The sequence below is a fragment of the Mycolicibacterium chlorophenolicum genome (assembly GCF_001044235.1).
Lineage (GTDB): Bacteria > Actinomycetota > Actinomycetes > Mycobacteriales > Mycobacteriaceae > Mycobacterium > Mycobacterium chlorophenolicum.
Window position 1 is genome coordinate 1 of the sequence record NZ_JYNL01000008.1, and the last position, 197,620, is coordinate 197,620.

Annotated in this window: 182 protein-coding genes, 1 tRNA gene and 6 pseudogenes; 100 read left to right on the forward strand and 89 right to left on the reverse strand. The window is 68.2% G+C overall.

Annotated elements, in window-relative coordinates; all coding sequences use genetic code 11:
* From MCHLDSM_RS03135 to MCHLDSM_RS36955, 3 genes and pseudogenes are all read left to right on the forward strand, one after another.
* A pseudogene (locus MCHLDSM_RS03135) lies at positions 1–303 on the forward strand (4-hydroxy-2-oxovalerate aldolase); the annotation flags it as partial.
* A gap of 1 nt (position 304) precedes the next feature.
* Positions 305–635: pseudogene (locus MCHLDSM_RS03140) on the forward strand (4-hydroxy-2-oxovalerate aldolase); the annotation flags it as partial.
* Positions 636–666: 31 nt separating this feature from the next.
* Complete coding sequence (locus MCHLDSM_RS36955) at positions 667–789, forward strand: 4-hydroxy-2-oxovalerate aldolase family protein (RefSeq protein WP_412178248.1); 123 nt, start codon at positions 667–669, stop codon at positions 787–789.
* Between the two features lie 84 nt (positions 790–873).
* Here the strand turns inward: MCHLDSM_RS36955 and MCHLDSM_RS03145 are convergent, their stop codons facing one another.
* Entirely contained in the window at positions 874–1,743 is an 870-nt protein-coding gene (locus MCHLDSM_RS03145) for an SDR family oxidoreductase (protein ID WP_048468836.1), read from the reverse strand.
* A gap of 37 nt (positions 1,744–1,780) precedes the next feature.
* Entirely contained in the window at positions 1,781–3,409 is a 1,629-nt protein-coding gene (locus MCHLDSM_RS03150) for a flavin-containing monooxygenase (RefSeq protein WP_234713838.1), read from the reverse strand.
* A gap of 132 nt (positions 3,410–3,541) precedes the next feature.
* On the opposite strand from MCHLDSM_RS03150, the gene MCHLDSM_RS03155 reads away from it, so the two are divergent.
* The 6 genes from MCHLDSM_RS03155 to MCHLDSM_RS03180 all read left to right on the forward strand — a co-directional run bounded on the left by MCHLDSM_RS03155 (position 3,542) and on the right by MCHLDSM_RS03180 (position 10,281).
* Complete coding sequence (locus MCHLDSM_RS03155) at positions 3,542–4,621, forward strand: ferredoxin--NADP reductase (protein ID WP_048468838.1); 1,080 nt, start codon at positions 3,542–3,544, stop codon at positions 4,619–4,621.
* 99 nt (positions 4,622–4,720) lie between these two features.
* The gene (locus tag MCHLDSM_RS03160) at positions 4,721–5,902 is read left to right on the forward strand and encodes an acyl-CoA dehydrogenase family protein (protein WP_048468839.1); all 1,182 of its coding nucleotides are present in this window, start codon (positions 4,721–4,723) and stop codon (positions 5,900–5,902) included.
* Positions 5,903–5,915: 13 nt separating this feature from the next.
* Complete coding sequence (bphC, locus tag MCHLDSM_RS03165; RefSeq protein ID WP_048468840.1) at positions 5,916–6,824, forward strand: biphenyl-2,3-diol 1,2-dioxygenase; 909 nt, start codon at positions 5,916–5,918, stop codon at positions 6,822–6,824.
* Complete coding sequence (locus MCHLDSM_RS03170) at positions 6,821–8,299, forward strand: FAD-dependent oxidoreductase (protein ID WP_048468979.1); 1,479 nt, start codon at positions 6,821–6,823, stop codon at positions 8,297–8,299. Before bphC ends, MCHLDSM_RS03170 begins: the two co-directional genes overlap by 4 nt.
* A 237-nt stretch (positions 8,300–8,536) precedes the next feature.
* Complete coding sequence (locus MCHLDSM_RS03175) at positions 8,537–9,361, forward strand: IclR family transcriptional regulator (protein WP_048468980.1); 825 nt, start codon at positions 8,537–8,539, stop codon at positions 9,359–9,361.
* Positions 9,358–10,281, forward strand: a complete 924-nt coding sequence (locus MCHLDSM_RS03180; protein ID WP_048468841.1) for a LipP1 family hormone-sensitive lipase — start codon at positions 9,358–9,360, stop codon at positions 10,279–10,281. The genes MCHLDSM_RS03175 and MCHLDSM_RS03180 overlap by 4 nt, the downstream gene beginning before the upstream one ends.
* Here MCHLDSM_RS03180 and MCHLDSM_RS03185 read toward each other — a convergent pair.
* Positions 10,258–11,496, reverse strand: coding sequence for an NADH:flavin oxidoreductase (locus MCHLDSM_RS03185; protein WP_048468842.1), 1,239 nt, complete (start codon positions 11,494–11,496; stop codon positions 10,258–10,260). The two genes, MCHLDSM_RS03180 and MCHLDSM_RS03185, sit on opposite strands and share 24 nt — an antisense overlap.
* A 480-nt stretch (positions 11,497–11,976) precedes the next feature.
* On the opposite strand from MCHLDSM_RS03185, the gene MCHLDSM_RS40180 reads away from it, so the two are divergent.
* Positions 11,977–12,579, forward strand: a complete 603-nt coding sequence (locus tag MCHLDSM_RS40180) for a Dabb family protein (RefSeq protein WP_048468981.1) — start codon at positions 11,977–11,979, stop codon at positions 12,577–12,579.
* Positions 12,580–12,587: 8 nt separating this feature from the next.
* Here the strand turns inward: MCHLDSM_RS40180 and MCHLDSM_RS03195 are convergent, their stop codons facing one another.
* Together MCHLDSM_RS03195 and MCHLDSM_RS03200 are read right to left on the reverse strand one after the other, a co-directional pair.
* Positions 12,588–13,475 (reverse strand): SDR family NAD(P)-dependent oxidoreductase, encoded by an 888-nt coding sequence (locus MCHLDSM_RS03195; RefSeq protein ID WP_048468843.1) that lies wholly within the window; start codon positions 13,473–13,475, stop codon positions 12,588–12,590.
* On the reverse strand, positions 13,472–15,397 hold the full coding sequence (locus MCHLDSM_RS03200; RefSeq protein ID WP_048468844.1) for a flavin-containing monooxygenase: 1,926 nt from the start codon (positions 15,395–15,397) through the stop codon (positions 13,472–13,474). The genes MCHLDSM_RS03195 and MCHLDSM_RS03200 overlap by 4 nt, the downstream gene beginning before the upstream one ends.
* 102 nt (positions 15,398–15,499) lie before the next feature.
* Here MCHLDSM_RS03200 and MCHLDSM_RS03205 point away from each other — a divergent pair, with 102 nt between their 5' ends.
* The 6 genes and pseudogenes from MCHLDSM_RS03205 (at position 15,500) to MCHLDSM_RS03235 (ending at position 22,579) form a co-directional block, all read left to right on the forward strand.
* Positions 15,500–17,086 (forward strand): acyl-CoA synthetase, encoded by a 1,587-nt coding sequence (locus tag MCHLDSM_RS03205; RefSeq protein ID WP_048468845.1) that lies wholly within the window; start codon positions 15,500–15,502, stop codon positions 17,084–17,086.
* Positions 17,087–17,100: 14 nt separating this feature from the next.
* Positions 17,101–18,204, forward strand: a pseudogene (locus MCHLDSM_RS35595) (zinc-binding dehydrogenase); the annotation flags it as partial.
* Between the two features lie 19 nt (positions 18,205–18,223).
* Positions 18,224–19,648 carry an aldehyde dehydrogenase family protein gene (locus MCHLDSM_RS03220; RefSeq protein WP_407661892.1) on the forward strand — a complete coding sequence of 475 codons (1,425 nt, stop codon included), beginning with the start codon at positions 18,224–18,226 and terminating at the stop codon, positions 19,646–19,648.
* Positions 19,645–20,421 carry a crotonase/enoyl-CoA hydratase family protein gene (locus MCHLDSM_RS03225; protein ID WP_048468849.1) on the forward strand — a complete coding sequence of 259 codons (777 nt, stop codon included), beginning with the start codon at positions 19,645–19,647 and terminating at the stop codon, positions 20,419–20,421. The genes MCHLDSM_RS03220 and MCHLDSM_RS03225 overlap by 4 nt, the downstream gene beginning before the upstream one ends.
* Positions 20,418–21,524: an acyl-CoA dehydrogenase family protein gene (locus tag MCHLDSM_RS03230; RefSeq protein WP_048468982.1), complete on the forward strand. Its 1,107-nt coding sequence runs from the start codon at positions 20,418–20,420 to the stop codon at positions 21,522–21,524. Before MCHLDSM_RS03225 ends, MCHLDSM_RS03230 begins: the two co-directional genes overlap by 4 nt.
* A 53-nt stretch (positions 21,525–21,577) precedes the next feature.
* Positions 21,578–22,579, forward strand: coding sequence for an acyl-CoA dehydrogenase family protein (locus tag MCHLDSM_RS03235; protein WP_048468850.1), 1,002 nt, complete (start codon positions 21,578–21,580; stop codon positions 22,577–22,579).
* A 59-nt stretch (positions 22,580–22,638) separates the two neighbouring features.
* Here MCHLDSM_RS03235 and MCHLDSM_RS38335 read toward each other — a convergent pair whose 3' ends face one another.
* Positions 22,639–23,472: a hypothetical protein gene (locus MCHLDSM_RS38335; protein ID WP_156455020.1), complete on the reverse strand. Its 834-nt coding sequence runs from the start codon at positions 23,470–23,472 to the stop codon at positions 22,639–22,641.
* A gap of 687 nt (positions 23,473–24,159) precedes the next feature.
* Between MCHLDSM_RS38335 and MCHLDSM_RS03245 the strand changes: the two genes are divergently transcribed.
* Genes MCHLDSM_RS03245 through MCHLDSM_RS03270 form a run of 6 tightly spaced genes read left to right on the forward strand, consistent with a single transcriptional unit; the run spans position 24,160 to position 28,849 of the window.
* Positions 24,160–24,651, forward strand: a complete 492-nt coding sequence (locus tag MCHLDSM_RS03245; RefSeq protein ID WP_048468852.1) for a nuclear transport factor 2 family protein — start codon at positions 24,160–24,162, stop codon at positions 24,649–24,651.
* Positions 24,648–25,511 (forward strand): SDR family NAD(P)-dependent oxidoreductase, encoded by an 864-nt coding sequence (locus MCHLDSM_RS03250; protein WP_048468853.1) that lies wholly within the window; start codon positions 24,648–24,650, stop codon positions 25,509–25,511. The genes MCHLDSM_RS03245 and MCHLDSM_RS03250 overlap by 4 nt, the downstream gene beginning before the upstream one ends.
* Before the next feature lies 1 nt (position 25,512).
* On the forward strand, positions 25,513–26,550 hold the full coding sequence (locus MCHLDSM_RS03255) for an alpha/beta hydrolase (RefSeq protein ID WP_048468854.1): 1,038 nt from the start codon (positions 25,513–25,515) through the stop codon (positions 26,548–26,550).
* Positions 26,540–27,616, forward strand: coding sequence for a hypothetical protein (locus tag MCHLDSM_RS03260; RefSeq protein ID WP_048468855.1), 1,077 nt, complete (start codon positions 26,540–26,542; stop codon positions 27,614–27,616). Before MCHLDSM_RS03255 ends, MCHLDSM_RS03260 begins: the two co-directional genes overlap by 11 nt.
* 17 nt (positions 27,617–27,633) lie before the next feature.
* Positions 27,634–28,416, forward strand: a complete 783-nt coding sequence (locus tag MCHLDSM_RS03265; protein WP_048468856.1) for an SDR family NAD(P)-dependent oxidoreductase — start codon at positions 27,634–27,636, stop codon at positions 28,414–28,416.
* Entirely contained in the window at positions 28,409–28,849 is a 441-nt protein-coding gene (locus MCHLDSM_RS03270) for a nuclear transport factor 2 family protein (RefSeq protein WP_048468857.1), read from the forward strand. Before MCHLDSM_RS03265 ends, MCHLDSM_RS03270 begins: the two co-directional genes overlap by 8 nt.
* Positions 28,850–28,862: 13 nt before the next feature.
* Here the strand turns inward: MCHLDSM_RS03270 and MCHLDSM_RS03275 are convergent, their stop codons facing one another.
* Together MCHLDSM_RS03275 and MCHLDSM_RS03280 are read right to left on the reverse strand one after the other, a co-directional pair.
* Entirely contained in the window at positions 28,863–29,156 is a 294-nt protein-coding gene (locus MCHLDSM_RS03275) for a hypothetical protein (RefSeq protein ID WP_048468858.1), read from the reverse strand.
* Complete coding sequence (locus tag MCHLDSM_RS03280; protein WP_048468859.1) at positions 29,153–30,301, reverse strand: 3-ketosteroid-9-alpha-monooxygenase, oxygenase component; 1,149 nt, start codon at positions 30,299–30,301, stop codon at positions 29,153–29,155. Before MCHLDSM_RS03280 ends, MCHLDSM_RS03275 begins: the two co-directional genes overlap by 4 nt.
* A gap of 136 nt (positions 30,302–30,437) precedes the next feature.
* Between MCHLDSM_RS03280 and MCHLDSM_RS03285 the strand changes: the two genes are divergently transcribed.
* A complete protein-coding gene (locus tag MCHLDSM_RS03285; protein WP_048468860.1) occupies positions 30,438–32,162 on the forward strand; it encodes a 3-ketosteroid-delta-1-dehydrogenase in 1,725 nt (574 codons plus the stop codon).
* On the opposite strand, the gene MCHLDSM_RS03290 is transcribed toward MCHLDSM_RS03285, so the two are convergent.
* Positions 32,159–32,824: a helix-turn-helix transcriptional regulator gene (locus MCHLDSM_RS03290; RefSeq protein WP_048468983.1), complete on the reverse strand. Its 666-nt coding sequence runs from the start codon at positions 32,822–32,824 to the stop codon at positions 32,159–32,161. The two genes, MCHLDSM_RS03285 and MCHLDSM_RS03290, sit on opposite strands and share 4 nt — an antisense overlap.
* Before the next feature lie 129 nt (positions 32,825–32,953).
* On the opposite strand from MCHLDSM_RS03290, the gene MCHLDSM_RS03295 reads away from it, so the two are divergent.
* The 3 genes from MCHLDSM_RS03295 to MCHLDSM_RS03305 are packed head-to-tail and all read left to right on the forward strand — an operon-like array spanning position 32,954 to position 34,905.
* Positions 32,954–33,499, forward strand: a complete 546-nt coding sequence (locus MCHLDSM_RS03295) for a flavin reductase family protein (RefSeq protein ID WP_048468861.1) — start codon at positions 32,954–32,956, stop codon at positions 33,497–33,499.
* Complete coding sequence (locus MCHLDSM_RS03300; RefSeq protein WP_048468862.1) at positions 33,496–34,083, forward strand: PaaI family thioesterase; 588 nt, start codon at positions 33,496–33,498, stop codon at positions 34,081–34,083. Before MCHLDSM_RS03295 ends, MCHLDSM_RS03300 begins: the two co-directional genes overlap by 4 nt.
* A 57-nt stretch (positions 34,084–34,140) precedes the next feature.
* A complete protein-coding gene (locus tag MCHLDSM_RS03305; protein WP_048468863.1) occupies positions 34,141–34,905 on the forward strand; it encodes a TspO-related membrane protein in 765 nt (254 codons plus the stop codon).
* On the opposite strand, the gene MCHLDSM_RS03310 is transcribed toward MCHLDSM_RS03305, so the two are convergent.
* Together MCHLDSM_RS03310 and MCHLDSM_RS03315 are read right to left on the reverse strand one after the other, a co-directional pair.
* A complete protein-coding gene (locus tag MCHLDSM_RS03310; RefSeq protein WP_082168675.1) occupies positions 34,902–35,783 on the reverse strand; it encodes an endonuclease/exonuclease/phosphatase family protein in 882 nt (293 codons plus the stop codon). The genes MCHLDSM_RS03305 and MCHLDSM_RS03310 overlap by 4 nt on opposite strands.
* Positions 35,780–36,235, reverse strand: a complete 456-nt coding sequence (locus MCHLDSM_RS03315) for a MarR family winged helix-turn-helix transcriptional regulator (protein WP_082168676.1) — start codon at positions 36,233–36,235, stop codon at positions 35,780–35,782. Before MCHLDSM_RS03315 ends, MCHLDSM_RS03310 begins: the two co-directional genes overlap by 4 nt.
* A 65-nt stretch (positions 36,236–36,300) precedes the next feature.
* Between MCHLDSM_RS03315 and MCHLDSM_RS03320 the strand changes: the two genes are divergently transcribed.
* The 3 genes from MCHLDSM_RS03320 (at position 36,301) to MCHLDSM_RS03330 (ending at position 39,425) form a co-directional block, all read left to right on the forward strand.
* Positions 36,301–37,512 carry a multidrug effflux MFS transporter gene (locus MCHLDSM_RS03320; RefSeq protein ID WP_048468865.1) on the forward strand — a complete coding sequence of 404 codons (1,212 nt, stop codon included), beginning with the start codon at positions 36,301–36,303 and terminating at the stop codon, positions 37,510–37,512.
* Between the two features lie 108 nt (positions 37,513–37,620).
* Positions 37,621–38,301 carry a phytanoyl-CoA dioxygenase family protein gene (locus MCHLDSM_RS03325; RefSeq protein ID WP_048468866.1) on the forward strand — a complete coding sequence of 227 codons (681 nt, stop codon included), beginning with the start codon at positions 37,621–37,623 and terminating at the stop codon, positions 38,299–38,301.
* Between the two features lie 77 nt (positions 38,302–38,378).
* On the forward strand, positions 38,379–39,425 hold the full coding sequence (locus tag MCHLDSM_RS03330) for an esterase family protein (protein ID WP_407661890.1): 1,047 nt from the start codon (positions 38,379–38,381) through the stop codon (positions 39,423–39,425).
* Here MCHLDSM_RS03330 and MCHLDSM_RS03335 read toward each other — a convergent pair.
* From MCHLDSM_RS03335 to MCHLDSM_RS03345, 3 genes are read right to left on the reverse strand one after another with little or no spacing between them, the layout of a single operon-like run.
* Positions 39,422–40,270 carry a DUF4344 domain-containing metallopeptidase gene (locus MCHLDSM_RS03335; RefSeq protein WP_048468986.1) on the reverse strand — a complete coding sequence of 283 codons (849 nt, stop codon included), beginning with the start codon at positions 40,268–40,270 and terminating at the stop codon, positions 39,422–39,424. The genes MCHLDSM_RS03330 and MCHLDSM_RS03335 overlap by 4 nt on opposite strands.
* Before the next feature lie 36 nt (positions 40,271–40,306).
* A complete protein-coding gene (locus MCHLDSM_RS03340) occupies positions 40,307–40,723 on the reverse strand; it encodes a pyridoxamine 5'-phosphate oxidase family protein (RefSeq protein WP_174545769.1) in 417 nt (138 codons plus the stop codon).
* 37 nt (positions 40,724–40,760) lie between these two features.
* Positions 40,761–41,180 carry a nitroreductase family deazaflavin-dependent oxidoreductase gene (locus MCHLDSM_RS03345; protein WP_109788738.1) on the reverse strand — a complete coding sequence of 140 codons (420 nt, stop codon included), beginning with the start codon at positions 41,178–41,180 and terminating at the stop codon, positions 40,761–40,763.
* Positions 41,181–41,240: 60 nt separating this feature from the next.
* Here MCHLDSM_RS03345 and MCHLDSM_RS03350 point away from each other — a divergent pair, with 60 nt between their 5' ends.
* Both MCHLDSM_RS03350 and MCHLDSM_RS03355 read left to right on the forward strand, forming a co-directional pair.
* Positions 41,241–42,254: an acetamidase/formamidase family protein gene (locus tag MCHLDSM_RS03350; protein ID WP_048468869.1), complete on the forward strand. Its 1,014-nt coding sequence runs from the start codon at positions 41,241–41,243 to the stop codon at positions 42,252–42,254.
* Between the two features lie 13 nt (positions 42,255–42,267).
* Positions 42,268–43,029 (forward strand): SDR family NAD(P)-dependent oxidoreductase, encoded by a 762-nt coding sequence (locus MCHLDSM_RS03355; RefSeq protein WP_048468870.1) that lies wholly within the window; start codon positions 42,268–42,270, stop codon positions 43,027–43,029.
* Between the two features lie 45 nt (positions 43,030–43,074).
* Here MCHLDSM_RS03355 and MCHLDSM_RS03360 read toward each other — a convergent pair whose 3' ends face one another.
* Positions 43,075–43,671 carry a TetR/AcrR family transcriptional regulator C-terminal domain-containing protein gene (locus MCHLDSM_RS03360; RefSeq protein WP_048468871.1) on the reverse strand — a complete coding sequence of 199 codons (597 nt, stop codon included), beginning with the start codon at positions 43,669–43,671 and terminating at the stop codon, positions 43,075–43,077.
* A gap of 72 nt (positions 43,672–43,743) precedes the next feature.
* On the opposite strand from MCHLDSM_RS03360, the gene MCHLDSM_RS03365 reads away from it, so the two are divergent.
* Genes MCHLDSM_RS03365 through MCHLDSM_RS03375 form a run of 3 tightly spaced genes read left to right on the forward strand, consistent with a single transcriptional unit; the run spans position 43,744 to position 47,725 of the window.
* Positions 43,744–44,730: a nitrilase-related carbon-nitrogen hydrolase gene (locus tag MCHLDSM_RS03365; RefSeq protein ID WP_048468872.1), complete on the forward strand. Its 987-nt coding sequence runs from the start codon at positions 43,744–43,746 to the stop codon at positions 44,728–44,730.
* Entirely contained in the window at positions 44,727–46,355 is a 1,629-nt protein-coding gene (locus MCHLDSM_RS03370; protein ID WP_048468873.1) for an amidohydrolase, read from the forward strand. Before MCHLDSM_RS03365 ends, MCHLDSM_RS03370 begins: the two co-directional genes overlap by 4 nt.
* Complete coding sequence (locus MCHLDSM_RS03375) at positions 46,352–47,725, forward strand: APC family permease (RefSeq protein ID WP_048468874.1); 1,374 nt, start codon at positions 46,352–46,354, stop codon at positions 47,723–47,725. Before MCHLDSM_RS03370 ends, MCHLDSM_RS03375 begins: the two co-directional genes overlap by 4 nt.
* Here MCHLDSM_RS03375 and MCHLDSM_RS03380 read toward each other — a convergent pair.
* The 4 genes and pseudogenes from MCHLDSM_RS03380 to MCHLDSM_RS03390 form a co-directional block, all read right to left on the reverse strand.
* A complete protein-coding gene (locus MCHLDSM_RS03380) occupies positions 47,696–48,520 on the reverse strand; it encodes a sulfurtransferase (RefSeq protein WP_082168677.1) in 825 nt (274 codons plus the stop codon). The two genes, MCHLDSM_RS03375 and MCHLDSM_RS03380, sit on opposite strands and share 30 nt — an antisense overlap.
* Positions 48,517–50,182, reverse strand: a 1,666-nt coding sequence (locus MCHLDSM_RS38960) for an ATP-binding protein (RefSeq protein WP_234713839.1), incomplete at its 5' end; no start/stop codon positions are given. The genes MCHLDSM_RS03380 and MCHLDSM_RS38960, both read right to left, overlap by 4 nt.
* 1 nt (position 50,183) lies before the next feature.
* A pseudogene (locus MCHLDSM_RS38965) lies at positions 50,184–51,725 on the reverse strand (ATP-binding protein); the annotation flags it as partial.
* Complete coding sequence (locus MCHLDSM_RS03390; protein ID WP_048468875.1) at positions 51,725–52,339, reverse strand: hypothetical protein; 615 nt, start codon at positions 52,337–52,339, stop codon at positions 51,725–51,727. The gene MCHLDSM_RS03390 and the pseudogene MCHLDSM_RS38965, both read right to left, overlap by 1 nt.
* Positions 52,340–52,378: 39 nt before the next feature.
* Between MCHLDSM_RS03390 and MCHLDSM_RS03395 the strand changes: the two genes are divergently transcribed.
* The 3 genes from MCHLDSM_RS03395 (at position 52,379) to MCHLDSM_RS03405 (ending at position 56,594) form a co-directional block, all read left to right on the forward strand.
* The gene (locus MCHLDSM_RS03395) at positions 52,379–53,080 is read left to right on the forward strand and encodes a TVP38/TMEM64 family protein (protein WP_048468988.1); all 702 of its coding nucleotides are present in this window, start codon (positions 52,379–52,381) and stop codon (positions 53,078–53,080) included.
* Between the two features lie 78 nt (positions 53,081–53,158).
* Positions 53,159–55,504, forward strand: a complete 2,346-nt coding sequence (locus MCHLDSM_RS03400) for an AAA family ATPase (RefSeq protein ID WP_048468876.1) — start codon at positions 53,159–53,161, stop codon at positions 55,502–55,504.
* Positions 55,505–55,571: 67 nt separating this feature from the next.
* Entirely contained in the window at positions 55,572–56,594 is a 1,023-nt protein-coding gene (locus tag MCHLDSM_RS03405; protein ID WP_109788731.1) for a threonine aldolase family protein, read from the forward strand.
* Between the two features lies 1 nt (position 56,595).
* Here the strand turns inward: MCHLDSM_RS03405 and MCHLDSM_RS03410 are convergent, their stop codons facing one another.
* Positions 56,596–57,483 carry an Lrp/AsnC family transcriptional regulator gene (locus tag MCHLDSM_RS03410; protein ID WP_048468877.1) on the reverse strand — a complete coding sequence of 296 codons (888 nt, stop codon included), beginning with the start codon at positions 57,481–57,483 and terminating at the stop codon, positions 56,596–56,598.
* Positions 57,484–57,675: 192 nt separating this feature from the next.
* Between MCHLDSM_RS03410 and MCHLDSM_RS03415 the strand changes: the two genes are divergently transcribed.
* Positions 57,676–59,223 (forward strand): purine-cytosine permease family protein, encoded by a 1,548-nt coding sequence (locus MCHLDSM_RS03415; protein ID WP_048468878.1) that lies wholly within the window; start codon positions 57,676–57,678, stop codon positions 59,221–59,223.
* Positions 59,213–60,163, forward strand: coding sequence for an agmatinase (gene speB / locus MCHLDSM_RS03420; protein WP_048468879.1), 951 nt, complete (start codon positions 59,213–59,215; stop codon positions 60,161–60,163). The genes MCHLDSM_RS03415 and speB overlap by 11 nt, the downstream gene beginning before the upstream one ends.
* Here speB and MCHLDSM_RS03425 read toward each other — a convergent pair.
* A complete protein-coding gene (locus MCHLDSM_RS03425) occupies positions 60,134–60,787 on the reverse strand; it encodes a GGDEF domain-containing protein (protein ID WP_131722582.1) in 654 nt (217 codons plus the stop codon). The two genes, speB and MCHLDSM_RS03425, sit on opposite strands and share 30 nt — an antisense overlap.
* 491 nt (positions 60,788–61,278) lie before the next feature.
* On the opposite strand from MCHLDSM_RS03425, the gene MCHLDSM_RS03430 reads away from it, so the two are divergent.
* Both MCHLDSM_RS03430 and MCHLDSM_RS03435 read left to right on the forward strand, forming a co-directional pair.
* Entirely contained in the window at positions 61,279–62,403 is a 1,125-nt protein-coding gene (locus tag MCHLDSM_RS03430; RefSeq protein ID WP_048468880.1) for a baeRF11 domain-containing protein, read from the forward strand.
* Between the two features lie 244 nt (positions 62,404–62,647).
* Positions 62,648–63,955: a DEAD/DEAH box helicase gene (locus MCHLDSM_RS03435; protein WP_048468881.1), complete on the forward strand. Its 1,308-nt coding sequence runs from the start codon at positions 62,648–62,650 to the stop codon at positions 63,953–63,955.
* Here the strand turns inward: MCHLDSM_RS03435 and MCHLDSM_RS03440 are convergent.
* The gene (locus MCHLDSM_RS03440; protein ID WP_048468882.1) at positions 63,952–64,629 is read right to left on the reverse strand and encodes a DUF6766 family protein; all 678 of its coding nucleotides are present in this window, start codon (positions 64,627–64,629) and stop codon (positions 63,952–63,954) included. The genes MCHLDSM_RS03435 and MCHLDSM_RS03440 overlap by 4 nt on opposite strands.
* Positions 64,630–64,693: 64 nt before the next feature.
* On the opposite strand from MCHLDSM_RS03440, the gene MCHLDSM_RS03445 reads away from it, so the two are divergent.
* Positions 64,694–65,854: an NAD(P)/FAD-dependent oxidoreductase gene (locus tag MCHLDSM_RS03445; protein WP_048468883.1), complete on the forward strand. Its 1,161-nt coding sequence runs from the start codon at positions 64,694–64,696 to the stop codon at positions 65,852–65,854.
* Positions 65,855–65,863: 9 nt separating this feature from the next.
* On the opposite strand, the gene MCHLDSM_RS03450 is transcribed toward MCHLDSM_RS03445, so the two are convergent.
* The 7 genes from MCHLDSM_RS03450 to fdh all read right to left on the reverse strand — a co-directional run bounded on the left by MCHLDSM_RS03450 (position 65,864) and on the right by fdh (position 74,634).
* Positions 65,864–66,253: a MerR family transcriptional regulator gene (locus MCHLDSM_RS03450; protein WP_048468884.1), complete on the reverse strand. Its 390-nt coding sequence runs from the start codon at positions 66,251–66,253 to the stop codon at positions 65,864–65,866.
* A 10-nt stretch (positions 66,254–66,263) separates the two neighbouring features.
* Entirely contained in the window at positions 66,264–67,766 is a 1,503-nt protein-coding gene (locus MCHLDSM_RS03455) for a SulP family inorganic anion transporter (RefSeq protein WP_048468885.1), read from the reverse strand.
* Between the two features lie 201 nt (positions 67,767–67,967).
* Positions 67,968–68,516: a YceI family protein gene (locus MCHLDSM_RS03460; RefSeq protein ID WP_048468886.1), complete on the reverse strand. Its 549-nt coding sequence runs from the start codon at positions 68,514–68,516 to the stop codon at positions 67,968–67,970.
* 37 nt (positions 68,517–68,553) lie between these two features.
* The gene (locus MCHLDSM_RS03465; RefSeq protein ID WP_234713840.1) at positions 68,554–69,522 is read right to left on the reverse strand and encodes a DUF3533 domain-containing protein; all 969 of its coding nucleotides are present in this window, start codon (positions 69,520–69,522) and stop codon (positions 68,554–68,556) included.
* Positions 69,519–70,475, reverse strand: coding sequence for an NrfD/PsrC family molybdoenzyme membrane anchor subunit (gene nrfD / locus MCHLDSM_RS03470; protein ID WP_048468887.1), 957 nt, complete (start codon positions 70,473–70,475; stop codon positions 69,519–69,521). Before nrfD ends, MCHLDSM_RS03465 begins: the two co-directional genes overlap by 4 nt.
* Positions 70,475–71,374, reverse strand: coding sequence for a 4Fe-4S dicluster domain-containing protein (locus MCHLDSM_RS03475; protein WP_048468888.1), 900 nt, complete (start codon positions 71,372–71,374; stop codon positions 70,475–70,477). The genes nrfD and MCHLDSM_RS03475 overlap by 1 nt, the downstream gene beginning before the upstream one ends.
* Positions 71,371–74,634 (reverse strand): formate dehydrogenase, encoded by a 3,264-nt coding sequence (fdh, locus tag MCHLDSM_RS03480; RefSeq protein WP_109788732.1) that lies wholly within the window; start codon positions 74,632–74,634, stop codon positions 71,371–71,373. Before fdh ends, MCHLDSM_RS03475 begins: the two co-directional genes overlap by 4 nt.
* Before the next feature lie 106 nt (positions 74,635–74,740).
* On the opposite strand from fdh, the gene MCHLDSM_RS03490 reads away from it, so the two are divergent.
* On the forward strand, positions 74,741–75,778 hold the full coding sequence (locus MCHLDSM_RS03490) for a TerC family protein (protein WP_048468890.1): 1,038 nt from the start codon (positions 74,741–74,743) through the stop codon (positions 75,776–75,778).
* On the opposite strand, the gene MCHLDSM_RS03495 is transcribed toward MCHLDSM_RS03490, so the two are convergent.
* The 3 genes from MCHLDSM_RS03495 to MCHLDSM_RS03505 all read right to left on the reverse strand — a co-directional run bounded on the left by MCHLDSM_RS03495 (position 75,735) and on the right by MCHLDSM_RS03505 (position 78,848).
* Positions 75,735–77,417, reverse strand: coding sequence for a selenocysteine-specific translation elongation factor (locus tag MCHLDSM_RS03495; RefSeq protein ID WP_048468891.1), 1,683 nt, complete (start codon positions 77,415–77,417; stop codon positions 75,735–75,737). The two genes, MCHLDSM_RS03490 and MCHLDSM_RS03495, sit on opposite strands and share 44 nt — an antisense overlap.
* Positions 77,405–78,688 carry an L-seryl-tRNA(Sec) selenium transferase gene (gene selA, locus MCHLDSM_RS03500; RefSeq protein ID WP_048468892.1) on the reverse strand — a complete coding sequence of 428 codons (1,284 nt, stop codon included), beginning with the start codon at positions 78,686–78,688 and terminating at the stop codon, positions 77,405–77,407. Before selA ends, MCHLDSM_RS03495 begins: the two co-directional genes overlap by 13 nt.
* 65 nt (positions 78,689–78,753) lie before the next feature.
* Positions 78,754–78,848: transfer RNA gene (locus MCHLDSM_RS03505), tRNA-Sec, on the reverse strand.
* 40 nt (positions 78,849–78,888) lie between these two features.
* Between MCHLDSM_RS03505 and selD the strand changes: the two genes are divergently transcribed.
* Positions 78,889–79,878: a selenide, water dikinase SelD gene (gene selD / locus MCHLDSM_RS03510; protein WP_048468992.1), complete on the forward strand. Its 990-nt coding sequence runs from the start codon at positions 78,889–78,891 to the stop codon at positions 79,876–79,878.
* On the opposite strand, the gene MCHLDSM_RS03515 is transcribed toward selD, so the two are convergent.
* Positions 79,865–80,446: a TetR-like C-terminal domain-containing protein gene (locus tag MCHLDSM_RS03515; protein ID WP_231508159.1), complete on the reverse strand. Its 582-nt coding sequence runs from the start codon at positions 80,444–80,446 to the stop codon at positions 79,865–79,867. The genes selD and MCHLDSM_RS03515 overlap by 14 nt on opposite strands.
* A gap of 60 nt (positions 80,447–80,506) precedes the next feature.
* On the opposite strand from MCHLDSM_RS03515, the gene MCHLDSM_RS03520 reads away from it, so the two are divergent.
* Genes MCHLDSM_RS03520 through MCHLDSM_RS03530 form a run of 3 tightly spaced genes read left to right on the forward strand, consistent with a single transcriptional unit; the run spans position 80,507 to position 82,831 of the window.
* Positions 80,507–80,962: a nuclear transport factor 2 family protein gene (locus tag MCHLDSM_RS03520; RefSeq protein ID WP_048468893.1), complete on the forward strand. Its 456-nt coding sequence runs from the start codon at positions 80,507–80,509 to the stop codon at positions 80,960–80,962.
* Positions 80,955–81,806, forward strand: coding sequence for an NAD(P)H-binding protein (locus MCHLDSM_RS03525; protein ID WP_048468894.1), 852 nt, complete (start codon positions 80,955–80,957; stop codon positions 81,804–81,806). Before MCHLDSM_RS03520 ends, MCHLDSM_RS03525 begins: the two co-directional genes overlap by 8 nt.
* Entirely contained in the window at positions 81,803–82,831 is a 1,029-nt protein-coding gene (locus MCHLDSM_RS03530) for a cupin domain-containing protein (protein WP_048468895.1), read from the forward strand. Before MCHLDSM_RS03525 ends, MCHLDSM_RS03530 begins: the two co-directional genes overlap by 4 nt.
* Here the strand turns inward: MCHLDSM_RS03530 and MCHLDSM_RS03535 are convergent.
* Positions 82,828–83,583 carry an NADPH-dependent F420 reductase gene (locus MCHLDSM_RS03535; RefSeq protein ID WP_412178250.1) on the reverse strand — a complete coding sequence of 252 codons (756 nt, stop codon included), beginning with the start codon at positions 83,581–83,583 and terminating at the stop codon, positions 82,828–82,830. The two genes, MCHLDSM_RS03530 and MCHLDSM_RS03535, sit on opposite strands and share 4 nt — an antisense overlap.
* On the opposite strand from MCHLDSM_RS03535, the gene MCHLDSM_RS03540 reads away from it, so the two are divergent.
* Positions 83,553–84,110 carry a TetR/AcrR family transcriptional regulator gene (locus tag MCHLDSM_RS03540; RefSeq protein WP_048468897.1) on the forward strand — a complete coding sequence of 186 codons (558 nt, stop codon included), beginning with the start codon at positions 83,553–83,555 and terminating at the stop codon, positions 84,108–84,110. The two genes, MCHLDSM_RS03535 and MCHLDSM_RS03540, sit on opposite strands and share 31 nt — an antisense overlap.
* Here MCHLDSM_RS03540 and MCHLDSM_RS03545 read toward each other — a convergent pair.
* A complete protein-coding gene (locus tag MCHLDSM_RS03545; protein WP_082168680.1) occupies positions 84,073–84,453 on the reverse strand; it encodes a nuclear transport factor 2 family protein in 381 nt (126 codons plus the stop codon). The two genes, MCHLDSM_RS03540 and MCHLDSM_RS03545, sit on opposite strands and share 38 nt — an antisense overlap.
* A gap of 125 nt (positions 84,454–84,578) precedes the next feature.
* Here MCHLDSM_RS03545 and MCHLDSM_RS03550 point away from each other — a divergent pair, with 125 nt between their 5' ends.
* On the forward strand, positions 84,579–85,493 hold the full coding sequence (locus MCHLDSM_RS03550; protein ID WP_048468899.1) for a quinone oxidoreductase family protein: 915 nt from the start codon (positions 84,579–84,581) through the stop codon (positions 85,491–85,493).
* A gap of 36 nt (positions 85,494–85,529) precedes the next feature.
* On the forward strand, positions 85,530–86,471 hold the full coding sequence (locus MCHLDSM_RS03555; protein ID WP_048468900.1) for an NAD(P)H-dependent flavin oxidoreductase: 942 nt from the start codon (positions 85,530–85,532) through the stop codon (positions 86,469–86,471).
* 66 nt (positions 86,472–86,537) lie between these two features.
* On the opposite strand, the gene MCHLDSM_RS03560 is transcribed toward MCHLDSM_RS03555, so the two are convergent.
* Positions 86,538–87,479 (reverse strand): manganese catalase family protein, encoded by a 942-nt coding sequence (locus MCHLDSM_RS03560; RefSeq protein ID WP_048468901.1) that lies wholly within the window; start codon positions 87,477–87,479, stop codon positions 86,538–86,540.
* A gap of 426 nt (positions 87,480–87,905) precedes the next feature.
* Here MCHLDSM_RS03560 and MCHLDSM_RS03565 point away from each other — a divergent pair, with 426 nt between their 5' ends.
* The 3 genes from MCHLDSM_RS03565 to MCHLDSM_RS03575 all read left to right on the forward strand — a co-directional run bounded on the left by MCHLDSM_RS03565 (position 87,906) and on the right by MCHLDSM_RS03575 (position 89,831).
* A complete protein-coding gene (locus MCHLDSM_RS03565; RefSeq protein WP_048468902.1) occupies positions 87,906–88,469 on the forward strand; it encodes a hypothetical protein in 564 nt (187 codons plus the stop codon).
* A 100-nt stretch (positions 88,470–88,569) separates the two neighbouring features.
* Positions 88,570–89,127, forward strand: a complete 558-nt coding sequence (locus tag MCHLDSM_RS03570) for a CsbD family protein (protein ID WP_048468903.1) — start codon at positions 88,570–88,572, stop codon at positions 89,125–89,127.
* A 26-nt stretch (positions 89,128–89,153) separates the two neighbouring features.
* Positions 89,154–89,831, forward strand: coding sequence for a hypothetical protein (locus MCHLDSM_RS03575; protein WP_048468994.1), 678 nt, complete (start codon positions 89,154–89,156; stop codon positions 89,829–89,831).
* Positions 89,832–89,927: 96 nt separating this feature from the next.
* Here MCHLDSM_RS03575 and MCHLDSM_RS03580 read toward each other — a convergent pair whose 3' ends face one another.
* The 3 genes from MCHLDSM_RS03580 to MCHLDSM_RS03590 all read right to left on the reverse strand — a co-directional run bounded on the left by MCHLDSM_RS03580 (position 89,928) and on the right by MCHLDSM_RS03590 (position 92,045).
* Positions 89,928–90,494: a hemerythrin domain-containing protein gene (locus MCHLDSM_RS03580; RefSeq protein WP_048468904.1), complete on the reverse strand. Its 567-nt coding sequence runs from the start codon at positions 90,492–90,494 to the stop codon at positions 89,928–89,930.
* A gap of 214 nt (positions 90,495–90,708) precedes the next feature.
* A complete protein-coding gene (locus tag MCHLDSM_RS03585; protein WP_048468905.1) occupies positions 90,709–91,017 on the reverse strand; it encodes a hypothetical protein in 309 nt (102 codons plus the stop codon).
* A gap of 281 nt (positions 91,018–91,298) precedes the next feature.
* On the reverse strand, positions 91,299–92,045 hold the full coding sequence (locus MCHLDSM_RS03590; RefSeq protein ID WP_048468906.1) for an alpha/beta fold hydrolase: 747 nt from the start codon (positions 92,043–92,045) through the stop codon (positions 91,299–91,301).
* A gap of 62 nt (positions 92,046–92,107) precedes the next feature.
* On the opposite strand from MCHLDSM_RS03590, the gene MCHLDSM_RS03595 reads away from it, so the two are divergent.
* Together MCHLDSM_RS03595 and MCHLDSM_RS03600 are read left to right on the forward strand one after the other, a co-directional pair.
* Positions 92,108–92,851, forward strand: a complete 744-nt coding sequence (locus MCHLDSM_RS03595; protein ID WP_048468907.1) for an SDR family oxidoreductase — start codon at positions 92,108–92,110, stop codon at positions 92,849–92,851.
* Positions 92,848–93,786 (forward strand): NAD-dependent epimerase/dehydratase family protein, encoded by a 939-nt coding sequence (locus tag MCHLDSM_RS03600; RefSeq protein WP_048468908.1) that lies wholly within the window; start codon positions 92,848–92,850, stop codon positions 93,784–93,786. Before MCHLDSM_RS03595 ends, MCHLDSM_RS03600 begins: the two co-directional genes overlap by 4 nt.
* On the opposite strand, the gene MCHLDSM_RS03605 is transcribed toward MCHLDSM_RS03600, so the two are convergent.
* Positions 93,787–94,464 carry a DUF1345 domain-containing protein gene (locus MCHLDSM_RS03605; protein WP_234713841.1) on the reverse strand — a complete coding sequence of 226 codons (678 nt, stop codon included), beginning with the start codon at positions 94,462–94,464 and terminating at the stop codon, positions 93,787–93,789. It lies immediately after the preceding gene.
* 153 nt (positions 94,465–94,617) lie between these two features.
* Here MCHLDSM_RS03605 and MCHLDSM_RS03615 point away from each other — a divergent pair, with 153 nt between their 5' ends.
* The 3 genes from MCHLDSM_RS03615 to MCHLDSM_RS03625 are packed head-to-tail and all read left to right on the forward strand — an operon-like array spanning position 94,618 to position 100,090.
* Positions 94,618–96,054, forward strand: coding sequence for a DUF3375 domain-containing protein (locus MCHLDSM_RS03615; RefSeq protein WP_048468911.1), 1,437 nt, complete (start codon positions 94,618–94,620; stop codon positions 96,052–96,054).
* Complete coding sequence (locus tag MCHLDSM_RS03620) at positions 96,051–96,737, forward strand: DUF4194 domain-containing protein (protein WP_048468912.1); 687 nt, start codon at positions 96,051–96,053, stop codon at positions 96,735–96,737. Before MCHLDSM_RS03615 ends, MCHLDSM_RS03620 begins: the two co-directional genes overlap by 4 nt.
* Positions 96,734–100,090 (forward strand): ATP-binding protein, encoded by a 3,357-nt coding sequence (locus MCHLDSM_RS03625; protein WP_048468913.1) that lies wholly within the window; start codon positions 96,734–96,736, stop codon positions 100,088–100,090. Before MCHLDSM_RS03620 ends, MCHLDSM_RS03625 begins: the two co-directional genes overlap by 4 nt.
* Before the next feature lie 10 nt (positions 100,091–100,100).
* Here MCHLDSM_RS03625 and MCHLDSM_RS03630 read toward each other — a convergent pair whose 3' ends face one another.
* Complete coding sequence (locus MCHLDSM_RS03630) at positions 100,101–100,835, reverse strand: ribonuclease T2 family protein (RefSeq protein WP_234713842.1); 735 nt, start codon at positions 100,833–100,835, stop codon at positions 100,101–100,103.
* Positions 100,836–100,962: 127 nt separating this feature from the next.
* On the opposite strand from MCHLDSM_RS03630, the gene MCHLDSM_RS03635 reads away from it, so the two are divergent.
* The 7 genes and pseudogenes from MCHLDSM_RS03635 to MCHLDSM_RS34860 all read left to right on the forward strand — a co-directional run bounded on the left by MCHLDSM_RS03635 (position 100,963) and on the right by MCHLDSM_RS34860 (position 109,604).
* Positions 100,963–103,065: a hypothetical protein gene (locus MCHLDSM_RS03635; RefSeq protein ID WP_234713843.1), complete on the forward strand. Its 2,103-nt coding sequence runs from the start codon at positions 100,963–100,965 to the stop codon at positions 103,063–103,065.
* Entirely contained in the window at positions 103,055–104,383 is a 1,329-nt protein-coding gene (locus MCHLDSM_RS03640; protein ID WP_048468915.1) for an RNA-dependent RNA polymerase family protein, read from the forward strand. The genes MCHLDSM_RS03635 and MCHLDSM_RS03640 overlap by 11 nt, the downstream gene beginning before the upstream one ends.
* 300 nt (positions 104,384–104,683) lie before the next feature.
* The gene (locus MCHLDSM_RS34855) at positions 104,684–105,580 is read left to right on the forward strand and encodes an ABC transporter substrate-binding protein (RefSeq protein WP_053082841.1); all 897 of its coding nucleotides are present in this window, start codon (positions 104,684–104,686) and stop codon (positions 105,578–105,580) included.
* A 13-nt stretch (positions 105,581–105,593) separates the two neighbouring features.
* Positions 105,594–106,217: pseudogene (locus tag MCHLDSM_RS38970) on the forward strand (amino acid ABC transporter permease); the annotation flags it as partial.
* A 189-nt stretch (positions 106,218–106,406) separates the two neighbouring features.
* A complete protein-coding gene (locus MCHLDSM_RS38975; RefSeq protein WP_407661897.1) occupies positions 106,407–107,225 on the forward strand; it encodes an amino acid ABC transporter ATP-binding protein in 819 nt (272 codons plus the stop codon).
* Between the two features lie 40 nt (positions 107,226–107,265).
* The gene (locus tag MCHLDSM_RS03655; RefSeq protein WP_053082843.1) at positions 107,266–108,720 is read left to right on the forward strand and encodes a flavin-containing monooxygenase; all 1,455 of its coding nucleotides are present in this window, start codon (positions 107,266–107,268) and stop codon (positions 108,718–108,720) included.
* Between the two features lie 20 nt (positions 108,721–108,740).
* A complete protein-coding gene (locus MCHLDSM_RS34860) occupies positions 108,741–109,604 on the forward strand; it encodes an N-acyl homoserine lactonase family protein (protein ID WP_131722584.1) in 864 nt (287 codons plus the stop codon).
* Between the two features lie 8 nt (positions 109,605–109,612).
* Here MCHLDSM_RS34860 and MCHLDSM_RS03665 read toward each other — a convergent pair whose 3' ends face one another.
* The 3 genes from MCHLDSM_RS03665 to MCHLDSM_RS03675 all read right to left on the reverse strand — a co-directional run bounded on the left by MCHLDSM_RS03665 (position 109,613) and on the right by MCHLDSM_RS03675 (position 113,050).
* Entirely contained in the window at positions 109,613–110,266 is a 654-nt protein-coding gene (locus MCHLDSM_RS03665; protein WP_048468917.1) for a GntR family transcriptional regulator, read from the reverse strand.
* Between the two features lie 97 nt (positions 110,267–110,363).
* Complete coding sequence (locus tag MCHLDSM_RS03670; protein ID WP_048468918.1) at positions 110,364–111,587, reverse strand: M20 family metallopeptidase; 1,224 nt, start codon at positions 111,585–111,587, stop codon at positions 110,364–110,366.
* The gene (locus MCHLDSM_RS03675; protein ID WP_048468919.1) at positions 111,584–113,050 is read right to left on the reverse strand and encodes a gamma-glutamyltransferase; all 1,467 of its coding nucleotides are present in this window, start codon (positions 113,048–113,050) and stop codon (positions 111,584–111,586) included. The genes MCHLDSM_RS03670 and MCHLDSM_RS03675 overlap by 4 nt, the downstream gene beginning before the upstream one ends.
* Before the next feature lie 93 nt (positions 113,051–113,143).
* Here MCHLDSM_RS03675 and MCHLDSM_RS03680 point away from each other — a divergent pair, with 93 nt between their 5' ends.
* The 8 genes from MCHLDSM_RS03680 to MCHLDSM_RS34865 all read left to right on the forward strand — a co-directional run bounded on the left by MCHLDSM_RS03680 (position 113,144) and on the right by MCHLDSM_RS34865 (position 122,788).
* Positions 113,144–113,629 (forward strand): GlcG/HbpS family heme-binding protein, encoded by a 486-nt coding sequence (locus tag MCHLDSM_RS03680; RefSeq protein ID WP_082168684.1) that lies wholly within the window; start codon positions 113,144–113,146, stop codon positions 113,627–113,629.
* Entirely contained in the window at positions 113,626–114,372 is a 747-nt protein-coding gene (locus MCHLDSM_RS03685; protein WP_048468921.1) for an SDR family NAD(P)-dependent oxidoreductase, read from the forward strand. Before MCHLDSM_RS03680 ends, MCHLDSM_RS03685 begins: the two co-directional genes overlap by 4 nt.
* 12 nt (positions 114,373–114,384) lie before the next feature.
* Positions 114,385–115,605: a diaminopropionate ammonia-lyase gene (locus tag MCHLDSM_RS03690; RefSeq protein ID WP_063840600.1), complete on the forward strand. Its 1,221-nt coding sequence runs from the start codon at positions 114,385–114,387 to the stop codon at positions 115,603–115,605.
* An 11-nt stretch (positions 115,606–115,616) separates the two neighbouring features.
* The gene (locus MCHLDSM_RS03695) at positions 115,617–117,068 is read left to right on the forward strand and encodes a purine-cytosine permease family protein (protein ID WP_048468922.1); all 1,452 of its coding nucleotides are present in this window, start codon (positions 115,617–115,619) and stop codon (positions 117,066–117,068) included.
* Positions 117,065–117,859, forward strand: a complete 795-nt coding sequence (locus tag MCHLDSM_RS03700; RefSeq protein ID WP_048468923.1) for an SDR family NAD(P)-dependent oxidoreductase — start codon at positions 117,065–117,067, stop codon at positions 117,857–117,859. Before MCHLDSM_RS03695 ends, MCHLDSM_RS03700 begins: the two co-directional genes overlap by 4 nt.
* 7 nt (positions 117,860–117,866) lie before the next feature.
* Positions 117,867–118,580, forward strand: a complete 714-nt coding sequence (locus MCHLDSM_RS03705) for a YoaK family protein (protein ID WP_048468924.1) — start codon at positions 117,867–117,869, stop codon at positions 118,578–118,580.
* 554 nt (positions 118,581–119,134) lie between these two features.
* On the forward strand, positions 119,135–120,739 hold the full coding sequence (locus MCHLDSM_RS03710; RefSeq protein WP_158023717.1) for a PE-PPE domain-containing protein: 1,605 nt from the start codon (positions 119,135–119,137) through the stop codon (positions 120,737–120,739).
* 495 nt (positions 120,740–121,234) lie between these two features.
* Positions 121,235–122,788 carry a PE-PPE domain-containing protein gene (locus MCHLDSM_RS34865; RefSeq protein ID WP_082168686.1) on the forward strand — a complete coding sequence of 518 codons (1,554 nt, stop codon included), beginning with the start codon at positions 121,235–121,237 and terminating at the stop codon, positions 122,786–122,788.
* Between the two features lie 10 nt (positions 122,789–122,798).
* Here the strand turns inward: MCHLDSM_RS34865 and MCHLDSM_RS03720 are convergent, their stop codons facing one another.
* Positions 122,799–123,482 carry an aspartate/glutamate racemase family protein gene (locus MCHLDSM_RS03720; protein WP_048469001.1) on the reverse strand — a complete coding sequence of 228 codons (684 nt, stop codon included), beginning with the start codon at positions 123,480–123,482 and terminating at the stop codon, positions 122,799–122,801.
* A 311-nt stretch (positions 123,483–123,793) separates the two neighbouring features.
* Between MCHLDSM_RS03720 and MCHLDSM_RS03725 the strand changes: the two genes are divergently transcribed.
* The 3 genes from MCHLDSM_RS03725 to MCHLDSM_RS03735 are packed head-to-tail and all read left to right on the forward strand — an operon-like array spanning position 123,794 to position 126,580.
* The gene (locus MCHLDSM_RS03725) at positions 123,794–124,408 is read left to right on the forward strand and encodes a TetR/AcrR family transcriptional regulator (RefSeq protein WP_048468926.1); all 615 of its coding nucleotides are present in this window, start codon (positions 123,794–123,796) and stop codon (positions 124,406–124,408) included.
* Between the two features lie 10 nt (positions 124,409–124,418).
* A complete protein-coding gene (locus MCHLDSM_RS03730) occupies positions 124,419–124,994 on the forward strand; it encodes a TetR/AcrR family transcriptional regulator (protein ID WP_048468927.1) in 576 nt (191 codons plus the stop codon).
* Complete coding sequence (locus MCHLDSM_RS03735) at positions 124,991–126,580, forward strand: MFS transporter (protein ID WP_109788739.1); 1,590 nt, start codon at positions 124,991–124,993, stop codon at positions 126,578–126,580. Before MCHLDSM_RS03730 ends, MCHLDSM_RS03735 begins: the two co-directional genes overlap by 4 nt.
* Here MCHLDSM_RS03735 and MCHLDSM_RS03740 read toward each other — a convergent pair.
* Positions 126,572–127,102: a TetR/AcrR family transcriptional regulator gene (locus tag MCHLDSM_RS03740; protein ID WP_048468929.1), complete on the reverse strand. Its 531-nt coding sequence runs from the start codon at positions 127,100–127,102 to the stop codon at positions 126,572–126,574. The genes MCHLDSM_RS03735 and MCHLDSM_RS03740 overlap by 9 nt on opposite strands.
* Positions 127,103–127,196: 94 nt before the next feature.
* Between MCHLDSM_RS03740 and MCHLDSM_RS03745 the strand changes: the two genes are divergently transcribed.
* Together MCHLDSM_RS03745 and MCHLDSM_RS03750 are read left to right on the forward strand one after the other, a co-directional pair.
* Entirely contained in the window at positions 127,197–127,475 is a 279-nt protein-coding gene (locus tag MCHLDSM_RS03745) for a hypothetical protein (protein ID WP_048468930.1), read from the forward strand.
* A 9-nt stretch (positions 127,476–127,484) separates the two neighbouring features.
* Positions 127,485–128,495 carry a TIGR03617 family F420-dependent LLM class oxidoreductase gene (locus MCHLDSM_RS03750; protein WP_048468931.1) on the forward strand — a complete coding sequence of 337 codons (1,011 nt, stop codon included), beginning with the start codon at positions 127,485–127,487 and terminating at the stop codon, positions 128,493–128,495.
* A gap of 3 nt (positions 128,496–128,498) precedes the next feature.
* Here the strand turns inward: MCHLDSM_RS03750 and MCHLDSM_RS03755 are convergent, their stop codons facing one another.
* The gene (locus MCHLDSM_RS03755; protein WP_048468932.1) at positions 128,499–129,458 is read right to left on the reverse strand and encodes a mechanosensitive ion channel family protein; all 960 of its coding nucleotides are present in this window, start codon (positions 129,456–129,458) and stop codon (positions 128,499–128,501) included.
* 208 nt (positions 129,459–129,666) lie between these two features.
* Between MCHLDSM_RS03755 and MCHLDSM_RS03760 the strand changes: the two genes are divergently transcribed.
* Together MCHLDSM_RS03760 and MCHLDSM_RS03765 are read left to right on the forward strand one after the other, a co-directional pair.
* On the forward strand, positions 129,667–130,632 hold the full coding sequence (locus tag MCHLDSM_RS03760) for a hypothetical protein (protein WP_048468933.1): 966 nt from the start codon (positions 129,667–129,669) through the stop codon (positions 130,630–130,632).
* A 196-nt stretch (positions 130,633–130,828) separates the two neighbouring features.
* Positions 130,829–132,031 carry a PE-PPE domain-containing protein gene (locus MCHLDSM_RS03765; RefSeq protein ID WP_053082856.1) on the forward strand — a complete coding sequence of 401 codons (1,203 nt, stop codon included), beginning with the start codon at positions 130,829–130,831 and terminating at the stop codon, positions 132,029–132,031.
* A gap of 3 nt (positions 132,032–132,034) precedes the next feature.
* On the opposite strand, the gene MCHLDSM_RS03770 is transcribed toward MCHLDSM_RS03765, so the two are convergent.
* A complete protein-coding gene (locus MCHLDSM_RS03770; protein ID WP_168439979.1) occupies positions 132,035–133,204 on the reverse strand; it encodes a PE-PPE domain-containing protein in 1,170 nt (389 codons plus the stop codon).
* Between the two features lie 720 nt (positions 133,205–133,924).
* Between MCHLDSM_RS03770 and MCHLDSM_RS37645 the strand changes: the two genes are divergently transcribed.
* Both MCHLDSM_RS37645 and MCHLDSM_RS03775 read left to right on the forward strand, forming a co-directional pair.
* On the forward strand, positions 133,925–134,983 hold the full coding sequence (locus tag MCHLDSM_RS37645; protein ID WP_131722586.1) for a hypothetical protein: 1,059 nt from the start codon (positions 133,925–133,927) through the stop codon (positions 134,981–134,983).
* Positions 134,984–135,663: 680 nt separating this feature from the next.
* Positions 135,664–136,026: a hypothetical protein gene (locus MCHLDSM_RS03775; protein ID WP_053082858.1), complete on the forward strand. Its 363-nt coding sequence runs from the start codon at positions 135,664–135,666 to the stop codon at positions 136,024–136,026.
* A 104-nt stretch (positions 136,027–136,130) separates the two neighbouring features.
* Here the strand turns inward: MCHLDSM_RS03775 and MCHLDSM_RS03780 are convergent, their stop codons facing one another.
* Complete coding sequence (locus tag MCHLDSM_RS03780) at positions 136,131–137,786, reverse strand: NERD domain-containing protein (protein WP_048468935.1); 1,656 nt, start codon at positions 137,784–137,786, stop codon at positions 136,131–136,133.
* A 96-nt stretch (positions 137,787–137,882) separates the two neighbouring features.
* Positions 137,883–138,698, reverse strand: a complete 816-nt coding sequence (gene otsB, locus MCHLDSM_RS03785; protein WP_048468936.1) for a trehalose-phosphatase — start codon at positions 138,696–138,698, stop codon at positions 137,883–137,885.
* Between the two features lie 170 nt (positions 138,699–138,868).
* Between otsB and MCHLDSM_RS03790 the strand changes: the two genes are divergently transcribed.
* The gene (locus MCHLDSM_RS03790; RefSeq protein ID WP_048468937.1) at positions 138,869–139,795 is read left to right on the forward strand and encodes a ribonuclease HI; all 927 of its coding nucleotides are present in this window, start codon (positions 138,869–138,871) and stop codon (positions 139,793–139,795) included.
* A gap of 111 nt (positions 139,796–139,906) precedes the next feature.
* On the opposite strand, the gene MCHLDSM_RS03795 is transcribed toward MCHLDSM_RS03790, so the two are convergent.
* From MCHLDSM_RS03795 to MCHLDSM_RS40295, 3 genes are all read right to left on the reverse strand, one after another.
* Complete coding sequence (locus tag MCHLDSM_RS03795; protein ID WP_048468938.1) at positions 139,907–140,959, reverse strand: zinc-dependent alcohol dehydrogenase family protein; 1,053 nt, start codon at positions 140,957–140,959, stop codon at positions 139,907–139,909.
* Positions 140,960–141,020: 61 nt separating this feature from the next.
* Entirely contained in the window at positions 141,021–141,890 is an 870-nt protein-coding gene (locus MCHLDSM_RS03800; protein ID WP_048468939.1) for a slipin family protein, read from the reverse strand.
* 362 nt (positions 141,891–142,252) lie between these two features.
* Positions 142,253–142,693 carry an STAS domain-containing protein gene (locus tag MCHLDSM_RS40295; RefSeq protein ID WP_131722587.1) on the reverse strand — a complete coding sequence of 147 codons (441 nt, stop codon included), beginning with the start codon at positions 142,691–142,693 and terminating at the stop codon, positions 142,253–142,255.
* Positions 142,694–143,022: 329 nt separating this feature from the next.
* Between MCHLDSM_RS40295 and MCHLDSM_RS03810 the strand changes: the two genes are divergently transcribed.
* A complete protein-coding gene (locus MCHLDSM_RS03810) occupies positions 143,023–143,826 on the forward strand; it encodes a GAF and ANTAR domain-containing protein (RefSeq protein WP_048468940.1) in 804 nt (267 codons plus the stop codon).
* A gap of 198 nt (positions 143,827–144,024) precedes the next feature.
* On the opposite strand, the gene MCHLDSM_RS03815 is transcribed toward MCHLDSM_RS03810, so the two are convergent.
* A complete protein-coding gene (locus MCHLDSM_RS03815) occupies positions 144,025–144,705 on the reverse strand; it encodes an SIMPL domain-containing protein (RefSeq protein ID WP_048468941.1) in 681 nt (226 codons plus the stop codon).
* Positions 144,706–144,895: 190 nt separating this feature from the next.
* A complete protein-coding gene (locus MCHLDSM_RS03820) occupies positions 144,896–145,504 on the reverse strand; it encodes a DJ-1/PfpI family protein (protein WP_234713844.1) in 609 nt (202 codons plus the stop codon).
* Between the two features lie 62 nt (positions 145,505–145,566).
* Here MCHLDSM_RS03820 and MCHLDSM_RS03825 point away from each other — a divergent pair, with 62 nt between their 5' ends.
* The 6 genes from MCHLDSM_RS03825 (at position 145,567) to hxsC (ending at position 152,318) form a co-directional block, all read left to right on the forward strand.
* Entirely contained in the window at positions 145,567–146,940 is a 1,374-nt protein-coding gene (locus MCHLDSM_RS03825) for an aminotransferase-like domain-containing protein (protein ID WP_201780357.1), read from the forward strand.
* Positions 146,941–147,134: 194 nt separating this feature from the next.
* Complete coding sequence (locus MCHLDSM_RS03830; RefSeq protein WP_048468944.1) at positions 147,135–148,214, forward strand: DUF8808 domain-containing protein; 1,080 nt, start codon at positions 147,135–147,137, stop codon at positions 148,212–148,214.
* A 515-nt stretch (positions 148,215–148,729) separates the two neighbouring features.
* Entirely contained in the window at positions 148,730–149,323 is a 594-nt protein-coding gene (hxsA2, locus tag MCHLDSM_RS37650) for a His-Xaa-Ser repeat protein HxsA2 (protein ID WP_234713849.1), read from the forward strand.
* Positions 149,324–149,396: 73 nt separating this feature from the next.
* The gene (locus tag MCHLDSM_RS03835) at positions 149,397–149,702 is read left to right on the forward strand and encodes an HxsD-related protein (RefSeq protein WP_048468945.1); all 306 of its coding nucleotides are present in this window, start codon (positions 149,397–149,399) and stop codon (positions 149,700–149,702) included.
* Positions 149,703–149,706: 4 nt separating this feature from the next.
* Positions 149,707–151,161, forward strand: coding sequence for a His-Xaa-Ser system radical SAM maturase HxsB (gene hxsB, locus MCHLDSM_RS03840; RefSeq protein ID WP_048468946.1), 1,455 nt, complete (start codon positions 149,707–149,709; stop codon positions 151,159–151,161).
* Positions 151,149–152,318, forward strand: coding sequence for a His-Xaa-Ser system radical SAM maturase HxsC (gene hxsC, locus MCHLDSM_RS35600; RefSeq protein WP_082168687.1), 1,170 nt, complete (start codon positions 151,149–151,151; stop codon positions 152,316–152,318). Before hxsB ends, hxsC begins: the two co-directional genes overlap by 13 nt.
* 133 nt (positions 152,319–152,451) lie before the next feature.
* Here the strand turns inward: hxsC and MCHLDSM_RS03845 are convergent, their stop codons facing one another.
* From MCHLDSM_RS03845 to MCHLDSM_RS03870, 7 genes are all read right to left on the reverse strand, one after another.
* Positions 152,452–154,728, reverse strand: coding sequence for a DUF2357 domain-containing protein (locus MCHLDSM_RS03845; protein ID WP_048468947.1), 2,277 nt, complete (start codon positions 154,726–154,728; stop codon positions 152,452–152,454).
* A gap of 2 nt (positions 154,729–154,730) precedes the next feature.
* Positions 154,731–156,884, reverse strand: coding sequence for an McrB family protein (locus MCHLDSM_RS34870; protein WP_053082859.1), 2,154 nt, complete (start codon positions 156,882–156,884; stop codon positions 154,731–154,733).
* Positions 156,885–157,163: 279 nt separating this feature from the next.
* Positions 157,164–158,570, reverse strand: coding sequence for a 9-bladed beta-propeller domain-containing protein (locus MCHLDSM_RS03855; protein ID WP_053082861.1), 1,407 nt, complete (start codon positions 158,568–158,570; stop codon positions 157,164–157,166).
* Positions 158,560–159,015 (reverse strand): hypothetical protein, encoded by a 456-nt coding sequence (locus tag MCHLDSM_RS37655; protein WP_131722589.1) that lies wholly within the window; start codon positions 159,013–159,015, stop codon positions 158,560–158,562. Before MCHLDSM_RS37655 ends, MCHLDSM_RS03855 begins: the two co-directional genes overlap by 11 nt.
* A 30-nt stretch (positions 159,016–159,045) precedes the next feature.
* Positions 159,046–159,366: an ESX-1 secretion-associated protein gene (locus tag MCHLDSM_RS03860; RefSeq protein WP_048468948.1), complete on the reverse strand. Its 321-nt coding sequence runs from the start codon at positions 159,364–159,366 to the stop codon at positions 159,046–159,048.
* 18 nt (positions 159,367–159,384) lie between these two features.
* The gene (locus tag MCHLDSM_RS03865; RefSeq protein WP_048468949.1) at positions 159,385–160,215 is read right to left on the reverse strand and encodes an EspA/EspE family type VII secretion system effector; all 831 of its coding nucleotides are present in this window, start codon (positions 160,213–160,215) and stop codon (positions 159,385–159,387) included.
* A 166-nt stretch (positions 160,216–160,381) separates the two neighbouring features.
* Positions 160,382–160,564: a hypothetical protein gene (locus MCHLDSM_RS03870; RefSeq protein WP_131722590.1), complete on the reverse strand. Its 183-nt coding sequence runs from the start codon at positions 160,562–160,564 to the stop codon at positions 160,382–160,384.
* A gap of 175 nt (positions 160,565–160,739) precedes the next feature.
* Here MCHLDSM_RS03870 and MCHLDSM_RS03875 point away from each other — a divergent pair, with 175 nt between their 5' ends.
* Positions 160,740–161,738 (forward strand): alpha/beta fold hydrolase, encoded by a 999-nt coding sequence (locus MCHLDSM_RS03875; RefSeq protein WP_048468951.1) that lies wholly within the window; start codon positions 160,740–160,742, stop codon positions 161,736–161,738.
* Positions 161,739–161,828: 90 nt separating this feature from the next.
* Positions 161,829–164,759 carry a Kelch repeat-containing protein gene (locus MCHLDSM_RS03880; protein WP_048468952.1) on the forward strand — a complete coding sequence of 977 codons (2,931 nt, stop codon included), beginning with the start codon at positions 161,829–161,831 and terminating at the stop codon, positions 164,757–164,759.
* Here the strand turns inward: MCHLDSM_RS03880 and MCHLDSM_RS03885 are convergent.
* From MCHLDSM_RS03885 to MCHLDSM_RS03905, 5 genes are all read right to left on the reverse strand, one after another.
* Positions 164,752–165,369 (reverse strand): FHA domain-containing protein, encoded by a 618-nt coding sequence (locus MCHLDSM_RS03885; protein ID WP_048468953.1) that lies wholly within the window; start codon positions 165,367–165,369, stop codon positions 164,752–164,754. The genes MCHLDSM_RS03880 and MCHLDSM_RS03885 overlap by 8 nt on opposite strands.
* A 91-nt stretch (positions 165,370–165,460) precedes the next feature.
* Positions 165,461–165,835 carry a hypothetical protein gene (locus MCHLDSM_RS03890; RefSeq protein WP_048468954.1) on the reverse strand — a complete coding sequence of 125 codons (375 nt, stop codon included), beginning with the start codon at positions 165,833–165,835 and terminating at the stop codon, positions 165,461–165,463.
* Positions 165,836–165,983: 148 nt separating this feature from the next.
* The gene (locus MCHLDSM_RS03895; RefSeq protein ID WP_048468955.1) at positions 165,984–167,135 is read right to left on the reverse strand and encodes a serine hydrolase domain-containing protein; all 1,152 of its coding nucleotides are present in this window, start codon (positions 167,133–167,135) and stop codon (positions 165,984–165,986) included.
* Between the two features lie 36 nt (positions 167,136–167,171).
* Positions 167,172–168,026 carry an SPFH domain-containing protein gene (locus MCHLDSM_RS03900; protein ID WP_048469006.1) on the reverse strand — a complete coding sequence of 285 codons (855 nt, stop codon included), beginning with the start codon at positions 168,024–168,026 and terminating at the stop codon, positions 167,172–167,174.
* Positions 168,027–168,037: 11 nt separating this feature from the next.
* On the reverse strand, positions 168,038–168,505 hold the full coding sequence (locus tag MCHLDSM_RS03905) for a hypothetical protein (RefSeq protein WP_048468956.1): 468 nt from the start codon (positions 168,503–168,505) through the stop codon (positions 168,038–168,040).
* Between the two features lie 291 nt (positions 168,506–168,796).
* Between MCHLDSM_RS03905 and MCHLDSM_RS03910 the strand changes: the two genes are divergently transcribed.
* From MCHLDSM_RS03910 to MCHLDSM_RS03920, 3 genes are all read left to right on the forward strand, one after another.
* The gene (locus MCHLDSM_RS03910; protein ID WP_048468957.1) at positions 168,797–169,270 is read left to right on the forward strand and encodes a DUF4262 domain-containing protein; all 474 of its coding nucleotides are present in this window, start codon (positions 168,797–168,799) and stop codon (positions 169,268–169,270) included.
* Positions 169,271–169,327: 57 nt separating this feature from the next.
* Positions 169,328–170,350, forward strand: coding sequence for a zinc-dependent alcohol dehydrogenase (locus MCHLDSM_RS03915; RefSeq protein WP_048468958.1), 1,023 nt, complete (start codon positions 169,328–169,330; stop codon positions 170,348–170,350).
* Between the two features lie 339 nt (positions 170,351–170,689).
* Positions 170,690–171,727 carry a Gfo/Idh/MocA family protein gene (locus MCHLDSM_RS03920; RefSeq protein ID WP_048468959.1) on the forward strand — a complete coding sequence of 346 codons (1,038 nt, stop codon included), beginning with the start codon at positions 170,690–170,692 and terminating at the stop codon, positions 171,725–171,727.
* Position 171,728: 1 nt separating this feature from the next.
* Here MCHLDSM_RS03920 and MCHLDSM_RS03925 read toward each other — a convergent pair whose 3' ends face one another.
* From MCHLDSM_RS03925 to MCHLDSM_RS03935, 3 genes are all read right to left on the reverse strand, one after another.
* Positions 171,729–172,589 carry an oxygenase MpaB family protein gene (locus tag MCHLDSM_RS03925; protein WP_048468960.1) on the reverse strand — a complete coding sequence of 287 codons (861 nt, stop codon included), beginning with the start codon at positions 172,587–172,589 and terminating at the stop codon, positions 171,729–171,731.
* A gap of 51 nt (positions 172,590–172,640) precedes the next feature.
* Positions 172,641–173,681: a glycosyltransferase gene (locus MCHLDSM_RS03930; RefSeq protein WP_234713845.1), complete on the reverse strand. Its 1,041-nt coding sequence runs from the start codon at positions 173,679–173,681 to the stop codon at positions 172,641–172,643.
* A gap of 165 nt (positions 173,682–173,846) precedes the next feature.
* A complete protein-coding gene (locus tag MCHLDSM_RS03935) occupies positions 173,847–174,503 on the reverse strand; it encodes a LuxR C-terminal-related transcriptional regulator (protein WP_130376664.1) in 657 nt (218 codons plus the stop codon).
* Positions 174,504–174,604: 101 nt separating this feature from the next.
* Here MCHLDSM_RS03935 and MCHLDSM_RS38345 point away from each other — a divergent pair, with 101 nt between their 5' ends.
* The 3 genes from MCHLDSM_RS38345 to MCHLDSM_RS03945 all read left to right on the forward strand — a co-directional run bounded on the left by MCHLDSM_RS38345 (position 174,605) and on the right by MCHLDSM_RS03945 (position 175,976).
* Complete coding sequence (locus MCHLDSM_RS38345) at positions 174,605–174,760, forward strand: DUF6131 family protein (RefSeq protein ID WP_168439977.1); 156 nt, start codon at positions 174,605–174,607, stop codon at positions 174,758–174,760.
* A 90-nt stretch (positions 174,761–174,850) separates the two neighbouring features.
* On the forward strand, positions 174,851–175,432 hold the full coding sequence (locus tag MCHLDSM_RS03940) for a hypothetical protein (protein ID WP_048468962.1): 582 nt from the start codon (positions 174,851–174,853) through the stop codon (positions 175,430–175,432).
* Positions 175,419–175,976: a hypothetical protein gene (locus MCHLDSM_RS03945; RefSeq protein ID WP_048468963.1), complete on the forward strand. Its 558-nt coding sequence runs from the start codon at positions 175,419–175,421 to the stop codon at positions 175,974–175,976. The genes MCHLDSM_RS03940 and MCHLDSM_RS03945 overlap by 14 nt, the downstream gene beginning before the upstream one ends.
* Positions 175,977–176,053: 77 nt before the next feature.
* On the opposite strand, the gene MCHLDSM_RS38020 is transcribed toward MCHLDSM_RS03945, so the two are convergent.
* The 8 genes from MCHLDSM_RS38020 to MCHLDSM_RS03985 all read right to left on the reverse strand — a co-directional run bounded on the left by MCHLDSM_RS38020 (position 176,054) and on the right by MCHLDSM_RS03985 (position 186,033).
* On the reverse strand, positions 176,054–176,761 hold the full coding sequence (locus tag MCHLDSM_RS38020) for a hypothetical protein (RefSeq protein WP_109788734.1): 708 nt from the start codon (positions 176,759–176,761) through the stop codon (positions 176,054–176,056).
* A 33-nt stretch (positions 176,762–176,794) separates the two neighbouring features.
* A complete protein-coding gene (locus MCHLDSM_RS03955) occupies positions 176,795–177,601 on the reverse strand; it encodes a hypothetical protein (protein ID WP_048468964.1) in 807 nt (268 codons plus the stop codon).
* A gap of 93 nt (positions 177,602–177,694) precedes the next feature.
* Positions 177,695–179,032, reverse strand: a complete 1,338-nt coding sequence (locus MCHLDSM_RS03960) for an MFS transporter (RefSeq protein ID WP_048468965.1) — start codon at positions 179,030–179,032, stop codon at positions 177,695–177,697.
* Positions 179,033–179,050: 18 nt separating this feature from the next.
* The gene (locus MCHLDSM_RS03965; protein WP_048468966.1) at positions 179,051–180,553 is read right to left on the reverse strand and encodes a serine/threonine-protein kinase; all 1,503 of its coding nucleotides are present in this window, start codon (positions 180,551–180,553) and stop codon (positions 179,051–179,053) included.
* A gap of 71 nt (positions 180,554–180,624) precedes the next feature.
* A complete protein-coding gene (locus MCHLDSM_RS03970) occupies positions 180,625–182,010 on the reverse strand; it encodes a WS/DGAT/MGAT family O-acyltransferase (protein ID WP_048468967.1) in 1,386 nt (461 codons plus the stop codon).
* Between the two features lie 30 nt (positions 182,011–182,040).
* On the reverse strand, positions 182,041–182,742 hold the full coding sequence (locus MCHLDSM_RS03975) for a mycothiol-dependent nitroreductase Rv2466c family protein (RefSeq protein ID WP_048468968.1): 702 nt from the start codon (positions 182,740–182,742) through the stop codon (positions 182,041–182,043).
* Positions 182,739–183,518: a maleylpyruvate isomerase family mycothiol-dependent enzyme gene (locus tag MCHLDSM_RS03980; RefSeq protein ID WP_048468969.1), complete on the reverse strand. Its 780-nt coding sequence runs from the start codon at positions 183,516–183,518 to the stop codon at positions 182,739–182,741. The genes MCHLDSM_RS03975 and MCHLDSM_RS03980 overlap by 4 nt, the downstream gene beginning before the upstream one ends.
* Positions 183,519–183,672: 154 nt before the next feature.
* A complete protein-coding gene (locus MCHLDSM_RS03985; RefSeq protein ID WP_048469009.1) occupies positions 183,673–186,033 on the reverse strand; it encodes a S15 peptidase family protein in 2,361 nt (786 codons plus the stop codon).
* A gap of 562 nt (positions 186,034–186,595) precedes the next feature.
* Here MCHLDSM_RS03985 and MCHLDSM_RS03990 point away from each other — a divergent pair.
* Together MCHLDSM_RS03990 and MCHLDSM_RS03995 are read left to right on the forward strand one after the other, a co-directional pair.
* The gene (locus MCHLDSM_RS03990; protein WP_048468970.1) at positions 186,596–188,230 is read left to right on the forward strand and encodes a fatty acyl-AMP ligase; all 1,635 of its coding nucleotides are present in this window, start codon (positions 186,596–186,598) and stop codon (positions 188,228–188,230) included.
* Positions 188,231–188,283: 53 nt separating this feature from the next.
* Positions 188,284–189,075 (forward strand): GAF and ANTAR domain-containing protein, encoded by a 792-nt coding sequence (locus tag MCHLDSM_RS03995; protein ID WP_048468971.1) that lies wholly within the window; start codon positions 188,284–188,286, stop codon positions 189,073–189,075.
* Here the strand turns inward: MCHLDSM_RS03995 and MCHLDSM_RS04000 are convergent.
* The 11 genes and pseudogenes from MCHLDSM_RS04000 to MCHLDSM_RS04050 all read right to left on the reverse strand — a co-directional run.
* On the reverse strand, positions 189,072–189,833 hold the full coding sequence (locus tag MCHLDSM_RS04000) for a GAF and ANTAR domain-containing protein (protein ID WP_048469010.1): 762 nt from the start codon (positions 189,831–189,833) through the stop codon (positions 189,072–189,074). The two genes, MCHLDSM_RS03995 and MCHLDSM_RS04000, sit on opposite strands and share 4 nt — an antisense overlap.
* Before the next feature lie 34 nt (positions 189,834–189,867).
* On the reverse strand, positions 189,868–190,566 hold the full coding sequence (locus MCHLDSM_RS04005) for a GAF and ANTAR domain-containing protein (protein WP_048468972.1): 699 nt from the start codon (positions 190,564–190,566) through the stop codon (positions 189,868–189,870).
* 100 nt (positions 190,567–190,666) lie between these two features.
* A complete protein-coding gene (locus MCHLDSM_RS04010) occupies positions 190,667–191,893 on the reverse strand; it encodes a fatty acid desaturase family protein (protein ID WP_048468973.1) in 1,227 nt (408 codons plus the stop codon).
* A complete protein-coding gene (locus MCHLDSM_RS04015) occupies positions 191,884–192,990 on the reverse strand; it encodes a glycosyltransferase (RefSeq protein ID WP_322788654.1) in 1,107 nt (368 codons plus the stop codon). Before MCHLDSM_RS04015 ends, MCHLDSM_RS04010 begins: the two co-directional genes overlap by 10 nt.
* A gap of 170 nt (positions 192,991–193,160) precedes the next feature.
* Positions 193,161–193,616 (reverse strand): DUF5994 family protein, encoded by a 456-nt coding sequence (locus tag MCHLDSM_RS04020; RefSeq protein ID WP_048468975.1) that lies wholly within the window; start codon positions 193,614–193,616, stop codon positions 193,161–193,163.
* Positions 193,617–193,832: 216 nt separating this feature from the next.
* Positions 193,833–194,036, reverse strand: coding sequence for a cold-shock protein (locus tag MCHLDSM_RS04025; RefSeq protein ID WP_048417088.1), 204 nt, complete (start codon positions 194,034–194,036; stop codon positions 193,833–193,835).
* 83 nt (positions 194,037–194,119) lie between these two features.
* A complete protein-coding gene (locus tag MCHLDSM_RS04030) occupies positions 194,120–194,605 on the reverse strand; it encodes a DUF5994 family protein (RefSeq protein ID WP_048468976.1) in 486 nt (161 codons plus the stop codon).
* A gap of 197 nt (positions 194,606–194,802) precedes the next feature.
* Positions 194,803–196,170, reverse strand: a pseudogene (locus MCHLDSM_RS04035) (cytochrome P450); the annotation flags it as partial.
* On the reverse strand, positions 196,167–196,406 hold the full coding sequence (locus MCHLDSM_RS04040) for a DUF6480 family protein (RefSeq protein ID WP_048468977.1): 240 nt from the start codon (positions 196,404–196,406) through the stop codon (positions 196,167–196,169). The gene MCHLDSM_RS04040 and the pseudogene MCHLDSM_RS04035, both read right to left, overlap by 4 nt.
* A complete protein-coding gene (locus MCHLDSM_RS04045) occupies positions 196,403–197,071 on the reverse strand; it encodes a hypothetical protein (RefSeq protein WP_048468978.1) in 669 nt (222 codons plus the stop codon). Before MCHLDSM_RS04045 ends, MCHLDSM_RS04040 begins: the two co-directional genes overlap by 4 nt.
* Before the next feature lie 20 nt (positions 197,072–197,091).
* The coding region (locus MCHLDSM_RS04050) for a CsbD family protein (protein WP_048469012.1) at positions 197,092–197,620 on the reverse strand (529 nt) is incomplete at its 5' end.

Genomic DNA, 197,620 nt, shown 5'->3' on the forward strand with positions numbered 1-197,620 from the left:
TCATGGCCGATGCGGGCTGTCAGTGCGTGTACGTGGTGGATTCGGCGGGTGCGCTGGTGCTCGAAGGGGTGGCCGACCGAGTCAGCGCGCTGGTGGCCGAACTCGGCGACGACGCCCAAGTGGGTTTCCACGGCCACGAGAACCTCGGTCTGGGGGTGGCCAACTCGATCGAGGCCGTCCGGGCGGGCGCCAAGCAGATCGACGGGTCGTGTCGCCGGTTCGGCGCCGGAGCGGGGAACGCGCCGGTCGAGGCGCTGATCGGGGTGTTCGACAAGATCGGGGTCAAGACCGGGATCGATTTCTNGCCAAGCAGATCGACGGGTCGTGTCGCCGGTTCGGCGCCGGAGCGGGGAACGCGCCGGTCGAGGCGCTGATCGGGGTGTTCGACAAGATCGGGGTCAAGACCGGTATCGATTTCTTCGACATCGCCGACGCCGCCGAAGAGGTCGTCGCGCCCGCGATGCCAGCCGAATGCCTGCTGGACCGCAACGCGCTGATCATGGGCTACTCGGGCGTCTACTCCAGCTTCCTCAAACACGCCATCCGCCAGTCCGAGCGCTACGGCGTGCCCGCGCACAAACTGCTGCACCGCGCCGGCCAACGCAAGCTCATCGGCGGCCAGGAAGACCAACTCANCACGCCATCCGCCAGTCCGAGCGCTACGGCGTGCCCGCGCACAAACTGCTGCACCGCGCCGGCCAACGCAAGCTCATCGGCGGCCAGGAAGACCAACTCATCGACATCGCACTGGAGATCAAACGCGAAATGGACGCCGCCACAACCTCCTGACCCACCGACCGCACGGTTTCTGACGCAGAACGCGCGACGTGGTGTCAGAAACCGTGCACTCGCAGCGTCGCGGTGGTGACGTTCTCAGCGGTCTTGGTGACGCGTTGCCGTCGAGAATGCTGCCATCCGATACAGGTACCGCGGGATCGCCCTGATGGGAACACGGCGGGGCCAGTGGTCGGCGCGGAAGTACGCATCAGATCCGCCGTCGACGAAGATGACACTGCCACAGAGGAAGTCGGCCGCGTCGGAGAGCATGAAGTGTATCCAGGCCGCGATGTGGTCGGGATCTCCGAAGCCGCCGACGGGCACCGGAAAGTTCTTGACGGCTTTGGCCTGCCGCGGTGAGGAGAGCTGTTCACCCAGCAACGGAGTGTTGATGGCCCCGGGCGCGATCGCGTTGAGCCGGATCCCGGCACCCGCCCACATCGGCTGCACCGCCGTCCGGCGGACCCAGCGTGCCACGGCGATCTTCGAAGCGCCATATGCCATCGCCGGCGCGGCCGAGCCGAACATCCGGACAACCCGCAGGGCGCCGGGAAGGTCGCCGCGCAGGAGGGCGCGCACGGCGCGACCGGGCACCATCGGCATCGTCGTCGCCGAATTGCTGCCCACGACAACGACCTTGGCTGATCCCGCAGAAGCTAAAGCTGGTCGCCAGGCCTGTGCGAGTTCGACGACACCGAAGTAGTTGACCGACAGGATGTTTTCCGCACTCCCCCGCCCGGGGCGTGGCCCGACCCCGGCGGCCATCACCGCGCCATCGAGGTGTCCGTCAGAGGCGGCCAACACCGCCTCCGTGGCGTGTGCGCGCCCGTGGGAGGTGGACAGGTCGGCGGTGATGTCGGCTTCGTGGCGATCGACGGTGATCACCCGGTGCCCATCGTTCCGCAGTCGTTGCGCGGCCGCGTATCCCATCCCTGACGCTGCACCGGTGACTACATGGACTCCCAATGCGGAACCTCCGTCCCGTTATGCCGACGGCCACAGATCACGGCACCTTGAGGAGTTCGAATCCCTTGTATCCCGCCGCAGCCACCTCGTTGCAGATGTCGAGATAGGTGCCGAACCCGCCGATGAAGAGCATGAACTGCCGGGGTTTACCCGGCACGTTGGCGCCCATGTACCAGGAATTGGCCTGGGTGAACAGCGTCGCCTCGGCGCGCTGCGCGCATTCGGCGATCCAGTTCTCGACGGCTTCGGCGGTCGGTTCGATGGCGGCGTACCCCCGGTCGTCGAGGTAGGCGATGGCCTCGGCGATCCAGTTCACGTGTGCTTCCGCGTGCAGCACCATGTTGGCCAGCACGGCGGGCGCCCCCGGTCCGGACACCAGGAACAGGTTGGGGAACCCGTCGGTGCCCAAGCCCAGATAGGTCCGCGGCCCGGCAGACCAGTCGTCGACCAACTTCTGTCCTTCGCGGCCGGTGATGTCGACCTTCGCCAGCGTGCCGGTCAGCGCGTCGAAACCGGTTGCCAGCACCAGCGCGTCGATGTAGTAGTGCTTCTCCGAGGTGCTGATGCCGGTCCGGTCGATCGACTGGATCGGCGTCTCACGGACGCTCACCAGAGTGACGTCGGCACGGTTGAAGGTCTGGAAGTAGTTGGTGTCGGTGCAGATCCGCTTCGTTCCGATCGGATGGTCGGTGGGGATGAGCAGTTCGGCGACGTCGGGGTCGTCGATGACGGCGCGAATCTTCTCCTCGTAGAACTTTCGGGCTTCTTCGTTGGCCTCCAACGAGATCATCTGGTCGCTGAAGGTCTTGGAGAACAGCACGCCGCCGAGTTCCCAACGCTTTTCGAAGGCGGCGCGGCGCTCCTCGGGGGTGGCCTCCATGGTCAGCTTCGGATGAGCGACATGCGGTGAGCCGCCGCCGCTGCGCCAGGACATGTGTCGGCGCTCCGCGTAGTTCGCTTTGATGTCGGCGACCTCGTCGCTACTGAGTGGTCGATTGCCGGCCGGCACACTGTAGTTGGGGGTGCGCTGGAACACGTAGAGGTGCTCGGCCTGCTCGGCGATGATGGGGATCGACTGGATACCCGAGGATCCGGTACCGATGACCGCGACGCGCTTACCTGTGAAGTCGACGTCGTCGTGCGGCCAGTGGGCGGTATGGTAGATCTGGCCGCCGAAGGTGTCCAGCCCGGGGAAGTCCGGCGTCATCGCGGCCGACAGCGGTCCGGTGGCCATCACGACGAACCGGGCATCGATCACTTCACCGGTGTCGGTGCGCACCGTCCACCTCAGTGTGGATTCGTCGAGTGCCGCACCCGTGACACGGGTGTCGAAAGTGATGTCGCGCCGCAGGTCGAGTTCGTCGGCCACCCAGTTGATGTAGGCGAGGATCTCGCGTTGGGTGGCGTACTTCTCCGACCACGTCCAGCGCTGTTGCAGGTCATCGGAGAACGAGTAGCAGTAGTCGACGCTTTCGACGTCGCAGCGCGCGCCGGGGTAGCGGTTGTAGTACCAGGTGCCGCCGACGTCGGGGGCGGCTTCGAAGACCCGCACCGACAGGCCCTGCTCGCGAAACTTGTGCAAGGCGTACAGGCCGCCGAATCCGGCGCCGACCACAACCGCGTCCACCACCGCGGCGGCCTCGCGTGCGTTCGATCCACTGCTCACGCGCCGAACGGTAGGCCCTCTTCGATGCGCTGCCCGTTGGATCTCCCGGTCACCGGACGCCATGACCCGATCTCCCGGCCATCGGACCGAACGGGTTGGCGAGGGCCGCGACGACCGCCAGGATCAGCGCCCATGACCGACCTCGAAACCGACACCGAGATCGTCGGCGCGGGCCCTGGGGTGGTGGTCCGGGTGGCCGAGGTCATCGACGAGAGCGCCGACGCCCGATCGCTGGTGTTCGACATCCCCGACGGCGAACGCGACGTGTTCGCCTACCGGCCCGGACAATTCCTGACGGTCCGGGTGCCCAGCGATAAGACCGGATCGGTGGCCCGCTGCTACTCGTTGGCCAGTTCCCCGCACACCGATGCGGCCCCGAAGCTGACCGTGAAACGCACCGTCGACGGATACGCCTCGAACTGGTTGTGCGACAACGTCTCCGCTGGAGACCACCTCGAGGTGCTCCCCCCGGCGGGGGTGTTCACCCCGGCAGACCTCGACGCAGATTTCCTGCTGTGGGCCGCAGGCAGCGGCATCACCCCGGTGATGTCCATCCTCAAGTCGGTGCTGTTCGCCGGCAGCGGACGGGTGGTGCTGTGCTATTCCAACCGCGACGACGCCTCGGTGATCTTCGCCGCGGAGTTGCGTGACCTGGCCGCCCGCTATGCCGGCCGCTTGACCGTGCTGCACTGGCTGGAGTCGCTACAGGGACTTCCCACCTGCGCACAGATGAGTGGTTTCGTCCGCACCGTGTTCGGCGGATCGACCGCCGTCGAATCGTTCATCTGCGGTCCGGCCCCGTTCATGGCCGTGGTCAAGGAATCCTTGAGTGAGGCCGGGGTACCGCGCGAGCGGATCCACCTCGAGGTCTTCCAGTCGCTCTCCGGTGACCCGTTCACCGACGATGCCGGCACCGCGGCGGCGCTCGCCGACGATGCCGACGCCGCCACCGTGCGCGTCGACCTCGATGGTCAGGCCCATCAGTTGCGATGGCCGCGGCGCGCCACGCTCGTCGAGACCATGCTGGCCGCCGGCCTGGAGGTGCCCTTCTCGTGCCGGGAGGGCCAGTGCGGGTCGTGCGCGGCGACGTTGGTGCGCGGTGAGGTCGACATGGCCACCAGCGACATCCTCGAACCTGACGACATCGCCGAGGGACTGATCCTCGGCTGCCAAGCCCGGCCAATCACCGACGACCTTCACGTCGAATTCTGAATTCGCTCTGCGGGGCTTCCGCTGACCGGGAAAACCAACCACCGCGTCTGACGCGGAGGTACACCATTACTGACAGCCAGCGACGAAGAGGACCACGACATGACTGAGCGGGTAATCGACCGGTTGAGCGAATACGCCGAGCAGATGCGCACCCAGGGCGCAGAAGCCGAGAAGATCGGCAAGCTCACCGACGAGACGGTCAAGATGATGAAGTCGGCGGGCAACATCCGCCTGCTGCAGCCCACCGAACACGGCGGCCTGCAGGTGCATCCACGCGAGTTCGCGGAGACCGTCATGGCCACGGCGGCATTGGACCCGTCGGCCGGCTGGATCAACGGTGTGGTGGGCGTGCACCCTTACCAGTTGGCCTATGCCGATCCGCGGGTGGCTGCCGAGATCTGGGCAGACGACGTCGACACGTGGGTCGCCTCACCGTACGCTCCGCAAGGCGTCGCCACGCCGGTCGAGGGCGGCTACATCTTCAACGGTCGTTGGCAGTTCAGTTCCGGCACCGACCACTGCGACTGGATCTTTTTGGGCGCCATGCTCGGTGACGCCGAGGGCAAGCCGCTGATGCCCCCGCAGATGCTGCACATGATCCTGCCGCGCGCGGACTACGAGATCGTCGACGACTCGTGGAATGTGGTCGGACTGCGCGGCACCGGCTCCAAGGACGTCATCGTCAAAGACGCTTTCGTGCCGGCGTATCGAACGATGGACGCGATGAAGGTGATGGACGGCACGGCCCAACGCGAAGCCGGGATGACCGAGACGCTCTACCTCATGCCGTGGTCGACGATGTTCCCCCTGGGCATCAGCGCGGCGACCATCGGCATCGCAGAGGGCGCGCTGGCCGCCGCACTCGACTATCAACGTCAGCGCGTCAACTCCAGCGGCGTGGCGATCAAGGACGATCCCTACGTCATGTACGCCATCGGCGAGGCTGCCGCCGACATCAACGCCGCCCGCCAGGAACTGTTGGCCAACGCCGACCGCATCTACGACATGGTCGACTCCGGTCGTGAGGTGTCCTTCGAGGAGCGTGCCGCAGGGCGGCGCACCCAGGTTCGCGCGGTGTGGCGCGCCGTGTCAGCAGTCGACGAGATCTTCGCGCGCTGCGGCGGTAACGCCGCCCGCATGGACAAGCCGCTGCAACGGTATTGGCGTGACGTACACGTCGGACAGGCACACGCCATTCATGTCCCCGGCACCGTCTATCACGCGTCGGCACTGAGTTCCCTCGGCGTCGACCCGCAGGGTCCGCTGCGGGCCATGATCTAGGGAGGACCCAACCGTGGGACTAATCAAGAGCCTCGGCTACGTCACCGTGGCGGCTACCGATATCGACCGGTGGCGCCACTTCGCCTACGACGTCCTCGGTTTCGCCCGCGGACACGGTCCGGACTCCTCCGCCCTGTACCTAAGGATGGACGAACGCGCGGCGCGCATCATCGTCATCCCCGGTGACGTCGACAAGATCGTCACCGTCGGATGGGAGGTCCGCGACCACGCCGATCTCGAACAGGTCAAAGCGACCCTCGACGGCGCAGGCGTGCCCTACAAGCAGCTCTCGTTGGAGGAAGCCGACGCGCGACGCGTCGAGGAGGTCATCGCGTTCGAGGACCCGGCGGGCACCTCGCTCGAGGTGTTCCACGGCGCGGTACTCGACCACTCCCCCGTCGTCACTCCCCACGGAGCCCGCTTCGTCACCGGCGGGCAGGGGCTGGGCCACGTCGTCCTGCCTGCCCTCGACGTCAACGGACTGTTCGAGTTCTACACCGAGGTGCTCGACTTCAAATCCCGCGGCGCCTTCCGCGTCCCGGTACCTCCGGAGTTCGGACCCGTGCGCGTGCGGTTCATGGGAGTGAATCAGCGCCACCACAGCCTGGCGATCTGCCCCGCACAAACGCTGCGCGACCCTGGCCTGATCCACCTGATGGTCGAGGTCGACACCCTCGACGCCGTCGGTCAAGCACTCGACCGGGTCAACGCCGAAGGATTCCAGCTGTCGTCGACGCTGGGACGGCACACCAACGACAAGATGGTGTCGTTCTACGTGCGCGCCCCCGGCGACTGGGACATCGAGTTCGGCACCGAGGGCATGCTCGTCGACGAGGAGCACTACACCGCCGAAGAGATCACCGCCGACAGCTACTGGGGTCACCAGTGGGTGTCCGACCTGCCCGCGGCCATGCGCCCGTGACACTCGGCGGCGTCGGCGATCGATTCGTCGTTCCGATCCCCGCTGCGGCCGTCACCTCGTGGCACCACCAGGCCGACGTCGTGATCGCCGGATACGGCGTCGCGGGCGCGGCAGCCGCTGTGGAGGCCGCCCGCGCGGGCGCCGAGGTCCTGGTGCTCGAGCGCAGTGGATCCTGGGGTGGGGCGGCGGCGATGGCCGGTGGATTTATCTACCTCGGTGGCGGGACCCCGATCCAAAACGCCTGCGGCTTCTCTGATTCCGCGGACAACATGGCCGCGTACCTCAATGCCGCCATGGGCCCGGGCGCCGACGAGCACCGGATCGCCGACTATTGCGAAGGCAGTGTCGCCCACTTCGAATGGCTGACCGGCTGCGGCGTGCCTTTCAAGGCCGAGTTCTTCGATCAGCCCGGCTGGGAGCCCCTGGGCGATGAAGGGCTGATGTACAGCGGCGGAGAGAATTCCCACCCCTTCAACACGATCGCCGACCCCGCGCCGCGCGGCCACGTGCCGCAGATGCAGAACAAGAAGCAAGGGGAATCCAGCGCCGGCTTCATGCTGATGAAGGGCCTCGTCGAGACAGCCACCGCCGCAGGGGCCCGGGCGTTGTACGACGTGCGCGTGCAGGCGCTGATCGTCGAATCCGACGGCCGCGTGGTCGGTGTTCGGGCCCGCCGCTACGGCACGACGATCGACATCCGCGCCCGGCGCGGCGTGGTGCTGGCGACTGGGAGCTTCGCCTACAACGACGACATGGTGGCACGGTATGCGCCACGCATCGCAGGCAGGCCGGCCGCCCCGATCGAACAACACGACGGACGCGCGATCAGGATGGCCCAGGCGCTCGGCGCAGACCTCGCGCACATGGACGCCACGGAGGTGGCGCTGTTCGTCGATCCGCAGCAACTGGTACGCGGCGTCCTGGTCAACGAACGAGGCCAGCGCTTCGTCGCCGAAGACACCTACCCCGGCCGGGTCGGCCAGCTCACCCTGTACCACCAGAACAACACCGCCTACCTGATCCTCGATGAGACCGCGCAGGCCGACGCGATGGCGTCCCCCTCGCCGCAGCTGATGATGCGCCCACCGACCTGGGTGTGCGAAACGGTCGCCGAGCTCGAGGCCGAGATCGATTTGCCGACTGACTCACTGCAATCCACCATCACCGCCTACAACGACGGCGCGGCCGAGGGCCTCGATCCGCTGCTTCACAAGAAGCCGCGGTGGCTCCGGCCGCTCGGATCGCCCATTGCCGCGATCGACCTGCGCGAGTCCACGGGCGGGTTCACCCTCGGTGGACTACACACCACACTCGATGCCGAAGTCCTGCACGTCAGCGGAGATCCGATCCCCGGACTCTTCGCCGCCGGTCGCTGCAGCGCCGGACTGGCGGCCTGGGGCTATGCCAGCGGCGTCTCGCTGGGCGACGGCAGCTTCTACGGACGCCGCGCCGGACGCGCCGCCGCGCGCGTCTGACCTCCGGCACTCGCCGTTCGACGACGCATCGGCGTCACACGTGGGGCCACCTCCCCCGGTCAGCAGCTGTCCGCGTGCACTCCGCGATCGACACGCGGCGTCACCTGTTTTGTGTGACAGCGCCCACACCAGTGTGCTACAAAGAGGCATATGACTAATAGGCATATGCCTCTACGGCATGCGCCTCGGACGGAGGAGGACATCGTGACGGTTGCGGTCGAGAAGGCTGTCGACAAGATGACGGAAACCCCCAGCGCGGTCATCGACCGCATCTCGCTGGTTCTCGACGCCTTCGACGGACCCGGGCGCCTCACCCTGGCGCAGATCGTGCGCCGCACCGGGCTTCCCCGCTCCTCCGCCCACCGCATGCTCGAGCGCCTGGTTGCACTGCGCTGGCTGCGTCGCGACGGCCGTGACTACGAACTGGGCATGCGACTGGTCGAATTGGGCTCGCTGGCGCTGCATCAGGACCGCATCCACCGTGCCGCGATCCCACTGTTGCGCGACCTGCATCGGGCCACCGGACTGGTGGTGCACCTCGCCGTGCTCGACGGCTCGGACGTGGTGTACCTGGAGAAGATCGGCGACCAGATGGCTGCCGCCATCCCGACGCGCGTCGGGGGACGTCAACCGGCGCACTGTACGGCCGTCGGAAAGGCGATCCTCGCCGACAACGAGAATGCCCTCGTCGATCTGTCGACCCGCAAGACCCGCTACTCCATCGCCAACGCCGCCCAGTGGAATGCCGAACTGGCCCGTGTGCGTGCCCATGGGATCGCTGTGGAGCGCGAGGAATCCCTGCCCGGCTTCGGATGCGTGGCCGCGCCGATCGGCCCTGCCGGTCAGGCGGTGGCCGCGGTGTCGGTGTGTGGTCCGATCTCGCGGATGACCTTCGACCATCGCATGGCGGCGCCGGTGCGCATGACCGCGATGGGCATCTGGCGCAACGCCGAAGACGGGCCCGACCGCGTCGCACCCACGCTGCAGCCGCTTCGCCCGTTGCGGGGCGGGCCCGCGCCCCGGCCCATGAAGGCGCGTCACGCGACCCTACTGCCGGCGTGACGCTCGACCCGCAGGTCGCTTCCATCATCGAGGCACTCGATTCAGGGTTCCCACCCGTGCACGAGATGACCGGCGCCCAGGCGCGCGCCACCATCAGTGCCCGGTTCGTCGCCAACCCGGCACCCGAGCCGGTTGCCGTGGTGGAGAACCATGACATCGCCGTCGACGGGGGCACTGTCGCTGTCCGGGTCTACCGCCCCGACGCTCCGCAACCGTTACCGCTTCTGGTCTACGCCCACGGCGGCGGGTTCGTGTTCTGCGATCTCGAGAGTCACGACGGGCTCTGCCGCAACGTGGCCAACCTTGTTGACGCGGTGGTGATTTCGGTCGACTACCGGCTGGCACCCGAGCACCGTTGGCCGACGGCCGCCGAAGATCTGTACACCGCTGTCGAGTGGGCGGTCGACCACGCCGCCGACTTCGGCGCCGACCCCGCCCGCGTGGCCGTCGGCGGTGACAGCGCCGGAGGCAACCTCGCCGCGGTGACCGCGCTGATGGCCCGTGACCGCCGGGGCCCGGACCTGGCGGCCCAGCTGCTGCTCTATCCAGTGATCGCGGCCGACTTCGACACGCCCTCCTACCGGGCGTTCGGAACCGGGTACTACAACCCTCGCCCCGCCCTGCAGTGGTACTGGGATCAATACGTGCCAACCGTCGACGATCGCTCCCACCCTTATGCGAGTCCCCTGGGTGCCGACCTCGTAGACCTTCCGCCGGCGGTGGTGGTGCTCGCCGGGCACGACCCGCTGCGCGACGAGGGCGTCGCCTACGCCGACGCGTTGTCGGCGGCGGGCGTGCCAGTGACCCGTTGCCTGTACGAGGGTGGCATCCACGGTTTCATGACGATGCCGATGCTCGACATCGCCCACGAGGCCCGCCGCGAGGCCAGCCAGGCCTTAAGACAGGTGCTCGACCGGTAGCGACGCCGTCTCCGGCGCGCCCTCCCCCGACGCCACCGGTCCGTAACGCTGGTCCGGGTCGAGCACGCAGTGCGTCCGCTCGAACACGGTGACCATGCACTTGTTGTTGTGGTTGCAGCGGCTGCGTGACGCCGGCTCGGCCATCATCGTCTTCACGCGGTCGGGTTCGCGCAGCAGCGCCCGCCCGATGGCGAAGAAGTCGAATCCCTCCGCCATGCCGGTCTGCAGGTGGGCGCGTTCGGTGATCCCGCCCAGCAGGATCAGCTTCGTGTTGTTCATCAGCGGCACGAATTGGCGTGCCGCATCGAGCATGTAGAGATCGTGGTAGGGATAGTCGCCCATCGCCCGCTTGCCCACCAGCCGTATCGCCGGACGCAGCAGTGGCGGCATCACCCTCGCGAACTCCTTCACCGGCGCATCCCCCCGGAAGAGGTACATCGGCTTGTAGACCGACGATCCCTGCGTCAACTCCAGCGCATCGAGGATGGCGTCGGTGTCGAGCAGTTGCGCGGTACGCAGCGCCTCGTCGATCCAGATACTGCCGGGCACTCCGTCATCCATGTCGAGCTTGGCGATCACAGCGATCTGATCCCCCACGACCGTACGAACGTGCGCGGCGATCTCGCGCACCAACCGTGAGCGATTGTCGATCGATCCGCCGTAGCCGTCTTTTCGCCGGTTGATCAACGGACTGAGAAAGGAGCTGGGCAGATACAGATGCCCGAAGTGCAACTCCACCGCATCGAAGCCCGCATCCACGGCTACCTGGGCGGCCGTGCCGAATTGCGCGATGACGGTGCGGATCTCCTCGACGGTGATGGCACGGCAATACGCCATCGACGTCGGGTTGACGTATCTGCTGGGCGCCACGGCAGTCACTCCGGTGAGCTTGCGGGGCGCCACCACTCCGGCGTGGCCGAGTTGCGCCGAGATCGCCGCGCCGGCGTCGTGCACCGCGGCGGTGAGCCTCCGCAGGCCCGGCAACGCGGCCGCGCTCATCACGATCTGCCCTGGCGCGCTCGCCGCCTGGGGTGACACACAGCAGTACGCCACGGTCGTCATGCCGACACCGCCCTCGGCGAAGCTGCGATGAAAGGCTATGAGGTCGTCGGTCACCTGACCGTCGGGTGACCGGCCCTCCGAGGTAGCAGCTTTGATGACCCGGTTACGTAGCGTCACCGGTCCCAGCTGGGCAGGACTGAACGGATCACTCATCGAACCACCATCGCCCCGGCTGCATTGACGGTCAACGGGAGCTCCCGGCAGCCGGGAACGCCGCCGCGGCAACGCCCGGGACCGCCGTAACCTCGCGCCATGAGTGAGGTCTTCGTCGTCGACCGGGTGACCACTGCTGCAGGCTGCGCCCGCGACTTCATCGACGCCTACCTCACCGGTTACGCCCCCGGCGCGCGCGAGCGCGGAATGACCCTGCGTGACGTGCTCGTGAGCCCGCCCATCTGGTTTCCCGACCGCACCAACGTCGTCACCATCACGTGGGTCCTACCCAGCCCGCTGGCGTGGTGGCAGATGACCTGGCAGGGCCGGCCGGATCCGACAATCGCTCAATGGTGGGACGGCGTGGGCGATCTCATCGTCGACCGCACCCGCAGCGTCGCGGGCGCCGTCGAGGCTGTCGAGGGCTCGCCCACCGCCGGCAGCGCGCCGTCCGATGCGCCCGCCACCTCCACGGTCGGAGTGACGCGGCTGATCGACGTGGCGGAATCCGACCGCGACCGGATCCTGACCGAGCTGCAGGCCGCTGCGGCGCGTAGCGGAGCCACCCGAAGCGTGGTCGCCCCAACCCTGCCGGGGTCACGTAACGGTGGAGACATCCTGGTCCACCTCCGATTCGACGACCCACAGGCAGCGGCCGGAACTGATTTCGACGCCGCGCTGTCCGACCCTGCCATCTCCCGTGTCAACGGCGCCACATACCGCGGCAGCGCGGTGCGTAGCTCAGTCGGTACCGTGTACCGGGCTCTGCTGCTGCGCGTTTCACCCGAGGCCGACGCTGCGACAGTCGCCGAGTTCGAACGCGAGTTGGCGATGATGCCGCTCTACGTCCCGACGATCGCGGCATGGCAACTCAGTCGGGTGGACGACGCGGTCGGCACCACCGGGTGGACCCATGTGTTCGAACAGGAATTCACCGACGTCGACGGACTGATGGGCCCCTATCTGATGCACCCCGTGCACTGGGCTGTCGTCGACCGGTGGTTCGATCCCGAGACCACCGATGTGATCGTCCGCGATCGGGTGTGCCACAGCTTCTGCGACCTGGACGCCCCGTTGCTCTAGCGAGTTTCTCAGACGCCGGCGGGCAGGATGTTCGGATTCGCCGCCGCCGGAGGCTCCAAGGGCTCCAGCACCGTGCGTCCGTCCAGGGAGTGCACCTTCAGGTTCTGTGACCACGGGTAGTGCAGACTGAAGGCCACCAACCCCGTCCGTGCTTCGGCGGGGAGGTGACACATGGCCAGCACGGTCTCGGCGAGGTACTCCACGGGTTCGGTGGGGAAGCTGTTCGGTATCAACGGCGCCGCGCCGGGGGTGCGCACCGCCGTGGAGGGACCAACGCAGTTGACCGCGATGTTGGCGTCAAGCAACTCGGCAGCGACGCCCTGGGTGAAGCGATGCAACGCCGCTTTGCACGACGCGTAGATCACGTCGCCCGCCGTTTTGTTGTAGTCCCGGTAGGGACGGACGGGCGCAACGCCGGTCACCGAACCGATGTTGACGATCCATCCGCCACCCCGACGGCGCATGTGCGGTATGGCCGCCTGGGTCAACGCGAACGGTGTCGTCAGGTAGTGGGCCACGGTGCGGTCGAAGGTGGCACGCGGCATGTGTTCGACCACCGAGTAGTCAGCGAAGCCCGCGTTGTTGACCAGGATGTCGATGCCGCCCGCGCGGTCCACCACCGTCTGCACCAACCCGTCCCGGGCCGCGTCGTCCTCGAGGTCAGCAGCCACCCCGAACGCCGATCCACCCGCTGCCTCGATGAGTGCGATGGTCTCGTCGATGGTGCCGGGGATCGCTTCACTCGTGCCGGCCCGCAGCGACGGTGAGGGCTGGTGGGAGCGGGCCGTGACCGCGACGGTGGCACCTTCGGCAGCCAGCCGCTGCGCGATGGCCCGCCCAATGCCACGGCTGCTTCCGGTCACCAAAGCTGTCTTGCCCGAGAGTAATCCGCTCATCGCAGCACGAAATCCGATTCGACGGGTGCGCGGTGTTCCTGCCAGAGGTCGACCAGCCGGAAAGGGGTGGCGACGACGACTCGGCCCGACTCCGACCGATAGTAGGTGTGGGCATTGGGCGTGTGACACCACACGGTGTTCTGCATCGCTGCGTCGACAGCGGCCACGTAATCGGAGAACGCACGCTCGGTGACCTCGATCGTGGCCGCTCCGCGCAGGGCCATCAACTGCAGACATTCGATGATGTAATGCGCCAGCACCTCCATCGAGAAGTTGGCGCCGGCACCGTGCCCGGGACTGTAGTTGGGCGCCGAAGTGATGAACAGATTCGGGAACCCCGGCACGGTCCCGCCGCGGTATGCGCGCGGACTGTCGCCCCACTCCCCGGCCAGGGTCTTGCCGTCGCGACCCCGGATGTCCACCGTGGACAGGAAGTCCAGGTGATAGCCGGTCGCGTAGATGATCACGTCGAGGTCGATCTGGCGGCCGTCGGCGGTGACGATGCCCGCGGCGTTGACCTGAGCCGGCTCGCTGGCTTCGACGTCGACGTGGTCGCGGTTCAACGCAGCGTAGTAGCCACCCGGGTCGCGGATGATGCGCTTGCCGTAGGGCGCGAAATCCGGGGTCACCTTGCGGGCCAACTCCGTTCCCGCGCCGAAAGTCTGGTCGATGTAGTCCAGACAGATCTTCAGCAGGACATCGTTGGTCGGGTTGATGGAGAGGTGAGTCTTGGACCACTCCGGGTCCTGCAGGATGATCGGGTAATTGTTGTCAGCGGTGCCCCAATAGGACTTCACGCGGTGCCACATGGCGTAGTACGGCAGCACCCGGCCGAGGTGGCGGCGATGTTCGGGGACTTCGTCCGAGAGCCGTTTGCGCGGTGCCACCCAGTGCGGTTGGCGCTGGAACACTGTCAGATGTTCGACCTCGTCGACGCACGCATCCACGATCTGCACCGCCGTGCAACCCGCGCCGATGACCGCCACCTTCTTACCGGTCAGATCCAGATCGGGATCCCACCGGGCCGAGTGGATGCTGACACCACCGAACGTGTCTCGGCCCTTGAGGTCCGGGAACCGGGGGCGGTTCAGGTAGCCCGCTGCGGTGACCACCACCCGTGCGTGGTCCACCGATTCCGTGCCATCGGTGCGGCGGGTGTGAATCTCCCAATGATGTTGCTGCTCATCCCAATGCAGTGCTTCCACCTCGGTGCCGAACCGGATCTGGTCGCGCAGGCCGTGCTTGTCGGCCAGCGCCACCAGATACTTCTGGTATTCCCCGCCCTGCGGGTAATAGTTCGACCACTCGGGGTTGACCTCCCGCGAGAGCGAGTAGTAGGCCGATGGGGTGTCCACACCGATACCGGGGTAGGTGGTGGTCAGCCAGGTGCCACCCACTTCCTCGTTGCGGTCGTAGACGGTGAAGTTCACCCCTTCCTCGGCGGCAGCCAGGGCGACCGCGATACCGGCCAACCCGGCGCCGACGATCGCGACGCTGGTGGTCGTCGGAATCGGAACGCTGCGCGGCAGCGTCGGTGTCGAGGGCCGGAAACCACCTTGCTCGAGCAGCAGGTCGACCTGCTCGTCGTCGACCTCGCCGCCCAGTGCCACCGGCAACAGCCTGGCGAAGAACTCACGGTCGTCGGGGGCCGGGGCGTCGGCCGGCCGCTCGGCATTCACGGCAGCGATGATCTCCTCGGCCAGTGCCTGCGCGGTCTGCGGATCGGTCCGCCCCGCCCGCTCGGGCGGATCGGGGACGTAGGAGATCCTGTCGGCGTACCGGTCGATCACCGTCGCGTCCCCGGTCATCTGCGCCAGCACCGCCACGAGCACACCGGGATCAGCCTGCAACAGATGGGCACGCAGAACGTCTGGCTCTGTCCCGCTGGCAGCCGGTGACGATGATTCCGTGGTGGCGGTCATGGTTGCGAGTATCGAAGCAGCGGCGCGTCGATGGTGCAGGCCTGTCTACTGAGCGGGAGACGAACCACCGCGACGCGCAGACTCATGCCTACGCTGCGGCTCATGCATCACGACGACCTTGCAGGCGTCATCGCCAGGGCCCGCGGCCACAGCCTCGCCGACATCCCCCGTCGCTCGGCGCGCAGACAGCCCGACAAGACCGCGATCATCGATGGCGAGGTCGTGCTGTCCTTCGCCGAGTTCGATCACTACGTCGACCGAGCCGCAGCAGCCCTGCGCGACAACGGACTCGGCCCCGGTGATCGGTTGGCGCTGCTGTCGCGCAACTGCTGGCAGTACGCGGCACTGACGTTCGCCACGGCCCGCGCCGGTGTCGTGCTGGTACCGATCAACTTCATGCTCACCGCCGAGGAGATCAGCTACATCCTGGGGCACAGCAAGGCGCGAGGATTCATCGTGGAGGCCGATCTCGTACCGGCCGCCGAGCAGGCCATGAAGCTGGGCACTGTGGTGACCACCCACGCTGCGCTCGTCCCGCCGGGTCACACGCCGCCTGCGGGTTGGCCCGATCTCTCTGCGTGGCTGACGACCACCAGCCCTGCACCGGACTGCCGACTCGACGACGACCAGTTGGTGCGGATCATGTACACCAGCGGCACCGAATCCCGCCCCAAGGGCGTGATGCACAGCAGCCGCAGCCTGATGTGGCAGTACATCAGCACCATCGTGGCGGGATCGATGTCCGGCGACGACGTCGAAGTGCACTCGCTGCCGCTCTATCACTGTGCCCAGCTGGACAACTTCCTGGCCACCGACCTCTACCTGGGGGCGACGAGCATCATCCTTCCCCGCCCCGATCCCGAGCTGGTCTTGCGCACCATCGAAAGATACGACGTCACCAACTATTTCGCACCGCCCACCGTGTGGATCAGCTTGTTGCGCAGCCCGATCTTCGACGAGGTGGATCTCTCCAGCCTGCGCAAGGGCTACTACGGCGCATCGCCGATGCCCACCGAGATCCTTCACGAGATGCGCCAGCGACTGCCGCAACTGCGGTTGTGGAACTTCTACGGTCAGACCGAGATGGCGCCGTTGGCCTCTGCGCTGGGTCCTGACGAGCAGGACGCCCACGCCGGGGCGGCGGGGCGCCCGGTGGTCAACGTCGAAACCGTGATCCTGGACGAGACCGACGCTGCGGTGGCGGCCGGCGTCGTCGGCGAGATCGCCCACCGCAGTCCGCATCTGATGCTCGGCTACCTCGACGACGTGGACAAGACGGCGCAAGCGTTCTCCGGGGGCTGGTTCCATTCCGGGGATCTGGGCTTCTACGACGAACACGGGCTGCTGCACGTGGTGGACCGCAAGAAGGACATGATCAAGACCGGCGGGGAGAACGTCGCCAGCCGCGAAGTCGAGGAAGTGCTCTACCGCCACAGTGGTGTTCAAGAGGCAGCCGTGTTCGCGCTGCCGCATCCGCTGTGGGTGGAGGCGGTCGTCGCGGCGGTCGTCCCGCGCGCGGACAGTGAGCTGACCGAGGACGACGTGGTGGCACACTGCCGCGAGCACCTCGCCGGCTTCAAGACGCCCAAACAGGTGTTCTTCGTCGACGCCCTGCCGAAGAACCCCAGCGGGAAACTGCTCAAACGTGACCTGCGGCAGCGGTTCACCCTTCACCCCGTCCACCATTGAGAGGCCCCACCACCGTGTACACCGGCCGCATCGCCCGTTTCGACGAACCCGGCTCACCCTTCACCCTCCAGACTGTCACCCTGCCCGAGGTCGGTCCAGGACAGGTCCTGATCCGGGTGTTGCGCGCCAACATATGTGGGTCCGACGTGCACGCCTGGCACGGCACGTTCGCCACGCGTGGGCTGGGAGGCCAACTGCCCACCGTCCTGGGTCACGAGATGGTCGGAGCGGTCGAAGCTCTCGGCGACGGCGTGCACTCGGATTCCAACGGCGCGCCCCTGACCGCCGGCACGCGGGTGGTGTTCCCCTACTTCTACAGCTGCCACACCTGCCGCAATTGCCTGGCCGGCCGGCGCAACGGTTGCCTGAACCTCACGATGGCGATGCTCGGCCGCGCCGACGAACCGCCCTACTTCGTGGGCGGCTATGGCGACTACTACCTGCTGCCCGCGGGCGCCGTGATCTACACCGTGCCGGACAGCGTCAGCGACGAGATCGCCGCCGGCGCCAACTGTGCTCTGTCACAGGTCATGTACGGGCTCGAGCGCGTCGACATGGCGCACGGGGAGCATGTCGTGGTCCAGGGGGCGGGGGCACTCGGGCTCTACGCCATCGCCGTGGCCAAGGCGCGCGGTGCCGCGCAGGTCATCGCCATCGACGCCGTGCCCGAACGACTGGAATTGGCCGCCGAGTTCGGCGCGGACACGGTGATAGACCTCAACGAGGTCGCTGCGCCTCGGGAGCGCGCCAAGGCGGTCCGCAAGCTCACCGGCGGTCACGGCGCCGACGTGGTCGTCGAGGTCGTCGGACACCCGGCTGCCATCGACGAAGGTCTGCAGATGCTCGGCCAGTTCGGCCGCTACGTCGAGATCGGCAACATCAACGTCGGACAGACCTTCGCCTTCGATCCGTCCCGGTTCGTCTTCTCGAACAAGACCATGGTCGGGGTGTCGCTCTACGACCCGGCGGTCCTGTCGCGGGCCCTGACATTCCTCGAACGCCATCAGCATCAGCTGCCGCTGCATCGACTCGCCGCGGCGTGCTACTCGCTCGCCGACATCAACGACGCGTTTTCCGCCGCGGACGGGAAGCGCGACGTTCGCGCCAGCATCGTCCCCCACCCACAGAAGGATGACCATGCCCACCTACGAGCGCCCCTTGCTCTTCATCGACGACCAGTGGGTACCACCGGCCGACAACGGCCTCATCGACGTCGTCGATCCGGCCACCGAGACGGTGATCGGGCACGTGCCGGCCGGCGGCGCCGCCGATGTGGACGCCGCGGTCGCGGCGGCCCGGCGGGCCTTCGACCCCACCATCGGTGTCGCCGAACGCCGCGAGCGCCTGCACCGGGTGATCGACGCCCTCGAGAAGCGTCTGCCCGACATCGCCGAGTTGATCACCGCCGAGATGGGTGCTCCAGTCCGGATCGCGCAGACCGTACAGACGCAGGTCCCGCTGGCGGTGGCCAAGGGCATCGCCGAGGTCGTCGACACCTTCGACTTCGAAGAGCGCATCGGCAACTCGCTGGTGCTGCGCGAACCCTACGGTGTCGTCGCGGCCATCACGCCGTGGAACTATCCGCTGTATCAGGTTGTGGCCAAGGTGGTTCCGGCGATCGCCGCCGGCTGCACCGTGGTGCTCAAGCCCAGTAACGACGCTCCGTTGTCCGTGTTCGAGTTCGTCGAGGCCTGCCAGGACGCGGGGTTGCCGCCGGGGGTGCTCAACGTCGTCTCCGGCCCCGGCCGGGTGATCGGTGAGCGCCTGGCCACTCACCCCGACGTCGACTTCGTCTCGTTCACCGGCAGCACCGAAGTGGGAGCCCGCGTCGGCGAGCTGGCGGGCCGATCGGTCACCAAGGTCGCGTTGGAACTGGGCGGCAAGTCGGCCAACGTCATCCTCGACGGGGCCGACCTGGCGACTGCGGTCAAGGTGGGCGTCGGGAATGCGTTCCTCAACGGCGGACAGACCTGCATGGCCTGGACGCGGATGGTGGTCCCGCAGTCCCGCTACAGCGAGGCGCTGGACCTCGTGGAGAGCGCCGTCGGCCGCTACACCGTGGGCGACCCGTGGGACCCGGCGACGCGCATCGGGCCGTCGGCGTCACGGTCGCAGTTCGACACGGTCCGCGGATACATCGAGCGGGCGCAACGCGACGGTGCACGCCTGCTCGTCGGGGGCGCCGAACCGGTGCGTGACGTCGGGTTCTTCCTCGCTCCCACCGTGTTCGCCGACGTCGATCCCGCGTCAGAACTCGGCCAGGAAGAGGTGTTCGGCCCCGTGCTGGCGGTCATCCCCTACACCGACCACGACGACGCCCTGCGCATCGCCAATGCAACCCCCTACGGGTTGTCGGGGGCGGTCTGGGCCGCTGACGACGACACCGCGATCGCTTTCGCTCGAGGTGTACAGACCGGGCAGCTCGACATCAACGGCGGCGCCTACAACCCGCTCGCCCCGTTCGGCGGATACAAGAAGTCCGGCATCGGCCGCGAACTCGGTCGATTCGGCTTCGAAGAGTACCTGCAGACCAAATCCCTTCAGCTGAAAGAGCGCCGATGAGCACCCCGTTGCGTGTCGAGACCGACGGTCCGGTGCAGGTGTGGACCATCAATGTTCCGGAGGTCGGCAACGCCATCACCGGGCCCGAGGTCATCGCCGGGTTCGAGACGCTCGTCGATGCGGTCAACCAGGACAACGCCATTCGTGCGGTCATTCTCACCGGCGCCGGCAAGATCTTCTCCGCCGGCGGCAACGTCAAGGAGATGGCCGACCGGCAGGGCATGTTCGGCCTCGCCCCCATCGATCAGCGCCGCGCGTACGTGGACGGCATCCAACGCATCCCCCGCGCGCTCGGTCGACTCGAGGTGCCGTTGATCGCCGCGGTCAATGGGGCGGCCATCGGCGCGGGCTGCGATCTGGCGATGATGTGCGATATTCGCATCGCCTCGCAGCGCGCGTCGTTCGCCGAGAGCTTCGTCACGCTCGGCCTGATCCCCGGCGACGGCGGCACCTGGTTTCTGCCCCGCGCCATCGGGTACGCCCGCGCCGCGGAACTGACCTTCACCGGCGAACGCATCGACGCCGACACCGCCCTGGAGTGGGGCTTGGTCAGCCGCGTCGCCGCGCACGACGAACTGCTCTCGGAAGCAAGGGCATTGGCCGATCGGATCGCCGTCAACCCGCCACACGCCCTGCGAATGGCCAAACGGCTGCTGCAGGAATCGGTGAGCGGTTCGCTGGAATCCACCCTGGCCATGGCCGCGGCGATGCAGCCGTTGGCCCACCACGACACCGAGCACGAACAGCGCATCGCTCGGTGGAGGACCTCATGACCGAGGGGTTGCGCGCCGAGGTCCGCGCCTTCCTGGCCGAGCAGCTCGCCGCCGGTGCGTTCACGCCGTCGGTGGACTCGTGGCTGTGTGGTTGGGATGAAGCGTTCACCACGGCTCTGGCGCGCCGTGGCTGGCTGGGGATGACGGTGCCCCAGCGCTACGGTGGGCACGGCCGGACCTTCGGTGAGCGCTTCGTCGTCACCGAGGAGCTGCTGGCCGCCGGTGCACCGGTGGCCGCGCACTGGATCGCCGATCGTCAGATCGTGCCGTCTCTGCTCAAATACGGTACCGAGGAACAGAAGTCCCACTTCCTGCCGCGGATCGTGGCGGGCGAGTGTTTCTTCGCCATCGGGATGAGCGAGCCGGACTCGGGATCGGATCTGGCCAGCGTCCGCACCCGTGCCGTGCCGGCTGACAATGGCTGGTCGCTCACCGGTACCAAGGTATGGACCTCCGGAGCGCACCACGCCCATGCCTTCATCGTGCTGGCACGCACGGCGCCGGTGGACCCGGCGCATCGCCACGCCGGCCTCAGCCAGTTCATCGTCGACCTCCGCAGTCCCGGAGTCGAGGTCCGTCCGATCGTGTCGATGAACGGCAATCACCACTTCAACGAGGTCATCCTCGATGGGGTCTTCGTCCCCGAATCCCGGGTGTTCGGCCGGATCGGCGGCGGTTGGGAACAGGTCACCTCGGAGCTCAGCTTCGAGCGCAGCGGGCCGGAACGGTTTCTCTCCACGTTCCCCCTTCTCGCCGCGGCCATCGACTCCCCCGTCGGAGCGCCGGTAGCTACCGACGCCGCGTGGGGGCAGCTCGTGGCACGCATCAGCGCGCTGCACCACATGTCCACCGCCGTCGGCGACGCGTTGCAGCGGGGCGAGAACGCCGACGTCCCGGCGGCGGTGGTCAAGGTCCTCGGCACCACCACCGAGGGTGATATCGCCGACTTCGCCGCATACGCCTACGGAGACGACGCGCCACCCGACCGGCCGTGGGAAGAGTTGGTGGTCGACGCCGTCGACCAACGCCCCGGCTTCACCTTGCGCGGCGGGACCAATGAAGTGATGCGCGGCGTGATCGCGCGCGGATTGGGGTTGCGATGAACAGCACTGCGGTAGAACAGATTTCGTCTGCAGTCGATCCCGAACTCGCTACCATGATCGACGGCGTCCTCGCCGAGTACCGCAACTCCGCTGCGACCGTCGCCGCCGGTCAACGCAGACGCTGCGACCGCGACCTCTGGCAGCGGCTCGACTCACTGGGACTGGTACGCCTGACCGGCGCCGAATGCGACGGCGGGAGTGGCGCAGGCTGGGCCGAGGCCGCGGAGCTGATAGCCGCGACCGTCCGCCACGGCGTTCATCTTCCTTGGGCTGAGCACGATCTCCTGGCCTGCTGGCTGATCGACCAGGTGTCCGGGCCGGCCGAGCACATGCTGCACACTCTGTGTCAGCTGGCGCCGGGTGAGTCCACGGGCCCCACGCCGTGGGCTGGTGAGGTGGACCGTCTGGCCGTGCTGTGGCACGGAGACGACGGGCATCGGCTGGCCCAGGTCGACACCGCCGATGTACAGATCACGCACGGCACCAACATGATCGGGGAGCCGCGCGATCACGTGACCGTGGATGTGTCGACGCTGGGCGGGGTCCGGGTGCCTCCGGAACTGGTCACCATCGTGGGCCGTAAATCGGCGATGGTACGAGCCCTGCAGGTGTGCGCAGCGCTCGATCAAGCAGTGGCTCTGTCCATCGAGCACGCGGCATCGCGGGTTCAGTTCGGCCGGCCGCTCGCGAAGTTCCAGGCCATCCAGAATCTCATCGCCGACGCCGCCGCCGAGGCTGCACTGGCTCGCATCGCCACCGAGGCGGCGGTGAACACGGCGATCGACAGCGATTGGCGCGCAGCGTGCCTCGATTTCCAGATCGCTGTTGCGCGCTCATGCGGGGGACAAGCATCGCTGGTGGTGACGCGCAACGCCCATCAGGTGCACGGTGCGATGGGAACCACGATCGAGCACCGCCTGCACGAGTACACGCGTGGCGCGCTGGCGTGGCGATCCGACTTCGGCTCCGCGCGCTTCTGGGACATGCAGGTTGCGGCTCAGGCCAGCGCGGGCGGACGTTCAGGACTGTGGGAGATGATCACCGGCCGAATGTGATTCACCGGCGAGGGGGCGCTCGGTCGCGATGACCCAGCGCCCCCCGATCGGCAAGAACCTCAGACTACGGTGAGCATGACGGTCTGTACGGGGTCCCCGTTGTAACGCTTGAACAGGTTGGCGAGACTGAACCGGTTGTCGGTGACGAGCACCGTGAATGTGTCGGCTCCGCCACCCGCGGCCAGGAACGCCGGATCGGCCCGATAGGAGAAGGTGCCCGTGATCTCGTCGATGGTGACGGTGCCGTTGCGCGGCTTGCGCACCACGATGTAGCGGACCTCCGGACGCACGACCTCGCCGGTGAGTACCCCGAGTGCCGTGCCGTCTGCGTTGAGCGCGCTCTCGCTGATCACCGTCCCCTCGACACCCTTCAGATCGCCCGTCCCGAGGTCGGAATTCAGTGTCGCAACGGACTTCTCGCTCGCTCCGTCAGCAGACAGGTTGCCGACGAAGTCGAGCACGACGTCGCCGGCGCCGAGGCCGTCGATGGTGACCGTTCCGGTTTCCTTACCTGCGTAATACGCCAGCGAGTAGTCAGGATTCAGGTAGACGGTTGTGCTGTCGACGGCGGCGGGAGCGTTCCAGTTGTCTCCTACTCCACCTCCGATGACAGCCGGGTTGGTGTATCCGAAGCCGATGAGGCCCGGGACCTCCTCACATCCGCACGGGGCGGGCGTCGGCGCGCCCGCCCGAACTGTCGACCGGATCTGTACCCGCTGTCCGAGCTCGTCGGGATCGCGGGCGTCGATGTCACCGGTGATGGTCCCGTTGACGCCCTGACGGTTGATCTGCACGTCGGTGACGACCGGTGCCGCATTGAAGACGTTGCGCTGCAGGAAGGTCACCACACCGGCCAGAGGCTTGGGATGTTGGCCAACCGGCGGAGTTTCCACCGTCTTGCTCTCGCGCTTCGGCGCGAGAGCAAGGCTCCGCCGCACCGTAGTGGCGCGAGACGTAGTGGCGTCGTTCTTCACCCCGGACACCGCCTCGGAAGCCGCTGAGTCCTTGGCGGATCGCAGCGCTTGCCGGTCCTCGCGCGATCCGCGTGGGCGGACGGCTTCACTCGTGCTCTGCTGACGGGCTTCCCTCGCTTTCGCCACGCGGGACGGGCCCTTCGTGTCATCAGCCGATCGCGCTGTAGCACCGGAGACACTCTGTGAGGTCGTCGATCGGCTCGCCGAAGAAGAGGACTCACCATCGTCGGCGGACGCCACTCCGGTGGCCAGCGACGTCATCATCCACGTCGATGCGGCGAATCCGGCTGCGACACCGACTCCCTTGGCCACTGTGCGCGCCTGGGTGCGGTGCACCGGCTGATAGCCGACGGTCGGTGGTCGCGCGGAGTACCGCGTGTGTGACGGCGCTGCCTTCATGAGGATGACCTTCCTGGGAGTGAGTTGTGAGACAGCCAGAGCGTGCCGACCGGGTGTGGCCTACGCCACACCTCGTCCCGATCACCGGACACACTCGCCTGCTGTCATCGATGACTTCTCCGGTACGACTGCTGTGCTCGCATCAACGTCCCGCTCACCGGTCAGGTCAGCTCGGCGTTGCTTCAGGGTCGGTTTGACTGACCTGTCATGAGCACCGAGATCACGCTGCCTGAGGTCCAGGAATTCATCGCCGGCTTCTGGTACCACTACGACGAAGGACACTTCGACGAGCTGCGTTCCCGAATCGGCGAGGACATGCAGTACCTGAGCCGGTCGCTGTCCGGGAACTGTCCGTTCGAGCACCTGCTGGCCGCCGAACTACACGGCGGCGCAGAAACCCTCGCCTGGCTCATCGAACACCGCAACGAGAATCCCTACCCGTGTCGGCACCACGCCACCAACATCTTTCGTACCGCCACCGACGGTGACACCACCCGTGTCCGCTTCAACATGTTCGTCAACCAGATCACCAACAACGTTCCCTTCGCCGTCTCCAGCGGCGTCGCAGATGTCGGCATCCGCCGGACGGGAGACGGTCTGGTGTTCACCTCGATGACCGTGATGCTCGACGCCGACGACTCGATCCCCTTCGCCGAACACGCCGCCAAGGCGACGTCGGCGAGCACGCAGCCCGCGTGAACGCCCGCCAAGTGTTCGGCGGCGGCGTCGCCGTCATCACCGGCGCCGGTGCAGGGATCGGCGCGGGCCTGGCCCGCCATGCCAGCCGGCTCGGTATGACTGTTGTCCTCGTCGACATCGACGCCAACGCCGTCGCGGCGCTGCGCGACGAACTGCGGTCCGCCGGAGGCTCGGCGATCGACAAGGTCTGCGACGTCCGCGACGCCGAAGCAGTGCAGGCGCTCGCCGACGAGGTACACGGCGATCTGGGGCCGGTGCGCCTGCTGGTCAACAACGCCGGCGTCGAGCAGTTCGGTTACCTGTGGGACACCCCCGTCGACAATTGGCGACGCGTCGTCGAGGTGAACATCAACGGCGTCTTCCACGGCATCCGGGCGTTCCTTCCGCACATGATGGCCGCCGACACGCCGGCGTGGGTGTGGAACCTGTCCTCGATCGGCGGGGTCGCTGTCGTGCCACTGCAGGCGCCCTACATCATGAGCAAACATGCGGTCCTCGCGCTCACCGAGTGCTTGCACCTCGAGGTCCAGGCCGCGGGGCACGCCGACCGAATTCACGTGCAGGCGGTGTTACCCGGCGCAGTGGTGTCGAACATCTTCGAGTCCGCAGGCGGTGTCGACGTCGGCGACACCGGCGCCGCCGAATCGCAACGCGCCGCCATGCTCGACATCAAGGCCGCCGCCATGGACCCCCTGGCCGCCGCCGAAGTGGTGTTCGACCAGGCCGCTCAGGAGCGGTTCTATCTCCTCACCCAACCCGACTACGTCGGCTCGGCGATGACCGAACGCGCCCGTGTCCTGACCAACCAGGAAGCTCCCCGGCTGCGAACCGCACGTCGCTTCGACCCCGCGCAGAACTGAGATGCGCTCCCCACGACTGGATCCCGATGCCGCCGCGCGGGTCGCCTCCTTCGGCGCGCCGACGCCGATGCGCGCCCGTGGGCTCAGTGCCGTACGGTCGGACGTCGAATCCGCGCCCCATCCGCCCATGCCGACCATGGCGCGCATCGAGGACCTCATCGCACCCGGCCCGGCAGGGCGTCCCATACCGGTGCGGTTGTACCGACCCACCACCGCGGCGCAGTCCCCGGCACTCGTGTACTTCCACGGCGGTGGGCTGGTGATGGGATCGAATCACTCGTTCGAGCCTCTCGCACGGGAGTTGGCTCAGGCCAGTGGCGCGGCAGTCGCCGCCGTGGACTACCGATTGGCTCCTGAATCCCCGCCACCGGCGCAGTTCGATGACGCCTGGGCGGCCACCGAATGGGTTGCTGCCCATGCCGACCAGCTGGACCTCGACGCCGAGCGGCTCGCGGTCGTCGGCGACAGTGCGGGCGGATCCCTGGCCGCTGCGGTGGCCCTGGCCGCGCGCGACCACAGCGGACCCGCCATCGCGGTGCAGGTCCTGCTCTATCCCGGCCTGGACCGCGACATGGGCGCCCGGTCGATCACCGCCATGCCCGATGCGCCGATGCTGGCCCACGACGACATCGTGTTCATGCACGAGACCGTCGACCGCGGCGCCACCCCGCACTCCCCCTACCAGGTTCCGGCTCACGCCACCGATGTGAGCGGCCTGCCGCCGGCGATCATCGTCACCGCCGAGTGCGACCCCATCCGCGATTGGGGAGAACGGTACGCCGGCCGCCTGCGCGATGCCGGGGTGCAGACCACCCTGACCCGCTACCCCGGCATGTATCACGGTTTCCTGATGCGCTCGGACGCCACCGCCCGCGGGCGGTTGGCCATGGCCGAGATCGGTGCGCTCCTGCGCGCAAAGTTCACTCACGCTGTCGATTTCGCGGCATGTCCCGATCACCGGACGTCCACCACATCGCCGGCCGTGGCGCCGCCCACAATCGATGAGCACATCACCCAAGGAGAACACCATGCTGACTGACGAGCGACGCCTCGAACTGTCCAATGTGCTTCGGCCGGTCGCGCCGCCGCGCGAGGTCACCGACGTCTACACCGCCGACCAACGCGAACGCCTCTTCGACGTCGTGCGGACCCAGGGGCCGTGGAAGCTCATCATCGCCCAGCACTTCGCGTCGGCAGACGAACTGATGGCCACCATGAGTGGCGCTTTCCCCGAAGGCTTCGAGCCGTCGCTGGATCTGTTCCTCACCCCCACCTTCCGCGGCTATCTCGCCAACTACGGTGCCGTGCTCTATCCCGAACTGCACGACTGCTTCTACAACACTGAGTTCCTCGAGCACGCCAAGCGGTACTGGAGTGCCGAGTACGCCAAGCCGGAACTGATGTTGTTCAACATCAACGGCCCCTGCGCCAACCGCGATCCGGGGCACCTGGACTCGCCGAGCTTTCGCGGCGTCCGCCATGAGAACGCCCCCACGTGGCTCTGCAGCGTGATGGGCAAGTCGGGCCTCTTCACCGACTACCTGATCAAGATGGCGCAGGTCATCACCTGGTTCTCCCTCGATGAGGGGTCCGGGTTCACCTATTGGCCCGACGGTCCGCTGAAGCCGCCCGCACGCGTGCTTCCGCCGATCAACAACCGCGGCGTGGTGGTGCAGAACGAGATGATGGTGCACCGTGGCGAGGCCAACGGCCCACTGGAGCAACAAGTTCCGGCCGGACTCGCGTTCGACACCGTGTTCACCGGAGATCCCACCGACCGCGATTCATGGCTGCTCAAGAACGGCGATGACGTGATCGCACGCCACCGCACCGACGAGCTGAGGTTCTTGGTGCACTGGTCGGCCGAGGTGTTCTCCGACTACGACGAACTCAAGAAGAACATGGACGGCTCCGACGACCTGACCATCGACAAGGCGATCGACATGCTGGTGGACAACCTGGCCGAGCAGGGTGTCGCATTGGACATTCCCAGTAACCCGCTGCACGACCCCGCGTTCATCGGTGCGCTCAACGCCGCCTACGACCTGGGCGGACCCACCTCCTATCCCGAAGCGGCCCCGCTGAGCGCGTTCCAGCCGGCCTGAGCGAAAGGCGCACTGTCATGGATCGTTTCACCGATCGGCGCGTCATCGTCACCGGTGCCGGCTCGGGCATCGGGGCGGCCACCACGGCACGGCTGCTCGACGAGGGCGCCACAGTCGTGGCGTTCGACATCTCGGCCGACGGCTTGGCCGCCACGGCGGCCGCCGCCGCCCAGGCCGGCACGGACAAGCAGTTGACCACCGGGGTGCTCGACATCGCCGTCGAAGACGACGTCATCGCCGCCGTCGACACCGCGGTGGCCGACCTGGGCGGGCTCGACGTCCTCGTGAACGTCGCGGCGATGCAGACGTGCTCGCACACCCACGAGACAACCCTGGCCGACTGGAACCGCACGCTGGCGGTCAATCTGACCGGCACCTTCCTGATGACCCGCCAGGCGTTGCCGGCACTGCTGGCCTCCGGCCGTGGCGTGGTGGTGAACTTCACCTCCACCGCAGCCACGTTCGCTCATCCGTACATGGCGGCCTACGCGGCGAGCAAGGGTGGCATTCTCAGCTTCACGCACTCGCTGGCACTGGAGTACTCCAAGCAGGGACTGCGCGCGGTCAACATTCAGCCCGGCGGGGTCTCGACGGCGTTGGCCAACAGCACCCTGGACAAGATGCCCGACGGCTACGACATCGGTCTGTGGGCCAAGCAAACCCCGCTGCTACACGGCACCGACAACGCCATCCTGGGCGACGCCAGCGCCGTCGCCTCGGTCATCGCCATGGTGGCTTCGGACGACGGGGCCTTCGTCACCGGAACCGAGATCCGCGTCGACGGCGGCGCGCATGCCTGACGAGCTGCAGGTGTTGCTCGACGAGCGCGCGGTCGAACGCGCACTCATCGTCTTCGCCCGGGCGATGGACGACCGTGATTGGGCCGCAATGGCGGATGTCCTCGACGACCAGGCTCAGGGAGATTTCGGTACGGGGCTGGTGACCGGCTCTGCCGCGATCGTGGATCTGATCCGTCGATTCCTCCATGCCTGCGGCCCGACTCAACATCTCCTGGGCAACGTCGTCATCGACGTGACCGGAGACCTCGCGGTCAGTCGCGCCTATATCCGAGACGTTCATCTGAATGCGATCGCCGACCCGTCGACGCGCTTCTACACACTCGGTGACTATCGCGACAGGTGGCGTCGCGGCTCAGCCGGACAATGGTGCCTCACGGAGCGGATCAAGATGAACCGGGCTCATGTCGGACCGCTCGAGATCTTCGACGGCTGAGCGCTTCCCGGCATCAGACGCCGTTGACGTGCACGCAGTCATCGACGATCGCGAGCGTTCCGCTCACGGCATCCCGCCGAATCGCCTCGGCCAGGGCCGAGCACGCCAAGAACACGGGGGTTCCGTGGGGATTGTCCACCTGTGCCGCCGTACGACGTTCCACGCAGCGGCTCATCGCGGCGCTGGTCCACTGGACACTGGTCTGATTCCAACTGCTCTTGCGGGCCTCCACGCACGCACCGCACTGCTGACACACCACCGGTGTCATCGGAGCGTCGGCCAGCCGGACGTCGGGGCGGACGGTCATCCGGCTGTCGCGGACGTCGCGGCCGCACGGGCGGCAATGTTGGCCTCGACCTCTCTCATCCACGCTTCGTTGGGTCGGGTGGTGTCGAGTTCGAATTCGAAGCGGTCCACCATGTCCGGTGTCACCTCGGCGACGTCGACGTAGAACTGCTCGTACCAACGACGCAGCTGATAGACCGGACCGTCCTCCTCGACCAGCAGCGGATTGTCGATCCGGGTCTTGTTGCGCCAGATCTCCACATCCTGCTCGAAACCCATCTTCACGAAATCACCGAGCGCGATCGCCGTCTGCAACGCGAGGTCGTCGGGCATGAATGCGTTCTTCTCGACCATGATCCCGTACTGCAGCACAAAGGAATTCGCGTCAATCGGGTAGTGGCAGTTGATCAGGACGGTGCGCTGATCGAACTCGGGATAATGGTAGGTCAGGTCATCGATCATGAAGGACGGTCCGTGGTAGGACGCCAACGACGTGGTCCCCAAGATCCTGGAGCCCTCGGGATCACCGAGGTCGGGGCGGCCACCGCTCTTCATGTACTGGGTGGCGACATGGCCTTCGAAGATGTTCTTGAAGTGAGTGGGCAGCGAACCGTGAATGTAGAAGAAGTGCGCCATGTCGACGACGTTGTCGATGACTTCGCGGCAGTTGGTGTGCACGACCGTGCTGTACCAGTGCCAGTCGGTCCAGGACTCGCTGGTGGCGCCCTCGATGCGGGGAATGGTGACGTCCTCGGGTGGCGCCTTGCGCTCGGGATCGTTCCACACGAACAGCATTCCGTCTTGCTGCAGCGTGGGCCAGGACGCCGTGCGGGCCAATCGCGGAGTGCGCTTGCTGTAGGGCACCGACTTGCAGCGGCCGTCCCCTCCCCAGCGCCAGTCGTGGAAGGGGCAGGCGATCTCGTTGCCCTTGATCGTTCCCTGGGAAAGGTCGCCGCCCATGTGCCGGCAGTAGCCGTCGAGAACGTTGACGGAGCCGTCTTCGCCGGCGAAGACCACCAGCTTCTGCCCGAAGGCGTTGATCTGGTGCGGTGTGCCGTCGACGAAGTCCCGGATCAGACCCAGGCAATGCCATCCCCGTGCGAATCTCGTCGGAGCCGATCCGGTCTCGATCAACCGGATGTCGTCGGCGTCAGCGTGAGTGGTCATCGTGAGGTCCGTCCTTCGATCCGTGCGGGGTGAGGCTGTGTCCATCCAATCGCGCGACGGGTCGGATGGCAGGTGGGCGTTCCGCTCACCAGGACACCGGAATCCGCGCCGGCCCTACTGCGCTTATCGTCGCCCCGTGACCGCCTCCAGCCACCAGACGATCCCCGCCGGATTGACCGTCTCCGACACCGAGGTCGACCTGTTGGTCGTCGGATCGGGCACGGGCCTGGCAGCCGCGCTGGCGGCGTGCGAACAGGGACTTTCGACACTCGTCATCGAGAAGTCAGCGGTCGTCGGCGGCTCTACCGCTCGCTCCGGTGGAGCGTTGTGGTTGCCGGCCAGTCCTGTCATCGCCGAAGGGGGCGGCAATGATCCCTCTGCTCGCGCTGATACCTATCTGCGTGCGGTGGTGGGCGATTCCGCCCCGGAGTCGCGGTCGGCGGCATATCTGGAGCAGCTCCCTGCCACGATCGACATGTTGCGGCGCACGACCCCGATGAAGCTGTTCTGGGCCAAGGAGTACTCCGACTACCACCCCGAGGCTCCCGGTGGATCAGCGGCCGGGCGCACGTGCGAGTGCCGCCCCTTGGACACCACGATGCTGGGGCAGTACCGATCGGCGCTGCGCCCCGGGATCATGGAGGTGAGCATCCCCATGCCGACGACCGGCGCGGACTACCGGTGGCTGAACCTGGTGAGCCGCGTGCCTCGCAAAGGCATTCCCACGATCGCCAAGCGTCTGGCTCAGGGTATCGGCGGACTCCTGCTTGGTCGGCGGTACGCCGCGGGGGGGCAGGCTCTGGCCGCGGGACTGTTCGCCGGCGCCATCAGCGCCGGGATTCCGATCTGGCTCCACACCTCGCTGACGTCGCTCACCACAGACGGCGATCGCATCACCGGCGCAGTCATCGAGCACCAGGGCAACACCTACACCGTGGCGGCACGGCGCGGTGTGGTGCTTGCCGCCGGCGGGTTCGACCACGACATGGACATGCGGCACAAGTTCCAGTCGGAAAGCCTTGGCGCCCATTTCAGTCTGGGTGCGGACACCAACACCGGGGACGCCATCCGTATCGGCCAGGAGGCCGGCGCGGACATCGCCCTGATGGACCAGTCGTGGTGGTTCCCTGCGGTCGCGCCGCTGCCGGGAGCCGCGCCGGCGGTCCTGCTGGCGGAGCGCTCTCTGCCGGGATCGTTCATCGTCGACCAGCACGGGCAGCGGTTCGCCAACGAATCATCGGACTACATGAGCTTCGGGCAGCGTGTCCTTGCCTTGGAGAGCGCCGGCACCCCCGTGGAATCGATGTGGTTGGTCTTCGATCAGCAGTACCGCAACAGCTACGTCTTTGCCGCCGAACTGTTCCCGCGCATGCCCCTCCCGCAGCGCTGGTATGACGCCGGTATCGCCGTGCGCTCCGACGACTTCGGCGAACTGGCCGCGAAAATGGGCGTTCCCGTGGACGATCTGTGCGCCACCGCGACCCGGTTCAACGAAAACGCCTCAGCAGGGCAGGATCCCGACTTCGAACGGGGTCGCAGCGCCTACGATCGGTACTACGGCGACCCCACCGTCACGCCCAACCCAAATCTGCGTCCGCTCGTCAAGGGCCCGTTCTACGCGGTCAAGATGGTGCTCAGCGACCTCGGGACATGCGGTGGCCTGCGCGCCGATGACCACGCGCGAGTACTGCGCGAGGACGGCACCGTCATCGACGGGCTGTACGCCATCGGCAACACCGCGGCCAACGCCTTCGGCGACACGTATCCGGGCGCTGGCGCGACCATTGCTCAGGGGCTGGTGTACGGCTACATCGCCGCACTCGACGCGTCGCGACGACCGCCCGCCCCGACCTCGCGCTAGTCGGCGTCCTCGGCTTCGACCTGCTTTTCGATCTCATACCAATACGTCGGGTCCGGCCACGGGATCTTGGCGTCCTCACCGACTTTGGGGAATTTCGCTTCTGCCTCGTCGAGGTCCTTGATGAGCTTCAGCGTCAGTTCCCGCTCGGAGGTGTAGTAGCGGTCCGCCCAGTCGAGTGCGATCTTGGCGTATGCCCACGAGGGGTCGGCGCCGGCCCACCGCGCCTCCGTGGCGGCGTCGCGTTGCATCTGGTCGACGTAAGCGATGTGCTCTTGGAGCATGTCCTTGAGCGCGGCGGGGTCGCTGAGGTGCCCCAGCGCGATCCGCAGGACTGCGGGGTGCTTCAACGACGGAGGCTCCAGGGGTGCCTCGCGGGCCCACCGGGTGACCGCGTCCAATCCGCTCTGCGTGATCTTGTAGAGCCGGCGCGAGCGGGTGCCGTTGTTCTCCACCCGCGAGGTCAACAAACCGAGTTTCTCGAGCTTCTTCAACTCCGAGTAGATCTGGCTGTAGGCCGGGCTGCCGTAGAAGAACCGCATGCTCCAGTCGATCCACTTACGAATGTCGTAGCCGGACAGTTCCTGCTCGTAGGACAGCAACCCCAGCAGCGCCCAACTGGTCGCTGACAGCTGGGGCTTGCCGGCCGATGCGGGTTCTGTCACGCGGCTAAGCGTAACAACCCAGGTCACCGCCTTGCGCACGATGAACCGCTGGATGGGACGGGCCATTGCGCACCGTCGCAGTACCCGACGATCGTGGGACGGGCCACCACCCGAAGGGACGGATTATCGATGGGATCCGACGAGCCCGGGGCCGCGGCGGCCATCCGCCCGGCACCGCAGGACATGCGCGCCGTCCTCGGTCATTTCTGCACCGGCATCGCCGTCATCACCGGCCACGACGGCCGCAAGCCGCTGGGTTTCACGTGCCAGTCGGTGACCTCGGTGTCCCTCGACCCGCCCTATGTGTCGTTCTGTCCTGCGGTGTCATCGACGAGCTGGCCGATGATCCGCTCCACGGGCCGGATGTGCATCAACGTCCTCGCCGCAGGCCAGGAAGCGGTCTGCGCGCAGTTTGCCCGGCGGTCCGACGACAAGTTCGCCGGCGTCGACTGGAGTCCCGCGGGTAACGGAGCACCCCGTATCCACGGGGCCCTGGCCAGCATCGAGGCCGACCTGGAGTTCGAGCACGGCGCCGGTGATCACACGATCGTCGTCGCGCATGTCACGGCGTTGAAGGCGCACTCTGGGCGACCGCTGTTGTTCTACCGAGGGGGCTACGGCGGCTTCGCCGACCGGCCGGTCGAGCCGGTGAACGATGCCGCGGCGGCTACGTGACCGCTTCCGACGCATCCGTTCCGGATGAGCTTTACGCCGAATTGACCGATTCGGTGCGGCGGCTGGTCGATGTGGCGATCCGCAGTCAGGCCGGCCCCACTGCCTTCCTCGCGGCGAAGACGAAGATCGACGACGCCGTCGCCGAGCTGAGCCGAGCGCCGCTTGCCGACTCCTTCGGTATTCGGCCAGCGCCCGATGGAACCTCCCGCGCCTGGGGCAACGTCGCCATGGGCCTGCGCAACCCCTTCGCCCCGCCGCTGGTCGTCCATCACGATGCTGACGGCGGCGTCTGGGCCGATGTGGTTCTCGGCGCGGCCTACGAGGGGCCGCCTGGGCACGTGCACGGAGGCATCTGCGCCCTGCTGCTCGACCACATGTTGGGCGCTACCGCCCACAAGCCAGGCCGGCCTGCCGTCACCGGGACTCTCACCGTCCGCTACGAGATGGGCACCCCGCTCGGGCCGTTGCGTGCCGAGGCTTGTGTCGACCGTATTGAGGGCGACAAGACCTTTGCCTCCGGACATCTTGCGACCGCCGAAGGTGTCACTGTTCGCGCGCACGGTGTGTTCTTCCATCCCGCGTGAGTCGCCTGACCGTCGACCTCGCGCCCATCCGGGCGGCCGCGGGCACCGAATCCCTCGGTGACCACAGCTCCCCCTACGAACTCCCCGTCGGTGCGGCCGTGGCGCCGCGTGCTCGTCGTGCTGGCCGTGAGCCAGTTGATCGCGCCGCTGGTGGTCAGTGCGCTGGCCGGCGACTTCCTGCGCTCGGGCGCCACCAACGAGGCGTTGATCACGCCGGCCGGGTACGCGTTCGCGCTGTGGAGCGTGATCACGCTGCTGTGCGCGGCGACGGCGCTGGCCGTGTGGCGGTTCGGGTTGGGGTCGTCGTGGGAGACGAGCCTGCTGATCGACGCCTCGGTGGTGTTCGTCGGGTTCAGCGTCTGGCTCGCGGTGGCCGCGCAGAACTGGCTGTGGGTCACCGTGGCGGTGTTCGCCGTGATGGTCGGTGCGCTTGCCCACATCATGCTGCTGCTGGTGCGCCGCCGCGGCGATCTGTCTTGCCCGCCGTGGCTGACCACGCTCGCGACCGTCACGTTCGGCCTCTATCTCGGGTGGTCGTCGATCGCGGTGTTCGCCAATATCGCTGCCGCACTGATTGATTCCGGCGTGTCACCGGACGCCGCGCTGTGGCAGGGGGTGGTGCTGGTCGCGGCGGCGGCCTTCGCGGTGCTGCTGACGGTGACGCTGCGCGGGACGGTGGGGTATGCGGCCGGGGTGCTGTGGGCGCTGGTGGCGATCACGGTCGGCGCGGCCGGGCGTGACAGCGTGGCGCTCGCGGTGACGGCGGCAGTGGCCGCGCTGGTGGTCGTCGCGGCGACCGCGTGGACCCGGCGCGTGTCCTAACGCGCGAACCATTGCCGACGGCCAGGACGGTCGTCGGCGGTAACCGGTTGAGCCTCGAGTCGGCACAGCACCCCGAAGTGGTCCGACGGGAAGATCCTCGGCAGCGACGGTGCGATCGGCGCGCGGCCGAGCAGGCCGATGTCCACGGCGTTCCATGCCGGCCCCGTGAGCAGCACCCGATCGAATCTGACCTGGCGGTGTTTGTTCTTCATGTCGTAGCGCATGTGGTTGATCGAGGTGTCTTCGGTGAATCCCGATTCGTCCGGCCGCAATTGCGGCCACACGTCCTGATACCGCGGGTCCAGGACGTGGCTCTCGTCGTCGCGCATGTTGAAGTCGCCCAGTATCACGACATCGCCGTCGTCGCCGAATGCGCGCCACAGACTCGACATCTGGCGGGCTCGCAGCTGTCGCGCCGTCTTTCCGCTCTCGAGGTGAACGGACACGATCTTGAGATCGCGTCCGTTCACGGTGAACTCACCCGTCAGGTACCCGCGCGACAGGCGGCTGGGCAACCGTGTGTAGGTGCAGCGTCGCACGGGGAGCCGGGACAACATGAGCATGCCGTAGTTGTGGTCGCCGATCACCGCGGCGCGACGATAGCCCTCCCGTATCCACGGTTGCGCCAGGAACACCTCGAGCGCCGGGCGGGTCACCTCCTGGAAGACCATGACGTCCGGGTCTTCCCGGGAGAGCAGCTCGCCGATCGCGCGATGGCGCCGCTCGCGGTGGAGCTCGTTGAACCAGATGTTGAACGTCGCCACCGTCAGCTGGTGGCATGCGGCCGATCCGTGGTCGGCCAGATCGCGCCACCGATCGGCGTCCGCGTCGTAGCGCCCGACCGGGACGGTGATGCGCCTGCGGCGGAACAGGTTCATCGCGCGCCCGCGTCGAGTCCGCTTTCCAGCGCACGCAACAGCGACAGCGCCGCGGCGATGTCGTACTCCTGCCCCGACGCATCGAGTGCATCACCGACCAGCCGCGCCCAGATGGCGCGCAGCCGCGCCAGGTTCTCCTCGGCGAGCCGGGTCGAACGCAACACGACCTGTCGGCTGTCGCCGGGGTCGGCCGACCGGCGCACCAGTCCTTTGGCCTCGAGGTCGCGCAGTGCGCGGCTGAGGTTGCTGCGTTGGAGCCCCGTTCCGTCAGCGACGGTGCCCGCGCTGACGTCGGGGTGATGGTCGATGAAGCGCAGCACCGTCACCTCGGTGGCCGACAGTTCGACGACGTCCGGATCGGCGGCGGCCTGCGACCTGACCGCGCGCGCCACGGCCATCACGACGTCGGCGAGGTCCGCGAGTTGCTCGGCGCGGGACGGGCGGGCTTGCACGATCCCACCCTACCTGATAGTTATGTAGTGATAACTATTTGTTGATAACCATCTTGGGAGATTCCATGACCGCCACCGTCGACACGACGGCGCGCCGGGACTCGGCGCCGCAGATCACCCTGGGGCTGCTCGTCACACTGGCGCTGCTGTCGGCCGTCGCGCCGTTCGCCACCGACCTCTATCTGCCCGCGTTTCCGCAGATGGTCGACGATCTGCACACCTCTGCGACCAGCGTGCAGCTGACGCTGACCGCGTTCCTGCTCGGCCTCGCGGCCGGCCAGCTGGTGTTCGGTCCGCTCTCGGATCGCTACGGGCGGGTCAGGCCGCTGGTCATCGGTGCCGTGGTGTGCGTGCTCGCCAGCGTGGTCGCCGTCCTCGCCCCCACCATCGAGGTGCTGGTCGCCGCGCGGCTCGCGCAGGGCCTCACCGGTGCGGCGGGCATGGTGATCGGTCGCGCCATCATCTCCGACCTCGCGACCGGCCGCGCCGCGGCGCGCGCGTTCAGCCTGATGATGATCGTCGGCGGTATCGCGCCGATCGCGGCGCCGCTGGCGGGTGGCTTCCTGGTGCAGCCGCTCGGGTGGCGTGGTGCGCTCGCGGTGATCCTGGCGCTCGTCGTCGCCATGCTCGTCGCCGCGCTCGTGGTGATCCGCGAGACCCACACCGAGGAACGTCGCGCCGCGCTGCGCGCCGACAAGGCCACCAAGGGCTCACCGCTGAAGGACCTGACCCGGCGCGCCTACCTCGGCCATCTGGTGGCGTTCGGGTTCGCGTTCGCGGTGATGATGGCCTACATCTCGGCGTCGCCGTTCGTCTACCAGACCATGATGGGCCTCAGCTCCGCGCAGTACGGAGCGATGTTCGGCGTCAACGCTTTCGGGCTGCTGTTGATGAGCGCGACGAGCGCTCGGCTCACAGCGCGTGTCGAGCCGCGCCGGCTGGCCGGCGCCGGCCTGCTGCTCATCCTTCTGGCCAGCATCGCGGTGCTGACGATCGCGGTCGCGGGCGTTCCTGCGGGCTGGCTCGCGCTGCCGCTGTTCTTCGCGGTCGCGGGCATGGGCCTGATCTTCGGCAACACCACCGCGCTGGCGCTCTCGGCCGCGCCCCGGGCCGCGGGCACCGCGTCGGCTCTGCTCGGTGCCACGCAGTTCGGGCTCGCGGCCGTGGTGTCGCCGCTGGTCGGTCTCGCTGGAGAGCACACCGCGACACCGCTGGGCATCGTGATGGTGTGCGCGGCGGCGATGGCCGGCCTCGGCTTCCTCACCGCCCGCCCCTGACCGCGAAACTGTATTCCACGCGCCGAAATCCGCGAAAACGCCGCGTGGAATACAGTTTCGGCGGAAAAGCGTTGGCATCACACGGCACCGCTGTGCCACGCTCGCGGCGTGGTCGACCTCGAAGCCTTCGACACCCACGGCTACCTCACGCTCGAGCAGGCCGCGCCGCGCGCCGTCGCCGACGAGGCCCGTGAGCTGCTCTGGCGACAGCTCGGCGTCTCGCCGGACCCGGCGACCTGGACCCAACCGGTGATGTGGACCGCCGACCTGACCGGTGAGGGCCCGTTCGGCGAACTCGCCCGCAGCCCGGTACTGGCCGACGCACTCGACGCGATCTGCGGCGAGGGCGGCTGGCTGCCCCGCGGCGCGCTCGGCAACATCCCGGTCCGCTTTCCGGTGCAGCCGCCCGCCGACGACCGCGGCTGGCACATCGACCTCAACACCCCCGGCGAGGACGGCGCCTGGTTCGTGACGAACCGCCCGCAGACGCTGCTGGTGCTGACGTTGCTCTCGGAGGTGACGATCGACGACGCGCCGACCCGGATCCGGGCCGGATCGCAACGCGACACCGCCCGGGTGCTCGGCGACGAGCCGCTGGACGCCGTGCAGGCGGGCGCGCTCCTCGACGCGGCCAGCGCATCGCGGCCGGTGCATCACGCCACCGGCGCGCCCGGCGACATGTTCGTCCTGCACCCGTTCACCGTGCACGCCGCCGACGAACACCGCGGCAGCACACCACGATTCATGTCGCAGGCGCCGGTGCTGCTGACCCGCCCCCTCACCACCTGACAACAGCTCGGTAACAACCCGGTCACCGACCGCGCGGCCTGCGGGCGTCGGCCCGGGCGCCGGATAGGTTCGCGCGCGTGGCCTCCTTGGGACGCCGGCTCCGTCGCGCCGGCACACGTGTCGTCCTCGCCGCGCTGCTCGCCGTCACCGCGCTGACGGTCGGCCCGCACCCGCAGGCGCACGCGTTCTCCCGCGAGGGGTTGCCGATCGAGCAGCTCGACGTGCCGTCGCCGTCGATGGGCCGGACCATCCGCGTCGAATTCCAGGGCGGCGGCCCGCATTCGGTGCTGCTGCTCGACGGGTTGCGCGCCCAGGACGACTTCAACGGCTGGGACATCAACACCTCCGCGTTCGAGTGGTTCTACCAGTCCGGCGTGTCGGTGATCATGCCCGTCGGTGGGCAGTCGAGCTTCTACGCCGACTGGTACCGACCGGCCAAGAACCGCAACGGGACGCTGACCTACAAGTGGGAGACGTTCCTGACCAACGAGCTGCCGACCTGGCTGGCCGCCAACCGCGGGCAGGATCCGTTCGGCAATGCTGTTGTCGGGCTGTCGATGTCGGGCAGTGCGGCGTTGACGATGGCGGCCTACTATCCGCGCCAGTACAAGTTCGCGGCGTCGCTGTCGGGATACCTGGCTCCGTCGCAGAAGTTCTGGCCGCCGCTCATCGACATCGCGATGCAGGACGCCGGCGGATTCGATTCGTACGACATGTGGGGCCCCTCCGGCTCACCGGCCTGGCTGCGGGCCGACCCGATGCTCAACATCAACAGGCTCGTCGCCAACCGCACCGCGCTGTGGATCTACTGCGGCAACGGCATCGCGTCCGATCTCGACACCGGCGCCGACCTGGGCATCAACCTCAGCGCCGGTTCCCTGGAGACCATCACGATCGCGACCAACAAGGAGTTCCGCGACAAATACCTCGCCGCCGGCGGCCGCAACGCGATCTTCAACTTCCCGCCCAACGGCACGCACAGCTGGGGGTACTGGGGTGCGCAGCTGCAGGCGATGAAGCCCGACATCGTGCGGCTGCTGGCTCCCCCGCCGCCGCCGCCTCCGCCGCCACCGGGAACGCCGCCGCCCCCCGCAGCGCCGCCCGCACCGGCACCGCCGCGCTAGCTCCGGAAGTAGGGGTCCAGCAGCGTCGACCACGCCTTGTCGAGCTGTTGCCACTCGTCGGCGCAACCGTCCGCGCGGTCCTCGGGCAGCTGACCGTCGGTGACGAGGTCGCCGTTGGCCTCCGGGTCGGACCCGTAGATCCAGCACTCCAGGTTGTAGACGCGCTGCTTGTCCAGCGAGTGCACGTCGGCCATGTCGTCGTCGCTGACGTCGGCGTTGCCGGACGCGTTGAACACCCGCGCGAAGTCCTTGACCGACTGCACCGACTCCGGGTCGGCTTTGCCGTCATCGCCGGGCGTCAGCAGGATGTAGGCGGCCAGCTGGTCGGCCACGTCCTCCTCCCGCCCGGTGACCGGCAGGTCGTACAGGGTGACCGCCATGTGCCCGACCTCGTGGAAGAACGTCGCCCACTCGGCGTTGATCGCACTCGCCGCGGGGTCGGGATCGCCTGCCTCGGTGAAGATCCGCTCGCTGTTGGCGGCGTCCTCGTAGCAGATCGTGACCGTCTTGGCGGTCGGGTCCCAGAAGGCGTTCGCTTCGTCGCACTGCACCCCGAGCAGCGGCACGTCATGGGGCAGTGCGAGCGTCTGGTTGACGTCGTCGGCCATGTCCTCGAGCACCTGGTTGTTCTTCAGCAGGTCTCGGCCTGCGACCGCGTCGGGCGTCGTCGCGTCCTCGTAGGTGACGGTCATGGACCCGCTGGGCGCGTCGTCACCGGCGTTGTCCGCCTGGGCAGTCGGGGACGCCGACGGTGCCGGGGTGGATGACTCCGCCGGCGACGGGGCGTTCCCGCAACCTGCCGCGAGCAGTCCGATCACCGACAACGCCGCCACCAGCACACGCATGGTGGACACCGTCGCAGATTCGCGGGTGCCGCGGGCTCACTTCGAGTAATCGGTGCTCAGCCAGCGTTGCGGACGCATGCGGATGACGACCGACGTGGACGTCAGGTTCTCGTCGGTGAATTGATTGCCGGCCTCCTCGCCGAGATAGCGCACCGCGAGGGCACGCACCTCGGCGTCCTCGGCGGGTCCGATACCGGTGACGTCGCCTTCGGCGGAGACGTACCGGTACGGCGGCTGCTCGTCCTGCACAGTCAGCGAGAACCGGCCCGCGTCGCGAATCAGCTTGTGTTTCACCGAATCCGCCTCGGTCCAGAGAAGCACGTCGCCGCCGGGCCGGTAGCCGTACCAGATCGGCACCGCCAGCGGCGCCCGACCGGGCCGTTCGACCGCCACGACGCCGACGTGCACGTCGGCCAGGTACTGCTCTCGTTCGGTGCTGCTCATCGTCCCCATGGCCGTGCCAACGGCTGCGACGGCCGTCACATTCCCGTCAGCCGGCGGGCACCAGTTCGAAGATCGGGATGACGCGGTCGGTGCGTTTCTCGTAGTCGCCGAAGCCGGGCGCCTGCTCGACGACCCTGCGGTAGATGCGGTCGCGTTCCTCGCGCGGCAGCTCGCGGGCGGTCACCGGCCGCGGCGGATCCGTGCCGATCTCCACGACCGCATTCGGATGTGCCCGAATGTTGAACGCCCAGGCGGGGTCTCGATCCCGGCCCGCTGCCGACCCGACGACGTAGATCGCCCCGTCGAAATCGAAGTAGGCGATCGGGTTGATGCGTTGCTCGCCGCTCTTGGCGCCGGTCGAGGTCAACAGCAGCAGCGGGAAGCCCTCGAACTGGCCCCCCACCTTCCCGCCGTTGGCGCGGAACTCGTCGATGTTGCGCTGGTTGAAATCGCGCTCTTCGTCCATCTGGTCGGCCACACGCTCATGGTATGGCGGCAGACGCTGCGCCGGACGAGGATGGCGGGCATGGATCACGTCACCTTCATCCCGACGACCGAGCAGATGGCCTACACGTTCGGCGGCGCGGCTCCCGTCCTACGGATCACGCCGCCGACGGTGCTGACGCTGTGGACCGAGGACGCGTACGGCGGACGCATCACGAGCGCCGCGGATGTCGCGACCACGGCGCTGGACACCGAGGATCTCAACCCGCAGACCGGGCCGTTCTGGATCGAGGGCGCCGAGCCCGGGGACACCCTGGTCGTCCACCTGGTCGACCTGACGCCCGCACGCACCTGGGGCGCGTCCACGCTGATCCCGTTCTTCGGCGGGCTGACCAGCGTGCCGGTCAGCCCGACGCTGCAGGATCCGCTGCCCGAACGCACCTACATCTACGAATACGATTCCGCCACCGACACCGTGGCGTTCTCCGCGCACGGCAGCGACTTCGAGCTCGCGCTGCCCGCCAACCCGATGCTGGGCACCGTCGGCGTCGCACCCGCGCACCGTGAGGTGCGGACCTCGCTGGTGCCCGACGTGTTCGGCGGCAATATGGACACCCCGGAGATGACGGCGGGCGCGACCTGTTATCTGCGGGTCAACGTGCCGGGCGCGCTGTTCTCCCTCGGCGACGGGCACTACCGGCAGGGCGAGGGCGAGTCCTGCGGCACCGCGGTCGAGGGCGCGATGAACGTGACCGCGATCGTGGGGCTGGTCAAGGGCGGTGGTCCGGCGTGGCCGCGGCTGGAGACCGACACGCACCTGATGTGTGTGGGATCGGGCCGTCCGCTGGAGGAGGCGTGGCGCGCCGCGCAGGTGGAGATGATCACCTGGCTGGGTGAGCTCTACGGCCTCGACCGTCTGGACGCCTATCAGCTGCTGACCCAGATCTCGCTCGCACCGATCGCCAACGTGGTCGACACGAACTACAGTTCGGTGACCAAGATCGACAAGCGGCTGCTGCCGGCGGCCTCCGCCTTCGGTGGCGTTCATGCCGAGATGCGTTCGGCAGCAGCATCTTTCGGAACCATCACTTACTAGAGGGAGAACGCGCATGGATCTCGGCCTGACGGGGAAGCGTTTCGCGGTCACCGGCGGAACCCGTGGCATCGGCCGTGCGGTCGTGGAAGGCCTGCTCGCCGAGGGCGCCATGGTCGCCTACTGTGCGCGCACGCCCGAAGCGGTCGCCGAGACGCAGAAGGAACTGGTCGCCGACGGCGCCAGTGCGCAGGGTTCGGTGGTGGACGTCGGGGATGCGGCGGCGCTGACCGCGTGGGTACAGGCCACGGCCGAGGCGTTCGGCGGGCTCGACGGCGTGGTCGCGAACGTCAGCGCGCTGGCGATCCCGGAGTCGACGGAGAACTGGCGGGCCTCGTTCGAGGTCGACCTGATGGGCACGATCGGGCTCGTCGACGCGGCGCTGCCGCATCTGATGGCGTCGAAAGCCGGTTCGATCGTGACGATTTCGAGTGTGTCGGGCCGCGAGGTCGATTTCGCGGCAGGCCCGTACGGGACGATGAAGGCCGCGATCATCCACTACACCCAGGGGATGGCGCACAAGCTGGCCGCGCAGGGCATCCGGGCCAACACCGTCAGCCCCGGCAACACCTACTTCCCCGGCGGGGTGTGGCCGACCATCGAGGCCGAGAACCCCGCGTTGTTCGCCGAGGCGCTCGCGCTGAACCCGACCGGCCGGATGGCCACGCCGCAGGAGATCGCCAACGCCGTGGTGTTCCTCAGCAGCGCCGCAGCCAGTTTCATCACCGGAGCCAACCTCGTGGTCGACGGGGCGCTCACCCGCGGCGTGCAGTTGTGATTTCGGCGTCGTTGGTCGCGCCTACCGCGACCAACGACGCCGAAATCACGCCAGGCCCCGCAGCAGCACCGCCAGCCCCCACTCGAAGGCGTCGTCGGCGCGCTGCGGTTTGGGCGATCCGGTCTCGAGTGCGGCGGCCAGTTCCGGGCCGACTTCGGGCCGGGCGCGCCACGGCTGATCGGGAGCGGCGACGTCGAGCGCGGCCCCCAGCACGAACGAGTCCATCAGCGTGATCGCCCTCAGCGTGTCGGCGGGATCGAAGCCGGCCCGCGTGAGCGTGGTCGCCAGTGCGTTGTACATCGTCATCGCCTGCGGGCTGTTGACGGCGTACTCGGTCAGCAGCGGGATCAGCTGCGGGTAGCGCGCGAAGCTGCGCCGGTAGGACCGCAGGATGTCGGCGACGACGTCGCGCCACGGCCGGGCCGGATCGTCAGCCGGGAGTTCGACCTCCGACATCGCCCTCTCCCGCAGCAACTCGACGACGTCATCGCGGCCGGCGACGTGGTTGTAGAGCGATGACGGCTGCACCCGCAGCTTGCGCGCGACCCCGGCGATGGTGAACCCGCCGGTGGCGACCACCAGGTCCAGCGCGGCCTCGGCGATCCGGTCGGTCGACAGCAGCGGCGTGCGGGGTCGGCCCACGGAAACCTCTCCTCTTGCGCGGTTCGGTGACTCAGTTCACAATAAACGAACTTCATTCGTTTTAGGAGCGTGATGATCACTCTGACCGCCCCCGCCGCGCCGCCGCTGTCCCGTTCGACCCCGTCGGACCGGCCGCCGTTGCGCGTCGGGCTCGTGCAGCACCGCTGGCGTGACGATGCCGCGGACCTCGCCAAAACCCTGCGCTCGGGCATCGACCAGGCCGCCGCCGAAGGCGCCGCCGTGGTGTTCCTGCCCGAGATCACGTTGCTGCGCTACCCCGCCGACCGTCCCGGCGGCGACGACGCCGCCGCGTTGACCGAGGACCTGGAGACCGGCCCGACGTTCACGCTGGCGGCCGAGGCCGCCACGGCCAACGGCATCTTCGTGCACGCCTCCCTCTACGAGCGCGCGCCGGACGCCGACTGGCTGGGCTTCAACACCGCGATCCTGGTCTCGCCGGACGGCACCCTGGTCGGCCGCACCCGCAAGCTGCACATCCCGATCTCGGCGGGCTACTACGAGGACACCTACTTCCGGCCCGGCCCCGGTCCGGACGCCGACCCGTATCCGGTCTACGCACCCGACGGCCTGGGCGCCCGCCTCGGCATGCCCACCTGCTGGGACGAGTGGTTCCCCGAAGTGGCGCGCAACTATTCGCTGGCCGGCGCCGAGATCGTGGTGTATCCGACCGCCATCGGCTCCGAGCCGGTCTTCCCCGACTTCGACACCCAGCCGCTGTGGCAGCACGTCATCGTCGCCAACGGCATCAACAGCGGGCTGTTCATGGTGGTGCCCAACCGCACCGGTGACGAGGGCGCCCTGAACTTCTACGGGTCGTCGTTCATCTCCGACCCGTACGGCCGGGTGCTGGTGCAGGCTCCGCGTGACGAGGAGGCGGTGCTGGTGGCCGATCTCGACCTGGATCAGCGTCGCGACTGGCTGGAACTGTTCCCGTTCCTGCTCACCCGCCGGCCCGACACCTACACCGCGCTCACCGAACCCGTGGACACGCAACGGCCCTACGGCGTCGGGCACGAGGCGACGGCGGTGGTCAAGTGAGCGCGACACTGTTCACCGGCGGCGTGGTGTGGACCGGCCGCCATGACCAGGCCGACACCGACGCCGTGCTGGTCGTCGACGGCGTGGTGGTCACGCTCGGCGACGACGCGAGAACGCAAGGGGCGCAGGCCGAGACGGTCGATCTGGCCGGTGGCTTTCTGATGCCGTCGTTCGGCGACGGGCACGCGCACCCGCTCTACGGCGGTCTGGAGGCGGTCGGCCCGGCGGTGCGGCCGTGCACCTCGGTCGACGAGATCGTGCTCGCCGTCAAGCAGTACGCCGAGGAGCACCCGGACGAGGAGTGGATCGTCGGCGCCTCCTACGACGGCAGCCTGGCTCCGGGCGGGCTGTTCGACGCGCGCTGGCTCGACGCCGCGGTGCCGGACCGCCCGGTGGTGTTGCGGGCGTGGGATTACCACACGGTGTGGTGCAACAGTGTCGCGCTGGAGCGGGCCGGCATCACCGCCGACACCCCCGACCCGGTGCTCGGCGAGATCCCGCGACGCGACGACGGATCCGTGCTCGGCACGCTGCGCGAGTGGGGCGCCACCGATCTCGTGATGGCGGTGATGCCGCCACGCGACGAGCAGGTGCGGATCGCGGCACTCGACACGGCCGCCGACTACTACCTCGCCCGCGGCGTGACGTGGGTGCAGGACGCGTGGGTGGAGCCCGCCGACGTCGCGACCTACGTCGAGGCGGCCCGCCGGGGTGCGCTGCGGATGCGGTTCAACCTCGCGCTCTACGCCGATCCCCGCCACTTCGACAGCCAGGTAACCCATTTCGCCGAACAGCGGCGCGCCGTCGCCGACGCCGCCAACCCGCTGCTCACCGCGAACACCGTCAAGTTCTTCGCCGACGGGGTCGTCGAGAACGAAACCGGTGCGTTACTCCAGCCGTACTGCTCGGGTCTTCACTCCCACGGCATGCGCAACTGGGAGGGTGACTCGCTCGCCGAGGCGGCACGCCAGGTCGACGATCTCGGTCTGCAGATCCACATCCACGCGATCGGCGACGCCGCGGTGCGCCAGGCCCTCGACGCGATCGAACACGTCGTCCGGGTGAACGGTCCGCGGGACCGCCGGCCGGTGATCGCGCACTGCCAGCTGATCGACGACGCCGATCTGGCCCGGTTCGCCGCACTCGGCGTCATCCCGAACATGCAGCCGCTGTGGGCGCAGCTCGACGCGCTCATGACCGTGCTGACGGTCCCCCGGCTGGGCGTCGAGCGTGCGGACAAGCAGTACCCGATCCGCACCCTGGACACCTCCGGCGCACCGCTGGGTTTCGGCTCGGACTGGCCGGTGTCCTCGGGCGCCCCGTTCGACGGCATCGCGGTCGCGACGTCGCGGCGCACCTCCGACGGTGAGCCCGACGGCGGCTGGACGCCCCACGAGATCCTGCCCATCGAGCGGGCGTTGTCCGCATATACCGCGGGGGCCGCGAATCAGGCGTTCGCCGATAACGATTGGGGTGTTCTCACCCCCGGAGCGAGCGCCGACCTGATATGGCTGGATCGCGACCCGCGGGCCACGGCGCCACTGGACCTCCCCACAGTGGCGATCCGCGCCACCTACCTGCGCGGCGCACCGGCCTACCGGGCCGAGAACGGAGCTGACTCATGACCGCCGAATACATCACCGGTCCGCACGAGGGCCACCTGAAACGCGCGCTGGGACTTCCGTCGCTGGTGCTGTTCGGTCTGGTGTACATGGTGCCGTTGACGGTGTTCACCACCTACGGCATCGTCACCGAGACCTCCGGCGGTCGACTCCCGCTGGCGTACATCGTCACGCTGATCACGATGGTGTTCACCGCGCTGTCGTACGCCCGGATGTCGGCGGCGATCCCGGTCGCGGGCTCGGCCTACACCTACACGCAGCGGACCTTCGGCGCGCCCGTCGGCTTCCTGGCCGGCTGGTCGCTGCTGCTCGACTACCTGTTCCTGCCGATGCTCAACTATCTGGTGATCGGGCTGTACCTGAATGCGGCGTTGCCCGCGCTGCCCGCGTGGGTCATCGTGCTCGCGTCGATCGCCATCGTCACCGTGCTCAACATCGTCGGCATCGTGTCGGTGGCACGGGCCAACTTCCTGATCATCGCGATCCAGGCCATCTTCATCGTGGTGTTCGTCGTCCTGGCGGTGTCCAAGACCACCGGCTACGGCACCGTCGACCTGATGTCGCCGTTCACCGGCGACGGCACCGCGGGCGGTATGAGCCCCATCCTGGCCGGCGCCGCGATCCTGTGTCTGTCGTTCCTCGGCTTCGACGCCGTGTCCACCCTCTCCGAAGAGGCGCGCGACGCCAAGCGCACAGTGCCGCAGGCGATCATGATCGCGACGATCGTCTCCGGCATCATCTTCATCCTGCTGTCGTTCGTCTCGCAGCTGGTCTTCCCGTCGAACCAGTTCGCCGACGTCGACACCGGGTCGACCGACGTGATGCTCGCCGCGGGCGGATCGTTCGTCAACACGTTCTTCACCGCGGCCTACGTCGCCGGTGCGCTCGGGTCGGCACTGACCTCGCAGGCGTCGGTGGCCCGCATCCTGTTCGCGATGGGCCGCGACGGCATCCTGCCGCGCAAGGTGTTCGGCCACGTGTCGGCCAAGTTCAGCACCCCGGTGTACGCCATCCTCACGGTCAGCGTGATCTCGCTGGCGGCCATCTGGATCGATCTGGCGATCCTGGCGTCGGTGGTCAGTTTCGGTGCGCTGGTCGCGTTCTCGGTGGTGAACCTGTCGGTGATCAAGCACTACTTCGTCGACATGCGGGAGCGCAACATCCTGCTCAACGTGGTCGCACCGGTGATCGGCTTCCTGCTCACCGCGTGGCTGTGGACCAGCCTGTCCGGGACGGCGCTGACCATCGGATTGATCTGGCTGGCGATCGGTTTCGTCTGGCTGCTGGTGGTCACCCGCGGCTTCCGGCGCCCCACCCCGGTGCTGGACCTGGAGGAGACGGGCTCACTCGCCGAGAGCGACCGGGCGCGCTGACTCTGCGCTCCACTGCGACCACGACCCGGGGAACAGCGCCGCGTCCACCCCGACCGACGCCAGCGCCGCGACGACGACCGACGCGGTGACGCCCGATCCGCAGTAGACCGCGGGCTTCGGCCCGGCGCCGTCGAACACCCGGGTCAGGTCGTCGTGATCCAGCAGGGTGCCGTCGCCGCGCAGCAGGCTGGTGCTCGGTACGTTGCGCGCACCGGGGATGTGGCCGGCCACCGTGTCGACGGGTTCGGTGTCGCCGCGGAACCGCTCGGGCGCCCGCGCGTCGATCAGCACCGAAGCATCGGCCGCCTCGTCCGCGGTGACGGCCTTGCGCGCGCCGGCGTACAGGTCGTCGAACGCCACCGTCACGTCCCCGGGCTCGGGAACCGCGGCACCGGACGCCCATTCACCGGTCCACGCCGCCAGCCCCCCGTCGAGGATCCGCACGTCGGGGATGCCCGCCGCGGTCAGCACCCACCAGGCACGCGCCGAACCGGCCCGGTTCCAGTCGTCGTAGACCACCACCGGCACCCCGGTGCGCACACCCCAGCGGCGGGCAGCGGCCTGCACCGCGGCGCCCGACGGCAGCGGGTGTCGGCCACGGCCGGCCACGCTGTGGTCGGAGAGCTCGTCGTCGAGCGACACGTACACCGCGCCGGGCAGATGACCGCGCTCGTAGGCGGCGCTGCCATCGGGCTCCGCCAGCGACCACCGCACATCGAGCAGCGTGACGGGCTCCCCGCGCTCGAGCATCCCGGCCAGTTCGCCGGCCGTGACGAACACGTCGGCGCGGCTCACTGCTGCACCGCCAGCGCCAGCACCTCGTCGGCCGACGGCGGGCTCGACGGATGGAACGACAGGCACCACGGCTCGACGACGCGGTGGAACGCCTCGCCCTCGGTCGCGACGTAGAAGTTGCCGACCCGCAGGCGGCTGATGTCGTCGACCAGACCGCCTTTCGCACGGGCCATTTCGCGGGCCGTCTCGATCTGGGCGGGCGCGTTGAGCAGCCCGTAGAACTGGATCGCCGCGTTGCCCGGGATGTTCAGGTTGAGCCCCTTGGGCGCCTGGGTGGCGAACACCAGCCCGAGGCCGTACTTGCGGGCCTGCGACGACAGCGCCAGCGTGCTGCGTGTGCACGCGGTGAAACCCCTTGCGGGAGCGAAGTTCTGGGCCTCGTCCATCACCATCAGCCCGCCCAGCGGCCGGTCGCCGGCGGGGTGGCGTTTGATCCACGCGAACAGCGCCATCTGCAGCTGGTTGACGAAGCTCTGCCGCTGCTCGTCCGACGGCAGCCCGATCATGCTGATCACCGACACCCGCGCCCGGTAGCCCTCGGACGGGGTGAGCAGCACGCCGGGGTCGACGGGCGTGCCGGCGCCGCCGAACAGCGGATCGTTGACCATCGCCGCCCGCAGGTTCTGCGACAGGTCTTCGGCGATCTGACGCGCCCCCGCCATGTCGCTGATGTCCTCGGGCAGGTCGGCGAGCAGCCGGACGAACCCTGCCAGCGTGGGCTCATCCGTTCTGCCGTAGTGCTGCAACGCTTCTCGCAGCACGGCACGGGCACGGGTGGCCTTCTGTGTCTTGCCGGTGATCAGCGCCTGCGGTTCGAGCGCCGAGCAGGCGGCCTCGACGGCCTCGAAGAACTCGTCGTGATCGTCGACGACGCTGCCGAAGTCGGGCAGCGGCTGGAACGCCAGCGGGCGGCCGCTGGTGCGCCGCGGGGTCCACACCGTCACCTCGGTGGTGCGCAGGTACTCCTCGGCGCGGGCGTCGTCGGCGCGCTGCCAGCCCTCGGGTTTCTGCGGCCACGCCGTGCCCAGCCGCGACAGGTCGTTGTTCGGGTCGAGCACGATCGCGGACACCCCGCGCAGCGCGCACTCCTCGACGAGCCGGCGGATCAGCACGGTCTTCCCCGAGCCGGATCCGGCGAAGATCGCGACGTGTTTGCGCAGCGCCGCAAGCGGAATCGAGACCGGTTCCCCGCTGTGCAGGTCGCGGCCCAGGGGCACCTCGGTGTCGGGGACGTCGACGACGGGAGCGTCGTCCACGGGCTCGGGCTCGGGCTCGTCCACGGCTTCGGGTTCCGGCTCGGTCGCCTCCTCGACCGTGCCGTCGCCGAGGGTGTCGGCCAGCAGCGCCATCCGGTGGGCCGGACGGCGCGCCCGCAGCCAGTTCGCCAGCTGCGGATCGTCCTCGGCGAACAGGTCACGCAGCGCCGCCATCGTGCGGATGTCGTCTTCGGTGAGCGGCACGGTCCGGCCGCCCCAGGCGTGGAACGCTGCGAGCTCCTCGGCGGTCTTCTTCCCGGTCGGCCACGGCGCGTTGCGCAGCAGGATCAGCTGCCGGCGGCCCGACCCGGGCCCGAATCCCGCTGCGGTGACAGCTTTTCGGACACGGCTGAGCGCCGCGCTGGCATTGTCCGCCGCGACCGCGCGGAAGGCCCAGTGCCGTTCGNCCCGGGCCCGAATCCCGCTGCGGTGACAGCTTTTCGGACACGGCTGAGCGCCGCGCTGGCATTGTCCGCCGCGACCGCGCGGAAGGCCCAGTGCCGTTCGTCCTCGGTCGCGCTGTCCAGCGTCTCGCGTAGCCGGGCGTGCAGGGTGACGTGCGTGCCGGGCGGCGGGTCGCAGACGAACGTCTGCTCGCCGTCGCGTTCGGCGATCCACGCGGTCAGCGCCGCACTGAGCAGTTCGGGCACCGTCACGTCCTCGCCGTCCGGTGCGACCGCCGCCGAGGGCACCGCGCGCCGCCGGTACTCGGCGAAACGCCGGTCCAAGGTCGAGGACACCGGCCCCGTCTCGTCGCCGGTGTCCTTGTCCCACAGGGATTCATCGGCACGCAGGTGACCCAGCTCGACGGCCTCGCCGTGCTTGAGGCATTCCCGCACGTGGGTGTCGGCGCGGATCAGCAGCTGCCGCGGGGTGTACGACGGCGCCTCCTCGAAGGCCTCCGGCGCGATCGGCCAGCTCGGGTAGGGCGGGGTGAACCCGACCGAGGCGTAGCTCGCGGCGAATCGCCGCTCCAGGATGGCCCGGCCGATGTCGGCGGTCGGCAGCGGGGTGAGCACGCCGGTGACCCGGAAGCGGTCGGCGACACTGGCGGTCGCGGTGTCCCGGATGTGTTCCCAGACTGCGGGCAGGCACGCCACCACCGGCACCGTGCGGCGCATCGTCTGCCGTACCGCCATGAGCCCGTGCGCGACCTGCTCGAGCACGATGTCCCCGTCGCCGGTGCCGGCCACCGATTGGGCGATCAGCGTGTCGATCTGGTCGACGGCCAGCACCGCCGGCCCGGCCATCGCGACCAGTCTGGCCAGGTCACGCACGCACTCCTGCGCCGACGCCGGCGCCGCCCGCAGCCCCCACGGCCCGCGCTCCTCGGCGGTGAACTCCTCACTGCCCTGCAGGAATCCCTCGCCGATGTCGTGTGCCAGGAAGTCGTTGGAAGCCACCAGCACCAGCGCGCGCAGTACCTGATGGCATTGCCGCACAGTCTCTTTCGCGGTCTTCGAGAGCGCCATGATGAAGCGGTACAGCGTCTCGGCGTCCAGGTCGTCGTCGCCGATGATCGCCCGGCGGTCGGCGCGCGACACGTGCGCGAGCGAGGACAGGTCCCACAGGACGTCTTTGAGCTGCGTCTCGTGCCGCCGGCCCGGCCGGCCGAGGCTCTCCAGGATGCCGCTGCGCACCGACTCCCAGAAGCTGGCCGCGTCGAGCAGCTCGACGACGAAGAAGTAGCCGCCCCCGTTCTGCACGCGTTCGCGGATCTGCCCGAGCAGGTGCGTCTTCCCCGATCCGGCCGGCCCGCGGATCACCACACCGAGCGGCGTGGACGCCTCGTCGTGCAGCGCGTCCCCGAAGGCCGCCATCACGTCGTCGACGGCGGCCTCGTTGAGCCCGCTGACGTGGGTGGCCGCCTGCGGGCGCCACAGGTCGTCGCTCGTCGGCGCCCACGTCAGCCGCAGGGAGGCCAGGGCGTCGCGCTGCGCGGTGTCCATCACGCGTCGATCGCGATCAGGTGCTTGGGCCGGTCCCCGATCACGACCGCCGCGGCGCGGTCCTCGTCGGTCAGGGTCTTCTGGTTCTCCTCCGGGATCACGCTCACCCCCGGCGTGCGGTGCAACGCGACCAGGGCGGCGTCGACGGCGTCGCGCGGCGCGTCGAGTTCGGCGCGCAGCCGGCGCAGCGGCACCCAGCCGCCGGGTCGCGGCGCCAGCTCGGTGTACACCGCGCGGATGCGGTCCTCGACGCTGATCGGGGTGGCCTCACCGAAGACGTCGGCCAGGCTCAGGTCGGCGGCCTGCAGATAGCGGCCCAGCCCGGCGAGCACGGTCTGCAGCGCCTTCGCCGGGCCGGTGGCGCGCGGCGGCGGCGCTGCGTCGATGAGTTCACGGCACATTCGCCAGCCGCGGTCGGTGAGCTCGTGGACGAAGCGGCTGCCCACCCGCTCGGAGGAGATCAGGCCCAGCCGGTTGAGCTTGTCGCGGCCGGGTTTGTCCAGCGCGGGGCCGAGTGCGGCCAGCTCCGGGTTGGGCACGGGCCCTGCCTGGGCCATCAGCACCAGCAGCACCGCGCGTTCCGTTCCTGTCAGCTCCCCCAGCGTCGCAGTCACTCTGCCAACTTAACGGGCTGCGGCAGGATGGCGTTCGGCATGGTTGACACCGAGGGCACCCCCGAGACGTCGCGGCGCCGCCACATCCTGCGGCTGGCGCTGTTCGCGGCGCTGCTCGGCGTGCTGTTCTACCTGACCGCCGTGCAGCGCGTGATCGATGTGGAAGCGGTGCGCGACGTCGTCGAGTCGGCGGGCCCGCTGGCCCCGCTGGCGTACGTGGCGGTGTCCTCGGTGCTCGGCGCGCTGCTGGTGCCCGGTCCGCTGCTGGCCGGGGGCAGCGGGTTCCTGTTCGGCCCGCTGCTCGGCACGTTCGTGACGCTGGGCGCGACGGTCGGGTCGGCGGTGCTGACGAGCGTCGCGGGTAGGCGGGCCGGCCGGGACAGCGCCCGCGCGCTGCTCGGGCCCGACCGTGCCGCGAAGGTCGACGCGCTGATCCGCCGCGGCGGGCTGTGGGCGGTGGTCGGGCAGCGGTTCGTGCCGGGCATCAACGATGCGCTGGCCTCCTACGCATTCGGCGCGTTCGGTGTCCCGGTGTGGCAGATGGCGGTCGGGGCGGTCATCGGTTCGGCGCCCAAGGCGTTCGCGTACACCGCGCTGGGCTCGACGCTGGGCTCGTTCTCGGCGCCACTGCTGATCGCCGCGATCGCGGTGTGGTGCGTGACGGCGGTCGCCGGCGCGTTCGCCGCGCACCGCGGCTGGCGGGCGTGGCGGTCCAAGCCGCCGACCTCCCCCGCGGAATAGCATTCCGGGCTGCACATGGACGCTCAGCACGACCACGGCTTCTCGTTGGGTGAGGAGCCGGCGCTACATTGGTGAGCCATGCCGGACATCGTCCTCACCGACGAGTTCCGCCACGCGCTCGACCTGCTCGGCGGCGGCGGTCACGTCTTCCTCACCGGCAAGGCCGGCACCGGCAAGTCGACGCTGATCCGCCGGTTCATGGCCGACACCGACCGCAGCGTCGTCGTGGTCGCGCCGACGGGCATCGCCGCGCTCAACGTCGACGGTTACACCGTTCACCGGCTGTTCGGCTTCCGCGCCACGACGACGCTCGAGGACATCCGCGGCGGCGACTACCGGCCCGGCCGCTTCACCAAGACACTGGCCTCGCTGCAGACCCTGATCATCGACGAGGCGTCGATGGTGCGCGCCGACGTCTTCGACATGGTCGCCGCGGCGCTGGCCCGGTTCGGCCCCGCACCGGGCACCCCGTTCGGCGGGGTGCAGATCGTGCTCGTCGGGGACCTCTACCAGTTGCCGCCGGTGGTCAGCGAGCACGAGGCGGGCTTCTTCAGCAGCACCTATGAGACGCCGTACTTCTTCTCCGCCCGCGCCTTTCGCCGTGAGGACTTCCCGACCGTCTCGCTGACCACGGTGTTCCGCCAGCTCGGTGACGACCGGATGACGGCCATTCTCAACGAGATTCGCGAGGGCGTGCTGCTGGGTCACGCGCAGGAGCAGCTGAACGCCCGCGCCGACAAGGACTTCGTCCCGCCCGACGACGAGTTCTGGCTGACGCTCGCACCGACCAACCGTCTGGTGACCGCACGCAACCGTCAGCAGCTCGAACGCCTGCCCGGCGACGAATTCGTGCACCACGCCAAGGCTTCCGGTGATCTGAGCCTGTTCGACCCGCCGGTCGAGGAGACGCTGCGGTTCAAGGTCGGCGCGCAGGTGATGATGCTGAACAACGACCAGGGCGACCGCTGGGTCAACGGCAGCATCGGCCGTGTGATCGGCGTCGGGTACGACCGCTACGGCGCCGTCGTCGACGTCGAATTCCCGGACGGCTCGTGCGCCGACGTCGCACCGTTCACCTGGGAGGCCACCCGGCCGGTGCTGGCGGGCGGGTCGCTGAGCCGCGAGGTGATCGGCTCCTACACGCAGTTGCCGTTCAAACTGGCCTGGGCGATCACGATCCACAAGAGCCAGGGCCAGACACTGGAGCGCTTGGTGGTCGACCTGACCGGCGGCATGTTCTCCACCGGCCAGCTGTACGTCGCGTTGAGCCGCTGCACGTCGCTGGCCGGCCTGGTGCTGAAAAGGCCTGTGCTGCCGAAGGATCTGAAGACCGACCGGCGCATCGCCCGGTTTCTGCGCGGGGCGGGCGACGGCTCCGGGACGCGCCGGTTCTGCGCGTTCGGGATGCTGACGGTCGGGGACGAGGGCCGGATGTCGCGGCCACGGCCGGTGGAGCTCGCGGTCGCGTTCGACGACGGCACCGCGGTGACCACGCTGATCAATCCGCAGCGCGATCTGGCCGACGCGCGCACCGCCTACGACATCACCGTTTCCGACGTGCTGCTCGCGCCGACGCTGCGCGAGGCGTGGGCGGTGATCGCGCCGATGCTCGCCGGGTTCACCCCCGTGGGCGCCGGGGTGGACGAGCAACTCGGCCTGATCGACTTCGAGCTCAAGCGGCTGGGGTACGTCACCGCGATGCCGCTGGGAGTCGAGCTGCGCGTGCGGATCACGGGGCGCACCGCGCTCCAGCGGGCCCGCGCGGCGTTGCAGGCGCTGCGCGACACCGACGTCGCGGACGGGTCGACGGCGTTCGAGGAGCCCGACGCCGTGGAGGGGTCCGGACTGCTGGTCAGCCGGGATCCCACGGCGCCGACGCCCACGGCCGACCACCTGCCCGGGCTCTCGGCGCTGCTGCGGATCAGCCGCGACGTCGGCGCGGTGCTGCTCGGGGGCGCGCCAGTGCGTGACCTCGACGAGTCGGGGTGGGAGGCGGCGGCGCGCCAGTCGGTGGCCGACCAGTTGCGCGCCGCGGCGGCGCGGGTGCGGCTGACCGACGAGGTGGTGGCCCGGCTGCGGAAGGCGGAGTCCTTGCTCGGAGCCGATATCACCGGCGATATCGGATCTGCCGATCAGGCTGTCGAAGACGCCCTCGCGCCAGGCGTGCGCGTGTGCTTCACCGGCATCGCGCAGGATTCGGCCGGACGCATCGTGGACCGCGACGAGATGGAACGACTTGCGCTGGCGGCGGGGCTGGCGCCGGTGAAGACGGTGAGCAAGACGCGCTGCGACGTGCTGGTGACCGCCGAGGCGGGTACGCAGTCGGGCAAGGCGCGCAAGGCCTACGAATACGGCAAACCGGTGTTGACCGCCGACGAGTTCTTCGCCTGGCTCGCCACCCGCCACGCCTCTCCCGCGGAATAGCGTTCCTGGCTGCGAAAGCCGCGCGATCGCAGCCCGGAATGCGCTTCCGCGGAAAGGGAGGGGCATCATGGCGAGCGTGCCCGTCTCTGCCGCTTTCGCCTCCGACAACGCCGCACCCGCGCACCCGGCGGCCCTCGACGCCCTGGCCCGCGCCAACGACGGTCCGGCGCCCTCCTACGGCGACGACGCCGTCACCGCGCAGGCCGCCGACGCGCTGCGCGAGGCGTTCGACTCCCCCGGCGCCGACGTGCTCTACGCGTTCACCGGCACCGCGGCCAACATCATCGCGCTCGCCTCGGCGGTGCAGCCATGGCACGAGATCCTCTGCAGCGACGTCGCGCACGTGCTCCTCGACGAGGCCGGCGGCCCGGTGCGGCTCTCCGGCGCGCAGCTGACCCGCCTGCCCAGCGTCGACGGGCTCATCGCGATCGACGAACTCGACCGGCGGGTGGCCCGCCGCGGCCCGGTGCACCACTCGCAGCCACGCATCGTCACCATCACCCAGTCCACCGAGAACGGCCGGGTGTGGCAGGCGCCGGACATCAAGGGCTTCGTCGACCACGCCCACGATCTCGGCCTGCTCGTCCACGTCGACGGCTCCCGTGTCGCCAACGCCATCGCGGCCCAGCAGGTCTCACCGATCGACGCGGTCGGCGACGCGGACATCATCACCGTGGGCGGCACCAAGAACGGCATGCTGTTCGGCGACGCGATCCTGGTCCGCCGGCCCGAACACTTCGACGGAATCGCGTTCGTGCAGAAGCAGATCGGCCATCTGGCCAGCAAGCACCGCTACGTCGCCGCGCAGTTCCTCGCGTTCCTCACCGACGACCTGTGGCTGCAGACCGCCGCGCACGCCAACGCGATGGCACGCCGGCTCGCCGCCGGCCTCGAGGAGCGAGGTTTCGCTCTGGCCTCGCCGGTCGAGGCCAACGAGGTGTTCGTACGGCTGGATCCCGACGCGCACGACCGGCTGTCCCGGTCCTACACCGTGCACCAGCCCGACCTCGACGAGCCGGTGTGGCGATTGGTGTGCTCGTGGGCGACGACGAGCGAGGACGTCGACGGCGCGCTCGCCGCGCTGCGATAGCTCAGGCCGGCAAGCCCGACGCGTAGTTCTCCTTGACCACGTCGAGGTGCACCCAGCTGTCCACCGCACCCACACCGTCGAATTGCCGTACCACGTCGACGATCTCGACCAGCTGCGCGGAGGAGAACGCGCGGACCGTGACCAGGAGGTCGTAGCGGCCGAGGACGCGGGCGACGAAGATCACCGCGGGCATCGCCCGCAGCGCCGCGACGACGGCGTCGTGCGGGCCGGTCAGCCGGATGCCCAGGCCGAGCGCACTCTGCCGGTCCTGGCCCGAGTGCCGCACCACCGCGCCGACGCGCACCACGTTGTTCTCGACCAGCCGTACCACCCGCCGGCGCGCCCCGGCGGGTGAGAGTCCCACGGCCGCGGCCAGATCGACGTACGACGCGCGCCCGTCGTCCTGGAGCGCGCGCAGCAGCCGGCGGTCGACGTCGTCGACCGCGACACCGACCTCCCCGACGGGACCGATCACGTCGCGCACCACCTCGACATAGCCGAGCGTGTCGACGCCCGCCACCCCGTCGAGGGCGCGCACCTCGCCGATCGCGCGGTCGATCTCGGTCATCGAGCCCCCGCGGATCTCGGCGACCACCCCGTACGGCCCGCTGGTCAACGACAGGAACGCGACGTCGCCCCGGCCGGCCAGTTCGCGGGCGATCGGCACCGCGGGCCCGGCGACGGCGACGCTGACGTGGGCGAGCGCGCCGCGCCCGAGGACCGCGGGGTGAACGACGCCGCGCACCACCACCTGTCCGCTGCTGATCAGCCGGTGCACCCGGGTGGCCGCGGCCGAGCGGGACAGACCGACGGCGGCGGCGATGTCCAGGTGGGTCAGCCGGCCGTCGTGTTCGAGCAGACCGATGATCGCACCGTCGACGTCGTCCAAGATTTTTCCGCCCTTCTTTGTCGACACATGGTGCACCCACGGGGCGACTGAGCGCCACCATAGACGGGAAGCTCATGCTCCACCGGCAGATCGACACGAAGCCGCGCCTCCGGACGATCGAAGCGATTGCGCTGCCCTCGCGCCGCACCTACCGTTAGCTCCATCACATCCCCAGCGCGAGGATCCGACGCCATGACCTCTCCCGCCACCACCACCGGCACCGGCATCGCCACCCCACCGAAGGCCACCGAGGTCGAGGTCCACGGCGTCGAACCCATCCCCGACGCCGAGCGGTCCGCGGGGCCCCTCGATTTGTTCCGGCTGATCTTCGGCGGCGCGAACACGATCGCCACCGTCGTGCTCGGCACGTTCCCGATCATCTTCGGCCTGTCGTTCCGCGACGCGCTGCTGGCGACGCTGGCCGGGCTGCTGCTGGGGGCGGCGATCCTCGCGCCGATGTCGCTGTTCGGCCCGCGCAACGGCACCAACAACGCGGTGTCGTCGTCGGCGCATCTGGGCGTGCACGGCCGCGTCGTCGGCTCGTTCCTCTCGCTGCTCACCGCGGTCGCGTTCTTCTCGATCTCGGTGTGGACGTCGGGCGACGTGCTCGTCGGCGGCGCGAACCGGGCCATGGGGCTGCCGGACAGCGACATCGCAGTCGGCGTCGCGTACGGCATCTTCGCGCTGCTGGTGCTGGTGGTGTGCATCTACGGTTTCCGATTCATGTTGCTGGTCAACAAGATCGCGGTCGTCGCCGCCACGCTGCTGTTCCTGGCGGGCATCGTCGCGTTCGGCGGCACCTTCGACGCCGGCTATCCGGGCACGTTGGTCGCCGGGGATCCCCTGTACTGGCCGTCGTTCGTCGGCGCTGCGCTGATCGTGATGTCGAACCCGGTGAGTTTCGGTGCTTTCCTGGGTGATTGGGCCCGCTACATCCCCCGCGAGACCCCGTCGTGGAAGCCGATGCTGGCGGCCTTCCTCGCGCAGATCGCCACGCTGGTGCCGTTCCTGTTCGGCTTGGTGACCGCCACGGTGGTCGCCACCACCGCACCGGGTTTCATCGACGACGGTGACTACGTCGGTGGCCTGCTCGAGGTCTCCCCCGGCTGGTACTTCGTGCCGGTCTGTCTCATCGCGCTGATCGGCGGCATGTCGACGGGCACCACCGCGCTGTACGGCACCGGGCTGGACTTCTCCAGCGTCTTCCCGCGGTTCAGCCGCGTCCAGGCCACCGTGTTCATCGGCACGCTGGCGATCGTGTTCATCTTCGTCGGACGCTTCGCCTTCAATGTGGTGCAGAGCATCTCGACGTTCGCGGTGCTGATCGTCACCTGTACCGCGCCGTGGATGGTGGTGATGATGCTCGGCTGGTTCACCCGCCGCGGGTGGTACGACTCCGATGCGCTGCAGGTTTTCAACCGCCGCCAGCGCGGTGGCCGCTACTGGTTCGCCCACGGCTGGAACTGGCGCGGGCTCGGCGCCTGGCTGGTCGCGGCCGCGCTGTCGATCTGCTTCGTCAACCTGCCCGGCCAGTTCATCGGCCCGCTCGGCAACCTGGCGGCCGGCGTCGACCTCAGCATCCCAGTGGGCCTCGGCGTGGCTGCGATCCTGTATCCCGTTCTGCTGTGGGCTTTTCCCGAACCGGCCGACGTCTTCGGCCCGGCCGGTCCCCGCGCGGTGCCCGCCGGCCCCGCCGCCAACACCCCTATCGTCTCGGAGGAAGTAGAGCATGTCCTCTAAAAAAGTTGGACCCGTCGACGCGTCGATCACGCCCCGCTACGCCGGGCCCGCGACGTTCGCCCGGCTGCCGCGCCTGGACCAGGTGACGTGCGCCGACGTCGTCGTCGCCGGCATCCCGTTCGATTCCGGGGTGTCCTACCGACCCGGCGCGCGGTTCGGCCCCACCCATGTCCGGGAGTCGTCGCGGCTGCTGCGGCCGTACAACCCGGCCATGGACGTGTCGCCGTTCGAGCTCGTGCAGGTCGCCGACGCCGGTGACATCGCGGTCAACCCCTTCAACATCGACGAGGCGATCGAGACCATCGAGGGCGCCGCCGCCGATCTGACCGCCGACGACACCAAGCTGGTGACGATCGGTGGCGACCACACCATCGCGCTGCCGCTGCTGCGGGCGGCCGCCGCCAAGCACGGCCCCGTCGCGCTCGTGCACTTCGATGCGCACCTGGACACGTGGGACACCTACTTCGGCGCCGCGTACACGCACGGCACCCCGTTCCGCCGGGCGGTCGAGGAGGGCATCGTCGACACCGAGGCCCTGTCCCACGTCGGCACCCGCGGCCCGCTGTACGGCAAGAAGGATCTCGAGGACGACCGGCGCTTCGGTTTCGGCATCGTCACGTCCTCCGACGTCTACTACCAGGGCGTGCGGGAGGTCGTCGACAAGCTGCGCACCCGGGTGGGGTCCCGGCCGGTGTACGTGTCGATCGACATCGACGTGCTCGACCCCGCGCATGCGCCGGGGACGGGGACGCCGGAGGCCGGCGGTATGACGAGCCGGGAGCTGCTCGAGATCCTGCGCGGCTTCCGCGGGCTGAACCTGGTGGGTGCCGACGTCGTCGAGGTGGCGCCGGCCTACGACCACGCCGAGATCACCGGCGTCGCCGCGGCGCACGTCGCCTACGACCTGGTGTCACTCCTCGCGCTGGGCGCCGAAGGCTGAACCGTCGGACTGCGCCTTGCGTTCCCGTTTGACGCGGTAGAGGTCGCGATCGGCACGGGCGATGAGCGCCTCGAGGGACCGCGCGTCGACGGGGTGGCCGACGGCGGTCCCCGCACTCACGTTCACCGGGCCGGCCGACGCGAGGTCGCGAGCCAGGTGCACCGCCTGTGACGCGTCGTGGCCGGTGAGGACGACGACGAACTCGTCACCGCCCAGCCGCCCCACGACCGCCTGGTCGGGCAGCCGAGGTCCCCAGTCACGCACCAGGTGGGCCAGCGCCCGGTCGCCGGCGGCGTGGCCGGCGCGGTCGTTGAGACCCTTGAAGTCGTCGACGTCGAGGGCGATGACGGCCAGCGGCTCCGATCGCCGGGCCGCGCGGGCCATCAACTCGGCAGCGTGCCGCTCCACCCCGGTGCGGTTCCACGCACCGGTCAGCGGGTCGCGCAACGCCGCGTCGTAGAGCGTGGCGTGCAGCACGCCGACGATCTCCGCCGAGGCCATGATGCACACCGTGAACATGCCGTACCACAGCGACGGCGCAGGCGCGGGCGCCACCGCCAGCCCCAGGCACGTCGCCGCGGCGATACCCGCCGCGGCCGCGCGGGCCGGCATCGGTCGGTGCACGCCCGGAGGTAGATCGCGCTGAACATCGAGGGGATCACCGCCCACACCTGCGCGGCCTCGTACACATGGAAGGGCATCGCGGCAACGGGCGCGGCGCACAGACACAGCAGCGCCAGCACGTAGCGCACACCCCCCATCGGCGCCCGGACGGCGAGAACCAGACCGAGAAGGCACAGCACGGCAGAGATCCGTTCGCCGAATGCCGAAGCCATGTCCCACGAGGACACCGCCACCGAGGCGTAGAGCGCCAGCAACACGGCGAGGTAGCCGAGCAGCATCCGTCGCTGCAAGCCCGCCGCGAAGCCCATGGGCATCCCCTTTCTGCGCACAGTCATCTTCGCAGCCGCCGGCCGATCTCGTGAGGTCTCTCTCAGCGACAGCCAATACCGTTGTCGCACTCAAGTTTCCGCGGGGATCGACCGTCAGTCACGGCGACCACCCACCACGCGTGCCTATGGTGGTGGGACGACCCCGACACAAAGGAGTGCGCGGTGACGCGATATCAACTGCCCGATACCACCGACCTGATCCGGCTCGGCGAGCCGCACGAGCACGCGATCACGGTGTACGCCGAGACCTCACCGGGCCCCGATCTGCGGGAGCACAGCCTGCTGCAGGCCAAGAGCGCGGTCGACCGCGCCCTGCGGACGGTCCGGGACCGCGGCGCCCGCCACGGCGCGGTCGGGCAATTGCGTGACCGGTGGGCCGAGATCGCCGAATCCGACCTGTGGTTGCGGTTGTCACGGTCGCTGGCCGTCTTCATCGCCGAGGACTTCCACGAGGTCTACGTGCTGCCCAACGCCCTGCAGTCCCAATCGCAGGTGGGCGCGTATTTCGACATCGGCCAGCTGGTGCGGGCGGCGAGCGCGCGCCAGGAGGCGTTCGCGCTCACGCTCTCGGCGAACGGCTGGAATCTGCTCCGCGCGACGGCCACCACCCGCGCAGAGTCGCTGCCGTTGACCGGTGCCCATCCCGCCGACGCGGCGGATGCGACGAACCGCGCGACGCTGCGCGACCGTGATCATGTGGGCAGGCTGGTCGGCGACGAGGGGCGCAAGCTGCTGCTGGAGACCTATGCCAAGAGGGTCGCGGAGGCGGTGGAAAGCGAACTCGCCCTGGTGGATCCGTCGTCGACGGTGCCCCTGTTCCTGTTCGCGACGGATCCCCTGCTGGACATGTACCGCAGCATGGACCACAAGCGCGAGATCGTCGCGGTGCCCGGCGCAGCGGATGCTCTTCGCCCGGATCAGATCGATACCGGTATCAGGCAAGGACTTTCGGCGCTCAATGCCCGCCGCTCGAACGCACGCGTGGAGGAGATCGGCAACGGGGTGGCCCGCGGGTTGGTGGCCACCGACCTCGTCGACATCGGGCGTGCCGCGGTCGCCGGTGCGGTGTCGACGCTCGTCTACGACTTCACCGTCGACATCATGGGCCGGCTCAACGACGCCAACGGCCGCGTGACCTACGACGACGGCGGCTACGACCTACTTTCCCGCATCGCGGTCATCGTGCTCGACAAAGGCGGGGAAGTGATCGCGGTGCGTCCGGAGGAGATCACCGCCGACATCTGGTCGGGGACGGCTCTGGCGGCGCTGCGATTCCCGCTGTCCTGAGCCGGTGCGGTAGGGTGGTGTCACGTCGGCCGTTTCTTTGCAGGCCGACGCGTCGTGAAACGCAAGTCATCGACCGTGGCGCCGGCTTCACAGCCTGGCCGCCCCGCCTGATGGCCCGTGGACCAACACAGCTCGTGTCACGGCGATCGAAGGTGCCCACCGGCACTCTCGCCACCCTGTGTTGAGGTACCGCGCGTGACACATCGCCGGCTCAGCACACTGATGCCTGGAAGGCACTCGACAGTTGAACAGCACCAAGACCTTCGCCGATCTCGGCGTGTCCCAACCCCTGATCGACGCGCTCACCGCGCGCGGGATCAGCTCACCCTTTCCCATCCAGCAGGAGACCCTGCCCGACACCTTGGCCGGCCGTGACGTGCTCGGCCGCGGCAAGACGGGCAGCGGCAAGACGCTGGCCTTCTCGATTCCGCTGGTCAGCCGGCTCGCCGGCGGCAAGCGCCGCCCGTCGCATCCGTCCGGTCTGATCCTGGCGCCGACCCGCGAGCTGGCGACCCAGATCTCGGCGGCCCTCGCCCCGCTGGCCACTGTGAACAACCTCACGGTGACCACGATTTTCGGCGGTGTCTCACAGCACCGCCAGGTGCAGGCACTGCGCGCGGGCGCCGATATCGTCGTCGCCTGCCCGGGCCGGCTCGAGGACCTGATGAAGCAGAAGCTGGTCAGCCTCGACAACGTGGCCGTCACCGTCATCGACGAGGCCGACCACATGGCCGATCTGGGGTTCCTGCCCGGCGTCACCCGGATCCTGGCTGCCACCCCGGCCGATGGCCAGCGGCTGCTGTTCTCCGCGACGCTGGACAACGGTGTCGACAAGCTGGTCAAGCGCTTCCTGCGCAACGAGGTGCTGCACTCGGTGGACAGCCCGGAGTCGCACGTCCCGGCGATGACGCACCACGTCTTCCACGTGGCAGGCCCGCAGGACAAGAAGGATCTGGTGCACCGGCTCGCGTCGGGCACCGGTCGGCGAATCCTGTTCATGCGCACCAAACATCACGCCCGCAAGATGGCCAAGCAGCTCACCGAGGCCGGTATCCCGTCGGTTGACCTGCACGGCAACCTCTCTCAGCCCGCCCGCGACCGCAACCTGGCCGCGTTCAGCTCCGGCCAGGTGCGCGTGCTGGTCGCCACGGACATCGCCGCGCGCGGGGTGCACGTCGACGACATCGAACTCGTCGTGCACATCGACCCGCCCGCCGAGCACAAGGCGTACCTGCACCGGTCAGGCCGCACGGCTCGGGCCGGAAGCGCCGGCGACGTGGTGACCGTGGTCCTGCCCGAACAGCGCAGGGAGACACAGGCTCTGCTGCGCCGGGCCGGCATCCAGGTCGCCCCGCAGCAGGTGACCGCGAACTCCGACGCGGTCAGCAAAGTCGCCGGTGAGGTGGCGCCGTACCGGGCCCCCGAGGCTCGCGCCGTTGCCGCTCCGGCAGCACGGCCTTCGACACCGCGCCGGTCGGCCGGTTCGTCCGGCTCCCCGCGGCGGCGGTCGCGTCGCCCCGCAAGTGCCGGGGGACGGTCGCAACAGCGCTAAGCGCTGGTCTCGCGGTGCGGGTCGGCGACCGGTTTGGATTCCGGTGACCCGCGCTGCCGCAGGAAGATCGACAGCCCGACGATGGCGGCGACGGCGATGAACTCGCTCTGCCAGTTCTGCATCGACTCGAACCAGAACTGCGACGTGGTGAGGTAGCGCCACACCGAGATTGCCGCCTCGCCGTGCTGTCGGCCCTCGTCGTTGTAGGCGGCGACACCGCCCACGGCGTGCAACGCCCACGACGCGAAGAACAGGGCGAAGAACGCGATCGCCAGCGAGTACTCATAGACGGTCAGCACGGCGCCGCCGTGGCGCACCGGCCACGGCGTCTTCGGTGTGATCGGCACCGTGTGCGGGTCACGGTCCTGCGGTGCGTCCGTGTCGATCGGCTTGGACTCCGACGAACCGCGCTGGAAAAGGAATGCCGTGAGCACGATGTACATGCCCATCTGCAGGAACTCCGATTCCCAGTTCTCGAACGTCGCCTCGACGAAATCCCCCGTCCGGAGATAGCCGACCACCGACACCGTCTCCCCGGATCCGTGTTCGCGTTGGTCGGCGTTGTGGGCGGCGGTGCCCGAGACGACCATGCCGACGAAGAACACCGCGAACAGGCTCAGGCAGGCCAGCAACAGACCGTTGTTGCGGACCCACCCTCCTCGTCCACGAGCCACCTGATCAGTATCTCTCCACCGCGCGCGCCGGTGTGGCAGTCCGTTCAGTGGGTATGCCGCCACGATGACTGATCCAGGCCTGATCGTGGTCGGCAGCGGGCCCGCCGGGGTCGCTGCTGCCGACGCCTACCGCGCCCGCCGGCCCGACGCGCCCGTCCGCATCATCAGCGCCGACGGCAGCCACCCGTACATGCGCCCTCCCCTGAGCAAGGACTACCTGCGGGGCGAGACCGACGACGTCGGCATGCATCCGCCCAAGTGGTTCCGCGAGCGCGACATCGAGGTCGTCCTCGCCGCACCGGTGGACCACGTCGACGCCCGGGAACGGGTGGTGCGCGCCGGCGGCGTCACGTATCACTACGGCTCGCTGGTGCTGGCCACGGGCGCGAGTCCGGCGCCACTGCCGGTGCCCGGCGGCGAACGCGCGTTGCAGCTGCGCTCACTCGACGACGCCGAGACGTTGCGCGGCGCAGCCCGCTCCGCCGCGACCGCGGTGGTGATCGGCGCGGGGTTCATCGGTTGCGAGGCCGCGGCATCGCTTGCCATGCAGGGTGTTTCGGTGACGTTGGTGGCACCCGACGACCTGCCGCAGGAGAAGCGCCTCGGCGCCGAGGCGGGTCGTCGGCTGCGGGAGCTCGTCGAGAAGACCGGCGCCCGCTACCTCGGCGGCGCGAAAGTCGATTCCGTTCAAGCTGATTCGGTGCGCCTGGACGACGGCACCACGCTTCCCGCAGACCTGGTGCTGGCGGCCACCGGCGTGCACCCCAACAGTGCCGTGGCCTCTGCGCTGGGGTTGACGCTGGACGATTCCCGCGTGGTGGTGGATGAGCACATGAGCACCAGCGTCGACGGGATCTACGCCGCCGGCGACGTCGCGTTCGCGTTCAACGGCGGCGCGGGCCGCCGGTTGGCCGTCGAGCACTGGCAGGACGCCGAGGACCAGGGCGGGGTCGCCGGTGCCGCTGCGGCCGGAGACGACGCGACATGGTCGGGGGTTCCGGGCTTTTGGACCACAATCGGCGACGCCGACGTCAAGTACCACGCCTGGGGTGACGGCTACGAGCGCAGCAAGATGGTCGAGCACGGCGACGACGGCTTCACCGTCTGGTACACCGCCGGCGACGGCGCCACTGTGGGTGTGCTGACCTACAACGCCGACGACGACTACGACCGCGGCGAGGAACTGATCACCGCCGGTGAGCCGCCGCCGGTGGAGATGAGCTGAGGGACAAGGTCAGCCGCGGCTGAACCGCGCCAGTTGCGCGGTCAGTTCGCGCGCGTAGGCCAGTTGCCGGGTCAGCGTTGCGCAGGCCTGCTCAGCGCGGCGGTGGCAGGCGGCGAGGTGATCGATGGCCCGGTTCCTGTCGTCCGCGGAGGAATCGCCGGAGTCGAGGGTGTCCAGGGCGGCCAGGACGTCACGCATCTCGTCCAGAGAGAACCCCAGTGGCTTCATGCGCCGGATGGCGATGAGGCGGTCCACATCCTTCTGCGTGTAGAGGCGGAAACCTCCGGTCGAACGCGCCGACGGGGTCACCAGCCCGACTTCGTCGTAGTGCCGAATCGTTTTGACCGACAGCTCGGTTCGAGCGGACACCGCCCCGATCTGCAGCAGCTCTGCACCCATGGTCACGGCCTCAGTGTGCGCCGGTCAGCTGACCGGACAGCCGCGCGTGGCGTTCGGCGCTGCTGTCGTTCATCCCGATGATCGTGACCGTCTTGCCCTTGGCGGCGTACTTGGTCGTGATCGCGTCCAGGGTGGCCACCGTGGACGCGTCCCAGATGTGGGCCTGGCTCACGTCGATGACCACGTGCGCGGGATCGCCGACGTAGTCGAACTGGTAGACGAGATCGTTGCTGGAAGCGAAGAAGAGCTCACCCTTCACGACGTAGACCCGGGTGCCTGCGTCGGTGCCGTCGACGGCCTGCACGTCGGTGAAGTGGGCGACACGGCGGGCGAAGAGCACCATCGCGGCCAATGTTCCGACCGCCACCCCGTAGGCGAGGTTGTCGGTGGCGACGGTGACCGCGACGGTCGCGAGCATCACGAACGTCTCGCTCTTGGGCATGCGGCGCAACGTCTTCGGGTTGATGCTGTGCCAGTCGAGGGTGGCCACCGACACCATCACCATGACCGCGACCAGGGCCGCCATCGGGATCCGCGCGACGACGTCGCCGAGCCCGACGACCAGGGCGAGCAGGAACGTGCCCGCGAGGAACGTCGAGATCCGGGTCCGCGCGCCGCTGACCTTGACGTTGATCATGGTCTGGCCGATCATCGCGCAGCCTCCCATCCCGCCGAAGAAGCCGGTGACGACGTTGGCCACCCCCTGGCCGACCGCTTCGCGGGACTTGTTCGAGTGCGTGTCGGTGATGTCATCGACGAGCTTCGCAGTCATCAATGATTCGAGAAGCCCGACCAGCGCCATGGTGAGCGCGTAGGGCGCGATGATCCGCAGGGTGTCGATCGTCAAGGGCACGTTCGGCATCAGCAGGCTCGGCAGGCTGGAGGGCAACTCCCCCTCGTCACCGACCGTGGGTAGGTTCCACCCGGCGGCCACGGCGGCCCCGGTGAGCACCGCGATCGCGATCAGCGGCGCGGGCACGGCGGTGGTCAGTTTCGGCAGCGCGACGATGATCAGGATGCCGGCTGCGACCATCGGATAGACCAGCCACGGCACCCCCAGCAGATGGGGCAGCTGGGACAGGAAGATCAGGATGGCCAGCGCGTTGACGAAGCCGACCATCACACTGCGCGGCACGAAGCGCATCAGCTTGGCCACCCCGAGTGCGCCGAACAGCAGCTGCATGACACCGGCGAGGATCACGGCCGCGATCAAATAGTTCAGTCCGTGGCTGTGCACCAGTGGTGCGACGACGAGCGCGACGGCACCGGTCGCCGCCGAGATCATCGCGGGTCGCCCGCCGACGATCGCGATCGTGACGGCCATCGTGAACGATGCGAACAGTCCGACTCTCGGGTCGACGCCGGCGATGATCGAGAACGAAATCGCCTCGGGGATCAGCGCCAACGCCACCACGAGCCCGGCGAGGACTTCGGTGCGCAGCCGGCGCGGGGACCGCAACGCCGCTCGCACGGACTGCTGCTGCGGTGTCTCCTGCGCGGAAACGTTGCTCATCGGCGCTCCTCTGGCGTTCGTGGGCAGGCGCACGCGCCTGGTGAGACGCGGAAGTTCGTGCCGGAAAACGGAATTCGCGACGCGACGACGCGCAGCGGAATTTCCTCGTCGACGTCCGGCGTCGGCAACTCTACCCCGGGGGGAGGGTTGCGATGCAACTCGTGTCGCGCACATCACGCCCAGTCGACCTGGACGGCACGGTCAGTCCTTGGCGTGCTCGGCGTGGAAGGACACCGCCACCTCGTCGGCCACCTTCATCGCGCCCATCATCAGCGAGTAGGGCTTGACCCCGAAGTCGCGGTGGCTGACCACCGCGTCGCACGCCATCCGCCAGGTCTCCCCCAGGTCCTCGACGCGCAGATCCACCGATCGCGGCCGGGACCGGCCGTGGATCTCCAGCGTGCCGGACAGACGGTAGCCCCCGTCGACGGCGGTCACCTCGTCAGCCGAGAAGCGGATGTGCGGATAGCGCTTGGCGTCAAGGCTTTTCAGCGCATTGGAGCGGGCCAGTCCCTTCTCCACACCGGTCAGTCCTTTGACTCCGCCGTCGCCTCGCAGCACCTCCAGGGAGTCGACGTCGAGGGTCAGCTCCACCGCGGACGGTTCGCCGCCCGACCAGTTCACGGTGGCCTGCCACGCCGTCATCGCGATCGTCAGCCGGTGGCCCATCGCCGCGGCGGGTCCGGTGACCCCGGTCGTCAGCAGCAGTTCGCCGTGCGAAGGGTCCAGTGTCCACGCCGAGGCTGCCATCGCACGAATGTAGCGGTATCCGTCGGTGGACGAGTGATTATGCCTGCGCCGGGGAACGTTGCAGCCGCCGCGACGCGACGAGCAGTACCGCCGTGGACGCGACGAGCCAGACGGCCAGCACGACGTACGGGCCGGGCCGCTGATGATCGGGGAAATAGGTGGCCGAGTGGACCGCCGAGACGGCCGCGCCGCTGGGCAGCGCGTGGTTGAGGAACGAGAACGGTTGCGGCAGCAGGGTCGCCGACACCGCGCCGCCCGAGGAGGTGTTGCCGAGCAGGATGAACACCAGCCAGGTGGGGATGATCGCCCAGCGATGGATCATCACCAGCATCGCCGAGTTGAACATGGCGGCGACACCGATCTGCACCGACACCAGCCCCCACAGCACAGGAAACGGGGTGCTCAGCGCGCCGAGCACCGGTCCCGCGACGGCGGCCAAGGTCGCCCCGCCGACCACCGCCAGCACGGCGAGGCAGCCCAGCCAGCGGCCCAGCGTCAGCGTCTTGACGTTGGCGCGCAGCTGGAACATGGTGACGAAGCCGAGGATCGTCGCGGCGATGATGAGGTAGAACGTCGCCAGGCCGGCGGGGTCGGCCGACGGCAGCGGGTGCAGGTCGACGATCGTCAGTGCGGGCTGCGCGCCGGCCTGATCGATCTGGGTGAGCACCCGCGCCGACGACGGGTCGCTGGCGCTGGAGATCAGCAGCTCGGGCGGGGCGGCGGAGGTGTCGATCACCGCGGTGATCTCCTGCCGGTCCACGGCCTGCACGGCCGCGGCGCGGCTCGGATAGTCGTGCGGCTCGAACTCGTGGGAGCGCTGCTGCAGGTCGGCGAGCAGCTGCGGCGATGCGTCCCCCACGACCCCGACCGGCAGGTGGCGCGGCACCGGTCGGCCGAGTGCGATCGTGTAGGCGGCGACGAACGACGCACCGAGCACCAGCGCGATGCCGAGGACGGCGCCGACCTTGCGCAGCTCCAACGGGATCGCGCGCAGCCGTGCCCTCACCCGTGCGCCGACGACGTCTGTCGCTGCGCGATCCGCTCCCGTTGGGGCACCACAACGTATTTCGGGTCCTTCGTCGATGCCACCCCCGCCTCGAACACCCCGAACCGTTGCAGAGCGCTGCCGGCGAGCAGCGCTACCCCCGATGCCGCGACAGCCCATCGGCGTCGGCCCGACACCACCGCGCCGACGGCGCCGCCGACGGTCAGGATCTCCGAGGCCCGCATCAGGTGGCGCGGCCGGCCGGTCATGAACGCTTCGCGGGTGACACCGAGCCGATGCTCCAGCAGTCGCGCCGCACCCACCTCCATCGTGACGCCCGCCACCGCCATCCGTCGCGCCGGGGCCGTCTGGTCGACGGGCGCCAACAAGAGTCCGAGGCCCGCGCCCGCTGCTGCCGCCGATCCGGTGAACATGAACGGCAGATGCCGATGGGAGTCGTTCCACGCCGGAACGGCCGTCTGCGACAGCAACACCGCCGTGTAGGAGGCGACGGCCGGAGCCACCGCGGCCGCCGCAACTCCCGCCGGTCGTGCTGCTCCGCCGATCAGTCGCCCGATCAGGGTGCGGCGCCACCTCTTTGGCACAAGCTCGGCGATACCGGCGAGTACCGCGAACGGGCCGTAGGCGCCGAGGATCCAGGTGCCGACGCTCATCGGCGAACTCGGCTTCGCGACGCGCAGCATGTGGTGGAAGCGCTCCGGCCGACCGAGATCTGCGACCAGCAGGACGAGACTGACGAGGATGGCGACCATCGAGCCGAGCCGGTTGACCCGGCGCAGCCCGGGCCGGCCGGTCAGATCCGCGCCGGCGCCGAGCAGCGCCGATCCCGCCGACAGACCACCGGTGAACAGGTACGCCGCGATCGTCCAATTCCACACCGGTGTCTTGAGGATCTGCCGGCCGTAGTAGGAGCGGAAGTCGGCCGGCGGAACCGCCGTGTGCTCGCGTGGCATCAGGTGCGCCTCCCGACGAACGCCGACACCGCAATGCCCACCAGCGCCGAGGCCGCCATCCCCGCGTACCGCCACATCGCGGCGGCATCGCGGGTCGGCACCACCGGGTCGGGCGGCAGACCGTAGACCTCGGGGTCGTCGAGCAGCAGGAAGAACGCACCGTCGCCACCGACGCCGTCGTTCGGGTCCTCGCCGTAGAGCCGGGCCTCGGTGACGCCGCGCTCGTGCAGCGCCTCGACCCGTTGCGCCGCCCGCTCCCGCAGCTCGTCGAGCACCCCGAACTGGATGGAGTCGGTCGGGCACGCCTTGGCGCACGCCGGTTCGAGTCCGTCGTGGAGCCGGTCGTAGCACAGCGTGCACTTCCAGGCCCGGCCGTCGCCCTCGCGGCGCTCGATCACACCGTACGGGCAGCCGGACACGCAGTAACCGCAACCGTTGCAGATGTCCTGCTGCACAACGACAGTGGAGTACTCGGTGCGGAACAGCGCACCCGTGGGGCAGACGTCCAGGCACCCGGCATGGGTGCAGTGCTTGCAGACGTCCGAGGCCATCAGCCACCGGAAGTCGGGCAGCTCGCCCACCATCTCGACGGCCTTCTGGGTGATCTCGGGCATGCCCAGGTCGATCGGCTCGCGGCCCGGCTGCTCAATGAACGCCACATGCCGCCACGAGTTCGCACCGAGGTTGCCGGTGTTGTCGAACGACATGCCCAGCAGGTTGAACCCGTCGCCCTCTCCCGAGACGGGCACCTCGTTCCACTCCTTGCACGCCACCTCGCAGGCCTTGCAGCCGATGCACACCGATGTGTCGGTGAAGAACCCCACCCGCGGCGGATGCTCGTCGTAGCCGGCGTCGCCGGCCGGATCGTGCAGCGGACCGTAGAAGCTGTTGCCGCTCATGGCGTGTCCTCCGTGTGGTCGGGTGAGCGCCGCGTGGTGTCCAGGTCGGTGCCGGTGGCCTTGGTGATGCCCGCCCCTTGGCGGTAGCCCGCGATGTAGGCCAGCAGTTCGGGTCCGCGCGGACGCCGCCCCGGCCGGATGTCGCACGTCGCGACCTTGCTCTCCTGGATGAACACGTTCGGGTCGGCGACCACACCGAGGAGGTCGTTGACCACGTCGCCGTCGATCAGACCCGAACCACCCCAGTGGTAGGGCATCCAGACCTGGTGCACCACATGGTCGTCGATGCGCAGCGGCCGCATCCGTTCGGTGACGAAGACGCGCGCGTCCACCGCCGCGCGGCTGGTCACCACGTGCGCCCACTCCATGTGCTTCAGCCCGCGTTCGGCGGCCAGCTCCGCTGACACCTCGACGAACAACCCGGGCTGCAGCTCGGCCAGGTACGGCAACTGCCGACTCATGCCGCCGGCCGTGTGATGCTCGGTCAGCCGGGCCGCGGTGAACACGAACGGGAACACCTCGCCGTGCGCGTCGGGCCACGACGGGTTCGACGGGTTGTCTTCGCGCCCATACACTTTGCGCGCCGGATTGCCCTGCTGCTGATACAGCGGGTTGCGCACCGGCGATTCGTGCGGCTCGTAGTGGGTGGGCAGCGGTCCGTCGAGCACGCCGTTGGGCGCGAACAGCCAGGCCTTGCCGTCGGCCTGCATCACGAACGGATCGTCACCGCGCAGCGCCGCGACCCCGACCGCGTCGTCGTCCGGCCGGTAGTCCGGCGGCTTGTTCTTCTCGAAATCCGGTGTGTCGTAACCGGTCCACTCGTTCTTGTCGGCGTCCCACCACACCAGCTTCTTGCGCTCGCTCCAGGGCCGGCCGGCCGGATCCGCCGACGCCCGGTTGTAGAGCACGCGGCGGTTCATCGGCCAGGTCCAGCCCCACTCGTTGTCGTAGGGGCCCTGCTCGGTGTGGGGTTTGCGGCGTGCCGCCTGGTTCACCTCGTCGGCGTACACGCCGCTGTAGATCCAGCAGCCGCACATGGTCGATCCGTCGGCCTTGAGCTCGGTGTAACCGCTCACCGCCCGGTCGGTGGTGAGGTCGATGCCGCTGATCCGGCGCAGGACGTCGGCACCGTCGGGTTCGTCGCCGTCCATCCGGTAGTCCCACGCCAGGTCCAGCAGCGGGCGATCGCGCTCATCCGTTGAGCCGGCCAGCTTTTCGCGCAGGATCCGGCCGAGGTGGTAGAAGAACCACAGCTCCGAGCGCGCATCGCCGGGCGGTTCGACAGCCTTCTCCCGCCACTGCAGCATCCGCTGGGTCTGGGTGAAGGTGCCCGCCTTCTCCACGTGCGACGCCGCCGGGAACAGGAACACCTCGGTGCGGCACGTCTCGGGGGCGATCTCGCCGGTCTCGATCTCCGGCCCGTCCCTCCAGAACGTGGCGCTCTCGATCTCCACGAGGTCGCGCACCACCAGCCAGTCCAGGTTGGCCATGCCGAGGCGCTGCAACTTGCCGTGCGCCGATCCGACCGCCGGGTTCTGGCCGAGCAGGAAGTAGCCGAACACCTTGCCGTCGACCATGTCCATCACGGTGCGGTAGGTGCCGTGGTCACCGTTGATGCGCGGCATGTAGTCGAAGCAGAAGTCGTTCTCCGCGGTGGCCGCGTCGCCCCAGTACTCCTTGAGCAGCGACACCATGTAGGTATCGGCGTTGTGCCAGAAGCCTTTCTGGTTGCGGCTCTTGATCGCGTCGAGGTAGTCGGCCAGCGTCTCCTGCCCGGCCCGCGGCATCGCGAGATACCCCGGCAGCAGGTTGAACAGCGTCGGCACGTCGGTGGAGCCCTGGATGCTGGCGTGCCCGCGCAGCGCGAACACCCCGCCCCCGGGCCGGCCGATGTTGCCCAGCAGCAGCTGGATGATCGCGCCCGCCCGAATGTACTGCGCGCCCATCGTGTGCTGGGTCCAGCCGACGCTGTACACCAGCGCGGCGGTCTTGTCCCGGCCCGACGCCGAGGTCCACCGGCGAGCGACGTCGAGGAACTGTTCGGCGGGCACGCCGCACACCCGCTCGACCATCTCCGGGGTGTAGCGGGCGTAGTGCCGTTTGAGGATCTGATAGACGCAGCGCGGGTCCTGCAGCGTCGGGTCGCTCGGGATGTCGGCCGCGCCCTGGATCGGCGCGCCGCCGGAGCCCTGCTGGTCCGGTGACGCGTTCTCCTTGGCGTCCGACCCACCGCCCTCGGCATCGGTGTTCTGGTACTGCCACGTCTCCGGGTCGTAGGACGCGGTCGCCTCGTCGTAGCCCGAGAACAGCCCGCCGAGATCCTCGGCGTCCTGATAGTTCTCGTCGACCAGGAACGAGGCGTTGGTGTAGGCGGTGACGTACTCGCGGAAGTCGAGCTCGTTGGACAGGATGTAGTTGATCACCCCACCGAGGAACGCGATGTCACTGCCCGCGCGCAGCGGCACGTGCCGGTCGGCCAGCGCACTGGTGCGGGTGAACCGCGGGTCGATGTGCACCACCTGCGTTCCGCGCGACTTCGCCTCCATCACCCATTGGAAGCCGACGGGATGGGCCTCGGCCATGTTCGAGCCCATGATGACGATGAAGTCGGAGTTGACGAGGTCCTGCTGATAGTCCGTCGCCCCGCCGCGACCGAAGGAGGCTCCCAGACCGGGAACCGTGGCGCTGTGTCAAATACGCGCCTGGTTCTCGATCTGCAGGGCGCCCAGCGCGGTGAACAACTTCTTGATCAGATAGTTCTCTTCGTTGTCCAGCGTCGCCCCGCCCAGGCTGGCCAGCCCCATCGTGCGGCGCAGCGTGTGGCGGTCGGAGTCGAACTGCTGCCAGCCCTTCTCGCGGGCGTCGAGCACCCGGTCGGCGACCATGTCCATCGCCGTCTCGAGGTCCAGGTCCTGCCACTCGGTGGCGTACGGCGCGCGGTAGCGGACCTTCGTCAGCCGTTGCGGACCGGTGACCAGCTGCTTGCTCGCCGAGCCCTTCGGGCACAGCCGGCCGCGGGAGATGGGACTGTCCGGGTTGCCCTCGATCTGGACGACCTTCTCGTCCTTGACGTACACCTTCTGCGCGCAGCCGACGGCGCAGAACGGGCAGACCGAGTGCGCGACGTGGTCGACCTCGGCGGTGCGCGGGGTCAGGGTCAGCGAGCGCTTCGACTGGGCGGCCTTGCCGCGGCCGAGCTTGTCATCGCCGGTGAGTTGCCGGTACACCGGCCACGACTGGAACAGTCCCTTGAGGTCCACCCGTCACCCCTTTCCGGATCCGATCCAACCGTCGGCGCCGCGCCTTGGCAACCCGGATACCCGCTCGCGGCCAGGTCAACAGCGAACTCTCAGGTACAAAGGGTGCATGCTCGAGATCAGCCTGTTGACCTGGGGTGTGACGATCGGCCTCATCGTCGCGCTGCTCGCCGTGGACTTGATCCTGGCCGCGGTCCGCCCGCACCGGGTCGGTTTCCGGGAGGCCACCGCCTGGTCGGTGTTCTACATCGCGGTCGCGATCGGCTTCGGGGTGTGGTTCTTCCTCACCTACGGCAGCGACTTCGGCACGCAGTACTTCGCCGGTTACATCGTCGAGAAGAGCCTGTCGGTCGACAACCTGTTCGTGTTCGTGATCATCATGGCGACGTTCGCGGTGCCCGAGGAGCATCAGCACAAGGTGCTGACCTTCGGGATCATCCTGGCGCTGATCATGCGCGCGATCTTCATCGCGGTCGGCGCGACGCTGCTGTCGCTGTTCTCGTTCATGTTCCTGATATTCGGCGTGCTGCTCATCCTGACCGCGGTGCAACTGTTCCGGCACCGCGACGAGGACCCCGACGTCGAGAACAACATCATGATCAAGGCGACGCGGCGGCTGCTGCCGATCAGCGACGACTACGACGGCGGCAAGCTGCTGACCCATCGCGAGGGCCGCCGGATGGCCACCCCGCTGCTCGCCGTGCTGATCGCGATCGGCAGCGTGGACCTGCTGTTCGCGCTGGACTCGATCCCTGCCGTCTTCGGCGTGACCTCCGAGCCCTACATCGTGTTCGCCGCCAACGCGTTCGCGCTGCTGGGTCTACGGGCGCTGTTCTTCCTCGTCAAGGGTCTGCTCGACCGGCTGGTCTACCTGTCGACCGGACTGGCGATCATCCTGGCGTTCATCGGCATCAAGCTGGTGCTGCACTGGGGCCACGTCGACATCAACCCCAACATCCCCGAGGTGAACACCTACCTCAGCCTCGTGGTGATCGTGGGCATTCTCGCGATCACCACCGTCGCCAGCCTGATCAAGACCCGGCGCGACCCGAGCGCCAAGGCCCATCCCGGCTCGCTGCGCGCGACGCACAAGGACGGCCCGGTCAGCGAGCCAGATCGCGCGAGCCGTCGGGACGGCGCCGGGTGAGCCCGCGCGCGTCGAGCGCTTCGAGCAGCGGGACCGCGACCCGCCGGGTAGTGAGCAGCGCGCGTTTGGCTTCGGCGACGGTGAAGGGCTGCGCCACGTCGGCCAGCGCCGCGGCCGCGCGGTCGTAGACGTCGGGCCCCAGCACCACGCCGTCGGCGATCCGCACCAGCCGGCCCGCCCGCACCGCCGCCGCGAGTTCCTTGGGCCCCAGACGCAGTTCGGTCAGCTCGTCGGCCTCGGGGGCGCGGAACGGTTCAGCCGCCAGCCGGTCCTCGAGGGTGCGCACCGCCTTCTCGACCCGCTCGGGCAGCGCCGTCCCGGGCCGGCGGATCCGCCCGTCGGCCACCTCGAGCCCGGTGCCGGCCGCCAACGCCGACACGAGATCGAGGGCGGGCAACTGCAACTCGCGGCGCAGCTCCTCGGTCGGCATGCCCGCGGCGATGTCGTGGCCATCCCACCACCGCTGCACCGCCGCGGTCATCAGCGCGCGCCGCTGCGCCCACCACGTCGGGTCGACAACCCACTCCCCCACCCGCTCTCCGGTGGCGTCGAAACCCATGGCGCGCAGATCTTTCCCCCGAGCGCACACCGGCGGCCGTACCTGGCCGGTGGCCAGTTCCTCGGCGCGGACCCGGGCGTCGCCGCGGCGGCGCAGCGCCGGCGGCGCCACATCGAGCACTTCGATCCCAGCGGCGATGCGGTGTTCACCCGGGTCGCGCAGCAGCCCGATGTCACCGATCCGCAGCGGCAGCGGCCGGGACAGCCGCAGCCGCGCCCCGGCCTCGCCGAGCGGCCGGACATGCACCGGCACGCCGGTCGATCCGATGTGCAGCACCAGTCGCTCGTGCAGTTTCCCGGCTGCCCGCAGCGCGACGTCGATCTCGGCGGTGTCCCGCCACGCGCCCGGCGTGCGGATCGTGTCGCCGCGCGCGATGCCACGGTGGTCGACACCGCGCAGGTTCACCGCGACGCGGGCCACCGCGGCGACCTCGGTCCGGTCGTGGCCCAGGGACTGCACGCCACGCACGGTGACGCGTCGCCCGTCGTGCAGAAGGTCGTCGCCGACGCGGATGGTGCCGGCCGCCAGTGTTCCCGTCACCACGGTGCCGGCGCCACGCACGGTGAACGACCGATCCACCCACAGCCGCACGTCGGCGTCCCGGTCCGGCGCCGGTATCCGGTCGGTCAGGGTCACGAGTTCGGCTCGCACAGAATCGGTTTCGGTGCCGAGCACGATAGTGGCGTCAGGCAGCCGGTCGCGCACCTGCGCGACCGCGGGGCCGGGGTCGGCGAGGTCGGCCTTGCTGATGACGACGAGCAGGTGGCGGACGCCGAGCGCCTGCAGCGCGGCGAGGTGCTCCTCGGACTGGGGCATCCAGCCCTCGGTCGCGGCGACGACGAACATCACCGCCGGAACGGGCCCGACGCCGGCGAGCATGTTGCCGACGAACCGCTCGTGCCCGGGCACGTCGACGAACGCGATCTCGCGGCCGTCGATGGTGGTCCACGCGAAGCCGAGGTCGATGGTCAGTCCCCGGCGCTGCTCCTCGGCGAGCCGGTCGGGCCACATGCCGGTGAGCCGGTGGACCAGCGTGGATTTACCGTGATCGACGTGGCCCGCGGTGGCTACGACGTACACGCCCGCACCGCCTCGAGCAGCGCCGCGTCGTCCTCGGGGGCGACGGTACGCAGGTCGAGCAGGCAGCGGCCGTCTTCGATGCGCCCGACCACCGCGCGGGCCCCGGTGCGCAGCGCCGCGGCACAGCGCTCGGGCAGACTGATTGCGGCGCTGGGCAATTCGACATCGGGGGCGCCTCCGCCGCCGACGGCCGCGACGCAGTCGACCACCTCGGCGCCGGGCAGCTGCGCGGCGAGCGCCGCGGCCCGGGCACGCAGCGTGTCGACGTCGGCGCTGAGCGCCTGCGCGACGGGCGTGGGCGGCCCGGCCAGCGTGGCCTCCAGCGCGGCCAGCGTCATCTTGTCCACCCGCAGCGCGCGGGCCGCCGGGTGGCGGCGCAGCCGGTCGATCAGCTCGGCCGTGCCGAACAGCAGCCCGGCCTGCGGGCCGCCGAGGAGCTTGTCCCCGCTGGCGGTGACCACGTCCGCGCCGTGACGCAGCACGGTGGTGGCGTCGGGTTCGTCGGGCAGCAGCGGGTGCGGGCTGAGCAGGCCCGAGCCGATGTCGACCACCAGCGGCGCGTCGAGCGTCGCGAGGTCGCGCACCGGCACCGTCTTGGTGAAGCCGCTGACGTGGTAGTTCGACGGGTGCACCTTGAGCACGAAGCCGGTGTCGGGCCCGATCGCATCGGCGTAGTCGCGCAGGTGCGTGCGGTTGGTGGTGCCGACCTCGCGGATCCGGGCGCCCGTCGACGTCATCAACTCGGGCAGCCGGAAACCGTCGCCGATCTCGATCAGCTCGCCGCGGCTGACGATCATCTCCTTGCCGGGCGCGAGCGTCATCGCGGTCAGCAGCAGCGCCGCGGCGTTGTTGTTGACCACGTGCACGCCCTGCGCGGCGGGCACGGCGGCGGCCAGCGCGGCCAGCGCACCGCGGCCGCGGCGGGCGCGACGGCCGGTCTCGAGGTCGAACTCCACGTCGGTGGCGCCGCTGGCGGTCGTCACCGCGTCGATGGCGGCCTGCGACAGCGGTGCGCGGCCCAGGTTGGTGTGCACGACGACGCCGGTGGCGTTGATGACGGGCCGCAGCGTGGCGGCACTTCGCGGCAGCGTGGCGACGGCGTGGTCGGCGACCTGCCCGGGGTCGATCTCGCCGTCGCGGGCCCGCTGCTGCGCGTCGGCGACCACGGCCTTGACCAGCGCGCGGCCCAGCGTGCGGGTGGCCTCGACCAGGCGGGGGTCGGCGAGCACAGCATCGGTGCGCGGCACCCGCCGCCGCGGATCACTCCCCATGGCGATTTCGGCGTGGTTGTCTGCGCTCAGCGTCGATAACCACGCCGAAATCACAGGGGTGACGGTGGCGGAGGCGGACGGGAATCGAACCCGCCAGCGACAGGAACTGCCACTCAGCGATTTTGAAGATCGGGCCGGTCACCAGACCGGATACGCCTCCCTGAGCCACCCGTCCATCATGGCAGGGCAGCATGGAGTCCATGACGCACCGGCTCACCCAGTACGCCCACGGCGGCGGCTGCGCCTGCAAGATCCCCCCTGGCGAGCTCGAAGAGGTGGTCCGCGGGCTGACGCATGCGGCGCCGGTGAACCCGGCCGGGGAGCTGCTGGTCGGCCTGGAGGACGGCGACGACGCGGCCGCGGTGCGTATCGAGGGCGGCATCGCGCTGATCGCGACGACGGACTTCTTCACCCCGGTGGTGGACGACGCCTACGACTGGGGGCGGATCGCCGCGACCAACGCGCTGTCGGACGTGTACGCGATGGGCGGCCGGCCGGTGGTGGCGGTCAACCTGCTGGGCTGGCCGCGCGACGTGCTGCCGTTCGAGCTGGCGGCCGAGACGCTGCGCGGCGGGATGGACGTGTGCGTGCAGGCGGGCTGCCATCTGGCCGGCGGGCACAGCGTCGACGATCCGGAGCCGAAGTACGGCCTGGCGGTGACGGGCATCGCCGATCCGGAGCGGCTGCTGCGCAACGACGCGGGCCGCCCCGGTGTGCCGCTGTCGCTGACCAAACCGCTGGGCATCGGCGTGCTCAACAGCCGCCACAAGAACACCGGCGAGCGCTTCGAGGAGGCGATCGCGGTGATGACCACGCTGAACGCCGCGGCGTCGGCCGCCGCGCTCGAGGCGGGCGTCGAATGTGCCACGGACGTCACGGGTTTCGGACTGCTGGGGCATCTGCACAAGTTGGCCCGCGCCAGCGGGGTCACCGCGGTCGTCGACGCCGCGGCGGTGCCGTACCTCGACGGGGCGCGCGAGGCGCTGCGCGACGGCTACGTCAGCGGCGGCACCCGCCGCAACCTGGACTGGGTGCGACCGCATGTCGACCTGTCGGTCGGTGAGGACGAGGCGCTGCTGCTCGCCGACGCACAGACCTCAGGCGGCCTGCTGATCGCCGGGGAGATCCCCGGCGCCCCGGTGATCGGCGAACTGATTCCGCGCACCGAGCACACGATCATCGTCCGCTGACCCCCAGCGCGTGCAGCACCGAGTCGACCACCCGATCCAGGAACGCCGGGCCGGTGGGCTCGCGGCGCCCGCAGAACCGCCAGAACACCGGTGCGGCAACGAGATCCAGGACGTACTCGCTGTCCACGTCTGAGGACACCTCGCCGCGGGCGATCGCGGCGTCGATCACCGCCTGCCCGTAGCCGCGGCGGGCGGCACCCAGGCGGTCGGTGAGGGCGGCCGCCAGGCCGGGATTGCGCATGGCCTCAGCGAGCAGGTCGGGCAGGATCCGCGACATTCGCGCATCGGTCAGCCAGTCGTCGACGCCACCAACCAAAGCCGCGATGTCAGCGGCCAGGTCATCCGACGGCGTCGTCGCCGCCATCGGCACGCTGAGTTCGGTCACGACGTCGAGCACCATCTCCTGCTTCGACGGCCACCGGCGGTACAGCGCGGCCTTACCGGCGCGAGCGCGTCGCGCGACCCCGTCCATCGAGAGCCTGCCGAAGCCCACGTCGGCGAGCTCGTCGAGCACCGCCTCCACGATTCCGTCGGTCACCTGAGCACGCAGGTTCGCTTTCGTCGCCACGATCGGAATACTATCCGAGACGGAACCGTTCCGTTTCGTATGATGACGAGAGGCGAGACCATGACGACCGACGACGAACGACGCGCGCACAGCGACCGTGTCATCGACGCCCTGCTCGACAGCCTGCGCCGCAACGACATGCGCGCCTTCGCCGACCAGTGGGCCCCCGACGGATCGATGGAGTTCCCGTTCGCGCCACCCGGCTACCCCGTGCTGCGTAGTCGCGACGACGTCCGCGACTACCTCGAGGACTACAGCACCACGCTGCGCATCGACACCGTGACGGAACGCCGGCGTCACCACACGCTCGACCCGCACACGGTGATCCTCGAGTTCTCCGCCGAAGGTGTTGCCGTGCAATCGAACTCCCCGTATCGCATGGACTACGTCGCGGTGATCACGGTCGGGTCCGACGGTGTGCGGCACTACCGCGACTACTGGAACTCCCTGGCCGCCGCCGCGGCCCTCGGTGGAGCCGAGGCGCTGAGCAGCGGATTCGGAGGGCGTGATGAGTGACCCGGTCCTGGTCACCGGCGCGACCGGCAACACCGGAGCCCCCGTCGTCGCCGGCCTGCGCGGGCGTGGCCACCGGGCCCGCGCGGCCAGCCGCCACCCCGATCCCGCCGATGCTGACGCCGTCGCGTTCGACTGGTCCGACGACGCGACCTTCGCGCCCGCGCTGACCGACGTGCGGGCGGTCTACCTGGTCGCCCCGGCCGGGGCGGCAGACCCGGTGCCGAGTGTGCGCCCCTTCCTCCATCTCGCCGCGGCGCGCGGCGTGCGCCGTGTCGTCCTGTTGAGCTCGTCGGCGGTCGAGCGCGGCCACGCTGGTCTGGGCGAGATTCATGACCTGGTCGCCGGCATCTTCGACGAGCATGCCGTGCTGCGACCCTCGTGGTTCATGCAAAACTTCGTCGGCGACCATCCGCTGGCCGAGAGTATCCGGCGCACACGGGAGATCGTCACGGCCACCGGTGACGGCCGGTTGGGCTTCATCGATGCCGCGGATATCGCTGCGGTCGCCGTCGAAGCCCTGACCGCCTCCGAGCCCGTGGGCGAGGACCTGGTGCTCACCGGCCCCGAGTCGCTGTCCTACCCCGAGGCCGCGGCGATCGTCTCGGAGGTCCTCGGGCAGCCGGTGCGCCATGTCGACGTCACCACTGCCGAGTTGGCCCGACGCCTGGCGTCGGCCGGCTACTCGGCGGAGTTCTCGGACATGCTGGCCGCGTTGGACGGGCGTATCCGCGCCGGCGAACAGGACCTCGTCACCACAACCGTCCGCGACATCACCGGGCGCACACCGACATCGCTGCGACACTTCCTCGCCGGGCACGCATCGCGCCTAGCATCATCGCCATGACCAGCCCGCACGCCACCTCCCTGCGCAACGGCGAGATCGTCGAGGAGAACGACCTCGGCTCGATCCGCCGCGTCACCGCCGACACCCTGCCGATCCTGTCCGGGCTGTCGATCAAGCGCATCGTGATCAACCCCGGCGCGATGCGCACACCGCACTGGCATGCCAACTGCAACGAACTGACGTACTGCATCTCGGGCACGTCGTTCGTCTCGGTGCTGGACAGCTATAGCCGCTTCTCGAGTTTCACGGTCAGCGCGGGCGACATGTTCCACATCGACTCCGGCTCGCTGCACCACATCGAGAACATCGGCGAGGAGCCCGCGGAGTTCGTGCTCGCGTTCCGCAGCGAGCGGCCGGAGGACTTCGGGCTGGCCGCGTCGTTCGGCGCGATGACCGACGCCGTGCTGGGCAACACCTACGACCTGCCGGCGTCGGATTTCACAGCGATGCGCCGCGACACCACCGACCGCAAACTGGCACGGCGCACCGGCGAGGCCGAGGTGCCCGCCACCGCGTGGTTCGACGATCCGCACAAGTTCTCCGTGGAGGCGCAGAGCCCGGCGATCGGCGTGGCGGTCGGCTCGGCGCGGCTGGCGCGGGCGCAGTACTGGCCGGCGCTCAAAGACCTGTCGATGTACTCGCTGCGCATCCGCGAGGACGGGATGCGGGAACCGCACTGGCACCCCATCACCGCCGAAATGGGTTACGTCCAACAGGGTTCGGGCCGGATGACGGTGATGGATCCCGACGGCTCCCTCGACACGTACCTCCTCCAGGAAGGGGACATATACTTCATCCCGCGGGCCTACCCGCACCACATCGAGGTCGTCGACGCCCCCGACATCCACTTCGCGATCTTCTTCGACCAGCCGATGCCCGGTGACATCGGCTACCGTGCGTCGGCCAGCGCCTACTCGCGCGAGGTGCTCGCCGCGACGTTCAACATGCACATCGACGACCTGCCGGCGTTCCCGTTCACCAAGACCGACCCGCTGATCGTCAACCGCACCAATCCCCTCGACTAGATCAGATCCATCTCCGCCGGCGAAGCGCCGCCGATCGGCTGGGAGACGAAGCTGCGCGTGGTCAGCGGTCCGCCGAACTGCTGCAGCAGGCCGCCGGCGTCGTTGCGGCCCAGGTCGATCGCCTCGAAGCCGAACCGTTCGATCAGCGCCGCCACGGCGGCGTTGGCGTCGGGATGGTTGCCGGAGACGAACAGCACCCGCCGGCCGCCACGGCCGTCGCCGGGTTCGTGGGCCAGCACCTTGGCCCAGGTGTGGCCGAACGCCTTCACCACGCGCGCGTTGGTCGCCCACTCCCCCACCAGATCCGACGACGCTCGCCCACCGAGATCTGCAGCGGAGAACGTTTGCGGGTCAATGGCATTCGTCGCGTCAACGATGATGCGCCCCGACCAGTCCGGCACCTGCGCCACCAGATCGCGGACCGCGTCGAACGGGACGGCGAGGATCACCACATCGGCCTGCAGCGCGTCGGACACCTCGGTCGGGATGATGCGGGACCCGAGCCGCTGAGCCAGCGGCGCCACCGCGTCGGGTCCGCGCGATGCCGCCACGGCGACCTCGACATCCGCGCGCGCGAAGTGGCCCGCCACCGCGGAACCGATGTTGCCCGAGCCGATGATGGCGTAGCCCATGTCGCCTCTCCGAAGGGTTTTGTAGCGATCGTTGAAGTTATCGGCGTCGACGCTAGCAGACAGCCGCGCCGGCTGCCTAGGATCGCGGGATGGCCCGGCCGCAGAAGTTCGATCGCGCAGAAGCGCTGCAGGCCGCCATGCACCTGTTCTGGGAGAGGGGCTTCGACGGCACGTCGATCAGCGACCTCACGCAGGCGATGGGGATCTCGCCGCCGAGCCTGTACGCCTCGTTCGGGGACAAGCAGACCCTGTTCGAGGCCGCCGTCGAGCTGTACGAGCGTTCGGCGGTCGTTCCGCCGGCTCTCGAGGCGGCCACTGCCCACGGGGTGTTCACCGTGATGCTGGAGCGCGCCGTGGAGTTGTACACCCGCCCGGCGCATCCGCCGGGATGCTTCGTGATCTCCGACCCGACGCTGAAGGCCCGGCGCGGCACGGGACGCGACGCCATCGCGCGCCGGTTCCGCCGGGCGCAGCAGGCCGGCGACCTGCCCCCGGACGTCGACGTCGCGGCGTTGACCGACTACGTCGACCTGGTGCTGAGGGGGCTGTCCGCGAAGGCCCGCGACGGGGCCACCCGTCGGCAGTTGCGCGCGGCCGCCGACGTCGCCCTCAGGGCGTGGCCGTCGGCTCCTTCGTCACCACGGTGAACAGCTGCGCGATCACCCCGTCCTCGATGATCGCGACGTCGAACCCCGACACCAGCGGCTCGCCGCCGTCGGGTCCGAACACGTCGAATGCCAGATGGCCCATGTTCGCCACCTGATGGACCGGACCGGACCGGGTGAAGTTCAGGCCGGCCAATTGTCCGTCGAGGAGCGCCTGCGCCTTCTCGTGCAGCCGGTCCTGTCCGACGACCGTCTCCTCGGCGTCCGACCAGCGGACGTCGGGAGCGTAGTTGCGCCGGATCACCTGCAGCCTGCGGTCGGGATCGCGTTCGTCGAACACCGCGAGCAGGTTCTCTTCCATCAGCCGAACGATGTCGTCACTCAACGCGATTCCTCACTCTCCGGACCCCCTCCGAGTTTTATAGTGGTCATGCAAGTTGGGGTCAACCGCACCCTCGTCTCAGCGGCCCATCAGGCGTAGCCTGACAGGGCAGGCATTGAGGGGGGCTCATGCGGGCAGCCGTACTGGAAACAATCGGACAACCGCCGCGGGTCACGGATTTCGCCGACCCGACCGGCGACGACGTCGTCCGTGTGACGCTGGCCGGCTGCAATCCCGTCGACCTCGCACTGGCCTCCGGCGAGATGGGCCGGCCGGAGGTCCCGAAGGTGGTCGGCAAGGAGGGCATCGGGGTCACCGCCGGCGGAGCGCGGGTCTATTTCGATTCTCCGCCAGCACCTTTCGGATCGTGGGCGGAGCGCACCCGGATCTACCCGGAGAAGGCCTACCCCGTGCCGGACGCCGTCGACGACGACACAGCGGTCGCGCTGGGCATCGCCGGGCTCGCGGCCTGGCTACCGCTGACCCGTCATGCCGATGTGTCGGCCGGCCAATCGGTGCTGGTGCTGGGCGCGACCGGGGTGGTGGGCGCGATCGCGATCCAGGCAGCCCAGATCCTCGGTGCGGGATACATCGTGGGCGCCGGCCGTGACCCGGAGGCCCTGGAGAAGATCCTCGACCTCGGCGCCGACGCCACCGTGCAGCTCGGCGGTGACGACGACGTCGCGGCCCTGCAGGCGGAGGCCGACGGCGGCTTCGACGTGGTGCTCGACCTGGTCTACGGCGATCCGTTCGTCGCCGCGCTGCAGGCCACCACGGTGGACGCCACGCTGATCACGGTCGGGCAGGGCGCCGGGGGCGCTCCGGCCGTCCCGTTCCACGCGCTGATGGGTCGCTCGCACGTCGGGCACCTCAACGACCTGATGCCCGCCCGGATCCTGCGGGAGGCCTACTACGAACTCATGAACCTCGCCGCCGACGGCCGCATCCAGGTGGAGACCACCCGCTACCGCCTCGCGGACGCCGAAGCCGCCTGGCGAGCCCAGGCCGACGGCCCGCACGTCAAGATCGGCATCGAGATCTGACCTTCTCTTTTCGCCGCACCTCCCTAGGATCGGGCCATGGACCTGCCCGCCATACCGTGGTGGCAGTCGATGCGGCTCGAGGTCCCGATCGTCAACGCGCCGATGGGCGGGGTCGCCGGCGGTGCGCTCGCCGCCGCGGTGTCACGTGCAGGCGGTCTGGGCATGATGGGAATGGGCAGCAGCGCAACGACATCGACGTTGCACGAACAACTCCGACACGTCGGGGATCTCGACCGCCCGTTTGGCATCGGCCTCATCGGTTGGCGGGTCCGTGACGAGCCCGCGCTGTTGACCACTGCACTCGAAGCGCGGCCTGCACTGCTGTCGGTGAGCTTCGGTGACGACGACGCCTGGATCTCCCGGGCGCACGACGCAGGCTGTGCGACGGCCACCCAGGTAGCCGATCTGGAGGAAGCCCTCCGCGCTGTCGACGCCGGGGTGGACGTACTGGTCGCTCGGGGCGCGGAGGGCGGCGGCCACGGCCAACCCCGGGTGGCGATGCTGACCTTGCTCGCACAGACCCTCGACCGCGTCGACGTCCCCGTGCTGGCCGCGGGCGGCATCGCGACACCGCGAGCGCTGGCCGCGGTGCTCGCCGCCGGAGCGGCGGGTGCGTGGATCGGGACAGCGTTCGCGGCGTGCCCGGAGTCCTTGCTGCCGGACGAGGCACGTCAGGCGATGATCGCCGCCCATGCCACGGACACCGTCACCACCCGCGCTTTCGACGTCGCGCTCGGGTATGCATGGCCGCCACACATACCCGAACGGTTGCTGCGCAATGCATTCACCGACCGATGGAACGGCCGCGAAGCGGAGATCGACGGCGCCGCGGCAGAGGCCCTGCGCACTGCGATCACCCACCACGACTACCGGGTGGCGCCCGTCAATGCCGGGCAGGGCGTCGGCGAGGTGACTGCCGTCGAACCGGTCGCCGCCGTCATCACCCGACTGTGCGAGTGCCACCCGTCCGGCGGATAACCCGGTGATGCGCAGGCGCTCCCGACGACGAATGCGTCCACAGGCAATAGATCATGTCTGCCGACCTCACGTGGTCACGCCGTTGGCCGAGGCGATCTCGACTTCCGCGGTGGCCTGAATGAGGGCGAGCAGTTCCTTGTCGAGACCCGGCGCGAACTCCTCGCGCCTCTCCGGGGCGATCGTCATCGGGAAACCTTCGGGCATCACCGCCGTGCTCAGCTCGGTGCCGTCGTTGGACGGTGACGCACCGCGGTAGAGCTTGGCCGCCTGGCTCTCGTCGTCGGCGCTGAACGTGAACTGGATGCTCTGCAAGCCCTTGTCGAGAAGTTTCTTCACCTCGGGGAACTTCTCGGCATTCGTCTTCGGGATGGGCAGCGCGGCGCCCCAGTTCACCCCCAGGCTCTCCAGCGCCTTGGCGAACGCGTTCTCGTGTGCCTGATCGCGAACGATGAGGTAGGCGATGGTGGAGCGAGCCGCCTTGTTGTCGGTCATCTGGTAGATCCGGCACTTCTGCAGCCGGCCGGTCGACTCCAACATCAGGTTGTAGAGCAGATCGAGCACGAGGTTGCCGCTGTTGTAGACGTAGGACCCGGACCACGGATTGCCGGCCGCGTCGACCGGCAGCGCCCCCTGAGCGCCCACCAGGTAGTGGTGAATATTGCTGGTGTCCAACGCGATCTTGAGCGGCGTGGCGCCCTTGGCACCCGGTTTGTCCACAGGATCGGTCTTCTTGCCGTGGTACTCCGGGGAACCGTCCAGCAGGCGCGAGATGGTGGTGCCGATCAGTTCCACATGGCTGATCTCCTCGGTGCCGACGCCCTGCAGCAGATCCTTGTACGGCTTGGATGTCGTGTCACCGCGAAAGTTCATGCTCTGGAACAGGTATTGCATCATCGTGCGCATCTCGCCGAACTGGCCACCGAGGCCTTCTTGCAGGGCGTTCGCCGCGGCGGGATCCGGCTCGTCGACAGCGATCTCGTTGATGAGTTGTTGTGTGTGCAAGTACATGTTGGCCCTCAAAGGTTGCGGGTGCGGAATCCCGATCACCACGACCGGGAGTCCAAGGTGCGGCCAACGCCGACGGACATGGTGATGACGTGGCCTGCAACAGCTGTTGCGCGCCGACAGAGCAGACACTGCTAACGACTGAGCCGACGACGTCGTGGTACCCGCACCACCCTCGGTGAAACGTCCTCGGCGCTGGGCGGGCCGAGGCGTACGCTCGGGAGAGTCGGGTTGGTCAAGATCGAATTTCGTTCGATCCGAATATGATTCGTCACATCTTCCGTTGCCGGGGTTTCGAACTGTCCGCAATGGTGAACACCCCATGCGCGGGCATCTGAGCTCGTGTAGTCGCGTCGAGCCCCGGCGTTGCCACCCCGACCGGGACAGCCGCCCGGCATCCTCGACACACTCACGATCTCAAGGAAATTCATGTCATCACGAAACACGTTCGTCCGGTCCCTGCATGACCTCGGCGCGGCAGCCTGGTTCGGCGGCTCCCTGATGGGGGCCGTCGGGGTCAACGGTGCCGCCGCCTCCGTTCGCGACTCGCATGACCGGGTCCGCGTTGCCGCGGTGGGCTGGGCCAAATGGGCTCCCGTCAGCGCCGTGGCCATCGGCGCGCACCTGCTGGGCGGCGCCTCCATCCTGTATGCCAACCGGGGACGGGCCAGGCACCAGTCGGGCGTCACGTCCAACACCGTCGCGAAGACGCTACTGACCGGCGCCGCCCTGGGGGCCACCGCCTACAGCGGCGTTCTCGGCGCCAAAACTGCTCAGGGCGATGGTGATCCGGTAGAAGGCGCGACGGATCCGTCGGCCTCCACTCCCGACGACGTGGCGCAGGCGCAACGTCAGTTGCGGTACCTGCAGTGGGCGCTCCCCGTGCTCACGGGCTCGATCCTGATCCTGAGCGCACAGCAGGGCGAGCAGCAGCGGCCCACCCAGATTCTCGCGGGTGTCGGCAGCAAGCTCACCCGGCGAGCGCAGACCTGATCCCGCCGATCTTCTCCGAGAACGCTCGGGATCGAACCCACATCGAAGACATCCGGACGACGCACCGTGACGCCGGTCCGTTGTCACAGAAGGAGACACCATGACAGAGCATGAGAAAGCCGACCAGGCCCGCAAAGGTCTGATCGACTCGGTGAAGGGCAAGGCGAAAGAGTTCGTCGGCGCAGTGACCGGCAACGATTCGCTGACCGCCGAGGGCCAGCTCGAGCAGACGCAGGCCCGGGAGCGCAGGCACGCCAACACCGTCGAGGCGGTCGCCGACGCCGAGGCCGAGCAGGCCCGCGCTGAGGCATCAGACGCGCAGCGGCAGGGTGCCCAGGAGCGCCGCGCGGTCAACGCCGAAGCCGCGGCCGCCGAGAAGGCAGTCCACGAACAGAAGGACGAGCAGAAGCGTGAGGCCGAACGCGCCGCCGCTACTCAGGCGGCCGAGGAGAAGGTGCACGCCGATCTCGACGCGCAGCACGCGGTGCACCAGGCCAAGGCCGACGAGCAGGCGCAGGTCGCGGCAGCCGCACGCGAGGTCGCCGATGCCGCCGACGAGCAGGCAGCCGCGGAGCACATCACCTCCAACGCCCACGAGGAAGCCGACCGCATCAGGGCGCGTGCCGCGCACCTGACCCACGAAGCCGATCTGCCGTGAGCACCGGCCACACACAGGAGTCATCGATGAGAATCACGAACATCCCCTTCGCCGTACTGGGCTTGCAGTACAAGATCGCCCGGTTCCCGCTTCAACTGATCGAGGACAGACTTGTCGCGCGCATGGACGCGGAGACTCCCGCACGTCTGTTCTTCGAGCGCTCGCTGGGCATGATGGACGCGGCCGTCGGCACCGTACTGGGTGACTCGCAGCTCAAGACGCGCGGTGAGGCTCTGGCCGAGCGCAGTGACGCGCTCAGCCGCGCCGCCCGCCTCGACGCCGCCGCAGCGCGCAAGGAAGCGCACGCCGCGGCCGACCTGAGGTCCACTCTCGACAACGTCGCCGAGAAGAGCGCGCAGGCGCGCGCATCGGCCAACCGCGATGTCAAACAGGCGTGGACCGAGGCCGAGGAGCGCAAGAACGGCGCAGCGCAAGCTGCCGGCGAGCGTGCAGAAGCGGGCAAGCACCAGGCAGACGAGGTCGCGAAACGCCGGACGAGCTCAGTCAATGAGGCCAAACGCGTTGCGCAGGAGGATATTCGCGCCAACGAAAGCAAGGCCACTGCAGCGGCGCAGTCCCAGCTGGACAGCGCCCAGGCGAAGCAATCCGAGGCTGACCACCGTCGCGCTCAGGCAGAACGCGTCGAGCAGTTGGCCGACGCCGAGAAGCAGAAGCGCCAGGCAGCGGCCGCACGAAAGTCCTGACACCGCAACCACCTGATACCAAAGATCACCGCGTTCGGCAGCCTGCCGGGCGCGGTGATCTCGTCGACGGCCAACTCCTCGCAGACCGGACGCTGTTCACCTCATCGCTGCGGAGATGATGTCGCGAGCACGGTCGAGCATCGACGCGAACGGCCCGATGGCGAAGTTCAGCAGGGAGGATTCGACCCCGGGATGCGGCCGGGTGGGGGCGATGGCCTGCGCGGCCTGCACTGCCGGCGCCAGGCGCTTCAGCTCATCCGGGTCGAGGTCACGCTGAAGTCGATCGAACTCCTCGGCCTCCTCGCGGTCGGCGTGGTCGACCACGGTGGCCTTGAAGACGATGAGTGCGTCCATGAACTCCTGCGAGTCGATGTCCATGCGCTCCAGCGCCGCCAGCTGCTCTTTGGCGTCGTGCTCCTCGAGCAGTCGGGCGTCGACGATGATGTCGCCGCCGTCGAGGTCCCGCCGCGCCCGGGGGTGAACGATCATCTCTTCCGCCGTCTCGTGCACGGCGAGCAGTTGCCGCAACTCGACGAATGCCTGCTCCCGCGCTGTCGATCCCGATGCATGGACGACGTCGTCGAACATGTCCTTGATCTGGTTGTGCTGACCTCGAAGGAATTCGACGACGTCGTCGGTCGAGGGGACGAATGTCTCCACCACGGGGAGTACCTCTGATTTCACAGATAGGGGGTGTGGCACCACAACTGCGTGCCATCTCTCGGGATTGCCGAAACCGGGCATACCGAAACCTGTTTCCCCTGCGTCGGGCCGTGGACTGGGCCAGGACACCAGAACCGACGAAAGCCCCCGCCACTGTACGAAGCGCAGTGACGAGGGCGATCGGTGGCCGAGGACTCATCGTCCTCGGTGGGGATCAGACGTCGTCGTGGTGGCGGCTGCCGGACTTGGCGATTCCGCGGCTCACCATGTAGCCGATGCTCAAGATCACCACGTAGAACCACGCACGGTCGGCGCGGAAGTAGTCCTCGTGGGCGTCGGTGGTACTGACGAGGAACGACGCGACGAGGACGCCGACAACGGCAACCACGTAGACGATGAATTCCGTTGTCTTGTAGGCGATCTTGGTCTCTGCGCTGCGCCGGGCGGGCACGCGGTCGTGCTGGTGGTCGACCGCGCTGTAGGCGGCGGGGCGAGCGGCGGCGGTGGGGTTGTTCGTGGTCATTCGTACTCCTTGTGACAGCGGTCGACAGGTCGACCGTCGATGGGATGGTGCGCAGGGCCCTCACCGGGGTGCATGGACCCGAGGGCATGAGATGAAGGATGGGCTGAGAGTTTCGAGGACCGGGATTGCCCGTGTGTGATTCCTCGACGCCCGCTGTCGAGCGCTTTTCTAGGCTCGACATCGTTGACCCTACCGGCGGGTAACGGATTCACCTAATCGACGATGCAGGTTTGAGAATGCAAAAAACTGTTCTGCACAAGCAGTTTGGTAGACGCCGAGCCTCAGTCGAGTGTGGCCCAGAACCGGTTGAGCGCCTCCGCGCCGCGGTGCGGGTCCTCCACCATCCACCAGTGCCCGAGCCCGTCGAGCACCTCGGTACGCGCGCCGGCACGGTCGGCCGCCCGCCGGCGGTGGTCGTTGGCCCCGATGTACGGGTCCTCGGTGGCCAGCAGCGACAGCCCGGGCCGCGCGGCGGCGGACTCCAGCGCCCGGCCCGCCTCCGCCATCGCCGGCTGCGTGGCCGACCGGTAGAGGGCGAGGATCGCCCGCCCCATGTCGGCGTTCTGGTGTTCGGCGATCGCCGCCCCGATGTCGGCCGGAATGCCCAGGGAAACCATGAGATCCGTCCGCGCGGTCAGGTCACCGCCGAGCATCGCGTCGATCGCTTCCTCCCCGGCCCCCGGCGTCTGCCACACCTGGGCCAGGTCGTGCCACACGTAGTCGGGATCGAACAGCCCGACGACATCGGTGGCCCAGCTGCGCACCAGTTCGGGCCGGTGCATGACGACGTTGACGACGTGTCCGCCACCCCAGTCGTGGCCGACGAGATCGATCGGTCCGTCGATGGCCTCCAGTTCGGCCTCGAGCCAGTCGCGGTACTCGGTGAACGTCGCACCGAAGCCGTCCGGCAATGGTGCGCCGAACCCCGGCGGCGAGAGGAGCACCACGTCGTCGCGACCCAGCACGGCGACCAGCGGCCCCCAGATCGCCGCCGTCTCGGGATTGCCGTGAACGAACACCGCTGCCATGGGGGTAAGACTACGGACTTTCCGGGGGTTCATCTGCGGGCTGGGGTGCCAGGGTGGAGGATATGAAAATCACCGTGATAGGCGCATCAGGACAGATCGGATCCCGCGTGGTGGAGGTGCTCACCGCCGCCGGGCACGACGTGGTCGGCGCATCGAAACGCACAGGGGCCGACGTGCTCACCGGCGAGGGCCTCGCCGATGCGGTCGCGGGCTCGGCGGTGCTCGTCGACGTCACCAATTCACCGTCGTTCGAGGACGGTCCGGTGATGGACTTCTTCAGCAGGTCCTCGGCGAACCTGGTCAAGGCCGCAGCCGATGCGGGTGTCGGCCACTACGTCGCCTTGTCGATCGTCGGCGCCGACGGTCTGCCCGACAGCGGCTACATGCGGGCGAAGGTGGTGCAGGAGCGGACCGTCGCGGATTCCGGCCTGCCCTACACGATCGTCCGCGCGACCCAGTTCCACGAGTTCGCCGAGGCCATCGTCGACTCGCTGGCGGCCGGCGACGAGATCCACGCCCCGCAGGCCCGCATCCAGCCGGTCGCCGCGGCGGACGTGGCCGCGACCGTCGCCGACGCTGCTGGAGGCGCACCGGTCAACGGCATCCTCGACCTGGGCGGGCCGGACAAGATGACCTTCGCCGAACTCGCCCGCACCGTGCTCACCCACCGCGGCGAGCACACGCCCGTCGTCGTCGACCCGGGCGCGACGTACTTCGGCACCCGCGTCGACGACGACAGCCTGGTCACCGGTGCCGGCGCCGTGCTGGGCGACCTGCGGTTCACCGACTGGCTGGCGTCGCGGTGACCGAGCAGCCCCGCGTCCTGGTCACCGGCGCCGCCGGCTACGTCGGCAGTCACATCGTCAATCAGCTTCTCGCACAGGGCTATCCCGTGCGTGCGGCGGTGCGCACCGCGGCGCGCGCCGACGAGGTCCGTCGCACCGTCGCCGCGGGTGGATTCGACGACAGCGAGGTCGAGTTCGCCTACGCCGACCTCGGTTCTGATGACGGCTGGGCCGACGCGGTGGCCGGCACGCGGTACGTCCAGCACGTCGCCTCCCCCTTCCCCGCCGACAACCCCCGCAACGAGGACGAGGTCATCGTCCCGGCGCGCGACGGCGCGCTGCGGGTGCTGCGGGCCGCCCGGGACGCCGGGTGCGCCCGGGTGGTGATGACGTCGTCGTTCGCCGCGGTCGGCTACTCCCCCAAGGCCGATCAGCACTGGACGGAGCAGGACTGGACCGATCCCGCCGATGAGAACACGGCCTACGTACGGTCCAAGGCGATCGCCGAACGGGCGGCCTGGGATTTCGCCGCGGCCGAAGGGCTCGAGCTGACGACCGTCGTCCCCGTCGGCATCTTCGGTCCGACGCTCGGGCCGCACCTGTCGACCTCGGTGCAGATCGTGCGGTCGATGCTCACCGGTGAGGCGCAGCGCCTGCCGGGCCAGTACTTCGGGGTGGTGGACGTGCGCGATGTCGCCGACGCGCAGCTGCGGGCGATGACGGCCGGTGCCGCCGCCGGCGAACGCTTCCTGGTGGTCGCCGACGAGCCGGCGATGACGTTCGGTGAGCTGGCGGGCATGCTCGGCGTCACCGTGCAGGACGAGGCGCGCGACCTCGGCGAACGCCCGCAGATCAGCAACGCGAAGGCCAAGGAGCTGCTGGGGTGGCAGCCACGCCCCGCCGAGGAGACCGTGCGCGACACCGCCGGTTCGCTGCGCGATCTGGGGCTGGTCTGATCAGAAGCCGGACGCGATCAGGTTGACGACCGACGCCACGATCACGGACCCGAACAGGTACGACAGCAGCGCGTGTTTGAGCGCGGTGGCACGCATCCGCGACGAGGTCAGGTTCGTGTCCGAGATCGCGAAGCTCATACCGACCGCGTAGGCGACGTAGGCGAAGTCGCTGTAGCGGGGCGGCTCGTCGCTGTTGAAATCGATTCCGCCGACCGGCTTCTCGCGGAAGTAGATCTTGGCGTAGCTCAGTGCGTAGAGGGTGTGCACCGCGAACCACGAGATCACCACGCTGGCCACGGCGATGCCGGGCGCCAGCGCGGCGAAATGGTCGGGTCGCGCCTTGGCCAGCAGCAGACCGACCCCGACCAGGCTCGCCAGCGCCCCGCCGAGGATCAGCGCGAAGACGGTCCGCCGGCCCGGCTCCTCGAACTCGGCATGGGACGCGGTGCGCTCCGCGTCGAACGGCCACAGCACCGACCAGGTCCACACCATGTAGGTGACGGCCAGCGCGTCCCACCCGATCAGCACCGAGAACCAGCCGAACCGCACCGAGGCGAGTAGCCCGGCCAGCACGCCGACGATCGCGGCGCCGATCAGGCGCACCGCAGGGGTGTGCATCCGGGCCGTCGTCATCCGAGCAGTCAACCAGGCGCCGACGCGGAGCGTGAGCAACGTCATCGACTTCTCAGCAGACCCTACGATCCCGCTGGTCACACCCGTCACAGGCTGGGCCGGTAACCTCGCGACACTCCCCTCCCGGACCGCAGCGGTGTCGCCGCCGTGCCCTATGTTGGGGCGTCCGGCGAGCATCGAGGGCATCGAGGAGGGTGAGTGGACGACCACGGGGGGCGATCGGCCGCTGACCTGCTCGAGCTGAATCGCGACCTGCAGAGTTCGCCGACCGTCCGGCTGCTCGCCGCCACCAACCTGAGCCTGTACTCGACGTTGATGGACCGTCACCTGTCCGGCGGGGTGGTCGCCGAGACCGAGCTCGTGGTCCGGATCGAGCGTGACCTCGCCGACCTCGAGGACGACCAGTCCGGGCTCGCGCTGATCAAGTCGTGGGCCAGCCAGGGTTGGCTACATCGGATCGTCGATGAACGCACCGACCAGAACGTCTGCTACCTGACCCAGGACGCGCGCCGCGCGCTGGACTTCCTGCGCGGCATGCGCCGCCAGGACACGATCGCGACCGGCGGATCGATCAACGGCATCGCCGGCCGGCTCCGGCACGTCGCCCTCAAGGTCGGCAACGACCCCGCCCGCATCCGCAAGCACATCGAGAACGAGATCGAGGCGCTGCGCCGCGAACTCGATCAACTCGAGGCCGGCGAGCGCCCCGAACCCGACGTCACCGACGCCTACGACGAAGCCCGGGCGATCGCGCTGCAGATGGAACGCCTCATCACCGATATCGGCCAGTACGGCACGATGATCGAGCAGGCCACCGCCGCCCTCGACGAGCCGATCGACAGCAACGTGGAGTACCGCGACCGTCAGCGGCAGATGTACGCCGACTACCAGGCGGCGTGGGATTCCCAGGGCCGCGACAGCCACCGCGCGTTCCTGCGGATGATCAACGACCCGGACCAGCGCGCCGAGTTCGAGGCCGACGTCGCCGCCGTCGCCGAGGCGCTGCCTCACCTCGATCCGGCGCTGCGCGCGGTGATGGCCGGGTTCTTCGAGCTCGTCGGTCACCAGATCGACGAGGTCGAACGCATCCAGCAGCGCTGCGCCCAGCGGGTCAAACGGTTCACCGCGTTCGGCACCCTGGAGCAGAGCCGCGGTGTGGCCCGTCAGCTGGGCGAGGCCATCGGCGCGGCCCGCACGCTGCTCAAGACCTCGCTCACCGATTCGCGGCTGGACCTCGAACTGCCGCTGGCCCGCCACGCGATCAGCTCCGTCGGCGCGCTCAGCTTCAAGATCGGCGATCTGTCGAATCCCAAGCCCGCCAAGCCCGCCGACGGCGAGGTCGATCTGGCCAGCTTCGCCGCGCTCACCACGCAGGTGGACGCGCCCGCGATGTCGGAGATGCTCAACGCCGCCGTCGCCCGCGGGCCGGTGACGCTGCCCGACGCGGTGGCCATGCTCGATAACGCGTACCTCGGCCACGTCATCGTGCTGTGGTCCTGGGCGCTCAAGCAGCCGAACGACGACACCGGCAGGTCGACGACCGTCCGGTTCCGGTCCCTGGACGGCCGGGACCGCGAAATGGCCGTTCCCGACCTGTCTTTCACCGAACCGATCACCGCAGGAGTGGCCTCGTGAGCACCGACACAGCGGCCGACTTCGCTGCGTTTTCCGACTTGCCGCAGGTCGACCAGAGCGCCCGCCCCCCGCACCAGCGCCGGCCCCGCTTCGACGGCGATGTCTCCGAACTGCCCGACCGCGCCTGCTGGGCGTTGCAGCACCTGCTCACCCGGCGCTACATCAGCGCCGAATCCGACAGCGACATCTACGCGTGGGTGCTCGAGTACCGCCACCAGCTGTCGGTGCGGCTGTCGGAACTGGACCTGCTGCTGCGCATCGTGGACGGGACCGACGTCGCGTTCGTCGAGCAGGCCCGCTACGAATCCGCCAAGGGCATCAAGCTTCTGCGCCGTGAGCCGCTGGGCACCTATGACTCGATCCTCGCGCTGCACCTGGCGCAGATGATGCGCGCCTCGGGTGGGCAGAGCGTGCTGATCTCCCGCGACGAGATGCACGGACTCTTCTCCGGTGTACTCAACGACGTCGACCGGGACGCGGTGACGTTCGCCGGGCGCGTCGACGCCGCGATCGCGCGCCTCACCGGTCTGGAGATCCTGCGGCGCAGCCGCGACGACGAGGACAGCTACACCATCAGCCCGGTGATCACCGCGGTGATGACCGCCAGCGTGATCAGCGAACTGCAGCAGCAGTTCGAGCTGTTGGCCAACGGCGGAACGACCGCTGAGGAGATCCAGGAGTGACCGAGCAGTTCCACCTGTCCCGGCTGCAGGTCATCAACTGGGGCGTGTTCGACGGGTACCACTCGATCCCGTTCAGCGAGGGCGGCGCTCTGATCGCCGGCGCCTCGGGCAGCGGCAAATCATCACTGCTGGATGCCATTTCGCTGGGCTTCCTGCCGTTCAACCGGCGCAACTTCAACGCCTCGGGCGACAACACGGCCGCCGGGTCGAGCGCGGGCCGGCGCACCGTCGACAAGTACGTGCGCGGCGCGTGGGGGCAGCGCAGCGACGGCGGGACCAGCCGGGTGATGTATCTGCGCGGCGACGGGACCGCGTGGTCGGCGGTGGCCGTCACCTACGCCAGCGACTCCGGACGCACCGTGACGGGCCTGGTGCTCAAGTGGCTGACGGGCGAGTCGCGCAACGACTCGTCGAGCCGCTTCGTGCTCGGCGACGGCGACCTGGGCATCGAGGACGTCTGCAACCGTTGGGCGGCAGGGCGTTTCGACACCGGCGTGTTCAAGGAGGACGGCTGGCGATTCACCACGAAGGTCGAATCGCAGTATCTGGCGCAGCTGTACGCGACCATCGGCATCCGCGCCTCCGACGCCGCCCAGCAGTTGCTCGGCAAGGCGAAGTCACTCAAGAGCGTCGGCGGCCTGGAGCAGTTCGTCCGCGAGTTCATGCTCGACGAGCCCGACAGCCTGGCCCGGCTGCCCGAGGCGCTCAAGCAGATCGACCCGCTGGTCGAGGCCCGCGAACTGCTGGCGGTGGCGCAGAAGAAGCGCAAGATCCTCGGCGACATCGAGAAGATCCAGCAGCGCTATGCCTCGGAGTCGACCGATCTGGGCATCATCGACCTCGTCGACCTGCCGATGGTGCGTGCCTACACCGACCATGTCCGGCTCGCGCAGTGCCCGGCGCAGATCGCGCAGCTCGACACCACCGTCGACCAGCTCGACAACGAGTACGAGGACGTCACCCGCGCGCTGAATCTGGCCAAGGCGGAAGCAGATTCGCTCAATGCGCAGATCAGCGGCACCAGCGCGAACATCGGTCCGCTGCAGAGCCAGGTGACCGCCGCCGAAGCCGAGGCCGAGCAGGTGTCGCGCCGCCGCGGCGCCTACGAGGACATGCTCGCCGCGCAGGACCTCGAGGTGCCCGACACCGCCGACGAGTTCTGGAACCTGCGCGAAGACCTCCTCGCCCAGGCCACCGAGCTGCTGGCCAAGGTGGAACGCCACCGCGAGGCGTCCACCGACGCGGAGTACGCGCAGAAGGCGGCCCGCATCGCGCGCGACGACGCCGCCAAGGAACTCAAGCGGGTGGAGCACGTGGGGTCGGCGCTGCCCGAGTTCGCGCTGCTGATGCGCGAACAGATCTGCGCCGCAGTGGGTGTCGACGCCGCTGCGCTGCCCTATGTCGCCGAGCTGATGGACCTGCGGCCGGACCAGACGCGGTGGCGCACCGCGGTGGAGAAGGTGCTGCGCGGCGTCGGGCTGCGGCTGATGGTGCCCGACCAGCACTGGACGGCGGTGCTGCAGTTCGTCAACGAGACGAACATGCGGGGCCGGCTGGCGCTGCACCACGTGCGGGCGAAGATGCTGGGCGCCGATCCGGTGGATCCGGAACCGAACACGTTGGCGGGCAAGCTGTTCGCCGTCGATCCGGCGCATCCGTGCACGGCCGAGGCGGTCGACATCGTGACAGCCGCCGGCGATCACGTGTGCGTCGACACCCCCGAGGTGTTCGCCCGCTTCCGCCGCGCGGTCACCGACACCGGCCTGTACAAGGACTCCGACCGGCTCGCGATCAAGGACGACCGGCGCCCGCTCAAGCAGTCGGAGTACCTGTACCAGGGCGACGTGTCGGCGAAGATCAATGCGCTGACAGTGGATCTGGCCGCAGCCGAGGAGGCCTACCAGAAGGCGCGCCGCATCGCCGACGACATCGCGGCGCAGCGCCAGCAGTGGCGCGACCGGGCGGCGGCGTGCAAGGCGATCGGCGAGCAGTTTCCGCAGTGGAGCCAGATCGACACCGAGACCGCCGACGGCCACGCCGACCGGTTGCGCGAGCAGTACGAGCTGCTGCTGGCGGACAACCCCGACATCGAGGCGCTCAACGCGCGTGCCGACGAATGCTGGTCGCAGATCCAGAAATTGATGACCCGTCGCGGCGCGATCCAGACCCGCCGCGACGATCTGGACGCCCGCCGGACCCGGCTGTTGGAGCTCTCGGAGCGGCTGTCCCCGGCGTTCGTGTCGGAACCGCTGACCGAGCTGCTGGGCCGCTACGCCGGGCAGCTGCCCGTCGGGCTCGAGCTGCTCGACCCCGAGCCGCACCGCGACGCATTGTTCTCCGCGATCAAGAAAGAACGCGAGCAGCTGCGGGAGAGTCGGCGCCGCTCCTACGACGAACTGGCCCGCATCCTCAACACCTTCGACACCGCGTTCCCCGACGCGATCCCGAACGACTCGAACGATTTCGACGAGCGGGTGCACGACTACGTCGCACTCTGCCGGCACATCGACGAGCGGGAGCTGCCCGAGGCCTACGAGCGGATGATGCGGCTGGTCACCGAGCAGGCCCCGGATGCGATCCTGACGCTGCACCGGGTGGCCGAGCAGGAAGCGCGGCGCATCGCCGAGCAGATCGAGCGCGTCAACACCGGGCTGGGCGCGGTGGAGTTCAACCGCGGCACCCGGCTGACGCTGCGGGCCACCCCGCGCAGCCTGACCGCGGTGTCGGAGCTGACGGAGATCGTGCGGGCCATCTCGCGGCGCATCGCCGAGGTGGGGCTCGGCGACAAGCAGGCAATCCTCGACCAGTACGCCGACATCCTGCGGCTGCGCAACCGGCTCGCGTCGACGGCGCCGGAGGACAAGGCGTGGACGCGCGACGCGCTCGATGTCCGTAACCGGTTCACGTTCGACTGCGCGGAGTGGGACGTGGCGTCCGACGAGCTGATCCGCACGCACAGCAATGCGGGCGACAACTCCGGCGGCGAGCAGGAGAAGCTGATGGCGTTCTGCCTGGCGGGCGCGCTGAGCTTCAACCTGGCCAGCCCGGAGAGTCAGGACAACAGGCCGGTGTTCGCGCAGCTGATGCTCGACGAGGCGTTCTCCAAGTCCGATCCGCAGTTCGCCCAGCAGGCGCTGCAGGCGTTCCGCAAGTTCGGTTTCCAGCTGGTGATCGTCGCGACGGTACAGAACGCGACGACGATCCAGCCCTACATCGACAGCGTGGTGATGGTCAGCAAGACCGAGGCGACGGGCCGCAACGCGCGGCCGGTGGCGACGGTGGCAACCCGGTCGATCGCGGAGTTCACGGAGTTGCGGCACCAGATGCGGACGAGGGTGCCCGCAGGGGTGTAGCGCCGACGATCTACGGCACGCTGCCGTGCCGGCATTGCGCCGCCAACGGCGGACCCTTGTGCAGCGCGTCCACCAACGTCAGCGTGCCGTCCGCGGCGCCAAGGTCGACCACCGGCGGCAGAGACAGCCGAATGTCCACGACCATGGTCCCGGCGCCCGTCGACGACCGGCAGCCCAGCCCGACGCGGTCACCGGTCCCGGCGCCCAGGGCCTCGTCGACCCGCGCGCGGACGGTGGCAAGCGTCAGCCGGCCGCCCGCCGCGTCGCGCAGCACCGGGTCGAGCACCGTGCGGGCCTGCTCAGCGAGGCGCACGGCGTCGTCGAAGTAGTCATCCGGCGAGACACCCGAGCAGGTGCCATGGGCGTACCACTCGTGCTGTGCCAGCGACGCAGTGTTCACCGTCGCCGACTGCAGCCGCTCACGGGTGTCGTCGGACAGCTGCACCGGTGGCCGCCCGGATTCGCGGGCGCGCTGATCCTGCGGTACGCCGCAGTACTGCCGATCCCGCGGCTGCGGCCACAGACCGTGCAGCAGCAGCGTCTGCCCCGCCTTCGCCACCTCCCCGGACGCGCAGGCCGGATTGTCACCTTCCCCGGCGCAGAAGCTGGGCGCCCACGTCAGCACCAGCAAGCTCGAGGCGTCCTCGGAAACCAGCGCGGCCGGATCGGTGTTGCGGTCCAGGACCGTCCCGCTGAAGACGACGGCGGCGACGACCACCGCGCCCAGCGCGGCGGATATGGACAATACGGCTGCGTCGCCTCGCCGCATGGGGCACCCTTCTACCTGAGCAGGACGGTCCACGCTCTCCTCGCGCACAGCCTCCCACAGCAACGCCTCGGCGTTGCCCGATCGTCGATGAAAGGCGGGCGACGTGCCGGCCGTGGTGGACGATTCCCGCGTCAACGACATCGACCGGTGGTTCGAGCGCACCGGCCGCCGGGAGCACCGCACGGTGTCGCTCTACGCCTGTCTGCTGACGGGCAGGATGCTGGGGTATTTCACCTACCGTCTCCGCTACGCCCTGCTCGTCGACGGCGTCGCCTTCGCGGTCCACGTCGCCGAGTTCCTGATCATCCTCACCGCGCTCGGTGGCCTGGTGGCGTTCACGGTGATGGTGCTGCGCGTGGGGAGCCTCATCGTCAGCGGTGCCTGGTGGGGGCTGCTGGAGGTCATGCGCGAGCGGCTGCGCGGGTACTCCCTGACCGCGGACCGCGACGCCGTCGAACACGAGATCGGCAGCTGGCTGACACTGTCGGTGATCGTCGCGACGACCCTGGCGGCCATCGTCGCGGGAGCGGCCCTGTGGTTGCTGCCCTCTGACGGCGACCCGTGGGGACTGGTGTACGCCCTTCTCGTCGTGCTCGAGCTCGCGGTACGAATGCCGTTGCGCGTCCTGCACTCCGGCATGTTCGCCACCCGGCGCATCTACCGGCCGCTGTGGACCCTGTTCGCCCCGACCGCGGCGCAGATGGCCGTGATCGCCGCGGGCGTGTTCTTCTATCCGACCGCCGCGGTGGTGCTGGCGATCATCGCCTCGAACGCACTCTCGATCTGGATCACGGTGCACTACACGCTGCGCCTGTACCGGCTCAACGGCGTCTCGCCGCGGCGCCGGAGCAGAGGGTCGGTGCGGACGCATCTGCCGTCGATCTCGCTGCGGCAGGCGTTCGGCCCGACACTGGCGGGCCTCGGTCTGCGGCTCGACGCGATCGCCGTGCTCGCCATCGCCGGGATCTACGGCACCGCCACGCGGTCCTTCGACCTGACCGCGGGATTCGCATCATGGCGCGACATCGACGCTTTCCAGTTCTTCTACCTGGTGCTGCCGTTGCTGCGCGGCGCGTACGAGGCGACAGCGGTGTTCTACTTCGATTTCGTTCGGCTGCGCCGCATCCCGGCGCTGCGGGAGTATCGCGTGTGGTTCTTCCATCGTCTGCTGCTCGTCACCCCGCTGGTGACGCTCTACTTCTGGGCACTGGCCGTCGTGCTGGGTCTGTTCGTGCTGCCCGACATCCCGTTCACGTTCCTGCTGGCCCTGTTGCCGCTGTTCCTCGTGCGCAGCTTCATCGGGACCTATCAGATCCGGTTGTTCGCCGAAGGCAGGTTCCGCGCGCTGAATGGCACGATCCTGTTCTCGGCCGTGCTGTTCGCGCTCGTGTGGGTCGACGTGAACCCCGCGTCGGATCTCGTGGAGATCACCGCGGCGATGATCGTTCTGCTGATCGTGCACATCAACGTGCAGCACCTCGAAGACCGCACTCCCCCGCCGGCACGTCAGCTGCCCCTCGGCGACTGGATCCGGGCGCTGGCCGCCGAACCGGGACCGGTGCGGGCCGGCACCATCGGTGTCCCGGAATGGATACCGCAGCGGCAGCGCACACAAGCCATCGAGATGATGCGGGAGACGTTGTCGGGCAAGGGAAGTCTGGCGGTCTGCTCGGCGACGTCCCTGGTGTTCTACGCGCGAGAGGCCGACGAGCCACCGGACCGTCAGCCCCATCTGCACGTGCAGACCGCCACCGGCGGCGCCGCCCACCGAGGCAGGTACTGGCGCGAACCCGCCCCCAGCGGCCGCGACGCCCTCGAGCGCATCGTCGCCGAACGGTGGATCACGTCCATCACCGGCGTGCCGAGGGCTCCGCAGGATCCCGATCGGCTCGGACCGGCTTTCCTCGACCTGTTCCCCGACGGGGTGGTCGCCGACGTGAACACGCGTGCGGGGATGCGGACTATGCGCACGCTCGACGACGACCTGGTGCCGGCCATCCTGCCGTCTGCCATGAAGGGTCTCGACGACGACGCCCTGGTGGTGTCGGTGGCGGGCCGCTGGCTGTCCCCCATCTTCCACGCCTATAAGGTGCGGATGATCTTCCTGCTGCCGCAGCATCCGGATCCGGCGGCGTTCCAGCAGTGGCTGCATACGCTGCGGGCGTGGCGGCTGGGCCAGTGGGAGAGCGCCTCTCATGGCACCTGAACCGGTCGACATCGACCGCTGCATGGTCGACCCCGCCACGTACGAGTCGACGATCCTGCGGATCTACACCAAGCGCAACGAGCAGGGCCTCGGCTTCCACGAGATCGCCGACGGCGTCAGCTATTTCGATGCCGCGACCGACCGCAAGGCGTTGGCCCGCGCCATCGCCACCAGCATCGCCGAGCGCACGTACCGCCCGCAGCCGGTCGACCTGTGGTTCCTCGAGACCGGCGGGAAGCGCCGGACCGCGCACCTGGCGGGGTTCGTGGACCATGTCGTCGGCTCGGCGCTGTTCGCCGTGTTGTCCCACAACGCCCGCTGTTACGGCCTGCCGGGCGTCTACTCGTATCTGCCCGGCGTCACGAATGTCGGTGCCATGCGGGCATTCGCCGCCCACATCCGCGCGCATCGCGAGCGCGTCGGCCCGAGGGGCGGACCGTTGTACGTGCTGCAGTCCGACTTCGAGAAGTACGGCGACAACCTGCCGGTGGGTCCGGACGCGGCCCTGTGGCGAACGCTGCGGGAGGTGGCGTCATTGGGCAGCGGCGACATCAGCACCGGCGCGTGGGATCTGATCACGCAGCTGGTGCGGCCGGTCGTGCGCGATCAGGACGGTACGGAGTTCACGCGCCTCAACGGTGTCGCGATGGGCACCCCGCTGGTACCGCTGCTGGGGAACCTGGCCGTGGTGCCGATGGACCGGGCGATCAGTGGGCTCGACGGCGTGTTCTATGCCCGCTACAACGACGACTTCCTGATCGCCCACTCTGATCTGGCGGCGATTCACGAGGCGGACGCGCGGGTCGACAGGCTGGTCGGAGAACTCGGGGTGAAGCGCAAGCTGAGCAAAGAGGTGCGCACCGCGTTGAGCGGGCACGGCAGGCCGTGTCCCGTCGATCCCACGTATGGCGGGCGGGACCGGATCGACTGCCTGGGGATGTCGGTGACGGCGGCGGGAACGGTCACGCTGGGCCCGCATCGGTTGCGCCGCTTCGTCGCTCGGATGGCGGCGCGCATCGATGGCTGCGCGCCCACCGTGCGGGAGATGCCGGTGCGGGATCGCGCGCGCCACCTCGTCGCGGCGACGAACGTGATGCTCGACGTGACGAGCCCGTTCTCCGTCGCCGGGCTGACCGCGGTACTCGACACGGTGACCGACCGCGGCTCGCTCAAGGACCTCGACTACCGGATTGCGCGCAAGGTCGCGCAAGCGGCGACCGGGGTTCCCGGCGTGCGTGGGTTCCGGCAGCTGCCGCCGGACGTGCTGTACCGCGAATTCGGGCTCGCGTCGCTGGTCGCCATGCGCAACGCGCGCTGATCTTGCCGAGCGCACGCGACACGCTTACGGTGAGCTCGGCGCGGAACCCGCACACGTGCGGTTTCTTTCGAGAGGCCACAGAGGTTGCGGCTTTCGGTCTCTCTTTTTCGGCGTTTTTCCCCGCGCTCTCACTCGGCGCGCTGAGCCGTGCCTCGGGGCGGTGAGCCCACCACGTCTGCTGATTCTTCATATTTCACACGGGCGTAACGCCACATGCTTGACCCCAACTATTTTATATTCTATACCTGAGCCAGTGCCGTCTTTCCCCGGGCTGCACCACCCCGACAGAGGAGACGTCTCGTGCACATTTCCAAGATGGTGACCGTGGCCATCGCTGCCGCACTCGTCCTCGGCTCCAGCGCCTGCTCGGAGGACGAATCGGCGAACAACGCCGTGACCAGCGACCTCGCGATCGACAAGACGACGTGCGAGTCGCTGGCGCAGAAGTACCCCGGGCTCAACGGCAAGAAGCTGACGGTCGGGATCTCGCCGGCGCCCGCGAACTACTCGACGTCGGACCCGAAGAACCCGTCGAACGTCATCGGGATCGAACCCGACCTGCTGAACGCCGCGGGACAGTGCCTCGGCTTCAGCACCGCGTACTCCAAGCTGGACTTCGCCGGGCTCGTGCCGGCGCTGCAGTCCGGCCGCATCGACCTGGTGGCGGCCGGGATGTACTCCTCGGAGGAACGGGTCAAGCAGGTGGACTTCGTGGACTACATGAAGGCCAGTGAGGCGGCCCTGGTCGCCGCCGGGAACCCGAAGAAGATCGAGGGCCTCGGCGACGTCTGCGGGAAGACCGCGGCGCTGGTGGTCGGCACCGTCGAGAACGCGATCCTGGAGAAGCAGGGCAAGCAGTGCGAGGCCTCCGGGGGCCAGCCCCTCAAGACGCTGAACTTCCCGAGCATCGACCGCGCGCAGAGCGCGCTGGCACAGGGCGAGGCCGACATCGTGCTCACCGACGCGGGCGTCGCCGCGTACCTGGCCGAGAAGGCCCCGGACAAGCTGGCCGTCGGGTTCGACCTGCCGACCGACTTCCACTTCGGTTTCGGCGTCAGCAAGCAGGCGACCGAGTTGCGCGACGGTCTGAACGCGGCGCTCGGGCAGATGTACGCCGACGGCGGTCTGCAGAAGGCGATGAAGCGCTGGGGCTTCTCCCCCAATCAGGAGCTCCAACCCGCCGTCGTCACCAGCTGATCGCGGGGCGGACATGACGAAATTCCTGGAATACCTTGTTGATCCGTTCCTGTGGCGCGGCCTGGTGGTCGCCATTCAGATCACCGCCGTCTCCATGGCTCTGGCCCTCGTCCTCGGTTTGCTACTGGCGCTGATGCGGGAGTCGCGCCATGCGGTGATCCGGCTTCCCGCGGCGTTCTACACGTGGCTGATGCGTGGCACCCCGCTGCTGCTGCAGCTGGTGTTCCTCTACACGGCACTGCCCAGCCTGGGATTCAGCCTCGGGCCCGTCGTCACCGCGATGATCGGGTTCACGATGAACGAGGCCGCCTTCTCCGGCGAGATCATCCGCGGCGGCATCAAGTCGGTGGGCAAATCCCAAGTGGTGGCGGCGAGTTCGCTCGGGATGGGGCCGGTCCTCACGCTGCGGCGCGTGATCATGCCGCAGGCGCTGCGCGCCATCGTGCCCGCCCTGGGCAACAACGCGATCTCGATGCTGAAGTTCACCTCGCTGGCCTCGGTCATCGCCGTCAACGAGCTCACGCTGCGGTCGCAGACCATCGTGGCGACCAACTTCGAGTTCTTCCCCGTGTTCCTGGCCGCCGGCGCGATGTACCTCGCCGCCACCACGGTCATGGGCTTCGGGCAGTCGGCGCTGGAGCGCAAGTTCGCGCTCGACCGGCCGACCACCCCGCAGGCCGGGTTCTTCGCCCGCGCGGTCGGGCTCCCCCTGCGCCGCCCGAAGGACGGCGCCGCCACCCCGGAGCCGGACACCGACGTCCCGCCGCCGAGCACCGAAAAGACCGCAGAAGCAACGGAATCGAAGACGACGACGGGTGTCGCCGATCTGATCGCCGCGCAGGCCACGGCACCGTCGGGCCAGGCTGACGACGCCCACTTCGTCTCCTGCCGCAACGTGGCCAAGGCCTACGAAGGACGCGAGATCCTCACCGGCGTAGACCTCGACGTCCGTCAGGGCGAGGTCGTCGTGCTGATGGGGCCCAGCGGGTCGGGCAAGAGCACCATGCTGCGCCTGATCAACCACCTCGAGGACGTCGACGACGGCGAGGTGCTCGTCGACGGACGGCACGTCGGCTACGAGCTCAAGGACGGCACGCTGCGGCCCGTGAGCCGGCTCTCCCAGGCGCGGGCCGACGCCCGTATCGGCATGGTGTTCCAGCACTTCAACCTGTTCGACCATCTGACGGTGCTCGACAACATCTGCATCGCCCCGGTGCGCGTCTACGGCCGCGACCCGAAGGAGACGCGCGAGCTGGCCATGGCACTGCTGCGCGACGTGGGCCTCGAGCGGCACGCACACCACCTGCCGCACCGCCTCTCGGGTGGGCAGCAGCAGCGGGTCGCGATCGCGCGCGCCCTGGCCATCCAGCCCAAGCTGATGCTCTTCGACGAGCCCACCTCAGCGCTGGACCCCGAATTGGTCGGCGAAGTGCTGCAGGTGATCCGGCGTCTGGCCGAGGCCGGGATGACGATGCTCGTCGTGACGCACGAGGTGCGCTTCGCCCGCGAGGTCGCCGACCGCGTGGTGTTCATGGACGGGGGCAAGGTCGTCGAGCAGGGTTCGCCCGAAGACGTTCTCGACCGGCCCTCGCAGCCACGCACCCAGAGGTTCCTCAATCTCGTGGCCCAGTCCGGAGGTGTCTGAGCCCGTCATGCCCATCGGTCAGTCAGTCAGGAGCGCATCCATGTCCGTGGCCAGCCCGCCGCGCGTCGCGATCATCGGCGCCGGCTTCGCCGGCATCGTCACCGCCATCAAACTGCAGCGGGCCGGGATCGACTACGTGATCTTCGAGCGTTCCGAGGGCGTCGGCGGAACCTGGTGGGAGAACCGCTATCCGGGCGCGGAGACCGACGCCGCGTCGCACCTGTACGCCTACTCGTTCGCGCCGTACGACTGGAGCCGTACGCACGTCCGCCGCGCCGAGATCCAGGAGTACCTCGAGCACGTGGCCGAGTCCTTCGGCGTCATGGACTCGATCCGGTTCAAGGAGACCGTGGACTCCGTGACGTGGGACGACGCGTCCTGCGAGTACGTCGTGCAGACCGCCGCGGGCGAGAGCGAGCGCTTCGGCTTCGTGGTGTCCGCCGTCGGCCTGTTCGCGTCACCGAAGTTCCCGGTGTGGCCCGGACTCGAGGACTTCAGCGGTGAGGTGGTGCACACCGCCGAGTGGGACGAGGCGCTCGACGTCACGGGCAAGGACGTCGCCGTGGTCGGCACCGGATCCAGTGCCGCGCAGGTGGTCCCGACGGTGGCGCCGCACGCCCGGTCGGTCACCGTCTACCAGCGCCAGCCCGGATGGGTGCTGCCCAAGGGTGACCGCGACTTCAGCGCGTGGGAGCGGCGGCTCTTCTCCCTCCCCATGATGCAGCGGCTGAATCGGGTTCGCCTCTATGTGCGTCAGGAGCGCCGCGAATGGCACGGCGCAGTGTTCCGCGCCGGCAGCAGGATGAACCGGCGCTGGGAGAACAAGGCCCGCGCCTATCTCGCGGAGGTCTTCGCCGACCGCCCCGATCTCGCCGACGCGCTGCTGCCCGACTATCCGTTCGCCGGGAAGCGGACGGTGGTCACGAGCGACTTCTACCCGGCGCTGCTGCGCGACGATGTCCATCTGGTCCCGAAAGCCGTGGTCTCGTGCACGAGCACCGGCATCATCGACAGCGACGGCGCGGAACGCAAGGCCGACGTGCTGGTGCTGGCCACCGGCTATGTGGCGACGAGATTCCTTGCCTCACTGCAGGTTCGGGGTCGCAACGGCATCGACCTGAACACCGTGTGGGGACCCGATCCGTACGCGCTGGCCGGGCTGATGGTCCCCGGGTTCCCGAACTTCTTCATCATGTACGGCCCCAACACCAACGGCGGGCTCACGGTGTCGAACTTCGAGCACGAGGCGGATTTCATCGTCTCCCAGATCACCCGCGTGCTGCGGAAAGGCAAATCCCAGGTGGACGCACGTGGCAGCGTGGTGAGCGCGTACAACCGATGGGTCCAGCACCGCATCAGCAGCACCGCCTGGGTCGACGGCAGTAACTACTTCGCCTCGTCGACCGGCCGGATCGTGACGCAGTGGCCGGAGGGCGCCGCGGTGTACGCCCTCGTGCTGCTGGCGCTGCGACGGCTCGGTACGCGAGTGTCCTGACGACGACGAAGGGCGGACCGGTGGCTGTTCAGGCGTCACGGATGTTCCTGCTGCAGTACGGCGCGGAACGGGTGCCCCGGTCGCTGTCGCTGCGCGACGGGCCGTCCGATCTGGGGTGGGAGCCGCTGTACGGGGTGCTGGTCGACACCGACGACGGCTGGGTGCTGTTCGACACCGGGATGGGCCGCGAGGCCCTCGACGCCGACGAGACCCAGGACAGCTACCGGGCCGCGGCCGTGGATGCCGGCGCGGATCCGGACCGCCCCACCTGGTCGCTGCACCCCACGCCGCCCGACCCGACCCGCTGGAACTGGGGTCTCGCCGGTGACCCTCTAGTCGAGGCGCTGGCCGCGGTCGGCCTCGCGGTCGGTGATCTGTACTTGGCCGTGATCAGCCATCTGCATCTGGATCACTCCGGCGGTATCCCGCTGCTGGCCGAGGCCGGCGTGCCGGTCGCGATCCACCGGGCGGAGCTGGAGTTCGCGCGCAGCGGGCGGGCGACATTCGAGGAGGGCTTCCGCGCGCCCGACTGGTCCGATCCGCGCACCCGCTGGGAGGTCCTCGACGGCGACGCCGAGGTCGCACCCGGGGTCACGGTCGTGTCCACACCCGGACACACGCCGGGCCACGTCTCCCTGCGCATCGAGCTGCCCCAGACCGGCACATGGATCTTCGCCGCGGACGCCGCCGATCTGGGACAGAACCTGCTCGACCGCGTGCCGTGCGGTTACTGCGCCGGCGGTGCGGTCGAGGACGAGGCCGCGGCGTCGTCGTCCCTGGAGCGGCTACTCGCCGACGCGGCCGACGCGGACGCCCGGCTGATCCCCGGTCACGACCAGCTGGTGTTCAACGCCGTCCGGCACCCTCCGTCCGGGCACCGCTGAGCGCGTCGTCACTCGGTGAACAGCAGGGCGGCGACCGCCTTGCCGGTGTCCTCGATGTGTTGATGGGCCACGCGGTCGGCGGCGTCGGCGTCCTGGGCGCGCACGTGCTCGAGCACCTCTTCGTGGACGTGCCGCCAATCCTCGCCGAGCTCGTGCGCGACGGTGGAGAAGTAGAACCGCGCCCGCTTCTCCAGGGCCGCCGAGGTGGTGGCCAGCACCGAGTTCCTCGCCGCGGCGCGCAGCGCGGCGTAGAACCCGGCGCCGGAGGCACGCTCGTCGCTGGCGTCCTTGCTCTCCTGGATGCGGGCGGCGAGCAGGTCGAGGTCGGCGTCGGTGCGGCGCAGCGCGGCCCACCGGGCCACGAGTCCCTCGACCACGGCGCGGAACTCGAAGAGCTCACCGAGTTCCTCGGCCGTCCGCTCGCGCACGTGGACGCCGTGCCGCGGCTTGATGTCGACCCACCCGGCCTCGTGCAGGGAGCGCAGCGCCTCGCGGACGGGGATGCGGCTCATGCCGAACTGGGCGGCCAGCACGTCGGCGTGGATGCGTTCGCCGGGCTTGAGCTCGCCCGCGATGATCGCTGTCTCGAGCGCGTCGTGGACGCGGGTGGTCAGCGTGGCGTTCGCCGGGAACGCGGGCACCGACGGCGAGGTAATGCTCACGGCCTTCCTGTCCTGTGGTCTTGGCCGGCTCGGCACGTTGCTGAACGAGCCGGCGCACTGTTGATGAAGTATACGAACCCGCGCCGCGGGACCCGTCTCACGGCGCGCGCAGGTACTCCAGGGCCGTCAGCGTGTACAGCGCGGCGCACCGCAGGACCTCGTCCTCGTCGGCGTAGTCGTCGATGCCCGCGGACCACGTCGGCTGGGGTCCGTAGCAGAGCGCCTGGACCCCCTCGCGGCGCCAGCGGCTGGCGTCGCTGGCGGGCAGCCGGATCGCGTAGGTCGGCGGAGCGTTGATGACGGCCCGGGAGGCGACGTCCCAGGCGCGGGTCAGCGGTGCTTCGGGCGCGGTCCAGTTGGCGTCCCAGCCCTTGAGCCGTCGGACCCGCACCGACTCGATGTCCGCGACGGCGTTCTCGACCATGGCCAGCGCGTCCTCGGCGGGGATGCCGGGCGGCAGCCGCAGGTCGACCTCGGCGGCGGCGCCGGTGGCCATCTGGCCGACGAAGGTGCCGGCCGTCAGGGTGCCGACGTTGGCCGTGAGGACCAGCCCGGGATCCGGATCGTCCTCCGACGTGGCCATCGCGGCGAGTTCGGGCGGCAGCGTTCCGGTTCGCCCCGTGAGGTCGTCGATGCGGGCCACTGCCTGTGCGATGCGCGCCGAGGCCGAGCGACCGCGCTGCACGGCCGACGAGTGACCGGCGGGTCCCTCGGCGGTCAGCGCGACCCACAGCACGCCCTTCTCGCCGAGCGCGAGACGACGAAATCCGGGTCCCTCGCCGCAGATGAGCGCGTCGCCGTACAGATCCGGGTGTTCGCGCAGCAGGTAGGCCGCTCCGTTGTCACCGAACACCACCTCGTCGCTGACGGCGGTGAACGTGATCCTGCCGCGCCAGGTGCCCTGATGCTCGGCGAGCAAGGCCGCGGCCGTGACCATGGCGGCCACCGCCCCTTTCATGTTTCCCATGCCCAGGCCGTAGAGCCGTCCGTCGGTGCGGGTCAGCTCCCACACCGGCTGGGTCCAGGCGGACTCATCGCCGGGCGGCATGGTGTCGAGGTGGACGTTGAGGACGAGGTGCGGGCCCGGCCGGCCGGAGTCGAGCTCGGCGACGACCGACGGCATGGTCGGGACGAGACGCTTCTGACGGGAGCCGATACCGCGGTCCGTCAGGGCCCGCGTCACCACGTCGGCCATCTCCCGCGTGTCCCCGTCGGGGTTCACGCTGGGCGCAGCCACCAGCTCGGCGCACAGCGCGACGATCTCCTCGCGCTGCTGAGCGACGGCGTGCAGCACCTGCGCCGTCAGACCGTCCATGCTCATGCCGATCCTCGGGTGTCGGTCTGGCGTCGCCAGTCGGCGATCGCGTAGGGGCCGGGGTCGGTGCCGGCCGCGACGACGGCGCCGAACACGTCGGCGCCCGCCTCGCGCGGGACCACGCGATGCCCGCGCGCGGACAGCGCGTCGCTGCCCGGGTGGCCCTCCTCGATCAACAGATCGCCGTCCTGGCTGCGCCACCGCAGCGCGCCGACGGCGTCCGCGAGCGGGGTTCCGGCGATCGTCGTCGCGGCGAGCACCTGCAGCAGCGTCTGCACCTGGCCGTCGGCGCCCGGGGTGGCGATGCCGAGCACGCCGGCGGGCGAGGTCACCATCGCCGGCGCGAGCGTGTGCACCGGCCGCTTGCCCGGCGCCGCGGCGTTGTCCCCGTCGGTGAAGCCTGCGGCCCGGTTGTTCAGCACGATGCCCAGCTCGGGCACGAAGACGCCGGAGCCGAAGTCGTCGAAGACACTCACCAGCGACGAGACGACCTGACCCGTGGCGTCGACCGTGGCCACGCCGGCGGTGTGGAGGTAGGCGCGCGGGCCTGCGCGTCCCGAGGCCCGCTCGAGGTCGACCGAGAGATCCAGATCGAGAAGCGAGGCGCCGCTCCCGCACGACGAGCGGTGTTCGAAGGCGGCCCCGGTGACCTCGACCAGCAGGTGGTCCTCGACGGGCACGCCCTGGGCGTGGAGCCGGCGTACCTGCTGCAGCGCCATGGCCAGCAGGACTCCCTGCGACATCGGCGGCTGGACGTGCACGCGTCCCGCGCCCCAGTCCACGGCCACGGGCGGCGGGCACGGCGTGTGGTGGTCGGAAAGATCCGCCGGCGCGAGCGACCCGCCGCAGCGGCGTACGGCGTCGACGACGGCAGCCGCGCCGGATCCGCTGTAGAAGGCGTCGCGCCCGTGGTCGGCGATGCGCTCGAGCAGGCCGGCCAGCTCGGGCTGCAGCCACGGACCGCCGTGCGTCGCGGCCGACAGCAGCGACCAGTCCCCGGCGCCGCCGTCCTCGAGGCGTGCCCGCTGCCGGTCGACGGACTCGAGAAGGCTTGCGTCCGGGACGATTCCGTCGCGTGCGAGCTCGATCGCCGGCGCCAGCACGACGTCCAGCGGCAGTCGCCCCCAGCGCGCACTCATGGTCGCCCAGCCGTCGACGAGCCCGGGAACGGTCACCGAGGTGCCCCCGGAATCGTGCGGCGTCGCGTCGAGACCCCGCGGACTCAACCCGGTCCCGTTCACCGCGGCCACCTGGTCGCGGTCGTGCACGAGCGCGAGCAGGTCGCCACCGAGCCCGGCCGCCTGTGGCAGCACCACGCAGATCACCGCCTGCGCGGCGACCGCGGCATCGGCCGCACTGCCGCCCTGCTCCAACATCTGTATCGCGGCCTGCGTGGCCAGCGGGTGCGCCGTGGAGGCAGCGCCTTTCGCTCCTGAGGCGAGCGTGGCGCGGTGGCCGGACTGGGGCAACGGAGGTCTCCAGGGAAGTCGTGAGAAGGGCTTGCCAAATGCGACGCTGAGATAGAATATAAATCATCCCAACAGCAATGTGAAGGAGCGAGGATGACTCAGACTGTGGCCACGGCGAGCGCAGTCGGGACGCCTGACCTGGTGCAGGCCCCCGATATGTCGCTCGCGGTCGCCGAGCTCATGCTCGCAGAAGTCAAGGCCCGCGCGTCGGCCAAAGGTCTGCGGTTGGCCGCGGCCGTCGTCGACCGCGGCGGCAACCTGGTGGCGGCCATGCGCATGGACTACGCCCAGCTCGGCGCCAGCTCACTGGCCCTCGACAAGGCGGTGACCGCGGTCTCCTTCGGCATGCCGACCGCGGCCTGGACCGAGAGCAGCGCCCCGGGCGGGAGCGACTGGGGACTGGCCCACACCCTCGGTGGCCGCGCGATCGTCTTCCCGGGCGGCGTCCCGGTGTTCGCCGGAACGCACCTGGTCGGCGGGCTGGGCGTGAGCGGGGCCGCGTCCGAGGTCGACGCAGCCTGCGCCGCGCTGGCCGTGCAAGATCAGGGCCTCGACGTCGAAGCCGCGGAGATCCCGTGAGCGGCGTCCTCGTGGCCGGCGGCGCGACGGGCATCGGAGCGGCCGCGGTCCGCGCCTTCCGTCAGCGCGGTGACCGGGTGCTGCTCGCCGACCGCAACGAGGAGGCCGGCAAAGCCCTTGTCGCCGAGGATCTTCCGGGCGAGGCCGCGTTCCTGCGCAGCGACTTCGCCGAGAGCGATGCAGCGGAGGCCGCCGTGGAGGCCGCGGTCAGCTTCAACGTCGGATCGCTTGACACCGTCTTCTACAACGCGGCAGTGCTGGAGGCGCGGCCTCTCGGCGAGTGGACCGCGCAGGACTGGGACCGCAGCTCGGCGGTGAACCTGCGTGCGCCGTTCCTGATGTCGCAGGCCGCCTCTCCGCACCTCCGAAAGTCCGAGACCGGCCGGATCATCCTCACCTCGTCCACGGGCGCGTTCCGTGGACATGCCGGCATGCCGGCCTACCACGCCACCAAGGCGGGGCTTCTCGGCATGGTGCGCGCCCTGGCCGACGAGTTGGGGCCCGACGGCGTGACGGTCAACGCCGTCTGCCCCGGGTGGGTGGACACCCCCTTCAACAGCACGTTCTGGGGTCACCAGCAGGACCCCGCCCGCGCCCTCGAAGAGCTCACCGAGCAGATCCCGCTGCGGCGGCAGGCCGACCCCGACGACATGACCGGTCTGCTGCTGTTCCTCGCCTCCCCCGCCTCGTCGTACATCACCGGGCAGGCCCTGGTGATCGACGGCGGCTACACCTCCGTCTGAACAGGTGCCTGCATGACGACTGTCGAGATCTACACCAATCCCGCCGCCCGGCCGGCGGTGCCGACGGCCGGTTTCGCGCCCGAGAGCAGGGTGCCGCTGGAGACGCACAAGACCCTGCCCGGCTACGCGCCCACCGAGCTGCGGTCGTGTCCCGGACTCGCGGCACGCCTCGGCGTGCACACCGTGCTGGTCAAGGACGAGTCCGAACGGCTCGGCCTGCCGTCGTTCAAGATCCTGGGCGCGTCCTGGGCCGCCCTGACGACGGTGCAGGCGGCGTGGGGCGGTGAAACGGACGGGTCGCTGTCCGTCGAGACGGTGCGCGCCTCCATCGGGTCCACCGCCGGTCGCGGCCTGGTCGCGGCCACCGACGGCAACCACGGTCGCGGAATCGCCCGCGTCGCAGCACTTCTGGGGCTGGAAGCCACCATCCTCGTGCCCGAGGGCACCTCGCAGGCACGTATCGATGCGATCGCGTCGGAGGGTGCCGCGGTCGAGGTCGTCGACGGCACCTACGACGACGCGATCGCTGCCTCGGCACGACTTGCCGACGACGACCATCTCGTCGTGTCGGACACGTCGTGGGAGGGATACGAGGCCGCCCCCCGAGCCGTGGTCGAGGGCTACTCGACGATGTTCTTCGAGATCGACGACGCCCTCGCCGCGCAGGGTTTGCCCCAGCCCGATGTCCTCGTCCTGCAGGCCGGCGTGGGCGCGTTCGCCGCCTCGGGCCTGCGCCACTTCCGGGACGGCCGTCCGCAGCCACCCGCCACCGTGGTCGCCGAACCGTCGACCGCCAACTGCCTGATGGCCTCCGCCCGCGCCGGCGGGCTGACGCTGGTGCCCGGCCCGCACCGGTCCTCGATGGCGGGCCTCAACTGCGGCATGCCCTCCGAACTGGTCTGGACCCTGCTGGCCGCCGGAACCGACGTCTTCGTCGGCATCGGCGACGACTACGCCGAGGAGGCGATGCGGGCGCTCGCCGACGAGGGCATCGTCTCGGGCGAGTCGGGCGCGGCGGGACTCGGCGCTCTGCTGGCACTGGCCGAGCGCGGCACGCCCGAGGAGCGGTCACGCGCGGGGCTGCACGCGGATGCGTGCGTGCTCATCGTGAACACCGAAGGCGCCACCGATCCGGCCAATTACGAACGCGTCGTGGGCCGTTCGGCCGCCGACATCGCATCAGCCCGGGACCACCTGGTGGTCAGCAACGGCGCTGACCACCGTCACCACTGAGGAGCACGCGCATGTCCCACACACCGGAGACGGTCGAGGTCAGCCGCCTCGAAACCAGTCACATCGACGTCATCGATCCCGGTCAGCGCCACGGCACACCGCGTGACCTGTTCACCGTCTGGTTCTCGGGGAACCTGAGCATCGGCAACGCCATCTTCGGCGCGTTGGCGATCATCGTCGGCAACTCGTTCTGGTGGTCCGTCGTGGCCGTGCTCGTCGGCAACGTGGTCGGCGGGACGTTCATGGCGCTGCACTCGGTGCAGGGTGCGCGCCTCGGTGTCCCCCAGCTGATCCAGAGTCGCGGGCAGTTCGGCTTTTTGGGCGCGCTCCTGCCAGTGGTGCTGGCGGCGTTCCTCTACTGCGGCTTCTTCGTGGTCACCGCGGTGCTGGGCGGGCAGGCGCTCTCTGCGGCGATGCCGGGGACGTTCAGCGTCAACGGCGGCCTCGTCCTGTTGGCACTGCTGAGCCTGGGCATCGCGCTGCTGGGCTACCGCGCCATCCACTTCGCCGCCAAATGGGCGATCTGGCCGCTGGCCGCCGCCGTGGTGGTGGTCACCGTGGGCTCGATCCTGCACGGCGGCGTCGAGCTCAGCGCCGGCTCCTTCCAGGCGGGTCCGTTCTTCACGGCGGTCGGCCTGATGGCGACGTTCCTGCTGACCTACGCTCCCTACGTGTCGGACTACTCGCGCTACCTGCCCGAGAACAGTTCCGCGACCGCATGTTTCGGCTGGACCTTCAGCGGGGTGTTCGTGTCCGCCACGTGGTGCAATCTGCTGGGTGTGGTGCTGGCCGCGCAGATCGGGGGCACCGACATGTTCCTGGCCACCCGCGAGGTGGTCGGTGTCGAGTGGGTCGCCGTGGTGACGCTGTTGGTCACCGCGCTGGCCATCGCGGGCAACAACGCGTTGAACCTGTACGGCGGCATGCTGAACCTGATCACCGCGATCTCGTCGTTCAAGGACGTGCGACCCTCGGTGCTGGTGCGTCTGGGGTTCCTGCTGCCGACCTTCGCGATCGGGCTGTGGCTCGGCCTCAATGTCACCGACAACTTCTCGGCCGAGCTCACGAACTTTCTGTCGTTCCTGACGCTCGGCTTCGTCCCCTGGGGGGCGATCAACCTGCTCGACTTCTATCTGGTCCGGCACGGCAGCTACGACGTGCGGGCGTTCTTCTCCCGCCGCGGCGGCGTCTACAACCACGACCCGGCCACCTGGACCTACGGCGGGTTCAACTTCCAGGCACTGCTGGCCTACGCCATCGGAGTGGCGGTGTCGCTGCCGTTCGTCACCAACGGCTGGTACGCCGGCCCGATCGCGGAGAAGCTCGGCGGTGCGGACCTGTCCTGGGTGCCGGGCCTGATCGTCACCGGTGCGGTGTACCTCGGCCTCACCAAACTGGCTGGCGCCCAACGCCGTCACTCCGTCGCCCCGCTGAGCACGGCGGTCCCGGGAGGTGCTCGATGACACCGCTGCTGGAGGGCCGGACGGCCGTCATCACCGGAGCCGCGCGCGGCATCGGGCTGAGCATCGCGACCCGCCTGGCCGCCCACGGCGCCAGGGTGGCGCTGGTCGATCTCGACGAGGAGCAGACGCGGGCGGCGGCGCGCGGCGTCGAGGAGTCGACGGGCGGCCGCGCGCTGGGCCTCGCCGCGGACGTGACCGACGCCGCCCACCTGCGCGAGGCGGCAGACGCGATCGAGGCCGAGCTCGGCCCGGTGAACGTGGTGGTCGCGAACGCCGGCATCCTCGTGCTCAAGACCGCGCTCGACATCACGCCGCAGGAATTCGACGCCGTGCTGCGCGTCAACCTGCTCGGAGCGTTCCTGACCGCGACCGAGTTCGCGCGCCGGATGCCGGACAGTGACGCGGACGGGCGGATCATCTTCACCTCGTCCCTGTTCGGCCTGCGCGGCGGCGTCGGCAACGCGGCCTACGCCGCGTCCAAGTTCGGCATCCTCGGCCTCGCGCAGAGCATGGCCGCCGAGCTCGCCCCCGCCGGAATCCGGGTCAACAGCGTGTGTCCCGGCCAGATCGAGTCGGCGATGATCCGGCAGCTCTTCGAGGACCGCGCCGCCGCCAACGGCACCACCCCGGAATCGGAGCGCGCCGCGTTCGCCCGCCACATTCCGCTCGGCGGGCTGGGCAACCCCGACGACGTGGCGGACACCTACGTCTACCTGGCGTCACCGCTGAGCAGCTACGTCACCGGCCAGCACATCGTCGTGGACGGTGGCTGGAGCGTCGGTTCCGCCTGAGGCACGGATGACCAAAGACAGGTGGGTCGTGTGGTCGATGCTGACCCTGTCCTTCACCACCGGGATCCTGGACGCGGCAACCTATCTGGGGCTGCACGGCGTGTTCACGGCGAACATGACGGGCAATCTCATCTTCATCAGCCTCGGAATCACCGGCGAGGCAACGGTTCCCGTACTACGCGCGTTCTTGGCGCTGGGCGGCTTCGCCCTCGGGGCCGCAGCGGCCGGCCGGTTGCTGCGGTGGACCGCGACCGGCTCGCCCGGCGACTGGCGGATCCGGGTCAGCATCCTGTTCGTCGCCCTGGTGCTCGCTGCCTGCGCGGTGGCGCACGGCCTCGGCTCGGGCAGCACAGCGGTGCTGGACGCACTGACGGTGGCGCTGGCCTTCGCGATGGGCGTGCAGGCGATGGCGGCCCGTCGGGTCGGCGTCGGGGACGTCACGACGGTCGTGGTGACGTCCACCATGGCCGGGCTGATGGGCGAGAACCGGTTCACCGGGCGGTCGGCCGATCGTGCCCTCACCGCACGGCGCGCCCTCGCGGTCGCGACGATGGGAGTGGGCGCGGTGGTGGGCGCCCTGCTCATGCACCTCGCGGTGGAGGTCGCGATCGCGGTGCCCGCTGTGCTGACGTTCGCCGTCGCGGCGGTGCTGACCGTGCGCGCCCGGGCCACCCGGCCGGTCGAGGAACTCAACGAGGCTCTCGACCGAGCTTCCCGCTGACACGCTTACAGAACCCAATCATCCTGCATGACATCCGGTTTCATCGCACAGCAGGCAGCTGCCCACGCCACCGACGGCGAAGGCCGCTCACTGCTTCCGAGATGGTCGCCGCGATCAAATCATTGCGGAGAACGGGCGGCGCCATCTATGACGCGGACGTAACTGAACCTACGGATGGCGAGTAGATCCGACCTGAGCGACAGGGGTCCACAAGCCGCGGGCCACGGTGAATACGTCCGCACCATATCCAGAATGCGAACACAGTTATGCGGCGTGAGATAGCTGGCAAATCGCACTCAGGAACACCGGCAAACCTTTCTGGTTGCCTTTGCAACCATTGCTCGCAAAACCAGCTATTGGATCCGCTGCGCTGTGGGAGACTCCCCCCAGCAAATACATGAGGTCGCACCTGCGATTTCCGTCACGTCGCCCAGAAAAGGGCTAACACCCCATCGCGCGGCTGCCCTGGGGCTTTTGAGCATCATTGGAGTCGAACCATGCCTGTAGCAAATGTTGATTCACAGGAGCGCAAATCTCCTCCAGCAATCCAAACCATGCGTCGTTCGACCACCGATCCTGCGCGGTACATCGGTCGAGTCGGCGCGCTGGCGGTAGCCCTCGGTATCGGTGCCGCGCTGGTTGGCATGCCGGGTGTCGCGTTTGCCGATACCCCCGACTCCACCACCTCGCAGTCGTCCGCCAGTGACGCGGCCGCTACGCCACGACCGTCGGTCGCCCATCCCCGGTCCGCGCGTCGCACGTCAGTGGGCACTCCCGAGTCCGCCGATGCGCCGAACACGGGGCGGCGGCACTCCCGCACGACGCCGACGAAGCGCGCCGACACCGGCCAGTCCGATACCAAGGGCCCGGCATCGCGACGAGTGAACAACGCCACGCGCGCGGACGATTCGGGTACCGACGGGGCCGACACCACCACGGCGCGCGCGACACGCAGCCTGCCACAGCCGACCGCGGCAGCCGTTGAGCCGGCGGCGACGTCACCAGCCCCGGCTTCCCGGCCGCCCAAGCGCCTCTTCACCGCGAATCGCGCGGCACAGGAGACCTCACCGAACCCCACCGAGGCGCCTGCCACCGACACCACAACGGTCGCCGTCAAGGTCCTCACGACGCTCACCACGAATCTGTCGACACGTCCGAAGCCGGCGAGGCCGGCGCAGGCCGCGCTGCTGTCCACCCTGCTCGCATGGACCAGGCGGACGTCCGAGCCAACGGCCGATCCCGCCACGGGCGGCACGAACACCAGCGCCCTGATCGCCTCGCAGGCGGCTGCCGCGGCACCACAGAGTGCCGCCGCCAGCACCTCCGCGGACATTCAGCTTCCCGCGGTCGCCACGGTGCTCACCTTGCGCGGCATGAACGTTCGGAAAACGTCCTACGACCCGATGCCGAAACAGTACGGCGGCATGTTCGCCAAGGCTCCCTACACGATGGTGGCGGTGAACTACTCAGCCGCCTGGGACAGGACCTCGATCACCGAAGGCGTCCAAATGCTGGATGCCGCATTGGCTTCCACACCCGGTCAAATCATCGTCATGGCCCACTCCGAGGGCGCGCAGGTCGCCTCCCGGTGGATGCGCACCTACGCCAACGACCCGACCAGGGCGGCGCTCGCAAGCCGAGTCACCTTCCTGCTCAGCGGTAACCCGCTGCGCTCGAGCCAGGGCGGCGGGGGCCAGATGATCGGCTTGTGGGAGAACGACGGCACCCGAGCACTTCCGACGCCGACGACCACGCCGTGGCCGATCATCGACGTCGCCCGCCGGTGGGACGGCTGGGCCGACTGGCCCGACGACACCTCCAACAAGGTCGCGGTCCGCAGCGCGACAATCGGCATGACGCTGTTCCACACGAACTACAACAACGTCAACCTCTACGACCCGGCGAACACCGTCTGGCACAACGGCAACACCACGTACGTCTTGACTCACGAGAACAAGCCACCGCTCATCAGCAGGTACTTCAGAGCCGACCCCAACTTCGTCAGCGTCGTCAGGGGGTATGTCGAGGCGGCATACCACCGCCCGCCCAATGACATTCCCGTTCCCGTCGTGCCCACCACGAGCGCGTACTACCAGAACATCCTGGTCAAACTGGGCATCCCGAACGCCGCCCCGTCGCAGACGGCCGTGACAGCCTGAGCGCGCCGCCGCCAGCGCAGGCTCGACGCAGGGCACCGCACGCGCGTGGTGCACTCGATGATCCTGCTTTCCCACCGCTTCACCGCGTGCCGCGCAGCGTCCAGTGCGCCGGCCGGTGACCATCACCCAGCCACATCCGGACTCTTCGTCGCCGTCAATCACCGCGGAGAACGTCCGGCCCCCTCTGGAGCGCGGACGTAACTGGATTTGAGCATGGCGAGCGCAGCTGGTCGGAGCGAAGAGGGCGAAAGGTCGCGGGGCCACGGTGAACGCGCCTGCAGATATCAGGGCGGCGAAGCCCAGCTACTGGACGTGCGGTAGCTAGCAAACTGCCTTTGAAGCAACCTGGCCGACCTCTGTTCTTGCGGTTGCAAGTTGTTGCCACCAATCGGCAGGGATGAATGTTCGCTTGTGGCAGACTCTGAGCGCGAAAACCAGTGGTGACGGTTACAAAACCTCAGACCGCGCCATGACGAACTAACGCCCCCACCGCGCATGTCCCCTGGGCTGTCAATATCACCGGAGACTGATGTCATGTTTGCAGCAAATAAATATCCGGCAACCTGCAACTCGTCGCAGGACACGGATGACGAGCGCATTCCGGCGTCAGTCAACCGCAGGCGTCGTTCGACCAGGGATTCTGGGCGGTACATCGGACGAATCGGCGCGCTGGCGGTAGCGCTCGGTATCGGTACCGCGCTTGCCTCTATGCCGAGCGTTGCGTTCGCCGACACCTCCGACTCCACCACCTCGCAGTCATCCGCCGGTGACGCGGCCGGTGCGCCACGACCGTCGGTCGCACAGCCCCGGTCCCCGCGTCGCACCTCGGTGGACAGCGCCGAGTCCACCGCTGCGCCGACCACCCAGCGACGGCACAGCGCCACCTCGCGCGCGACGGCGACGAAGCGCGCCGACAGAGGCCAGTCCGAGACCGACGATCCGACGCCGCGACGAGCGGACAACGCCACTCGCGCAGTCGATCCGGGCGCCGACGTCGCGGGTAGCACCACAAGGCGCGCGGCACAGGAGACCTCACCGGTCCCCGCCGGAGAATCTGTCACCGCCACCAAAAAGGTTGCCGTCAAGGTCCGTACAGCCGTCACCACGAATGTCTCGACCCGTCCGAAGCCCGCGACACCGGCGCAGGCCACGCTGCTGTCCACCCTGCTCGCATGGACACGGCGGGCGTCCGCACAAACGGCGGATCCCACCAGCGGCAGCACAAATATCAGCGATCTGATCGCCACGCAGGCGGCTGCCACGGCACAGCCCACTGTCGTCGCAGGCAACTCCACGGGCATCGAACTTCCCGCGGCCGCGACAGTCTTCACCTTGCGCGGAATGAACGTCCGGAAGACGTCCTACAACCCCATGTTGAAGGAGTACGGGGGCATGTTCGCCAAGGCTCCCTACACGATGGTGGAGGTGAAATACTCAGCCGCCTGGAACCGGACGTCGATCACCGAAGGCGTTCAATTGCTCGATGCTGCGTTGGCTTCGACGCCCGGGGACATCATCGTCATGGCCCATTCGGAGGGTGCTCAGGTCGCCTCGCGATGGATGCGCACCTACGCCGATGATCCGACCAGGGCGGCGCTGGCCGACCGAGTCACCTTCCTGCTCAGCGGTAATCCTCTGCGCTCGAGCCAGGGCGGTGGGGGCCAGATGATCGGATTGTGGGAGAACGATGGCACCCGAGCACTTCCGACGCCGACGACCACGCCGTGGGCGATCGTTGACGTCGCCCGCCGGTGGGACGGCTGGGCCGACTGGCCCGCCGACACCTCCAACAAGATCGCCGTCCGCAACGCCAGGAAAGGAATGGCCAGCTTTCACTTCAATTACAACAACGTCGACATCTACGACCCGGCGAACACCGTCTGGCACGAAGGCAACACCACGTACGTCTTGACTCACGAAAACACCCCGCCGATCATCCGCTCGCTCTTCGCCAACCCCAACCTCGTCAGCCTCCTCAGAGGCCGGGTCGAGACCGGATATCAACGCCCGCCCGACGACATTTCGTCGCAGACGGCCGTGACAGCCTGAGCCTCGGCAGTCATTCGAGCGCGAAGTCGACCGCGGCCTGTGCGTGTAGCAGCGTCGTCGGGAACACCGGGATGGCGACGTCGTCGGCGCCGATCAGCAGTTCCACCTCGGTGCAGCCGAGGATCACCCCCTGCACGCCGGCCATGCGGCCGATGACCTCTCGGTAGAACTGGCGCGATTCGTCGCGAACCACGTTGTGGCACAACTCCTCGTAGATGATGCGGCTGACCTCCCGGCGATCGTCGGCGTCCGGTGTCACGACCTCGACGCCATACGCAACGAACCGCGAGACGTAGAAACTCTGCTCCATCGTGAACGCGGTGGCCAGCAGCCCCACCCGCGACAGGCCTGCAGCCGCCACGGCGCGCGCGGTGGTGTCGGCGATGTGCAGGAACGGAATCGCGACGGCATCCTCGATGGCCGCGGCGACGTAGTGCATGGTGTTGGTGCACAGCACGATCGCGTCGGCGCCCGCCGACTCGAGCCGGCGGGCCTCGCCGGCCAGGCGGGCCGCGACCGCGTCCCAGTTCCCGTCGAGCTTGAGCGCCTCGATCTCGGCGAAGTCGACCGATGCGAGAAGGATTGGCGCGGAATGTAATCCGCCGAGACGACCCGCGACGAGCTCATTGATCAACCGGTAGTAGTGCGCGGTGCTGACCCAGCTCATGCCGCCGATCAGGCCGAGTGTCTTCACCCAGGACATGCTACGAGCGCAGCGACACGCCGGCCCTGGTGGCACACGGCTCCCCCACCTGGTGACACCAGGTACCGACGCGTCTGAGAAAAGGCTCCGCTCAACCCCTCACTGCGCGCGCCTTGACAGTCATTGCGAGAGAAACCAAGAGCATCGTACATAAACATCGGTGTTTCTGAGAGACAACAAGGTTCTTGAAAAGGAAATGACTCGCACGTCCACCGGAGGGGACCGTGGCCCGCCTATACTTTCGACACAGTCACAGCACCTGCGAGATCATGCGACGCTGCCGAGGTCGGAGGGGGAACCCCGTGGTCGAGCGGCTTGCGTCCGGTCGCCATCACCTCAGCCGCGAAGAGGTGGCGGCCCACCAGAAGCAGCGGTTGTTCAAGGCCCTCGCCACGGTGATGACCGCCAACGGTTACAGCAGCACGACCGTCGACGACGTCATCAAGGAGGCGAAGGTCTCCCGGGCCACGTTCTATCAACATTTCGAGTCCAAGCAGGACCTGTTCGTGGCCGGCTATGCGCGGATGCAGCGTCATGTCATCGACGACATCCTCACGGTGCCGGAGGTCGGCACCCCAATGCAGCGGTTCGCCGCGATGCTCGAGCGGTACCTCGGCTTCATCGCGCTCGATCCGGCCACCGCGCGGCTCTATCTGCTCGAGGTGTACGCCGCCGGCCCCGACGCCATGCGGCGGCGGATCGAGCTGCAGCAGGAGTGGGTCGCCGGTGTCGTGGAGATCTTCGGTGCGCGCAACGATGCCAACCGCTTCGCCTGCGAAGCGCTCGTCGCCGGAATCTCGACGCTGGTCACCCATGCCCTGAGCACCGGCGACGCCGACGCGGTCACCGGGCTGTACAAGCCCGTCCTCGACTACACCGAGCGGGTGATCGGCCGCGCTCCCGTGACGGACGGGTGAGGGTCGAACCATGAGGATCGAGTCGGGCAGCCTCCGGGAGCGCAAGAAGTGGCAGACCCGCCAGGCCATCCGCCGCGAGGCACTGCGGCTGTTCACCGAGCAGGGGTACGCGGACACCACGGTCGAGCAGATCGCCGAGGCCGCCGAGGTCTCCCCACGCACCTTCTACCGCTACTTCCGCGTCAAGGAAGCGGTACTGATCTCCGCGGACCACTCGCCGCTGATCGTCGCGGCCTTCATCGCCGCACCCCGGCATCTGACGCCGATCGCCGCGTACGAGTACGCGGTGACCGAGGTGTTCGGCTCGCTGTCCGAGCAAGACCGGGAAGCCGACCTCATCGGCCAGCAGCTGCTGTACCAGGTGCCCGAGGCGCACGGGCTGATCTACGCCGAGCTCATCAAGCTGATCGGGCTGATCACCGACGCGCTGCAGCACCGGCTCGACGGCCCGACCGACGAGGCCGAGCGCAGCGTGCTGGCCGGCGCGATCGTCGGCGTGATCATGGGCGCCGCACACAACACCCCCCTACCCGAGAAGGCGCTACCCAGCGCGCTGTCGATCCTCGACGCCAAGATGTCGTGGTGACGACGGCTGCTCCCTCGACGTGGGCACCGCTGCGGTCGCCGGTCTTCCGCGCACTGTGGATCGCGCAGCTCGTCTCCAACCTGGGCACCTGGATGCAGACGGTCGGTGCGCAGTGGATGCTCGTCGACGATCCGCGCGCCGCGGTGCTGGTGCCGCTGGTGCAGACGGCGACGACACTGCCGGTCATGCTGCTGGCGCTGCCGTCCGGGGTGCTGGCCGACCTGATCGACCGGCGCCGGCTGCTGATCGCGACGCAGGGCGCGATGGCCGCCGGGGTGGCGTTCCTGGCCACGTTGACCGGATTCGGGCTGACGACGCCCGCGGTGCTGCTGATCGTGCTGTTCGTCATCGGGTGCGGGCAGGCGCTGACCGCGCCGGCCTGGCAGGCCATCCAGCCCGATCTTGTTCCGCCGCAACAGATCCCGGCTGCCGCCGCGCTGGGCAGCATGAGCATGAACGGCGCCAGGGCGATCGGGCCCGCGATCGCCGGCGCACTGGTGTCGCTGGCCGGTCCGACGCTGGTGTTCGCGCTCAACGCGGTGTCGTTCATCGGGATCGTGGCCGTGCTGATCTGGTGGCGGCGACCGCCGATCGAGCACAACTTCCCGCCCGAGCGGGCGCTCGCAGCGCTGAGCGCCGGGGGCCGCTACATCCGCAGCTCGCCGATCGTGCGGCGCATCCTGCTGCGCACCGCGCTGTTCATCGGCCCGGCCAGTGCGCTGTGGGGGCTGCTGCCGGTGATCGCGGCCGACCAGCTGGGGCTGTCGTCGTCGGGCTACGGCCTGCTGCTCGGCGCGTTGGGGGTCGGGGCGCTGCTGGGCGCGTTGGTGCTGTCACGGCTGCGGTCGCGCTTCGGGCAGAACACGCTGCTGGCGCTCGGGGCCGGCGGCTTCGCGGCGGCGACGGCGGTGCTGGCGCTGGTGCACGACTTCGGGGCCGTGCTCGCCGCGCTGGTGGTCGGCGGCGCGGCGTGGCTGCTGTCGCTGTCGACGCTCAACGCGTCGATGCAGCTGAGCCTGCCGGGCTGGGTGCGCGCCCGCGGGCTGTCGGTGTACCAGCTGATCTTCATGGGCGGGCAGGCGCTCGGCTCGGTGGTGTGGGGCGTGCTCGCCGGGGCCACCAGCAGTGTGAACAGCCTGCTGGTCAGCGCCGGCCTGCTGGCGGCGTGCGCGGTCTCGCTGCTGTGGTGGCCGCTGCACCGGCGCACCGGCGACCTCGACCTGACCCCGTCGTCGCACTGGCCGGAGCCGACGCTGGTGTTCGAGCCGGAGCCGCTCGACGGACCCGTGCTGGTGCTGACGTCCTACCGGGTGGCGCCGGAGAACGAGGAGGCGTTCGTCGCGGCGATGGCGGTGCTGGGCCGGTCGCGGCAGCGCACCGGCGCAGCGCAGTGGCGGCTGTTCCGCAGCGTCGAGGAGGAATCGACGTACGTCGAGACGTTCGTCGTGCGCTCGTGGGGCGAGCACATGCACCAGCACTACACGCGGCTGACGGGCCAGGATCAGCTGATCGAGCAGAACGTGGAGAAGTACATCGACGGCGAAGCGCAGTCACAGCACTACCTCGCGGTCCGCGACTCAGACTGAGCTGACCACCGGCCAGAAGAGGGCGAACAGCCGCTCTTCCCACCCGTCGGCGACGGACCCGGTGCGGGCGCGCTCGGCGGTGTACGCCCCGACCAGCGCGTCGATCAGCGCCTCCGCGTCGACGCCGGCCCAGCTGTCCTCGATGACCTGCTCTAGCGCGGCGCGCTGACCGGCGAGGATACGCCGGAACACCTCGGTGAACTCCGCGTCCTCGTCGGTGAGCAGGGCTGCGAAGCCGCCGAACCCGATGCCGGCGTCGACCGCCTCGACGGCGTGCGCGATCACCCAGCGCAGCCGCTCCCGGGGTGCGACGTCGGCGCCGGGCGGTTCCGTCGGCGCGAGCCGCTCCAGCGCAGCGGACAGCATGTCGCGGCGGTCCGTGTACCGCCGGTAGATCGTGGTCTTCGCGATCCCGGACCGGGCGGTGACCGCCTCGACGGTCACGCCCCGCGGGCCGCGGGTGCGCAGCAGCTCGAGCGTCGCATCGGCGATGCGCTGGTCAACCTCGCCCCTCGGCGCCATCGCTGCTCCCCTGGTCGGAATACATCCGTCGCAGAAAACGCTACACTAAACGTAGCGCTACGATGAGCGTAGCGTTTGATCGAGAGGGGACATCATGGCCATGTTCGCGTATGTCAGCTTCCTGTTGACGTTCGTGGCGCTGGGTCTGTTCGTGCACGCCTTGGCGACGGGAAGCGCCGTGGCGGTGGCTTACGGCACGGCGCTGGTCGTGTTCATCGCGGCGATGATCGCGGGGTCGCGCGTCGGAAAGAACGCCTGGGCGAAGCCGATCGGGCAAGCGCAGATCGACCGGTACCTGCAGCGCTACCGCGGGGTCGAGGACACGCCTGCCGAGGAGCCCGAGCTCGAAATCCCGGAGCGGCTCGCGGCGTAGGGTTCGACCGTGCAGGTCGACGCGATGACGATGCCGCAGCCGCTGGGCGAGGTCGCCGACCTTGCCCGACGCACCCAGACCGCGGGGTTCTCGGGTCTGCTGTTCACCGAGACGGGCCGCACGCCGTATCTCAACGCGGCGGTGGCGGCGCAGGCGGCGCCGGGCCTGGAGTTGTCGACGGGCGTGGCGGTGGCGTTCCCGCGCAGCCCGTTCGTGACGGCGGCGACAGCGTGGGAGGTGCAGGAGGCCTCGGGCGGGTCGTTCCGCCTGGGCCTGGGCACGCAGGTGCGCACGCACGTGGTCCGGCGCTACGGCGTGGACTTCGAGCATCCGGGGCCGCGGCTGCGTGACTACGTGCTCGCTGTGAAGGCGTGCTTCGCGGCGTTCCGCACCGGCACTCTCGAGCACCGCGGCGACTTCTACAGCCTGGACTTCATCACCCCGCAGTGGAGCCCGGGCCCGATCGACGCGCCCGATCCGAAGGTCGACATCGCCGCGGTGAACCCGTGGATGCTGCGGATGGCCGGCGAGGTCGCCGACGGCATCCACGTGCACCCGCTGGGCGAGCCGGGCTACATCCGGCGCCATGTGCTGACGAATCGGGCTGCCGGGGCGAACATGTCGCGCCGCTCCCCCGACGACATCGCGGTGATCGTGCCGGTGATGACGATCGTCGGCGACACCGACGAGGAACGGCACCGCGAGCGCGAGCTCGTCCGGGCCAGCATGAGCTTCTACGGCAGCACCCCGAACTACGCGTTCATCTGGGACGAAGCCGGGTTCGAGGGCACGACGGCGCGGATCCGGGAGAAGCAGAAGGCCGGAGACTTCGCCGGCATGGCGGCGCAGATTACCGACGACCACATCGCGGCGTTCGCGACGGAGTCGACGTGGGACGGCCTGGCCGACGCACTGAGGGCGAAGTACGACGGGGTGGCGACACGGTTGGTGCTGTACAACGCGCTGGCCGACCGCGAGTGGTTCGAGCGGTACGGGGAAGTGGCCCAGCGCCTTTCGTGAGCGTTACTCGCCGGCCGGACCGTTGACCGCGGCCAGGAACCGGTTGCCTGCGTAGGGCAGTTCGATTCCGTTCTCGTCGAAGGCGCGCAGGATCTCGCGCCGCAGGCGGCGCTGGACCGACCACTGGACACCGGGCCGGGTCTTGACGGTCATCCTCAGGGTGACCTGGTCGGACCGCACCTCCTGAACACCGAGCATCTCGGGTTCGCCGAGGACCTTGGCGGCGATCTTCGGGTCGTCGAGTGCGCGGTGGGCGGCGTCGAGGGCGACCTTCTCGGCGCGTTCGACGTCGGCGGTGGGCGCGACGGGGATCTCGATGCGGGCGACCGCGTAGTCCTGGCTCATGTTGCCGACGCGGGCGATCTCGCCGTTGCGCACGTACCAGAGGGTGCCGTCGATGTCGCGCACGGTGGTGATGCGCAGGCCGACGCTCTCGACGTCGCCGACGGCGTCGCCGAGGTCGACGGTGTCGCCGACGCCGTACTGGTCTTCGAGCAGCATGAACACGCCGGTCACGAAGTCGCGCACCAGGTTCTGCGCGCCGAAGCCGATCGCGAGGCCGACGACGCCGGCCGAGGCGAGGAACGGCGCGATGTTGACGCCGAGCACGTTGAGAACGCCCAGCGCAACCCAGATCAGCAGCACGATCGACACCGTCGACTTCAGCACCGAGGCGATGGTCTGCGCGCGCTGCTGGCGGCGCTCGGCGGCGCGGGCACTTGCGGCCGGGGACTGCCCGCGGTCGCGCAGGCCGCGTAGCAGCGGAGGTTTCTTGGCCGGCGCCTGGTCATCCGAGGCGACGTTCTTGCGGGATCTGCCGGTGGCGGCCCGATCGATCATCCGGTGCAGCACATAGCGTGCGATGAGCACGACCAGGATGTACGCAACGATCCGGATGGGAACTTCGAGCAGCCAGTGCCGGTTGGTTTCGGTCCATTCGAAGGCGAGGTTGTATACGTCCATCATCTCGACCGTACGTCTACCCACTGGGCCGGACGCAAATCATGCAGTGGCTGAATCACTTTGACGTGTCCGTCGATCCGCGACGGTCATGTGCGGTGTGGGCCCGAGCGCTCTGTGACCAAATCCACGTTGTGCAGACGGCCACTCGCAGTCCCGCTGCAGACAGTGGATCTCGTCACTTGTCGGTGCCCGTTCGTAAAGTCTGCGCATGGCCAGGAGGGATTCGGGGGGCGGCGGCTTCGTCGGCGTGCTCGGCATGCTCTTCCTGCTCGGCATGATCGTCAAATACATCTGGTGGATCGTCGGCGCTGCGGCCGTCATCGGACTGTCGGTGGGCATCTACTACGCCAGCCGGGCCGCGATCCAGCGCGCCGAGGAGCGGCAGCGGCGGGCCGACCGTCGCGAGGACGAGTTGCGGATTCGGGCCGAGCGCCAACGCCGGTGGACGCTGCTCGGTGACAGCCGCGCCGTCTACGGCAAGGACGGCGAGGCCCCGACGCGGGCGGTGACGCAGCCGCCGGCCGACGACGACGACGACCGTCCTATCGCGCGGATGGCCACCACCGCCGGTGAGCTGGCGGCGTTGAAGCGGGACAAGCCGCAGGCGTGGGAGCACGCGTTGTTCGCGTCGGTCCTGATGCAGCGCACCTCCGCGGTCCTGCCGCGGCTGCGCGACAGCGAGCTGGGGTTCACCGCGTCGGGCAGCATGCGGGTGTCGACCGGTCCGTATCTGGCGTCGGCGCTGAGCGACCTGCTCGACCAGATGTTGGCCACCACGCAACAGCTCGCGGCGTTCGTGAACGCCCGCGCATTCATGGCCGCCTTCGGGCGAGGAGGTGGCGCCGCCGAGCCCGACGCCGAGGCGGTCGAGCACATCGCGCACCGCCTGATGGACTACCAGGAGCGGCTCCTCGAACTGTCCGAGCAGTGCCGTGAGCTGGCCGCGCCGTCGGCGTACACCGACGTGATCGCCGACTGCGCAAGGCTTCTCGACATGCCGCTGCAGGGTATCCGCGATTTCACCGCCGAGTATGTCGAGATCATCGAGGCGCTCCCCCGCGTCCTCGAGCACGCCACCGGCACGATCCATCTGGGCGGCCTCGCGCTGGACCTCGACGTCGACGACGACCTGCTGAGCACGACGGAGAAGCGTCTGCACGCCATGGTCCGCTGATTGCTCGCGAACGCTCGATACTGACGACCCTGTCAAAAGTCATAGATGACGTTTGACTGACGGACGGGACCCAACCCGTGCCCACCTTGTTTGCGACAAGATCGCTGGCTAGTGTCGTCGCTACCGGGAATTCGTTGAACAGTAGCGGTCCGGGCTCCGTCGGGGAACCCCATCTCGTTCCAGGAAAGATTTGCCCATGAGCGCTACAGGCCGCCATCACGCCGACGGAGAACGTCGCCACCGGAGCCGCCCCCTGCTGGGGCTCGCCGCCGCGGGGGCGTTGCTGCCGCTGGTTGCCGCACCGACCGCGAGCGCGGCGAGCGTGATCCCCGAGGGTCCGCTGACGGTTCGCACGATCAGCCCGGTGAAGGGCAACTACATCAACGAGACGCTGCAGGGCGTGGTCTGCCAGGCACCCAACACGTGCACCGAGATCCCCTACCTCAGCTTCATCACCCCCTTCGGAGTCGCCCGGCTCGACAACGTCATCAAGACCGAAGCCGACACGCCGATCGTCATCTACGCCTACAGCAACGGCGCGCAGATCGCCCAGCACTGGATCACCGACCACGCCGACGACGCGGACGCACCGCCGGCGGAGAACGTGACGTTCATCCTGATGGGCAACTCCACCCGCAAGTACGGCGGCGCGGACAAGGAGTTCAATGTCTCGCAGCCCAGCCAGTACCACGTCATCGACATCGCCCGCGAGTACGATCCGGTGGCCGACTTCCCGGATAACGGGCTCAACCTGCTGGCGGTCGCCAATGCGCTCTCCGGGTTCATCACGCTGCACGACTACCGCGACGTCGACATCAACGACCCCAACAACATCGTGTGGGACGAGGGGAACACCACCTATGTGCTGGTGCCGACGGAGAACCTGCCGTTACTGAACCCGCTGCGGCTCATCGGCCTGAACGCGCTGGCCGATCAGCTGAACGGACCGCTGAAGGAGATCGTCGACCAGGGTTACGACCGCAGCTACATCCCGGAGGACGCGCGCCCGACGCCGACGCCGCCCACGACCACAGCTGTCGCCGCAAAAACCGTTGTCGCCGAACCTGAATCAGCCTCGGCGCCGGTGGCGGCCACGAAGAAAGCCGCTGTCGAAACGGAAGCGGTGACGACCAAGCCGGAGCCCACGTCCGATGCCGACGCCGACGTTCAGGAATCGACGCCGGCGAAGTCCACGACGAAGTCGACGAAGGACGACGACGTGGCGGACGCGGTGCGGTCGATCACGAAGACCGCGACCCGGGAACTGAAGAAGCTGACCGAGCCGCTGAAGTCCCTGCGCCCGTCGCGTGCGCCGGCCGACGATGCGTCGTCGTCGAGCAAGCCGTCGTCGCGGGACGCCGGGTCGTCGGACAGCGGTGGCGGGAACAGCAGCGAGTAGCCGCTACTCGCTGTCGGCGCCGGCGGAGGCGGTGGCCTTGTCGGCCTTCGCGGGCTCAGCCTTCGTGGTGTCGGCCTTGGTGGTCTCGGCCTTCGTGCTCTCGGCCTTGGTCTCGGTGTCCGACGAGTCCTTGTAGTCGGCCGCCTTGTCCGGCTTCGTGGCCTCTTCCGCATCCAGATCGTCTTTGCGCGCAGACTTTTTGGCTTCTAGGGCGTCACGCAGCTTTTCGATGCGCTCCTGTCGGCGGGTGACGGCGTCCTTCCAGGACGTCGCGCGCTTGGTGGAGCGGGTCGGTGCGGGTGCGTCCTCCGGCTTGGGGGCCGAGTCGGCGACGAGCGTCGTGGTCGTCGGCTTGGGCGCGGGCGGGCCGGTCAGAGTCGGCGGGATGCCCGTCTCCATGGGCGGCCGGTTGTAGGCCGAGTCGATGATGGGTCGCAGCTTGCTGTCGAGGGCGGCAACGAACTTGGGGTCGAAGTGGAAGGCGACCATCGGCGCGAGGAGGGGCAGCACGTCGGCGGGGATGAGGATGGTGGTCGTCGTTCCGCCCGCTTCGTTGACGTCGATGGTGTACTCGGTCGGGTTGTTGCGGATGTCGAAGTTGGAATTCTTGACGTGCAGCGTCATCGCTCCCATGACCGCGTTGGTGACCGCGAGCATGTTCCAGGCGTTGTCGGGGAAGTCGGCGAGGCCGTCGTACTCGGCGCGGACGATCAGGACGTCGTAGGGCGTGACGGGGGTGGGCAGGTCGGCGAGCTTGCCGAGGAAGCGCTTGCTGGGCGAACCGTAGATGGCGACGTTGAGCTCGGACGGCGGTGGTGGTTCCTTGCCGTCGGTGGTGTTGGCGCGGTCGGCTTCGAGCCGGCGCAGCACCTCCATGACCGACGGCGCGCCTTCGGAGACGCCGCCGATGGTTTTGGGTCCGGCGTAGGCGGGGTCGTAGACCGCGGCATAGAGGTTGTCGGCACCCTTGGCGACGGAGGAGTAGAGCTCCTTGCCGGGGAAGGGAATGTTGACGCGCCGGTCGTAGTCGGCGAAGTAGCCGCCGAACGCCTCGGCCATCTGCTGTTCGGTGAGGGTCGCATACACACCCTTCCCGCCGAGCAGCAGCGCGGTCGAGGCGTTCGCCACCCCCGAACTCAGCGCAACGATCATGGCGCCCAGAAGAACGGCCAAGCGATACATGTTCCACCCCGTGTTCACGCAGAGAGCTCCCCGAGCCTGATAAGTCTGACGGTACGGGCGAGCGCCGACAGAGGAATCGGGGAAACCCCCCGTGTTTGCTTCACACCGACTTCAGGCCCAAAGCGAGGTTCGAAGTGGCGACTTGCATCGACGGGTCGAGACACAGACGAGAAGAAGAGGCCTAATCGAGGAACAGAGGGGGTAAGCCGCGGTCTGCCGTTCCCAAGATGCAACCCTCGGGTGGCCGGTAAGGCCGCTTTCCGGCTCGCTTTCGTGGGGCGTCGAGGGCCGGAAAATCTATGCAAATCACCCCACGCGCGGCTTAGTAGGCTGAGGCAGGTGCACGTCACGACAGTCGATCGCGAAGGTCTTGTAGCGCTTGCTCGCCTGTGCGAAAGGTCGGCAATGGAGGTCGCTCATTCCGGCGAAGCGCCGTCCGGAGTCTCTTGGCAAGCGACATGTGCAGCGGTCGCCGCGGTAGACGCGAGTATGACTTCAGCGGCAGGTCGCCTCGCGGGGAGATTGTCGGCTAATGCTGCAAAGCTGTCTCAGTCCGCGGTTCGATATTCCGCTCGTGACGAAGCCGCGGCGGACGAAATCGACGCCGTGGTGATCTGACAGATGCCGCCGAGATCGCCGGTACCAAGTCGGCCCCAGATCCATCAGTGGGAGACGGATAGCTTACGAATCGCTGCCGTCCGGTGGAACCAGATGGCCGACACCTGGGAAGACGCGTTCGATCGGATTCGCACCAACATGAAGAATCCCGGGGGAACGCCTTGGGTCGGTGAAGGGGCGGCTGCAGCCCAGGACCGTGCTCAGTCCGATCACGTTCGGGTGCAGGATGCGGCCGACGGGCTCCGGTTGGCTGCAGCTGTGGCGTCCAGCGCAGCGAACGAGATGGATTCGTCGAAGAAGCAGGCCCTCATGGCTATTGGGGAGGCTGAAGCGCAGGGGTTTTTTGTCGGCGATGACCTTTCGCTTAGCGAAACCCAAAGAACTGGGTGGTTCCCTGCGGAGGCAGCCGCTCGAGAGGCGCAGGCTGAAGCCTTCGCCGCGGACATTCAGACGAAGGCCGCAGCGTTAGCCGCGCTCGACGCCGACCGCGCCGCTCAAATCACAGCTGCGGTGGCCGTACTCGATGAACTCGTCTTCGTCGACACTGATTCGCCCAGCCACACAGTTAAGGCGGTCGATTGGAAACAAGCACCTGCGGAAGACACGGATGGTGTCTCATCGGACGGTGCGTCACCGGTTCGTGGATTGCCACCAGAGGGCGTGCAGCCCCCGGTTCCAGGGGATGTGACGCCTGGGCCGGCGAGTCGACCAAGTGAAGCTGGTAAAGGTGGACAAAGCCTGTGGGATCAGAACGGCGGAGAGTGGCGCTACTTTCCCGGAGACCGCTACCACAACCCTCACTGGGACTTCAATCCGCACGACGTGCCCAATGCGCCTTGGGACAACATTCCGATAGGCGACCTCCCGCCGGTGAAAGACAGCCCTGTGGTCAGCAGCCTTCCCCCCTGGCTTCAAAGTCCTCCGCTACCCAATACTGTCGAGCCAGGCCAGAACCCCCTACTAGCGCCCTTCCCGGGTAATGCCATGCCCGGCACTCCGGTGCCCGCACCAGGGCCGGTAAGCATCATGCCGCGTATTGACATTCCGGCGCCGAATCCTCAAGACATGGCGAACGCAGGTGCGACTGGTACGGGGATTGTTACGGGCGGAGGCCTACTGGCGCTCCTCTACCTGTTGTTTGTTCAGAACTGAGGTCGATGTGATCAGAGAACCATTGGTGCGCGATGGAATCTCGGGGCTTATCGACATCGTCGGAAGGTGCGTGACGAACGTGACGCTCGCTTCTGGACAGGATCTGGGGATATGGCTACCAGGTCTTGGCCCACCGCCTAACGGTTGGTCGACCGCAAATGTTGCCAATCATCGAACGCCGACACGCATAGCAGTTCACGGCAACCAGTCTGGGGATTGGGACGCGTGCGAGATCATCAACATGTGGGCGTTCACTGGCCGGTTATCAGCCGGAACGATCACTGCGAATATCGCGTGCACGCTGAACTCCGTCGGAGCTGAGAACATCATCTCGAGCCCTGTGCAACTGCCACCATCGGCTTGCAGCTTCGATGTGACTTCGGCGTCAGCAGAAGGCGATTTCACTCTGAGCGGACAAGCGGTACATGGACGATACCTCGCCGTGCTTGTGCAAGGTGGCACCGATCGCAACAACGATAAGTCGCTTCCGAGAGGCGCACTATTGGAACACAATACGTTCACATCCGCTCGCGCGAATTCCAGTGTCCTGCGAGACCTTGAGTGCATGTCCGATGCAGTCATTAGGGCGCAGATGCAAGTACTCATGGCGGATCGACCACTTGCAGGACGGTCGTTAGCATCGCCGCTTACCTCATCCCATATCGATCACAAGGGGATTCATGAGCGTCATCCGAGTTGAACTCGCACGAGAATTCATGTTCGGAGATGATGTCGTGCTGCTGGCTATGGACGGCATCGGTCTCGACTTGTTCTTAGAACTGCTGCAGGAAGCGATGCTGAAGGGGCGTTCGCGGCTTGAACATCAAGGCGTCAGCCACGATGTGGTGATCGAAGCGATTGGATCCTCGGTTGATATGGCCGACAGACACATAACATGGCGCTTCAACTCCGCGACGGCCAACGAGGTTGTCGACTATCTGACCGCCCTCAGAAGCAGCAACCGACCTGGGCATCAGTATGTCGACATCTCCGAACCAACAGATACCTTGGTGCTCTCACTAGACGAATACATCGCGAAGTAGCTTGAGCTCGCTCGAACTCGCATGACTGGGTCAACTTCGCAGCCCTGCAACGGATTGGAACGCCGCCCGACTACTTCACCGTGACGACGTACTCAACATTTCCTTCAGGCATCGATGTTCAGCCGCCGCGCCAGATCCGGTCCCCCGACCTCACGCAGGAATTCCGGATCTCCGCAGACCACCAATTGATCTCGTGCGCGGGACAATCCGACGTAGAGCCGTTCCCGAGAGCGTTCGAACGCCGACTCCTCGTTGACGACGAGCACGACCGCTCGACGTTCGAGACCCTTGAATCCGAGGACATGGCCATAGAACACCTGATCTGCATCCCAGAAGCTGTCCCAGTACGCGGCGTTGCCCGCCGCTTGGCGTTCGCGCTGCTCCGGATGACGGCTCCCGGTGGTCAGCAGCGCGACGTCCTCGGGGCGCCAGCCCTGCTCTAGGAGCGCGTCCACTTCGTCGTCGCCGGCGTCCATCGCGTCCTCCCGCGAGCACGCGACGTACTTGACCGCCGGGCCCTCGCCGCCGAGGAAACGCATCGGGTGGTCGACCAGCGGCTGGAACGCGTTGGCGATTTGGCGGGTGTTGCGCAGATTGTGGTCGAGCACGAGCGGAACCAGCGGCACCGGTGGCGAGCCGTGCCGATGAAAAACGCGCTGCCCCTCGTCAGTGAACACGTAGAGCCCACCGGTCTCGTCGTCCCGCAGCGCGGCCAACAGCGGATCCCACCAGGCATCGGCGAAGTCCTGAGCCTCGTCGACCACGATCGCGTCGAATCGGTGACCCGGATCGAGTTGCATTGCCAGTTCGGTCATCTGAGCCGGTAGGTCCCGTTCCCAGAACTGGACGGTCTCGTCGGTGCGCAGCGATTCGTCAGGTCCCGCAGGCGCGCCCCACGTCTTGCCGAGGTCGTGGAACTCGCCGACGTAGGCCGGTTGTTGACGCCGGTTCCAGGTCGCGGTGATCCGCTCCAGGTAGGACGCCAGCCCGTGCGAGTAGCAGACCAGCGCGACGCGCTGCCCGTCGCGAGCCAGCCGGCGGGCCTGCTCCATGGCGAGGAACGTCTTGCCGCTGCCCGCGCCGCCGCGGATCTCGACGCGATGCAGCAGCCGGATGGCGTCGAGGATCACCGACTGGTGCTCGGTGAGAACATCTGCCGCGTCCTCGTTTTCGAGCGCACGGGCGACGACGCTGCGCTGCGGGAGACCGCGCCCGCTCAATGACTCGTTGAGTTCGGCGATGCCGTCGCGGCTGAGCAGTGGCCGGTCGAGCTCCTGGCTGTGCAGGACCTCACGCAGCTTGGCGACGATGTCGGGCAGGTCGGTGCGGTCGATGACCTTCCAGCGCGGGCATTCGGGCAGCGCGAAGCCGTCGGGCAAATCGGTGTTGGGCAGGACGACGACGTGGTCCCAGCGCAGCCGGCCCTGCGTCCAGCGGGGGTCTTTCTCGACGAAGTCCCGCAGTGCGTAGCAGGCCTCGCGGGCCTGACGGACGGGGTCAATCTTGTGCTCGTGTCCGCGGCGCTTCTGCCGCCAACTCTCGCCGTCATGCCACACCTCGCCGCCCTTGACCTCCACGCAGACGATGCCGGCGCCCTCGATGGCGACGAAGAAGTCGATCTCGTGGTCTTTGAGGTGGTCGGTGACGCGCTTGCCGGGGATGACCAGGTCACCGGGCTCGAGCTGGTCGATCAGGGCCTGCCAGACCTTGCGCTCGGCGCCGTTGGCCAGCCGTGGTGTCTCGGACACGGTGATGGTCATCGTTGACGTCCTCCCCTCCGTCAGCAGCGATGGTAACCAGCGGGGCCGACACGTCGGAATCTCAGGTTCCGATGTCGAGCGGGTGTAATGCTTCCGTCAGCGGCCCAGGCCCGCCAGGAAGCGTTTCACCTCGTCGACCGAGCCGAGCACGAACTGCGCGGCGGTGTCCCGGTCACCCACCTCGGGATCGTCGGCCCGGCCCACGAAGATCCCGATTCCGCGGTCCCGCAGCGCCCGGAACGCGTCTTCGTCGGTGATGTCGTCGCCGAGGTACAGCGGGAGCACGTCGTCGCCGCCGAGTCCCAGCACCTCGATCAGATGCAGCACCGCCTTGCCCTTGTCCCAGTCGATGTTGGGCTTGAGCTCGTAGACCATCTTCCCGGGCGTGAGGGCGACCCGGTCGGAGTTCTCGGCGAGCAATGTCTGCACACTGTCGCCAACGCGGTCGCGGTCCTCGGGGGCAACGTGGCGATAGTGCACCGCCACCGAGGCCCGCTTGGGTTCGATCTGAACCCCGGGGATCGACCCGACATCGTCACGAAGACGCTCGGTCACCTCGGCGATGAGGTCGAGAAACCCGGACACGCGATCGTCGCTGATCGAACCCTGTTGCGGGGTCCAAATATCGAAGCCGTGGCTGCCCGCCACGACCAGATCGTCGACACCCATCAGTTGCTGCGCCATGGCCCGGTCGCGGCCCGTGACGATGCAGACGGGGCATCGGGCTGCCAACTCCCGCAGAGTGGTTCGCATGTCGTCGGACATCACGGCGTCCTCGGGGCGGTCCACGATCGGCGTCAGCACTCCGTCGTAGTCGAGGAAGACCGCCGGCTTGTGGCCCGCCAACCTCCGCTCGACCGCCCCGCCCTCGCCGAGGGCCGATGGTAGGTCGCCGACCTTGCGCATACTCATCCCGCAGACCTCACTTCGTCTAGACACGTCCAACCTACGGCGACGACGGTGCCGAGAGGTACCCCTTGCCCGCATCGTCGCTCCGCGGTCGATCGTGGTCGGCTGGGCGGAGATGTCAGAGCTGCCGAATACAGTGCCGTCTCAGAAATCCACCTGGGGAGGAGACGGATATGGCGCCGAAACCGACAGCCACGTCGCGGCCCGTCGACATCGCGCCGGCTCGACCGCGCCCGATGCTGTCGGTCGCGATCGCGATCGCGAGGGTCAGCGCGGCGCTGTACCGGTACTCGGCAGGTTCCTGCGAGCAGCGCTGGAGCGGCACCGTCGAGGCCGACTCAGTCGACACCGCTCTGCTCGACACGATCGGCCGGGTGCGTGAGACGTGCGCGGCCGAGCGGGTTCGGTTCGTGGTGCACGTGCCGCCGCGCAGTGTGTTGTGGGCGCTGCGCGACGAGGTCGCTGTGCTGATGCCCGGGATCTGGATCGACCAGCCGAGGCTGTCCGACGAGACGCTGGTGCGGGCAGCGTGCGCCGGACTGCGTGAGGACGAAAGGGCGCAGGCCGGGCCGGTGTGGGTGGCCACGGACGGTTCGGTGCGAGGCAGGTTCACCGGCTACGGATGGTTGGCGTCGTCGGGCGAGTACGGGTTGCAGGGTTTCCGCCATTCGACAAAGCTGATCGGCTCGGAGGTGGTGCTGGTCGCCGAACTGCGCGCGATCGGTATGGCGGTGCAGAAGCTGCGCGGACGTGACATCACCGTGTTGAGCGACAGCACGCTCGCGGTCGCGATGGTGCAGCGGTGGATGGCCGGCGACGACGTGCTGCCGGAGGGCTACGCGACCTACCGCGAGAGCGGAAAGACGCCGGGACTGGTTCGCGCGCAACGCATGATCTACGAGGACCGCGACAGGATCACGACGGTGTGGGTGAAGGGACACCGGGGCGAGCCGCTCAATGAGGGTGCCGACGCATTGGCACGGCTTGCGTCGCGATATGCGTTGGGCGACAGTGGTCTTGACGGCGCTGAATACCATCACCGCGCGCAGGATCTGGCGGCGACGTTCTCGCGGGAGTTCAACCGGCAGCGCACGGCATGACGGCGAAGGGGTCGTCTATCCGTACGAAAGCCAGGATTCCGAGTCAGCGGCGACGCGGAGACAGTCGACCGGCGGCATGACGCATCTTGTGCCGCCTCGGCCGTGTCTGCGTTACTGCTGTCGCGGCGCGGTCAGCAGAACCTTCAACGCTCCGGTCTCGGCCGCGTTGGCGAAAATGTCGTAGGCGGTTTCGAATTCGTCGAGGCTGAATCGGTGAGTGACCATCGGTGTGGTGTCGAGCTGTCGGCTGGCAACCAGACCGATCAGCGTCGGCGTGGAATAGGTGTCGACCAGACCGGTCGTGATGGTCAGATTCTTGATCCAGATGTCTTCCAGGTGCAGGGTCGCCGGCGCGCCGTGCACACCGATGTTGGCGACGTGCCCGCCGGGCCGGACCAGCCGCACCGCCTGCTCGAACGTCTGCGGAAGCCCGACAGCCTCCATCGTCACATCGGCCCCCAGTCCCCCGGTCAGTTCAGCGATCACCGCCGCGGGATCGTCGCGGCCACTGTTGACCACGGTGTCGGCGCCGAATTTGCGCGCCGCCTCCAGCCGGGAGTCGGCCAGATCGATCGCCACGACATGGCTGGGGCTGAACAGGCGCGCGGTCATGATCGCGGCCAGCCCGATGGGTCCTGCACCGATGATCGCGACGACATCGGCGGGACTGACCGCGCCGTTGAGCACTCCCACCTCGTACGCCGTCGGCAGGATGTCGGCGAGCACGATCATCTGCTCGTCGGTGACACCGTCAGGAACCTTGTAGGTGGAATTGTCGGCGAAGGGAACCCGCACATATTCGGCTTGAGTGCCGTCGATCAGGTGGCCGAGAATCCAGCCACCCCCGCCGAGGCACTGCCCGTAGCTGCCGTCGCGGCAGTACCGGCAGCTGCCGCACGACGAGACACACGACACCAGAACCCGGTCGCCGACGGCGACTTTCTGTACCGACGGGCCGACCGAGGTGACCGTGCCGACGGCCTCGTGGCCGAGGATCCGGCCGGGGGTCACCTCCGGTACATCGCCACCGAGGATGTGCAGATCCGTGCCGCAGATGGTGACGGCGTCGACGCGCACCACCGCGTCGGTCGGTTCGTGAAGGGTGGCATCGGGCACCTCTTCCCACGCGCGGCTGTGGGGACCGTGATACACAAGCGCCTTCATGTTTGGTGTCCTTCATTCGATGTTCTGGTCGGGTGTCGCGGTGGTTGTCCCGCAACGACGTTCACGACGTGCTGCCTGCAATAGGCTTCCCATTGGCCGCTGCCGCGACCGGTTCGGGGACGGTGATCGGCGGCTGTGGCTGTGGCTCCGACCCTGCTGCGGCGGCGCCCTCACGAGCCAAAAATGTGCCAAGTTCGGCGATGGTCGACATCAACGGCGCCGGGAAGACGACGGTGGTGTTCTTGTCGACTCCCAGCTCGACGAGTGTCTGGAGGTTCCGCAACTGCAGGGCCAAGGGGTGGGCCATCATGGTGTCCGAGGCATCGCCCAGGGCGGCGGCGGCAAGGGACTCGCCTTCGGCGTTGATGATCTTCGCGCGCTTCTCCCGTTCCGCCTCAGCCTGTCGAGCCATGGCCCGCTTCATGCTCTCGGGTAGCTGAATGTCTTTCAGCTCCACCAGCGTCACCTGCACACCCCACTCGATGGTGGTGACGCCGAGGATGGCTTGGATGTCGAGGTTGATCTTGTCGGTTTCCGAGAGGGTCTCGTCCAGGCTGTGCTGTCCGACGACTTTCCGCAGTGTGGTCTGAGCGATCTGGTCGATCGCGGCGTGGACGTTCTCGATAGCGACGACCGACTTCACCGCGTCGACGACTTTGAAGTAGGCCACCGCCGACACGTCGACACTGACATTGTCGCGGGTGATGATGCCCTGGGACTGGATCGGCATGGTGACGATCCGTAATGAAATCCGATGCAGCACATCGACGAACGGGATGATAACACGTAAGCCCGGTGGGCGTTCCCCCACCACTTTGCCGAGCCGGAACAGCACCCCAATCTCGTACTGCTTGACGATTCGCACCGACATCGCCGCGCCCAGCAACAGGAAAATGGCCAAAGCAACGAGCGCACCGATCAGGATGGTCATCGCCGACCACCCCTCGAATGGGCCGGCGAGGCGCAGCGTGATGGAGCAGACGAATCTGCGGGAGAAACGAACGAAGTTGTCATGGTGATTCCGACGTCAAGACGATCACCGGCGCGTCACGGCTCGGAGCCAAAGCTCCTCGAGTTCTGCGGCGGACAGCCGAACTCATTCCGGACCAGCTGACATTCGCAGCCATCCGCAAGGCTACGCCCATCGGTGGCTCCGCGCCGCATTCAGCGCCATAGGTATGTTCCGGGCAGGGGAACGCCGGTCACGGCGCCTGCAGAGGCCGCGGGCGAGGCGGCACGCCGGGTGTTGTCGTCAGCCACATCTGCCGCGAAAGCTCTGCGTCAGGATTGATCTCAGTGGGGCGGACGGACAGGTAGGTCGGCGAAGGTGGCCGACGCTGCTTCGACGGTGTGCGCGGTGGGCAGGGAGCACTGTGGGCCGCAGACCCGCAGCACCCGCGTAACGGCGGCACCGGGTACCACCGCCCACCTGGTCCCTATCCGCGCGCACGAGACCGACACCCGGTGCAGCGCCGAGAACCCCTCGGTTCCAAAGAAATTCAGATCTCGCAGATCCAGGACGAGCGCGCGGCAGCGACTGACATGCGCCACTGCGTGGTCGGTCATTCTGCCGGCGTTCGAGGCGTCGATCGCGCCGTGGGCGCTGATGACGGCCACCGACGCGGTGGGCCAGTGACATGTCAACCGGACGGCATGCTCGTATCGCCGCCGACTGGCCATGGAGATGCCTGACGGCCCCGCGGGGGACGGAGCGAAGACATGAGAAAGAGTCATGGTGATCCCGAGGTGCACACGATCACCGGCGCGTGGGGCTCGGAGCTGACGCTCCTTGAGTTCCGCAGCGGACAGCTGAACTCATCCCGGACCAGCTGGAATTCTCAGCCACCGATGACGCTACACCCGATCGACGACTCGGGGCGGTCGTTGTGTTGGCTTGTTCGCCGATTGCGGGTCACGCCCGATCCCGGGCGAAAGATCAGCGCCTCTCGCCCGACTCGGCAGGCCTAGGATGGCGACTATCGCGCGGCGGATGCGCCGCGGGTAGATCGCGCGGCCCCGGTGCGTTCGCGGGCACCGGCAGAGATGTGAGCCAGGTATCGCCCATGACCGAATCAGCCGACGATGGCCGCAGCTCACCGAGTGGGCCGCTGACCCCGGAGCAGGCCCGCGCGGACGCCGCCGACCTGCAGGCCGGGATCGAGGACCTCGCCGGTCTGGTATCGGACAGCCTGGGACTGCCTGAACTGCTCGCTGAGGTGGCGAGTTTCGCTGTCCACGCGATCCCGGGCGCCGAGGGTGCCGGGGTGACCTTGCTGCGGGTCGACCGGGTGGACAACATGGTCGAGGCGCTGGCGGCAAGCGATCCGTTCGTCGCCGAGATCGACGAGATCCAGTACGTGAACGTGCGGGAAGGGCCGTGCATCACAGCGGCCCTGGAACGGCGTACGGTGCGGTCCGGGTCGTTGGGCGGGGAGGCCATGTGGCCGCGGTTCGGCCCGCGGGTGGGCCGGCTCGGGGTGCACAGTGCGCTGTCGCTGCCGCTGCTGGTGCGCGATCAGATTGTCGGAGCGATCAACGTCTACGCCCACGGCAAAGACGCCTTCGACGAGCACGCCGCCGCGCTCGGCGAACTGTTCGCCAAACCCGCCGCCGTGGCGGTGCGCAACGCCCAGGTCCTCGCGCAGGCGACGACGCTGGCCGCCCAGCTGCAGACCGCGCTGTCGACCCGACAGGTGATCGACCAGGCGATCGGCCTGATTCGCGGACGCACCGGACGCAGCGCCGAGGAGGCATTCTCACAGCTGCGGGCCATCAGCCAGTCCGAACACCGCAAGCTGGTGGAGGTGGCCCAACGCATTGTCGATGAGGCCGTCCGCCGCGCCCGCGCCCGTCACAACCCGACCTGAGCCGGCGGGGTCAAGCTCGCCGAGCGCAGAGTCTGGCAGAAATTGGCGTCAGTCCCCCCTGAATGGCGACCGAGATTGCCACTCGGATCCACGAATTACGTTGCCGGAATATGGTTCACGCGCACCAGAGCGACGTCGGGCAACACCTCGTCGGGCGAGCGCGCGGGCTGGTTGTTCCGGTCCTTCGACGAGGAGCTGTCAGGAGGCGGCAGCTGCGACGAACCGCGCGTCAATTGTCGCCGACACCGTGATGTCTTCCGGTACGAGCTGGACGTCCGGGCTCCCGCCGGATGACGCCCGTGCCGCGCGCAAGGGTCCGACCCCGTCGCCACTGAGGGGCTGTGCTTGGGCACCGAGCATGCCGGCATCGGCGATCGCGACGGGACGGACGGTTCCGAGGTCGAGGGCGTCGGCGTACAGCTGCGCGCGGGCTGCCGCATCTTGAACGGCGCGGGTACGGACCCGTGTGACCAGTTCGTCCCGGCTCTCTGTGGTCAGCGCCCACTCCACATACGACAGTTCGAATCCTTCGGTTTCGGTGAGATGTTCGCCCACCCACTGCGACAGTGCGGTGAAGTCGCGGAACTTCACCTCGACACCGATGCTCGCGAAATGGACGGGCGGGAGCTGTCCAACATCCTCGTTCCGGGGCCTATGGGACCAGGTTCGCAGCTGTGCCGCTGACCACCACGTGACGGCGCCGTTGTCGCCGTCCTCGAGCCTGCGGATCGACTCCTTGACGACCTCGAGGTCACGCGCCACCTGGTCATAGACCCGGTCCTTCTCGGCGCCTTGATAACTGATAGAGGCGTGCACGGTCCCCCGCTCGGGCGGCTGAAAATCGGAGAACGAGCCCCGGACTGTGATCTCAGTGGACATCCGGGCAACGCTAGCGGGAAGCACCGACAGCTGACGTGCTTATTCAGGACGTCGTCTGTTCGCTGCGCGTCGGTTCTCGGCGGAATCAGATTGCCGCGCAGCAGGACTCTTCTCGTTGCAAGACCCGCGGTCACACCCACCGGTGTGGCAGCCGATTCACCCTGCTTCTTCGACAATCCGGTATCCCACATCAGAGGAGCGCGGGCACCTCAGCGGGCAGATAAGGCCCGATGTTGCGCCAGGCCCGATCCATGTAGTCCTGCTTTTCGCCGACGGGAGCGACGTAGTGCAACGCCTCGAGGGCCTCGTCTTTTCCACGCAGCCGGGCGATCAGCCAGGCAGCGAGATAGTGCGACGCCAGGCAGCCTCCGGCGGTGGCGATGTTGCCTTTGGCGAAGAAAGGCTGATTGAGCACGTCAACACCCGCTGCGATTACCCAGGGTTTTGTGGTCAGGTCGGTGCAGGCGGGCACATCATGCAGCAGACCGAGCTTGGCCAGGACCAGCGCCCCGGAGCATTGCGCAGCGATGAGCTGGCGCTGCGGGTCAAGGCCCCGCAGAACGTCCATGATTGCCGGGGTGTCGACGACCTCACGGGTGGCGATGCCGCTGCCGATGATGACCGCGTCGGCTCCGACCGCATCGTCCAGGCTGGACATCCGCTCGATGGTGACCCCGTTCATCGACGTCACCCGCGCGGTCGGGGCGGCGATGGTGACCCGCCAGTCATCGTCCTTGATGCGGTTGAGCACCCCGAGCGCGATCAAGGAGTCCAGTTCGTTGTAGCCCTCGAACGTCACGATGGCGATGTGCATGACGGCGTCCTTTCCGTGTGGTGATGCGACCGTAGGAGCGCGAATGCATGACGGTCAAGGAATTGTCATGCATACAATCGGGGGTGCCCACCGCCAGGTACAAGCGCATCGTCGATGCCTTCGCCGTCGAAATTCGAACCGGGCGGCTCAGCGCCGGAACGCAACTGCCGACTCATCGCGACCTCGCCGCTCGCGAGGGCATCGCCGTGGTGACAGCCTCGCGTGTCTATGCCGAACTCGAAGCGATGGGCTTGGTCAGCCGCGAACAGGGTCGAGGGACGTTTGTTCGTGATCTCGCACTTCCGCCGGGGCACGGCATCGATCAGCACGCCCTCACCGCCGACGCAGTCGACCTGAACTTCAACTATCCGGCGCTGCCCGGCCAGGCCGACCTGCTGCGCCAGGCACTGCGCGAGCTGGCCGGCTCCGGTGACCTGGAAGCGCTTCTGCGCTACCAACCTCACGGTGGACGGGATCGCGACCGAGCCGCGGTGGCCACGCATCTGCTCAGCCGCGGACTCGACGTCACTCCCGACCGCGTAGCCGTGGTCAACGGAGCCCAGCACGGGCTCACTGTCACCGCGCTCGCCACGTTGCGACCCGGTGACGTCGTCGCTGCCGATGCCGTGACCTACCCCGGGTTCAAGGTGCTCGCGGAAGCGCTGCACCTCGAATTAGCGTCCATCCCAGTCACTTTGACCGGTCCCGACGTGGACGCGCTGGATCGCCTGTGCCGGTGCCGACCGGTACGCGCCGTCTACGCGATGCCCACCCTGCACAATCCGCTGGGCTGGGTCATGAACAGCAAAGTCCGCCGACACGTGATAGGTGTTGCCCGCCGACACGGGCTGCTCCTCATCGAAGACGCCTCCTACGCCTACCTTGTCGACAGCCCCCCACCACCGTTGGCCGCGACCGCGCCCGACATCACCGTGTATGTGTCCGGGCTGTCCAAGAATGTCGCCACGGGACTGCGAGTCGGGTTCGTGGTCGCACCGCGAGAGCGCATGCGCGCCATCGAACGAGCGATCCGGGCGACGACGTGGAACACCCCTGCGCTCACCGCGGCGATCGCTGCACGATGGCTGGAGGACGGCACGGTCGCGCGCCTCGAAGCCGACAAGCGCGCCGACGCCACGCTCAGGCAGACGATCGCCCGAGAAACGTTGCAGCCCCTCGAGCAGCTCGCGCATCCGGCGTCCTACTTCACGTGGTTACCGCTACCCGACAACGCCCGCGCCGATCGGATCGCCGCCACCCTGGCGACAAGCCAGATCTCGGTCTCGACAGCCGGGCCCTTCGCGATCACCGTGAATCCGCCGCAGGCGATTCGACTCGCCCTGGGCTCCACTACCCTGAGCACACTCGCCGATGCACTCACCACAGTGCGTCGCACGATAGAGGACGACGTTTGTCGGTAATTGCTCGTGCGGGATCGGCTTACCGGCTCCGACATGCGTGGTCAACAACGAAGCACACCGCCTCGCAACCCCTTCGAAGTCCATGAGAAGGATCAGTTTGTGGCACCTCGTGAGCCAGAGCCGCTGTCCTGCGGCACGCACGCGGAAGCGGGGGTTGCGCCGCCACACCTGTAGATAATGGATGGGTGTCAGGGGTGACCGATCCGCTACTGCTCGGTCAGCGCGTTCTCGCAATTCTCGAGCATGGACAACGCGACGCCACGTACAAGCTCGCGACTCTCATGGCACTGATCGAGCACTCCCTGGAGAATCTGCCGGCGCACGCCGACGATCCGCTCGCCGTGCCGATCCCTGAGCTCGCACACCGAGTCTTGGCGCTGTACTGGCATCAAGTGCGTCCGTTTGAAGGGCAGGTGCTGGCCCAGCGCCGCACAGGCAGCCGAACACGGATCATCGATGCGACCAAGGCATTGCGCGACGCCGCGCGGGTCGGCGGGGGTCGGATGTCACTTGAGCTCGCGATGGTGCGGGCACCGGCCGCGTACGCCGCGGCGATCGACCGGATCGCGCTCGCGCTCATCAAGCAGCCCCTACCGCGGCTGCAGAAGCTGCCCGGCGACGCGGTCAGCGATCCGTTCCTCTACGACGATTCGTTCCTTGGCGAGAACGTCTCGCGGTCGACGGTCCGAGCGCACGGAGACGCCATCGTGCTTAGGCCCGGCGTGGCCGCCGCGCTCGCCCGGCTTGCGGGCTTGCTCAAGCCCGCACTGGAGATCATGTGGGTCGAGGACGTGCGACGGATGAACAAGTTCCTCGACGCGGACGTACCGGACGTGGCCGGCCATCTCTTCGGCCGCGAACGCACAGCATTGGCAGCAATCCGAGCGCCCTACAAAGACGTATTCGGTCCCCACTGCTTCTACTGCGGTACACATCTGCCTCCCGACAATCCCATCGACCACGTGCTGCCGTGGTCGCTGGTCGGGATTGACGGTCTGGCCAATCTCGTGCTCGCGTGCCGACGCTGCAACGGCGACAAGAGCAATGCGCTCCCGGCAACGCCTTTCGTCGATCGCGCTCTTGCCGACGAACGGCTTTCGGCTCTGGACGACATCGCGAAGGTCCTGCAGTGGCCGACGCAGCGCGAGCGGGTGGTTGCGGCAGCCCGCGGCATCTACCGTGGCCAGCCGCCAGGGGTACCGACCTGGGCCGGATACCGGCGCAGCGAGCGGTTGGACATCAGCTTTCCATCGTGGTGGATTAGCCCGAACTGACGCCTCAAACGACCTTGTCACCGAGCGCTTCGGCAATGTGCGACTCGCATCCACGTGCTCCTTTGGTCGCGGTCGTAGTAACCATCAGGGCAGACATCCCCGACCTGCCGGCGTGAGCCCCTGCATGCGCTCCAGCGGCGTGAGCCGTGCACTTCAGTGCCCAGAGAATCAGCCCCGCCGGTGGGCTTGAAACCCGAGCCGTACCGACTCGATCCAGCCAGATCCTTTGCATCAAGGCCTCGCAAGCCTCCTCAGCCAATTACCGCCCTTCACGCGACTAACAGGTACCGACGATCCGAAATTAGCAAACACAAAAGGTTCACAGCGAACGGAGAACCGCCTAAGATTCCATTGAGCCGGGGGGGCCTCAGAGGGGGCTTGCCAAGTTCTGTGTCGATATGCCGCTGCTATCTCTTTCGGCGTCTTGTTGGGTCGAGGTGGGGCCAAGGGGATGATGACACGGATGCCAAGTCCGTTAGCTGCGATCAACTCGGGAGGAGTTCCCAGGGGTGGAAATGCGTGAAACTACAAAGATCGTAAGCCTAGCTTCAGCGCTCGCTGCCCTCGTATCCCCTACGGCCGCCTCGCCCGTCGCGGCAGCAGCAAATTCGGACGGAAGTCGCATCTCAACAGCAGAGGAAAAGGTCCGGGCTGAGGTCGAGATGAGCTTGCCGGGCGACGCGGAGCTAATGAGCTTCACTGTGCACCAGACAAGTGACGGCATGTTGTTCCCGCAACACGGATCGCATTCATCGCATTCGTCCCACTCATCGCATGTATCGCACGCGTCGTCCAGCCCAGGTATTGGCCTGCCGGACCTGCCGAACCCGATCTACACGCCGCCAACCTATGCACCGCCGTTCGTGGCGCCGCCGGTAATGCCACCGCCTACGCAGACGACGACCTCGCCGCCCGCGGGATCTTCCGATCCCGCCTATCTTGCGTGCATGCGGGCGCTCAATGGGTTCGGTGTAAATCAGATCGCAAGCGAACTACAACAGATCTACGGTCTAACAGCCAACGAGGCTGTGAGCATTGCGCAGCAAGCGTTGACCTCTGCGTTCGCTGGCGGGCACTTCTGCGACCCCTACATCGGGTACGGACAATGAAGTTGCTTCCACTGCGCCACGACAGTGGCAGGATTACCGATGCTGCGCTATGCGGCAACGCTAGGTGGCTCCGATGAGCGACCCCTCACTGTCGGACATCACCGTGGACTTCAGCGCGTCGATGCAGTCGCTCGGCGCGTTGCGGGAGGCCGCTTACCGCTTGATCGGGCACGGCGCGTGCCAAATTGACGAAGGGAATGGGCGATACATTTGCCGACTTTCACCTACGCGGCCGCAGCTTCAAGGCGGCGAGTTGCGCTCTCATTTCCTGAATCTGGTTACCGACGAAAACCTCCGCGAGAAAGTGCGCTCTGAAACTGACCGGCTCCGGGACGTCATTGTCGCTTTGGCGTTCGGGTCTCTGGCCGAGGAGCAATAAGGCTATGGCCGGCTTCGCGTCCCCCGATGCCTTTTCACCTGAGACGTCTGCGCTGCAACTCCTTCCCATCCGCTTTGAAAGGCTTGGCGCGGATCGCTTCCTCGTCGGCAATCTTGTTGGCGACATGGCGGAGATGACGGCAGGCGAACTGGACCGCCTGTGCACACTAGATCTCACGCCTGGCGACGGGCTCTACGAGCGTGCGTTCGAGAAACTCTTTGTCGCGTCTGTCGGCCAACGCGCGCAGCAGCAGCTCTTGGCGCTTCGATTGCGTAGCCGCATGAGTTTTTTACGAGCGGCCACGCCGCTCCACCTATTCGTCGTCACGCTGCGATGCGAGCATTCCTGCCCATATTGCCAAGTCTCCCGCCAAAGCAAGGATCGCGTCCGTTACGACATGGATCAGGCCACGGCCTCCAAGGCGCTAGATATTGCCCTATCTGCACCGGCTCAGCTGATCAAGATTGAGTTCCAAGGAGGCGAGCCGCTCCTTAACTTCGAACTCATCCAATGGATTGTCTTGACCGCGAAGGAGCGGTCGGTTCCGCTTGGGAAGCAGCTTCAGTTCGTGATTGCAACGAACCTGGCCCTGCTGGACGACGAGGTGCTTGACTTCTGCGGCGAGCACGACGTCCTTTTCAGTACATCGTTGGACGGCCCGCGTGAACTCCACAATAAGAACAGACCGCGCCGCGGCCAAAACAGCTATGAACTCGCAGTTGCGGGGATCGCCCGCATCAAGGAACGTCTCGGGCCGGACAGGGTTGGCGCGTTAATGACCACCACCGAAGCAAGTCTGGACAGTGTCGAGGAGATCGTCGACGAATACCTCAAGCAGGGTCTCGAAGGCATCTTCCTTCGGCCGCTCTCTCCCTACGGTTTCGCAATCAAGACGAAGCAGTTTCACAAATACGACGCCCAGGAGTGGCTCCAATTTTGGAAGCGTGGTCTTCGCTACATCCTCGACGTCAACAGGTCCGGCCGTCACTTTCCTGAGTTCTATTCGGCCCTGATGCTTCGCCGGATGCTGAGCGACGAACCCATCGGTTACGTCGACCTACGAAGTCCGGCTGGGATTGGACTTGGGGCTCTCGTCTACAACTACGACGGCACAGTGTTCGCCTCCGACGAAGCCCGGATGCTCGCGGAAATGGGGGACCGCAGTTTCGAACTCGGCAATGTCAACGAGCACAGTTATCGCGACCTCGTCTTGTCCGACACCCTAGTGTCTGCGGTAGCTGAGTCGCTGACGCAGACGGCACCGCAGTGCTCAACTTGCGTCTTCGAGCCCCACTGCGGCGCTGACCCGGTCTACCACCACGCGACCCAGGGTGACCTCTTGGGCATTAAGCCGCTATCGGAATTCTGCGAGCGACAGAAGGGCGTTTTAACGCATCTCTTCGAGCTGCTGGAACATTGCCCCGAGGACGCCGCCATCCTCCGGAGATGGGCGTCGTGAAACCACTTGTGCTTTCCGGGCGCTCGCCGGCGGCCGATATCCTCGGACTGGGTGCAGAACGGCGATCCATCAGACTTCGGCTGCCCGTCAGTTTTCCAGCGGATGATCGTGATGCCGCGTTGATTACAAGCGATGACGACTGGAAGGTGGCGGACGCACATAACTATAAGCTCGCTGTCGGACGCATTGCGCGCCCGGATGGCTTTTCGTTGAGTTACGTCCGATTGCCGGCAGCGTTCGCCGAGGTCGGCGAAGGCGACGTGCTAGGCGTTCACCCTCAATCCGGGAGGGTGCGAGCTCTCTACCGTCGATCGTCGCGGCACAACTTTTTCCTCGTAACGGAGCGCTGCAACAACTACTGCATGATGTGCTCGCAACCGCCGAGGAAGGTCGATGATAGTTGGCTGATCGACGAGATCGCGGAGACTCTTTCGCTTGTCGATCCAGCAACGATCGCTCTGACATTCACAGGCGGCGAACCGCTGACGGAATGGCGCAGGTTTATAGGTCTACTCGACGTAGCGCGTGACTTGCTGCCTGACACTGCGGTGCATGTACTGACCAACGGGCGCGGCTTCTCGTCTCCCGAGATCGCGAATGCCTGGGCCGCCGTGGGACATTCAAAGCTTTCGGCTGGCATACCGATCTACGCGGCCGTTGATCACATTCACGATTACGTGGTGCAGGCAAAGGGGGCCTTAGATCAGACAGTCCTCGGTGTGTTGCACCTGAAAGATCGTGGCCAGCGGGTTGAGATACGTACCGTACTTCATGCAATCACGGCGCCGCGCCTGCGTGAGACCTGCTCGTGGATTGCTCGCAATCTTCCGTTTGTGGATCATGTGGCACTAATGGGCATGGAGCACACCGGCTTTGCGATTGCAAATAGTGACTTGCTTTGGATTGACCCACTCGATTATCAAGAGCAATTAAAAGCAGGTGTTGACGTGCTTTCAGCGGCGGGCGTCAACGTTTCGGTTTATAACCTGCCGCTCTGCGTACTTGATCCAAGCGTCCGGCCATTCGCGGTGCAATCGATCTCGGATTGGAAGAACGCCTACGTGAAGGAGTGCGAAGGCTGTTCAGTCCGCCGCGATTGTGCAGGCTTCTTTTCCACAGGACGGCCCAGGTTGAGTCGCGGAATAGCTCCGATTTGACTCGGCAGCCGTTGCCCACCTGACTGTTTCGGTGCGAGTCCGCGGCCAGCGCTTCCACATAGTCGCATCCGGCGGCGCGAATGTCATCAACGCCTTGTTGGCTCGGTACACCCGTCGGGGAGCCAGACGGGAGTCATTTCGATGTACCCCGCTCGCCGTCAAACGACGCTGCACGAATGACGTCCCACCAGGTCACCACAAGTGGTGCCCCGTTACGGACATTCACCGTCAACAGCTCCAGGTCGATCGACTCGACCCAACCCGGTAGACTTTCGACGAATTCGAGATCAGCCACGAAGTACAGCTCACCGCGCGGATCGGGGTACCCAGTCGCCATCAAATCGCCTGCCGTTGCTGGCCGCCAGCGCAACAACTTTGCAGCGCGGGTGACATGCAAGGCTTTATTCCGGTTCTCGTACAAGAGAAGTAGCTTGGCGCCGAGCTCGCGCCCACCGATCTCAACGGCGCCAACCCGGTTTCCAGCACGAATGTTGTATTGCCTTGCCCGTCCTATCCATTCGCGCTGCTCAGGATCTCGGACGAAACCGAGAAGTACATCCGTGTCGGCGGGGGGTTCTTCCAAGAAGTCCGCTGTCAGATGCGACTCGAGGTTTGGGTCACCAGGTCGATGTACGGTCGCGGTCCAGAAGCGGTGGCGCTCGTCGCGCGTGACCTGACTGGCGACATGAGTAAGCACATCACTCAAGAATTGGTCGAGGGCTAGGGATGACGACGGAAAGCCATCGCTACTCGGCCTGAGCGGAAAGGCACCAAGGCCTGGCAGGATTTCTTTGAACCCTGGATGTCGTCGAATGTCCTTAATCTCGGATCCCGGATACAGCACATAAGCTCCTGCCGTCCGCGAGATCGCGTCTCGGTACGCGTGCATCTTGAGAAGATCGTCGCGCTTAGCACCGCCAGAGGTCGTCGATTCCTCGGACGACTCATCCGAATTGGGGGCCGACGTCAGCTGCGCGAGGAGGTTCTCCACACGGTACTTCGCATCGAAGTGCAACCACACCTCGAGCTCTTCAGCGGGGACGCGCGAAGGCGTGCTGCCTTCCGGTCGGATGCGCATCGAACAATCGGGGCGCATCGCTTGGCTCCATGAGCCCCGTCGATCGTCTGCTCCGGCGAACGTTCGATTGAAAAAGACGTCTACACGAAGTGGCCGGTCTCCCCGTCTGATCGACCACGACAATTTCGATTCGCGGCCTGACCGCATCGTTACGGAGATGCCATCGCCCGCGACTTTGAAGGCACGTGCCGTTCGGTCTTCCCCACACACTCGGCCAAGCGAATCTGCTACCGCGAGAAAGCACCAGAACTCGTAAAGCGTTGCGATGTTACGTTGCGAAGCTGCGAAGACGTCGGTCATGGCCCCACGATCAATCCGCACGGTGGGGCCGGACTCCGTCATCGCGAACGTCCGGAAGACTTCGCGGTAACCCGCGCGCTTCAGCAACACCTGGTCCGACGTTGGCATTCTCCGCAGGGAGCTGACCTCTTGAAAGAGTGGGTGCGCTAGGTGTTCGTCGAGCTGGGCACCAACGTCAGCAGCGATCTGTTGACCGCGACGCAGCGGTCCAGACTCGACATTCAGGGAGGCCAGCCGCAGCACGTCGACCAGTTCCAGCGCGACGGCTCGCCAACGCTCTAGAGCGAACTTGACGAATTGGTTGGCCGCGTTGTCGACACTCGCTTCGGTGCGATCCCGAGTCAAAGCAGCAGGCAAAGATGCGAGTTTGGCCGAACCACCCTTCCACGGCACCCGCCGACCGGGCGCGCAAACGGCACGGCGAAAAGCGGCCCCCGCTGGAAACGGTGATCCGAGCGGGCGGATCTCTTGCTCGGACAACCAGGTTCGGTGTGGCTGCGAGGTGACACGCGCAATTGCCGCCTCGAACAACGGGTCCTGTAGATACGCCGCGATCATCGCGAAGCGGAGGTACAGCAGATCTGCAGGCAGTTCGCTTGGCGCGAGATCCAACATGCTTGGCGCGAATCCCTGCAGTACTGCCTCGGCAGCGAACGCGGATATATCAGTTAGCATTTGGCGATATTCAGTCTCGTGATCCAGCTTAACCGCTAGAACATCGACATCGGCTGTCCCTGTCAGCCCCGTCGCCCGATCCGCCACTTGAATCCGTAGACGTCCAACGGCTTGGCCGGGACGTAGCCGCCCCCGCTTCAAACTCCCATCGTCAGGATCGAACAACTCGCGTGGCTCGACCTCTATGTTCGTTGCCTGGGTCAATATTTCGTAGCGATAGATGCCGGCTTCGCGCAACGCGACATCACCCCGCGCCGAAGACGTAATGCCCTGCCCACCCGGGAGATTGGCGATCAACAGCTCACCGGCGACCTGGCCGTCGTCAGTTCGGAGCGCCAGCTGAATCGATTCCTGCATGGCTACTCAGCGAAACTGACGAACTGGTTCGCGCGTACAGAGTCGACCATGCGAGCGATCTTGGAGCGCGTAACGGGCAGCGGCGGGGCCGAACCGGACCCCAGGGCGAGCGCCTCCAGCGCAACGAGGACAGGCTCGACTCGCCGTCGCGACCCGTGCACCTTCGGCAGAACCTTCTGCATCATCGCGAGGTCGAGCGCGGTGCGACCATTGGCGTCTCCCGTCGCTGCGAAGAACGCGCAGAATCGCAGGATCTCGTACAGCGTGCGGTGCCCGAACTCTTGATTGGCGCGAGCCAAGATTGCGTGTACCTCTCTCAGCGTCGACACAATCTCGTCGCGATCGGGATGAGGATGCTCTCGCTGCCAATCGTCGCTTTCGGCCAGCGACGCGAAGGCGCGCAATCTCTGATCCTCTCCCGCCGGCGCGGCACTGGGCCGACGGAGCCCGGCGTCGAGCTCATCGGCGGTTACCCGAAATTCAAAGGTGAAGGCCCTATCGAGAACCTTCGGAGAGAACATGTAGGTCGTCTCGTCCACGTTCACTGTGCCGACAACGAAAAGGTTCCGCGGCAACGGCAGCCTCTGCGCTTCAGCGTCGCGCACAACCCACTGGCCAGATCGCTCATCGATGACCAGATCCGGTAGGACCGGACGTCTCGATTCGACCCCGGAGAGAAAGTCCGAGAAGTACCGCTCGACGTGGGCCAGGTTCATCTCGTCCAGGATCAGCAGGTACGGGTACTCGGGATCGTTCGCCGCACGAAGAACAAACTCGAAAGCTTCCGGAACAAACCACACCGGCGCCCCAGACGCTGACGTACGTAGCGCATCCTCGTACCCAAAGATGGACTCCGGACCAGTCCAGTCAGGCCGCACCGGTACGACGACGTGGCGATGACGTCCGTGCTCATCTGTGCCGAACCATTCGCCTAGTCGCATCGCGAGTTGCGTCTTTCCCGAACCGGCGAGTCCCGTCAGGATCGCGAAAGGCTTGGCGAGCAGACTACTCAAGAAAGATCGGACGAGGTTCGACTCTGGTGGGAATCGAAGCCCCGAGGCTTCGACGGCGACTGCAAAGTCATGAAACAGTTCGGCCGGCGCAGGCGCCTCCGTCGATGTCGTGGTTGGATGCCCAGCGAATGGGACCGAAGGCAGGTGCGCCGCGAGCTCCGGAAACCGCTGGGCTAGAGCGCGCACGAAATCGTCCTGAAGGCGAACGAGATAGACCTGCTGGACGGATCCAGAGACCGTGAACGGCGAACCCTGCGAAATTCGGGCGCCCTCGTCGATCGCGGCAAGCGCGACCGGCTCATTCAGCTCCTGATACTGCGTCTCGACCAGCCGGCCCGCCTCTTCCCATGCTTGGGCGCCGAGCGGGTTCGGCGCCGGCCTTGCAGCTGCGCTCACACGACTTACGGCGCGTAACGAACCATTGCTGTAGTGCAGGACAATGTCACCTTCACGAACCTCATCCATGGTGTCCCAGTGGTATTGCGGTCGGCCTGCCTTATTGAGCATCGGCGCCCAAAGGAAGCCGCCATCGCGCTCTTTCGCGAAAGTGGCACCTTGGTTCACCCACCAGACCGAAGCCTGCCGCCCGAGAACTGCGACACCTTGCTCGGTCAGCTCGCCGCTTTCGTGGATGAGCCCACATTCTATGAGAAGTTCGCGGTACCGAGCGCCTTGCGATTCGAACGTCCGGTCCGCCTGCCACCTGTCGTCGCTCGCATGTTGAGCCAGCGCCCGCCCTAGATCGTCGTTCGAAAAGGCGGCGGGCATGTCGCAGACCACCCGAAGAGCGATCCGGACGTAAGGAGCTAGCGGAGCGGTACCAGCGGATAGCCGGTCACAGAGGACGCCAGCCTGGGTTGCATTCACAAACCATGGATCACTTCGATCAATATTCTCGGCGTAGGCGGTACCCGCCTCCGTGAGCTTCCAGCCGCGCTCGTCCTCAGTCACCAGATCGAGCATCCGCGCATATCTCAAGCAATCACGAGCTCGCCGGTCCGGGTTCTCGAAGGTCCCGTGCGACTTGAATACTTGTGCTGGATCATCGCCGAGGAGCTCTTCAATGCTGGCGGAACCCCGCTCGTGGAGGCGGGCTAGCAACAGGTTGCCATAGCTGAGCTTCAGAGTCGGGATGTTCAGCACGGTCTCAGGCTAATTGGCCGAGCCAGCCGCGCGCAGCAACCCTGAACGTGTTTTCAACCTTGAGCAGATCCTTGGGTTCGCAGAAGTGCAACCGCTTCGCAGCGGGAATGGTGCCCGGTTAACCGAGCCAGGTCGCTCATCTCGACCGGCTCGCATCCTGTGGAGGGGAAGCGCGAGGAGGCCGGCGACCGCCTCAACTTCCTCGGACGGGGCATCATCCATCCCTCATCAAGGCCATCCCCGTCGCGTTGAACCGTTAATGCACCGAGCCCCGCACCGTCAGCCAGGCGCCACGAGGGCGTTGAGTTCGGTTGCTGCGGCTCTTAGTTGAACGAGCACACCGTCGATCAGCCAGATCCGGTCCACCGATCCCGCCCGCTTGGGAATCGACCACAGCCGCTCGCACGAGTGGAGGTCGTAAGCCTTCGCGAGTATCTCGGCGTTGAAGTTGGTGACCTCGAATACCAGCGTCGAACCATCCGTGCCAAGCAGATTCTGCATCGGATAGTCGCACACCGGCCCCTTGGCCCCGTCCTTCATGTTGTACTGCTGCCACTCGGGGAAGGTCTGGCTCTTGGCCATGTTGATCATCAGCGTGGTTCCGACACGCTGCAACGTGCCCCCGGGTACTTCGATGAGCTCCTCTCCCCCCGCCGAATAAACGGTGCTTTGCTGATCTGTCGAAACCACAGGCAGGTCAACGGCCGTGTCGGTGGCAAGGGCACCCGCTTTCCCGTCACGCTCGCCAACAACCTTTCCTGACTCGTCGAAGAAGCTGACTCCCTGCGGTAGTCCATCCGAGTCCTCGACCTCAGAGGCGAATCCGCCTGGGTAAAAAACTGGATTGACCAGTGCGCCGCCCTCCTCGATCTCTGGTTCGACCACCTTGCCATCAGCCACCGAAAAGACCGTCGCCACCAGCGTTCTGGGATTCGCTTCGTGCTGCGCTGTGAGGGTCTGTGATTCCGCATCCGGTCGCCCGGGCGGCACGATCCTCAGTCCTCCGTCACCAGGTACAAACCACGTCGTCTCGGCTCGCTGACCGATGCCATAGACGCCCTGGTCCTGCGTCGTCGCCACCGCGTAAATCCCGACCTGTTCGACGTCGAGCTTTCCGAAGCCGAGCCGCAGATCTGTCGGACCGACGTACTTCACCGCGCCGGATTTACCGTCGATCACCCGCGCCGTCACCGATGGCAATCCGTCCAGACACAGAATGTCGTTCGGCCCGTTGAGAAAGCACTCCGGATCCCGCATGGACACCCTCAGCGGCACTGCGTTGAACAGAGGCCGACCGTCCCGAACGTCCATCCCCGCAAGCCACCACTGCGGCTCTTCGGCTGCGCCGCTGCTGGCAAGGAAATACGCGCTCGTTCCGATGCTGCCGATGAAGGGCCGCGGTCCGCTTGGGTCGTTGCTGACGGCGATTCGGCTGTCACTCGTTGGTGGTAACCCGAGATCGGCGACGGTCGTGCGCCATCCGGGGACTGGTTGCTCGCGCATCGAGGAGGACAACGTCGCGTCCGGTGGCGGCTGCCAGGATCCCCGCGCGGCGCTCAGGCGCAGCGCCGGTAGCCACCAATGGAAGGCCGCGACGGTGATCACGACAACCAGCAAGACCGCTGCGCCGAGGAGGACGACTCGACGCCGATTCAGACTCTGAGGCATCTGATTCTCAGTCGTCATCCGACGCACGTCGGGCCGCGAAAGCGGCCGCCAGCCTTTGGCTTACGACATCGAAGGACGGTAGCCCGATCGAGTAGGTCAGGAAAGCACTCATACCCGCGCGATCGTGTCCGAGACGCCTCATCAGTTCGACGATCACCTCGTGTTGTGCGGCCTGCGCCTTCTCTTTGGCCAGCGCGGCCAGTTCGAGAATTTCATCAGCGAGTCGAGCTTCGTCGAAGCGCGATACATCCCGCACATCGACCTGCTCCAGGCGCCCACCGAGGGCAGCCGTTGCCGATAGCGTCCCTGAGGGATTGGTGACAGTGAAGAGTGCGCCAGACGCCGGATCAGCGCCATCGGCGCTGGGACTGGGTAGCAAGGCGTTCAGCCCGTCTCCGATTGCGACGTCATCGTCAGCGAGCGCTTCAGCTTCGTCTTCAGTCCAATGGCTTTCAGAGGGCACGAACAGAACTCCTGTGGTGGCGGGCGGGTGTCACAAACCGCACGAGTCAATGTCCTTGCCGGCGCGCCAATCCGCGTTGTTGTAGTTGGTCGACGCCATTCTCAACCGCTCCGACAGATCGCGCGACATGCGCCAGAGCTTCGCGTCCGCGGCGTCTCGGGCCGCCTCGATGTCGTCCACAGCCATGTTGCTCGCTGCACAGACGATGCCGTGCGTGGCCCACACACTCGACGCCAGATCGTTCACCGTCTCGCCGGCGATCTTCAAGCGACCCGCAGCGGAGGTCTGTTTGGCCGCGAGTTCATCGATGTGCTCAGTCAGCACGCGAAGGTTGTCCGCTTGGCTTGACATACAGGGTGCCCTCTCTGCTCAGCGTGGTGCGGACGATTCGTATGGCGTCGCGGGCGGAAAAACCACCGGCGGACCGTCATGCTCAGGCGGCGTGTACGGCACGTCCGACTGTGCGCGGGACGGCAGCGTCCCCGTCTTCCGCTCGTCACCGAATGGCTCGCCGCAGGGAAATTTCTTCTCGAGATCGGGGTTGGAGTCGAGCAGCTCCTCGCCTGCCGCGTTCGCGTATCTCGCCTGCTGCGTACGGATCTTGTGAGCAACAACGGCCGATTCGGCCACCAACTTCGCGATCGACGCCTCCGCCAGCCCGATCTGCGTCGCCGCGACGCCGAGATCACCCGCTGCCTTCACGGCTGCGCCGCCGGGAATGGCGTTCATCCACGACGTCGACGTGTCGTAATCGGAAAGGAAGTCGATGGCATCCTGCAGATCCGTCCGTGTCCCTTTGACCTGGGCGGCCAGTCGGCTCAACGCCGCATGCATTTCCCGCTCCGCTTCGGCAACCTCCAAGGTCAGGCGGCGATGGATATCGTTCGTGTCTCCGTAGGTGCCCGCCGCGGTGCCGTCCCAGCGGTCGTCCTTGGGCGCAGAATCGATGAGGAGGTTGCCGGCCTCTTCGTACAGATCCGCCGACTTCGTGAACGCCTCTCCGGCCTGCGGCTCCCCGGAGCCCGTCGTCGCCTTCATGCCCTGGATCGTGACCTGCGCAGCGGCGAGGATCGGCGACCCGGCGAAGGTGGTGACGGTGTTCGCGGCCCGGTCCAGCACGCTGGGCCCGTCATCCCAATCCACGCCGACGACATCGCCGTATTTGCGCAGCAAGTCGAGCGCTTCCCCCAACAAGCTCACGCAAGACACCCCCTCGGCGTCCAGCCTAAAACAAGATCAGCACGCCTCAGATCGCCAATTCACGCCCGCGAACGCAATGCCGACGAGGAGCTGATCCGCACTACCCGCGCCATCTCGACGCCCGTGCCCGCTCTGCGCGACCACGGCACCTCGTCCGGGCCGGAGGTCAATCCGCCTCGTTGTTCGGCATCGGCGGGTCGACGATGCGCGGCAACGGTCGGGTGCTGATGTGCACCGGAGGTTCCGGCCATTGGATCCACCGACGCTGACGCATCCGTCGTCTGGCCCACCACGCAAACACCACGAAGGGGATCACGGCAATCGCGACGACACCGGCCAGAACGATCATGTCCCACAGCATCATTGCGTAGTTCCCGTTATCGACGGGGATTCCCTGAAAAGCACATCGGAAGAGGCCACTACCGCCGATGAGCCGTCCATTGGAAACTCCCTACCTGTGAACTGCGGGCATCGAGGCCCTTCGCCTCTAGGGTCCAGACCAGCCGTCGACAACCTTGGCATGTATGCGAAGACCAGGACGGACCCAACCCTTCCGCACGCCAGCCGGTGACGTCGTCCCCGAGAGCGTCGCCGAGGTCGGCTACTGCCGGCTCGGCCGTGTCGACCAGTGGGTCATGATCCGCGGCCGCGACCTCGCCAACCCGCCGCTCATCCATCTGCACGGCGGCCCGGGATTCAGCGAGACCCGCCTCCTCCGGCACTTCAACGCCGAACTCGAGGACCGGTTCACCGTCGTCTACTGGGACCAGCGCGGCGCCGGCAAGTCCTTCCACCGCGGCATTCCGCGCTCGTCGATGACCGTCGAGCAGCTCCTCTCCGACCTCGACGAGCTGGTCGAGATGGTCTGCGCCCGCGTCGGCCAGGAGCAGGTCGTGCTGCACGGCCACTCATGGGGGTCCCTGCTCGGCGTGCTGTACGCCGAGCGGCATCCGGAGAAGGTCGCGGCGTACCTCGGCACGGCACAGATCGGTGACGCGTCGGCAGCCGAGTCCGCCTCCTACGCGTGCGCGCTGGCCACTGCCGAACGGCACGGCAACCGCCGGGCCCTCAAGGCCCTGCGCGCCATCGGTCCACCGCCGTACCCCGCGTCCAGCGTCTTCTCCGAGCGCACCTGGCTGCAGCGCCTCGACGGCCAACTGTCGCCCCGGGCGTTGTGGAAACTGCGCGGGGCGGTGTTCGGCGGCGGCCGCGAATCCTCGCCGCTCGACCTGGTCAACCAGATCCGCGGCTTCCGGTTCACGATGGACGCGATGTGGCGCGAAGCCTCCGCGCTGAACCTCGTCACTGCCGTGCCCGCGCTGCACATGCCGGTCGTCTTCTTCCTCGGGCGACGCGACCACTGGGTGCCGCCCGAGACCAGCGTCGCCTACTTCGACGCGTTGACCGCACCCTCGAAGCAGCTGCTCTGGTTCGACGAGTCCGGCCACGAGCCGTTCGTCGACGAACCGGCCGCGTTCAACCGCGCGGTCGTCGACGTGGTGGGCACGCTCGTCGCACCCTGAGGTCCTCGGCCAGCGCAAACCGGGCCCCTCCGGAGCCCCAGGTGGGTACCGTAAACGCACTACTCGCACTTCACCGGAGGACGTGGGGCGATGGCGGGGGAGATTGCCTACGAGCTGGCAGCCGCCGGGTTCGTCGACGCCGTCGAAGTGGGCCGGGGCGGCGGCGGCGTCGTCTACCGCTGCCACCAGCAGTCGCTCGGACGCACCGTCGCCATCAAGGTCCTCGCGTCCAATCTGGACCAGGACGACCAGGAACGGTTCCTGCGCGAGGGCTACGCCATGGGCGGGCTGTCGGGCCACCCGAACATCGTGAACATCCTGCAGGTCGGCATGACCGAACGGGACCGGCCCTTCATCGTCATGCCCTTCCACGCACGGGGATCGCTCGCCGACCAGGTGCGGCGGCAAGGCCGGATCCCGTGGCCCGACGCTCTGCGCATCGGTGTGAAACTGTGCGGAGCGCTCGAAACCGCCCACCGGACAGGCACTTTGCATCGCGACATCAAACCCGCCAACGTGCTCGTCAACGACTACGGCGATCCGCAGCTGAGTGACTTCGGCACCGCACGCATCGTCGGCGGCTACAAGACCGTCACCGGGTTCTTCACCGGAACACTGTCCTACACCGCGCCCGAAGTTCTCACCGGCAAGCCGCCGACGGTCGAGGCCGACGTCTACTCCCTCGGCGCCACGCTCTACGCGCTGATCGCCGGACAGGCCGCCCACGAGCGCAACACCGACGAGGAGCTGATCGCCCACTACCTGCGGATCACCTCCCAGCCGGTGCCGGACCTGCGCGATCACGGCATCCCGCCCGATGTGTGCTCGGCGATCGAGAAGGCCATGTCGCTCGACCGGGCCGACCGGTTCGCCTCGGCGGCCGACATGGGCCGCGCCCTGCAGGAAGCTCAGCGGCACAACGGGTTGACCGCGGACGCCATGGCGATCGGCGAGCCGCCCCCTCCCCCCGAGGAACCCGAAGGCACACAGGCACTTCCGTTCTCCGAACCCTCCCGCCCGCCTGTCGCGCGCCCCGTACCGCCGGCCCCACCGCCGCCGCCCCCGTCGCCCGACATGTTCGCTCACAGTCCGTCGAAACCGACGTCGGTTCCCCCTCCCCCGATGCCCGTCGCGCCGAAGAACCGCAGGAAGACGCTGATCACGCTTGGCGCCGCGGCTGCCGTGGTGCTGCTGGTGATCGGCGCTGTCGTGATCGTCGCGGTCTCGCGCGACTCCACCAGCGACACCGGCGCGACGACGTCCGCGCGGCCGACCGCCGAAGCGCAGCCCGGGTGGCGGCCGATCGCCGATGCCCGCAAGGCCCTCGACGCCGCGGCGGCCACCCAGTCCGACGGCACCATCTGGATCTTCGGCGGCATGGGCGCCGACAACCGGGTCAGCGGCGCCCACGAGGGGTACGACCCGGCGATCGACAGCTGGAAGGGCGGCGAAGCCCTGCCGGTTCCGGTGCAGCGGGCGATGTCGGTGACGTGGCAGGACACCCCCGTGGTGCTCGGCGGCTGGCGCACCGACGGTGCCAACGCCAAGGTCGCCACCGACCAGGTGTGGCGGGTGGTCAACAGTCGCTGGGTGCAGTTGCCGCCGCTGCTGCAGCCGCGCGCCGCGGCGGCGGCCGCCGTGGTGGGCGACCGCATCGTCGTCACCGGCGGTGTGGACGCCGGCGGCCGGGTGCTCGACACCACCGAGGTGTTCGACGGCACCGCGTGGACTTTGGGCGCACCGATGCCGACGCCGCGGCAGCTGCTCGCTGCGGCATCGGACGGCAAGCTGGTCTACGCGGTCGGCGGCACGGACGGCACGGACCTGACGACCGTCGAGGCGTACGACCCCGCCGCAGACACCTGGACGGTGATGCCCCCACTTCCCCAGCCGCGCAGCGACTTCGGGGTCGCGGTCACCGACGCCCGAATGGTGGCGGTCGGCGGTACCGCCGCGGGACGGCCCCTCAAGACGGTGTCCGCGCTCGACCTGACGACGGCCACCTGGTCCGACCTGCCGGACCTGGGCACCGCCCGCCACGGAGCGGCCGTCGCGGCCGTCGGCAAGACGGTGTACGCGATCGGCGGGTCGACCGGCCCCGGCGACGGCCAGGCCACGTCGTCGGCAGAAGCGCTGAAACTGGCGCCGCGCACACCGCAACCCGCGGCACAGTGGCGGTCCCTGCCGGACGCGCCGACCCCGCGCCTGATGACGGCGTGGACCGTGCTGGACGACAAGATCTGGGTCATCGGCGGAATCCGCGACGGCGAGACATTGCAGACCGTCGAGACCTACGACCCCGGCACCACGCAGTGGCAACCGCAGCCGTCGCTGCCCATCCCGCTCAACCACGCGGCGGCCGCGACCTACCGCGGCGAGGTCGTGGTCATCGGCGGGGCCACCGACACCATCACGCAGGCGTCGGACAAGGTGTTCGCGTTCCGCGACAACACGTGGGTCGAACTACCGAGCCTGCAGCACGCGCGAGCGGCGTCGGCAGCGGCGGTGGTCGACGACAAACTCGTCGTGGTCGGCGGCCAGGACAACAAGCAGATCGTGCCGCAGACCGAGGTCTTCGACGGCACGTCGTGGACGCAGGCCGCCGACATGCCCACTCCACGTGAGCATCTCGCGGCAGTATCGGACGGCGTGTACGTGTACACCGTCGGTGGCCGCTTCCTCAGCGCCGACGAGAATTCCGCGGCCTTCGAGCGTTTCGACCCGGCGTCCGGGAACTGGGAGAAGCTGCCCGACATGCCGACCCCGCGGGGCAGCTTCGGCGCGGCGTTCATCGACGGCCGCATCGTCGTGGTCGGCGGCGAGGAGCCGACGCGGGTGCTGCCCACCGTCGAGATCTACGACATCGCCAACCGCAAGTGGAGCACCCAGGCGCCCATCAACACCCCCGTGCACGGCGAAGCGGTCGCGGCGGTCGGCTCCACGGTCTACTGCATCGGGGGCGCCGACCGGCCGACCCACGAAGGACCGGTGGCGACGGTCGAGGCGCTGGACTTCACGTAGTGCTGTCGCGCAACTGGGCGAGGGTGACCGCACCCCGGCGCAGCGCCTCGTTGGCCAGCCGCACCCGCCGATCGCCCTCGGCGGGGATGCCGAACTTGTCGTAGAGGTTCTGCAGGTGCTGTTTGACGGCGGCCTCGGTGACATAGAGCTCGCCGGCCATCGCCCGGACCGACGCCGGCTCGGGGAACGGGTCGTCGGAGACCAGCGGGCGGCACAACACCACGAGCACGTCGTACTCCCGCCGGGTCAGCCGCGGCGGCCCCTCCACGGGCTGGGCGGAGACGGTCTCCTCGTCGCGGCCTCCGTCGGCCGACTCGCGCACCATCCAGAAGATCAACCGGGACTTGCCGACCCGCACCTCGTCACCGGAGTGCAGGACGCGTTCGGCGGTGATCTTCTCCCCGTTGAGGTAGGTGCCGTTGCGGCTGCCCATGTCGCGGATCGACCATGCGGCCCCGAGGTTTTCGAAGACGGCGTGCAGCCGCGACACGGTGGCGTCGTGTTCGAGCGCGATCGCGTTGCCGGACGCTTTGCCGAGGGTCACGCGTTGGCCGGCCAGGGGGACGAGCTCCCGGCCGGCCGGCGTGAAGACTTCCAGGTGGGAAGACATGGCATCGATTCTGGCGCAGCGGGAAGGTTCATGGACGGCGAACGCGACTCGGCCCGTCACCGTGGTGGCGACGGGCCGAGCGGGGAGGGGATCAGGGCTGGGCGAGGACGGGCGCGCGATTGATCACCGGCGGCCGGAAGACGCCGCCGCTCCCGGACTCCGTCGGCTGGAAGACGCCGCCGTTCTTGGGCACAGTCGGTTGGAAGACGCTGCCGCGGCTGGGTGCTGTCGTCACGACGATCGTGCCGCCGCGGCAGCTGACGATCTTGCCGTCGACGAAGACGTCCTGGCCGTCGTCGATCGGGATCGGGTAGCCGTCGGCGTCGGTGTAGGTGCAGCCGCCACCGCCGGGGCCGGGCTCGTTGTCAGTGGCGAAGGCGGTGGCCGGAGCGACCGCGAGGACGGCGAAGGCGCCGAGGAGGGTGGCGGCGTACTTGAAGCCCCTGCGGGTGGTCGATGCGCTCATGATGTTTCCTCTCGGGTGGTGCTGGGTTGTTCTGCTGTTGAGAGGAATACTGCTGCTCAGAGGCCTCGGCCGTAATCGCCGGCAAGCCAGAGTCCAGTGCCGGGGAAGGAAGAGTTACCTACCCCTGAGGCAAGGGTTCGCCTTGAGCTCAGGAGACCGCTGAGCCGAGCTCCGCATAGACCGCGGCCTCGAAGCCGAGAATCGTCTCGACCATCTTGTCGTCGAAGAACGGCAGCAGCTGCGTCGCGATCACGGCGCCGATCCCGGCCTTGCGGTCGATCCAGAAGAAGCTGTTGAACAGCCCCGACCAGTCGGCCGACCCGGCGCTGCGCATGCCGGGCAGGTCGATCAGGTACAGGTGGAACCCGAGGCCCCACCCCTGGGGGACGTCGAGCAACTGGACCGGCTTGGTCAGCTCGGGGATGGTCGGCTCCATCTCTTTCGGCAGCGGCGCTCCGTCGAGGTGGTCCTGTAGCGCCAGGTCGACGGTCTCCTCTTTCAAGATGCGCACGCCGTCGAGCTCACCGCCGTTGAGCCAAGCACGCACGAACCGCCCGTAGTCCGCGATCGTCCCGTACGACCCGTGCCCGGCAGCGTCCCACTCCGGCTGGGCCGGCAGGTCGAGGTCGGTCGCCGCCAAGCTGCCGTCCGGCGCGCGGAAACGGATGGGCAGCAACCGTGCGCGCTGCTCGTCGGTCGGATCGAACGTCGAGTCCTTCATGCCGAGCGGCCGGTAGACGTGCTCGGTGAGGTACTCGGCCAGCGTCTGGCCGCTGACGGCCTCGACGACCATGCCGAGCCAGTCGGTGCTGACGCCGTACTCCCAGACCGTGCCCGGATCGTGGACCAGCGGCGCGCTGAGGCTTTCCTTGATGCCCTGGAGCGGGTTGGGGAAATTCTGCTCATTGCAGTACGCGAAGAGCTTGTGGTTGAGGAAGTGGTAGCCACAGCCGGCCGTGTGGGTCATCAGCTGCCGGACGGTGGCCTGCGTCGTGGGCGCCCGCAGGACCGGCTCACGGCCGTCGATGTGGTCGAGCACCTGCAGTTCGCCGAACTCGGGCACGATCGACGCGACGGTCGCGTCCAGGTCGATGCGCCCCTGCTCGACCAGTTGCAGCGCAGCGGTGGTGGCGACGGCCTTGGTCATCGACGCGTTGCGAAACATGCTGTCGCGCTTGGCCTCTCCAGCGACGCCCTCGTAGAGCACGCCGTCACGGCCGACCACCGTCGCGGCGACACCGTGCAGCGACCCGTCGGCGGTCACACCGTTCAGAAGATCGTCGATCCGCTCGAACCCCATCCCACGCTCCTCAGCTGTCACCGGATACGCGCGCCATCATCGCACTGTGGCCTCGCGTTGGGGCTGAGTCAGCGCAGCCGAGATGTCCGACAGCGACGCCGTCAGCGCAACCGGAACATCGTCGGCGTGCTCCTGCGGTGTCGACCGTTCGAGGAAACGCAGGAGTTCGACGGGGAAGGGCAGCACCAGCGTCGAGTTCTTCTCCGCGGCCACCTCCACCACCGTCTGCAGCAGCCGCAGTTGCAGCGCCGCGGGTTGCTCGGACATCACGGCCGCGGCCGCGGCCAGCTTCTGCGAGGCCTGCAGTTCGCCGTCGGCGGTGATGACCCGGGCCCGTCGCTCCCGCTCTGCCTCGGCTTGCCGGGCGATGGACCGCTTCATCGAGTCGGGCAGGATCACGTCCTTGATCTCGACGCGGTCGATGTGGATGCCCCAGCCCAGCGCCGGGCTGTCGATCATCAACTCCAGGCCCTCGTTGAGGTGCTCCCGATTGGACAGCAGGTCGTCGAGGTTGCTCTTGCCGATGATCGACCGCAGCGACGTCTGCGCGACCTGCCCGATGGCCGACATGTAGTCCTGCACGTCGACGGCCGCCCGCACCGGATCGGCCACTTTGAAATAGATCACCGCGTCCACCCGCACGGTGACGTTGTCGCGGGTGATGCCGTCCTGGGCGGGCACCGGCATCGTGATGATCTGCATGTTCACCTTCTGCAGGCGATCGGCGACGGGGATCAGCAGCGTCAGCCCGGGTCCGCGCACCCGGGCTTGCACCTGCCCGAACCGGTACACCACCCCGCGTTCGAACTGTTGGATCACGCGCACGCTGGTCCCGAGGACCGAGAGCAGCGTCAGGGCGACTGCTCCGGTCACCGCGTAGAGGATGATCATGATGCCTCCGTTCACGCGGCCGGGGTCACGTCGCGGCTGGCGTGGGTCGCGTGGGTGGCCGGCCGATGCCGCTGCGGCGCCCAGCCGACGTAGGTCAGGTACACCCCGATCAGCGCGGCCACACCGCACGCCGACATCCACCATCCTGTTGCACCGATCATGCCGTCGGCCAACGACATCAGCGTCTCCGGGAAGAACAGCAGCAGCACCGCCCGCAGGATGATCAGCCAGCCCAGCACCGAGACGACGATGGCCGCGGCACCGTGCCAGTACTGATGCAGGGCGACCACGACGAGGCCGGCGATCAGGATGAACGCACCCGCCATCCACGGCCACGCCGAGTCCGCCGAGAAGTCTGACAGCATCGTGCCTACGTCCGACGCCCGCAGCACGGCCGCGAGGTCGACGATCACCATGAAGGGGCCGAGCACGCGGGCGAACATGCGCGTCCTGTCGTGGACCTGTTGTGACGTGTCCATTGCAGTGACCTCCATCCGACGGACGGCTCAGCCCGTCGGGTACGAACAGTGCCGTCCCGTCAGGTCCATCAGAGCACCGGGTTCGGCTGCGGGATAGGGACCGAAGTCATCAATTCGCCCATTCCGCCCTGAGCCCGAAGGTCGAAAACCGTTGAAAGAGAATGCCGATCTTCGGAAGTGGTATCGCCGGCGATATCAGATCCCGAACAAGCACCGCATCACGTGACGATCAGTCAGATCTGTCGGTGGGTCGAGGCAGGCTGGTCCGTAACCACGACAGAAGGGGCGGCCATGTGCTGGCAGTGCGAGAATCCCGACAAGACCACCGACGACTACCTCGACGTCCTGCGGGAGACCATCAAGGACCACCGGTGGGCAGTGCAGTTCGTCGAAAGCGACAACCGGCCGTTCGCCTACACCGTCGGCCTGCACGAGAAGGGTCTGCCGGAATTGATGGTGACGGGGATGCAGGCGCAGACCGCGGCGAAGCTGCTGAACGTCATCGGCGGTCAGATGGTCGACGAGGGCCTGGTCTTGCAGCCGGCCGAACACATCGACTGCGGAGGACGGCATCTCCTCGAGGTGGTGGAGGTCGAGCACCCAGACGTCCACCTGAAGTTCGCTCTCAGCCTCTACGGCCCGAATGTCCGCGCCCTTCAACTGGTCTGGGCAGACAACGCCGGTCGCTGGCCGTGGGACCGTGGATGGGGCCATGGCCGACGACGACAACCAGTCCTCGGAATCCGCGGCCCATTGCCGACCTGATGCTCTGGAATCGGGCCAGCAGGCCCCGCGCCGCGCCCCAAGTGCCAAAATCTCCCCATGCGCCACCTCGTCTTCGTCGAGCCGGGACGGCTCGAATGGCAGGACGCCCCGGATCCCGAGCCGGGTCCCGGGCAGGCCGTGGTCCGACCGCTCGCGGTCGCCCGCTGTGATCTCGACGCCGCGATGGCGGGCTTCGGCATCTTCCCCGGCCCCTACCCCGTCGGCCACGAGATCGCCGGCGAGGTCGTCGCCGTCGGCGACGGCGTCAGCCACATAGAAGAAGGACAGCGCGTCACGGTGCCGTTTCAGGTCTCCTGCGGCCGGTGCACCCCGTGCACCGGTGGCCGTTACGCCGCCTGCGACCCCTACTACGCCCGCGCCGGCGCGGCCTTCGGCTTCGGCGAATCCGGCGGCGGCCACGGCGGCGGCCTCGCCGACCTGCTGCTCGTCCCCGACGCCGACCACCTCCTCGTCCCCGCACCCGAGTCGATCGGCGACGTCGCGCTCGCCACCGTGCCCGACAACCTCATCGACGGCTACCGCACCGTCGTCGACGCCCTGCGCGAGCGGCCCGGCGCCGACGTCCTCATCGTCGGCGGCGACGCACCCTCCATCAGCCTCTACACGATCCTCTGCGCACAGGCCCTCGGCGCCGGGACCGTCCGCTACGCCGACAACGACCCGCAACGCCTCGCCGCCGCGGCCGACCTCGGCGCCGACGTCATCGACGTCGGCACGCAGTTCCCCCGCCGACTCGACCGCGCGCCGATCGTCGTCGGCGCCTCGCTCAGCGTCGAGGGGTTGCACTGCGCGATCCGCTCCACCGAGCCGTACGGGCGCCTCACCGTGGTGACGATCCACTTCTCCGCCGCGACGCCGCTCCCGATGCTCGAGATGTACACCCGCGGCATCACCCTGCACACGTCGCGCGCCGACTCCCGGCGCTACCTTCCCGAGGTCCTCGAGCTCGTGGCCACGGGCACCATCGACCCGCTCGAGGTGCCGACCACTAAGGTCGACTGGGAGGACGCCGCCGACCACTGGCTCGACCCGGCGCTCAAGCTCGTCATCACCCGCTGAGCCCTGACCGTCGGCTCAGTCAGTAAGCCCATCGAATGGTCCGGTGCCGAGACCATACGGTTGTATGACCGCCCGCCACAGCATCTTTCGCTACCCACCGGTAACGGTCTGATGTTGCGAGACGATGACATGGAATGCCAGACGCCAGGAATGACACGATTGGCAGCTAAGGTATCCCCCTATGTCCCCGTACGCCCGCCCGACGGCACGCATCAGCCAAACCTGCGCTGACGCTGCCTACTTCGCCCAGGCGTCAACTGGCACAGCGTGCCGTGAATTATTCACACGGCTAACACAGCTTCCACGGTTCGCTCACACTCCGTTACTGGGCGTTCAACCATGACCGACACCGGCGCAGCCATCGTGGGCACCGGCCTGATGGGCCGCGTGCACGCAGAAGCGTTGGCGCGCATCGGCGTTCCGGTGGTCGGCGTCGTCGGATCGAGCTCCGACCGCGCCGCCGCCTCCGGACTGGGTGCCTACTACTGCAGCTTCGAGGAGATGCTCGACGACCCCCGCGTCCGCTCCGTCCACATCTGCTCCCCCAATCATGTCCACCACGCCCAGGCGATGGCCGCTATGCGCGCCGGCAAGCACGTCATCTGCGAGAAGCCGCTCGCCCTCACCCCCGCCCACGCCAGCGATATCGTCACCGCCGCAAACGATTTCGGCGTTGTCAACGCCGTCTGCTTCATCTCCCGCTTCTACCCGCTGTGCCAGCGGGCCGCGCGGAGCGTCCGCGCCGGCGACCTCGGATCCCTGCGACTGATCACCGGGTCCTACCTCCAGGACTGGCTGTCCAAGGACACCGACACCAACTGGCGCCTCGACCCCGAACTCGGCGGCCCGCTGCGCACCGTCAGCGACATCGGTTCGCACTGGCTCGATCTCGTCGGCTTCATCACCGGCCAGCGCGTCGAATCGGTGATGGCCGACCTCACCACCGCCCTCCCCGAACGGTCGAGCACCGACGACATCGCCGGCATCCTGCTCCGCTTCGACGGCGGCGCCCGCGGCGTCCTCACGCTCTCGCAGGTGTCCCCCGGGCGCAAGAACCAGCTCGCCGTCGAGCTCAGCGGCGCCGACGCGTCCCTGCGCTGGGACTCCGAGAACCCCGAGCAGCTGTGGACCGGGCACCGCGACCGGCCCAACCAGCTGCAGCTGCGCGACACCGGCGACTACCCGGCCGGCCACGTCCAGGGCTACCCCGACGCGTTCAAGGCGTTCTTCCGCGCCGTCTACGACGCCATCGACGCCGACGAGCCCCCGGCCCGGCCGGACTACCCCACCTTCGTCGACGGCTTCGAGCAGGTGCTCCTCGCCGAAGCCATCGCCGAGAGCGCCCGGCTCGAGACCTGGGTCTCCGTCCAGCGCTGACCTACCCCGCGTTGGCCGTCATCGCCCATCGGATGCCGCCGACCAGCACGTGCCCCGCCGAGCGGACCACCGTCGCCTCCACCGGTGGCAGGTACGGCAGCCACAGCGGACCGCGCGCCCACCGTGGCAGCATCGCGACCGCAGCCGCGGCCAGCGCCGTGTAGGGCGCCCGCGCCAGCACCGGCAGCGGAGGCGTCAGCAACAGGAACCGCGCTGCATCCCGGGCCGCGGCCGTCCCGGACAGCTCCGGCCGGTACGCCGCGAGCCGCTCGGCCAGCTCCGCCTCGGTGCGCGGCGGGTCGACCACCCCGAGCTTCATCGCCACCTCCGCGGTGTCGGCGACGTACGCGTCGCGGCCCTCCTGATCCAGCGGCTGCGAGCCGTACAGCTGATGCGCTCGCAGGAAGCTGTCGGTCTCGGCGATGTGCACCCACTCCAGCAGGTGCGGGTCGCCGGCCTCGTACGCTCGGCCGTCCGGTGCCGTCCCGCGCACCCGGCGGTGGATGCCGCGCACCTTGTCGACCGCCCGCTGCGCGTCGTCAGCCGCGCCGAACGTCGTCACCGCGAGGAAGGTGCTCGTGCGGGCCAGCCGGCCCCACGGGTCGCCGCGGTAGTCGGAATGCTCGGCCACCCCCGCCATCGCCAGCGGGTGCAGCGACTGCAGCAGCAGCGCGCGCAGACCACCGACGAACATCGACGCGTCGGCGTGCACGCGGCGGATCGGCCGGTCCTCGGGGAACCACCGCGGCCCCGGCGTCTCGTGGATCCGCGCCCGGTTCTCCGGCCCCTCGGGGCCGGCCACCATGCCGAACAACGCGCTCCCCATCCGGGTGCGGATCGCGCCGAAGTCATACAGGGTCATGCCCCCATTGTCCCTGCCCGGCGATGCCGCCCTCGTGCCGAAAGAATTTGGTCACATCCGCCCACCGGGCGTCCCGGGCAGCCATAAGCTGACGCCATGCGCGGCCGTCGTCGGGCAACGTGGGGGGCCATCGCCCGGCTGGCAGGTTGCTGCGTCCTCGCCGGGCTGCTGGTCGCCGGGCTGATGTTCCCGTTCGTCGGCGGCGCCGGATCTGTCCTGATGCGTGTATCCGCTTCTGCCACAGAGGAATCCCAGCACGACGACCGACGCGGTCTGCATCAGCGCGGTCAGCGCCGCGGGTGTGCGGTAGGCGGCGTCGAAGGACACCGAATCCTCGACACCGAGTCGTTTGGCCTGTGCGACAAGGCTTTCGCGATAGATGTCGCCGTACAGGGCGAGCACCTTGGGGTGCGTGCGACCCGCGACGAGGTAGCGGGGCTGCTGGGCGAGGTCCTTCAGCGAGGCCATCGCATCGATGACCCGCTCGATGCCCTTGCCCGGCCCCAGCAGACCCCACGACAGGAGGATCGGCCGGCCCGAGCGCTTCGATGCGGCAACCGTGGGCAGCGCCGCCCCGTGCGGGATGGTCGCGATCTTGCGGTCGTTGACACGGAAGCCCGCGCGCAGCCGCAGGCGCGCGGTGTTCGACATGACGACCACCTGATCGGCGCGTGCCATCACCTCGTCGAGGACCGAACGTTGATGTGGCGTAGGGGTTGTCAGCACGGTGTGCACGATGACGATCGAGGGCACCGTCAGGGCCTTCATGACCTCGATGACCTCATCGCCGTCGGCGCCGCCGTAGATGCCGTACTCGTGCTGGATGATCGCGACATCGCGCCGGTTGAGCAGCTCCGCGGCGGCCGCGACGGATGCCGCGGAGCCGTTGACGAGTTCACCCACGACATCGGTGCGTGCCGAACGGGTGCCGTCGGAGATACGCACGACGTTCACATCGACGCCCCGCGCGGACAACCCGTTGGCCAGAGCGGCGCTGAACGTCGCCAGGCCGCAGACGGTCGGCGCGTACGTGCTCAGGATCCCGACGCTCGGGAGGAAGGGGAGGTGTTCCAGCCCGAAGGGGGCGATCAACGGACTGATGGAGGTACGTACATTCACAAGGTTCCCGACTGGGCTGTTGCCACCGGCGTGACCGGCGTGGGCGAAGACTCGGGAAGACCAATGCGAAAACGAGAGACGGTCCAAGCGGGACTGCTGGGTGGACCAGCTTCTGCCAGTCTACGCCCTAGGAGGCCTCTACGGGCCGCCTCGCCAGTGCTCGATGCGGCTGTGGTCAGGCAGAAAGCCGTGCTGCATTCCCCACAGCACGGCCTGCGTCCGGCTCTCGACGCCGACTTTGCGGTACAGCGACCGGATGTAGGACTTCACGGTGTTGGGACTGAGGTAGGTCAGCCGCGCGACGTCGGCGTTGCTCTTGCCCTGGGTGATGAGGGCCAGGATCTCCGCCTCGCGGTCGGTGAGGCCCTCGCTGCGACCGGGCCAGTCGTTGCCCGGAGCGGGACGCGTGCGCGGCGGTGTCTCGCTGACCACGGTCTGTCCTTGGTGCACCGCCTCCAAAGCCGCCACCAGTTCGCGCGCCGGCAGCGTCTTCGACAGATATCCATGGGCACCGCGCTCCCGCGCGCTCGCGACCAGGTCGGGGTGAAAGTTCCACGTGTACACCACAACTCGGCGTGCACACGGGTTGGCGACCAAAACGCCGATCTCCTCGTGGTCCGACTCCGGTTGAGCGAAGCTGTCATACAGCGCGATGTCGACGGTGTCCTTCAGCGGCATCGAGGCGTCCAGTTCGGCGACGACCACGCGGTCGCGATACGGCTCGAGCATGTTGGCGACGCCTTGGACGACGACGTCATAGTCGTCGATGAGTGCCACCGTGATCGCTTCGGCCACGGCGATGACATTACCCCCTTAGGGGTGTACCGCCACACCCCTGAGGGTGGTCGACTGAACCCGGTCTGAACGGCCGACAACTCGATACAGAAGGCTCAATCATGATCATTCTCGGCATCATCGCGGTCATCGCGGGACTCCTCCTCCACATCTCCATCCTCACCACGATCGGCATCATCCTCGTCGTCGTCGGGGCCATCCTCGCGGTCCTCGGCTCCACCGGCCGCGCGGTCGGCGGCCGCCGGCACTACTTCTGACCTCTGACCTGCGGCTGGTGACACCGGTCACAAACTGACGTTTGCGTAGACGGTGCCCTGGCTACCCGACTTCCACGAAAGGAGTTCAAAATGCCTACCTGGCAATGGATTTTGATCGCTGCAGCAATCATCGTCGTGATCGCTGCCGTGATCCTGGCTGTGCGTTCCGGCGGCGGCCGCAAACGCAGTGAACAGCTCAAGCAACACTTCGGACCCGAGTACGACCGGGTGGTCCACCAGACCGGTGACCCCAAGGCCGCGGAGAAGGAACTCGCCGCTCGCGCCCGTAAGCGCGACAAGCTCGACATCGTCGCACTGTCACCCGTGGCACGCAACGACTTCGAGATGCGTTGGGCGCAGGTGCAAACCGATTTCGTCGACGATCCGGCACGGGCCGTCGGCACCGCCGACCTGCTCGTCACCGAGGTCATGCGCCAGCGTGGCTACCCAGTCGACGACTTCGAACGGCAGTCGGCCGACATCTCCGTCGACCACCCGCACATCGTCGAGAACTACCGCGCAGCACACAGCATCCACGACGCGCAGCAACGCGGCGAGATCGACACGGAACGGCAGCGGGAGGCCTTCGTGCACTACCGCGCACTGTTCGAACGACTGCTCGACACCACCGACAACGACACCTCGAAGGAGGCACGGCATGACCACGCATGATCAGCACACCGACGCTTGGGCCAACCAGGCACCGCAGGGCCAGCCCCAGTACGCCACGGAGGGGCAGAACCACATCCCCGAAGATCAGGTCGCCCCGATGCAGCACGACACCACCGCGACGCACGGTGCCGGTCCGCCGACCGCGCCGATGGATCCGCAGGCCGCCGGCGTCGCGCAGCAGCACGGGCAGCACGGGCAGCCGACGGACATGCAGCGGGATGTGGCATCACAGCGCACCGAGGGCACCGAGCGCACCGGGCATGAAAGCGACGTCGACGGAAAGCTTTTCGCCGACGACGAGCTCGCCGGACTGCGGGCGCGGTGGGATGCCGTCCAGGCCGGCTTCGTCGACGATCCCAAGGATTGCGTGCAGAAGGCCGACGGTCTGGTCGCCGACCTGGTGCAGCAGCTCACCACCGGCTTCGGGCAGGCGCGGTCCCGCCTCGAAGAGCAGTGGGGCCGCGGCGAGCAGGCCTCGACCGAAGACCTGCGCGTCGCACTGAAGCGCTACCGCAGCTTCTTCGAGCGGCTGCTCTCGGTCTGAGGCTCTGAGACGACTGTGGGGGTTGTGCACGCATTTCACCGAATTCGCGTGCACAACCCCCACACTCGCGCGTCACGTCAGGTGGTGACCTCGAGGCGCGCCGAGCCTGCGTTGCCGCCGGCGCCCGGCGCACCCGGCTGACCCGGGGCCCCGTTCATTCCCCACGCCGGCGCCGGGCCGGGGTTGGGGCAGTCGCTGCTCGAGTCGAACACACCGCTGGTGTTGCCCTGGTCGCCTGGGGCGCCACCGTGGCCGCCCTGGCCGCCTGACCCTCCGCGTCCGCCGGGGCCACCGCTGGCGTCGAGGGGATCGCTGTTGGTTGAATTGTCCACCTCGCACTGGACGAGGATGCTTCCCCCGTTTCCGCCGTTGCCCCCGTCGCCGCCCCTCCCGCCAGCGCCGCCGTTGCCGCCGTTGCCACCCATGCGGCCGTATTCGCAGTCGTTGCCGTTGCCGCCTCGGCCGCCCTTACTGCCGTCGCCGCCATCACCGCCCGGGCCACCTCTCCCCCCGTCGCCGCCGCGAGCACTGAACTTCACCGCGCCGTTGATGACGCCGACCTTGAACGAAATCGATCCCCCGTTGGCCCCGCGGCCGCTCGAGACACCGTCGGCTCCTGTTCCGCCCGGCCCGCCCGGCAAGCCCAGTTGTGCGCAGTCGTCATCGATCCAGTTGCAGTTCGCCCCCTGCGCCTGCGGCGGGGGATTCGGTGAGAACGCTTTGTCGGGCTTCGGGGGGACGTCGGTCCAGGAACGGCCGGATACGTCGATCGTCGCGACGGACATGAGAAGACTCCTTTTCGTAGACGGATGTTGAGGTCAGGCGTGGCTTCCGGCCTGTGCCAGAAGGTATTCGGCATCGAAGCCGGGGAGGTGCTTGTGCGCGGCGAGGACGTCGGTATCGGAGACCGCGCTCGACGAGAGCTCGGTCAGCAACCCTCCGACCGTGAGTTCGTCGGGCAGCACGTACCGGGGGATGTCCAGGTCGGGGATGATGACGGGCGCGTTCTTGGGCCCGTTGAGTTCGCTGCACGTCACGCGGACGTGGCGCGACTCGAATCGCAGAACCCCGTCGGCTTTGATGGTGATGACATCGGCGTTGAGGACGTGCACCGTGGGAGCCATCAGCAGCAGTGCGCCGGCACCCACGTCGACGTCGTCGGGGTAGGCGATACCCACGAGCATCACACCTCGGCTGTCCAGCATGCGGTTGACGGTGTGCTGAATCCTCAACACTTCCGGATGGTCGAACGCGAACGTGCGCTCGCCGCTGTTGGACAGCAGCTGAGCCATATTCGACTGATACCAGCGGCGTTTGACCCGCGGCCCCGACGCGCAGTCCGAACAGCAGTCGTCCGCCGTCGACCGGGCATGCGTGGACTGCTCGCGGAAAACAGCGTCATCGGCGCGCAGCGCCTCGAGGGTGTCGCGCTCCGAGAGGTTCGCCGGAATCAGGCCCAGGGTCTGCAGATCTTCGAACCCTTCGACCCGGGCGATGCGGTACACCTCACGGTAGGACTCGGAGAGGAAGCCGACGGCGACGGACTCGCCGTCGGCGACGGAGATGGAGGCGCCGCTTCGCCGTACCGCTTGGGCCGCGCTGACAGGACTCGGGAAAGTGCTCATGGACCTCGTCTCCTCCGTGGAACGTGAATGTTCCTGAAGTGTGGCGAGAACCGAGGACTCAGGCCTGCGTAGTGGACTACCTGTCTTTGCGGCTCACGCGCGGAAGGCCGAGCCCCGCTCCCGATCCAGATAGGTATCGGCCTTGTTGCGCAGGAAGAACACGTACACCACCAGCGACACCGCGATGCACACCGTGACGTAGCCGATGAACAGCGGGACCTGGTTCTCCTCCTTGGCCGCCTGGTAGATCAGGGGCGCCGTCCCGCCGAAGATCGAGTTCGCCAGCGCATACCCGACCCCGACGCCGAGCGCCCGCACATGCGCGGGGAAGAGCTCCGACTTCACCAGCGCGTTGATCGACGTGTACCCGGTCAGGATGATGTAGCTGACTGCCACGAGCGCGAAAGACGTGAGCGGTGAACGTGTCTCGGGTAGGTACGTGATGAGCACATAGGTCCACACCAGCCCGCCGACGCCGAAGAACACCAGCATCGGTTTGCGTCCGATCCGGTCGCTGAGGATCCCGCCCACCGGCTGCAACAGCATCAGGAAGACCAGCCCGGTCAGGTTGATCCACGTCGCCGTCATGCCCTCGCCCTTGTACGCGGTCTTGACGATCGCCGGCGCGTTCACGCTGTAGGTGTAGAACGCGACCGTGCCGCCCAGCGTGATCAGGAAGCACAGCAGCAGCGGCCGCCAGTACTGCGTGAACAGTGCCCGCATCGACCCCGCACCCGGGTCCTCCCCCGCCTTGGTCGCCTCGATGACCTCCTCGGACAGCGACTCGTCCATCGTGCGCCGCAGCCAGAACACCACCACCGCCGCCACGCCACCGACGGCGAACGCGATGCGCCAACCGAATTCGCGCAGCTGATCGTCGTCGAGGGTCGTCTGCAGGATCAGCAGCGTGAACTGCGCCAGCACGTGCCCACCGACCAGCGTCACGTACTGGAACGACGAGAAGAAGCCGCGCCGCTCCCGCGTCGCCGCCTCCGACATGTACGTCGCCGACGTCCCGTACTCACCGCCGGTCGCGAACCCCTGCACCAACCGCGCCACGATCAGGATGATCGGCGCTGCCATCCCGATGACCGCCTGCGACGGCACCAGCGCGATGATCAAGGAGCACAGCGCCATCAGCGACACGCTCACCGTCAGCGCAGCCCGCCGGCCCCGCCGATCGGCGAACCGTCCGAAGAACCACGACCCCACGGGCCGCATCACGAACGTGATCGCGAAGATCGCGTACACGTACACCGTCGAGTTCTTCTCGGACTCGTCGAAGAACTGGCCCTCGAAATACGTTGCGAACACGGTGTAGACGTAGACGTCGTACCACTCGACGAGGTTGCCCGATGACCCGCGGATCGTGTTCCAGATCGCCCGCCGGGTCTCGGCGGTGCTCGACCGCGGCACTGTCGTGGTGGTCATCGTTGCCCTCCCCCTGTGTCAGCCCGAACCGTACTCCAAAGCCGGCTCCGGATCGACACTCCGGCTGCTGGAAATCGTCAACTGATTCGGCTGCACGTCGTAGCGGGTGCCGTCGGCGGGGTTCGACACGGTGAAGCCGCCACCCGAACGCTGCGCGTTCTGCAGTTCGAGGCTCGCGCCGTCGCTCAGCCGCTCGCCCCGGTAGTAGTAGCTGTCGCCGGACTTGCACACCACCGCCAGCGACAGCGACGTGCGGATCGCCGCCGCAGGCTTGCTGCCTTCGTCGCAGCGCGCCGAATGTCCCACGAAGCCTTGGGAATCCGTGCCCGACACCCCCTTGATCGGCTTACCGCTCGCCGTCGAGGTGGTGGTCGTCGTCGACGTGGTCGTCTCCTCGGTGGACGTCGAGGTGTCCGCGGACGACGACGTTGGTGGCGGTGCGGCGAGCCGCGACGTCGGCGCGGTGCCGCTGTCGCCGCCGCTGAACGCCAGCACCAGCGCCAGCACCACCGCGGCGGTCAGCAACACGATCGTCGCCACCATCAACGCCACCTGGCCCTGACTGAACCGCCGGGCGGGTCGCTGCGGACGCGGGGGCGGTGCCGGCGCGTACGGCGGCGGGGTCGGATAGGCCGCGGAGAACTGCCGCGTCGACGGCGGTGGCGCTGCCGGGGCGACCGGCGCCGCGCTGGGCGCGCGTTCGGCCGCCGCACCCGCCGCGCGGGCCAGGTCCCCGGCCGAGGTGTACCGGTCGGCCGGGGCCTTCGCCATGCCGCGGGCGACGACGTCGTCGAACGCGCGGGTGATGCCGCGCCGCATGATGCTCGGCCGCGGCGGCGCCGAGAACATGTGCGCGCTCATCACCTGGCGCACGTCGGCCGCCTCGAACGGGGCCCGGCCCGTCAAGGTCTCGTAGAGCAGGCACGCCAGCGAGTACACGTCCGACGCCGGCCCACCGCGATCACCGCTGAACCGCTCCGGCGCCATGTAGGCGCACGACCCGACCACCAGCCCCGTCGACGTCACGGTCGCCTCGCCGCCGCCGTGCGCGATTCCGAAGTCGACGAGATAGGCGAAGTCGTCAGGCGTCAGCAGCACGTTCTCGGGCTTGATGTCGCGGTGGACCAGACCGTTGGCGTGCGCGGCGTCGAGCGCCGCGGCGACCTGCCGGATGATCGCCACCGCCCGGCGCGGCTGCAGCGCGCCGTCGGTGCGCAGCACCTGCTTGAGGCTCGCACCCTCCACCAGGCGCATGTCGATGTAGAGCACGCCGTCGATCTCGCCGAAGTCGTGCACCGGGATGACGTGCGGTTCCTGCAGCCTCGCCGCCACCCGCGACTCCCGCCGGAACCGCTCCTGGAAGGAGGGGTCGGCGACCATCTCGGGCCGCAGCAGCTTGATCGCCACCATGCGCTCGCGCGCGGTGTCATAGGCGCGGTACACCTCGCCCATTCCCCCGACCCCGATCACCGACTGCAGCTCGTAGGGTCCGAACCGCGTGCCGACCTTCGGGGAGCTCATCAGGTAATCCTTTCCGTTCGTCGCCGGGCACGCCGCAAGGCTTCCCGCTCCGAGCGGCTCCCTAACGCCGGTCAGCAACCGCGCAGCAATTCGCCCAGCTCGGCGTCGAAGCGATCGGCCAGATCCCACAGGTCGTCGACCAGTTGCGGGCACGAGATTATGCCGACGTTGAGGCGGTCGGCCACCGACATCACCGTGATGTTCAGCCCGGAGCCGTGGAAGATCGGGCCCAGCGGATACAGCGCGCTCACCTCGGCACCGCAGCTGTACAGCGTCGTCGGCGGGCCGGCCACGTTGGAGATCACCACGTTGTGGATCGCCGTGCGTGTCAACGGCGTGCGGGACATCACACCCAGCAGCCAGCCGTACATCCCCCGCGACAGCAGCTGCGCCAGGTCGATGAGCAGCGTCGGCCCCAGCGATCCGCTGTGTTCTTTGGCGCGCGTGTTCGACCTGGCGATCGCGTGCAGCCGCTCGACCGCATCGGCGACGTCGGTGTGCAGGTTGCTGAACATGCCGGAGAGCTGGTTGCGGCCCGGCCGCGTCGACTCGCCGTGCACCGACGCCGGCACCACCGCGATCAGCGGTTTGGCGGGCAGCTCGTCGCGGTCGGACAGATAGCCGCGTAGCGCGCCCGCGCACAGCGCCATCACCACGTCGTTCACCTTGACGCCGCACGCGTTCTTGACCTTCTTGACGTCGGCCAGATCGAGCTGCACCAGCGCGATCGAGCGCTCCGAGGTCAGTTCGTCGTTGAACCGCGTCCTCGGCGCCGAGAACGGCGCGGCCATCGCGGTGCCCGTCACCGCCCGGTTGACGGTCTTCGCGACCATCGCCGCGGTCTCCGGGACCACCCGGGTGAGCTGCCAGGGCCGGGTCACGAACCGCACGAGACCGTCGGCCGCGATCACCCACGGCGGCGCGTCATCGGGACCGTCGACGGGAGCCGGCGGCGGCGCGTCGGGCTCCACATCGCACAGCGTCTCCAGGAGGTTCGCCGCGGACACGCCGTCGACCGCGGCGTGGTGCACCTTGATCATCAACGCGAGCGGGCCGCCGTCGTCCAGCGCGGCGCCGTCGACGCCCTCGATCACCCACATCTCCCACAGCGGCTTGCTGCGGTCCAGCGGCACCGACGCGATGTGCCCGCACACCTCGGCGAGCTCCTTGCGGCCGCCGGGCGACGGCACCCCGATGCGGTTCAGATGCCGGTCGAGGTCGAACGCCTTGTCCGGCACCCACACCGGATGGTCCAGGTTGAGTTGGCTGTCGCCGAGCTTGGCGCGCAGTTCGGGCAGCGCCTGGATCCGCTCGCCGATGTCGTGGTGGAACCGTTCGAAGGTGAAGCCGCCCGGCACCGTCGACGTGTCGACCATGACGACCGAGCACACGTGCAGGGGAACGGTGGCCGACTCGCTGTACAGAAGACCCGCGTCCAGACCACCCAGCCGTTCCACCCGTCCGACGTACCCCCTTCGACGGCGGCGTCAAACTCCCGGCGGGGTGAACGAGACGACCGTGCCGCGGTTGATCGACACCCAGTCGCGGGCCTCCAGGTACGGGCGGAACGTCTCGGCGATCGCCTGCTGGTCGGCGGGCGTCTTCGGCCGCTGCAGTTCGTAGAGGTGCGGGAACTCCGTCCACGCGACCACCGCGTCCCACAGCCGCAGCGCCGCCTCACCCGTCGGCGGGTCGATCAGCACCGGCCCGAACAGGCACTGCCCGTCGGGAAAGAACAGTGTCGGCACCCCGTAGCCGTCGGCGTCGACGACGCGCTGGTGGTCGGCCATCACCTCATCGCCGGTGGTCGGATCGGCGATCGCCTCGTCGACCAGGCCCGGGTCGAAGCCGAGTTCCTCGAGCAGGTGCTCGGCGACCGCCCTGTCGTGCGGCTTGTGGCCCTCGACGTGCAGCGCCCGCGCCGCCCGCTCGTACCAGGCGTCGACGTCGGCCATCGACCGGCGGCGCAGCAGCGCGCCGATCCGCATCATCGACCAGCCGTAGGACCACTCCCGCTCCCACGGGTGCTTCTTGCCCTCCTGGCGGTTGATCTCCTCGAGGCTGAAGAACCGCCAGTTCACGGTGAGGCCGGTCTGGTCGCGCACCTCGCGGATCCACCGCGACGTCTGATACGCGTACGGGCACATGACGTCGAAGTGGAAGTCGACGGAGTCGGGTCGGTTCGTCACATCGTGAACCTCAGCGTGCGGGCGGCGCGATCGCCGAGCGCGTCGTCGCCCTTCCAGGTGATCGTGCCGGCGTCGATCTGGGCCTGTGGGTCGATCCGGCCCGACGCGAGCTGGATGAACGTCGTCGAGTCGGTGGTGACGACGACGTCCGGGTCGTCGAGCTGGTCGACCTTTTTCGCTTTGCCGTCGACGCGCACGTGCAGCTGCCGGGTGACCGGCCCGGTCAGGTCGAACGTGATACTCCTGCCGTCGGGCAGGCCGATCTTCTTGCCGACGATGTAGCCGATGGAGTTCTCGACCTGGTCGAGTACCAGTTCGGCGGCGATGCCGTCGTCGTCGGTGGCGCGGCCCAGCGCGGTGGTGACGTCGCGTTCGTGGACCCAGATGTCGAAGACGCGGATCGCCAGGAACCGGCCGAGCGTGCCGGGGCCGACGGGCATCCAGGACGGCCGGTCGAGGTCCTCGGGGGTCATCGACGCCAGATCACGCCGGCGCAGGTCGAAGACCCCCCGCATCTTGTCGGGGTACGGGGTGGGGTCGGCGACGAATTCGGCGGCCCGCTCGAACGGGGGCAGCTGCTCGACGGTGTCGGGCCACCAGCCGGCCAGTACGGCCTCGATGCTGACCACGTGGTCGAACACTTGGCGCACCGTCCAGTCGGGGCACAGCGACTGCGCCTGCCAATCGGCGTCGCTCAGGCCCTCGGACAGGGCTTCCATCGCGGCGTAACAGTGTTCGGTGGCCTGGCGGATGTCATCCAGCGTGCGGGGTGCCATGTGTCTTCTTTAGCGCCGGGACGCCGGGCCGGGCGGTGTTTCGGGCGAAATGTGAGCCAGGCACCTCTTCTGCGCCCTCGAACCGAGATTGCCGCCATGGTCGTCCGACCCTGGAGGCAATCTCGCGCAGAGGGCCCAGAAGAGTCGCCCTTCCTCAGGCCGCGACGGTCTCCTGCACCGCGTTGGCGGCCAGCGTCGGCAACGACACCGACATTCCCTCGACGTCGATCCGGCCCCACGAGTAGAAGTTCAGGAAGTCGATCGTCGAGGTGACGATCTGCACGGTCACCGACTGCCCCGGCTGCAGCGTGTGCGCGACCTGCTCCAGCGAGTAGGTCACGGTGTGCGTCTGCCCGTCGAGCACGACCGGGATCGGTGTCGCCTGGTTGCCGAGCACCAGCCGCGTCTTGTCGTCGACGATCTGCGCGTAGACGTGCGTGGCGGTTCCGGTGCCCGAGTAGGTCAGCGTCAGCTCCGGCGCCCCGACGATGTGCGTCACCTCCGTCGCGGCGGGCACCTCGAGATTCACCGCGTTGAGTGCCGGTGCGGCAGAGGGCAATCCGAGCACGATGCCGAGCAGTCCGCTGAAGATGACCCGCGGCTGCGGACCCGAGCCGCCGATGAACGGCACGAACGGGATGGTCTTCGGGTCGGTGCGCTCACCGGTCAGCGGTGTGCCCGTGGTCGCGACGGGGTAGGTATCCGACGAGTACCACTCGCCGTTCTGGTCGGTCCACTCGAACTGCGGTCCGGTGTCGGCGGTCGCGTCGTCCTTCACGTAGTGGTCCAGCCACGCCAGCGTGCGGTCGATGACGAGCTGCCCGTCATTGCGGGTGCTCACGCAGGCGCCGTGCCCGCCGCAGTACCAGACCACCTTGGTCGTCGTTCCGGCCGCGATGAGCGCCTTGGCGTTCGCATCGGCCTGATTCAGCGTGAAGAGCGTGTCCACGGTGCCCTGGAACAGCAGCGTGGGCGTGGTGATGAGACCGAGCCGATCGGCATAGCCGCGGTCGTTGAGCAGATCGACGTCGGCCGGGTCGACCGTGCCGAACAGGATGCCGCGGATCGCCGCCGGCAGGATCCGCTCGTTCGGCCGGGACAGCGTGAGCACCAGTACCGACGACAGCAGGGTGGCCCAGCCGCTGCGGACCGCCTCCCGCGGGAACAGCACATCGGTCAGGCTGTTCCACGCGATCGTCGGGACGATCGCGTCGATCCGGTGATCGTAGACAGCCGAGGCCAATTGGATGCCGCCGCCGTACGACGCCCCGACCATCCCGATCTTCGGGTCGTTGATGCCGTCGAGCGCGACGTCGGGCCGGGTGGCCAGCCAGCTGATGATGCTGGAGATGTCGCGGCCCTCGAAGTCGGGTGACTGCAGCTGCATGCGTCCGCCGGAGCGCCACTCGCCGCGCGGATCCCACGACACCACGTTGTACCCCTGCTCGCGCAGCAGCCCGATGCCGATGACGTCGTGCGGAAGCAGGCTGTCGTAGCGCAGATTCAGCGTCGTCGGCCCCGGCAGTCCGAGGCCGGGCCCGTCGAGCACGGTCGGCGCCTGGCCGTTCTCGTCGTAGACCAGCGAGGGCATGAAGTTCACGAAGATCTCGGTGCCGTCGAACGACGTCACCCGGTAGCTCTTCGCCTGCGGCGTGCCGGGCGGCGCGAAGTGGTCGATCGGGAAGCCGATGATCGGTTGCAGGAAGTCGCCGACCAACGGAATCGCATGCAGCGCAGAGACGATCGGCGTGACGATGAACGTGCCCACCACCGGGATGTTCTGCAGCCACAGCAGCGGCGGATGCACCTCCTCGACCGTCACCCCGGTGGGGATCGGGTACCCGTCCGGGCGGCTGGTGGTGGTCACGTCACCGACGCTGGTCGGTGTCTCGTTGGTGGCCTCGCGGCCCGCGGTCACCACCGACATCACCAGTGAGGCCAGCGCCGGCAGCGCGGGATCCTCATCGGTGTCGGCGTCCGCATGCTTGGCGGCGAGGCGTTGGAACAGCGTGGTCGTGGCGCGGACCGGCGTGTCCGGTTCGTCCTGCTCGACCTCGACGGCCGCCGGCTCCGTCTCGGCCGACGGCTTCTCGACGACGGCGGTGGGCTTCTCCTCGGCGGCCGGCTCGGGGGCGGCGACGGGTTCGGGTGCGGCGGCCGGTTCGTCGGGCTCCGCCTTCGGGGCTTTCTCAGCCTTGTCGGAGTCGGCCTTGTCGGCCTTCGCGGCGGGCTTGTCGAACGAGAGCTTGTGCCGTTTGCGGGCGGGCCTGGTGCCCGCATCCGGCGTGCCGTCGTCCGTCTTCTCCGCCGCGGTCCTGGTCGGCGCGGTCCTGGCCGGGGCGGAGACGGTGTCGGTCGTCGTCGACGATCCGGAAGACACCGACGTCGATGACGTGTCCGACGAGGAACCCCCGTCGTCCGCGACCGCGACCCCGGCGCCCGCGACGATCGCGGCTCCGATCCCGAGTGCTACCGCCAACCCGCCGACACGACCCACGAAAGACCCCGCACCCATGGGCTCCATAGATACCGGTCGGGTCCGATGTCCGTGGCGGGTTCGACCGATCGCGCCGGATACCGCCGTCGATTCCGGCGAAGACCACCGAAATCAGCCGCCGGTCGACGCCACCGGCAAATCATCGGAGGTGCGAACGTGGCACGGTAAGGTAGGCCCAGGTTGATTCCTCAGCCTCCCGGAAACGTCGCGGCGGCGATCTGATCCCCGCCGAGTCTCGGACTCGACGTCAGCCGACCTGTCATGGATGTCGGCGCCCGAGGGATCACGGTTGAGACACAGCTACTGCGACGTACGTCTCTTTCGGCGTGCTTTGCCGTTGATCGAGGTTCGTGTCGGTACAGTCGGTCCGTCTGACATGCTTCCCCGCGTTCCGACCGGACCGGGGACCGTCTGGGGTGACCCCAAGGAGGTCACGCGTTACCGCCGCCCGATCCTGGTCGGCGGTGGTCGAATTCCAGCGACACCCCGCACGAGTAGCGGCCCAGAGCGACAACGCCGGGCCGGCCGACCGAACACACCTTCATCGTCCTTCGCAGACCTGAAGCTTTAGGGGCCTGTCATGAGCTTTTTCACCGACACCATGTACGCCAACGCCCGCACCAGCACCAAGGGACTGAACACCGGCGAACCGCACGCCCCCGTCCGCCATACCTGGGCAGAGGTGCACGAACGTGCCCGCCGGGTGGCCGGCGGACTCGCCGCCGCGGGCATCGGGCCCGGCGACGCCGTCGCGGTCCTCGCGGGCGCCCCCGTGGAGATCGCACCCACGGCCCAGGGCATCTGGATGCGCGGCGCGAGCTTGACCATGCTCCACCAGCCCACGCCGCGTACCGACCTGGTGCGCTGGGCCGAGGAGACCACCGCGGTGGTCACCATGATCGCGGCGCGCGCCGTGGTGATCTCCGATCCGTTCATGGCCGCCGCCCCCGTGCTGGAGTCGCTGGGCATGACGGTGCTGACCATCGAGGGGCTGCTGGGCTGCGCACCGACCGATCCGATCGAAACCTCAGACGACACCGTCGCGCTGATGCAGCTGACCTCCGGGTCGACCGGGTCTCCCAAGGCCGTGCAGATCACCCACGCCAACATCGTCGCCAACGCCACCGCGATGACGGTCGGCTGCGACTTCGACGTCGACACCGACGTGATCGTCAGCTGGTTGCCGTGCTTCCACGACATGGGCATGACCGGCTATCTGACGGTGCCGATGTACTACGGCGCCGAACTGGTGAAGATCACGCCGATGGATTTCCTGGGCGATATCCTGTTGTGGCCCAAGCTGATCGACAAGTATCGCGGCACCATGACCGCCGCGCCGAACTTCGCCTACAACCTGCTCGCCAAGCGCCTGCGCCGCCAGGCCGCCCCCGGCGCGTTCGACCTCTCGTCGCTGCGGTGGGCGCTCTCGGGCGCCGAACAGGTCGATCCCCTCGACGTCGAGGATCTGTGTGACGCCGGTGCACCGTTCGGGCTGCGACCCGAAGCGATCATCCCGGCGTACGGCATGGCCGAGACGACGGTGGCGGTGTCCTTCTCCAAGTGCGGTGGCGGGATGGTGGTCGACGAGATCGACGCCGACCTGCTGGCCGTCCTGCACCGCGCGGTGCCGGCCGTCAAAGGTCACACCCGCCGGCTGGTGTCACTGGGCAAGCCACTCGACGGCCTCGAGCTGCGCATCGTCGACGAGGACGGTAGCGAGCTGCCGTCCCGCGGCGTCGGGGTGATCGAGGTGCGCGGCGAGCCGGTGACCAAGGGTTACACCACTGTCGCGGGTTTCCTTGCCGCACAGGATGATCGAGGCTGGTACGACACCGGCGACCTCGGCTACGTCACCGAGACCGGCGAGGTCGTGGTGTGCGGACGCCTGAAGGACGTCATCATCATGGCCGGCCGCAACATCTACCCGACCGACATCGAGCGCGCCGCGGGCCGCGTCGAGGGTGTGCGACCGGGCTGCGCGGTGGCGGTCCGCCTCGATGCCGGCCTCTCCCGGGAGACGTTCGCAGTTGCTGTGGAATGCAAAGACTTCCGCGACGACGCCGAGGTGCGTCGAGTCGAGCGGGCGGTCGCCCACGAGGTGTTCGCCGAGGTCGACGTGCGCCCCCGCAACGTCGTGGTACTCGCACCGGGGACCATCCCCAAGACTCCGTCGGGCAAACTGCGGCGCGCGCACGCTCTCTCGCTGGTGAGCTGACGAAAACACCATCTGTTCCCCTCCCGCTGAGGCGAGTAGCGTCGGAAGACAGGATGGCCGACTACGACGCACAGCCCGGGCGCGACGAACCGTTGGAACCGTCTGCTGCGCAACGCGACGCAGACGACGTCGGCATGCTCGCCGGCCTCCGGGGAGTGGCCGAACTGGTGGCCGACGCCCGCTCGGTGCCCGAGTTGTTGGGCGACGTCGCACACTTCGCGGCCGTCGCGATCCCGAACGTCGACGGCGCGAGCACCGCGGTGCTGCACCCCCCGTGCAGCGTCCGCGCCGTAACGGCGACAGCGGATTTCGTCGAGACCATCGACAAGGTGCAGTACGACGAGCTGCGCGAGGGGCCGTGCCTGACGTGTATGGAGTCCGGGCGGGTCGCCGTGAGCGGCTCCCTGGGCAGCGACGCACGGTGGCCGCATTTCGGCGGCCGGGTGGCCCGGATGGACGTGCACTCGGCGCTGTCCCTGCCGCTGGTGGTGAAAGGTGAGGTCATCGGCGCGATCAACGCCTATGCGAAGGCCCGCGACGCGTTCGGCGAGTACGCCGTCATGCTGGGCGTCCAGTTCGCCGCATCGGCCGCGGTGTCGGTGTATCACGCCCAACTGCTCCAGTCAGCGGAGGCACGCACCGAGCGCCTCCAGCGCGCACTCGGCAGCAGAGCGGTGATCGATCAGGCGATCGGCATCATCCGGAGCCGTTCGGGCGCGAGCGCCGAGCAGGCGTTCGAGCGGCTGACGCAGATGAGTCAGCAGGACAACGTCAAGCTGGTCACGCTCGCCGAGCGGATGGTGGACGAGGCGGTGCGCCGGGCCCGCGCCCGCCACCACACCTAATGCACTGAGGGATCGGCGAATTGGGTGATCTCGGCGATCAACACCGGGCGGGAGTAGCGGTCGTTCATCAGCTGGCGGGCCAGGTCCGTGAGGTGCTGTCCGTTGGCGTGCGAGTACCCGCGCAACACCGTGAACGCCTCTTCGACCGAGACGTCCAGGACCTCCCGGAGAAGACCCTTGGCCTGCTCCACGACCGTGCGCCCGGCGAGCGCCGCGCGCAGCTGCGGCAGCACGGTCGATGGTGTGGGCGCCTGCCCCTGCAGAATCGTCACGCACGCGATGTGCGCCAATGTCTGAGCAACGAGCAGATCGGCGTGGTCGAGTCCTCCCGGAGAGGTTCCGAACAGGCCGAGTGCGCCGAGCACGATCCCGGCCGCGCGCATCGGCACGGCGTGCACCGAGGCGAAGCCGCCTGCCACCGCTTCCGGGACGAACTGCGGCCAGCGGGCCTCCGCATCAGCATCGAGGTGCGCGACCGACACCGGGGCACCGGTCATGTAGCAGTCGACGCATGGGCCCTGGTCCATCTGGAGCTGGAAGATCTCCAGGTCGCGCGCCTGTTTGGTGGTGGCCGCCAGCAGGTGCAACCGGTCGAACGGGTCGGCGAGCAAGAATCCCGCCGCGGCCACGTCGAGCAGGTGCGCGGACCGTTCGGTGAGTTCGGTCAAGAGGTCCACCACGTCGAAGTCGACGAGCAGACTGTCGACGAGGGAGTTGACCGCGTCGAGCACGAGTTCTTCGCGCGGTGTGTCTGTCATGTTGGCCTCCATCCAGGTGCCTGTCCCACGCCCGTCACTCCAACCGCAGTCGGCGTTCGAGGATGTCCCGAGCCACCTCGGTGGCGGCCCGGCCGGCTGCGTAGGCATGGGCGCGCAGACGCAACAGCGCCTCTGCAGGTTCGATACCCAATTGGGCGACCAGCATGCCGGTGGCCTGGCTGACCTCGGCGCGCGACAGGGCGTTCAGCTCGGTCCATGCGGTGCTGTCCGGGTCGCTGACGGCGGCGTGCAGATCAGCGTCGAGGAGATCGAGCACCGGGATACCGGCGAGCTCGGCGGCGGCGATGGCCCCCGCGAACTGCTCCCCTGCCAGTCGGATGGGCAGAGCGCTGAAGAGGTCCAAAGCGCCGACGTACTCGCCGGCGACCACGACGGGCATCGCATAGACGCTGCGGATGCGCAGGTCGAGCATGGCCCGCCCGTAGACGGGCCAGCGCTGCTCGGCGGGATCGGCCAGGTCGCTCACCATCACCGGCGCGCACCGCGAGACCGACTCCAGACACGGCCCCTCGCCGACGGTGAACTGGAGTTCGTCGAGGGCGCGTGCGTCGTTTCCGCTGGATCCCAGCGTTCCGGTCGAGGCGCCGTCGAAAACCAGCGAGATGGCCGCGGCATCGACGTCGAGCAGGGTCACGCACGCCTCACAGAGCCGATCGGCGGCTTCGACGCCACGGCGACCATCGACGGCTGCGAGGAGTTGCTCGCGAAGCACCCCTACCAGGCCGTCGACCCGACGCGGGGGTGTCCCGGCGCGGGCGGTTCATCACTCATCAGATCTGGCCTCTGTTCTGCGGGAACGGCGGAGATTGTGCTCATGCCCCGTGACGCCGGCCTCGTAAGCTCAGGCTACGCCGCTGGGCGGTGCGCCGCGCCCGAAGCGCCGAACGGAGCCCGCCCTGACGCTCACCCGGGACCGCCGCCGTCGCAACGAATTTCTTCTCCGAGGCGGTTTCCGGGGCGTCGTCGGCCGTCGCCGTCAGGAACCGATCGGGCAGGGCCAGTTTGTGGATGGTGCGCAGCGTCAGCAGGTACTGATGCGGCAGCGACGCGGTGGTGTAGGGCAGGTCGTACTTCGCGCACAGCTCGCGGACCCGCACCGAGATCTCGGCGTACCGATTGCTCGGCAGATCGGGGAAGCAGTGGTGCTCGATCTGGTAGCAGAGGTTGCCACTGGAGAACGCCAGCACGCGGCCGGCGCGGAAGTTCGCGGTGCCGAGGATCTGCCGCAGGTACCACTCCCCCCGGGTCTCCTCACCGAGCACGTCGGCGGTGAACTTCTCCGCCCCGTCGGGAAAGTGGCCGCAGAAGATCACGACGTAGGCCCACAGGTTGCGCAGCAGATTCGCCACACCGGCAGCGAGAAGAGTTCTGCGCCAACGCTTGACCGTCAGCGCGGGGAACACCACGTAGTCCTTCAGCGCCTGCCGGGCCACCTTGCGACCCAGCATCGAGCGGCGCACACCGTCCGACACCGGCCGATCACGCTCGGAGTGCACGCCCTGAAAGGCGATGCCCCATTCGAAGACCGCGGCCAGCAACGCATTCCGCAGCGGCTGGAACAGATGCGCCGGCTGCCACGGTTCGTCGCGGGTGACGCGCATGACGCCGAAGCCGAGGTCATGGTCGTGGCCGATGATGTTGGTGTAGACGTGATGGCGGTAGTTGTGCGAGTACCGCCACTGCGACGAGACCGCGACCATGTCCCACTCCCAGGTGCTGGAGTGGATCTCGGGATCGTTCATCCAATCCCATTGGCCGTGACCGACGTTGTGGCCGATCTCCATGTTCTCGACGCTCTTGGCGTACGCGAGGGAGGCGGTGCCGAGCAGCCACCCGGTGCGCGACCCGCTCAGCCCGATGACGAGTCGCGAGGCGACGTCGAGGGCGCGCTGGAACAGGATGGTGCGCCGGATGTAGGCGGCGTCGCGGGCACCGAGCGACTCTTCGACATCGCGCCGGATGGCGTCGAATTCGGCGCCCAGTGACTCGATGTCGGCGTCGGTCAGATGCGCGTAGGCGGCAACGTCGGCTATCGCCACGGGCCTGTCCTCTCGGTGGGTACGGACGATGCGTCGATCTCGGCCACGGCGCGCTCGGCGACCAGGCGTTGACCCAGTGTGGTGTAGGCACCGCCGACTGCGGACCAGGCGAAGTCGGGGGCCAGCTGCCGCGCCTCGGCGGCCATCGCGCCCGCCAGCCGCGGCTGGGTGAGGATCTGGCGAAGCGCGGAGGCGAGCGCATCGGAGTCGTCGTGATCGACCAGGATGCCCGCGCCGCCGGACAGCAGCTCCACGGCGTGCGGGAACGGTGTCGCCACGACGGGCCTGCCGTTGGCGATGGCCTCCACCAGGATCGCCGAGGAGACCTGGTCGGTGGAGTCGTAGGGAAGCACCACCACCGACGACGACTGGATGAGCGCGGTCAGCGACGCGCGGTTGTAGGAGCGGGGGTCGAAGGACACCGAATCCTCGACACCGTTGCGGCGGGCCCGATCGATGCACGCCTCGCGGTAGGCGTCGCCGTGCAGGGCCGCCTCCCGCGGATCCGTCTGACCGACGACCACGTACCGCGGACGGCCCGCAACGCTCTGCAGGGAGCTCATCACGTCGATCACCCGCTCGATGCCCTTGCCCGGGGCGAGCATGCCCCAGGTCAGGATCGTGGGGCGACTGGGCCGCTTGAGCCGGGGCCCCGAGAACACGGTCCCGCCGTGCGGGATCAGGACGACCTTGCGCGGCTCCACCCCGTAGTCGCGGCACAACCGGGTCCGAGCAGCCGCCGACATCACGATCACGCGGTCGGTCGTGGCGACCATGCGTTCCATCACCCAGCGCTCGTGCGGGCGGGGGTGCTCCAGGATCTCGTGTGCGACGAGGACGGACGGCACGCTCAGGGCCTCGATGAGGGACAGCACCTCGTCACCGTGGGTGCCGCCGTAGAGCCCGTACTGGTGCTGGATGATCGCGACGTCGCTGCGGTTCAGCCGGGCCGCGCAGGCCGCGACCGAGACGGCCGAACCGTTGACCAACTCGCCGTCGGGCGATTCGGTCTCCGCATCGTCGGCGATGCGAACGAGGTCGACATCGTTACCGAGCGCGCGCAGCGCGTCGGACAGGCCGGCGCTGAACCGTGCCACCCCGCACAGGGTGGGCGCCAAGGTGCTGAGCACTCCGAAGCGCACAGGCCGTGACATCGGCAGTGCATGTGATGCAGACATGATCAGCCACTCGTGCCGTCGTCCGAAAATCGCTGAAAAATGTTGCGTGCCTTCACTTTCAAGTTATGGGCGGCCTCTGACGCTGCTGTTCAGTCGGCGCCTCTGGTTGCGAGCAGCGCCCGGATGCTCGATGCGTTCTCCGAGGCTGCGGTGGCCATCATGGCGGCGTGTGCCTGGTCGGGGTCGGTGTGCGCGGGGATCACCAACAGCAGCATCTCACCACCCCTGGATCCCTGCACCCCCAGCGTGCCGGCCGGATGCCGGTCGTAGCCGTCGAGCCGGACAAGCTGATCGGCGAAGCGCAGCTTCGCCGGAGCGTTCACCCATTCGGCGCGGTTGTACCGCACCCGCTCGATGTTTCCGAGTCGTACCGAGAGAACAGTCAGGAGATCGGGCAGCTCGGCACTGAGGTCGTCGCTGTGGGGCCACCACGCTCCGTCGACGAAGCCACTGATGGGTGCCTTGCGCTTGAGGCGCAGTCGGGGCGTGCTCTCCGGCCCCTGATGGAGTTGATCGGATTCTTCGATGTCGGTGTGCTGTGTCATTGGGACGATCCCGCCTGAGCCCGCGGGGGACCCGAATCCGACCCGGCGACGACGCGAACTCAGACGTGCCGCGTGCAACTGTTCTCCGGTTTTCCCAGCATACGCCTGATCAGCGAGAATCCTTGGCCAGATTGACGACTGGCCGGAGAACAGTACCGAAATGAAAAGTGGGCTGGTGAGTGTGCCTCACCAGCCCACGATCGAAGCTCGTGCCTCTTAGACGGCCGTCACGTTCACGGCCTGCGGGCCCTTGTTACCTTGCTCGACGTCGAACTCGACGCGCTGATTCTCCTCGAGCGAGCGGTAGCCGCCGCCGGAGATCGCGGAGTAGTGGACGAAAACGTCCTCTGCACCGCCGTCGGGGGCGATGAAGCCGAAGCCCTTGTCGCCGTTGAACCACTTCACAGTTCCCTGTGCCATACTTTTTCAACTTCTCTCATGTGGAAGAACGCCAGTTTTCGGCGTCCCGACGCAACCGTATCACGTGGTCGCGCGATTTCAGATCACGAACCGGTGGGCTGGCACCACTTCGCACTCTCGGTGCGAGCGAGACCCAGTACGACACAAGCGGTTTCGTAGAGACGGCCGTTCTCGGTCTCGATGGATGCCGGGAGACCGGCTGCCGTGCGCAACACCATCGTGCCGAGCGCCTGCGATGTCATACTCGGTACGACAAGCAATTTCGCTCCGGCGTTGCGTCCCACGATCGACATCAGCCGGGGCCGCCGGTGATGCTCGCCGGGCAACATCATCCGCGAGCCGGTGGCGATGGTCTCCAGGTCCAATTGACCCTCGGTGGCCGACCAGTTGATCTGGATGGTCTCGATCTCCCCCAGCGCCCGGTGCAGGGCCCCGATGAGATCAGGGAGTTCCGCGGCGATCGCGGAGGTATGTGGCCACCACGCCCCGTCGATGCCTCCGCCCAGTTCGGGCGCGAGTGTGACCCGAACAGGCTTCGACGCGCGACGGGCGCGCGGTATGCCGTTCACCGATGAGGCGAATCAGCAGGACGATTCTTCGACGGCAGATCGGAGAAAACGGGGGCCTGCACCGGCTCGTCGGACGACGAGGACGGGGCGGCGACTTGCGGTGCCTGACGATGTGAGAAAAGTTCAGACGATTCCATGAGCACGTCCTTGTGTGTTGAGAGAGTCCCCGCGGTGGTTGCGCGCGGTTCGATCGCGTCGGCGGCGGGACAACCCTGTGCTCCACGATACACCCCGGTACTGCCCCCGGGCGTCGCGCGTCGCGTCCGCACCCGGATGCGCGCGCCGCGGTGGGGCACGAAGATGACGTGCCGGAGCCGTCGGCGTTCACCGCGTGACGTCGTCGTCTCGAGCTCCACACGACGCAGAATCTCCGCCAGGACCACCCGGAACTCCACCATCGCGAAGGTCGCGCCCAGGCACCGGCGGTTGCCGCCGCCGAACGGCAGATAGGTCGACGGACTCAGCGACGCCCCGAGCATGCGCCGCGGGTCGAACCGCTGCGGATCGGGGTAGTGCTGCGGGTCGGTGTGCACCCACACCATGCCCGGCACCGCCATCACCCCGGCTGGTAACAGGCGACCCGCGAGCTCCACGGGCTCGGTCAGCACCCGGCCGACGTCGAACACCACCGGACGGATCCGCAGCGTCTCCCTGACCACGGCGTCGAGGTAGTCGTCATCGCCGTCGCGCGCCGCCCGGACCGCTTCCGCGAGCACATGCGGGGTGCGGGTCAGCCGCTCCAGCGCCCAGGACAGGCCCGTCGCCGTGGTGTCGTGACCGGCGGCCAGCAGCGTGATCAGTTGATCGCGCAGCTCCTGGTCGGACATCCCGCCGGCGCGCACCAGCATCGCCAGCGCATCGGAGCGCTCGGCCAGCCCGGGGTCGGCGCGATGGTCGGCGATCTCGGCGTACAGCAGCCGGTCGGCCTCGGCGATCGCCTCGCGCATCCGCCGCCACGGCCGCCTGCGCAACAGGTCCGGGTCGGCGATGGCCAGGGACTGCCAGGGGCCGAGGTTGAGCACCCGCGGCATGACCTCCCGCAGCGCGGCCAGCCGCACCGGGTCGGAGGCGCCGATCACGGTGCGCAGGATGACCTCAAGCGTGATCTCCGACATCCGCGGCGCGACCGGGAACGTCCGGCCGACCGGCCAGGTTGCGATGTTGTCGGCGGCGATCTGCGCGATCAGCGGCACCTGCGCGGCGACCGCGTCGCGGGCGAACGGCGCGAGCATCAGCCGGCGACGGTCGCGGTGAGCGTCCTCATCGACCACCAGAACCGAGGACTCGCCGAGCAGGCCGGTGAGAATCGAATTCGCTTCTCCGGCATGGAAAGTGCGGGCATCACCGGCGAACACGGTCTTGATGTCGGCCGGGTCGGTCAGGTAGACCATGGTGCCCATGGTCGCCACCCGCAGCGTGAAGGACGGGCCGTAGCGGCGCCGGCACGCCGCGATGAAGCGTGGACCGCAGGTGAACATCAACCCCGCCTGGACGGCCCGCGGCAACCGGGGCCCCGGCGGCAACGACGTCGTCGCCATCACCCCAGCGTACGAGGTCCCGCTCAGCCCCAGAACTGAATGACGAGCACCACGGCCACGACGGCGAAGATCGCCACGAAGAGCACGACGGCGATGACACCGACGGCCGTGCGCGGGTTCAGGTTGCGACCGGCGGTCAGATCGGCGTTCTTACTGGCGGAGGTCTGCGCCGATTGAGGCGAGATCTCCCCCGGGGGGACACCCCCAGCGCGCTCCTCGCTGGGGGTGTCCATGGGGTCGGGATCCGGGGGCAGCGCGGTCATGAGGAGTCCGCTTGTCGCTCGTCCTTCTCGCTGTCACTCAGGTCCTCGATCCGGTCGGCGTGCGCGCGCACACTGGTCGCCGCCCGTCGTTTCTGTGCGGCGTCGTCGAGTTGCTCCGCCGCCGCGTCGGTCACCACCTTCTCCGCGGCCTTGCTGCGGTTCTGGGCGCTGCGCTTGGCCTTCTCGACCGCCGCCACGCTCTGCTCGGCCGACTCGGCGATGTCCCGCTGTGCCGCCGCGCTGCGTTGCGCTGCCTTCTGCGCCGCCTCCCGCGTGCCGCGATCGGCCTCCTCGCGCGCCTCGGCGACCCGTTCCTGTGCCTGTTGGCGGGCCTTTTGCGGTGCGCTGGAAGCCTTTTCCCGCTTGGCGGCCAGCTGATCCTCGGCCTGCCGCTTCTTCAGCTCGGCCACCTCGTCGAGCCGCATCGCTTCGCCCAGTGCCGCCGCACGCTGGATGCGGGTGATCCCGCTCTCCTCGAGTTCGGCGTCGCGCAGCGCGCTTCCGGCTGCCGCGTCCAGTGCGCCGAGTGCCCGCTCGTACATCAGCCGGCCCGGCGCCTCCTGATCCATCCGGGCCACCACGCGGTCCTCGACCAGCTGCAGCGGCGTCCGGGCGATCCGGTACTGGAACCTCAGGATCGCAAAGGGAAAGTCAGTGATCTTCATGCGTCAACTCCTGTATCGCGTCAGGGCAGGCTCGGGTCGGCGCCTTCGGCGCGGTGCCGCAACCGGTCGGCTTCGGCCTCGGCGCGCTCGGCTTCGCCGACGTCCTCGCTGTAGTCGACGACGGCGTCCTCGTACTCCGCCGTGGCCTCCGCCACCTGGTGGCGCTCGTCCGCGCGCGCACGTAGCGCTTCGCTCTGCACTTCGGCTTCGAAATGGGTCTGGGCCCGGGCGGCGTCACGGCGAGCGGCCTGGTCGGCGGCGCTCTCCTGGGCCGCTTGCTCGGCGCGCACGGAGGTCTTCGCGGCCGCCGCACGCACTTCGGCGGCGGAGCGCTCCTGGGCACCTTCCTGCCGCGCTTCCCCGGCCACCGCCCGGGCTTGCGACGCTTCGGCATCCGCCTCGGCCCCGAGGCGGCTCGCGGCGCGGCGTTCCTTCGCCTGGGTCTGTTCGAGCTGACCTTCGGCAGTCAGCGCATCGTTGCCCGTCACAGCGCCCGCGACTTCTTTGGCCTTCCCTTTCACGGAATCCACGAAGCTCTTGCGGGTCTGG

Coding starts and splice junctions, on each gene's coding strand:
- MCHLDSM_RS03590 (WP_048468906.1), bottom strand. CDS start 92,045: ATGGCAGCGGTGTTCGTTCACGGCAATCCCGAGACGGCGGCGATCTGG.
- MCHLDSM_RS03230 (WP_048468982.1), top strand. CDS start 20,418: ATGACCGAGGGGTTGCGCGCCGAGGTCCGCGCCTTCCTGGCCGAGCAG.
- MCHLDSM_RS03940 (WP_048468962.1), top strand. CDS start 174,851: ATGCCTACCTGGCAATGGATTTTGATCGCTGCAGCAATCATCGTCGTG.
- MCHLDSM_RS03740 (WP_048468929.1), bottom strand. CDS start 127,102: ATGGCGCCGAGGGGCGAGGTTGACCAGCGCATCGCCGATGCGACGCTC.
- MCHLDSM_RS03455 (WP_048468885.1), bottom strand. CDS start 67,766: ATGAGCAACGTTTCCGCGCAGGAGACACCGCAGCAGCAGTCCGTGCGA.
- MCHLDSM_RS03745 (WP_048468930.1), top strand. CDS start 127,197: ATGGCCATGTTCGCGTATGTCAGCTTCCTGTTGACGTTCGTGGCGCTG.
- MCHLDSM_RS03670 (WP_048468918.1), bottom strand. CDS start 111,587: ATGAGCATGGACGGTCTGACGGCGCAGGTGCTGCACGCCGTCGCTCAG.
- MCHLDSM_RS40295 (WP_131722587.1), bottom strand. CDS start 142,693: ATGACTCTTTCTCATGTCTTCGCTCCGTCCCCCGCGGGGCCGTCAGGC.
- MCHLDSM_RS03915 (WP_048468958.1), top strand. CDS start 169,328: ATGCGCCACCTCGTCTTCGTCGAGCCGGGACGGCTCGAATGGCAGGAC.
- MCHLDSM_RS03560 (WP_048468901.1), bottom strand. CDS start 87,479: ATGTACTTGCACACACAACAACTCATCAACGAGATCGCTGTCGACGAG.
- nrfD (WP_048468887.1), bottom strand. CDS start 70,475: ATGCCACGCGAGCACACGGCGGTTCCGCCGGCCGACTTCCGCTCCTAC.
- MCHLDSM_RS03945 (WP_048468963.1), top strand. CDS start 175,419: ATGACCACGCATGATCAGCACACCGACGCTTGGGCCAACCAGGCACCG.
- MCHLDSM_RS03860 (WP_048468948.1), bottom strand. CDS start 159,366: ATGTCAAGCCAAGCGGACAACCTTCGCGTGCTGACTGAGCACATCGAT.
- MCHLDSM_RS03375 (WP_048468874.1), top strand. CDS start 46,352: ATGACCGCCGAATACATCACCGGTCCGCACGAGGGCCACCTGAAACGC.
- MCHLDSM_RS03405 (WP_109788731.1), top strand. CDS start 55,572: ATGGCGAGCGTGCCCGTCTCTGCCGCTTTCGCCTCCGACAACGCCGCA.
- MCHLDSM_RS03195 (WP_048468843.1), bottom strand. CDS start 13,475: ATGAGCGGATTACTCTCGGGCAAGACAGCTTTGGTGACCGGAAGCAGC.
- MCHLDSM_RS03910 (WP_048468957.1), top strand. CDS start 168,797: ATGTGCTGGCAGTGCGAGAATCCCGACAAGACCACCGACGACTACCTC.
- MCHLDSM_RS34865 (WP_082168686.1), top strand. CDS start 121,235: ATGTCCCCTGGGCTGTCAATATCACCGGAGACTGATGTCATGTTTGCA.
- MCHLDSM_RS04040 (WP_048468977.1), bottom strand. CDS start 196,406: ATGACCGCGCTGCCCCCGGATCCCGACCCCATGGACACCCCCAGCGAG.
- MCHLDSM_RS03815 (WP_048468941.1), bottom strand. CDS start 144,705: ATGTCCACTGAGATCACAGTCCGGGGCTCGTTCTCCGATTTTCAGCCG.
- MCHLDSM_RS03520 (WP_048468893.1), top strand. CDS start 80,507: ATGACGACCGACGACGAACGACGCGCGCACAGCGACCGTGTCATCGAC.
- MCHLDSM_RS03655 (WP_053082843.1), top strand. CDS start 107,266: ATGTCCGTGGCCAGCCCGCCGCGCGTCGCGATCATCGGCGCCGGCTTC.
- MCHLDSM_RS03980 (WP_048468969.1), bottom strand. CDS start 183,518: ATGGCACCCCGCACGCTGGATGACATCCGCCAGGCCACCGAACACTGT.
- MCHLDSM_RS03960 (WP_048468965.1), bottom strand. CDS start 179,032: ATGACCACCACGACAGTGCCGCGGTCGAGCACCGCCGAGACCCGGCGG.
- MCHLDSM_RS03730 (WP_048468927.1), top strand. CDS start 124,419: ATGAGGATCGAGTCGGGCAGCCTCCGGGAGCGCAAGAAGTGGCAGACC.
- MCHLDSM_RS03525 (WP_048468894.1), top strand. CDS start 80,955: ATGAGTGACCCGGTCCTGGTCACCGGCGCGACCGGCAACACCGGAGCC.
- MCHLDSM_RS03595 (WP_048468907.1), top strand. CDS start 92,108: ATGAAAATCACCGTGATAGGCGCATCAGGACAGATCGGATCCCGCGTG.
- MCHLDSM_RS03475 (WP_048468888.1), bottom strand. CDS start 71,374: ATGAGCGGCAACAGCTTCTACGGTCCGCTGCACGATCCGGCCGGCGAC.
- MCHLDSM_RS04025 (WP_048417088.1), bottom strand. CDS start 194,036: ATGGCACAGGGAACTGTGAAGTGGTTCAACGGCGACAAGGGCTTCGGC.
- MCHLDSM_RS03345 (WP_109788738.1), bottom strand. CDS start 41,180: ATGGACGAAGAGCGCGATTTCAACCAGCGCAACATCGACGAGTTCCGC.
- MCHLDSM_RS03245 (WP_048468852.1), top strand. CDS start 24,160: ATGAGCACCGAGATCACGCTGCCTGAGGTCCAGGAATTCATCGCCGGC.
- MCHLDSM_RS03355 (WP_048468870.1), top strand. CDS start 42,268: ATGGATCTCGGCCTGACGGGGAAGCGTTTCGCGGTCACCGGCGGAACC.
- selA (WP_048468892.1), bottom strand. CDS start 78,688: ATGGGGAGTGATCCGCGGCGGCGGGTGCCGCGCACCGATGCTGTGCTC.
- MCHLDSM_RS03855 (WP_053082861.1), bottom strand. CDS start 158,570: ATGACGACTGAGAATCAGATGCCTCAGAGTCTGAATCGGCGTCGAGTC.
- MCHLDSM_RS03310 (WP_082168675.1), bottom strand. CDS start 35,783: ATGAACCTGTTCCGCCGCAGGCGCATCACCGTCCCGGTCGGGCGCTAC.
- MCHLDSM_RS03990 (WP_048468970.1), top strand. CDS start 186,596: ATGAGCTTTTTCACCGACACCATGTACGCCAACGCCCGCACCAGCACC.
- MCHLDSM_RS03570 (WP_048468903.1), top strand. CDS start 88,570: ATGACAGAGCATGAGAAAGCCGACCAGGCCCGCAAAGGTCTGATCGAC.
- MCHLDSM_RS03835 (WP_048468945.1), top strand. CDS start 149,397: ATGAGCGACCCCTCACTGTCGGACATCACCGTGGACTTCAGCGCGTCG.
- MCHLDSM_RS03775 (WP_053082858.1), top strand. CDS start 135,664: ATGAGCGTCATCCGAGTTGAACTCGCACGAGAATTCATGTTCGGAGAT.
- MCHLDSM_RS03335 (WP_048468986.1), bottom strand. CDS start 40,270: ATGCGTGTGCTGGTGGCGGCGTTGTCGGTGATCGGACTGCTCGCGGCA.
- MCHLDSM_RS03905 (WP_048468956.1), bottom strand. CDS start 168,505: ATGGACACGTCACAACAGGTCCACGACAGGACGCGCATGTTCGCCCGC.
- MCHLDSM_RS03890 (WP_048468954.1), bottom strand. CDS start 165,835: ATGAGCGCATCGACCACCCGCAGGGGCTTCAAGTACGCCGCCACCCTC.
- MCHLDSM_RS03280 (WP_048468859.1), bottom strand. CDS start 30,301: ATGACCACTCACGCTGACGCCGACGACATCCGGTTGATCGAGACCGGA.
- MCHLDSM_RS03965 (WP_048468966.1), bottom strand. CDS start 180,553: ATGAGCTCCCCGAAGGTCGGCACGCGGTTCGGACCCTACGAGCTGCAG.
- MCHLDSM_RS03795 (WP_048468938.1), bottom strand. CDS start 140,959: ATGAAGGCGCTTGTGTATCACGGTCCCCACAGCCGCGCGTGGGAAGAG.
- MCHLDSM_RS03265 (WP_048468856.1), top strand. CDS start 27,634: ATGGATCGTTTCACCGATCGGCGCGTCATCGTCACCGGTGCCGGCTCG.
- MCHLDSM_RS03415 (WP_048468878.1), top strand. CDS start 57,676: ATGACCTCTCCCGCCACCACCACCGGCACCGGCATCGCCACCCCACCG.
- MCHLDSM_RS03810 (WP_048468940.1), top strand. CDS start 143,023: ATGACCGAATCAGCCGACGATGGCCGCAGCTCACCGAGTGGGCCGCTG.
- MCHLDSM_RS03995 (WP_048468971.1), top strand. CDS start 188,284: ATGGCCGACTACGACGCACAGCCCGGGCGCGACGAACCGTTGGAACCG.
- MCHLDSM_RS03235 (WP_048468850.1), top strand. CDS start 21,578: ATGATCGACGGCGTCCTCGCCGAGTACCGCAACTCCGCTGCGACCGTC.
- MCHLDSM_RS03755 (WP_048468932.1), bottom strand. CDS start 129,458: ATGGACGTATACAACCTCGCCTTCGAATGGACCGAAACCAACCGGCAC.
- MCHLDSM_RS04000 (WP_048469010.1), bottom strand. CDS start 189,833: ATGACAGACACACCGCGCGAAGAACTCGTGCTCGACGCGGTCAACTCC.
- MCHLDSM_RS03220 (WP_407661892.1), top strand. CDS start 18,224: ATGCCCACCTACGAGCGCCCCTTGCTCTTCATCGACGACCAGTGGGTA.
- MCHLDSM_RS03205 (WP_048468845.1), top strand. CDS start 15,500: ATGCATCACGACGACCTTGCAGGCGTCATCGCCAGGGCCCGCGGCCAC.
- MCHLDSM_RS03365 (WP_048468872.1), top strand. CDS start 43,744: ATGATCACTCTGACCGCCCCCGCCGCGCCGCCGCTGTCCCGTTCGACC.
- MCHLDSM_RS03350 (WP_048468869.1), top strand. CDS start 41,241: ATGGATCACGTCACCTTCATCCCGACGACCGAGCAGATGGCCTACACG.
- MCHLDSM_RS03875 (WP_048468951.1), top strand. CDS start 160,740: ATGCGAAGACCAGGACGGACCCAACCCTTCCGCACGCCAGCCGGTGAC.
- MCHLDSM_RS03880 (WP_048468952.1), top strand. CDS start 161,829: ATGGCGGGGGAGATTGCCTACGAGCTGGCAGCCGCCGGGTTCGTCGAC.
- MCHLDSM_RS03255 (WP_048468854.1), top strand. CDS start 25,513: ATGCGCTCCCCACGACTGGATCCCGATGCCGCCGCGCGGGTCGCCTCC.
- MCHLDSM_RS03175 (WP_048468980.1), top strand. CDS start 8,537: ATGACGGAAACCCCCAGCGCGGTCATCGACCGCATCTCGCTGGTTCTC.
- MCHLDSM_RS03460 (WP_048468886.1), bottom strand. CDS start 68,516: ATGGCAGCCTCGGCGTGGACACTGGACCCTTCGCACGGCGAACTGCTG.
- MCHLDSM_RS03895 (WP_048468955.1), bottom strand. CDS start 167,135: ATGGGGTTCGAGCGGATCGACGATCTTCTGAACGGTGTGACCGCCGAC.
- MCHLDSM_RS03530 (WP_048468895.1), top strand. CDS start 81,803: ATGACCAGCCCGCACGCCACCTCCCTGCGCAACGGCGAGATCGTCGAG.
- MCHLDSM_RS03585 (WP_048468905.1), bottom strand. CDS start 91,017: ATGACCACGAACAACCCCACCGCCGCCGCTCGCCCCGCCGCCTACAGC.
- MCHLDSM_RS03825 (WP_201780357.1), top strand. CDS start 145,567: ATGACGGTCAAGGAATTGTCATGCATACAATCGGGGGTGCCCACCGCC.
- MCHLDSM_RS03575 (WP_048468994.1), top strand. CDS start 89,154: ATGAGAATCACGAACATCCCCTTCGCCGTACTGGGCTTGCAGTACAAG.
- MCHLDSM_RS03640 (WP_048468915.1), top strand. CDS start 103,055: ATGGCACCTGAACCGGTCGACATCGACCGCTGCATGGTCGACCCCGCC.
- MCHLDSM_RS03490 (WP_048468890.1), top strand. CDS start 74,741: ATGCTCGAGATCAGCCTGTTGACCTGGGGTGTGACGATCGGCCTCATC.
- MCHLDSM_RS38020 (WP_109788734.1), bottom strand. CDS start 176,761: ATGTCCGTCGCGACGATCGACGTATCCGGCCGTTCCTGGACCGACGTC.
- MCHLDSM_RS03695 (WP_048468922.1), top strand. CDS start 115,617: ATGTCCCACACACCGGAGACGGTCGAGGTCAGCCGCCTCGAAACCAGT.
- MCHLDSM_RS03925 (WP_048468960.1), bottom strand. CDS start 172,589: ATGACCCTGTATGACTTCGGCGCGATCCGCACCCGGATGGGGAGCGCG.
- MCHLDSM_RS03705 (WP_048468924.1), top strand. CDS start 117,867: ATGACCAAAGACAGGTGGGTCGTGTGGTCGATGCTGACCCTGTCCTTC.
- MCHLDSM_RS38345 (WP_168439977.1), top strand. CDS start 174,605: ATGATCATTCTCGGCATCATCGCGGTCATCGCGGGACTCCTCCTCCAC.
- MCHLDSM_RS03900 (WP_048469006.1), bottom strand. CDS start 168,026: ATGATCATCCTCTACGCGGTGACCGGAGCAGTCGCCCTGACGCTGCTC.
- MCHLDSM_RS03225 (WP_048468849.1), top strand. CDS start 19,645: ATGAGCACCCCGTTGCGTGTCGAGACCGACGGTCCGGTGCAGGTGTGG.
- MCHLDSM_RS03450 (WP_048468884.1), bottom strand. CDS start 66,253: ATGGGTGCAGAGCTGCTGCAGATCGGGGCGGTGTCCGCTCGAACCGAG.
- MCHLDSM_RS03710 (WP_158023717.1), top strand. CDS start 119,135: ATGCGTCGTTCGACCACCGATCCTGCGCGGTACATCGGTCGAGTCGGC.
- MCHLDSM_RS03765 (WP_053082856.1), top strand. CDS start 130,829: ATGAGCGCTACAGGCCGCCATCACGCCGACGGAGAACGTCGCCACCGG.
- MCHLDSM_RS03275 (WP_048468858.1), bottom strand. CDS start 29,156: ATGACCGTCCGCCCCGACGTCCGGCTGGCCGACGCTCCGATGACACCG.
- MCHLDSM_RS03445 (WP_048468883.1), top strand. CDS start 64,694: ATGACTGATCCAGGCCTGATCGTGGTCGGCAGCGGGCCCGCCGGGGTC.
- hxsB (WP_048468946.1), top strand. CDS start 149,707: ATGGCCGGCTTCGCGTCCCCCGATGCCTTTTCACCTGAGACGTCTGCG.
- MCHLDSM_RS03155 (WP_048468838.1), top strand. CDS start 3,542: ATGACCGACCTCGAAACCGACACCGAGATCGTCGGCGCGGGCCCTGGG.
- MCHLDSM_RS03340 (WP_174545769.1), bottom strand. CDS start 40,723: ATGGGGACGATGAGCAGCACCGAACGAGAGCAGTACCTGGCCGACGTG.
- MCHLDSM_RS04045 (WP_048468978.1), bottom strand. CDS start 197,071: ATGAAGATCACTGACTTTCCCTTTGCGATCCTGAGGTTCCAGTACCGG.
- MCHLDSM_RS03870 (WP_131722590.1), bottom strand. CDS start 160,564: ATGATCGTTCTGGCCGGTGTCGTCGCGATTGCCGTGATCCCCTTCGTG.
- MCHLDSM_RS03780 (WP_048468935.1), bottom strand. CDS start 137,786: ATGACCATCACCGTGTCCGAGACACCACGGCTGGCCAACGGCGCCGAG.
- MCHLDSM_RS03985 (WP_048469009.1), bottom strand. CDS start 186,033: ATGGGTGCGGGGTCTTTCGTGGGTCGTGTCGGCGGGTTGGCGGTAGCA.
- MCHLDSM_RS03200 (WP_048468844.1), bottom strand. CDS start 15,397: ATGACCGCCACCACGGAATCATCGTCACCGGCTGCCAGCGGGACAGAG.
- MCHLDSM_RS03760 (WP_048468933.1), top strand. CDS start 129,667: ATGGCCAGGAGGGATTCGGGGGGCGGCGGCTTCGTCGGCGTGCTCGGC.
- MCHLDSM_RS03565 (WP_048468902.1), top strand. CDS start 87,906: ATGTCATCACGAAACACGTTCGTCCGGTCCCTGCATGACCTCGGCGCG.
- MCHLDSM_RS03400 (WP_048468876.1), top strand. CDS start 53,159: ATGCCGGACATCGTCCTCACCGACGAGTTCCGCCACGCGCTCGACCTG.
- MCHLDSM_RS03955 (WP_048468964.1), bottom strand. CDS start 177,601: ATGAGCACTTTCCCGAGTCCTGTCAGCGCGGCCCAAGCGGTACGGCGA.
- MCHLDSM_RS03700 (WP_048468923.1), top strand. CDS start 117,065: ATGACACCGCTGCTGGAGGGCCGGACGGCCGTCATCACCGGAGCCGCG.
- MCHLDSM_RS03680 (WP_082168684.1), top strand. CDS start 113,144: ATGACTCAGACTGTGGCCACGGCGAGCGCAGTCGGGACGCCTGACCTG.
- MCHLDSM_RS03920 (WP_048468959.1), top strand. CDS start 170,690: ATGACCGACACCGGCGCAGCCATCGTGGGCACCGGCCTGATGGGCCGC.
- MCHLDSM_RS03160 (WP_048468839.1), top strand. CDS start 4,721: ATGACTGAGCGGGTAATCGACCGGTTGAGCGAATACGCCGAGCAGATG.
- MCHLDSM_RS03540 (WP_048468897.1), top strand. CDS start 83,553: ATGGCCCGGCCGCAGAAGTTCGATCGCGCAGAAGCGCTGCAGGCCGCC.
- MCHLDSM_RS03885 (WP_048468953.1), bottom strand. CDS start 165,369: ATGTCTTCCCACCTGGAAGTCTTCACGCCGGCCGGCCGGGAGCTCGTC.
- MCHLDSM_RS03260 (WP_048468855.1), top strand. CDS start 26,540: ATGCTGACTGACGAGCGACGCCTCGAACTGTCCAATGTGCTTCGGCCG.
- hxsC (WP_082168687.1), top strand. CDS start 151,149: ATGGGCGTCGTGAAACCACTTGTGCTTTCCGGGCGCTCGCCGGCGGCC.
- MCHLDSM_RS03185 (WP_048468842.1), bottom strand. CDS start 11,496: ATGAGTGATCCGTTCAGTCCTGCCCAGCTGGGACCGGTGACGCTACGT.
- speB (WP_048468879.1), top strand. CDS start 59,213: ATGTCCTCTAAAAAAGTTGGACCCGTCGACGCGTCGATCACGCCCCGC.
- MCHLDSM_RS03270 (WP_048468857.1), top strand. CDS start 28,409: ATGCCTGACGAGCTGCAGGTGTTGCTCGACGAGCGCGCGGTCGAACGC.
- MCHLDSM_RS03690 (WP_063840600.1), top strand. CDS start 114,385: ATGACGACTGTCGAGATCTACACCAATCCCGCCGCCCGGCCGGCGGTG.
- MCHLDSM_RS03550 (WP_048468899.1), top strand. CDS start 84,579: ATGCGGGCAGCCGTACTGGAAACAATCGGACAACCGCCGCGGGTCACG.
- hxsA2 (WP_234713849.1), top strand. CDS start 148,730: ATGCGTGAAACTACAAAGATCGTAAGCCTAGCTTCAGCGCTCGCTGCC.
- MCHLDSM_RS03395 (WP_048468988.1), top strand. CDS start 52,379: ATGGTTGACACCGAGGGCACCCCCGAGACGTCGCGGCGCCGCCACATC.
- otsB (WP_048468936.1), bottom strand. CDS start 138,698: ATGAGTATGCGCAAGGTCGGCGACCTACCATCGGCCCTCGGCGAGGGC.
- MCHLDSM_RS03845 (WP_048468947.1), bottom strand. CDS start 154,728: ATGCAGGAATCGATTCAGCTGGCGCTCCGAACTGACGACGGCCAGGTC.
- MCHLDSM_RS03295 (WP_048468861.1), top strand. CDS start 32,954: ATGGGATCCGACGAGCCCGGGGCCGCGGCGGCCATCCGCCCGGCACCG.
- MCHLDSM_RS03320 (WP_048468865.1), top strand. CDS start 36,301: ATGACCGCCACCGTCGACACGACGGCGCGCCGGGACTCGGCGCCGCAG.
- MCHLDSM_RS03790 (WP_048468937.1), top strand. CDS start 138,869: ATGGCGCCGAAACCGACAGCCACGTCGCGGCCCGTCGACATCGCGCCG.
- MCHLDSM_RS03605 (WP_234713841.1), bottom strand. CDS start 94,464: ATGACGTTGCTCACGCTCCGCGTCGGCGCCTGGTTGACTGCTCGGATG.
- MCHLDSM_RS03800 (WP_048468939.1), bottom strand. CDS start 141,890: ATGACCATCCTGATCGGTGCGCTCGTTGCTTTGGCCATTTTCCTGTTG.
- MCHLDSM_RS03555 (WP_048468900.1), top strand. CDS start 85,530: ATGGACCTGCCCGCCATACCGTGGTGGCAGTCGATGCGGCTCGAGGTC.
- MCHLDSM_RS04020 (WP_048468975.1), bottom strand. CDS start 193,616: ATGACACAGCACACCGACATCGAAGAATCCGATCAACTCCATCAGGGG.
- MCHLDSM_RS37645 (WP_131722586.1), top strand. CDS start 133,925: ATGGCCGACACCTGGGAAGACGCGTTCGATCGGATTCGCACCAACATG.
- selD (WP_048468992.1), top strand. CDS start 78,889: ATGACGCACCGGCTCACCCAGTACGCCCACGGCGGCGGCTGCGCCTGC.